Annotated in this window: 216 protein-coding genes and 1 riboswitch (2 of these 217 running past the window's edge); of the genes, 75 read left to right on the forward strand and 141 right to left on the reverse strand. The window is 36.9% G+C overall.

What is annotated here, in order from left to right; all coding sequences use genetic code 11:
• From SJY44_RS09070 to SJY44_RS09105, 8 genes are all read right to left on the reverse strand, one after another.
• A protein-coding gene (locus tag SJY44_RS09070; RefSeq protein WP_396589454.1) for a TRAP transporter large permease crosses the window boundary here: on the reverse strand, positions 1-240 show its 5' portion. Its footprint begins 1,056 nt before the window's first position; only the first 240 of its 1,296 coding nucleotides appear in the window; its start codon is at positions 238-240; its stop codon lies off the left edge, out of view.
• Between the two features lie 4 nt (positions 241-244).
• The gene (locus tag SJY44_RS09075) at positions 245-703 is read right to left on the reverse strand and encodes a TRAP transporter small permease (protein ID WP_396589455.1); all 459 of its coding nucleotides are present in this window, start codon (positions 701-703) and stop codon (positions 245-247) included.
• Positions 703-1,683, reverse strand: coding sequence for a TRAP transporter substrate-binding protein (locus tag SJY44_RS09080; protein ID WP_396592087.1), 981 nt, complete (start codon positions 1,681-1,683; stop codon positions 703-705). The genes SJY44_RS09075 and SJY44_RS09080 overlap by 1 nt, the downstream gene beginning before the upstream one ends.
• 5 nt (positions 1,684-1,688) lie before the next feature.
• Positions 1,689-2,357, reverse strand: coding sequence for a bifunctional 4-hydroxy-2-oxoglutarate aldolase/2-dehydro-3-deoxy-phosphogluconate aldolase (locus SJY44_RS09085; RefSeq protein ID WP_396589456.1), 669 nt, complete (start codon positions 2,355-2,357; stop codon positions 1,689-1,691).
• 78 nt (positions 2,358-2,435) lie between these two features.
• The gene (locus SJY44_RS09090; protein WP_396589457.1) at positions 2,436-3,476 is read right to left on the reverse strand and encodes a PfkB family carbohydrate kinase; all 1,041 of its coding nucleotides are present in this window, start codon (positions 3,474-3,476) and stop codon (positions 2,436-2,438) included.
• 16 nt (positions 3,477-3,492) lie between these two features.
• Positions 3,493-4,890 carry a glucuronate isomerase gene (gene uxaC / locus SJY44_RS09095; protein WP_396589458.1) on the reverse strand — a complete coding sequence of 466 codons (1,398 nt, stop codon included), beginning with the start codon at positions 4,888-4,890 and terminating at the stop codon, positions 3,493-3,495.
• Complete coding sequence (gene uxuA, locus SJY44_RS09100) at positions 4,890-6,074, reverse strand: mannonate dehydratase (protein ID WP_396589459.1); 1,185 nt, start codon at positions 6,072-6,074, stop codon at positions 4,890-4,892. The genes uxaC and uxuA overlap by 1 nt, the downstream gene beginning before the upstream one ends.
• Before the next feature lie 33 nt (positions 6,075-6,107).
• Entirely contained in the window at positions 6,108-6,959 is an 852-nt protein-coding gene (locus SJY44_RS09105; RefSeq protein WP_396589460.1) for an SDR family oxidoreductase, read from the reverse strand.
• An 89-nt stretch (positions 6,960-7,048) separates the two neighbouring features.
• On the opposite strand from SJY44_RS09105, the gene SJY44_RS09110 reads away from it, so the two are divergent.
• Positions 7,049-7,723, forward strand: a complete 675-nt coding sequence (locus tag SJY44_RS09110) for an NUDIX hydrolase (RefSeq protein WP_396589461.1) — start codon at positions 7,049-7,051, stop codon at positions 7,721-7,723.
• Positions 7,724-8,663: 940 nt separating this feature from the next.
• Here the strand turns inward: SJY44_RS09110 and SJY44_RS09115 are convergent.
• From SJY44_RS09115 to SJY44_RS09170, 12 genes are all read right to left on the reverse strand, one after another.
• Positions 8,664-10,781 (reverse strand): glycosyl hydrolase 115 family protein, encoded by a 2,118-nt coding sequence (locus tag SJY44_RS09115; RefSeq protein ID WP_396589462.1) that lies wholly within the window; start codon positions 10,779-10,781, stop codon positions 8,664-8,666.
• A gap of 39 nt (positions 10,782-10,820) precedes the next feature.
• Positions 10,821-11,834, reverse strand: coding sequence for a hypothetical protein (locus tag SJY44_RS09120; protein ID WP_396589463.1), 1,014 nt, complete (start codon positions 11,832-11,834; stop codon positions 10,821-10,823).
• Positions 11,835-11,997: 163 nt separating this feature from the next.
• Positions 11,998-12,750, reverse strand: coding sequence for an endonuclease/exonuclease/phosphatase family protein (locus SJY44_RS09125; RefSeq protein WP_396589464.1), 753 nt, complete (start codon positions 12,748-12,750; stop codon positions 11,998-12,000).
• A 177-nt stretch (positions 12,751-12,927) separates the two neighbouring features.
• Positions 12,928-13,701 (reverse strand): DUF1080 domain-containing protein, encoded by a 774-nt coding sequence (locus tag SJY44_RS09130; RefSeq protein ID WP_396589465.1) that lies wholly within the window; start codon positions 13,699-13,701, stop codon positions 12,928-12,930.
• Positions 13,702-13,708: 7 nt separating this feature from the next.
• A complete protein-coding gene (locus SJY44_RS09135) occupies positions 13,709-15,409 on the reverse strand; it encodes a sodium:solute symporter family protein (protein WP_396592088.1) in 1,701 nt (566 codons plus the stop codon).
• Positions 15,410-15,425: 16 nt separating this feature from the next.
• On the reverse strand, positions 15,426-15,686 hold the full coding sequence (locus tag SJY44_RS09140; RefSeq protein ID WP_396589466.1) for a DUF4212 domain-containing protein: 261 nt from the start codon (positions 15,684-15,686) through the stop codon (positions 15,426-15,428).
• A gap of 21 nt (positions 15,687-15,707) precedes the next feature.
• Complete coding sequence (locus SJY44_RS09145; RefSeq protein ID WP_396589467.1) at positions 15,708-17,162, reverse strand: sulfatase; 1,455 nt, start codon at positions 17,160-17,162, stop codon at positions 15,708-15,710.
• Positions 17,163-17,210: 48 nt separating this feature from the next.
• Positions 17,211-17,966, reverse strand: coding sequence for a sialate O-acetylesterase (locus SJY44_RS09150; protein WP_396589468.1), 756 nt, complete (start codon positions 17,964-17,966; stop codon positions 17,211-17,213).
• 238 nt (positions 17,967-18,204) lie between these two features.
• A complete protein-coding gene (locus SJY44_RS09155; protein ID WP_396589469.1) occupies positions 18,205-19,710 on the reverse strand; it encodes a RagB/SusD family nutrient uptake outer membrane protein in 1,506 nt (501 codons plus the stop codon).
• A gap of 18 nt (positions 19,711-19,728) precedes the next feature.
• Positions 19,729-23,028, reverse strand: a complete 3,300-nt coding sequence (locus SJY44_RS09160; RefSeq protein ID WP_396589470.1) for a TonB-dependent receptor — start codon at positions 23,026-23,028, stop codon at positions 19,729-19,731.
• A gap of 200 nt (positions 23,029-23,228) precedes the next feature.
• Positions 23,229-24,374, reverse strand: coding sequence for a FecR family protein (locus SJY44_RS09165; protein WP_396589471.1), 1,146 nt, complete (start codon positions 24,372-24,374; stop codon positions 23,229-23,231).
• Between the two features lie 126 nt (positions 24,375-24,500).
• Complete coding sequence (locus SJY44_RS09170; protein ID WP_396589472.1) at positions 24,501-25,082, reverse strand: RNA polymerase sigma-70 factor; 582 nt, start codon at positions 25,080-25,082, stop codon at positions 24,501-24,503.
• Between the two features lie 1,059 nt (positions 25,083-26,141).
• On the opposite strand from SJY44_RS09170, the gene SJY44_RS09175 reads away from it, so the two are divergent.
• Genes SJY44_RS09175 through SJY44_RS09185 form a run of 3 tightly spaced genes read left to right on the forward strand, consistent with a single transcriptional unit; the run spans position 26,142 to position 32,124 of the window.
• Entirely contained in the window at positions 26,142-27,386 is a 1,245-nt protein-coding gene (locus SJY44_RS09175; RefSeq protein ID WP_396589473.1) for a M14 family metallopeptidase, read from the forward strand.
• Between the two features lie 27 nt (positions 27,387-27,413).
• A complete protein-coding gene (locus SJY44_RS09180) occupies positions 27,414-30,647 on the forward strand; it encodes a SusC/RagA family TonB-linked outer membrane protein (RefSeq protein ID WP_396589474.1) in 3,234 nt (1,077 codons plus the stop codon).
• Between the two features lie 13 nt (positions 30,648-30,660).
• Positions 30,661-32,124: a SusD/RagB family nutrient-binding outer membrane lipoprotein gene (locus SJY44_RS09185; RefSeq protein WP_396589475.1), complete on the forward strand. Its 1,464-nt coding sequence runs from the start codon at positions 30,661-30,663 to the stop codon at positions 32,122-32,124.
• A gap of 112 nt (positions 32,125-32,236) precedes the next feature.
• Here SJY44_RS09185 and SJY44_RS09190 read toward each other — a convergent pair whose 3' ends face one another.
• From SJY44_RS09190 to SJY44_RS09205, 4 genes are read right to left on the reverse strand one after another with little or no spacing between them, the layout of a single operon-like run.
• Positions 32,237-33,820, reverse strand: a complete 1,584-nt coding sequence (locus SJY44_RS09190; protein ID WP_396589476.1) for an amidohydrolase family protein — start codon at positions 33,818-33,820, stop codon at positions 32,237-32,239.
• Positions 33,821-33,830: 10 nt separating this feature from the next.
• Complete coding sequence (locus tag SJY44_RS09195) at positions 33,831-35,126, reverse strand: M20/M25/M40 family metallo-hydrolase (protein WP_396589477.1); 1,296 nt, start codon at positions 35,124-35,126, stop codon at positions 33,831-33,833.
• 54 nt (positions 35,127-35,180) lie between these two features.
• Positions 35,181-36,053 carry an aminotransferase class IV gene (locus tag SJY44_RS09200; RefSeq protein ID WP_396589478.1) on the reverse strand — a complete coding sequence of 291 codons (873 nt, stop codon included), beginning with the start codon at positions 36,051-36,053 and terminating at the stop codon, positions 35,181-35,183.
• A gap of 31 nt (positions 36,054-36,084) precedes the next feature.
• Complete coding sequence (locus SJY44_RS09205) at positions 36,085-37,080, reverse strand: hypothetical protein (RefSeq protein ID WP_298924979.1); 996 nt, start codon at positions 37,078-37,080, stop codon at positions 36,085-36,087.
• 107 nt (positions 37,081-37,187) lie between these two features.
• Here SJY44_RS09205 and SJY44_RS09210 point away from each other — a divergent pair, with 107 nt between their 5' ends.
• Complete coding sequence (locus SJY44_RS09210) at positions 37,188-38,684, forward strand: PLP-dependent aminotransferase family protein (protein ID WP_396589479.1); 1,497 nt, start codon at positions 37,188-37,190, stop codon at positions 38,682-38,684.
• Positions 38,685-38,756: 72 nt separating this feature from the next.
• On the opposite strand, the gene SJY44_RS09215 is transcribed toward SJY44_RS09210, so the two are convergent.
• A complete protein-coding gene (locus SJY44_RS09215; protein ID WP_396589480.1) occupies positions 38,757-40,016 on the reverse strand; it encodes an OmpP1/FadL family transporter in 1,260 nt (419 codons plus the stop codon).
• Positions 40,000-41,316 carry a DUF4270 family protein gene (locus SJY44_RS09220; protein ID WP_396589481.1) on the reverse strand — a complete coding sequence of 439 codons (1,317 nt, stop codon included), beginning with the start codon at positions 41,314-41,316 and terminating at the stop codon, positions 40,000-40,002. The genes SJY44_RS09215 and SJY44_RS09220 overlap by 17 nt, the downstream gene beginning before the upstream one ends.
• 225 nt (positions 41,317-41,541) lie before the next feature.
• Between SJY44_RS09220 and SJY44_RS09225 the strand changes: the two genes are divergently transcribed.
• The 4 genes from SJY44_RS09225 to SJY44_RS09240 all read left to right on the forward strand — a co-directional run bounded on the left by SJY44_RS09225 (position 41,542) and on the right by SJY44_RS09240 (position 44,723).
• Positions 41,542-42,540, forward strand: a complete 999-nt coding sequence (locus tag SJY44_RS09225; protein ID WP_298924990.1) for a kelch repeat-containing protein — start codon at positions 41,542-41,544, stop codon at positions 42,538-42,540.
• Positions 42,541-42,626: 86 nt separating this feature from the next.
• Positions 42,627-42,956 carry a DUF4907 domain-containing protein gene (locus tag SJY44_RS09230; protein ID WP_396589482.1) on the forward strand — a complete coding sequence of 110 codons (330 nt, stop codon included), beginning with the start codon at positions 42,627-42,629 and terminating at the stop codon, positions 42,954-42,956.
• A gap of 19 nt (positions 42,957-42,975) precedes the next feature.
• The gene (locus SJY44_RS09235; RefSeq protein ID WP_396589483.1) at positions 42,976-43,998 is read left to right on the forward strand and encodes a sensor histidine kinase; all 1,023 of its coding nucleotides are present in this window, start codon (positions 42,976-42,978) and stop codon (positions 43,996-43,998) included.
• Positions 43,998-44,723, forward strand: a complete 726-nt coding sequence (locus SJY44_RS09240) for a LytR/AlgR family response regulator transcription factor (protein ID WP_396589484.1) — start codon at positions 43,998-44,000, stop codon at positions 44,721-44,723. The genes SJY44_RS09235 and SJY44_RS09240 overlap by 1 nt, the downstream gene beginning before the upstream one ends.
• A gap of 337 nt (positions 44,724-45,060) precedes the next feature.
• On the opposite strand, the gene SJY44_RS09245 is transcribed toward SJY44_RS09240, so the two are convergent.
• On the reverse strand, positions 45,061-45,273 hold the full coding sequence (locus SJY44_RS09245; RefSeq protein ID WP_396589485.1) for a hypothetical protein: 213 nt from the start codon (positions 45,271-45,273) through the stop codon (positions 45,061-45,063).
• A gap of 156 nt (positions 45,274-45,429) precedes the next feature.
• Between SJY44_RS09245 and trxB the strand changes: the two genes are divergently transcribed.
• Entirely contained in the window at positions 45,430-46,398 is a 969-nt protein-coding gene (gene trxB / locus SJY44_RS09250; protein WP_396589486.1) for a thioredoxin-disulfide reductase, read from the forward strand.
• 76 nt (positions 46,399-46,474) lie between these two features.
• Here the strand turns inward: trxB and SJY44_RS09255 are convergent, their stop codons facing one another.
• From SJY44_RS09255 to SJY44_RS09280, 6 genes are all read right to left on the reverse strand, one after another.
• Entirely contained in the window at positions 46,475-46,921 is a 447-nt protein-coding gene (locus SJY44_RS09255) for a hypothetical protein (RefSeq protein ID WP_298925005.1), read from the reverse strand.
• Between the two features lie 211 nt (positions 46,922-47,132).
• Positions 47,133-47,855: a head GIN domain-containing protein gene (locus tag SJY44_RS09260; protein WP_396589487.1), complete on the reverse strand. Its 723-nt coding sequence runs from the start codon at positions 47,853-47,855 to the stop codon at positions 47,133-47,135.
• Between the two features lie 111 nt (positions 47,856-47,966).
• On the reverse strand, positions 47,967-49,709 hold the full coding sequence (locus SJY44_RS09265; protein ID WP_396589488.1) for a PspC domain-containing protein: 1,743 nt from the start codon (positions 49,707-49,709) through the stop codon (positions 47,967-47,969).
• A 9-nt stretch (positions 49,710-49,718) separates the two neighbouring features.
• Positions 49,719-50,048 carry a PadR family transcriptional regulator gene (locus SJY44_RS09270; RefSeq protein ID WP_163422858.1) on the reverse strand — a complete coding sequence of 110 codons (330 nt, stop codon included), beginning with the start codon at positions 50,046-50,048 and terminating at the stop codon, positions 49,719-49,721.
• Positions 50,049-50,208: 160 nt separating this feature from the next.
• Positions 50,209-50,715: a nuclear transport factor 2 family protein gene (locus SJY44_RS09275; protein WP_396589489.1), complete on the reverse strand. Its 507-nt coding sequence runs from the start codon at positions 50,713-50,715 to the stop codon at positions 50,209-50,211.
• Positions 50,715-51,197 (reverse strand): DUF4870 domain-containing protein, encoded by a 483-nt coding sequence (locus tag SJY44_RS09280; protein WP_396589490.1) that lies wholly within the window; start codon positions 51,195-51,197, stop codon positions 50,715-50,717. Before SJY44_RS09280 ends, SJY44_RS09275 begins: the two co-directional genes overlap by 1 nt.
• Before the next feature lie 170 nt (positions 51,198-51,367).
• Here SJY44_RS09280 and SJY44_RS09285 point away from each other — a divergent pair, with 170 nt between their 5' ends.
• The 10 genes from SJY44_RS09285 (at position 51,368) to SJY44_RS09330 (ending at position 63,207) form a co-directional block, all read left to right on the forward strand.
• The gene (locus SJY44_RS09285; RefSeq protein ID WP_396589491.1) at positions 51,368-51,823 is read left to right on the forward strand and encodes a DUF4442 domain-containing protein; all 456 of its coding nucleotides are present in this window, start codon (positions 51,368-51,370) and stop codon (positions 51,821-51,823) included.
• A 253-nt stretch (positions 51,824-52,076) separates the two neighbouring features.
• Complete coding sequence (locus SJY44_RS09290; protein WP_396589492.1) at positions 52,077-52,823, forward strand: hypothetical protein; 747 nt, start codon at positions 52,077-52,079, stop codon at positions 52,821-52,823.
• A 100-nt stretch (positions 52,824-52,923) separates the two neighbouring features.
• Entirely contained in the window at positions 52,924-55,602 is a 2,679-nt protein-coding gene (locus tag SJY44_RS09295; RefSeq protein ID WP_396589493.1) for a carboxypeptidase-like regulatory domain-containing protein, read from the forward strand.
• Positions 55,603-55,676: 74 nt separating this feature from the next.
• On the forward strand, positions 55,677-56,792 hold the full coding sequence (locus SJY44_RS09300; RefSeq protein ID WP_396589494.1) for a DUF4249 domain-containing protein: 1,116 nt from the start codon (positions 55,677-55,679) through the stop codon (positions 56,790-56,792).
• 14 nt (positions 56,793-56,806) lie between these two features.
• The gene (locus tag SJY44_RS09305) at positions 56,807-58,588 is read left to right on the forward strand and encodes a hypothetical protein (RefSeq protein WP_396589495.1); all 1,782 of its coding nucleotides are present in this window, start codon (positions 56,807-56,809) and stop codon (positions 58,586-58,588) included.
• Positions 58,589-58,736: 148 nt separating this feature from the next.
• On the forward strand, positions 58,737-59,534 hold the full coding sequence (locus SJY44_RS09310) for a TIGR00266 family protein (protein ID WP_396589496.1): 798 nt from the start codon (positions 58,737-58,739) through the stop codon (positions 59,532-59,534).
• 87 nt (positions 59,535-59,621) lie between these two features.
• Positions 59,622-60,275, forward strand: a complete 654-nt coding sequence (locus SJY44_RS09315; protein WP_396589497.1) for a DUF2461 domain-containing protein — start codon at positions 59,622-59,624, stop codon at positions 60,273-60,275.
• An 8-nt stretch (positions 60,276-60,283) separates the two neighbouring features.
• Positions 60,284-60,868, forward strand: coding sequence for an NUDIX domain-containing protein (locus SJY44_RS09320; RefSeq protein ID WP_396589498.1), 585 nt, complete (start codon positions 60,284-60,286; stop codon positions 60,866-60,868).
• Between the two features lie 21 nt (positions 60,869-60,889).
• Complete coding sequence (locus tag SJY44_RS09325; protein WP_396589499.1) at positions 60,890-61,408, forward strand: peptide-methionine (S)-S-oxide reductase; 519 nt, start codon at positions 60,890-60,892, stop codon at positions 61,406-61,408.
• Positions 61,409-61,809: 401 nt separating this feature from the next.
• Positions 61,810-63,207 carry a hypothetical protein gene (locus tag SJY44_RS09330; protein WP_396589500.1) on the forward strand — a complete coding sequence of 466 codons (1,398 nt, stop codon included), beginning with the start codon at positions 61,810-61,812 and terminating at the stop codon, positions 63,205-63,207.
• Positions 63,208-63,276: 69 nt separating this feature from the next.
• Here SJY44_RS09330 and SJY44_RS09335 read toward each other — a convergent pair whose 3' ends face one another.
• Entirely contained in the window at positions 63,277-64,563 is a 1,287-nt protein-coding gene (locus tag SJY44_RS09335) for a D-alanyl-D-alanine carboxypeptidase (RefSeq protein WP_396589501.1), read from the reverse strand.
• A gap of 120 nt (positions 64,564-64,683) precedes the next feature.
• Here SJY44_RS09335 and SJY44_RS09340 point away from each other — a divergent pair, with 120 nt between their 5' ends.
• Positions 64,684-64,881 (forward strand): hypothetical protein, encoded by a 198-nt coding sequence (locus SJY44_RS09340; RefSeq protein WP_298927803.1) that lies wholly within the window; start codon positions 64,684-64,686, stop codon positions 64,879-64,881.
• 50 nt (positions 64,882-64,931) lie between these two features.
• On the opposite strand, the gene SJY44_RS09345 is transcribed toward SJY44_RS09340, so the two are convergent.
• Positions 64,932-65,873 (reverse strand): LysR substrate-binding domain-containing protein, encoded by a 942-nt coding sequence (locus SJY44_RS09345; RefSeq protein ID WP_396589502.1) that lies wholly within the window; start codon positions 65,871-65,873, stop codon positions 64,932-64,934.
• A 172-nt stretch (positions 65,874-66,045) separates the two neighbouring features.
• On the opposite strand from SJY44_RS09345, the gene SJY44_RS09350 reads away from it, so the two are divergent.
• The 5 genes from SJY44_RS09350 to SJY44_RS09370 all read left to right on the forward strand — a co-directional run bounded on the left by SJY44_RS09350 (position 66,046) and on the right by SJY44_RS09370 (position 74,866).
• Entirely contained in the window at positions 66,046-67,896 is a 1,851-nt protein-coding gene (locus SJY44_RS09350) for a sigma 54-interacting transcriptional regulator (RefSeq protein ID WP_396589503.1), read from the forward strand.
• 174 nt (positions 67,897-68,070) lie between these two features.
• Positions 68,071-68,622 carry an OsmC family protein gene (locus SJY44_RS09355; RefSeq protein WP_396589504.1) on the forward strand — a complete coding sequence of 184 codons (552 nt, stop codon included), beginning with the start codon at positions 68,071-68,073 and terminating at the stop codon, positions 68,620-68,622.
• Positions 68,623-68,712: 90 nt separating this feature from the next.
• A complete protein-coding gene (locus tag SJY44_RS09360; protein ID WP_396589505.1) occupies positions 68,713-72,177 on the forward strand; it encodes a 4Fe-4S binding protein in 3,465 nt (1,154 codons plus the stop codon).
• Between the two features lie 10 nt (positions 72,178-72,187).
• Positions 72,188-73,312 (forward strand): NAD(P)H-dependent flavin oxidoreductase, encoded by a 1,125-nt coding sequence (locus SJY44_RS09365; protein WP_396589506.1) that lies wholly within the window; start codon positions 72,188-72,190, stop codon positions 73,310-73,312.
• A 69-nt stretch (positions 73,313-73,381) separates the two neighbouring features.
• Positions 73,382-74,866: a pyridoxal phosphate-dependent decarboxylase family protein gene (locus tag SJY44_RS09370; RefSeq protein ID WP_396589507.1), complete on the forward strand. Its 1,485-nt coding sequence runs from the start codon at positions 73,382-73,384 to the stop codon at positions 74,864-74,866.
• A gap of 32 nt (positions 74,867-74,898) precedes the next feature.
• On the opposite strand, the gene SJY44_RS09375 is transcribed toward SJY44_RS09370, so the two are convergent.
• Together SJY44_RS09375 and SJY44_RS09380 are read right to left on the reverse strand one after the other, a co-directional pair.
• Entirely contained in the window at positions 74,899-78,252 is a 3,354-nt protein-coding gene (locus SJY44_RS09375) for a tetratricopeptide repeat protein (RefSeq protein WP_396589508.1), read from the reverse strand.
• 150 nt (positions 78,253-78,402) lie between these two features.
• Positions 78,403-78,822 carry a DUF2141 domain-containing protein gene (locus tag SJY44_RS09380; RefSeq protein ID WP_396589509.1) on the reverse strand — a complete coding sequence of 140 codons (420 nt, stop codon included), beginning with the start codon at positions 78,820-78,822 and terminating at the stop codon, positions 78,403-78,405.
• Between the two features lie 210 nt (positions 78,823-79,032).
• Here SJY44_RS09380 and SJY44_RS09385 point away from each other — a divergent pair, with 210 nt between their 5' ends.
• Positions 79,033-81,195, forward strand: a complete 2,163-nt coding sequence (locus SJY44_RS09385) for a carboxypeptidase-like regulatory domain-containing protein (protein WP_396589510.1) — start codon at positions 79,033-79,035, stop codon at positions 81,193-81,195.
• A 13-nt stretch (positions 81,196-81,208) separates the two neighbouring features.
• On the opposite strand, the gene SJY44_RS09390 is transcribed toward SJY44_RS09385, so the two are convergent.
• Entirely contained in the window at positions 81,209-81,631 is a 423-nt protein-coding gene (locus tag SJY44_RS09390; protein ID WP_396589511.1) for a DoxX family protein, read from the reverse strand.
• 156 nt (positions 81,632-81,787) lie between these two features.
• The gene (locus SJY44_RS09395) at positions 81,788-82,267 is read right to left on the reverse strand and encodes a GNAT family N-acetyltransferase (protein ID WP_396589512.1); all 480 of its coding nucleotides are present in this window, start codon (positions 82,265-82,267) and stop codon (positions 81,788-81,790) included.
• Positions 82,268-82,578: 311 nt separating this feature from the next.
• Between SJY44_RS09395 and SJY44_RS09400 the strand changes: the two genes are divergently transcribed.
• On the forward strand, positions 82,579-84,357 hold the full coding sequence (locus SJY44_RS09400; RefSeq protein WP_396589513.1) for a type IX secretion system membrane protein PorP/SprF: 1,779 nt from the start codon (positions 82,579-82,581) through the stop codon (positions 84,355-84,357).
• Positions 84,358-84,365: 8 nt separating this feature from the next.
• Here SJY44_RS09400 and SJY44_RS09405 read toward each other — a convergent pair whose 3' ends face one another.
• From SJY44_RS09405 to SJY44_RS09445, 9 genes are all read right to left on the reverse strand, one after another.
• Positions 84,366-84,977, reverse strand: coding sequence for an FMN-binding negative transcriptional regulator (locus SJY44_RS09405; protein ID WP_396589514.1), 612 nt, complete (start codon positions 84,975-84,977; stop codon positions 84,366-84,368).
• Between the two features lie 106 nt (positions 84,978-85,083).
• Positions 85,084-87,114 carry a S9 family peptidase gene (locus tag SJY44_RS09410; protein WP_396589515.1) on the reverse strand — a complete coding sequence of 677 codons (2,031 nt, stop codon included), beginning with the start codon at positions 87,112-87,114 and terminating at the stop codon, positions 85,084-85,086.
• Between the two features lie 121 nt (positions 87,115-87,235).
• Positions 87,236-88,558: an MBOAT family O-acyltransferase gene (locus tag SJY44_RS09415; protein WP_396589516.1), complete on the reverse strand. Its 1,323-nt coding sequence runs from the start codon at positions 88,556-88,558 to the stop codon at positions 87,236-87,238.
• A 96-nt stretch (positions 88,559-88,654) separates the two neighbouring features.
• Complete coding sequence (locus SJY44_RS09420) at positions 88,655-89,701, reverse strand: hypothetical protein (RefSeq protein ID WP_396589517.1); 1,047 nt, start codon at positions 89,699-89,701, stop codon at positions 88,655-88,657.
• A gap of 16 nt (positions 89,702-89,717) precedes the next feature.
• Positions 89,718-90,731 (reverse strand): hypothetical protein, encoded by a 1,014-nt coding sequence (locus tag SJY44_RS09425; RefSeq protein WP_396589518.1) that lies wholly within the window; start codon positions 90,729-90,731, stop codon positions 89,718-89,720.
• A 98-nt stretch (positions 90,732-90,829) separates the two neighbouring features.
• On the reverse strand, positions 90,830-91,348 hold the full coding sequence (locus SJY44_RS09430; protein ID WP_396589519.1) for a nuclear transport factor 2 family protein: 519 nt from the start codon (positions 91,346-91,348) through the stop codon (positions 90,830-90,832).
• Positions 91,349-91,662: 314 nt separating this feature from the next.
• Entirely contained in the window at positions 91,663-92,829 is a 1,167-nt protein-coding gene (locus tag SJY44_RS09435) for a serine hydrolase domain-containing protein (protein ID WP_396589520.1), read from the reverse strand.
• 156 nt (positions 92,830-92,985) lie between these two features.
• Positions 92,986-93,831 (reverse strand): DUF4249 domain-containing protein, encoded by an 846-nt coding sequence (locus tag SJY44_RS09440; protein WP_396589521.1) that lies wholly within the window; start codon positions 93,829-93,831, stop codon positions 92,986-92,988.
• Between the two features lie 4 nt (positions 93,832-93,835).
• The gene (locus SJY44_RS09445) at positions 93,836-96,235 is read right to left on the reverse strand and encodes a TonB-dependent receptor domain-containing protein (protein ID WP_396589522.1); all 2,400 of its coding nucleotides are present in this window, start codon (positions 96,233-96,235) and stop codon (positions 93,836-93,838) included.
• A gap of 278 nt (positions 96,236-96,513) precedes the next feature.
• On the opposite strand from SJY44_RS09445, the gene SJY44_RS09450 reads away from it, so the two are divergent.
• The 8 genes from SJY44_RS09450 to SJY44_RS09485 all read left to right on the forward strand — a co-directional run bounded on the left by SJY44_RS09450 (position 96,514) and on the right by SJY44_RS09485 (position 101,951).
• Positions 96,514-97,623: a hypothetical protein gene (locus SJY44_RS09450; RefSeq protein WP_298925119.1), complete on the forward strand. Its 1,110-nt coding sequence runs from the start codon at positions 96,514-96,516 to the stop codon at positions 97,621-97,623.
• Positions 97,624-97,797: 174 nt separating this feature from the next.
• Positions 97,798-98,421 carry a hypothetical protein gene (locus SJY44_RS09455; protein ID WP_396589523.1) on the forward strand — a complete coding sequence of 208 codons (624 nt, stop codon included), beginning with the start codon at positions 97,798-97,800 and terminating at the stop codon, positions 98,419-98,421.
• A gap of 3 nt (positions 98,422-98,424) precedes the next feature.
• The gene (locus tag SJY44_RS09460; protein WP_396589524.1) at positions 98,425-99,753 is read left to right on the forward strand and encodes a 2TM domain-containing protein; all 1,329 of its coding nucleotides are present in this window, start codon (positions 98,425-98,427) and stop codon (positions 99,751-99,753) included.
• A 158-nt stretch (positions 99,754-99,911) separates the two neighbouring features.
• Positions 99,912-100,190, forward strand: coding sequence for a 2TM domain-containing protein (locus SJY44_RS09465; RefSeq protein ID WP_298925127.1), 279 nt, complete (start codon positions 99,912-99,914; stop codon positions 100,188-100,190).
• Positions 100,191-100,232: 42 nt separating this feature from the next.
• Positions 100,233-100,535, forward strand: a complete 303-nt coding sequence (locus SJY44_RS09470; protein ID WP_396589525.1) for a 2TM domain-containing protein — start codon at positions 100,233-100,235, stop codon at positions 100,533-100,535.
• Between the two features lie 2 nt (positions 100,536-100,537).
• Positions 100,538-100,843 carry a 2TM domain-containing protein gene (locus tag SJY44_RS09475; protein ID WP_298925133.1) on the forward strand — a complete coding sequence of 102 codons (306 nt, stop codon included), beginning with the start codon at positions 100,538-100,540 and terminating at the stop codon, positions 100,841-100,843.
• 1 nt (position 100,844) lies between these two features.
• Entirely contained in the window at positions 100,845-101,177 is a 333-nt protein-coding gene (locus SJY44_RS09480; RefSeq protein WP_396589526.1) for a 2TM domain-containing protein, read from the forward strand.
• Between the two features lie 18 nt (positions 101,178-101,195).
• Positions 101,196-101,951 carry a LytTR family DNA-binding domain-containing protein gene (locus SJY44_RS09485; RefSeq protein ID WP_298925138.1) on the forward strand — a complete coding sequence of 252 codons (756 nt, stop codon included), beginning with the start codon at positions 101,196-101,198 and terminating at the stop codon, positions 101,949-101,951.
• A 90-nt stretch (positions 101,952-102,041) separates the two neighbouring features.
• Here SJY44_RS09485 and SJY44_RS09490 read toward each other — a convergent pair whose 3' ends face one another.
• Positions 102,042-103,232 carry an LETM1-related biofilm-associated protein gene (locus SJY44_RS09490; RefSeq protein ID WP_298925141.1) on the reverse strand — a complete coding sequence of 397 codons (1,191 nt, stop codon included), beginning with the start codon at positions 103,230-103,232 and terminating at the stop codon, positions 102,042-102,044.
• Between the two features lie 169 nt (positions 103,233-103,401).
• Here SJY44_RS09490 and SJY44_RS09495 point away from each other — a divergent pair, with 169 nt between their 5' ends.
• The 4 genes from SJY44_RS09495 to SJY44_RS09510 all read left to right on the forward strand — a co-directional run bounded on the left by SJY44_RS09495 (position 103,402) and on the right by SJY44_RS09510 (position 108,478).
• A complete protein-coding gene (locus SJY44_RS09495) occupies positions 103,402-104,094 on the forward strand; it encodes a DUF4331 family protein (RefSeq protein WP_396589527.1) in 693 nt (230 codons plus the stop codon).
• Between the two features lie 23 nt (positions 104,095-104,117).
• Entirely contained in the window at positions 104,118-104,864 is a 747-nt protein-coding gene (locus SJY44_RS09500) for a hypothetical protein (protein WP_396589528.1), read from the forward strand.
• Positions 104,865-104,941: 77 nt separating this feature from the next.
• Positions 104,942-106,216 (forward strand): tetratricopeptide repeat protein, encoded by a 1,275-nt coding sequence (locus SJY44_RS09505; RefSeq protein WP_396589529.1) that lies wholly within the window; start codon positions 104,942-104,944, stop codon positions 106,214-106,216.
• 12 nt (positions 106,217-106,228) lie between these two features.
• Complete coding sequence (locus SJY44_RS09510; protein WP_396589530.1) at positions 106,229-108,478, forward strand: TonB-dependent receptor; 2,250 nt, start codon at positions 106,229-106,231, stop codon at positions 108,476-108,478.
• A 105-nt stretch (positions 108,479-108,583) separates the two neighbouring features.
• Here the strand turns inward: SJY44_RS09510 and SJY44_RS09515 are convergent, their stop codons facing one another.
• On the reverse strand, positions 108,584-109,114 hold the full coding sequence (locus SJY44_RS09515; protein ID WP_396589531.1) for a mechanosensitive ion channel domain-containing protein: 531 nt from the start codon (positions 109,112-109,114) through the stop codon (positions 108,584-108,586).
• Positions 109,115-109,294: 180 nt separating this feature from the next.
• On the opposite strand from SJY44_RS09515, the gene SJY44_RS09520 reads away from it, so the two are divergent.
• The gene (locus tag SJY44_RS09520) at positions 109,295-109,945 is read left to right on the forward strand and encodes an OmpW family outer membrane protein (protein ID WP_298925160.1); all 651 of its coding nucleotides are present in this window, start codon (positions 109,295-109,297) and stop codon (positions 109,943-109,945) included.
• A 61-nt stretch (positions 109,946-110,006) separates the two neighbouring features.
• Here SJY44_RS09520 and SJY44_RS09525 read toward each other — a convergent pair whose 3' ends face one another.
• The 13 genes from SJY44_RS09525 to SJY44_RS09585 form a co-directional block, all read right to left on the reverse strand.
• Entirely contained in the window at positions 110,007-110,363 is a 357-nt protein-coding gene (locus tag SJY44_RS09525; protein ID WP_298925162.1) for a YciI family protein, read from the reverse strand.
• Positions 110,364-110,392: 29 nt separating this feature from the next.
• A complete protein-coding gene (locus SJY44_RS09530; protein ID WP_396589532.1) occupies positions 110,393-111,667 on the reverse strand; it encodes an RNA polymerase sigma factor in 1,275 nt (424 codons plus the stop codon).
• Between the two features lie 36 nt (positions 111,668-111,703).
• Complete coding sequence (locus tag SJY44_RS09535) at positions 111,704-112,708, reverse strand: bifunctional helix-turn-helix transcriptional regulator/GNAT family N-acetyltransferase (protein WP_298925168.1); 1,005 nt, start codon at positions 112,706-112,708, stop codon at positions 111,704-111,706.
• An 86-nt stretch (positions 112,709-112,794) separates the two neighbouring features.
• Positions 112,795-113,589, reverse strand: a complete 795-nt coding sequence (locus SJY44_RS09540; protein WP_396589533.1) for an anti-sigma factor domain-containing protein — start codon at positions 113,587-113,589, stop codon at positions 112,795-112,797.
• Positions 113,590-114,120 (reverse strand): sigma-70 family RNA polymerase sigma factor, encoded by a 531-nt coding sequence (locus SJY44_RS09545; RefSeq protein WP_298925172.1) that lies wholly within the window; start codon positions 114,118-114,120, stop codon positions 113,590-113,592. It abuts the gene before it with no gap.
• 50 nt (positions 114,121-114,170) lie between these two features.
• The gene (locus tag SJY44_RS09550; protein WP_298925174.1) at positions 114,171-114,542 is read right to left on the reverse strand and encodes a VOC family protein; all 372 of its coding nucleotides are present in this window, start codon (positions 114,540-114,542) and stop codon (positions 114,171-114,173) included.
• 38 nt (positions 114,543-114,580) lie between these two features.
• Complete coding sequence (locus SJY44_RS09555; RefSeq protein WP_396589534.1) at positions 114,581-115,057, reverse strand: nuclear transport factor 2 family protein; 477 nt, start codon at positions 115,055-115,057, stop codon at positions 114,581-114,583.
• Between the two features lie 216 nt (positions 115,058-115,273).
• Entirely contained in the window at positions 115,274-115,573 is a 300-nt protein-coding gene (locus tag SJY44_RS09560) for a GNAT family N-acetyltransferase (RefSeq protein ID WP_396589535.1), read from the reverse strand.
• Positions 115,574-115,577: 4 nt separating this feature from the next.
• The gene (locus tag SJY44_RS09565) at positions 115,578-115,796 is read right to left on the reverse strand and encodes a (4Fe-4S)-binding protein (RefSeq protein ID WP_396589536.1); all 219 of its coding nucleotides are present in this window, start codon (positions 115,794-115,796) and stop codon (positions 115,578-115,580) included.
• Positions 115,797-115,879: 83 nt separating this feature from the next.
• The gene (locus SJY44_RS09570; RefSeq protein ID WP_396589537.1) at positions 115,880-116,461 is read right to left on the reverse strand and encodes a superoxide dismutase family protein; all 582 of its coding nucleotides are present in this window, start codon (positions 116,459-116,461) and stop codon (positions 115,880-115,882) included.
• A 452-nt stretch (positions 116,462-116,913) separates the two neighbouring features.
• Positions 116,914-118,134 (reverse strand): alpha/beta fold hydrolase, encoded by a 1,221-nt coding sequence (locus tag SJY44_RS09575; RefSeq protein ID WP_396589538.1) that lies wholly within the window; start codon positions 118,132-118,134, stop codon positions 116,914-116,916.
• A gap of 10 nt (positions 118,135-118,144) precedes the next feature.
• Positions 118,145-118,843, reverse strand: coding sequence for a DUF2490 domain-containing protein (locus tag SJY44_RS09580; RefSeq protein WP_396589539.1), 699 nt, complete (start codon positions 118,841-118,843; stop codon positions 118,145-118,147).
• A gap of 95 nt (positions 118,844-118,938) precedes the next feature.
• The gene (locus SJY44_RS09585) at positions 118,939-122,145 is read right to left on the reverse strand and encodes a WD40/YVTN/BNR-like repeat-containing protein (RefSeq protein WP_396589540.1); all 3,207 of its coding nucleotides are present in this window, start codon (positions 122,143-122,145) and stop codon (positions 118,939-118,941) included.
• 176 nt (positions 122,146-122,321) lie between these two features.
• On the opposite strand from SJY44_RS09585, the gene SJY44_RS09590 reads away from it, so the two are divergent.
• On the forward strand, positions 122,322-123,023 hold the full coding sequence (locus SJY44_RS09590) for a DUF6090 family protein (RefSeq protein WP_396589541.1): 702 nt from the start codon (positions 122,322-122,324) through the stop codon (positions 123,021-123,023).
• 60 nt (positions 123,024-123,083) lie between these two features.
• Here SJY44_RS09590 and SJY44_RS09595 read toward each other — a convergent pair whose 3' ends face one another.
• The 13 genes from SJY44_RS09595 to SJY44_RS09655 form a co-directional block, all read right to left on the reverse strand.
• Positions 123,084-124,331 (reverse strand): amidohydrolase family protein, encoded by a 1,248-nt coding sequence (locus tag SJY44_RS09595; RefSeq protein ID WP_396589542.1) that lies wholly within the window; start codon positions 124,329-124,331, stop codon positions 123,084-123,086.
• Between the two features lie 5 nt (positions 124,332-124,336).
• On the reverse strand, positions 124,337-125,725 hold the full coding sequence (locus SJY44_RS09600; protein WP_396589543.1) for an amidohydrolase family protein: 1,389 nt from the start codon (positions 125,723-125,725) through the stop codon (positions 124,337-124,339).
• An 11-nt stretch (positions 125,726-125,736) separates the two neighbouring features.
• The gene (locus SJY44_RS09605; protein ID WP_396589544.1) at positions 125,737-127,164 is read right to left on the reverse strand and encodes an amidohydrolase family protein; all 1,428 of its coding nucleotides are present in this window, start codon (positions 127,162-127,164) and stop codon (positions 125,737-125,739) included.
• Complete coding sequence (locus SJY44_RS09610; protein WP_396589545.1) at positions 127,161-127,742, reverse strand: YdeI family protein; 582 nt, start codon at positions 127,740-127,742, stop codon at positions 127,161-127,163. The genes SJY44_RS09605 and SJY44_RS09610 overlap by 4 nt, the downstream gene beginning before the upstream one ends.
• A 3-nt stretch (positions 127,743-127,745) precedes the next feature.
• Positions 127,746-128,789: a zinc-dependent alcohol dehydrogenase family protein gene (locus tag SJY44_RS09615; RefSeq protein WP_396589546.1), complete on the reverse strand. Its 1,044-nt coding sequence runs from the start codon at positions 128,787-128,789 to the stop codon at positions 127,746-127,748.
• 2 nt (positions 128,790-128,791) lie between these two features.
• Positions 128,792-129,718: a carbon-nitrogen hydrolase family protein gene (locus SJY44_RS09620; RefSeq protein WP_396589547.1), complete on the reverse strand. Its 927-nt coding sequence runs from the start codon at positions 129,716-129,718 to the stop codon at positions 128,792-128,794.
• 47 nt (positions 129,719-129,765) lie between these two features.
• The gene (locus tag SJY44_RS09625) at positions 129,766-130,542 is read right to left on the reverse strand and encodes a hypothetical protein (protein ID WP_396589548.1); all 777 of its coding nucleotides are present in this window, start codon (positions 130,540-130,542) and stop codon (positions 129,766-129,768) included.
• Positions 130,539-131,345, reverse strand: coding sequence for an arginase family protein (locus SJY44_RS09630; RefSeq protein WP_396589549.1), 807 nt, complete (start codon positions 131,343-131,345; stop codon positions 130,539-130,541). Before SJY44_RS09630 ends, SJY44_RS09625 begins: the two co-directional genes overlap by 4 nt.
• Positions 131,346-131,358: 13 nt before the next feature.
• Complete coding sequence (locus tag SJY44_RS09635) at positions 131,359-132,981, reverse strand: M1 family metallopeptidase (protein ID WP_396589550.1); 1,623 nt, start codon at positions 132,979-132,981, stop codon at positions 131,359-131,361.
• Between the two features lie 17 nt (positions 132,982-132,998).
• On the reverse strand, positions 132,999-134,333 hold the full coding sequence (locus SJY44_RS09640) for a M28 family metallopeptidase (RefSeq protein ID WP_396589551.1): 1,335 nt from the start codon (positions 134,331-134,333) through the stop codon (positions 132,999-133,001).
• Positions 134,334-134,342: 9 nt separating this feature from the next.
• Positions 134,343-134,846 carry a VOC family protein gene (locus SJY44_RS09645; protein ID WP_396589552.1) on the reverse strand — a complete coding sequence of 168 codons (504 nt, stop codon included), beginning with the start codon at positions 134,844-134,846 and terminating at the stop codon, positions 134,343-134,345.
• A 110-nt stretch (positions 134,847-134,956) separates the two neighbouring features.
• Positions 134,957-136,141: a nuclear transport factor 2 family protein gene (locus SJY44_RS09650; RefSeq protein WP_396589553.1), complete on the reverse strand. Its 1,185-nt coding sequence runs from the start codon at positions 136,139-136,141 to the stop codon at positions 134,957-134,959.
• A 2-nt stretch (positions 136,142-136,143) separates the two neighbouring features.
• Positions 136,144-138,351 (reverse strand): bifunctional alpha,alpha-trehalose-phosphate synthase (UDP-forming)/trehalose-phosphatase, encoded by a 2,208-nt coding sequence (locus tag SJY44_RS09655; protein WP_396589554.1) that lies wholly within the window; start codon positions 138,349-138,351, stop codon positions 136,144-136,146.
• A gap of 99 nt (positions 138,352-138,450) precedes the next feature.
• Between SJY44_RS09655 and SJY44_RS09660 the strand changes: the two genes are divergently transcribed.
• Positions 138,451-140,250, forward strand: a complete 1,800-nt coding sequence (locus tag SJY44_RS09660; RefSeq protein ID WP_396589555.1) for a glycoside hydrolase family 15 protein — start codon at positions 138,451-138,453, stop codon at positions 140,248-140,250.
• Here the strand turns inward: SJY44_RS09660 and SJY44_RS09665 are convergent.
• Complete coding sequence (locus SJY44_RS09665; protein WP_396589556.1) at positions 140,243-141,679, reverse strand: pyridoxal phosphate-dependent decarboxylase family protein; 1,437 nt, start codon at positions 141,677-141,679, stop codon at positions 140,243-140,245. The genes SJY44_RS09660 and SJY44_RS09665 overlap by 8 nt on opposite strands.
• 80 nt (positions 141,680-141,759) lie before the next feature.
• Here SJY44_RS09665 and SJY44_RS09670 point away from each other — a divergent pair, with 80 nt between their 5' ends.
• Positions 141,760-143,010, forward strand: a complete 1,251-nt coding sequence (locus SJY44_RS09670) for a hypothetical protein (protein ID WP_396589557.1) — start codon at positions 141,760-141,762, stop codon at positions 143,008-143,010.
• Between the two features lie 64 nt (positions 143,011-143,074).
• On the opposite strand, the gene SJY44_RS09675 is transcribed toward SJY44_RS09670, so the two are convergent.
• The 13 genes from SJY44_RS09675 to SJY44_RS09735 form a co-directional block, all read right to left on the reverse strand.
• Entirely contained in the window at positions 143,075-144,886 is a 1,812-nt protein-coding gene (locus tag SJY44_RS09675) for an acyl-CoA dehydrogenase family protein (RefSeq protein WP_396589558.1), read from the reverse strand.
• Positions 144,887-144,907: 21 nt separating this feature from the next.
• Entirely contained in the window at positions 144,908-146,098 is a 1,191-nt protein-coding gene (locus SJY44_RS09680) for an acetyl-CoA C-acyltransferase (RefSeq protein ID WP_396589559.1), read from the reverse strand.
• A 1-nt stretch (position 146,099) separates the two neighbouring features.
• The gene (locus SJY44_RS09685; RefSeq protein ID WP_396589560.1) at positions 146,100-148,505 is read right to left on the reverse strand and encodes a 3-hydroxyacyl-CoA dehydrogenase/enoyl-CoA hydratase family protein; all 2,406 of its coding nucleotides are present in this window, start codon (positions 148,503-148,505) and stop codon (positions 146,100-146,102) included.
• Between the two features lie 13 nt (positions 148,506-148,518).
• Positions 148,519-148,968, reverse strand: coding sequence for a MarR family winged helix-turn-helix transcriptional regulator (locus SJY44_RS09690; RefSeq protein WP_396589561.1), 450 nt, complete (start codon positions 148,966-148,968; stop codon positions 148,519-148,521).
• Positions 148,969-149,106: 138 nt separating this feature from the next.
• The gene (locus SJY44_RS09695; protein ID WP_396589562.1) at positions 149,107-150,879 is read right to left on the reverse strand and encodes an AMP-dependent synthetase/ligase; all 1,773 of its coding nucleotides are present in this window, start codon (positions 150,877-150,879) and stop codon (positions 149,107-149,109) included.
• 100 nt (positions 150,880-150,979) lie between these two features.
• A complete protein-coding gene (locus SJY44_RS09700; protein WP_396589563.1) occupies positions 150,980-151,336 on the reverse strand; it encodes a DUF4406 domain-containing protein in 357 nt (118 codons plus the stop codon).
• A gap of 70 nt (positions 151,337-151,406) precedes the next feature.
• Positions 151,407-151,979, reverse strand: coding sequence for a Crp/Fnr family transcriptional regulator (locus SJY44_RS09705; protein ID WP_298925272.1), 573 nt, complete (start codon positions 151,977-151,979; stop codon positions 151,407-151,409).
• Positions 151,980-151,990: 11 nt separating this feature from the next.
• A complete protein-coding gene (locus SJY44_RS09710) occupies positions 151,991-152,446 on the reverse strand; it encodes a GNAT family N-acetyltransferase (protein WP_298925275.1) in 456 nt (151 codons plus the stop codon).
• Positions 152,447-152,448: 2 nt separating this feature from the next.
• Positions 152,449-153,105, reverse strand: coding sequence for a DUF664 domain-containing protein (locus SJY44_RS09715; RefSeq protein ID WP_298925278.1), 657 nt, complete (start codon positions 153,103-153,105; stop codon positions 152,449-152,451).
• A gap of 30 nt (positions 153,106-153,135) precedes the next feature.
• Positions 153,136-156,882, reverse strand: coding sequence for a phosphoribosylformylglycinamidine synthase (gene purL, locus SJY44_RS09720; protein WP_396589564.1), 3,747 nt, complete (start codon positions 156,880-156,882; stop codon positions 153,136-153,138).
• A 149-nt stretch (positions 156,883-157,031) separates the two neighbouring features.
• The gene (locus SJY44_RS09725; RefSeq protein ID WP_396589565.1) at positions 157,032-157,541 is read right to left on the reverse strand and encodes a DinB family protein; all 510 of its coding nucleotides are present in this window, start codon (positions 157,539-157,541) and stop codon (positions 157,032-157,034) included.
• 117 nt (positions 157,542-157,658) lie between these two features.
• On the reverse strand, positions 157,659-158,420 hold the full coding sequence (locus SJY44_RS09730) for an SDR family NAD(P)-dependent oxidoreductase (RefSeq protein WP_396589566.1): 762 nt from the start codon (positions 158,418-158,420) through the stop codon (positions 157,659-157,661).
• An 88-nt stretch (positions 158,421-158,508) separates the two neighbouring features.
• On the reverse strand, positions 158,509-159,417 hold the full coding sequence (locus SJY44_RS09735) for a helix-turn-helix domain-containing protein (RefSeq protein WP_396589567.1): 909 nt from the start codon (positions 159,415-159,417) through the stop codon (positions 158,509-158,511).
• A 165-nt stretch (positions 159,418-159,582) separates the two neighbouring features.
• Between SJY44_RS09735 and SJY44_RS09740 the strand changes: the two genes are divergently transcribed.
• A complete protein-coding gene (locus tag SJY44_RS09740) occupies positions 159,583-161,187 on the forward strand; it encodes an amidohydrolase (protein ID WP_396589568.1) in 1,605 nt (534 codons plus the stop codon).
• Between the two features lie 6 nt (positions 161,188-161,193).
• Here the strand turns inward: SJY44_RS09740 and SJY44_RS09745 are convergent, their stop codons facing one another.
• Complete coding sequence (locus tag SJY44_RS09745; RefSeq protein WP_396589569.1) at positions 161,194-162,405, reverse strand: RsmB/NOP family class I SAM-dependent RNA methyltransferase; 1,212 nt, start codon at positions 162,403-162,405, stop codon at positions 161,194-161,196.
• A 72-nt stretch (positions 162,406-162,477) separates the two neighbouring features.
• Here SJY44_RS09745 and SJY44_RS09750 point away from each other — a divergent pair, with 72 nt between their 5' ends.
• Positions 162,478-163,509 (forward strand): WD40/YVTN/BNR-like repeat-containing protein, encoded by a 1,032-nt coding sequence (locus SJY44_RS09750; RefSeq protein WP_396589570.1) that lies wholly within the window; start codon positions 162,478-162,480, stop codon positions 163,507-163,509.
• Positions 163,510-163,560: 51 nt separating this feature from the next.
• On the opposite strand, the gene SJY44_RS09755 is transcribed toward SJY44_RS09750, so the two are convergent.
• The 8 genes from SJY44_RS09755 to SJY44_RS09790 form a co-directional block, all read right to left on the reverse strand.
• A complete protein-coding gene (locus SJY44_RS09755) occupies positions 163,561-163,911 on the reverse strand; it encodes a DUF6515 family protein (protein ID WP_396589571.1) in 351 nt (116 codons plus the stop codon).
• Positions 163,912-164,021: 110 nt separating this feature from the next.
• A complete protein-coding gene (locus tag SJY44_RS09760) occupies positions 164,022-164,465 on the reverse strand; it encodes a hypothetical protein (RefSeq protein ID WP_298925297.1) in 444 nt (147 codons plus the stop codon).
• Positions 164,458-164,970 (reverse strand): hypothetical protein, encoded by a 513-nt coding sequence (locus SJY44_RS09765; RefSeq protein ID WP_396589572.1) that lies wholly within the window; start codon positions 164,968-164,970, stop codon positions 164,458-164,460. The genes SJY44_RS09760 and SJY44_RS09765 overlap by 8 nt, the downstream gene beginning before the upstream one ends.
• A gap of 33 nt (positions 164,971-165,003) precedes the next feature.
• A complete protein-coding gene (locus SJY44_RS09770; protein ID WP_298925302.1) occupies positions 165,004-165,546 on the reverse strand; it encodes an RNA polymerase sigma factor in 543 nt (180 codons plus the stop codon).
• A gap of 49 nt (positions 165,547-165,595) precedes the next feature.
• A complete protein-coding gene (locus SJY44_RS09775; RefSeq protein WP_298925305.1) occupies positions 165,596-167,422 on the reverse strand; it encodes an ABC transporter ATP-binding protein in 1,827 nt (608 codons plus the stop codon).
• 4 nt (positions 167,423-167,426) lie between these two features.
• Positions 167,427-169,133 (reverse strand): phospho-sugar mutase, encoded by a 1,707-nt coding sequence (locus SJY44_RS09780; protein ID WP_396589573.1) that lies wholly within the window; start codon positions 169,131-169,133, stop codon positions 167,427-167,429.
• Between the two features lie 57 nt (positions 169,134-169,190).
• Complete coding sequence (locus SJY44_RS09785; protein ID WP_396589574.1) at positions 169,191-170,138, reverse strand: glycosyltransferase family 2 protein; 948 nt, start codon at positions 170,136-170,138, stop codon at positions 169,191-169,193.
• Positions 170,139-170,180: 42 nt separating this feature from the next.
• Positions 170,181-170,699, reverse strand: a complete 519-nt coding sequence (locus SJY44_RS09790; RefSeq protein WP_298925313.1) for a DUF4199 domain-containing protein — start codon at positions 170,697-170,699, stop codon at positions 170,181-170,183.
• A gap of 163 nt (positions 170,700-170,862) precedes the next feature.
• On the opposite strand from SJY44_RS09790, the gene SJY44_RS09795 reads away from it, so the two are divergent.
• Both SJY44_RS09795 and SJY44_RS09800 read left to right on the forward strand, forming a co-directional pair.
• A complete protein-coding gene (locus SJY44_RS09795) occupies positions 170,863-171,132 on the forward strand; it encodes a type B 50S ribosomal protein L31 (RefSeq protein WP_298925316.1) in 270 nt (89 codons plus the stop codon).
• 80 nt (positions 171,133-171,212) lie between these two features.
• A complete protein-coding gene (locus SJY44_RS09800) occupies positions 171,213-172,388 on the forward strand; it encodes a GlmU family protein (protein WP_396589575.1) in 1,176 nt (391 codons plus the stop codon).
• Between the two features lie 24 nt (positions 172,389-172,412).
• Here SJY44_RS09800 and SJY44_RS09805 read toward each other — a convergent pair whose 3' ends face one another.
• Positions 172,413-172,838 (reverse strand): winged helix-turn-helix transcriptional regulator, encoded by a 426-nt coding sequence (locus SJY44_RS09805; protein ID WP_396589576.1) that lies wholly within the window; start codon positions 172,836-172,838, stop codon positions 172,413-172,415.
• A 101-nt stretch (positions 172,839-172,939) separates the two neighbouring features.
• Here SJY44_RS09805 and SJY44_RS09810 point away from each other — a divergent pair, with 101 nt between their 5' ends.
• Genes SJY44_RS09810 through SJY44_RS09820 form a run of 3 tightly spaced genes read left to right on the forward strand, consistent with a single transcriptional unit; the run spans position 172,940 to position 174,514 of the window.
• A complete protein-coding gene (locus SJY44_RS09810; RefSeq protein WP_396589577.1) occupies positions 172,940-173,236 on the forward strand; it encodes a DUF1330 domain-containing protein in 297 nt (98 codons plus the stop codon).
• A 17-nt stretch (positions 173,237-173,253) separates the two neighbouring features.
• Complete coding sequence (locus tag SJY44_RS09815; RefSeq protein ID WP_298925328.1) at positions 173,254-173,718, forward strand: SRPBCC domain-containing protein; 465 nt, start codon at positions 173,254-173,256, stop codon at positions 173,716-173,718.
• 10 nt (positions 173,719-173,728) lie between these two features.
• Positions 173,729-174,514, forward strand: a complete 786-nt coding sequence (locus SJY44_RS09820) for an SDR family NAD(P)-dependent oxidoreductase (RefSeq protein ID WP_396589578.1) — start codon at positions 173,729-173,731, stop codon at positions 174,512-174,514.
• A gap of 147 nt (positions 174,515-174,661) precedes the next feature.
• Here the strand turns inward: SJY44_RS09820 and SJY44_RS09825 are convergent, their stop codons facing one another.
• Positions 174,662-175,081, reverse strand: coding sequence for an SRPBCC domain-containing protein (locus SJY44_RS09825; protein WP_396589579.1), 420 nt, complete (start codon positions 175,079-175,081; stop codon positions 174,662-174,664).
• 179 nt (positions 175,082-175,260) lie between these two features.
• Here SJY44_RS09825 and mtaB point away from each other — a divergent pair, with 179 nt between their 5' ends.
• On the forward strand, positions 175,261-176,589 hold the full coding sequence (gene mtaB / locus SJY44_RS09830) for a tRNA (N(6)-L-threonylcarbamoyladenosine(37)-C(2))-methylthiotransferase MtaB (protein WP_396589580.1): 1,329 nt from the start codon (positions 175,261-175,263) through the stop codon (positions 176,587-176,589).
• A 46-nt stretch (positions 176,590-176,635) separates the two neighbouring features.
• Here the strand turns inward: mtaB and SJY44_RS09835 are convergent, their stop codons facing one another.
• Positions 176,636-176,929, reverse strand: coding sequence for a GNAT family N-acetyltransferase (locus tag SJY44_RS09835; protein ID WP_298925339.1), 294 nt, complete (start codon positions 176,927-176,929; stop codon positions 176,636-176,638).
• Between the two features lie 162 nt (positions 176,930-177,091).
• On the opposite strand from SJY44_RS09835, the gene SJY44_RS09840 reads away from it, so the two are divergent.
• On the forward strand, positions 177,092-177,769 hold the full coding sequence (locus SJY44_RS09840) for an alpha/beta fold hydrolase (protein ID WP_396589581.1): 678 nt from the start codon (positions 177,092-177,094) through the stop codon (positions 177,767-177,769).
• Positions 177,770-177,799: 30 nt separating this feature from the next.
• Entirely contained in the window at positions 177,800-178,759 is a 960-nt protein-coding gene (locus SJY44_RS09845) for a lytic transglycosylase domain-containing protein (protein ID WP_396589582.1), read from the forward strand.
• A gap of 292 nt (positions 178,760-179,051) precedes the next feature.
• Here SJY44_RS09845 and SJY44_RS09850 read toward each other — a convergent pair whose 3' ends face one another.
• The 3 genes from SJY44_RS09850 to SJY44_RS09860 all read right to left on the reverse strand — a co-directional run bounded on the left by SJY44_RS09850 (position 179,052) and on the right by SJY44_RS09860 (position 181,530).
• Positions 179,052-179,792 (reverse strand): methyltransferase family protein, encoded by a 741-nt coding sequence (locus SJY44_RS09850; protein ID WP_396589583.1) that lies wholly within the window; start codon positions 179,790-179,792, stop codon positions 179,052-179,054.
• A 100-nt stretch (positions 179,793-179,892) separates the two neighbouring features.
• Positions 179,893-180,762 (reverse strand): helix-turn-helix domain-containing protein, encoded by an 870-nt coding sequence (locus SJY44_RS09855; protein ID WP_396589584.1) that lies wholly within the window; start codon positions 180,760-180,762, stop codon positions 179,893-179,895.
• Positions 180,763-181,014: 252 nt separating this feature from the next.
• Complete coding sequence (locus SJY44_RS09860; RefSeq protein WP_298925349.1) at positions 181,015-181,530, reverse strand: DUF2892 domain-containing protein; 516 nt, start codon at positions 181,528-181,530, stop codon at positions 181,015-181,017.
• A gap of 171 nt (positions 181,531-181,701) precedes the next feature.
• On the opposite strand from SJY44_RS09860, the gene rpmH reads away from it, so the two are divergent.
• Entirely contained in the window at positions 181,702-181,860 is a 159-nt protein-coding gene (rpmH, locus tag SJY44_RS09865) for a 50S ribosomal protein L34 (RefSeq protein WP_082433296.1), read from the forward strand.
• Between the two features lie 100 nt (positions 181,861-181,960).
• Positions 181,961-184,813 (forward strand): carbamoyl-phosphate synthase large subunit, encoded by a 2,853-nt coding sequence (gene carB, locus SJY44_RS09870; RefSeq protein ID WP_396589585.1) that lies wholly within the window; start codon positions 181,961-181,963, stop codon positions 184,811-184,813.
• 6 nt (positions 184,814-184,819) lie between these two features.
• Here the strand turns inward: carB and SJY44_RS09875 are convergent, their stop codons facing one another.
• From SJY44_RS09875 to SJY44_RS09940, 14 genes are all read right to left on the reverse strand, one after another.
• On the reverse strand, positions 184,820-185,650 hold the full coding sequence (locus tag SJY44_RS09875; RefSeq protein WP_396589586.1) for a hypothetical protein: 831 nt from the start codon (positions 185,648-185,650) through the stop codon (positions 184,820-184,822).
• 217 nt (positions 185,651-185,867) lie between these two features.
• Positions 185,868-186,653, reverse strand: a complete 786-nt coding sequence (locus SJY44_RS09880; protein WP_396589587.1) for a hypothetical protein — start codon at positions 186,651-186,653, stop codon at positions 185,868-185,870.
• A 79-nt stretch (positions 186,654-186,732) separates the two neighbouring features.
• Positions 186,733-187,329, reverse strand: a complete 597-nt coding sequence (locus SJY44_RS09885; RefSeq protein ID WP_396589588.1) for a hypothetical protein — start codon at positions 187,327-187,329, stop codon at positions 186,733-186,735.
• A gap of 136 nt (positions 187,330-187,465) precedes the next feature.
• Positions 187,466-188,299: a DUF2306 domain-containing protein gene (locus tag SJY44_RS09890; RefSeq protein ID WP_396589589.1), complete on the reverse strand. Its 834-nt coding sequence runs from the start codon at positions 188,297-188,299 to the stop codon at positions 187,466-187,468.
• Positions 188,300-188,330: 31 nt separating this feature from the next.
• Positions 188,331-189,017, reverse strand: coding sequence for a DUF4386 domain-containing protein (locus SJY44_RS09895; protein ID WP_396589590.1), 687 nt, complete (start codon positions 189,015-189,017; stop codon positions 188,331-188,333).
• A gap of 35 nt (positions 189,018-189,052) precedes the next feature.
• A complete protein-coding gene (locus SJY44_RS09900; protein ID WP_396589591.1) occupies positions 189,053-189,319 on the reverse strand; it encodes a hypothetical protein in 267 nt (88 codons plus the stop codon).
• Positions 189,320-189,363: 44 nt separating this feature from the next.
• The gene (locus tag SJY44_RS09905) at positions 189,364-189,816 is read right to left on the reverse strand and encodes a hypothetical protein (RefSeq protein ID WP_396589592.1); all 453 of its coding nucleotides are present in this window, start codon (positions 189,814-189,816) and stop codon (positions 189,364-189,366) included.
• A 60-nt stretch (positions 189,817-189,876) separates the two neighbouring features.
• Entirely contained in the window at positions 189,877-190,437 is a 561-nt protein-coding gene (locus SJY44_RS09910) for a GIN domain-containing protein (RefSeq protein WP_396589593.1), read from the reverse strand.
• A complete protein-coding gene (locus tag SJY44_RS09915) occupies positions 190,424-190,792 on the reverse strand; it encodes a GntR family transcriptional regulator (RefSeq protein ID WP_298925372.1) in 369 nt (122 codons plus the stop codon). The genes SJY44_RS09910 and SJY44_RS09915 overlap by 14 nt, the downstream gene beginning before the upstream one ends.
• 2 nt (positions 190,793-190,794) lie before the next feature.
• Positions 190,795-191,547 carry a hypothetical protein gene (locus tag SJY44_RS09920; protein ID WP_298925377.1) on the reverse strand — a complete coding sequence of 251 codons (753 nt, stop codon included), beginning with the start codon at positions 191,545-191,547 and terminating at the stop codon, positions 190,795-190,797.
• Positions 191,531-192,334, reverse strand: coding sequence for an ATP-binding cassette domain-containing protein (locus SJY44_RS09925; protein ID WP_396589594.1), 804 nt, complete (start codon positions 192,332-192,334; stop codon positions 191,531-191,533). Before SJY44_RS09925 ends, SJY44_RS09920 begins: the two co-directional genes overlap by 17 nt.
• 143 nt (positions 192,335-192,477) lie before the next feature.
• Complete coding sequence (locus SJY44_RS09930) at positions 192,478-193,068, reverse strand: hypothetical protein (RefSeq protein ID WP_396589595.1); 591 nt, start codon at positions 193,066-193,068, stop codon at positions 192,478-192,480.
• 168 nt (positions 193,069-193,236) lie between these two features.
• On the reverse strand, positions 193,237-193,695 hold the full coding sequence (locus SJY44_RS09935) for an SRPBCC domain-containing protein (RefSeq protein WP_298925385.1): 459 nt from the start codon (positions 193,693-193,695) through the stop codon (positions 193,237-193,239).
• Positions 193,688-194,017 carry an ArsR/SmtB family transcription factor gene (locus SJY44_RS09940; RefSeq protein ID WP_396589596.1) on the reverse strand — a complete coding sequence of 110 codons (330 nt, stop codon included), beginning with the start codon at positions 194,015-194,017 and terminating at the stop codon, positions 193,688-193,690. The genes SJY44_RS09935 and SJY44_RS09940 overlap by 8 nt, the downstream gene beginning before the upstream one ends.
• Positions 194,018-194,190: 173 nt before the next feature.
• On the opposite strand from SJY44_RS09940, the gene SJY44_RS09945 reads away from it, so the two are divergent.
• Both SJY44_RS09945 and SJY44_RS09950 read left to right on the forward strand, forming a co-directional pair.
• Positions 194,191-195,309 (forward strand): helix-turn-helix domain-containing protein, encoded by a 1,119-nt coding sequence (locus tag SJY44_RS09945; RefSeq protein ID WP_396589597.1) that lies wholly within the window; start codon positions 194,191-194,193, stop codon positions 195,307-195,309.
• An 85-nt stretch (positions 195,310-195,394) separates the two neighbouring features.
• Positions 195,395-196,327 (forward strand): hypothetical protein, encoded by a 933-nt coding sequence (locus SJY44_RS09950; RefSeq protein ID WP_396589598.1) that lies wholly within the window; start codon positions 195,395-195,397, stop codon positions 196,325-196,327.
• Between the two features lie 146 nt (positions 196,328-196,473).
• Here SJY44_RS09950 and SJY44_RS09955 read toward each other — a convergent pair whose 3' ends face one another.
• The 8 genes from SJY44_RS09955 to gndA form a co-directional block, all read right to left on the reverse strand.
• Positions 196,474-197,061: a hypothetical protein gene (locus tag SJY44_RS09955; RefSeq protein ID WP_396589599.1), complete on the reverse strand. Its 588-nt coding sequence runs from the start codon at positions 197,059-197,061 to the stop codon at positions 196,474-196,476.
• On the reverse strand, positions 197,058-197,558 hold the full coding sequence (locus SJY44_RS09960; protein ID WP_396589600.1) for a YdeI/OmpD-associated family protein: 501 nt from the start codon (positions 197,556-197,558) through the stop codon (positions 197,058-197,060). The genes SJY44_RS09955 and SJY44_RS09960 overlap by 4 nt, the downstream gene beginning before the upstream one ends.
• A 69-nt stretch (positions 197,559-197,627) precedes the next feature.
• On the reverse strand, positions 197,628-197,954 hold the full coding sequence (locus SJY44_RS09965) for a hypothetical protein (protein ID WP_298925401.1): 327 nt from the start codon (positions 197,952-197,954) through the stop codon (positions 197,628-197,630).
• Between the two features lie 73 nt (positions 197,955-198,027).
• Complete coding sequence (locus tag SJY44_RS09970) at positions 198,028-198,723, reverse strand: helix-turn-helix transcriptional regulator (RefSeq protein WP_396589601.1); 696 nt, start codon at positions 198,721-198,723, stop codon at positions 198,028-198,030.
• A gap of 126 nt (positions 198,724-198,849) precedes the next feature.
• Positions 198,850-199,290, reverse strand: coding sequence for a carboxymuconolactone decarboxylase family protein (locus tag SJY44_RS09975; RefSeq protein ID WP_396589602.1), 441 nt, complete (start codon positions 199,288-199,290; stop codon positions 198,850-198,852).
• Positions 199,291-199,356: 66 nt separating this feature from the next.
• Entirely contained in the window at positions 199,357-199,932 is a 576-nt protein-coding gene (locus tag SJY44_RS09980; protein WP_396589603.1) for a Crp/Fnr family transcriptional regulator, read from the reverse strand.
• Between the two features lie 46 nt (positions 199,933-199,978).
• Positions 199,979-200,431: a GNAT family N-acetyltransferase gene (locus SJY44_RS09985; RefSeq protein WP_396589604.1), complete on the reverse strand. Its 453-nt coding sequence runs from the start codon at positions 200,429-200,431 to the stop codon at positions 199,979-199,981.
• A gap of 1 nt (position 200,432) precedes the next feature.
• The gene (gene gndA / locus SJY44_RS09990) at positions 200,433-201,842 is read right to left on the reverse strand and encodes an NADP-dependent phosphogluconate dehydrogenase (protein WP_396589605.1); all 1,410 of its coding nucleotides are present in this window, start codon (positions 201,840-201,842) and stop codon (positions 200,433-200,435) included.
• A 184-nt stretch (positions 201,843-202,026) separates the two neighbouring features.
• Between gndA and zwf the strand changes: the two genes are divergently transcribed.
• Positions 202,027-203,559 carry a glucose-6-phosphate dehydrogenase gene (gene zwf / locus SJY44_RS09995; RefSeq protein ID WP_396589606.1) on the forward strand — a complete coding sequence of 511 codons (1,533 nt, stop codon included), beginning with the start codon at positions 202,027-202,029 and terminating at the stop codon, positions 203,557-203,559.
• 88 nt (positions 203,560-203,647) lie between these two features.
• Entirely contained in the window at positions 203,648-204,361 is a 714-nt protein-coding gene (gene pgl / locus SJY44_RS10000; protein WP_396589607.1) for a 6-phosphogluconolactonase, read from the forward strand.
• On the opposite strand, the gene SJY44_RS10005 is transcribed toward pgl, so the two are convergent.
• The 6 genes from SJY44_RS10005 to SJY44_RS10030 form a co-directional block, all read right to left on the reverse strand.
• A complete protein-coding gene (locus tag SJY44_RS10005; RefSeq protein ID WP_396589608.1) occupies positions 204,358-204,903 on the reverse strand; it encodes an acyl-CoA thioesterase in 546 nt (181 codons plus the stop codon). The genes pgl and SJY44_RS10005 overlap by 4 nt on opposite strands.
• 1 nt (position 204,904) lies before the next feature.
• Positions 204,905-205,270 carry a 6-phosphogluconate dehydrogenase gene (locus SJY44_RS10010; RefSeq protein ID WP_298925417.1) on the reverse strand — a complete coding sequence of 122 codons (366 nt, stop codon included), beginning with the start codon at positions 205,268-205,270 and terminating at the stop codon, positions 204,905-204,907.
• A gap of 3 nt (positions 205,271-205,273) precedes the next feature.
• Complete coding sequence (gene rmuC / locus SJY44_RS10015) at positions 205,274-206,617, reverse strand: DNA recombination protein RmuC (RefSeq protein ID WP_396589609.1); 1,344 nt, start codon at positions 206,615-206,617, stop codon at positions 205,274-205,276.
• 83 nt (positions 206,618-206,700) lie between these two features.
• Entirely contained in the window at positions 206,701-207,480 is a 780-nt protein-coding gene (locus tag SJY44_RS10020; RefSeq protein WP_396589610.1) for an ABC transporter ATP-binding protein, read from the reverse strand.
• Positions 207,480-208,511 (reverse strand): FecCD family ABC transporter permease, encoded by a 1,032-nt coding sequence (locus SJY44_RS10025; RefSeq protein WP_396589611.1) that lies wholly within the window; start codon positions 208,509-208,511, stop codon positions 207,480-207,482. Before SJY44_RS10025 ends, SJY44_RS10020 begins: the two co-directional genes overlap by 1 nt.
• Positions 208,512-209,669, reverse strand: a complete 1,158-nt coding sequence (locus SJY44_RS10030; RefSeq protein WP_396589612.1) for an ABC transporter substrate-binding protein — start codon at positions 209,667-209,669, stop codon at positions 208,512-208,514.
• 55 nt (positions 209,670-209,724) lie between these two features.
• Positions 209,725-209,957, forward strand: a riboswitch (cobalamin riboswitch).
• 72 nt (positions 209,958-210,029) lie between these two features.
• Here SJY44_RS10030 and SJY44_RS10035 point away from each other — a divergent pair.
• Both SJY44_RS10035 and SJY44_RS10040 read left to right on the forward strand, forming a co-directional pair.
• Positions 210,030-211,892, forward strand: coding sequence for a TonB-dependent receptor plug domain-containing protein (locus SJY44_RS10035; RefSeq protein WP_396589613.1), 1,863 nt, complete (start codon positions 210,030-210,032; stop codon positions 211,890-211,892).
• A 17-nt stretch (positions 211,893-211,909) separates the two neighbouring features.
• The gene (locus tag SJY44_RS10040; protein ID WP_396589614.1) at positions 211,910-212,848 is read left to right on the forward strand and encodes an ABC transporter substrate-binding protein; all 939 of its coding nucleotides are present in this window, start codon (positions 211,910-211,912) and stop codon (positions 212,846-212,848) included.
• Positions 212,849-212,894: 46 nt separating this feature from the next.
• Here SJY44_RS10040 and SJY44_RS10045 read toward each other — a convergent pair whose 3' ends face one another.
• On the reverse strand, positions 212,895-214,337 hold the full coding sequence (locus tag SJY44_RS10045; protein ID WP_298925430.1) for a S41 family peptidase: 1,443 nt from the start codon (positions 214,335-214,337) through the stop codon (positions 212,895-212,897).
• A gap of 211 nt (positions 214,338-214,548) precedes the next feature.
• Between SJY44_RS10045 and SJY44_RS10050 the strand changes: the two genes are divergently transcribed.
• The 6 genes from SJY44_RS10050 to SJY44_RS10075 all read left to right on the forward strand — a co-directional run bounded on the left by SJY44_RS10050 (position 214,549) and on the right by SJY44_RS10075 (position 218,158).
• Positions 214,549-215,058, forward strand: coding sequence for an RNA polymerase sigma factor (locus tag SJY44_RS10050; RefSeq protein WP_396589615.1), 510 nt, complete (start codon positions 214,549-214,551; stop codon positions 215,056-215,058).
• Complete coding sequence (locus SJY44_RS10055) at positions 215,045-215,464, forward strand: hypothetical protein (RefSeq protein WP_396589616.1); 420 nt, start codon at positions 215,045-215,047, stop codon at positions 215,462-215,464. The genes SJY44_RS10050 and SJY44_RS10055 overlap by 14 nt, the downstream gene beginning before the upstream one ends.
• 10 nt (positions 215,465-215,474) lie before the next feature.
• On the forward strand, positions 215,475-216,014 hold the full coding sequence (locus tag SJY44_RS10060; RefSeq protein WP_298925436.1) for a DUF4252 domain-containing protein: 540 nt from the start codon (positions 215,475-215,477) through the stop codon (positions 216,012-216,014).
• A 79-nt stretch (positions 216,015-216,093) separates the two neighbouring features.
• Positions 216,094-216,636: a DUF4252 domain-containing protein gene (locus tag SJY44_RS10065; RefSeq protein ID WP_396589617.1), complete on the forward strand. Its 543-nt coding sequence runs from the start codon at positions 216,094-216,096 to the stop codon at positions 216,634-216,636.
• Positions 216,637-216,657: 21 nt separating this feature from the next.
• Complete coding sequence (locus SJY44_RS10070) at positions 216,658-217,197, forward strand: DUF4252 domain-containing protein (protein WP_396589618.1); 540 nt, start codon at positions 216,658-216,660, stop codon at positions 217,195-217,197.
• 145 nt (positions 217,198-217,342) lie between these two features.
• Entirely contained in the window at positions 217,343-218,158 is an 816-nt protein-coding gene (locus SJY44_RS10075) for a mechanosensitive ion channel domain-containing protein (protein ID WP_299167242.1), read from the forward strand.
• A 320-nt stretch (positions 218,159-218,478) separates the two neighbouring features.
• Here the strand turns inward: SJY44_RS10075 and purB are convergent, their stop codons facing one another.
• Together purB and SJY44_RS10085 are read right to left on the reverse strand one after the other, a co-directional pair.
• Entirely contained in the window at positions 218,479-219,822 is a 1,344-nt protein-coding gene (purB, locus tag SJY44_RS10080; protein WP_396589619.1) for an adenylosuccinate lyase, read from the reverse strand.
• Positions 219,823-219,869: 47 nt separating this feature from the next.
• Entirely contained in the window at positions 219,870-220,442 is a 573-nt protein-coding gene (locus SJY44_RS10085) for an adenylosuccinate lyase (RefSeq protein WP_396589620.1), read from the reverse strand.
• Positions 220,443-220,474: 32 nt separating this feature from the next.
• Between SJY44_RS10085 and SJY44_RS10090 the strand changes: the two genes are divergently transcribed.
• Positions 220,475-220,939 carry a heme-binding domain-containing protein gene (locus SJY44_RS10090; RefSeq protein ID WP_298925447.1) on the forward strand — a complete coding sequence of 155 codons (465 nt, stop codon included), beginning with the start codon at positions 220,475-220,477 and terminating at the stop codon, positions 220,937-220,939.
• Here the strand turns inward: SJY44_RS10090 and SJY44_RS10095 are convergent.
• Positions 220,911-221,636, reverse strand: a complete 726-nt coding sequence (locus SJY44_RS10095; RefSeq protein ID WP_396589621.1) for an SIR2 family NAD-dependent protein deacylase — start codon at positions 221,634-221,636, stop codon at positions 220,911-220,913. The two genes, SJY44_RS10090 and SJY44_RS10095, sit on opposite strands and share 29 nt — an antisense overlap.
• Before the next feature lie 20 nt (positions 221,637-221,656).
• On the opposite strand from SJY44_RS10095, the gene SJY44_RS10100 reads away from it, so the two are divergent.
• The 3 genes from SJY44_RS10100 to SJY44_RS10110 are packed head-to-tail and all read left to right on the forward strand — an operon-like array spanning position 221,657 to position 223,263.
• Positions 221,657-222,310, forward strand: coding sequence for a TrmH family RNA methyltransferase (locus SJY44_RS10100; protein WP_396589622.1), 654 nt, complete (start codon positions 221,657-221,659; stop codon positions 222,308-222,310).
• 40 nt (positions 222,311-222,350) lie between these two features.
• On the forward strand, positions 222,351-222,878 hold the full coding sequence (locus SJY44_RS10105) for an SRPBCC family protein (protein WP_298925457.1): 528 nt from the start codon (positions 222,351-222,353) through the stop codon (positions 222,876-222,878).
• 7 nt (positions 222,879-222,885) lie between these two features.
• Positions 222,886-223,263, forward strand: coding sequence for a VOC family protein (locus SJY44_RS10110; RefSeq protein ID WP_396589623.1), 378 nt, complete (start codon positions 222,886-222,888; stop codon positions 223,261-223,263).
• Here the strand turns inward: SJY44_RS10110 and SJY44_RS10115 are convergent, their stop codons facing one another.
• The 4 genes from SJY44_RS10115 to SJY44_RS10130 form a co-directional block, all read right to left on the reverse strand.
• Complete coding sequence (locus SJY44_RS10115; RefSeq protein WP_396589624.1) at positions 223,264-224,949, reverse strand: alpha-amylase family glycosyl hydrolase; 1,686 nt, start codon at positions 224,947-224,949, stop codon at positions 223,264-223,266. It lies immediately after the preceding gene.
• 101 nt (positions 224,950-225,050) lie between these two features.
• Entirely contained in the window at positions 225,051-225,827 is a 777-nt protein-coding gene (locus tag SJY44_RS10120) for a carboxypeptidase-like regulatory domain-containing protein (protein WP_298925466.1), read from the reverse strand.
• A gap of 75 nt (positions 225,828-225,902) precedes the next feature.
• Entirely contained in the window at positions 225,903-227,666 is a 1,764-nt protein-coding gene (locus tag SJY44_RS10125) for a DEAD/DEAH box helicase (RefSeq protein ID WP_298925468.1), read from the reverse strand.
• A 141-nt stretch (positions 227,667-227,807) separates the two neighbouring features.
• On the reverse strand, positions 227,808-228,389 hold the full coding sequence (locus SJY44_RS10130) for a non-canonical purine NTP diphosphatase (RefSeq protein WP_396589625.1): 582 nt from the start codon (positions 228,387-228,389) through the stop codon (positions 227,808-227,810).
• A 61-nt stretch (positions 228,390-228,450) separates the two neighbouring features.
• Here SJY44_RS10130 and SJY44_RS10135 point away from each other — a divergent pair, with 61 nt between their 5' ends.
• The 3 genes from SJY44_RS10135 to serA all read left to right on the forward strand — a co-directional run.
• Positions 228,451-228,903 carry a methyltransferase family protein gene (locus SJY44_RS10135; RefSeq protein ID WP_396589626.1) on the forward strand — a complete coding sequence of 151 codons (453 nt, stop codon included), beginning with the start codon at positions 228,451-228,453 and terminating at the stop codon, positions 228,901-228,903.
• Positions 228,894-229,694 (forward strand): alpha/beta fold hydrolase, encoded by an 801-nt coding sequence (locus SJY44_RS10140; RefSeq protein WP_396589627.1) that lies wholly within the window; start codon positions 228,894-228,896, stop codon positions 229,692-229,694. Before SJY44_RS10135 ends, SJY44_RS10140 begins: the two co-directional genes overlap by 10 nt.
• A gap of 130 nt (positions 229,695-229,824) precedes the next feature.
• Positions 229,825-230,686: the 5' end (the start) of a phosphoglycerate dehydrogenase gene (gene serA / locus SJY44_RS10145; protein WP_298925480.1), read on the forward strand. The gene runs 1,031 nt beyond the window's last position; only the first 862 of its 1,893 coding nucleotides appear in the window; its start codon is at positions 229,825-229,827; its stop codon lies off the right edge, out of view.

Raw genomic sequence — 230,686 nt, forward strand, 5'->3', positions numbered from 1 at the left:
CGCGATGCCTCCCTTGTTCATCAATTCTCCCGAGAGTATGAAAAATGGAATTGCCAAGAGCGCAAAACTGTCCATTCCGGTGGACATTCGCTGAGATATGGTCGTAAAAGCAGGTATAGATTCTATGCTCACCAAAATGGTTAACAATGAAGATATTGCTATACTCCATGCCACGGGTGTGCCTATCGCCAAAAGGGTGATAAAGCTCAAGATCAAAACAAGTATTGGCACATAATCCATAAATTTAGCTTTTTAACATATCAGATGTTTTATAAAAAATAATGAGCAAGCCACTAATTGGAATGACCAAATAGACCACTGCCAAAGGCAATCTCAAAGCTGGCGAATATTGCTCCAGCACATAAGTCATATACACCAACCGGATACCACCTATGACCAACGCAAAAATGCAGAACAGAACAATCAATAGACTTACCAACTGCTTCAATTTCTTTTGTGTTTTCTCATCAAATTTTGAAGGTAACACATTGATGGACACATGCATATTGCGACCTGATACATAGGCCGCGCCTAAAATACCCAACCATATCATTAAGTAGCGAGCAAGCTCATCGGTAAACGAACTTGGATTCCCCAAAACATATCGGCTAAAGACCTGATACAGCACATTAATTACCATAACAGCCATGATGGCCACCAACACTTTTGAGAGTATGTTATCTACTTTTTTTCGAATTTCCATTATTGTTCGATTCGTTTTATCTCCTGTATTAAAGTATACAATTCTTTGTTTTCCTTATAGTTATCATATAAACTCTCTGACAGTTTAGAAAAAGGTTCTTTATTAGGTCTGATAATCTCCACACCTGCTTTTTGCACTTTTCTCAGCGCTTCCGCTTCAGCATCTGCCCAAAGTACTCTTTGATAAGCAATCGAGTTTTCAACTGCTTCTTTTAACCACTCCTGCTCTTCTTTGGATAATTTGTCCCAGAAATTGGTGCCAGCTACCAGCACATCTGGAGAAAAAGTGTGTTCGTTCAATGAGTAATACTTACAAACCTCATAATGTCTTGATAAATAAAAACTTGGAGGATTGTTCTCTGCCCCATCCACAACACCTTGTTGCAATGAAGTATACAGTTCTCCCCACGAAATAGGTGTGGGGGAACCACCTAAACTACGAACCATATCCATCGCCGTCACACTCTCCATAACCCGTATTTTTTGGCCCTTTAAATCATTTGGATGTTCCACCGGCTTCTTTTTGGTATAAAAACTACGGCTTCCTGCATCATAGAACCCTAATCCTTTGAGCCAATATTTTTGTGCATCTTCCAAAAGCTGTTGACCAATATCACCATCCAAAACCTTGAATAAGTGTTCCCTATCCTTAAAGAGATAAGGAAGTCCAAGAATTCCAATCTTTGGCGCAAAATTTTCCAAAGTGGCTACGGATACCTTGGTCATGTCTAAACTGCCAATCTGTAATAATTCAAGAATTTGACGCTCAGTACCTAACTGTTGGTTGGGATAAATTTCCAATTGGAGCTTTCCATTGGAGTTTTCTTTCAAATCTTCACCCATCTTCACCATGGCTTTATGTACCGAATGACTTACATCCAAACCATGCGCCAATCGTATGGTTTTTACGTCCGAAACTCCTTTACACCCTATCATCAGAAGGATAAGAATCCATAAAGAAACTGTATGTATGTGTTTTATCGTTTTCACTTTCTAATGGTTTCAATTAATCGCAAAGTATCGGCTACTTTCTTTTGCAATCCTTCAAAATCTTTCTTTGCTAAAACATCCCTCGAGATGAGTTTTGAGCCCATTCCCACACAAGTCACTCCGGCATCAAACCAGCCTTTTAGGTTCGCTTTTTCAGTGCTTACACCACCAGTCGGCATAATATTCGTCCAGGGTTGCGGACCTTTAATCGCTTTTACAAAGCCGGGACCGTAAGTAGAACCGGGGAACAGTTTAATCAATTCACAACCTAGTTCTTCCGCTCTGTTGATTTCAGCCAGTGAACCACAACCGGGGGACCACAATACTTTTCTTCGATTGCATGCTATGGCAATATCTTCCCTCAATGATGGAGTCACTATAAAATTCGCTCCCATTTGCATGAACATACTTGCCGCTGCCGCATCTGTAATAGACCCCACGCCCATTATCATTCCAGGGAGTTCTTTGATTGCATATTTGTTAAGTTCTGAAAATACTTCAAAAGCAAAATCACCTCTAGCAGTAAACTCAAGCAATCTTGCTCCACCCCCATAACAAGCCTTTAGCACCTTTTTTCCCAATACTATATCAGGATGGTAAAACAAGGGTACCATTCCTGTTTTGCTCATTGCATTAAAAACTTCTATTCTCGAATACTGCGCCATACCTATTTCTTTTTTTAAGCACCGGACCTAAAAAGGGTCGTCCGGTGCAACTAAAAAAACTAAACTAACTCAAATCATTTATCGTGCGACTCGCCCTGAAGCATCGCCACCCATTAATTTTTCTACCTCTGCCACAGTGACTAAATTCGCATCACCTTTTATAGTATGTTTTAGACAGGATGCTGCTACAGCAAAGTCCAAAGCATTTTGGTCATCCTCTGGATATTTTAGCAAGCCGTAGATCAAGCCTCCCATAAAGGAATCGCCACCACCCACTCTATCTACAATATCTGTTATCTGATATTCTGGGGATTTATACATTATTTTTCCATTGTACAGAACTCCTGCCCATGTGTTGTGCGATGCTGATATGGAGCCTCTCAATGTTGTGATGACTTTTTTTGCTTTCGGGAATTTTTCCATCATCTGTGTACACACCGACAAAAAGGCTTCTGCCTTAACATGTTCTCCCTGTGTTGTAATATCCAGCCCTTCCGGTTTGATATCGAAATGTTTCTCTGCATCTTCTTCGTTGCCTAGAATGATATCGCAATATGAGGTCAATTCGGTCATGATTGATTCACGGTCACCTCCATAATTCCATAGCTTGGCTCTGTAATTTAAATCTGTAGAGATGGTAACACCCATATCACTTGCTATCTTCAATGCTTCAAGACAGGCATCTGCCGCTCCTTGCGATATTGCAGGTGTAATACCTGTCCAATGAAACCACCCAACATCTTTGAAAACGGATTTCCAATCTACCATTCCTTTTTCAATCTCAGCTATTGCAGAATATGCTCGGTCATATACTACTTTACTTCCCCTACTTACCGCTCCGGTTTCCAAAAAATAGATTCCTAAACGATTTCCACCGTAGATAATTTTGTCCATGCCAATACCTCTCTTGCGCATTTCCATTAGAGCACATTTACCTATGTCATTTTTAGGAAGTCTGGTTACAAAATCAACAGGCACGCCATAATTGGCCAAGGAAACCGCTACATTGGATTCGCCTCCGCCATAGACAACATCAAAACTATTGGCCTGAGAAAATCTTAAATATCCAGGAGGAGACAATCGTAACATTATCTCTCCAAAGGTTACTACTTTTTGCATTTTATATTATTATCTATTAAAAATCAAAATACGCTTTAGCATTTTTGTAACAAATATCCTGTACCAAACCACCTACGTAAGAGATGTCGTTTGGTATCAAGCCTTTTTTTATGTCATTCCCTAAAATGTTGCAAAGCAACCTTCTGAAATATTCATGTCTTGGAAAGGATAGTAAACTCCTTGAATCTGTAAGCATCCCGACAAAGCAACTGAGCAATCCCATATTTGATAAGGCATTCAATTGCCTTTCCATCCCATCTAATTGATCCATATACCACCATCCTGATCCAAATTGTATTTTACCCTTTACAGTCCCGTCATTGAAATTGCCAACCATGGTGGCAAAGACTTCATTGTAAGATGGATTTATGTTGTAGAGGATGGTCTTTGAAAGTTGGTCAGTAAAATCCAACAGGTTTAAAAATTTGGCAAGACCAACAGCTTGAGGGTAATCACCTATGGAATCGAACCCCGTATCTGGCCCTATTTGGGTCATTTTTCTAGTATTTGTATTGCGAAACGCACCCAAATGAAATTGTTGCACCCATCCCAGCGCATGGTATTCACGGCATAGGTGAAACAGGGTTTCAAACTTAAAATACCGTATTTCATCTGGTTCCAAAGGTTGGCCTTCCACTACTTTCTTGAAGATTACTTCAATATCGAAAGCATTCATCTCAAAATAGTACAACCGTTCTAAGCCATGATCAGAGAGTCGTCCCCCATTTTTATGAAAATAAGCCACCCTTTTCTTGATGGCAGCAATCAAATCTTGATAAGATGTTATCTGTATTCCTGACACCTCGCCCAAACGCTCCAAATATGTTCTATAGGTTTTGTTATCTTCAATAGCATAGACCTTATCTGGTCTAAACGAGGGTAACATTTTTGGTGTGACACTATTTTTTGCTGCTTTTTGATGGTGTGCCAAGGTATCGATAGGGTCGTCAGTAGTGCAGACAACTTTTACATTAAATTGTTGTAAAAGCCCAATAGCACTGTGGCTTTTGTCTTGTAACTGTTCCTTTGTTTTCTGAAAAACCTGTTTTGCATTAGTGCCTGTAAGTAGGTCGCTAATTCCAAAATAACGTTGCAATTCTAAGTGTGTCCAATGGTATAATGGGTTTCTGAGTGTGTAGGGAACTGTCTCTCCCCATTTCTGAAATTTCTCTTCATCAGAAGCATTTCCGGTAATATAATTTTCATCAACACCCATAGTGCGCATTGCCCTCCACTTATAGTGATCTCCTGATAACCAAGCCTCTGTTAGATTTTTAAATTGGTAGTTATTTGCAATTTGTTCTGGTGGCAAATGATTGTGATAATCAATAATAGGCATATCCTTTGCATAACCAAAGTATAGCTCTTCGGCTTGAAGGGTATCTAATAAAAAGTTATCTTTTATAAATGTCATTATAGCAAGGATTTTTCAATTCCGTACATCAACCCCCTTAGTTCCGCAAGGCCACGTAAACGACCAATTGCCGAATACCCTGGATTTGTTTTTTTATCTAAATCATCCAACATTTGATGTCCATGGTCAGGACGCATGGGCATACGTTGGTTCTTTGAATTATCTTCCACTCTTTTCTGCTGTTCCTGAAGTAATTCTTTCATTACTCGATACATGTCTACATCGCCGTCAAGGTGATCTGCTTCATGAAAATTTCCAAGCGCATCTCTTTTGGTACTTCTAAGATGGATGAAATTTATTCTGCCCGCCAACCGTTTTGCCATACCAACTAGATCATTATCGGCACGTACCCCAAAAGAGCCCGTACAAAAACATAGTCCATTGTTTGGGCTGTCATAGGCCATTAACAATTCCAGTGCATCACTTTCAGTACTGACTACTCTTGGTAATCCAAGAATAGGGAAGGGGGGGTCATCAGGATGTATGGCCATTAAAACCCCTGCTTTTTCAGCTACTGGCACAACTGCCTTTATAAATTCAAATAGATTTTGACGTAAATCGTGTTCTGTTATTTTGTTATATGTATCTAGTGCAGATTGAAACTCCTCAAGAGAATAGCCCTCTTCAGACCCTGGTAAACCAGCAATGATGTTTTGGGTAAGTCGAGTCCGATCTTTTACATCCATTCTATCATAAGTAAATTTAGCCATGGCCAAATCATTATTGCTATAGAAATTCTTGACATCTGGTCGTTTCAGGATAAAAAGTTCAAATGCGGCAAATTCAACAGCATTAAAATTCAACCCTAAGGCCCCGTCCTTCATTTTATAGGCCAAATCTGTACGTGTCCAGTCCAATACGGGCATGAAGTTGTAGCATATCGTATCAATTCCACATTCGCCAAGATTTTTGATGCTCTGTCTATAATTTGCCAGAAAATTTATGTATTCCCCTTCTCGTCTCTTTATATCCTCATGTACAGGAACACTTTCAACCACTGACCATGTCAATCCAGCTTCTTCAAGTTGTTCTTTTCGTTTCAAAATCTCATCTATGGGCCAAACTTCACCATTTGGTATGTGATGAAGCGCTGTTACCACTCCAGTTGCCCCTGCCTGCTTAATATCGGAGAGGGAAACTGAGTCATCAGGCCCGTACCATCTCCAAGTTTGTTCTAACCCCATATTAGATTATTACCGTTATAACTCATTTGTTTTCTATACTCCACTATATGCGCTGAATCCGCCATCGATGGGAACTGTAATTCCGGTTACAAATTTTGATTGATTACTTGTCAGCCAAAGGGTGGTCCCTACCAAATCCTCAGGTTCCCCAAACCGGTTCATTGGGGTGTGCTCCAAAATGGTCTGTGCCCTTGGTGTATGATCACCATTCTTATCTGTAAGCAGTGATCTGTTTTGTTCCGTTAGAAAAAACCCTGGCGCCAAAGCATTGATACGAATGCCGACAGGGGCAAAGTGCACCGCCAACCACTGTGTAAAATTGCTCACGGCCGCTTTGGCACCGCTATAAGCTGGTATCTTGGTCAAAGGTCTGAATGCATTCATGGATGAAATATTCAAAATGGAACACCCTTCCTTTCCTACCATATCCAAAGTAAAAACTTGTGTGGGCAGCAGGGTACCAATAAAGTTAAGATTGAACACAAATTGAATTCCTTCTGGATCCAACTTAAAAAAAGTCCTTAAATCCTCTGTTGCATTTAGGTCTTCCTCAATAAATTGGGTCTTAGTTGTGGTTCCCGTGGGATGGTTTCCGCCGGCTCCGTTGACCAAAATATCACAAGTCCCAAATTTCTCGTTTACCAAAAATCGAGCCTCTTGCAAACTATCTTTCTCCAAAACATTGGCTCCAACCCCAAGGGCGATACCTCCTTTTTCAACAATCTTTTGAGCAATCTGATTGGCTGCTTCTTTTTTGAGATCCAAAATGGCCACTTTGGCTCCTTGCCCGGCAAAGGATTCTGCCAAGGTACTGCAAAGCACCCCCCCCCCGCCTGTTATGACAACGGTTTTGCCTTTTAAATCTTGGTATTTTGGGTTTCTCATTGGTAACTATTTAGTTCTGTGTATTTTTTACACAGATAAATATATGGATTTTTTTTTAAGAACAAAAATTCTATTTTAGTACTTGATCTATGACAAAGCAAGAAAATCTGCAAAACATACAGGTTAGATCTGATTCTTTTGAGTGCTCCATTACGGCAGATATTGCTGTGTTTGGGTATGTGGATGATAAACTCAAAGTACTTCTTTTGAACAAGTCCATTGGCGATTTTAAAAATCACTGGATGATTCCTGGAGGAGTAATGGAGACCCGTGAAACCGTTGAAGATTGTGCAGCCAAGGTACTCTTTGCCCTAACCGGTTTTAGGGATATTCATTTTGAACAGGTTAAGACATACAGTTCTCTAGAACGACACCCATTAAAAAGGGTGATAACTGTGTGTTACTACGCACTGGTAAAACCTGAAAACCATCCCTTGACCTTACACGATAATGTACAAAGCATCCAATGGTTTGATATGGACCAGCTTCCGGAGAAACTTGGTTTTGATCATGGGCAATTGATAAGGGACGCCTATTTGTTTGTTCAGAACAACTTAAGGGACAGATTGGTTGTTGGGGAGCTCTTGCCCAAGAAATTTACCTTGCCAGAACTCCAAAATTTGTACGAACATATTCTAAATGTAAAGTTGGACAAACGAAATTTCCGCAAGAAAATGTTTCAGATGGATATCCTTAAAAGCACCGGTGAGAAAAAAGTTGGTATTAAAGGTGGACCTTTACTTTATGAGGTCAAGGAAAATTAACCTTGCTCGGCATTGAATGTGCCTTAATATAACCAGACTATTCTGAGCGCATCAAATTCCTTATCAAAAATGGATGTTTGAGGAAAGTCAGAAATCATTCATCCCAATATAAGAAGTGTGCTTCCTATGAAATACCTCAACAATATTATCAAACTGAAGTAACTGATTATAAAATCAGGGATAAGAATATTCTAAAGAACTTTTCGATTGACTATTCCATAAAGCTTAATAATCCGTAACTCACTATGAAATAGCATAAAACTCATAGAATTTAGTATGGAAAAAGATAATATGAGTTCTAACAATTAAGGACACAAACCAAGAAAAGATTTAAAGCAAGGGCACACTTTCTTTGATTAAATTTTGAAAGACTTTGTAAGTTAATTAAATCTTATTCTAAAGAGAATTAATCGCGAGAAGCAGATATAATTGGGTGAAGGTCATTTTATCTTATGGAAATAAATCAAAGTAGTGTCTTAGTAAAGCGCCTCCCAAACCTGAAAGGTAATAGTTGAATTCAATCTTTTCACCAGTATATTCGGTTTCATTTTCTTTACTCCTGTATTTTCTCTCAGGCTTTCCACCCTGCGGTTGAGTAAACTAAATCAAATCGCTTTCAATAAGTTTTGTCAATCTCAAGAAATCTTCAATAATTTCAATCCATCCCGAACGATATAAATTTTATTAAGTCCGATTTGCAACAATTTGTGAAAAAAGTTGTCGGGCAATTCACCCAGCGCTTCGCAATTTTTATAAGTATTAATTTATATCTATTCATTTAATTCTCGATATGAACTATTTACATCTCCATTACGGACTGTATGTTGAGTATGCGCCTGAATTTATTAATTCATCGGTAGCTGAAACAGCTTCGTTAAGAAAACCTTCATAATCAACTAATCGTGATATTTTCTAAAAGTTCCACTATTTTAGCACCTTGTCACTTTAAGGCATGTGTTTTCTTAATTGTTTTGTCTATCCTGTTAATCATATCATCTATATCAAAAATTCGCTCTTCGGAGTACCATGTTTCAAACTTGCCATGGGCCGTTTGGTAAATACTTTTTCTTGCATTCTTTGCTGCGTTTAATGACTTTTTTAAATAACCTTCCTTTTCTATTACAGGTTTTGTGGTATAAGCAAGGCAATAGTTATAGAGGGCTTCATTTAGATACATCATAAAGTACGATGGACTCCTGAAGTTATCATTAAAAAACACCTTATTCGCATTATTTAATACTTGATATGTCGAGTCTGCGGCCAAGGCAACCCTTCTAAAATTCCTGTAGGATTTGTTGGTTCCCTTTAATATAGCCTCAATTTGGTTTTTCGTATTCGAATCTTTGGGTATGATCCTGAACGTTCGATTAGGCAGTTGTTCCCATGAATAGTCCTCTAGGGGGTTCATATCTACTTCTTCAAAAAACTTATCTGATATTTGTAAAATGGTCTGCTTGTACCTCAAATCATGAAAATTGTATTGCCGCTCAAATTCAGGTAGGTCGTTCTTTTTTTGTCTCCAGTAGGAATAGAAAAAATCCGTGTATAGATTGGCTATGGGCTTGGCATATTTTTCACCATAATAATTGGAACAGAAGTTATTCAGGAATCGGTCGGAATCATACGTGTCAAAATTCCACATCATATCCGCATTGGCGGACAAGGTGAGTAAATGCTCTTTTATGTTTCCTGCATTTACTACTGAGAAATAAACGGGCTCCTCATTCTTGGAATCTACGAACCTGTAATTTTTTTCCATTTTCCAAGGACCTTCGGCTTGCACCAAATGAGAACCTGTAGAAGTAAACTGAAGATTCATATAGTACCCCAATTTTGTGGTTTTTGAAATTGGGATAGCACGTATATCCTCATTGGGAAAGTGGTCGCGTCTGGCGGCAACAAAATTCCAGATTAGGTTCTTTTCGTTTGGAGGAACCAACAAGCCCTTGGCCAGTAAATCAGATAATTCATCGTAAAATATCATCCTCACATCAGGATATTCATTGCCCGATTCTTCCTTTAAAATCTGTACTTGACGAGCCACCATTTCATTAATTATTTTAGCTCTTTCTTCCATGCTTTTAGGGGCATCTTTAAAAGAATACCAAAAAGGGATATCCCGAGCTCCACGAAAGGTTATTGTCCATAAGGGATTTATTCCATTATCCACAAGAGACTTCACGTTGTATCTCCAGTAGTCTTCAAGTTGGGATACATTTTTTATGAGGAGTTCTGGCGCTTTCATTTTCCTAATTTTTACCCAGTAATCGTCCCACTTATTGTAAGGGGAATTTAAAGCCGAAGTATGATGAAAGGTTATCTTCAGCCCATATCGATTTATTATTTTTGTATTATTAGTTACCGCGTATTTTTTACTGCTGGAAAAATTAGTGGAATTGTCCAGTTCTATGGTATTCAATTTGAGTCTGAGCATAGTTTCCATCCAAATCTCATTCTTAACCTTAGATCCCTTTTGCCAGGGTAAAATCATATCCCTATCATTGGGAAACCAAGCCCTGAATTTTACATAAGGCTCGCCCGAATCAAAAACAAAAGAGTCTGAAATTTTTATACTTTCTTTTCTGGCCGGTTCTAAAAAGCTCCAATACCATAGTGGTTTCACGCCTAGAAACTGTTCACTAAACGTATAAATGGCATAGAGTGTGCCACGCAAATCTGCCCCATGAAGAACAAGGTTCCCTCTATGGGGATATAATTTATGCCGCTCATAGCCCGTTAATTTAGGTAAGGCAAGGTCAGGGCTTTCGCCATGAACAATTACAAGTGCGTTTTTAAGCCCTTCCACGTCATCGATTTTGGTAACAATATGTGCTTTTTGGCCCAATACTTTTTCGATGTCTCTTTGCAGTATATCAATGGAATTTTTTATTGGGACAGACGTTGCGTCATTTACATAAATGGTAAAGCCTGATTGTAACTCAAGATTCCGGGAAAGGGTACATGAATGAAGACCAGATAACACAACCAAAAATGGCAACAGTACATAAACTTTTATAAGTAAAATTGATTTTCTAAAATAATAAGGATAGTTTATCATAATAAGGTTTTTTTTAGAATCTGTGTAGGATTATCATCGTTACACATCGCTATTTCTTCTTATTTTAATAGAAAAAGCTTCTTTTGGGTTTCTTACCATAATTTGATAAATATCTTCATTCGTAAATCCATTTTTTAGCATTTTTGGAATTAAATTTTTAAATATTTCTTCAAATTTCCTTATTTTCCTTCCTCTTGGAAATCCATTTCCATCATGTGACAATAAAATTTTGTTTAATAAGTACTTTTGCTTAAACAGCTTGATTCTTTCTATGTATTCATTTGTATTCGATTCTTTGACGCCATCTAATGAAATCCAAGCTCCTTCAGCTGCTAAATCAATTAATATTTGGTCATCATCGACTTTATGAGCATGAGTCCAAATCCATGCACTCATATGAACATTATATTCTTTAAGAAGTTCTTTCTGAAATTTTACAGCTTCAATATTTTTCCCAGTATGCACAGCTAAAGTTAAACCTGTATTTAGATGAGTGAGAATTCCAGCTTTGAAAAGTTTTTTATCAATATCTGAAAGTTGCTTATCATTATCAAAAGCTAATTTGATAAACCCAGGCTTTATTTTTGTGCCTTTAATACCATTTTTAAATTCATCAATCCAAATTTCTGAGATAGATTTAGTACTAGCATTATATACGAACTCTGGAATGTATCGGTCATTTGCCGCTCCGTAAATCCCAGTATTTGTAATGATTTGTACTTTTGTTGAATCCGATATCTTTTTTAACAAGTCAACTCTTCTACCAAAATATTCAGTGGTACAATCAAAAATTGAATTAACGCCAAATGATTTTAATTGCTTTAAATAGGGGATAACTTGATTGAACAATTTAATGCTATCATAATTTGAAGATTCACCTATTTCTTTACCAAAATTTGACATTATGTGTTCGTGAGTTAACGCTATTCCTAATTCTGACACATTGATTGGCCCTTGGATAGTATTTATTTGATTTAGCGACTTATCGTTTTGGCATGTCGACAGGGTAGCTAAATTGATTAGAAGAAAAAGTTTGACTGCAATAATTTTCATAATGTGAGATTATTTATAGTTCTTGATTTGAGTATTCGTTACTTCATTAATGATATATAACCGTCAGTTACGGGTGGTTTGACACAGACTTTAGCAATTCCGAGTGGATTCGGACGTAGTCGAATCCGTCTTAATTGTGGTTATACTTTGTTGGCAGTAGTATTCATAGTCTTATTAGTATTGGAAGATGGTCAGATGGGAATAGATTGTTCTTTCTTTTATCATCAATACTTCTATAACTTTTCACATCTATGTTTCGGGTGAAAATGTAGTCTATTCTTTTGGTCAGAACCTTTTCAATGTCAAATTTATTATATGTTCCTATTGGACCATAAAGGATATGGTGGCTGTCATCATAGCTGTCATCTAGGTATCGGCTTAGAATTTTGATTGGCTCTTCAGAAGGTAAACAATTAAGATCACCCAATACAATTACATTTTCATCTGATAACTTTCTTTTCTCTATAAAATTGACCAGCTGTTCGGCGGATTTTTCTCTGGCTATCTCTCCTCGGTGGTCAAAATGACAATTGATTATGTGTAAAGTCTCTCCATTTGCCTTATTTTCAAAAACGCCATAGACCATAATCCTATTCAATTTCGCATCCCATCCCCTTGAAGCTTTTTCAGGAGTCTCAGATAACCAGAAAACATTGCTTTCTAGCAGCTTGAACTTAGTCTTATTATAGAACAAAAGAATGCTTTCGGTATCTGTATTCAAACCGTCTCTACCATGTCCAATGTATCCATATGCCTCCAGCTTATTAGCTATGAATTTACTTTGATTGGGCATGGCTTCTTGGATCCCCAAGAAGTCGGGTTTATAGTACTTGAGTAATTCAACCACTTCATTTTTTCTAAATTCCCACCTATTTTCACCATCATTTGGATTGTCATACCTAATGTTGAATGACATAACCTCAGTCTGCCCAAAGCAGATGCAATTAGTAAATACCAAAATGAAAATTGTCAATCTTATTTTTATACTGTTCATTTAATCATATTTATTGCAGCTAACGGTCTTGTATAACCGTGAGTTACGGGTTAATAGGCATTAATTTTCTTTAGCACGGACGTTAGCAATTCATAATCTTTAATCTTTTTTAATTACTCTTAACTTGATGTTGCGGAAAGCTGTTCTTGGTCCTTCGTCCTGTAATAAAATATTCCCTTCATTAAACTCACCCCAATTTTTAATATTTGCATACTTACTTTTTGCCAAAAGCTGATAATACTTCTTACTGCCCTTTTCAATTTCAACCGTTTTTGTTCGATTTAGCCAGTGTTCGATGTGATTCCCATCAACTATAATACGGGCTTCATTCCACTCTCCAATTGGCCTTGTCTTGGTATTATCCGGTGCCCGGATTAAATCGTACAATGAGCCACAGGTCCGATTAAAATCGAGCTCTTCATAAGGCCAGTTATTATTGTCTAAGATTGCAAATTCCAATCCAAGGCCATGTCCGGGAGCTGCTTTGAGAGATTCGTTTACAAAATATTTAATTCCGCTATTGGCCTTTTCTTGGATTTTAAATTCGCACCTTAATTCAAAGCTTTCATATTTTTTATCTGTTATAATATCACCCCCCTTAAACGAGTCCGGCATTTCATTACCCAGACAGATAAGTTGTCCATCTTCAATAATCCATCCGTTAGATGGAAAATCTTTTTTATATATGCCTCTCCATCCCTCAAAAGTCTTTCCGTCCCATAGAAGTGTCCACCCTTCTTTTATCTCTTTTTTCGTCAAAGTATTGGCCTGATTGGTTGAATTATTTCCATTTATCGATAAGCAGGAAATTGAAAAATAAACCACGCCAATAATAACTCCGATCAATACTAATTTATTTCTGATTTTACTCATTTTCATTTTAATGATTATGAGCTTCTCTTGCTCCAATCGGTATTCTAATATTTTCAACGATTTCTTGAACGGCTTCGGGAGGTTCTGGTGTAAACCTCATAATAATAATAGACACTAAAAAGTTAAGTACCATTGCTACAGTACCAAAACCTTCTGGTGAAATACCAAACCACCATTCGCTTTTATCGGGAATAACATCATCAAACCACCCTAATCTGTATTTTACCATATATAATAACATAGCAGTTATACCTACTACCATACCTGCTATGGCACCTTCTTTATTCATTTTTTTGTAAAAAATACCTAAGATAATTGCAGGGAAAAATGAAGCTGCAGCCAAACCGAAAGCTAACGCAACAGTTGCAGCAACAAAGCCTGGTGGATTAATGCCAAAATACCCTGCAACACATACTGCGGCTACTGCAGATAGGCGAGCAGCAACTAGCTCCCCTTTTTCTGATATATTAGGGTTTATCATTTTTTTGATTAAATCATGAGATACAGATGCTGAAATAACTAATAACAAACCTGCCGCTGTTGATAATGCTGCTGCTAAAGCACCTGCAGCTACTAAGGCAATTACCCAATCGGGTAAATTAGCTATTTCTGGATTTGCCAGAACCATAATATCATTATCAACTATTAACTCATTTTTAGAGGTGTCGGCTACATATTGAATTAGTCCGTCGTTGTTTTTATCAGTGAATGTAATAAGTCCTGTTGTTTCCCATTTTTTAAACCACTCAGGTACATTTGTATACGGTTTGTTTGAAACAGTCTCAATCATATTTGTTCTTGCAAAGACTGCTACTGCTGGCGCTGCTGTATATAAAATAACAATTAATAACAAGGCTATTCCTGCCGATTTACGAGCGTCTTTTACTCGCTTTACTGTGAAGAAACGTACAATAACATGTGGTAAACCAGCTGTACCAACCATTAATGCTAATGTTATAGCAAATACGTCTATTTGTGATTTTGAACCTTCTGTATACTCCGTGAAACCTAAATCGGTACTTAATCCATCTAATTTATCGAGTAAATAAGTTCCTGAACCATCAGCTAATGTGCTTCCAAATCCTAATTGCGGAATTGGGTTTCCCGTCATTTGAATGGAAATAAAAATAGCAGGTACCATAAAGGCAAAAATCAGCACGCAATATTGTGCTACTTGGGTATATGTAATGCCTTTCATACCTCCTAAAACCGCATAAAATAAAACGATGATCATACCTATAATAACACCCGTATTAATATCAACTTCCAAAAAGCGAGAAAATACTAAGCCCACGCCTCTCATTTGTCCAGCCACATAAGTAAACGAGACTATAAGTGCACAAAAGACACCTACCGAGCGAGCTGTATTGGAATAATAGCGGTCTCCTATAAAATCAGGTACTGTAAACTTTCCGAACTTTCTTAAATATGGTGCTAATAATAATGCTAAAAGCACATAACCGCCAGTCCATCCCATTAAATAAACTGCGCCATCATATCCTGCAAATGAAATAATACCTGCCATAGATATAAAAGATGCAGCACTCATCCAATCGGCGGCTGTGGCCATTCCGTTAGCTAATGGTGAAACGCCTCCGCCAGCAACATAAAACTCTTCTGTTGATCCTGCTCTAGACCAAATGGCTATGCTTATATACAATGTAAAAGTTATACCGACTAAAATGTATGTCCAGTTCTGAACTCCTATACCTGAAACTAACAAACTATGCATCATAGCCGTATTTTTTATCAAGTTTATTCATCAAGCGAACATAGACAAATATGAGTATCACAAACACATACATAGCACCTTGTTGTGCAAACCAAAAGCCTAGTTTAAAGCCTCCAATTCTAATGGTATTTAACTCCTCTTTAAATAAAATTCCGGCTGCAAAGGATACTATAAACCAGATTGCTAATAGTATAAAAAGATATCTTATATTTTCTTTCCAATAGGCTATAGCATGCTTTTGTTTTTCACTCATGTTTTTAGTTTTTGAAATACCTTAATATAGTTTTAACTTTTTACCTTTTATTCTCTTTTTCAGTACATCAACCAAATCTGGATGTTTGCTTGAAATATTTTTGGTTTCCTTTTCTTCACTAGTCAAGTCGTACAACTCAACATCATCATCATCATGAAGTGTTAAACGATGCGTTTTTGTTCTAATGGTTCTAGCATTTTTGTAATAAGCAAAAGCGTCGTGACCTATAGAATCTTGATTCTCCAGTATTGGTCTTAACGATTTTCCTTGAACAAATTCAGGTATTTCTAAACCAGCTAAGTCACAAAGGGTTGGAAAAATATCAAGCGTTTCGACAATGGCTTTAGTCTTAAAATTTTGATTATTCATTTCAGGATAATGGATAATTAATGGAGACTTTAATGACTCATCAAATAGACTATGTTTTCCCCAAATAGCATGTTCTCCCAAATGCCATCCATGATCGCCCCAAAGAATAACTACGGTGTTTTTATCAGCACCTGTACGCTTTAATTCAGTCATGATTTTACCTACTTGAGCATCAGCATAACTTACGCAAGCTGCATAATGCTTACGAGTTTCATCTGCAAAAACGCTATCAGTGTTCGGATTCTTTCCCCATGTATTATACTTATTAAACTCACCTGAACTATGCCATGTTGTCTTCCCTTTGGGTTTATCGGGATGAGCAATTGGGGGGAAAACAACATCTTTATACCTATCTAAATATGACTTGGGTGCTCCAAAGGGTAAGTGAGGTTTAATGATTCCAATAGCCAAAAAGAACGGTTTTTCAGTATCGGTAGAAAGCAATCTCAATTGTTTCAATGCCTCATCCGCAGTTATTCCATCTGGGTAGATGTTATCAGCGCCCTCTTTAGCTTGAAAAACGTCCATATCTGATGGCTTTAAACGAATTTCTCCATTGGCTAGTCCATGCATTATTCCTCTCGGGTGCTCCCAATTTCCAATTGGCGAAATGTGTTTGTCCCAAGCACCTGGCATTTCAAGGATCTCATCATCGTCCCAGTTATCACCTCCTCGTCCACCAGGGTGATGCGAAATTTTACCTACTGATACAGTGGTATAACCATTCGCTCTAAACCACTCTGGCATACTGAGATGTATCTTTTCCTTTCCTTTTTTTATTTTATCAGCCCGTTGAAAAAGAGCGTTATTAGATGCAAATCCGTAAAGACCAGTTAATAGCGTATATCGTGATGGACCACAACTTGGTGCATTCACATAATGATTTAGGAAAGAGACTCCACTAATGGCTAACTTGTCAATATTGGGAGAGCTAATATGGTTTGCACCAAAGCAATTAAGTTCGGGACGAAGGTCATCTACGGCAATAAAAAGTACATTCGGCTGTTTTTTCACTTCTTTTACTAGTTGCTTCTCTTTGGTTTTGCAACTGAAAATCAAGGCAAAAATACATATAGCCAAAACGGTATGGTATGGTATTGATTTCATGTTTTATCAATAAAATTTCAAGTACAATCCTTATCGGGATGGCAAAAATTAGTCTTTATTTTTAGACGTTAATTCCAGATATTTCTTTGCGTAGCGTTTTCCCAATATAATTTGAGAAGCTCTGTCAAAATGTACTGAATCGCCTTTGTGCATCAAATCGGTTGCTTTTACAGCTCCCAGATTTTCAACATGTTTTTTTAGATTCAAGAGTACTTTATTGATGCTATCTGAAGTACCGCGCCAGTTGCCAATTTCGCCAACAATGACAGGAACATTTGGTGCGTTCAGGTCTTTTCTTAAATGGGTTATAAAATCAGTAAATTTTTGGGTGTATACTTCCCATTTACCTCTGTCTCCTTCGCCCTGATGCCATATAATTCCTTTAAGAACCCCTTTTTCCTGTGCCTTTAAAGTCCTTTTTACCGCTTCGTTATAAAATTCCCCCCCCTTTTTCCATTGGTCGATTCTAGTACCTCCCTTAACATTGACCACTAAGCCTACCTTTTTATCTGTATCTGCCAATGTTTGGGCAAACGACCAAGAGGGCCCCAATTTTTGCATGGACATTTTTTTTCTTATAGTAGAATATCTGTTTAATGGATTTTTGGCAGGTTCCCACTCATCTTTATCATTAAATAGGAAGATGTTTTTTTGAGGAATGGTATCTGTTGCCGCCATTTCTCCTCTGCCCGCCATATTGGATTGGCCAATACTCAAGAAAATTTCTGTGGTTTTACAGGAAATGAATGAAAAAATCGCTAAGACTAGTAACAATTTCCTTAGGGTAGTTTTTTTGTTTTTCATGCGTATAATTATTTTTAAATACAAGGGCTTTTTGAAACAAACCCTGTCTGCCGTGGTTGTCACGGCAGATAGAGTCAATAGGAAACTTGTGGCTGTAGCCAACTATAGGTGAAAGAGACAAAGTGTTGAGAAGCTCTTTTTGATGATGTGTCCATCTGTACGAACTCAAAAATGAGTCATTTTTTGTCAAATAAAGAGCTTACATCCCTAAAACAAGGATTTGTTAATGTTCTTTAAACTACTCCTCTTCATTTGTACGTTCTTGCTCATACCCTTCCTGACCTTCAAAATCCAAGAGTAAATCAAAATCATTTTGTGGTATAGGGTAATATTTGTGATGTTCTTGTACATTTTCTCCAGCTGCTGGGTCATTGTTTCGTATGGTTTCTGTAAGGATACCCCATCGAATCAAATCATGCCTTCTTTTCATCTCATAGGAAAGTTCTAATGTACGCTCGTTTCTTACCGCTTCTCTAAAATCAGATTGTCCAAGACCGTTCAATGGAGGCAGGCTAGCCCTTGTTCTAACACGATTAAGTGAGGTCTCTGCTAATCCTGGTCCATTGGTCTCATTTTCAGCCTCGGCATGCATCAACAGAATATCTCCCAATCGATAAACAATAAAATTGGTACGATCTCTTCTGGCATCACTAAAAAAGTCCATTGGGGCTTTTCCGCTTGAAGTCCATTTTGCCACAAACGGGAAATTATTTGGAGTCCAAATGTCATAAGTAACAATTCCGCCAGATGTCCCATCAGCTAGAATATTTTCAATCTCAGTTAAAAAAGTAGAAGCTTTTCTCAAATCGGTATCTTCCCAAAGATCCATAATTTCTTCACGAGCAATTGGTAAACCACCATCGCCTCTTTGATTTCCCATTCTACTACCTCCAGGACGCGATGCAGTTGCAAAACGATTTCGGTGGGATTGAATTGAAAAAATACATTCTTGATTATTCTTGTTGTTTACAAGGAACAATTCTGAATAATCTACCAATTGAAAAGGACCTTCATTAATGATTTCTTTGGCCTTGTCGGCTGCATCTTGCCATCTATTTTCATTGTATTCATTGCCTGAAAGGGTAAGATATACGGCTGTAAGTGTTGCTTTGGCACCCCATTTAGTTGGGTATCCGTCAAAGACATGGTCTTGGTTCCAATCATTTGTATAACTATCTTCGATAGCCTCCAATTCTTCCCTAACAAAATTAAGTACCTCTGAACGACTATTACGGGTCGCTCCCAATATTTCATCGGCCCCTTTTACGGGAGATTCAATAATCGGAACTCCGTCGAACAGTCTTACCAGATCAAAATAGACATAGGCCCTTGCAAACCTAGTGGCAGACTTAAAGTTATTTTTAAACTCGTCAGTCAAGCCCTCAGCATTTTCTATGCCTTCCAACAAGTTATTGGCATTAGCTACGATGGTCCAGCATTCTCTCCAAACTCTTTCAATACGACTATTATCGGTCTTCCAAGTGTATCTATCAAGATCTGTTCTTTCTTCATCACTTGTTCTTATAGTCAACATATCGGTTGTTCCCTCGGTAAGGTAGTAGTAGTGTAATGAATAATAATTACCGCTTGCAAACCTTCCCATAACACCGGAAAAGAAATTATTCACATCCGCCTCGCTACGAATTGCTTGTGGAGCCAAAAAACTATTTGGGTTTTCTTCAAGAAAATCCGAACACGAGAACAATACGGACAGAATTACGATTATATAAATTTTATTTTTCATTTTTTATAGCTTTAAATTTTAAAAAGAGGCTCTTAAACCAAGTGTTACAGATTTGGCAACTGGATATGAACCATTGTCGAAACCTAACACGGTGTTTGAATTTCCGTTCGAGTTCACTTCAGGATCAAATCCTGAATAATTAGTCCAAGTAATTAAGTTTTGCCCACTAATGTTAATATTAAGAGCAGTAAGACCTAATTTTTCGAGAAGATCAGTTTGAAAATCATACCCTAGTGAAATATTCCTTAACCTCACATAGGATCCATCTTCTAACCAAAATGAGCTGAAATTGTTAAAGGAAGGTGTTTCCCAGGGAGCTGGCCAAGAATTACTTGTGCCTTCTCCTCTCCAACGTCCATTGAATTCCTCTACGGTTTTCACACTACTTGCAGAATGGGTTAAGTTAGCTACATCATACCCTAGCTCTGATGTTATGTAGAAATTCAGATTAATTCCTTTATACGACAGTGTATTGTCGATACTGAAAATCAAATCGGGTTGTGGATTACCTATAATACCCTGATCCTGAATATCCACCACACCATCGTCGTTTATGTCCTTGAATTTAACATCTCCTGGTACAGCACCCGCAAAACCACTAGCATCTACTTCTTCTTGGGTTTGGTATATGCCATCAAATTCATAGCCCCAAAAAGCTCCGATAGGTTCTCCCTCAATTAAGCGTACCGAACCAGCTCTAGCGTAGTTATAGCCAGGGTTTAACAATATTTCATCCTTATCACCCAAGTCTACCACTTTGTTGTCATTGATTGACAAGGTAGAGTTTGAAGCCCATTTTACATTTCCGATATTCACATTGGTGCCTAGCGAAAATTCTAGTCCGCTATTCTCAACCTCACCAACGTTGCTCAGCAATGAACCAAAACCGGTTATTAAAGGAATCGTTCTTTCTACCAGAAGATCTAATGTGTTTTTCTTGTAATATCCAGCGGTAAAGTCAATTTTACCACCGAATAACTCTACATCCAACCCTATATCCAATTGGCGAGTACGCTCCCATGTTAACGATGGGTTGCCTAAATTGTCTAAAATAACCGTAGTTATGGGCGTCACGCCATCTGGAGCAAATCGAGTATCTCCAGTATTAACTTCGGCTGATGCAAAAGTTTGGAACGGAGAAACCGATTGGTTGCCGACTTCACCCCAGCTTCCTCTAAGTTTTAAAAAAGACACCAACCCTTCATTGTTGAAGAAGTTTTCATCACTAATCCTCCATCCCAAAGCGAAAGAGGGAAAAAAAGCGTATTTATTCCCTTCGGACAATACGGAGGAACCATCATAACGTCCACTAGCCTGAAACAAATATTTACCATACAATGCATAGTTTATACGTCCAAGATAAGACAGTAAATTTCTTTGGGTTGACCCAGAATTTATCATGAAGAACTCTGGATTGGAAAGTTCGATTTGATTGAAGGTATTGCTCTCAGTTGGAAAATCTTCAGCATCTATATCAGAGCTAAAAAAACTGTCCTCTTGCGCAGTAAATCCACCCAAAACGGTCAAATTATGATTATTGTTGAATTCTTTGTTAAAAACCAAGGTGGTCTCAGATATCCAAGTGTTAGCATCTCTATTGTCTATAGCAGCTACACCATTATTGCTACCTTCCAGCAAGGCGGACGTAACAAAAAACCTTCTTAGTCTATTATTTGATGTATAGGCAAACCGGGTGTTTAGATTTAAACCTTTAATAATTTCATAATCTGCAAATACTGAAGCCTGAAGAAAATCCCTTGTTGTAAGATCTGTTCTTTCTTTGGTGAGTGCCAATGGATTGTTTCCATCACCATAATCCCACATCCATTTATCGGTATAATTACCGTTGGTATCTAAAGGAGAAAGAATAGGTGAGAATCTAATGGCTGCTGCAGTTATACCTGAGCCATTAGATCCCCCAGAGGTATTTATAAATGATGAATTCTGACCAGATCGAGCATAATAAGCTCCAACACTAACCTTTAGCTTGTCACTAATTTTTTGGTCTAAATTTAAACGTATTGTACCTCTTTCAAAATCTGACCCTTTAATGATTCCTTCTTGATTCAGATAATCCAATGAAAGGGCTACTTGAGTATTTTCATTTCCTGACCTGATAGAGAGATTGTGATTGACCATTGGAGCAGAGCTAAATATTTGGTCTTGCCAATCAGTTCCTTTTCCTAAATTTGTTGGTTGTCGGTTTTCTTCCTCTACATTACCATTACCTGAATCGATAGCTTCATTAATGTATTGGGCATGTTGAGAAGCATCAATTAAATCTAATTTATTCCTTACTGTCTGCGTTGCATAAGAGGTGGAGTAGTTTACCGATGTTTTTCCTATTCTCCCCCTTTTGGTGGTGATAATGATTACGCCATTTGCTCCTCTAGACCCGTAAATTGCTGTAGAGGAAGCATCCTTTAAGACTTCTAAAGACTGAATATCATTAGGGTTGACCATTTCCAGTTCAGAGCCAATTATTCCATCTACAATTACCAAAGGGCTGCTACTTGCATTAATGGAAGAAGTTCCACGAATTCTTATACGAACATCGCCTCCCGGATTAGAATTGGCATTACTAACCTGAACTCCTGCAATTCTACCTTGTAGCAATTGGTCACTTCGAGTAGCCGGGAATGCATTTAGATCTTCTCCTTTAACCGAACCTACTGAGCCTGTTAAATCTCTCTTTCTAATACTCCCATACCCAATAACAACAACTTCGTTAAGTTGTGACAAATCGGGTTGTAATTGTATATTGTGTATTTGGATATCGTTTACGGGTACTTCTTGATCAATATAGCTTATATAAGAAATGATTAAAATTGCTCGACCTGAAGACACCTTAAATTCGTAGTTTCCATCAAAATCAGTAGCCACGCCATTAGTTGTACCTTTCTCTGTAATACTCGCCCCCGGTAAAGGATTCCCTTTTTCGTCGGTAACTGTGCCAGAAATATTAATAGGATCTTGTTGTACGGACGCTTGCTGTTTTGGAATATTCTTGGTTGTTTTCGCCTCGCGCAGCACTACCTGCAAATCCAAGACCTTGTATTCGGTATCCGTTTGCTTGAACAAAAGCTTCAAGATGGTTTCAATTCGCGCCTTGTCAACTTTTATCGAGACCCTTCGGTCTATATCCACATCTTTCATTTTGTAGACAAACCGAAATTTCGTTTTGGATTCTATATCATCGATGACTTCGGCCACCGGAACATTTTCATGATTTAGACTAATTTTAGTCTTTTGGGAATAGCTTGTATTGGCCTGAAGGGCAAAGATGGTAACCAATAAAAATAATGTTGTTAGCTTCATCTTTAAATCGAATTTTGGTATTGGCAGGCATCTTCTCTTACTTATAAAGAAGTTTTTCATATTTTTAAGTGCTTTATTGTGGTTATCTAATTTTTAGTAAATCACAATTTTATCATCGGGGCATGTTCATAGCATGCTCCGATTTTTTGTGATATTTTCATTTCATTTTTAGTTTCTCCTCATAAATGGTCATTTTTTGGTTAATCTATAATCACTTGGTTATTCTCTATATGATATTGTATTTCGTGCGTTTCATTGAAATAGCGTAAAATGTTCTCTATGGGCTGATCCAGAAAACTGGCATTGAACCGTTCTCGTCCAAGTTCCCTGTTCTGATTGGTAATGGTTACATTATAATGACGTTCCATTTTCAGAAGAATAGTATCGAATGGTATATTTCGAAAGACCAACTCTCCACTCATCCATGCCGTATATATCGATGTATTGACTTTCTTGGCGGAAAGGTTGTTGTTGGCGCGCCCAAAGGTTCCCTGAAAGCCTGGCTCTAAAAACATACTTGTCTTACCTTCCAATTCACTACCATCCTGATATAGCCCAACAGATCCTTCGACCAGTACCACGGCGGTGGTTTCATCCTCTTGGTAGGCCGATACATTGAACTCCGTGCCCACTACCTGTACATTCAATTCCTCGGCATTCACGATAAAGGGATGGTCAGGATCCTTGGCCACATCAAAATAGGCTTCCCCGGTTAAAAATACTTGTCTTCGGGCCCCCTCCAAAAATGTAACGGGATACCTCATTTTGGTTCCGGCATTCAGATATACAACAGTGCCGTCTGATAGTCGCAAATCGAATCTTTTGCCATAGGGAACGGTCAGAGTGTTGTACACCACTTCTTCAGTTGCTGCCTTACCTTCATATACCAATTGGGTTCCTTTTTGTGACCCTACCACAGTGCCGTCCTTATCCATGATTTGCGTATTTCCGTCTTCATCGATCACCTTGATTGTTCCATTTTCCAGTTCAAGGGTGATGACTTCGTCCACAGGAACCAAAAGTTGGGCATCCGTGCTTTCAAAAAAACCTTGCTGGAATAGGATTCCGAGCCCGATCAATACAATGGCAGCGGCCGCGTATTTCAAGTAGGGAACAAGACGTCTATATGTTGTTTTGGAATAGGCAATCTCCTCGAATCGTTCAAGGCCTTTTTCAGTATCCACCGTTTCATGTGCCTCGTTCAGTTTGGAGGCTATAATGACAGCCTTGATTTGGTAGAACCGCTTCGCGTTTTCCCTCGATTCAAGAATCCAGTCCTGCATGGCGTCCTTTTCCTTTGGGCCGACGGGCCCTTGGAGATAGTCTATAATGTCCTGATCGTTCATATCAAAAAATCGATTGGCTATTCTAGGAACAGCATGATTTGTTTCATCATTTTCCACCCAAAACTATCAGTGGAACATATATAAGTCGTTTCAGAAAGGATTTACACCTACTCGAAAGTGAAGTTTTTATAAAAAAAGGCTCAAGAAGTCCTTCAGGTGCAATCGCATATGGGCGAGGGCCTTGGCGATATGGTTGTCGACAGTCTTATGGGAAATACCCAATTCTTCGGCAATTTCCTTGTGTTTTAACCCTTCCATCCGGCTCTTGACAAATACTTCCCTGCATTTATTGGGCAGCAGTTCCACACCCTCCAGAATTTTTTGTCCCAACTCATTTTCCAGAAGTAGAGAGGCCGCTTCATCCTTCACAAAGCCATATTGGATGAGCTTGGTCTTATAAAGGGCATCGTCTATAAAATTGCGTTTGATCTTTTCATGCCGTAATTGGTCCAGACAGCCCCGTTTGACTAAAGTATAGAGATAGGCGTTGATATTGGTGATGTCGGATAGGTTGCCTCTTTTGTCCCATAAGTACAGAAAAACGTTCTGTACGATTCCCTCTGCATCCTCGGCACGGACCAGATAGTTCCTGGCGATGTAGGTAAGTTTGTCGTAATACAATCGGAAGAGGGTCTCAAAGGCCGCCTTGTCTCCCTTTTGGAGAAGGGATATAAAAGAAGGGTCGATATGGGCATTTTGCTGTTCCATTACAATACGTTGTTCCTGTGGCCACAACCTTGGGCATTCCTTTATGGAAACAAATGGTTATTCATAGGCAAGCATACTTAAATTAATGGAGCAGGTTCATGGGGGCGTTTGGTGTTTTAAAAAGTATTCTTTTTGTGAAATCCAACCTCTTAAAAATCTTCATTATTATCAAAATAATAATAAAAAATTTACACTAAACTAAATAAATAGGTCCAAATGACAACATTTTTGCAATAAGTTTAATGAAAATGTTGTTTTTGTAAGAATACTCTTTATAGTGCACTTCATCATACCTTACTAATCAGAACAACTCCATTACATCACAGGAAAATCAATTTTGGGATAAAAGCACTACATTGTTTAGCATACCAATCGTAGATGGGAATACCCTTGTTGGTCGCCTCGATTGGAAGCCTAAATCTTTTATCTAGAGAGTCCCAAACCTGATCTTTTTAGTGGTTTCGTTTATTGACCTTTTTTGGACACAACGATTTCACTTTTGCCCTTGAGTTAAGACCTATAGTGATAAGTTGAGCAAAGGAAATCTTATTTGTACTCCATTGTATCCATTTGACATACTTTTTTTATTTTTACTTTACGAAAGCTTCAGAAAGCTGTCGTTCGTGACGAAAAGGGTTACGAGAATTGGAAAGAATAAATGGAAACACTTGGTTTCCAAATGGATAGTGGAGGAGGTTCAAACTCTGTCATCCCGACATTTTTTTTAATTTACAGACCCTATTAATCTTTTGGTTGATAGGGTTTTATGTATTCTCTACTTAATGAATCTGTAATTGAATACTGCAAAGGTTTCGAGCTTTTAATGAACAGAAGTTGAATGATCACTGTGTGTTTTATGTATGATTAGATTTTAAACCTTAATGACTTAAATGGATTAACAAGGAATACCATAAAAATAGTAAGAGTATATCGGGGCTTATGTTAAGCGATGGAGTATAGTAAATTGGTATGCCTTCAAACCAAAAATTGGTTTGTTATCAGCACATTAATTTAACTTTATTTTATGATAATTAACTAACCTCAAAACCACAGAAATCCATGGTGAGCCTCATGCGATTTTCACATTCTATTTTGGTAATATGCCTTATTACCTTCACAGTTTCATGCACTGGCTCGCGAATCATAAAATTTCCAAATAAAGTTGATACAAAGGACAAACCAATAGTCCTGCAGCATAAGCAAGTTGAACTTGTAACTGATATTGGAGTTTATGTTAGTAATGACTTTCCAAGCGCTAGACTAAATAATGTAAGTGTTAAAAATGATAGCACTTTAGTATTGAGAATTCAACCTGAAAATGAACCCATAAACAACAGTGCCTATTTTGCTTTTAAGACTTGGGCAAGTAATGAAAGGGATGTTTATTTTCAATTTAGCTACCCTAAAGGATATAAACACAGATATATTCCAAAGTATAAAACGGCAGATAGGGGATGGGTACAAGTAGATTCTGCAGTATTTTCCATAAAGGATACTATTGCTACATTAAAATTTAGAGTTTTAAAAGATACCACTGTTATTGCTGCTCAGGAGGTTGCAACATCACAAGATGTTAAGGATTGGTATACTTCCATTTCAAAAAAAAATGGACTAGTAACCAATCTGAAAGTTATTGGAAAAACCCATTTAGGAAAGGATATTCCAATGCTAGATATCTATACAGAGGCTGCAACAAATAAGGATATTATAGTATTACTGACTCGTCAACACCCACCTGAAGTGACAGGATACTTCGCCTTTCAGAGTTTTTTAGAAACTATTCTACAAAGTGGTGAGCTTACGGATAGATTCCTTGAAAAATATAGAGTATTGGCCTTCCCTCTAATGAATCCTGATGGGGTGGATCTAGGACATTGGAGGCATAATGCAGGAGGTGTTGACCTTAATAGGGATTGGAGCAAATACAGACAGCCAGAAATATTGGCAGTGACCCATCAAATAGAACAAACTATAAAGGAAGAAGGTGTTAAGGTATTGTTGGGGTTGGATTTTCATTCCACTTGGCACGATGTCTTTTATACCAATGTAGAACGGGAAAATACGAATCTTCCAAGTTTCGTTGAAGATTGGTTTGCCCAATTGGAAGCAAACATTCCAAATTATAAGGTTAACGAGAAAAGTGCAACAAGTACCAGACCCGTATCCAAAGGTTGGTTTCTAAAACGATTCAATGCAGTCGGCATCACATACGAAATAGGGGATGAGACCCCAAGGGATTTTATAACACTAAAAGGAAAAGTATCAGCCTATGAAATGATGAAACTATTAACAAACAGCAACTAATAAATAACTATCTAATTACTAAATTTTATGAGAAAATCATTTTTAACATTCCTACTGGCATTTTTGACTGTAGGAATTGGGTATTCCCAAGTTTCGATTTCTGGTACAGTCTCAGATGAGACCGGTCCTTTACCAGGGGCATCGGTTTTTGTGAAAGGGACTACCAATGGAACTACAACAGATTTTGATGGAAATTATACTATTGAAGCGAACCAAGGGGAGACACTTGTCGTGTCTTTTATTGGTTATAGCACAGAAGAGCGGGTTATTAGCTCAGAGACTTCAATGAGTTTTGTGCTGCAACCAGACGCGGAAAGCTTATCAGAGGTAGTGGTAACCGCATTGGGTTTTGTAGAACAGCGGGATAAAATGGCATCTACCTATTCGAAAATTGATGCTGATAAACTGGTACAGCCCGTAGAAAACAAAATTATTGACGGGATTGCGGGTAAGGCAGCTGGTGTAACTATTAATGCAACCTCGGGTGATCCTGGTGCTGGTTCTAACATTCAAATTAGAGGAACAAGTTCATTGAGTGGTTCAAGCCAACCTTTAATTGTTGTAGATGGTATTCCATTGAACAATGACAATTTAGCGGGTTCTGGTGATGATGATCAATCCGCAGGGGTATCACAACAATCTAGGTTAAATGATATCAACCCAGAAGATATTGAATCATTTCAAGTGTTTAAAGGGGCATCCGCAGGTGCATTGTACGGGTCAAGAGCCTTAAACGGTGTTATTGTAATTACTACAAAAAAGGGTAAAGCAGGTAGATTTAATGTAAGCTATTCTACAGGTGTTTCTATTGATCAAATTGGATATGAGCATCCATTGCAGACCGCTTTTGGTCAAGGTAATGGCGGTAGTTTTAGTCCAACAGCACAACGATCATGGGGAGATAGAATTTCAGAAAGAGCTGGCGGCGCTGATGGCGTTGATACCTCAGGGCAGTTTTTTGAATCTTTGACCACAGGCAACATTATTTACCCTATTACTCAAAAGAATTCAAGAGAAATTTTCACTAACAGAAATTTTGACCAGGTTTTTCAAACAGGTATTACTTACGATAATAAAGTTTCCGTGAGCAGTGGTAACGAGAAAGGAACGTATTACATAAGTGCTGCACATGTAAACCAAGAAGGTATTATAAGAAGTAGTTTTTATAAGAAAACGAACTTTACTATCAATATGACACAAAACTTGACGGATAAGTTGAGGACCAATTTTAAGGCCAATTATGTGCATACAGGTTCCAATAGGACACAACAAGGTTCCAATACTGCAGGTTTGTATCTAGGATTGCTGCGTACTCCGGCTGATTTTGATCAAACAGATTATATTGGTAATTACAATAATGGTTCAGGTTCTATTACGCCTAACAGACATAGAGGGTATAGAAGGTATTTGGGCAATAGTGACAATGTCATATACAACAATCCGCTTTGGACTGTTAATGAACAAGAAAGTACAGCTAAAGTAAATAGACTAATTGGTACCGGTGAAGTTTCATATCAATGGAATAATAATATTAGTAGCATTGTTAGAGGGGGAGTTGATTTTTATGTTGATACAAGGGTTTACTTTTTCCCGTATTATACAGCGGGTGCTGCAAGGAGATTTGGTCTATTAAACGATGAAACTTTCAATAACGAAGAGTATAATGCTGATTTACTAACCAACTTCAACTATGAGTTGAGTAAAAACCTGAACAGCAATATAATTGTTGGTTTTGGTCTTAATGATAGAAGACGTAAAAGAACTTTTACAGAAGCGGATAACTTTGTTGCCAATTTTAGAAAACCTCTGGATGCCAATGAGCTTTCTGCAAAAGCAAATATTGGTTCAGAAACTACCAGAACCAGCAGAAGGAATATTCGCTTTTACGGGACTGCAAATTTTGATTATGCAGATCAGCTGATCTTACAATTAGGTGGCGCATTTGAAAAGCACTCTGTATTACCCAAATCAAATAATGGGTTCTTTTATCCTAGTGCGGAATTGGGGTGGACCTTTACTAAGGCATTAAAAGATTCAGGGCCTTTATCGTTTGGTAAGATACGATTAGCCTATGGTCAAGTGGCAAATGTTCCAATTGCACATCGAGAACAAACGGTTTTTGAAGTGGGAACGTTTTCAAGTTTCTCGGATCAAATAGCACTTGAAGATTTTGGAGGTGGATTTCAGTTTGATGAAAGGTTAGGAAACCCTGATTTAAAACCTGAAATCAAAACGGAGTATGAAGTAGGGTTGGATTTACGATTCTTACGAAACAGATTGGCCTTGTCAACGACCTATTATACCAATAAAACGGAAGATGTTTTATTGGATCTTGCCCTTGTTCCATCACTTGGTTTTGATGAGATTTACGCCAATGGTGCTACCATAGAAAATGATGGTCTAGAGATTGAATTACGATATGATTTCCTTAGAAAAGAGGACTGGAAAGGCTCCATTGCTTTAAATTATAGTACTAATGAAAATGTTGTAAGAGGTGTAGATGGTACCGGAGAGTTTATCCAAGAATTCTCTGAAGGTACTTCTATTGAATCTGTAGCGATTGATGGCGAGCCCCTAGGAGTATTGTACACTCAAGGTGCTTTAAGAAATGATGATGGAAGCTTGGTTTTGGATGCTAATGGTTTTCCACAAGTAGATACAGGCGGAAATCTTATTGTTGGAGATCCCAATCCAGATTGGAGAGGTGGTTTGCAATTTAATCTTGCATACAAGAATTTATCCTTAGCGGCATCATTTGATACAAGTCAAGGAAATGATTTGGCACAACGTACTCGATTTATTTTATCCTTTTTTGGAACACATGCAGATGTAGGTAAGACCATTACCTTATCAGAAGATTTAACAAATTTTGATGGAGATGTAATCCCCGCCGGTTCTGTGGTCAGAGGAAACGTTGGTAACTTTGGTGGCGGCAATGTACTGTTGGACGAAGAATATTATACTTCCTTATATGGCTTTGGAGATGGAAAGTTAAATGAATTTGCTGTTGAAGACGGTAGTTGGACACGACTGAGAGAACTATCATTGTCATACAGGCTTGATTCAGAAAACTTTAAAAAAGCGACTGGCTTAAGTTCGGTGGAGTTTACCGCTTCTGGTCGTAACTTGATTATCTGGACAGATGTCGTGGGTATTGATCCCGATATTAGTCAGTTTGGTGTTGGTAGAGCTCAAGGTTTAGATTATTTCTCTAACCCGGGAGCAAGGACATATGCTTTTGGAATCAATTTTAATTTTTAACAAGTAGGAAATTATGAAATCTATATATAAAATAATGTTATCATTGATTTTTCTAGCATCGGTAACAGCTTGTGATGAATACTTAGATGTAAATGAGAATCCCAATGATTTAGTGGAGGTTCCTTCTGGTGACTTATTGCTTAGAGGAACATTATTGGCAAATGCCCAAGTACAACAGGGACAGTTGGCAAGAACAAGCATGTATTATACAGGTGGCTTGATAGGCGTTCAGTTAGTACAGCAGACTTTATACAATTATGATTATACCCCCGGAGATTCTAATGCGGTTTGGGGGTTCATTTACAATGGAATCTTGGTTCAAAATAAGGAAATGAGGAGGCTCTCCCCAGAAATTGGATTTCTTCAGGGTATTGTTGATGTAAATGAAGCTTTGGCAGTAGGGACTGCTACTTCTTTATTTGGGGATATTCCATATTCTGCAGCTGTTCCCGATAATCCTGGGTTGGATTCTGAAGATCCAACTTTGGATGCTCAAGTAGATATTTATACAGCATTACAAACATTGTTAGATGGTGCAATTCCAAAATTACAAGATGGCTCTATTACTCCTTCATTGGCTACCGCTGACGCTGAAGTTAATGTTGATAATTATTTTGTTGGAGACCGTGATAAATGGATTGCTGCAGCATATACTCTAAAGGCTCGCTATTATTTGCAAACAAAACAGTATGCTCAGGCATTGGCAAATGTTGTGAATGGTATAAATGATGCTTCCGGAACAATGAATTATAACCCAGAAGGAGAAGTAAATGGAGATAGTAATATTTTATTCAATTTTGTAAACAGTAGTCGTGCAGAGGATATGACGGGAGATGGAGCCTTTTACAGGGATTTAATGGATCCAGATAATGTTGATAGCAGAAACAATGCTAAAACTGATGAAACTGCACGTAGGGCGTATTCTTATATCAGTGGTGACGGATCTCAGGAAAGTAGTATTGAAGAAGATCTTTTTAATGGAATAGATGGTCCTGCAACCCCTATGAAACTAGTAAGTTATGAGGAGAATTTACTGATATGGGCGGAGTGTTTGATAAGAGCAAACAACGATGTGCAAGGAGCTGTAGATAAGTTGAATGAATTAAGAGTTTACCTGAATTCTGGAGAAGCTTTTAATTTAATGAACACCGATGATACATTTTTGTATGATTCATATGTGCTAGCTGATTTTGAAGCTGGAGGGATGGAGAACACAGATAATATTGCTACAGACAGAGCGGTATTACGTGAAATTATTGAAGAGCGCTATGTGACAGGATTCAGTACTTATATGCCTTTTAATGACGTAAGAAGGTTACGTACTGAGACAGATTTAATAGTGCCTTTCCCCCTAAACAATGCAACTACTACGGTCAATCCTCAGCGTTTTCTGTATGCACAAGAAGAGATTAACAATAACAGTAATTTGCCGAACCCGATACCGGATTTGTTTACGCCAACACCTGTTAATCAATGAGAAAGATTAGTAGTTAGTTTTGAGTTAGCTTAGTTTTCTCATGTTAAAAGGGATGCAATTTGCATCCCTTTTTTCTTTTCATAAACAACAATAAAGGCTAGCTCTCAATCTTCTATTTAGCTGCTGTTTTTCTCAATACTTTTCCTGCTTTTATACCGTTGAATTTTGATTCATCAATGGAGATTTGCCCATTGACCAATACAAAATGTATCCCTTCAGGGTATTGATGAGGGTCTTCAAAAGTTGCTTTATCAATAATGGTATCTGGATCAAAAACAACAATGTCTGCTTTCATACCTTCATTAATCATTCCTCTATCAGTCAACCCCAGAGAAGAAGCAGGCAATTTTGTCATTTTATAGATTGCTTCAGGTATTGTTATGATTGACTTTTCTCTTACATAATACCCCAGTACCCGTGGGAACGTCCCATACCATCTAGGGTGGGGGTGTCCTTGCCCTGGTCTTACAAGTCTACCATCAGATGCGATCATGGTTTGCGGATGCTTCATGATGCGTTCCACATCTTCTTCATGCATAGCATGATAGATACAAGATGCTCCGCCATTTACCTGAGCCTCTATAACTAAATCGGCACCATTTTCAAGTGTTGGTTCAAGCCCTCTTAATTCGCACCAATACTGCAATGTTTTTCCTTCCAATTCTTTCATCCACTTCACTTTGGCAAATTGAATACGCGTTAAGTCATTTCCACCTCTATCATTAAGGATATTAAAAATTATTCCCGCTTTAATACTATCTCTAAGTTGTGGATTTTGGACTCTTTCTTTAAATGCTTCCGTTCCACCTGCTCTTGCCCAACTTGGAATAAGTACTGAAATTCCGGTGTGACTTGCACTGTATGGATATTGGTCGATTTTTATGTCGAGTCCAATAGTTCTGGCAGAATCTACCATAGCCAAGGTCACCGTACTTTTCCCCCACATAGGTTTTCCTATTGCTTTATGGTGTGTCAGTATTACTGGAATATCAGCCTTTTCTGATATACTAATTGCTTCTGCTACAGCATCAAACAGTCCCAAACCTTCTTCTCTTAAATGTGAAGTATAAATTCCACCTTTTCCAGAAGCAACTTTTGACAGCTCTATTACCTCATCTACATTTGAAAAGGCACCTGGCAAGTACTTTAACCCAGTTGAAATACCAAAGGCGCCTTCATCCATTGCTTGTCCCACTTGGGCCTTCATTTCTTGTAATTCTTCTGCTGTTGGAGCTCTATTGTCTAAAGCCATTACGTTTTTCCGTATTTGGTTATGGCCAACCAAATATGCTATGTTCATTCCAACACCTATTTGCCCTAAAGTATCTAAATGAGCTTTGATAGGCCATGGACTGCCTCCATCTGGCCCTCCTAGAGCTGTTGTAACCCCTTGTCTTATATGGCTTTCACAATCTGAAAGATTTAGTATAGGGTCTAAGTGGGCATGCATATCTATAAAGCCAGGAGCAACGGCCATCCCTTTTGCATCGATTATTCTTGTTGCCTTGTATTCTGATAAGTCTCCAACACTAACGATAGTTGAATCTTTAATAGCGATATCTGCATTAAAAGGAGCATTACCGGACCCATCATAAACTTCTCCGTTCAAAATAAGAATATCATATTGTTGCGTATCATTACAGCTCAAGAAAAAGATTGCTGCTAAAACCAGTTGAAAGACTATTTTACTTTTCATGTGTTTAGTTTTATTTGGAAATTCCTGCTTCAGCTAATGTTAATAATAAGGCTAATTTTATCGCTTCTGCACCATTGTCATTGATCCACCATTCACCTAAAGCATGAGCAGAACCCCCTTTTCCACCTCGTCCTATGGTTATTGCCGGAACGCCTTTGGATATTGGGATACTAGCGTTTGTAGAGCCAATGGTAAGTTTTGGTGAGGCATTAAAGTAATTGGAAACTGCAATGGCCCGTTGCACCAATGGATTATCAACTGCTGTTTCGCCAGAAGGTCTGTCACCAATTTTTACTAATTCCAATGTTATTGCATCCTTGATTCCGGATGCATTGTATTCATCTACAGCTTTTCTCATGGATTTTAAGAATATAGCATCTATTTCTTTGAGTCTGTCGGCACTTACAGATCTCATATCAACTTCCATCCAAGATTCAAAAGGAATAGAATTTACAGATGTACCACCTCCAATACGACCTACATTAAAACTTGTTTTGGGACCTTTTGATGTATATCCAGAAGCTTGTAAGCTAAACTCTTTAATAGCCACTCCTAAGGCATGATGTGGATTGGCCAAACCAAATGCGCCCCATGAATGTCCTCCTTTTCCTTTAAAAATTGCTTTATATCGTACTGAGCCAAGTGCAGCGTTGTTTACTCTGCCAATTTTTCCTCCATCAATTGATATCCATGAGTCAATTTTATCTTTGCCTTCTCGGAACAGGTGCTTTACACCTCTAAGGTCGCCTAGACCTTCTTCACCAACAGACCCTATAAATAGAATGTCTGCTTTAGTTTTGATTTCAGCTTTATTGATGGCTTTTAATGCGGCTATGACCATAGCTAATCCTCGAGTATCATCACCAATTCCTGGCGCATAAAGTGTGTCTCCTTTTTTTGTGACCGTAACATCTGTACCTTCAGGAAAAACGGTATCTAAGTGGGCATCTAAAACAACAACCTTACCTTCTTCTGAGCCTTTGCGAAGTCCAATCACATTTCCTACCTCATCAATCCAAACTTTTTCCGCACCAGCATCTTCTAACATGGACTTAAACTTTTCTGCCCTAACGGTTTCTTTAAAAGGCGGGGCAGGGATTTCTGTTAATAAGACGAGGTCACTATTGGTTTCGCTCTCAATATCAACAACAACCTGAAGCGCGTGTTGAATAGCTTTTTGGCTTCCAAGTTTTTTAATTTCCTTATTATAGGTTTTAGTTGCTTGTGGAATGTCCTGGGCATAAATTAAGTTAGCATTGATTATGATTAATAAAAATAGAACGCCTACTTGGGTTATTCTTGTCATTGTTTTAGGTTTTAGTTCACACGTTGTTATATCGATATTTCTTAAAAGACAGTATTAGTTGGTTATGGTGGTTCCTTTATGTCTCTCCTTTAATTCTAAAAATGCTTGTTGCAATTTCTTGGTTATGGGACCAACACTGCCATCTAGGCTATAAAAATGGTCGTCAATCTTACCAATTGAAGCAATTTGAGTTGTTGTACCACTCAAGAAAGCTTCATCCATAGTAGTCAGGTTCTCTTCCAGAATGGGTTCTTCCTTAAATTCTATTTTTAGGTCTTTACATAATTGTATTACTACTTGTCTGGTGATACCATCCAATATGTAGGTATCTGCAGGATGCGTATAAACGACGTCGTCTTTTACAAAAAATACATTGCAATGAGATGCCTCCGTTACTCTTCCATCTCTTATAAAAACTGACTCATACATTCCTTGTTCCGCGGCTTGGTTGTTTGCCATTACATTTCCAAGAAGTGAGGTTGCCTTTATATCACATCGGTGCCATCTATTGTCCACAGTGGTAACCGTTGCAATATTTTTTTGGTTGATATCGGGTAATGTAAATGGAGTGGCATACATAATAACAGTTGGTGTGATAGCTTTTAGAAATGCATGCTTTCTAATGGCTACGCCTCTAGTAATCTGCATATAAACCAGGCAGTTTTTGCCTGCCAAATTGGATGCAGCTAGTAAATTTTCAATTTCCGCAGGCAATGTGGTTACATCAAAATCTAAGTTTATTTTTTGCAAGCAACCTGTAAGTCTATCCAAATGTTCTTTACCATAAAAAAAGGCATTTCCAATTTGAACCATTACTTCATACACTCCATCACCAAACAAAAAGCCCCTATCAAAAACTGATATTTGGGCTTCTTGATGAGGGACTATTTTTCCATTTATATATACCTTATCTGGATAATTGGCCATTTTAGATTTAAAAATATTGTTATTTATTATTTTAATTTAAATACCCCGGGACGGCTATGGTAGCCATAGTGTGCAACCCAGGAGCTGCTTTTACAATGCTCTTTACAGCGTTTATAGTAATAGCACAGGTGGCGATATCACCATTTATCCCGGTATCTATTTCAGAGGTAAAAGATGGAATTCCCTTTACCGTGATTTTGTCATAAGATCTTGGCTCACCTACTGCAGCCTTAAAATGCATTTCTATTTTGCATTCTCCATTTTGATAACCATGAGAAATCTGTTGAACTCCGCGAGCATCTCCTTTCTGTATGTCCATTGCAGGTGTCTTTAAACTACTGTCCGCTATTACTGGATTTAGGTTTTCTGTTACATCATCCAATGTAAAACCTAAGCTTTCAGCTAGGAAATATACGGATTCTTTAAGTCCAACATGCCTAAGTGTGCCTTCCGCTTCTTTAGCTTTGAATGTTTCTAAATCCAATCCAGCTCCAATTTTCTTTTGAAAAGGAATTCGCCTTGGTGTGGCATCCTGAATTCGCTCTACTAAAACGCTATCAATGTTCTTGCAAACTGAACTAAGTACTGATGGGAGGTAATCCATTAAAAAACCAGGATTTACCCCAGTGCCCAGACAAGCTACTTCGTATTTTTTGCAAATTGCTTCAATGTTCTTGGTAGCTTCAGGGTTTTCCTCCCAAGGAAACGAAAGTTCTTCGCAAGTGGAAACTATGGGAATTCCATACTTAGCCACTTCTTCAATTTGAGATTCTAATTTTTTTATACTAGAAACTGTTGTGATTATGGCGGCATCTGGTTTTTCATTAAGTTTTTGCAGTGCATTTTCCACAGAATTCTCAATTAAAAGTTTTGATGTATTACCATTAATGAGTTGTCCAAAATCAGTTCCTTCCAACTGTTTGTTTATATCTATTGCCGCAATTGTGCAAATGCTTTTTTTTTCAGAAATGTACCTACCAATTTGTTGCCCCAAAGGCCCCAATCCTATTTGGATTACTTTAATCATATTTAGTTAAATATTTAATATTTAGTTGTTTATAAAGTGTTAATCAATATTATAAAATGTTTTTCTACCTTTCCCATACCAATTTTTTTTTTCAATACATTTCAATTTTGAAGACCAAACTCAATAGCTTACTTATATCTCACGGTTTCAGCCTAGACAATGGACAGCAAAGCCTATATATGAAGTTGTCCAATTCTTTTATAAGTGCCATCAACAAAAAAAAACTGGTAAAGGGATATCAACTGCCCCCTACCCGTTTGTTGGCTCAGGATATGGGCTTATCACGTAGTACGGTTATAAAAGCTTATGAAATACTTTGTTTAGAAAACTATGTCTACTCCTTGCAGGGTTCTGGATATTATGTGAATGACATAAAGGATAAGAAAATAAAATACAGTCTTAGAACCCACAAACAGGTTACAAAGTATCCAGAAATCTCTGAACGGGCAGAGCATTTTGGTTCTAGCATCACCTTGATGAATAGAGGGCATAATAAAGGCATTGCTTTTAGGCCTGGTTTACCTCCATTAGATGTTTTTCCTGTGCGACAATGGCAAAATTTAACCAATAATTATTGGAGGGATATTAAATATTCCGATATGTCTTATAGTCATACCCTTGGTTTGGATTGCCTACGCAGAAACATAGCGGACTATTTAAAAATGTATAGGAATATACTATGTGACTATTCCCAGATTATAATTGTTACGGGGTCACTCCATTCTTTGTCCATCATAGGAGATTTGCTTTTAAATAAAAAAGATGAAGTGGTTGTTGAAAACCCTACATATGCTAATGCTTTGGCCGTTTTTAATAGTTTAAAAGCCAAAATTATTCCTGCGGAAATTGACTCGGAGGGATTGTCTCTAGAAAGCCTGAGTAATGTTAAGCTAAAAAAAGGAAAACTGATTTTCACTACACCCTCTAACCAGTATCCGACAGGGGTTCAAATGAGTCTTAAAAGACGATTGGAACTTTTAGATTGGGCCGAGGAAAACAACATGATCATTGTTGAAGATGATTATGATAATGAGTTTAGCAATTGGGAAAGCCCTATTACATCAATATTTGGTTTGGATCAGGGTAATAGAGTTTTTTATCAAGGGACCTTTAATAAAATCTTACACCCATCTATAAGATTAGGATATTTAATTGCTCCACCTCATTATGTTGATAGTATCAACGCTATGTTTGAACAATCTTTAAGATTTATATCCCCAGTTACACAAAAGGTAATGTCTGATTTTATAGAAAAAGATTATCTCAATCAGCATTTAAGAAAAGTGGTGCAAGTGGTAAATGAGCGCAAACGGTTTTTTGTCGAACATTTTCAAAATGTTTTTGATGACAGTATTCAAATCCAACCCGCTAATCAGGGACTACATCTTATGGCGAAACTTCCGGATCATATGTGTGACATTGAGGTTTCTAAAATGCTCATAGATAAAGAGGTTATATCATTTCCCTATAGTAAATACTTTATCAAGAACAATAAGGAAAAAGGTTTGGTCATGGGTTTTTCATCCGTTAGCACTCCCATTATCAAACAAAAGCTGGAAAAAATGGCAAGAGCCTATAGCGCTTACAAATGTAAGTATGACTAAATCTAGAAAACACGATTTGTATTTTTCACTCCATTAAAAAAATGTAGGTCAAAACCTCTATGGCTGCCTGCTTTAATTTATTTTTCGTTTCCTGAACCAGAGATCCTCCAAACTCATATTTAGTGTCAACAAGTGGTAATCTTCTTTAATCAGTATATTTTGAATTTGACCTTTTAGGCCATAGCTATAAGATAAATTTAGTATGGAGTTATTCCCTTGGCCAATGGGTAGGCCTATACCTCCGGTAATGCTATAACCATCTATTTGGGCATCATTGATTGCTAAATAGCCATTGTCATAATTAAAGCCTGCTCTATATCGTATTCTGTCTTTGTATTTGTAGCTAGATGGGTCTTTGATGTATTCCAGACCAAAAGCATAAATATCCTGATCAACATAATCACCAATATTCTCTGTTTGCCCAGTATTGTCCCAATAATTTTTTTTATAATCGGTGCTTAGTGTCAAGGTTTTGAAAAGTTTCGCGCTTAAACCAAAACCAAGCTCCATTGGCATTTTAAAATCTGCAGTAGTGTCTGCTTCCTCATCTTCGACGATTACCTCTTCACCATCTAAAGTTTTAAACACTGAACGTTTTAAGCTACCGTTTAGATCTGTTGGAAACTGAATAGTACCGCCTATTGTAATCTTTTCGGTGAGGTCAAATTGCATACCAAGACCCAGCCTAAAACCTCTATAATTTGTGGTTTCGGTTAGTTGAAAGACACTGTTGCTGATTACAAAAGCTTCATCTTCCTCTATATTTCCAAAAAGCAAAGAAGCACCTGCGCCTAACCTTAGCTTGTTTGTTATGCTATAACCAAGATTTACTCGAAAATCATTTAGTCCCCCTAATCCAGTTATGTTACTTTCAAAAGTCTCGTCGGAACCTTCAATATTGGTTTGAACACCGACTAGGGAGTATCCAACATCACTATAAGGAACCAAGGTAATACCCGCGCCAAAACCTTCTGTTATCCGGAATGCGAATGCCAAATTGGAAAAGTTTAATGTGGTTCTTGTTTCATCAGATCCTTTATTACTATAGTTGTTGTACTCTCCCATGATGCCCACATCATAGAAAAAGGAGTTTTGGGGAATTAGGGCAAAATTGGAAGGGTTCAAATTGTTAATTTCCGTTTCTGTCTTTAATCCGATACCCGTATAGCCCATACTATTGGATCTTCCAATACTGGTCTGGTTAATTATGCCTAGACCATATAATGAATACGGAGAACTGGTCAACCCCTCAGATTGTGCTAATATCTGTTTTACTGATAGTAACGCGACTGTAAGAGTCAAATAAAGAAATGCCTTATTTGCTTTCATCATAAATAGCATAGGTGAGTTCTAGTGTTGTTTGATAGTCAGGGTTGTTATTTCCATTCAATACAAACCTATCAACGGTAGTATTATAATCATCGGGCAAAAGAATAAGTGCGTCTTCAGTATCTCTTTCGGCAAGCAGTAATTCCTCAATATAACTACCAAGGGATATTTCGTAATAGATATCATTAAATTCTTGATTATCGGTATTCAAGGTTGCCACAACCGGCGAAATGTCTGCAACCAAAAGCTGTTGGGTTAGATCATTATTTTGATTTACTATATAGATGGATATGTTATCTCTTAATATTAATTGGTCGTTGTAAGAGCTATCTGTGGGCTTTATTTTTAGAATTGCATCCAAAATAGTGCCTTGGCCTGGAATGTTATAAATCGATTTGATATGAGGAAATTGTATTCTTGTAACAATGCCAACACCAGATTGTATATAACTTTGGTTTTCAGATTCTGAACTACTTAGATTTATTTCCTGATTAGTAAGACTTTCAAGATATTCATTTGGCTCTTCTGCATTTATTTGGTTAAAGAACGGAATAGGGGAATCAGTTGTGTTAACAGAAAAATCAATATAATCCTGCACTCTTTCATCCTCTTCGGCCATGCTAAAAAAGAGCCTCATATAACTTGATTCCAATGAAAACCCTATTACCGAACTATTATCAGTTTCATCTGGTATAAATGCAATCCCCTTAACGTATTCCTTAAACTCATCTGAATTAGTAATGGTTTGGTCTTGCAAGTTTTCAAATAATTCTATTCCAAAACCATCATTCAATTTGATGTTTAAAGAATCTGTTTGCAAAGGTCTTGGAGTATAGTTTAAGTATCCTAGATCTTCTTCGGTGTAAGAGATTGTAGTGGTATTATAAAAATTGTCATCATCGGGCTTCAATTGTTCATCAAGCAATTTTAAATGAATAGTATTCTGTTGTAAGGTATCATTGTAATAGTATTCATCATATTTTAAGTAAAAAACAATACTATCATATTCAGCCTCTGCATCTAAGAAATAAGTTGAAGGCAATAACTCTGCATAACTTGAACTCCGCACTGTGCCAAAAACAGGATCCGTATATTTCCCTATTAGCATCCGGGTGACTTGAGAAGTTATGATACTGTCAAACTTCATGGTCGATGTTTCAACGGTTAGAGTATCTATCAATACCACACGAATATTGCTATCGGTAAAAAGATCACCAGCAACAAATTCAGAATTTAGGGATTCCTCGTTGCAAGCCATTATTGTTAATACTGTCCAACTTAATAACCATATTGTTTTTCGCATTTCACTAATTTATCGTGAAAGTAGACGGAGCGCCCAAGTATTAAAACCAGAATAGACAAAAACCAAGTCTTATAAGACCAAGACAGATATTTCCACTACAAAAAACGATTTCTTGTTGGTAGATGAAACAAGCTCGTTTATCTGTTAAAAAACCAACTTTATCTATTTCGGTTTTAATCTGTGAAGAAGCATTCTAGTTTTGATGGAAACAATAAACTTTACGGTATGAAAAGAATGAGACACCGCTTTAGATTAATGTCAGTTTTAAGCGTGACGATTCTGTTCTTCGTCTGTTGCTCAAATGATGGTGATGACGAAGAGGATTTGGGTAACTGGATCAATAGGTCAGTTTTTGATGGTAGTCCACGAAGTGGTACATCTGGCTTTACAATAGGTAGCATTGGATATGTGGCCGTAGGTTATGATGGAGATGATTATCTTAACTCTGTTTGGGCATATGATATGGATGGAAATTTCTGGTCGCAGAAGGCTGATTTTCCTGGTGCTGCCAGAAATGCGGCAGTTGGTTTTGAAATTGAAGGAACAGGATATGTAGGCTCCGGTTATGACGGATTGGATGAGCTAGGCGATTTTTATTCATATAATCCAAGTTCCAATACATGGACAGAAATTGCTGAGTTGCCATCTACCACAAGAAGAAGTGCTGTTGCTTTTGGAATAAATGGGTTTGGTTATTTTGGTACCGGGTATGATGGGGAGAACGACCGTAAAGATTTTTGGAAATATGATCCTGCTACTGATACCTGGGCAGAACTTGTAGGTTTTGGTGGAGATAAAAGAAGAGCTGCCACTACCTTTATAATTGGCGATCAAGTATACTTGGGTACTGGAGTTTCCAATGGAAGCTACTTGGATGATTTCTGGGTTTTTGATTCCACGAGCGAAAGTTGGACCAAAAAATTAGATTTGGATGAGGAAGACGATTATACAATTACAAGAAGCAATGCAGTAGGGTTTGCCCTGAATGGTTATGGTTATATTGCATGTGGTGATTCTAGTGGTGCCCTAACTTCTGTATGGGAATACGACCCATCAACAGATACTTGGGAGGTCAAAACTAGTTTTGAAGGTTCCTCAAGACAGGACCCTATAGTATTTTCCAATTCAAGCAAGGCTTTTGTGGGCTTAGGTAGAACTGGAAGTCTTTATTTGGATGATTTTGACGAATTCTTCCCTTTTGAAGAGTACGACGAAGACGATTAGATTTTTATTTGATTAATGATCTTTTTTGTTCAACAAATGGGGTCGTGTCAGGAGCACGCCCCCATTTCGCATAAAATTAAAGGAATATGAAATGGCTTTGGATTATTATTCTTACACTACTTTTTATAGGACTATTTTTTATTGTGGTTGAAGGACTTGGTCCAAAAGAGAAAGCCTCAAAGCAACTCTTCCGCTCTGAGGTCATTTCTGTAAATGGGGGGTTTGGCTATCAAATATTAAATGGAAAAAAAACACTCATTAGGCAAGAGTTCATTCCTGCAGTTCAAGGAGAAAAGCCCTTTTTAATTGCAAAAGATGCTAAATCAATAGCTGAATTAGTAGTACACAAACTAACAAATGGTGAAACCCCGGTAATTCATATTGAAGAAATTGAAAAGTTCAATATTGAACTATAGTAAAACTAATCATATTAAGATGGGAATTGAAAAAGGAAAGATTCAACAAATATTGCTCCATTTCGTCTTATGGCTTACTTTTTATAGCGTCTTGCTGTATCCTTATATTATGCAATCAAGACCTATGCGATTTGATTTACCTGTTCGTATGATTCTATTGGTAGTATTATTCTATTTCAATTATTTTTATCTAGTTCCAAAGCTCCTGCTCAAAAAGAAAACCGCAATCTATCTACTGGTTTCTCTAATGCTAGTGCTTGGAATTGTTATTCTCATAAAATTCTATTACCCAGGAATGCCTCAAAACAGGATAGCCTTTCCCAAAGGAAGTGGGGCTAGAGCACCATTAGGTCAATTTGTTATGGCCACTATTGGCTTATCTGTACCTTTTGTAATCAGTGCACTTTTAAGAATTTATACGGAATGGAGAAAAAATGACGATCTACGTCAAATAGTGGAAAAAGAAAAGATAAACTCAGAACTTCAGTTCTTAAAAACACAGCTAAACCCTCATTTCCTTTTTAATTCTTTAAATGCTATATACTCTCTTTCAGTAAAAAAATCACCAGATACTTCTGATGCCATTATCAATTTATCAGAGTTAATGCGGTATATGTTGTACGAAGCTGATAAAGGTTTTGTACCACTGAACAAAGAATTGGAATACATTCAGAATTTTGTAAAGTTGCAGCGTCTCCGTCTATCAGATAGTGAAAATGTAACTTTAAAAATTTCAGGAGATGATAAGGGAAAAATAATTCCACCATTACTTTTTATTTCCTTTATTGAAAATGCCTTTAAGTATGGTACTGACTTTGAAGGAAAAACCAATGTTAAAATAAACCTTTCTATAAAAAATGAGTCTTTACAGTTGTACGTAATGAACAAAATCGGGGTTTTTAAAAAAAAATCCGAAAGCTCAGGTGTTGGACTAACGAATATAAAAAATCGTTTAAAGCTATTATATCCAGAATCCCATGAGTTGTTGGTGAATAACGATGGAAAGATATATGAGGTAAATCTTACCCTAAAACTATTATAATGAGATGTATAATTATTGATGACGAACCTTTGGCGATTGATATTTTGACTGGCTATTGTGATAAAATTGATTTTATAGAAATGGTGGGTACTTTTACTAACCCTTTGGATGCAATCCCTATTCTAAAAGAACGTAAAGTTGATCTCATTTTTTGCGATATTGAACTACCGCAAATTAGCGGAGTGGATTTTATAGGCTCTTTAGAGAACCGTCCTTTATTTATTTTTACGACTGCCTATTCTCAGTATGCAGTTGAGGGTTTTGAATTGAATGCGGTGGACTATTTGGTTAAACCCATTCCGTATCATCGCTTCATAAAGTCAGTATCCAGGGCCAAAGAGCTTATGGCAAAAAAAGAAATACCCACTATGGGCAATGTTTTTTCTTCACATGGGGAAACGACCGAAAACCAGAAATTCATCTTCGTTAGAGCTGAGTATGAAAGCGTAAAAATAGACTTAGATGATATTCAATACATTCAAGGATTAAAAGACTATTTGAAAATTTATGTTGTCAAGACCAACAAAGCAATATTGACTCTTATGAGCTTTAAGGAAATGCAGGACAACCTTCCATCAAATCAATTTCATAGAGTACATAAATCGTATGTCGTAAATGTCAATTTCATTAAGACTATTCAAAGGAACAGAATCGTTATCAACGATATTCGTATACCCATTGGCGAAAGTTATAAATCAGATTTTTTATCCATTTTAGGACTGTAATAATGCTTTTATTCGCTCATTAAATTGATGATTGAGACGAATTTTTTCTGTTTCTGTTCAGATTATTTTTTTCCCCAATAGCGATTATAAATGTGAGTATAACCAAATCTAGAAAATACGATTTGTATTCTTCACTCCATTAAAAAGTTTGTGAAGGAGATTTCTGATTTTTTGCATCTAGACTCAAAGATCCACTAATACTTTCCTTAAAATTCAACTAGGTTGATCCAAAATGCATATCTGTTAATGGATATTGGCCATTGATTAATTATAGCATCACTTAAAAATAATTCAATATTAAGTTTACTTGAATTAGTAGTCAAAATTTTTAAAAATTTCAATATAGACTTCCAAGAAGAAGATATGAGGTAATAGTTGATATAGTGTTCTCTATCCAAGTGTCTTTTTTAGAAGAAGTCAGTCTCCGTTGCGCCAAGGGGTTTTGAGGTTGAGCTCCTTGGTTGTAACGGTTTTTGATATTATGTGCAATTACCTTGCTTTGAATTTGCGCACTTAAAAAAAGTAAGGTATTTCTTTTAAGTTTTTCCAAATCAATACTTTTTAATAAAAACCGCAGCATTGCTAGGTTGACATGGGTAACCCAAAACGTCCATAGACGTTCTTATCAAATTGGGATAACCATTATGTAAGTTTCTGTACAAAAAACCTACTTTTGTAAAAGTAATTATAGAGGAAGATTTTTGTTATGTCAGAACAAATAGAAAGAATAAAAACATTGATTATTGGATCCGGCCCCGCTGGATATACTGCTGCAATATATGCGGCTAGAGCAGATTTAAAACCTGTAATGTATACTGGTATGGAACCTGGTGGGCAATTAACCACTACAACGGAAGTGGATAACTTTCCAGGGTATCCTGAAGGTATAGATGGACCAACTATGATGGTTCAGTTACAACAACAGGCAGAAAGATTTGGAACTGAGGTTAGGATTGGTATGGTCACAGCAGTTGATTTTAGTGATGAACTAGGAGGAATTCATAAAGTAACGGTTGACGATAACAAGTTAATTGAAGCAGAGACTGTAATTATTTCTACGGGTGCCACAGCTAAATACCTAAACATTCCTAGTGAGCAACGTTTAAGGGGAGGTGGTGTTTCTGCATGCGCTGTTTGTGATGGTTTCTTTTACAAGGAACAAGAAGTGGCTATTGTGGGCGCTGGTGACACAGCTGCGGAGGAAGCATCCTATTTGGCTAATATTTGCAAAAAAGTTACTATGTTGGTACGTAAAGATCACATGAGGGCCTCTAAAGCCATGCAACATAGGGTGAATAGTTTGGACAATATTGAAGTTCGTTATAATGCTGAAGTCGATGAGGTTCTTGGTGAGCAAGTGGTTGAGGGCCTTAGAATGGTAAATAATCAAACAGGAGAGAAAGAAGATATTGAGATTACCGGACTTTTTATTGCAATTGGTCACAAACCAAATACCGATATATTTAAAGGACAATTGGATATGGATGAGACTGGGTATATTATTACCGAGGGAAAATCTACCAAGACCAACAAGCCAGGAGTTTTTGCAAGTGGCGATGTACAAGACAAAGAATATAGACAGGCTGTGACTGCTGCAGGTACAGGGTGTATGGCTGCTTTGGATGCAGAACGTTATCTAGCCTCAATTGAGAGTAAAGAAGAAGTGGTTTCTTAGTAATACATAGTATATATAAAAAATAAAAAAGGCGCCTATGTAAGGCGCCTTTTTTATTGGAGTGCTAATTCAATTGTTAATCTATTCGTTTATAATTTTCAGATGAGGTTCTATTGCCCTCATCATCTAAAGTTATTTGACTAAAAAAGTTGTCTTTTAAATCAAGTTCAAAAGTGAAATTCCTCATTGTATCTAAAGCTTTCATCATAGAATCGTCACCATATTCTATAACTTCAATCAGCGAGTTTTCCGTTATTTTATAGGAACCATAGCCAAATCTTCCATTTGGATCATCCGGAACATATCTTGTCCACATGATTTTTCCTTTGGAATACATTTTCACTTGTCTATATCCATCAGACTTTTCAAGGGTATCTGTGATGTCCTGCCCATCATAACTGTAAAAGCTTTGAAGTTCCCAAGCGCCTTCAATTGTATGCATTGTTTCCGGTTTTGGTGAGGCAAATTTTGTAGCAGAAATCAAAATTAGCATCAATAAAACCAATCCAAGTAGTTTTTTCATGGCAAAACGTTTTTAGAGTTAGTTTTTGTTTTCACTAATAAGATACAATTTTTTTTGATAAATTGTTAATAAACAAGGGTTTGAAATACAGATTTCTCAATTTTTTCGATGAAAAGAGGCCTAGTTGAAAACTAGGCCTTGGTTAGATTGAGTTGGTCTATTAATTTTGATTTAAACAGACTGTAAACTTTTTGATTGGGTACTAAAAATATTAGTATTTGTGAACGCTTCCAGAAACAGATTTTTTCTTTTGTACGCTGGCGTTGCCCGTATAGGAAATGTCTGCTCCGCTACTAGCGTCTGCAATTAAGGATTCAGATACATTTACAGAAATGTCCGATCCACTGCTTGCATCTGCATTACATGTTTTTGTTGCGAGTTCATGTGCCCTAATATCAGCTCCACTACTGGCATCGGCATAGAAAATATCTGCTTTGCCAGCAATTTTGATATCGGCGCCGCTACTGGCGTCTGCAGAAACTTCTGAAGCAACCAATTCTACATGCAAATCTGACCCGCTGCTTGCGTCCAATTCTATCTTTTCAGCTTCAATTACGTTTTGTACAATTAAATCAGCTCCACTTGAACTTTTTAAAGCGGTAATATCTGGAAGGGATACATAAATCTTTTTAGTGGCTCTTCCAATATTCTCAATTGCATGGATTCTAAGTTTACCATCTTTGATGTCCGTTCCAATTAAATCAATAATGTTTTCGTCCGCCTCAACAGATATTTTAAAATCTTGGTCTTGGGTTACAAATACATCTAAGCCTTCCGAAGCGGATACCACTGTAAAATCCTCAGTAACTTTTCTGGTTTCTTCTACTACTTCTCCATTTCCTCTTTTTCCGTCCCCAAAACTGAGGTCAAAGTTGCAGGAGGAGGCAAAGATTGCCATTAAAAATGCGATTGCGATTCTTGCTAGTGTTGTCATGATTGTTGTTTTAATGATTGATAAATTAGTGTCGTTTTAATTATTGATTAAATTTCGTATTTACTATGATAAGTATGTAGTAAAGAATTCCCAATTGTTGAAAATCAATGCTCAATTGTCATTTTTTTCACCTGCTTTTATTTTAATGCCATTTTCATCTATTTTCAATTTAAAAGCATCATCTCGATCTTGAATATCGATATCTATACCATTCTCATCTATGATTATTTTTCCTTCCTCATCATCTTCGTCTTCATCAATATCCAATTCTTCCGGGCAGTCCTGGCATTTAAGCTCTCCATTATCGCCCATCATCCAGGTATAGCCCACAATTCCACTTCTGTAATAATCTCGGTCATTCTTTACTCCACGACCTATATGACCTTTTGTTGATTCTTCAAATTGTAGAACCTTTCCTCTAGGAATATATATGGTTGTTGTAACCTCTTGGTTTCTTGCCTTATTGGAAGTGGCTGTAGTTAAGAGTTCATCCAATATGATTTCATTTTCAAATAGTTCATATTCATAGTTGATTTGCTTGGCCCTTTCCCTTGCGGCAAGAGTGGTATTCCCATGAGAATCTTTTCTAACATTGATTTTTATAGATGAATCATCAGACTTTCTTATTTTAATATCTACATCATCAGAAACTAAAATTCTATTGTCATTTTCATCATACGTAAAGGTCATCCGTCCAAAATGAACATCTTCCATACCGTAATCTAGTTCAGAGTCTTTCATTTTTATGATCAAGGTATCGTTTGGATTTTCCACAAGAACCTGATCTTTAATGTTGACACTGCCAACATTGGCAAATTCTGCAGCTTGACGAACTCCCAAAGTAAACAATGTACCTATAGAGATTAACCAAAGTCCAAGAAGGGAAAACTTAGCGATGTTTCCAATGGATTTTAAATTGTTCACCAGAATCTTCAACCCTAAATAAAGTAGGAAGAAGAAAGGAATACCAACAGCAAAAAACAACAATATGGATACTAGCCAAACTGGTGCGCCTGTAGTATTAACAATCTCATAGAAATCTACGCCGGGTAGGTGTATGGCATCAAAGATACCCATGGTGAATGCACCAACAAACAATCCTATAAGTGTTGAAGCACCTATAATGATCAATAGGATGCCTATGAACTTCCCAAATATCTTGAATAGGAACATGATTATATCCCCAATAGTGTCAAAAAAGGTCTTGGAGCTGCTTTTGACCTTGTTGCCTACTTTATCATAGTCAACGTTTTTAACTTTATCCGCAACATCATCAAACCCCTCTTTAACTTTGCGTTCTATATTGCTGATGTTGATGGGCTCCCCCGTCATATCCAATTTTTGGGAGGTAGTAGCAGCTTCTGGAACCAAAATCCATAATAGAATGTATGCTACAAGTCCAAAACCTGTGAATACTGCCAGGAGGATAAAAATAATTCGTATCCAAAGGGCATCAAACCCTAAGTAATATTCTAAACCGGAACAAACACCACCAATATATTTTTGGTCCATGTCCCTATATAATTTTTTGGTCTTACGTGTTGTTGTATGTGTTTGGGATTTTCGAGGTTCATCCTCAAAAATATCCTCGTCAACCATGTAATCTTCTGGTTGCCCCATAATATTGATAACCGCATCCACTTCTTTTTGGGTAATGACCTGTCTGTCATTTTCCATTTTTTCCAAAAAGAGTTCAGCTACCCTTGCTTCAATATCTGCAATGATCTCATCGCTTCCTGCTGTACCTGAAAACGATCTTTTTATGGATTCAAGGTATCGCCTAAGCCTACTATACGCTTCATCATCTATATGAAAGAGTGTATTTGCTAGATTTATATTTACTGTCTTGTTCATTTTTGATTCTTATTTTGTGGTGGTTACCAGATTAACTGCATTTCTTAGTTCATCCCAGGTGCCGTTTAGTTCCTTGAGAAACAATTGTCCCGTTTCTGTAAGTGCGTAATATTTTCTAGGTGGTCCAGAAGTGGATTCTTCCCAACGGTAGTTGAGCAACCCTGCATTTTTTAACCTTGTTAATAGAGGGTAAATAGTACCTTCCACCACCAGCATCTTAGCGTCTTTTAAAGCTCCCAGAATTTCAGATGCATATTTGTCCTTATCCCGTAAGATAGAAAGAATGCAATACTCTAGAACCCCTTTGCGCATTTGTGCTTTTGTGTTTTCTATGTTCATAATGTCATGGTTCTTATAAATTAACTGTTCGTTTTTTGTTCCCGTCCGTTCCCTCTTTGATGAGAAGAGGGGTCGGGAACGTTTTTTGATTGATGATAGATTGATTGATGATTTTTCGTTTTTTGATTGATGAATAAACTCCTTTTTTCGGTTTGTTTTATTATTGTAATTGATGGTCGTAACTCAGTTCTCTTTTAATTTTCCAATGCCCATCTTCTAAAATCCATACATGTATGAATTTGGCGACATCCCCTTTTTGGTATTCCTTCTGTTCGTTTAAAAATTCAAATGAATGAACTCCATGTTGAACGGCGCCGTACAATTTTCCCTGCTTATATAAGGGATAGACTTGTAAACTACCGGGAACTAAGATTCTTTTTGCGCGTTGAGGTTCGTTCCTGTCAATTTTGGCGCAATTTTCTCTGTTGGGTGCCAAAAAATTATTTCTTCCAACGGTAATCCCTCCTTTATCATGGTAAAACTCAAAATCTTCTGTAAACAACGATTCCATGGTCTCAACATCACATTGGTTAAAAGCTGCATCAAACAATGTACTGTCTTTTTCTTTTAAAGTCATGTATAACTCAGAACTTTCCGCCATCTGAGCATTTACGACAATGGTCATACCCATAAATAGAATTGCAGTTATTTTTTTTGACCAGTTCATTATTTGATGAATTTTATGGTAAATGGATATTTAAAAGTCTCTCCTTCATTGGTTCTAATGGTTGCCAAAATTGTATAAACGATATTAATGACCATTAACGCTACTTGTATTAATCCAGTGATGCCAGCTGGCCAAAAAAACCGTCCAAATCTAAAATCGTCACTACTAATGTGAATGTCTAGATTGTTAAGGTCACTTAAGCGATGCATTCCAAAAAAGCTCCCATCAAATAAATCGGGTAAAAACCCAATAAAGAATGGAATACTTATTAAACCTGCTACTACTGAATATAACAACATGCTTATTTGAAAATTGAGCGCTTGCTTACCATTATAATCCACAAACTTGTGTTCTTTTTTGTTTGCGGTCCATAAAATCAATGGTAAAATAAAATTACCAAAGGGTATAAAATACTTTGAAAAGGTAGAAGCGTGTATGATCGCTGACAAATTTCGTTCGTGTTTGGTTAATGATTCAGTCATGATTTTTTGATTGATGTTTATAAACAAATTTAGTTTACCTACTAGCTTACCATGCAAATATATATCTAAAAGATGGTACTATGCAAAACAAAGTACTATAATTTAACATATATTTAACAAATTGAGTTAGCAGTTATTTTCCTTATTTTTAGCGAACCTAAATATGTATTATGGCTTCAAGTGCTAGTAAATTCAATACTTTCACATTCTTTACCCTCCCTGCTGCATGGTGGTGCGGAGTACGTGTGAAACACATTGATAATAAAAAAGCGGTAACAACGGTTACTCACCGTTGGGTAAATCAAAATCCTTTTAAAAGTATGTTTTGGGCTGTTCAGGGCATGGCTGCAGAGCTGAGTACAGGTGCTATGGTCATCAACCAAATTAAGGACAGCGGAAAGAATATATCCATGCTGGTTTTGAATAACAACGGTAATTTTTCAAAAAAGGCGACTGGAAAAATCACGTTTACCTGCGAGGACGGACATTTAATCGAAGATGCCATCAAAAAAACAATTGAAACAGGAGAAGGGCAGACCATTTGGATGAAATCCGTTGGAGTCAACACAGAGGGAGTAGTAGTTTCAACATTCAATTTTGAGTGGACGATTAGAGCTAAGGAATAAGATGAACCTTTTGGTTTCCAAAATTTTTGTTTAAGAGTCTTGAATGTAATCATTACTGTATTGGAGATTGTCCTAAATCGTTGGATTGATGCAGAACTTATTGCATAAACCGTTGTTCGTCTAAACAATTTTCTTCACCTATTAAATAGATTACCTTTAATATAGAAGAAAAATAGACTATGCTTCCTTAGGGGTATTTGTACTTAGGGAATTCTTTCTGTGAAAATTACATTTATTTTTTTAAGAAACGATAATGAGGGAAAGCTACTTGATTATAATCTCTGCACAAATTTTATCCCTTGTTTTTTTGTCAACAATTCATAGTCAAATCAAAGAAAAAGAGATTGATTATTATAATTGGTTTGATGAAATAACAGGAGCTGAAAATTCTAACTTATACGAAGGAATCTTAAGCGTTGAAAAATATGCCACTTTGGATAAGAGTCATGAGTTTTTCATTTCATCTGAATATTTAAAAGGGAACATCGTTTATGATGAAGAGCCCTATTTTAACATTGATTTGAAATATGATATTTATGAAGATGAGGTATTGTTAGGTCTTAGAAGTAATTCCCAAATCTTGATGGTAAAGTTAGTAAAGGAAAGAATAGGTGAGTTTATTATTAATGAACACAGATTTATTAGAGTAAATGATGGTGAAGACAGAAACCCAAATACATTAGGATTTCAAGAGGTACTTATGGAGACATCTTTTTTTACACTTTTAAAAAAACATAAAAAAATCAAATATACTCGTTACAAAAAGAGTAGAGTGTTCCACAAATTTGTTAGCAGTGATGAATATTATTTAGCGTATGAACATCACTTTTACAATATCAAAAACAAAAAGGATATTATCAGAATTTTTCCAGAGTATAGGGCTGAAACAAACAAACGTTCGTTGGAATCACTACGGAAAACGGATAAAGATAAGTATATGATTGATTTATTACATATTGTAGATAGCCGTTTAATATCAGATAAAAAAACACTACAATAGAATGAGGCTGGTAGTTGTTTTTTGTATATCCCTGAACTTTTATTGGGGTTTTGCGCAAAAGGATAGTGATACAATAACTTTATCTTTTGAGGGTGCAAGCTTGAAAGAAATAATAACGGATATTCAAGAAATTTCGGCTTATAAATTTTTCTATGTAGATGAATGGTTAGACTCGAACACAATATCAAGGAGTTATAATGGGGTTTCCTTAGTGTATGTATTGAACGATATTTTTGAGGATACGTCTATAAATTACCATATCATGCAAGGCCAAAAGGTTATATTGACGCAAGGAAGTGTTATTTACGATGAACTTCCTGAAGGCTTTTTTAGACTACCTCAAGGAGAGTCGTTGGACTCTTTATTTATATCAGATACTAAAACTACAGAGGTTCTCCCTATTCTGCGGATTAAAGAAGAGGAATTTACCCAAAATAAAATTGAAGTTGTAAGGATAGGAAAGGAAAACAGCAATAGTACAAACCGGTTGGCCACACTTACCGGTTATGCAATCAATACAAATACTAAAAACCCCATATCAGATTTGGCATTGGTGATTGGAGCAACTGACAAGGGAACAACCACTAATTCACAAGGGTTCTATTCCATTGAGATACCAATGGGCGTCCATACTATTGAAGTCAGCGCATTGGGTATCCATGGCGTACAAAAAAAAGTTATTGTATATGGAGATGGACAACTAAATTTTGAACTAGATGAAAGTTTTGAAGTTCTTGATGAAGTTGTTGTAGAAGCAAATAGAGATAGAAACATTGAACAAACCATAGGAGGTATTCTTAAAATCGAAGTTAAGGAAATAAAGAATATTCCCATGGTTTTAGGAGAAAGAGATATACTCAAGGTAGCGACCACACTCCCAGGAATTACCACAGCTGGCGAAGGAGCATCAGGATTTAATGTAAGGGGTGGAAACACAGATCAAAACCTTATTCTATTGGATCATGCCGTTTTATACAATCCCTCTCATTTTTTTGGGCTTTTTTCGGCAATCAACCCTTTTACATCCAATAGTGCGGATATATATAAGGGTAACATTCCTGCCGAATACGGAGGTAGATTATCATCTGTTTTTGATATACGAACTAAGGACGGGAATGACCAAAATTTTTCCGGTGAAGCCTCTATAGGTCCTATAACTAGTAATCTTACTCTGGAAACGCCGATTATCAAAGGAAAATCATCTTTTTTAATTGGGGGAAGAGCTACGTATTCAAAATGGATTCTAAAATCTCTAAAAGAAGAATCATTGAAAAACAGCGAAGCTTCCTTTTTTGATATTATAGGTAAGTATAAGCATAAAATAAATGAGAATAACAGCTTGAAGTTAATGGGGTACTATAGCAAAGACGCTTTTAATATTACCACAGATTCTCTTTATAGTTATAGTAATAGAGCATTTTCAATGGAATGGGAACACAAATTCAACGAAAGGAGCAGAGGGGTATTGATACTGACCAATAGCCAATATAAATTTGATATTGAATTTAATGGTAATTCCGTGAATGATTTTAACCTTGGATATAGCATTGATGAAACAGAATTCAAATTAAAAATGAAATATCTACCGGAAAACACGCATAGTTTTGATTATGGTTTTTCTGGTAAACTATATCGAGTGGAGCCTGGACAGATTGAACCGCTGGCAGGTGAGTCTGTTGTAGAACCTATAGTGCTTCCCAAAGAAAAAGGTCTAGAGACTGCGTTATTTATTTCAGACGATTTTGAAATAACCAAGAAATTATCTGTGAACGCTGGGTTTAGATATTCCCTTTACGCAGCGCTTGGAAAATCATTACAAAGAATATATGAGAATGGGATGCCCAGAAATGAAAACACCTTGGTAGAGACCCAAGAATTCGAGGAGAACGAGGTGATAAAAACATACGGAGGCCCTGAGGCCCGAGTTTCTGCGAGATATTTTCTTACTCCTGATTTATCTGTCAAAGCAAGTTATAACAATACCTACCAATATGTTCATACATTATCCAATAATACAACTGTGTCCCCAACGGATACTTGGAAGCTTTCCGACTTAAATATAAAGCCACAGCGTGCCAATCAATTTGCATTGGGTCTTCACAAAAACATAAATGAAAATGAATATGAACTAAGTTTGGAAGGCTATTACAAAAGATCTAATAATATTTTAGATTACAAGACTGGGGCAGATTTATTGTTGAATGAGATTGTGGAGACCAACGTACTTCAGGGACAAGGAAAATCATACGGCGCGGAATTTCTTGTAAGAAAAAATCATGGAAAACTTAATGGCTGGTTAGGCTATACCTATGCTCGCTCGTTAATACAGTTTGATGGAACGGCAGAAGAAGAGCAAATAAATAATGGGAACTTTTTCCCATCCAATTTTGATAAACCTCATGACATAAGCCTAGTAACAAATTATAAGTTTAATAAACGCTTTAGTCTTTCTGCTAATTTCGTGTACCAAACAGGAAGGCCAGTTACTTATCCTCTTGGTAACTATGTCTATGAAGGCATTGAGTATACATTTTATAGTGATAGAAATGGATTCCGGATTCCAGATTATTATCGATTAGATTTTAGTTTTAATATTGAAGGAAATCATAAGATTAAAAAATTTGCGCATAGCTTTTGGAATATTTCTATTTACAATGTATTGGGAAGAAATAATCCATATTCGGTATTTTTTGTTACGGAAGCCGGACAGATAAAGGCTTATAAAAGCTCAATTTTTTCTATTCCCATACCAACAATTACCTATAATTTTAAATTTTGACATTTTATAGAATGGCTTTTCAGGCAAGTAAAAGGAGATGTAGGACAATAGTTTTGATTTTGGCAGCATGTGCTATGAACAGTTGTGTAGAGTCCTTTGAACCTAAGACCGAAATTTTTGAAGATGCTTTAATCATTGAAGCCACAATAACAAATGAGGTCAAACAGCAGGAAATTCTTTTAAACAGAGCGTTTCGCTTTGAGGAATTTGTTCCCGTTCCTGAAGAAAATGCTAGTGTTATTATCATTGATAATCTTCAAAATCAGTATTCCTTTCAAGAAATAACTCCCGGTAAATACCTTTCTGTATTAGATTTTGGGGCTGAAAAAGGTAGAAGTTATCAACTTTTGGTTATTACCAGTAGTGGTGTCGAATATGCTTCCGAGCCTACTTTTACACCTCAAACTTCAGAAATTCATGCATTAAAAGCCTCAAGAATAGACAATGAAGAGGAAGGAATGTCCATATTCGTTGAATATAATGCTTCACAGACCTCTACATACTATCGTTACAAATATGAAGAGACATACCAAATAATTCCTCCAGATTGGAATAGTCAAATGTTGGCATATGAAGGCCCCATAATCGTGGTCAAAGCCCGTGAACGGGACGAACAAATATGTTATAAAACAGATGTTTCTAAAAATATCATCTTAAATATCCCACAAGAGTCCAATGAGAATAATATACCTCGATTTCCTGTTAGGTTTGTTCAAAGAAGTAACTACATTATATCGCATAGGTATAGTATTTTGGTAAAGCAACTTGCAATTTCCGAAGAGTCCTATAATTACTTGGAAAAATTATCAGAGTCCAATCAGGATGAAAACGTATTTTCGCAGACACAGCCAGGTTTTTTTAGAGGAAACGTTTATTCAAAAAGTAACAGTGACGAGAGAGTTCTGGGTTTTTTTCACGTAGTATCTGAATCTTCGGAAAGGCTCTTTTTTAATTACCAAGATTTTTTTCCAGATGAACCGCTTCCTCCATATGTGGATTATTGTAATCCTTTTGTAGCCCGCTTGGAAACCCCTCAAGGAGTACCCAATATTCATGAATTGATTGCTGCAGATGCAATCAGGTATCATAGTACAGGCCCAAATTTCGGGGAATTTTTTGTAGTTCCCAGAATTTGTGGAGATTGTACGGTATTGGGAGCTATAACGGTACCCGATTTTTGGGAAGAATAGAAAAAATAGGCCTTATGACAAAAACAGTAGGTACATGGATTTTGTTTTTTACACTCTGCTTGTCAAATGGTTTTGGGCAGACTTCCTCTTTTACGAAAGGGAAGATAACCAATTCAAAAAACCTTTATAGAGAGAATATGTTCATCCATTACAATGCTCCTGTATTGTTGACTGGGGAATACCTTTACTACAGTATCTATTCCATAAATGCCAAAATGAAAGAGTTAAGCACGTTTAGTAAAATTGGCTATGTAGAATTGATTGGGGAAGATACTAATGTCATATTCAAGCATAAGATAAAATTAACAGATGGTCTTGGACAGGGAGAGTTTTTCATTCCAGTTACCGTATCTTCTGGCAGCTATAAACTTATTGGATATACCCAATGGATGAAAAACAGCGGAAAGAATTACTTTTTCCAAGCCGACATTGGTATTATAAATCCGTTTAAAAACAATCAGGAATCAATTTTAAAACATATTGAGGTTGCCCAAATAAACACTGGTCCTGATTCGAATATTCCAGATGTTATAGGAGTAAGGGAAAATACTCCTCCTCTTTCATTAAAACCAAACAAGAAAATTTTTCAAAAGCGAAATCTGGCTCATTTAAATATAAATGTCCATGAAAAAAATATGATTCAAGGAAATTACTCTATTTCCATTCGAAAAATGGATTCTATTGAAGGACCTTTGACGCTCAATGCTCAAGAATACATTATATCTCAGGACACGGAAAATATTGGTGATAAAAAAACTCTATCGGGCCAAATGTATTTGCCGGAACTGAGAGGAGAACTTATCTCAGGGAAGATTATACCTAAAGAAGCTAACTTTCCTTTGATTGAGGAAAAATTGGCCCTTTCGATACCTGGTGAACAATTTGTTCTCAAGCTTTCCAGAACTGATAAAAAAGGGGCATTTTATTTTAATCTAAACCAAGAATATAAAAATAGCCATGCTTCAATTCAAATTCTTGGAAAGAACAAGAATAATTATAGAATTCAACTTAATAAACAGTCTGCGGTTAATTACGACGATTTAATATTCAAAACTTTTACCATTACACCAAAAATGAAGAATTTGATTTTGGAAAGAAGCGTCTACAATCAAGTAGAAAATGCTTTTGCAGAAATGAAACCAGACACTATTCAGTATAAAGATGCAATTGTCCCAATTTACAGAAAGTTTTCCAATGTATACAATTTAGATGATTATACCCGATTTTCAACTATTAGAGAAACTGTTTCAGAGATCATAGAACATGTATGGGTACAAAGGAGTACGGATGCAGAGGATGTATTTCAGGTTAGGGGGGACGAAGACACTACTGACTCTAACTTTTTGCCTTTAGTAACGGTAGACGGTATGTTGATACAAAATCATGGTGATGTAATTGATTTTAATGCTCGAAAACTAAAAAAAATAAGCATATCCAGAAGTGAATATGTTATAAACTCGATAACGTATAAAGGAGTTATTGCTATAGAAACCATAGAAGGTGATTTTTTCGAAGGCTTTAAAAAAGACTATATTACTACAATAGAATTATTTCCACCTTTAACAGCAAAAAAGTACTTTCATCAGGAATATAATGCGGAGACAAAGTCTACTACCCAACAAATACCGGATTTTAGGCAGCAATTACTTTGGTTGCCGCAATTGATATTGGAGAGTGATAAAACAAAAATTGATTTTTTTACGTCTGATGTTGCTGGTAAATATGAAATTTGTTTAGAGGGATTCACAAGTAAAGGAAATCCTATTTCTGTAAAGGAAACATTTATGGTAGAGTAATTCTTTCATGTTAGGTGTATACCTATTAAACATCGTAAAACTTTACAAATACCATTGGAATAAATACAACTAAATTTTTACGCATATGTTGTAACAAAATAAGTATTCCACCAACAGATAAGTAAAACACTTAAAAACAAATCAAAAAATGAACGCACACGAAATCGACTATGAAATTTACGGAGAGGAAATGCAATATGTGGAGATTGAACTAGATCCACAAGAAGCGGTTGTTGCCGAGGCAGGTAGCTTTATGATGATGGATACCGATATAAAAATGGATACCATTTTTGGTGATGGCTCTGGCCAAGACTCCGGGGTATTGGGAAAACTGTTCTCCGCAGGAAAGCGATTACTGACTGGTGAAAGTCTTTTTATGACTGCTTTTTTAAATATTGGTCATGGTAAAAAGAAGGCAAGCTTTGCTTCTCCTTATCCTGGTAAAATACTTCCTATTGACTTATCAGAAAAAGGAGGAAAATTCATCTGTCAAAAAGATGCGTTTTTATGTGCTGCCAAAGGGGTTTCTGTGGGCATTGAATTCTCCAAACGTTTGGGTCGCGGACTTTTTGGTGGAGAAGGTTTTATTATGCAAAAATTGGAAGGAGATGGAATGGCCTTTGTACATGCTGGAGGTACCATGGCCAAAAAAGAACTGGCAGCAGATGAAGTATTAAAGGTGGATACAGGTTGTATTGTTGGTTTCTCACATACCGTAGATTATGATATTGAATTTGTTGGAGGCATAAAAAATACCGTTTTTGGAGGTGAAGGCCTGTTTTTTGCTACACTTAAAGGTCCAGGAACCGTTTATGTGCAATCACTACCGTTTAGCCGACTGGCCGGAAGGGTATTGGCCTCTATTCCAAGAGGAGGAAAAGATAAAGGCGAGGGCAGTTTGCTTGGCGGGCTTGGAGACATTGTCATGGGAGATAATAGATTCTAGTTTTCTGTTGTTAGTTTAAAGTAGTCTAGAATAGTAGATTTATAAGAAAGGAAATAGTTTTATTTTTAAGCCTTTCAATATATCTCAATGGATTTTCAAGACCTATTTAACTTTCTTGTCGAATTACAACAAAACAATACCAAAGAATGGATGGATGCCAACCGGAAGTGGTACAAATCTCTTCGTGGGGATTTTATCCTTTGGTTGGATGGTCTGGATATGACCATGGCGCAATTGGATGATGACTATTATCCCACGCCTGGAAAAAAGGGGATTAATAGAATCAACAATAATCTCATGTTCCATCCGCATAAACCCATTTACAAAGATCATTTTGGAGCTGGTTTGGACAAAGCCCCAAACTCAGCGGATTTTTATATTGAAGTAGGCGTAAAACAGTGCCTATTGGCTGGGGGATTTTGGCGCCCAGATCCAAAGACATTGAGAAGTATTCGTGAAGGAATAGATTACAATGGGGAAGAACTACTGGAAATCATAGAAAAACCGTCTTTTAAAAAATTGTTTGGGGGGCTTTATGAGGATGAAAAATTGACCAATGCGCCCAAAGGGTTTACCAATAACCATCCACATATTCAATTGCTTAGAAATAAAACCTTTGCAGTGGAACACCAAATAGATATGAGTGAGGTGTTAAGAGATGATTTTGAAGAAAAAATTAAAGTAGTTTATTTGGAGATGCTTCCTTTCCGACGATATTTGAACAAGGCAGCAACAGTTTAGTCCAGATTATGAAATACGGTAAGGTCAGGAATATTAAAAAGGAATTATTATCAGACAATTGGTATTCCTTACATAAGGTCACTTTTGAATATCAGAGAGAAGATGGCGAATGGGAAACCCAAATACGAGAAGCCTACGACCGCGGAAATGGTGCGGTGATTCTTCTATATAATAAGGAAAAAGGTTCGGTAATCTTAACCAGACAGTTTAGAATGCCAACCTATTTAAATGGCAATGAAGATGGGATGATGGTTGAAGCTTGTGCAGGAATTTTAGAAAAAGGGAATGCAGAGCAAACCATTATCATGGAAGTGGAAGAAGAAACGGGTTATAAAATCACCGAGGTTCAAAAAGTATTTGAGTCGTATATGTCACCAGGGTCGGTTACTGAGGTGCTGTATTTTTTTATTGGACAATATGAGGCAAACATGAAGGTCAGCGAAGGAGGCGGTGCTGAAGATGAGACCGAAAACATAGAAGTTTTGGAAATGACTTTTCAAAAAGCGCAGCAAATGATGTCTAATGGACAAATTAAAGATGCCAAAACTATTATGCTGCTTCAGTATGCTCAGATAAATGGGTTATTTGGTTGAGTTTTTAACGACCAAGGGTGTATGGAAATCAAAAGAGTTGCCTTAGGTGGTGGGTGTCATTGGTGCACCGAAGCCGTTTTTTTGTCTCTACGGGGGATTAATAAAGTGGAACAAGGATTTGTTTCTCAAAAAGGAGGAGAAAGTTCTTTTTCCGAAGCAATAATAGTGACATATGACCCCTTAGAAATTTCCTTAAAGGATTTAATTGAAATTCACCTACATACCCATCAAAGTACTTCTGAACATTCATTTAGACACAAGTATCGTTCTGCAGTTTATGTTTTTTCCGAAAAAGACTTCGATGAATCCAATAGGATTTTGAAAGTATTGCAGGCGGACTTCAGCAAAAATCTGATTACAAAAACATTTTACTTCAAAGCATTCAAACCTTCGGACGAACAGTTTCACAATTACTATTATTCAAATCCTGAAAAGCCGTTTTCCAAATCATATATAGACCCTAAACTAAAGGTGCTCATGACCAAATATTCAAGGTTCATGAAAAACATCACTGATGAAATATTCCTTAAGGGACAGTAGTTTCAAATCATGTATTTGTGCTTTAGGATGCGCTATGCATTCGTTAAGAATAAGCCAAATGATGTCATATTTTTATAACAGAAGTATCATAATAGAAATATAAATAGTTATAGATATTTGATTTTCAATTATTTATAACTAACACACCTCTTTTTCACGTTAGCTTACACAAATTGCAAGTTGTAAGTAAGAAAGTTTACCTCCGTACTTATCACCAGTTAAAAGCCACAAATAATTTTTGCTTTTAAGATTAAAGAAGGTTTGGCCAAATCTTTTCAAATGAATAAAAAAGGATGCAAAATGTTTGATCCATGTTTATCTCTAAATAGTCTTGGAATAAACTATTAAATCAATATGATGTAGCCAATAATTAAACACTTTAACCCTTTTAAAATTTAATAATGAAAACTTCTAAACTTCCTTTATTTATGATTTTGGCCATGTCTTTGATTTTGGCCTCCTGTAGCTCCGACGATTTTGTTGGTAACTCAGATGATGTGGACCCTGGTGATGACCAAGGTAATACAGATACTTTTGTTGGTGCGGTGTATGCCATGACAAACGGAGATGGACAGATTGTTGGTACAAATGTTCAAGGACCAAATACCATTATTGCTTATGGAAGAGATGAGAATGGGGCATTAACGCCCATTGGACCTTTTGCTACAAATGGAAATGGTGGTGATTATGATGGTGGTGAAGGATTAGATCCTCTAATTTCTGCTTACGCATTGACCAAAACAGACAATAACGAAAATCTTCTTGCTGTAAATGCAGGGAGCAATACCATTACTTCTTTTAATATTCAAGATGACTATTCACTTGAGATAGCAGGCACTCCACAGCCAACTGGGGCTTTGGGTCCAAATAGTATTGCTTTTTCTGAAAGGGATGCTGATGGGGCAAAAGGCATTGTTTATGTATCGAATATAACTCGCGCTGAATTTTTGTTAGGCGGTGAGCCCATGCATCAAGGAACAGTGACTGGTTTTTGGTTGTTAGATGATGGTTCTTTAAATCCAATTGCTGGTTCTACAAGAGATTTGGCAGTTAGACCATCTGCAATACAGTTTTCGCCTGACGGTAACTGGCTGGTAGTTACCTCAATCAATTCAGGTGCTGCGGCTCTTGGTTCTGGAAGCGAAGATGAAGTAACTGTTTATAATGTTGGTAATGGAGGGTTGTTGAGTGATACACCATGGGGTACGGCAACGTCAACATTTAGAGATAATGCCGAAGGAAGAAATTTGCCTTCTGCAATTGGGTTCCAAATTGTTGGCGATAATTATGTTGTGGTTACTGAGGCCAGAGAGTTTCAGCCAGATGGAACGCCACCAGCATTCCCTGCATTGCAAGATGGTTCGGTTTCAACATGGCAAATTCAATCAAACGGGAGTTTGACACCAATAAGTTTGGATGTGGCTTCCGGAGAAAATAATACAGGAAGAACGGCGTGTTGGTTGGACTTTACAGCTGATGGTAACACATTCTTTGTATCTAACGCTATTGAGGCTGGTTTGGCGGCTTATAGTTTTAATAATGGGGTGGTTGAATTAATAGACCAAACTGCTGCGCAAGGTCAAGGGACCGGAGGTGCGGATAACGGCCCTGATGCTTTTGCGGTTACCGAAGGTTGGATTGATATGTGGATTACAGACGACGGAGCATATTTGTATCAGTTGTTTGGTTTGGATGGAACTATTGGAATTTATCGTGTAAATGGTCAAAGTTTGGAATTTGTTGGAGAAGAATCTGGAAACCTTCCAGATACCAATACCCAAGGAATAGTGGCTATTTAACAATTCTGTTTTTAAGTTGTTTTGTTTGATGGAATCGAGAGAAGCTGCCTTCTCTCGGTTCTTTTTTGTTTAATATTTTTCGCGAAGTTGATTGAGAACTGATTCAATCTCTAGACGTATTTGAGATGTAGACACTGTAAAATGATTGTTCATAAAACTAAAAATCAAAATTTTTCCAGATTTTGTTTTTAGATAACCACTTAAATTATAATTGTTGCCCAGAGAACCCGATTTCGCAAAAATGTAAGGCGCAATATTCGAGTTTTTCCAAGTTGCAATTGTCCCAGAAGAATCCCACATAGGGAAAATTTGAAACAAGCGTTCTTCTGGTATCTCTTCATATATTTTTTGAAGTATTTGGGTCATTGACCTTGGAGTGAACAGATTGTACCTTGATAGTCCAGAACCATCGACCCACCTTGGCTTGTGTTCTAAATCAGTTAATTCATTTTCCAGCATATATGTTATACTGGTTTGCGTACTCAATGTATCAGATAGGGTAGAGGAACCAACCATCAATAACTGCTCTGCTAGAAAATTATCACTTTCATAGAGCATTTGCTTATAAATGGAATCGGTGGCTATTCCGTAAAGCACTTTTTTTTCTTCCGTAGGAAAACTGTCAAGGAGCATTACATTTTTTTTCAAAACCTGCTCCAGTAGTTTCTTTGTAAATGCATTACTAGTTATAAAAGGTACTTGCAAGGTATCTTGATTGTTGGGTTTTATATAGAATTGGTTTGTAAACTCTTCCCTTTGTTTAGGTTTATCTTGAATGAAAACCTTATCCAATAAAAAATGAGGAGATGCTTTTAATTCACCATTGTTTGAAATGGTAGCAACATTCCCATAAAGCGGAAGTGTATTTTTTTGGGGTGAAAAATAAGTGTCATAATCTTCCCATGCCCATCCAGGACCAAACCTATTTTCTTCAGAATTATTGAGGTGCAGGGCAAGATGGTCATATTTTTTAAGCAAGGTGATTCCTGTACTATCCATAAAATAAGGATGAAGCCACGTAGGATCTCCAGTGCCTTCTGCATAAAGGGTATCATTTTGAATACTATATTTTAAGGTGGGAATCTTTTTTGGCAGCAGTTTTAGGCCGGTATACAGGGTAACCACTTTTACATTACTTGCTGGGGTAAAGTATCTATCACCATTGGTATTATAAATGGTCTGAGTTGTCTTGGAATCGACTACAACTAAGCCATGAAAAGAATTTTTTAAGTCTCCGTTATTTAGCCTGGAATCAAATTTAGATAGACGAGACGAAGCACAGCCAAAAAGAAAGAAAAATCCTATAAACACTACAATAGGAAAATATTTAATACGCTGATTATATGGGTTGTACATATTTACTGTTTATCGAATTTAACACGAAATTATTTAATTTTTAACGGCAATTTGACGCATTTGTGCATGATTTTTCTTAATTTAGATGACAACCTTTTAATCCAATATAATCAAATTTCTATGCCCAGAGCAATGTTAGATTACACCAAAACTATTTTACAAAAAGTTAGTTTTGATGCTAAACTATTCGCAAAAGAATTACAGAAAGCTGTTTCAAGGTTATTACCAAGTGAAATTGAAGAACTCAAAATCTGGTTAGAATATTTTATTTTAGACAAGCCAGAATTACATCCCACGTTAATTTTAATAAAAGCATAAAAATAAGAGCCGCTCAAGCGGCTCTTTTCATTTTAACTATCCACTAAAGGTTAATTTTTACCGAGTGGACTAATTATTTTCACGTCTTGAAAAGCTATGGCACCTCTCACAATGCCAGAGATTACTTCTTTCAATGCCTCTGTAATTTGAATTTTAAGTTCACTCTTATGATAAATCAAACTTATCTCACGAGCTGGAGAAGGGTTTTTGAAGGGCCTTAAATATTGCTTTTTCTTCTGTTCTAAATCTAACGTATTTAGATATGGGAGCAGTGTCATTCCCATACCTTCATCTGCCAAACTGACTAGCGTTTCAAAACTGCCGCTTTCAATTTTAAATTGCTCATCGTGAAGATTCTTAGGGGATTTACAAAGATTTATTACACCATCCCTAAAACAATGTCCGTCTTGTAATAAAAGGATATCATTAACATCTAAATCTTCAGTGGTCAACTGATTCAGTGATGACAAACGATGGCTCTTAGGCACATAACCTACAAATGGTTCATAATAAAGAGGACGTTCTTTAATAAATTCAATTTCTAATGGGGTAGCCGCTATTGCAGCGTCCAAATGTCCATCCAAAATGTTCCGTATTAAGGTATCTGTTGGTTGTTCTTTAATAATGAGATTTACCTTGGGATACTTTTTTATAAAAGTGTTCAAAAACATTGGAAGTAATGTGGGCATAACCGTGGGTATAATACCTATGGTATAATCTCCCCCAATAAACCCTTTGTCTTGGTCAACTATGTCTTTAATCCGTTCAGCTTCAGCTACAATGTTTTTGGCTTGAGCTACTATTTTTTTTCCCACCTCAGTAATGGAAATGGGTTTTTTACTTCGATCAAATATTAAAATATCAAGCTCATCCTCAAGCTTTTGTACCTGCATGCTTAATGTAGGTTGAGTAACAAAACTCTTTTCCGCAGCAAGAGTGAAATTTTTGTATTCTGCAACAGCCAAAACATACTGTAATTGGGTTATAGTCATCAATTATAAATTAGTGATATAAAAATATGAAAAACTATCAGTTTAATCTATAATGGACTAAGGAAAGATATTTGGTCTTCAATGAAAGATGAAGTAGAAAAAAAATCAACGATGCCAATGGTTAAATTGCAAATCTTTATATTTATTTAATACCGAACCATTACAACCAAGAATGAACAAATCTGAATTAGATGAAATTGTAGATTTTCTTAAAAAGGTTTCATTTTTTTCTGATGTAACTAGGACTTCTCTTTTGGAACTATGTAAGAGTTCAAAAATCGAGTTTTTTGAAAGAAATGAATGCATAATAGAGAAAGGTGAGATAGGGAAGGCTATGTACGTTATCTTGGACGGAAAAGTAAACGTTCATGATAAACAACACTCTTACAGCACATTCTCAACTGCGGACTGTTTTGGAGAATATGCCCTAATAGATGATGAACCTCGCTCAGCTTCGGTTACTGCAATTGAAGATACATCAGTTCTGAAAATTGAAGCCAAGTATTTTGTAGAGTTGGTAAGTACAGATATGGGCTTTACAAAAGGAATTTTATCTGTGTTGATCAAAAGACATAGAGAGTTGGATGTCATTCAAGAACGTTTGGCCGCTTCTAAACAGGAAATTGAATTAGGTAATGCTAAAATGAGCGGACTTATCAATGGGGCCATGGATGCCATTATTATGTTCGATGAAAAATTCCGTATCATTTTAACAAATCCATCAGCTAATAAGCTACTTAAAAATGAGGATGGCCTGCAGCGAAATGTACTTTTCTTTTTTGACGATACTAGTGCTAACTTAATAGAGTCTTTAGTTAAATCTGGATTGGATGATAACACCAAGACCTTTAACAATTACCTTCCAGAAATTGTAAAGGTCATTGGCTCTAATGATACTGAAACCTTAAATGAAGGGACCATTAGTAGATATGGTAATGATCGTGAAACTTTTTATACCCTGATATTAAGAAATATTGAAGAACGCTTGATTGCCCAGGATAAAATAAATCAGCTAACAACGCGAACAAAATATTTAGAAGAAGAAATTATACAATTGACCAGCAACCATGGAATTTTGGCAGAAGACCAAAGCATGGTGAATGTATTGAATCTTATAGACCAAGTGGCCAATACGGATGCGACCGTTTTGATTAATGGAGAAACAGGTACGGGAAAAGAACTAGTTGCCAGGGCAATTCACACAGCAAGTGACCGAAGTGAAAAACCTTTGATTCGAATTAATTGTGGGGCAATACCGGCAAATCTTATAGAAAGTGAACTTTTTGGACATGAGAAAGGAGCCTTTACTGGTGCTACAGCTACTAGAAAGGGCCGATTCTTACTAGCGGATAAGGGAACTATTTTCTTGGATGAAATAGGAGAGTTGCCTTTGAATTTGCAACCAAAATTACTAAGGGTTATTCAAGAAGGAGAATTTGACCCATTAGGAAGCTCCAGTACAATAAAGGTGGATGTAAGAATTATAGCAGCAACGCATAGAGATTTGTTCGAGTTTTCAAAACAGGGAAAGTTTAGGGAAGATTTATTTTATAGATTAAACGTTTTTCCTATAACTGTGCCGGCTCTAAAAGATAGGGGAGATGATGTGTGTTTGATTGCCCAAAACATGGTGCAAGAGTTTAGCAAAAAATTTAATAAGCCTGTAACTGTTTTAACAAAAGAACAAAAAGCACTTTTCTTGGAGTATGAATGGCCAGGGAATGTTAGAGAGCTACAAAATTTAGTGGAACGGGCCCTAATTATTTCAAAAAACAGAAAAATTGACTGGGCTCAAATAATTCCAAATTCTCATAAAGAAAACCTTCCTCATAATCCAGAAGAATCCAATATAGTATTAACCTCTACTGAAATTGTACAAATAGAAAAGGAGAACATTTTAAAAGCCTTGCGACAAACCAACTGGAAAATTTCTGGAGATAAAGGTGCCGCGGCTCTACTAAAACTGCGTCCAACAACACTTACCTCAAAAATTAAGGCTTTAGGTATCGTACGTCCGGTATAAGTCACGATATTTCATAAATAAAATCACGATATTTCATAAATAAACGATATTTCGTAATACTTTTATTTAAGTAAAAATGTTGTAACAATCTGATTGTAAATTGATTACATTTTTTGGCATGCCAAATGCATCTCTACTGGCAAATAGAAAAATTAATCTTTAAAATTTAAAAAAATGATTACAACAGCAAACATTAAAAACGGAGTAAACGTAGATCAGTTAGTAGAAACTATCGGTGCGGTACAACAAAATCCAGAATTGGCCAAGTTCGAGTTCAGAACTAAAAACAATTGGATAGAAGGTGGACATTGTGTGTCCAGTGTTAAAAGCTTTTACGGGGTAGGAGCAGAAGATACTTCTCGTGAAGAAACGTTCACTATGGAATGTGACCATCCAAATGTATTATTAGGAAATGACAAAGCAGCTACACCTGCAGAGGTTGTACTACATGCTTTAGGTTCTTGTTTAACTGGTGCTATGGCGTACCATGCTGCAGCCAACGGAATTGAAATTGAAGGAGCAGAGTCTTCTTTGGATGGTGGCATGGATTTACACGGTTTTTTAGGTCTTGATCCTGAAGTAAGAAAAGGTTTTGACGGAATTAAAGTTAGACTTAAAGTTAAGTCTGATGCTACTGTAGAACAATTGGAAAACTTGGCAAAGTTCTCCCCAGTATTTGATATCATTACCAATCCTACGCCAGTTTCTATTGAAATTGTAAAGTAAGACTTTTAAAAAAGGCCGTAACCCAAAACAATTGGGACGGCCTTTTTTATTTCCATTTCCAGTTATTCTGCCAATCATCTCCATCAATTCATGAAAATTAACAAGCATATCATTGTAAACGGTAACCAGGGTGCGGCTCACATAGCTTATAAAGTTAATGAGGTATGCCCTATTTATCCGATAACACCTTCTTCAGAAATGTCGGAGTTGGTAGAGCAATGGAGTGCTGATCAACAGGAAAATATTTTTGGTCATGTACCAGATACTTTTGAAATGCAAAGCGAAGCTGGAGTAGCAGGAGCAATGCATGGTGCACTACAAACAGGGTCATTGGCCACTACCTTCACAGCTTCTCAGGGCTTATTACTCATGATGCCCAATATGTATAAAATAGCGGGTGAACTAACCCCTAATGTAATTCATGTAGCCACAAGATCAGTTGCTACTCATGCCCTTTCCATTTTTGGTGACCATAGCGATATTATGGCTGTGAGAAATACTGGATATGCCTTTTTAGGAGCAAGTTCTGTTCAAGAGACTATGGATTTTGCACTAATCTCCCAAGTTTCATCATTGGAATCAAGAATTCCGTTTGTTCATTTTTTTGATGGCTTTAGAACTTCACACCAAACTTCAAAAATTGAAAAAATTTCAGATCAGGTCATAAGAACCATGATCAATAAAGATTTTATAAGTGCTCATAAGAATAGAGCGCTTAACCCAAACAAACCTGTTATAAGAGGAACATCCCAAGGTCCAGATGTGTTTTTTCAGAGTAGGGAAGCTATTAATACCTATTACGATGCCTGTCCAGATATTGTACAAGACCAAATGGATGAATTTGCTAAACTGACGGGAAGACAATACAAAATATTCGATTATATAGGTAATCCCAAAGCGGAGCAAGTAATCATTGCAATGGCATCTGCAACGGAGACCATTGAAGAAACCATTCATTATTTGAATTCCAAAGGCAGTAAAATAGGTCTAATAAAAGTGCGACTGTTTAGGCCTTTTAGTAGTAAACACTTTATCAATGCCATACCAAAGACATGTAAGGCAATTGCTGTTTTAGATCGTACCAAGGAACCTGGATCTACAGGAGAACCTTTGTATTTGGATGTAGTTCAATCTTTAATGCAAACTATAAATACTAACAAATTCAAAACATTTCCAAATATAGTTGGTGGACGTTATGGATTGGCTTCCAAAGAATTTACACCCTCAATGGTCAAAGCTATTGTTGAAAACCTTAAGAGTGCAAATCCAAAAAATAATTTTACGGTTGGTATTACCGATGATGTAACTGGTTTAAGTCTTGATTGTAATGACGAGCTACAAATTCAAGGTAAAAATTATCAAGCACTTTTTTATGAAACTAGAAGGGATAATACCCAATCACATTTTAATACCACATTACAATTGTTGGGAACAAACACTAATAATTATGTGCAAGGATATACGGAATGTGATTACAAAAAATCAAATTCTAGGAGTGTTTCGCATTTACGTATCTCACAAAGTGTTATAAAAGCTCCATATTTAATTACCGCTCCGGACTTTGTAGTCTGTGACTCAATTGACTTCCTTAGAAGGGAGGCAATCCTACAAAATATAAAAATTTCAGGAGTGTTATTAATTCATTCAGAACTTGAGTCGGTTAGTTTTTGGGCAGCACTTTCTATTGAAGAACAAATACTTATTCAAGAAAAAGAAATCTCATTACATATCGTGAATCTCAGCATATTGAATAAAACATATGTTATCAAGGGTAAATCAGTATCCGCAATCCAAGCGTGTCATCTAACCTTAAAAGAAGAACTTATTGATACCACTGACATTCATGAGCTAAAGAAATATATTAAGAAAGTAGACACTTCTCAGCTTCTAAAAGCCAATGAAGAGGTATTGAGCAATAATGAAGGTTTTTCAAAGACACTTTTGGGGAAACTTTTGGCTGGAAAAGGAGAAGAACTTCCGGTAGGCTCATTACCAGTTGATGGAACTTTTGCAAGTGATACATCTCAATTCAGTGTTAGAGATATTACATTGGAAATCCCTCAATGGGATGCCGATTTATGTACCCAATGTGGAGCATGCAGCATGGCATGTCCGCAAGGAGCAATACGGATGAAGGTCTATGATGATGATATCTTGTTGAATGCTCCATCAAGTTATAAATCAGATCGGTTTTTGGAAGATATGGATGGCTTTGATTTGCTCAATTATACGGTTCAGGTAAACCCCGAACAATGTACTTCCTGTAATAATTGTGTAGATGCCTGTCCTGCGAAGGCACTTATGATGAATAATGACAGCTCTGGAATTGAAAGTGAAAAAGAGAATTGGAAATTCTTTGAAACTATTCCAGAATTTGACAGAACCAAAATTGATACTACCAAAGTAAGTCAGCAGCAATTGCAAGAACCGTTGTTCAAATATGCTATGGGTGTAGATGGCTGTGGAGAGGCTCCCTATTTAAAATTAATGTCGCAGTTATTTGGAGATCGTATGTTAGTGGCAAATGCAACAGGGGCAAGTTCCATTTTTGGTGGAGCATTGCCCACAACACCATGGTCCAAAAATGAGTTGGGTAGGGGGCCGGCATGGTCTAATTCCTTGTTTGAGGATAATGCGGAATTCGGTTTGGGATACCGCTTATCCTTAGATCAACAAGAAATTCAAGCTAAAAACCTACTTAAAAAACTAGCTGCCCAACTTGATTCAATTCTGATTCAGAATATTTTGGATGCAAGACAAACTACAGAAATTGAAATTATCCAACAAAGAAATCGTATAACGGATTTAAATAAACAACTGAGAGAAATTGCACAACCCGAAGCGACACAGCTGTTGGGGATTACTGATAGTTTGGTTAAAAAAAGTGTATGGATTGTTGGGGGCGATGGCTGGGCGTATGACATAGGGTATGGGGGATTAGATCATGTTCTGGCATCAGGAAAAAATGTAAATATTTTGGTTTTGGATAATGAAGTTTATTCCAATACTGGAGGACAAATGTCAAAGGCAACACCTTTTGGGGCTTCAGCAAAATATGCTTCTAAAGGCAAACAAAAACAAAAGAAGGATTTAGGGCTTTTGGCTACGGCGTATGAAGATGTTTATGTGGCCTCTGTTGCCATGGGAGCTAGTCAAGAGCAAACTTTGAAGGCATTTGTAGAAGCAGAACAGCATGATGGTCCATCTATTATTATTGCTTACTGCCATAGCCCAGCTCATGGGATTGATATGAAGAATCCATCACAATATCATAAGGCAGCTGTGGCATCAGGTCAATGGTTGCTGTATAGAAATGACCCGCGTAGAGTTGCCAAAGGTTATAATCAAATGCAATTGGATTCCGAAGCACCTGCTATTCCTATTCAGGATTATCTCCGATTGGAAAAACGATTTGCAAAGATTTTTGATGACAACCAAACAGGGTTTGAGTCAAGTATAGGACAAATACAAGCCAATATCGACTTGCGTTATTCAAAGTATTTGGCAATGACTAAACAAGAACTAAAACAACCAGAATTTCAATATAACTTTTAACGCAAAAACAATGAAAAACAAAAACCTTTCCCGTAGAAAATTTATAGGGAAAAGCGTAGCTACAAGTGCTGCAATGACAGCTTTTCCAATGATTGCATTCTCAGAAACTTCCAATGATGGAAAAGAAGAACCCATCTTCCCTAAATCATTCGAATTTTCTAAAAAGACGGAACACTTATTATCGCTATTGAATATTAAATACCCTATTATCCAAGCACCTACGGGTGGAGCAGTTACAACTGCATTAACAGCGGCAGTTGCTTCATCTGGGGGACTCGGAGCTCTACCATTGACGTGGACCAGTCCAAAGGGTAGCACAAAAAGGATCAATGCTGTAAAAAAGGAAACCAAGGGTTCATTCTTCGCAAATTTTGTTTTGCAATGGGAGCCAGAAGCCTTGGACGAAACAATTGATGCTGGAATTAAAATTATTCAGTTCTCATGGGGAATACCCGATCCAGCTATTGTAGCAAAAATTAAGAAAGCTGGAATTGTTTTGGGAATTCAAGTGACCAGTGAAGCAAGCACTCTGGCCGCACTTGAGGCAGGGGCAGATTATTTGGTATGCCAGGGTACCGAGGCCGGAGGTCATGTACATGCATCAAGACCTTTGGCTAATGCATTAGAGAGGGTTTTAAAAGTTGCAGGAGATATTCCGGTTGTTGCTTCAGGAGGAATAGCAACAGGTAGTGATATGAAAAAATATATGAAAATGGGTGCTGCAGGTGTAGTAATGGGGTCTAGGTTTGTGGCTACAAAGGAAAGTGGAGCGCATCCAGAATATAAAGAAGCACTTACTAAAGCAACCGCAGATGACACGGTGTTTACCGTGTGCTTAAATAAAGGTTGGGAAAATGCTACACATCGCATAATCAGAAATAAAACTTTTGAAATGTGGGAAGCTGCAGGATGTCCTCAAACTGGAAGTAGGCCCGGTGAAGATGATGTTTTGGTAACCTATAAAACTGGTGAAGGAAAGATAACCAGATACCAATTAGCAACACCTAACACCAGTATGGAAGGTAAAGTAACGGAGATTGGAATGTATGCTGGGGAAGGCGTGGGGCATATTAATGATATTCCATCAGTTGATATACTGATGAAGCGGATTTGGAAAGAATTTCAAGAATCCTAAAAAGATAAACAATATACAGACCATATAATCAGCTAGTAAATCATATTTTTAATTTGATAAATATCAACAATGACCAAAAATAGAATTAACCCTATAGAGATAAGTGAACAAGAGTTCAAGGAAAGTGGATATCGCTTAATTGATAGGATAACGGACTTCAATGCCGCTATTGGGAAAAGACCTGTAACAACTGCAGAAAATCCTGAACAAGTTCGCAGTTTAATAGGGGATAGGGAGTTGCCGGAGAATGGCACTTCTGTTTCAGAGCTAATATCTAAAACTACCACACAGTTATTTGACCATTCCCTATTCAATGGGCATCCCAAATTTATGGGATACATAACTTCATCACCAGCTCCAATAGGTGCATTGAGCGATTTGTTGGCTGCTACGGTGAATCCAAATGTTGGTGCGTATATTCTGAGTCCTGTGGCCACAGAAATTGAAAAGCAAACCATACAATGGTTATGCGAGTTCATTGGTGTTCCATCTACATATGGCGGAATTTTTGTCAGTGGAGGGAATATGGCAAATTTCACAGCTTTTCTAGCCGCAAGAACTGCAAAAGCCCCTAAAGAACTTAAAGAAGAAGGTCTTGCGCATGTTCAAAAAATGGTAGTGTATTGTTCTAAAACGACCCATACTTGGATTGAAAAAGCGGCAATTCTATTTGGTCACGGAACCAAATCTGTTAGGTGGATTGAAACAGATGAAAGCAACAAGATGGACGTTAATGCATTGGAATCTGCAATAAAAGAGGATTTAAATGCGGGACATAAACCTTTTATGGTAGCAGGTACTGCGGGAGATGTAAGTACAGGAACCGTGGATAATTTGGAAGCATTGGCTACAATCTCCAAATCTTATGACCTATGGTTTCACATAGATGGTGCATATGGAGTTCCAGCTGCTATTATTCCCGAGCTAAAAGAAGTATTCCAAGGTATTAAAGAAGCTGATTCTATCGCAATAGATCCTCATAAATGGCTGTATAGTCCTTTAGAGGCTGGTTGTACTTTGGTAAAGAATCCTAAGCATTTAGTTGATACCTATAGCTCTCATCCAGAATATTACAATTTTAGCAATGAACATGCAGAGCAGAATTTTTATGAATATGGACTTCAAAACTCAAGAGGATTTAGAGCTTTAAAGGTGTGGTTGATGTTGCAACAGGTAGGAAAGAAGGGATATGCAAAAATGATAAAAGAAGATATACAGCTGTCTGAACTGTTATTTGAAAAAGCAGCGGCGCATGACGAACTTGAAGCTACCTTACAGAGTTTAAGCATTACCACATTTAGGTATGTGCCTTTGAATATTTCAGATAAAATTGAAGATAAGGATGCCTATTTAAACCAATTAAACGAAACCCTGGTCAATGAATTACAGCGAGGAGGTAAAGTGTTTTTATCCAATGCCATTGTTGATGGAAAGTATTGCTTGAGGAGTTGTATTGTAAACTTTAGAACTTCTAGAAAAGATATTGAGGAAATCATTGAGATAGTGGTGGCAGAAGGTAGAAAAGTTCATGAGCGTATATCTAGAGAGATTTAAAAAGCCTCTTTTTCACTATTTACTAAAACCAATTACTTCTGATCCATTACCGTTACGGATTGCCAATCTTTAGGAGCTCCAGATTTAGCATATTTTTTGGCTTGTTGATGAAAGTATTGTGTAACCTGGTCATTGGGGTTTTTGGTCAATACTTTTTTAAATGCCTTGGCAGCTTCAATAAACTGATGGTCAAAGAACAAGCTTACACCATTGTTATAGTTTGAAAGAGTTTTCAATTTTAAGGAAATGCTATCAACACTATCACCATCAATACATTCATAAATGCCAATAGCCTTTTGTTTACCTTTTACCTTAACCTTTCCTAAATACCTAAAGTTAAAACCAGATGAATCTTTCATCGATTTTAAAGAATTCTCACTAATAATGATATTGGCTCCATAATACTTAGTCACCCCCTCGACCCTTGCGGCACTGTTTACCGTATCTGCAATAACAGCGGGGTCATTTCTATTGACGTCTCCAATAATCCCCATAATTAAAGGACCTGTATGAAGGCCCATACCAACAGATAATGGTTTATATCCTTTTTCTTCTACCCGTCTCTTGTTATATAAGGAAAGAGTTCTTTGCATTTCAATAGCGGCATCTAAGGCATGCTCCGCTTGGTATGGAAACAAGGCCATTATACCATCACCCAAGTATTGATTAACAAAACCTTCATTCTCTCGTATTAATGGCCCCATGCGACCTACATATGCGTTTACGAACTTAAAATTCTGTTCAGGGGTCATATCTTCGGCAAGAGAAGTATAGTCTCGGATGTCTGAAAACAGTACCGTTACCTTTTTTTCAATATGGTCACCAAGTCTAACATCTGTAATGGATTCCTTGCCCACAGATTTCACAAATTCAGAAGGAACAAATTTTGAAGTGGCCCTGTGAATAGTATTTAGATTGATATGTATTTTAATTCTACTTAATAATTCATTCTTGGAGAAGGGTTTGGTCAAATAATCATTAGCGCCAGAATTAAACCCAATTACAAGTTCATTAACCGTATTCTTGGCAGTAAGAAGAATTATGGGCAAATAACAGGCACTAAATTGTTCTCTTATTTTTTCGCATACTTCATATCCAGAAATACCTGGCATCATCACATCAAGAAGCACTAGGCTATAAGAAGTTTGCTCTTGTAATAATTTTAAAGCTTCCTTTCCAGAACTAGCCTCGGTAACATCATAGCCCGCTACTGTTAAATGATTCTCCAATACCCGTCTGTTGACGGGTTCATCATCAACAATAAGTATTTTAAGAGCTTCATCATTGGATTTCAATTTTTGTTTAGCGGGCATCAAATCTTCTTTAGAAGCACTGAGTGTATGCACAAAATCTGATGAGGTGTAATTCTTTTCTTTAATGTCATCTCGCTTTTCGTTGCTAATGGGCAGCGTGAAAGAAAAAATGGAACCTTTACCTTCTTCGGATGTAACATCTATAGTCCCACCATGAAGTTCCACAAGTTGTTTTGTTACAGAAAGGCCTAGTCCAGTTCCGCCAAATTCTCTTTGTGTGGAGCCATCCGCTTGCTCAAAAGAATTAAAAATGGTCTCTAACTTGTCTTTTGGAATACCAATACCGGTATCAGAAACTGATACGGAAAGCATATCCTTTTTTGTTTCGGTAAGAAGCGTTACATATCCTTTTTGGGTGAATTTAATGGCATTTCCAATTAAGTTGTGCATAATCTGTTGCAACCTGTTTTCATCTGCATTCACCAAAGGCACTTCTTTTGGAATTGAATTGATAAGTTTTATTTTTTTATCCTTTATCATTGGGTCGGACAATTGCAGTACAATTGTTGAAAGGGCATAGATGTCAACAGGGCGTTGAGAAAGGATGAGGTCTTTGTTTTTGAGTTTTGAAAAATCCAAAATATCATTTACCAAATGTGAAAGCCGTTTTCCGCTATTGGCAATCATATCCAGATTTTCTAATGCAACCTTTGGAAGCTTACCTGCAATACCATCTTTTAAGGATTCAGTTAAACCAATTATGCCTACCAGCGGTGTTCTTAGTTCATGAGAAGTGTTAGCGAGGAATTGATCTTTTAATTGGTCTACTTGCTTTAGTTTTTGAACTACGTCACGTTCCTTCTTTAATTCTTGTGTTTTTTGTCGGGAACGCCAATAGATAATGCCAAAAAGCAATATACCAAGTCCACCGAAAAGAAAAACATAGAATTTTGTACGCTGTTTATTTAAATCACGTTCAAAAGCAACTTGTTGTGCTGTTTGCTTTCTATGAAAAGCAATGCTATCTGCCAATTGTTCCTTTTCAAATTGATATTGTAACTCATTTCGAGTGATTTCCTCTGTTCTGTTCTTATTGAACAAAGAATCTTTGAGCGTAGTAAATCTTTTATAAAATTCTAGTGACTTATTTGTGTTTCCTAACCCTTCCCACGCCAAGCTAAGACATTCGCAGGCTTCTTCTTGAACCAAAAGGGCACCCATTTCTTCTCCTCTGGCTAGACTTTCCGCACAATCTCTTTTAGCCAGCTGGTATTTTTTCTGATTTAAATAGGTTTTAGCACGATATAGATATGTTGTAGCAAGACCTTCATTATCCTGAATTTCAAGTTTTATGCGTAAACTCCTATTTAAAAAGTCAAGTGCTTTTTTGTAATTTCCTTTTTCATTATACAATGAACCTATATTGGCATAAGCTCGGGTCAAGGATATTTTATCATCGACTTTTTCTGCGGTCTCAATACTTTTCATTAGGTATTGGAATGATTGGTCATACTTTTTTTGATTGCCATAGACAAGAGCAATATTGTTATAGGCGGCAGGTAGTGATCTAGGATTATCAAGTTCCTCTTTAAGTTTTAAACTATATAAATAATACTCGAGAGCTTTTTCATTGTTCTTTTGCTCAATAAATACGTTGCCAAGATTATTGGTTACACGTGCCAATGCTGGTTTGTCATCAAGTTCTTCAGAAATCTTAAGCCCTTCCAACAAGAATGATATGGATTGCGTATAATTTCCTATTTCATAATGAATTGTTCCTATATTACTCAAAGTAACAGCAATATCCTTTTGACTTTCCAACTTTTGGGAAAGAACCAAACTTCTATTGAACCATACTAATGCATCTTCAAGTTTTCCTTGAACGGCGTACGTATTTCCAACTAATCGAGTGGAAGTAGCTTCCCATTTTAAGTTTTTGTTTTCTTGAGAAAACTCAAGCATTTTTTTACCGAATGTCCGGGCAGAATCCAGATTTTGTCGAAAACGTAAAATAAAAGCATCATACCCAGCTTCTAATCTAATAGTGTCCTGTTTAGAAGTATCTTCCCAAACAGTCAGTAAGCTGTCAAGATGCTTGTTCTGTGCCTGGACAGTATTGAATGCCAAGCACATAATAAGAATTATGTGGTTGAGTTGTTTGATAGTATTGGTTTAAAATGGTTGGTAAACAAGTAACTAAATGTAACGTTTAATGGGCATAGGACAAAATGAAAAGGGCTTGCCAATGGCAAGCCCTTTATTTGATTGATGAATTATTGTGTGTTAGAATCTAATTTCAAATTCTAAATTTTCTCCATTAGTTTCAAATTTTGCTGTTGAAAAATTAGGTGGTCCAGAGGACATTGCATTACCAGATAGTCCGTAGCTTTCTTTTGGCATTCCGTTTTCCTCAAAATCCATTCTACGATTTTCATTTGCATCATGCAGCGCCATGATTGCATAGGTCCCTTGAGGTACATTTTCAAAAGTGAAGGATACAGCTCCGTTTTCAATAGTACCTTCTAAATTCTGGATACCAGGTCCTTTCATAAATGTATCGGCAGTATGCAGGCTGACCATTACCTTACCTTCATTACTGGTAATATTGTTAATAGCAACTTTGATGTTGGTACTGGTGGCTTCTTGTGCGTTACTTAAAAAGCTTACTAGGATAAGAGCTAACGTTAGTGTTACAGTTTTCATAATGATTGTTTTTGATGTTATTGATACCCCAAATCTCCTACAAAGCTGTTTGTTTCAAAATTTCAATCTACCGAAGTGTCATTTTTTTGGACTGAATTGTGATTTAAAAATGGATGAACAATTCATCATTAAAAATCCACAGTTGAGCATTGTTGATTGGTGCGGCAAAACACATAGAGGCATTTTTGTGGCATCAAATAACGAACAGTCATGAAAAACCAACTTTTTTTACTTATCACTTTATTTAATTTCAGTTTTTTAGTAGCACAAACAACAGTTTCAGGAGTTGTCACAGATTCAAAGAACAATCCAATTGCAGGAGCCAATGTATATTTAGAAGGTACGTATGATGGAGCCTCTACTGATGAGAATGGTAAGTTCAATTTTGAAAGCACAGAAACGGGAACTCAAACTTTAGTAGTTTCTATGTTATCTTATGACCCCCATTATGAAATTGGTGATATCACCTATTTTAAAGATATCAAAATCAGTTTAGTAGAATCGATAAATGCTTTGACCGGAGTAACTTTGACCGCTGGTACTTTTGAAGCTGGTGATAATTCCAAAGTTTCCGTATTAAAACCATTGGATATTGTTACAACTGCTGGTGCTGTTGGCGATTTTGTAGCGGCATTACAAACTTTACCGGGTACAACATCTGTAAATGAGGACGGAAGACTTTTTGTTCGTGGTGGTGAAGCAGGTGAGACCCAGGTGTTTATAGATGGCTTACGGGTTTTTCAACCGTTTAATGCAACAGCTAATAATATTCCAACAAGGGGACGGTTTTCCCCATTCCTTTTTAAGGGAATTACTTTTAGTACCGGAGGGTACTCGGCAGAATATGGACAAGCATTATCCAGTGTGTTGTTATTGAATACCACAGATGTTCCCGTTCAAGAAAAAACAGATATTTCCATTATGTCCGTTGGCGGGGGACTCGGGCATACAAAAATTTGGGGCGATCAGTCTTTAAGCATAAATACATCTTACATAAATCTTGCACCTTATGAATCCCTTATACCTTCTAACCAAGGGGTAAGGTGGAATAGCCCTTATGAGTCCTTAGCTGGGGAAGCTGTATTTAGAAGCAAGGGGGATAAAAGTATGTTTAAACTCTATTCAGGTTTTAACTATGCCAATTTGGATATAGAGCAGGAGGATATCAATTTTGAAGATTTTGTACAGTTTAAATTGAAGAACAACAACCTATATTTTAATTCATCATATAAGTACTTTTTTGATAATGATTGGAGCTTGACTTCAGGAGCCGCTGTTTCCTGGGATACCAATGACATTGGGTTACAACAAGATGATATTGATACTAAAGAAACGGCTTCTCATATAAAGATTAAGGCCAAAAAAATCTTTAGCAGCAGGTTTAATCTGAACTTTGGTTCGGAGTTTTTTATAACTAACTATGATGAGACATTTAGTGCTCCTGATGGTTTTGTTTTTGAGAGCAATTATGAAGACAAGCTATGGGCTGGGTTTGCTGAAACAGACATCTTTTTAAGCAACCAGTTTGCCATGAAGTTAGGAATAAGAGGAGAGCATAGTTCATTGCTTGAAGATTTTACAATTTCACCTCGAGTATCTCTAGCATATAAACCTGGTGACAAAGGCCAATTTTCATTGGCGTATGGTGACTTTTATCAAAATCCATTGACAGAGGTTGTCAAGTTTGGACAACCTGTAGATTCTGAAAAAACATCTCATTATATATTAAACTATCAATATGTTGGAGATGGTAAAACTTTTAGGGCAGAGGCTTATTATAAGGATTATGATAATATGATAAAATATGACACGGAGTTACCGCAATTCGATTCCACTTTTGAGAATTCGGGTAGCGGATATGCTTCTGGATTAGACATATTCTGGAGAGATAATAAAAGTATTAAATCCTTGGATTACTGGGTTTCCTATTCCTATTTGAATACTGAGAGGGATTATAGAAACTTTGAAGAAAGAGCAACCCCTAATTTTGCGCCAAAGCATAATTTATCCGTTGTTACCAAGTATTGGGTAGAAAAACTAAGGTCACAAGTAGGGCTTTCATATTCTTATGGCTCAGGAAGACCATATGATAATCCCAATACATCGGAATTTTTGGCCGAAAAGACCAAAGCTTTCAACAATGTGAGCTTTAACTGGGCCTATTTAATTGATCAACAAAAAATCCTATACTTTTCTGTGAGCAATGTTCTTGGATTTAATAACATCAATAATTATCAATACGCAAACACTCCAAATATGGACGGTGTTTTTGACAGGCAGACTATTAGACCGGCCGCTGACAGTTTCTTTTTTGTAGGTTTCTTTTGGACTATAAGCAATGATGGTAAAAGTAATCAGTTGGATAACCTATAGTCCAAGGCTAAAGTTACTTTTGCATTTTTAGATAATAATCTGCAGAGTGTTTTCCAGACCCATAGACCAAGAAAAAAATGCAAACCAATATGGCTATTGTTGCCAAGATTAAATTAGAGGTGTTCATTTCTCCCATGAAATTGGTTAAAATAGCACCAAATAAAATAGGTAACTGGGCAAATACTGCCCATCTGGTCAATAAACCAACAACGATTAAAAACCCTCCAACAAAATGAGCGGGTGCTATATAGTGCAGAAGAAGCATACCGCCCGGCATTTCTTGAAATGGCCTCACCACTTCGGCCATCTGTTCATGATTGGTCATAAATTCAACACCCTTTAAAAAAAGAAAAACTCCAAGAGCTACACGTATTAAATCTAGCGGGTAATACGTATGGGAGTTGGCCCATTTGTTTAAATCCTTTACAGTTCCCATGGCTAAAAAATTTATAAAGTGAATTCTATAATATACTCATTTTTAACGAGATATGAAAATTTAGCAATTGAAATCAATGTGGGCACTTATGTTGATATCAATACAGGAATTGATTGTAAATAGTTACTGCGAGTGTATCTCTATGAATATGTGGTGTTACTGATTCTTAAGGTTAAGTTCCATTTGAATATCACTGCGCTCATAAGGAGAAGTGGCCCCTACAATTTCTGTAAATCCTAATTTAAGATATAAACTAATAGCAGGTTTTAATACCCTGTTACTCTCCAGAAATATTCTTTTTGCCCCTAAGGATTTTGCTTTTTCTATGATATGGTTGCCCAAAAGTTTCCCTATGCCTTTACCTTGAGTTTTGGGAGAGACTCCCATTTTTGCCAGTTCATAATCAAACCCTTCATAAGTAGTTTTTATTAAAGCGCATACTCCTACAGGCTCTTCATTAAGTAAGGCAACAGCAATATAACCTCCCTTGTCCAAAATGTATTCCTTGGGATGGTTGAGTGAAACTTGGTCCATTTCCTCCATCTTAAAGTATTTGGTTATCCATTCTTCATTTAAAGTTTTAAATGCACTGCTATAAACTTCAGAAAAGGGAACTATTTTAGGTAACCCACTCATAATATGTGGCAAAAAAATGGTTATGAAGAACAAAAATAGGGAGAAATCAAGAAGAATTTGTAGGAAAGTAAATCTATCAAGAATACTTTTTTTAGGAGAAAACAGCCAATTTTTTTTGATTAATTACGTTTATAATCAGGCAAACCCTGTGTTTTAACGATAAAATTGGGTTTTTGCCGATAAAAAACGTATTATTACATTAAAGTTAATAGTAAAACTCTTACAAGCATCCCAAATCTTGCTAATGAGACTAGACATAAAAAACATACCTGGTTCCCTCAGGTTATTTAACCTACAAACACCATTTAGCTATGGACGTAAAACTACCCCTATTTTGCAAAGCCATCAGTCTGTTCCGTTTTGAACGGATTTTCTATCTTATTATACCATGTTTGTTTTTCGGCGAAGTAAACGCGCAGGAGAACAATCCGTATGTCAGCTATGATGTGCCTTTCCAGAACTTATTAAAATTCAATAGGTTTTTGATTAATCCTACTTTCTCTGCAGTAAGAGAGGATAAGTCATATGTAAACCTTTTTCATAGAAGTCAAGGCTCTGATTTTAACGACAACAACCAAAATTACTTTTTAAGCTATAGTGGTAAGATTAATGACCGCGTTGGTATGGGAGTTAGCCTCTATAATCAACAAGAAGGTGTTATTTCTAATCTGGGCGTTATGGCCAACTATTCTCATGGTATTCAATTAGGTCAAAAAAGCAACCTTAGCTTTGGAGTTAACATTCCTTACTATGTAAGTAGTTTTGATCCAGATAGGGCTATTGCTTTGGATGATGACCCTTTATTGAACGATGCAACACAGAATTCCATTATATCATTTCAACCAGGACTTAATCTTTCTTTAGGAAAGTTTGATTTTGGGGTATTTGCGCAAAATTTAGTTGATTACAACATTAAATCTGGAAAATCCTTGACCGATTTTAACGAAAAGACGTTTTCGGGACATATCCAATTTGCCCATGAGTTTGAAAACGGTGCTGGGATTTTTGAGGATGGAAGATTACTTCCTCTGGCAAGAGCTCGGTTTGAAGGGGATGAAGACCCAATTTTTGGAGGAGGTCTTATTTTGGATTTGCCCAAATTGGGATGGATTCAAGGTGGGTACGACCAGTTGTATGGAGCTTCCGCGGGAACAGGGTTTAATTTGAACAGAAGACTTTCATTCGGTTACAATTTTGAAAAGAACTTAAATAACAATCTTATTGATTTAGGGGTAACCCATGAGATTTCCATTGCATTCTCTTTTGTTCCGTCACTCACAAGAAACACATTAGCTTCTAATGAGGAAGGGTCTACACAGAAACCTATAGAAGGAACTTTTGTGGCTGATATCAAGGAGAGTAAAAAATCAAAAAAGAACAAACTGAATGCTGAAACTACGCTAAGGCCAACAAATAAGGAAGATTTAGCTTTTTGGGAAGAGCAGGTTAAAACCTTAAAAGCTCAACAAGATGATAACTACGCAGTAATCAGTGAATTGATTTTTAAAATGGATTCATTGGAACAAAATAGACAGCGCGATTTAGAAAAACGTTTTGAAATGGTGATGCGTATGGTAAAGCGCAAGACGGATAACGACTTACCTGATATTGAGGCCAACGCGCAAAAATTGTATTTGGCAAAAAATGAGGATTTAGATTCCATTGCCAAAACTTTTGAAACAACGAGTTTGGCCGAAAATTCAAACACCAAAAAAATACAACGGAAGACAGAGAAGAAGAAAGAGAACGGAGCTTTTACAGGAGGAGCCTTTAAACCAATTGAAAAATTCATCAATTTAGATGGAGTGGGAAAAGGGCATTACATTGTAGCCAATGTTTTTAAAAATGAACGTTACTTAAAAAGCTTTATGGAAAAACTTAAAGCTAAAGGCTTAAATGTAGAATCATTCAAAAACCCTGATAACAACCTTAACTACGTGTATCTGGCAAAATATCAAGAAAACGAAGATGCCTATGCTGCTTACCGTTCACAAATGAAAGGTAAGTATACGGATGAAATTTGGATTATGCATGTAGATAACCCACGCTATTCTAACTGGGCAGATACTAAGTATCAAGACAATGAGTAATTAATTTTTCAGTCTTTGGAATCACCCATCTTTTGTGCAATCGCTTGACTACCGGCATCCTGTATCTCTGCAAGTTCTGAAGCGATTTTGGGATGGTCTTCAACCCGTGTTTGCGAAAGTTTAAATGCAGCTTGAATGTCCGTGATTTCAATCTGAAAACCTATTATTCCTTTAACCTGTCTTAGGGTTTTAGGAGACATATCATGAAGGGAAATAGGATTTATAGAGCCCTTTTCATACTTATCCACCAATTTGTGAAGAGATGCCATGGTTTCGTCTTCGTCAAGAATTTTCAATTTTCCATATACATGCACAGCTATATAATTCCAAGTAGGCACTTCCTCTTCCTTATACCAAGAAGAAGATACATAAGCATGAGGACCGTTAAAAATACATAGGACTTCCGTACTAGCATCAAAAGCTTTTCCTTGAGGGTTAGCTTTTGCTATATGACCCACCAGAATATCTTTTCCCTTATTGTCTTTATCCAGTTCCAAAGGAATATGGGAAGCCCAAGGTTTTCCATCAACTTGGTTTACCAAAATACCAAAACTGTTATGAAGCAAGAAATCTTTGACTTCCGTTAAGTTTTCGTTTTTATAATAATGGGGAATGTACATTTTGGAAATTTAATTTTAGAAAACACTATGGTCTTCATGCATTGGCATGAAGTTATACAAGACTAGAAAAATAGTTTTCGAATTTATTTGAAAACCGTTTATTTGGTTATTCAGTTTTTTTATACTTCTCAAACCAAGCCAAAATACTGGCAATCTTTGCAATAAGATTACTTGGTTTATTTGCAATACCGTGAGAAGCACCTGGAATACGAACCATTGCGGTTTCCACACCTTCAAGTTTTAAGGCAGTATAAAACTGTTCTGACTCAGCAATTGGAGTTCTATAATCTTCTTCACCAGTGAGCAACATAGTCGGCGTTGTAACATTGGCCACATAGGATAGGGGAGAACGTCTAAAATAGTTCTCTGGATCCTCCCAAGGCTTTTTACCAAACCAATATTTAGAGAAAAAAGCAGCGCCATCCGCATAAAGAACAAAGCTTGTCCAGTTAATTACCGGTTTAGCCACTACAGCTGCTTTAAAGCGATCTGTTTTACCAACAATCCATGCTGTTAATACGCCACCACCGCTACCACCGGTAACAAAAAGGTTTTTGTCGTCTATGTAGCCTTTTTTAATTACTGCATCTACACCGGACATTAAATCTTCGTAATCGTGGTTAGGATAATCATGGTGTATCAAGTTGCCAAACTCTTCACCATAACTCGTACTCCCTCTTGGATTACTGTATAGCACTACATAACCTGCTGCTGCGTACGCTTGGATTTCTGCTGAGTATACGGAACCATAACTAGCAAAGGGACCTCCATGAATTTCTAAAATGAAAGGATACTTTTTAGAAGGGTCAAAATTAGGTGGTGTTACAACCCAACCTTGAATTTTCCTTTGGTCATAGGATGACTCCCACCAGATTTCTTCTACATTCCCCAGGTTTTTAAATGAGAATAAATCGTCATTGACAAAAGTGATTCTTTTGGAACCTTTTTTGTCGTAAATTCCTAAATCTGCTGGATGTTGGGTGCCGCCCAAAGTATATGCCAATCTATCTGTGCTGGAAACAGTATATGTGGCTGCGTTATATGGTCTACCTAAAGACAATCCTCCCAAGCCGTCAACTTTGTCGGTGACGGATCCAGAAAGGGTCATATAGCCAATTTTAGTATCCCCTTTATCATCATACTGAAAATACAGGCCTTTTCCGTCTTTTGCCCATTGAATATTAGCAATGTTTCTATCAAAACCATTGGATATTTGCTGGGAATTAGCTCCAGAGACATCCATAACATAAAGCTCATTCAATTGATACCCTTGCAATTTGTCATCAAGGCCCAAATAAGCAATTTTTGTTCCATTAGGTGATAAGGCAGGTGATTGGTCCGGGCCATATCTATTGGTAAGTGCCATTACTTTATTATCTGCCAAATTCAACTCATATATCTCACTATTGTTTGGTTCAAAAGCTTCATCAGGATTAAAATTAGCCGAAAAATATAGTTTGCTACCATCTTTTGACCAAATTGGTGTACCGTGGTCATACGCCGTATTTGTTAGTTGTTTTGGTGTACCTCCAGTTATTGGTAGTGTAAAGAGCTGCATGTTACCTCCTTTGATATAACCTTGACCATCTCCACGGTAATTTAGTTTGTTAATATAGGTAGGAGGCTTGTTCCATTTAGCGCCTTCAGGTTTTGCGGGCATTTTTACTATAGATTCTTCTTTTTTTGGCACAAACATATTGAATGCCAAGTAGCGGTTATCATACGACCAAGAAACTTGTCCAGGAGCTTTTGGTGTATTGGTCAATGGAGCGGTCTCCCTAGTATCCATCCACATAAGATATAGTTTCATTTTACTATCCTCACCATTAGACATAAAAACTATTTTCTTTCCATCATGGGACCATCTTGGGGAAAAATCATTTTGGTTTCCTGTGGTCAAAGGGCGATTGTTGGAACCATCAAAATTTACCATCCATAAATTAGAAAGATTCTTGTCGGTCATGACATCTTTAAAGTTTCGGACATAGATAATTTTGTTTCCATCCGGAGAGATTTGCGGATCCGAAACATATTCCATGTTAAAAATATCGATAAGTTCAAGATTGGATTTTGTTTGACCAAGTGCAATTTGGCCTAAAAACAACAGAACGATAATGCCTTTTAAAGATGTTTTCAAAGCGATTGATTTAAGAAGTTTTAAGGGGAGTTAAGATACGTATTAAATTAAAAGATGGGATTCTTTGCGAGCTGCTTTTTTAAGCTCACCTAAAACCCCATTTTTGAAGACTATTTTCACGTTAAAATTGAAAATAAATAAATTGTTCTCCACTGCCTTGTGCAATACAGATAAGAAAAAACATCGCTGCCCAACATACACCCAATAACCACGCTGGGGTTTTTTTACTTACCGTTTTCATGTTGGTATTGCGCATTAACCAATGGCATATAAAGAGTATTATTACCACGATAAATACTTTTAAAATATCAAAAAGACCTAATATCTTAGCACCTTCATCATTCATAAAAAGCATGGAGGCAATCATATTTTTAGCAGTTGAAAATTCTCTTGCCCTAAAAAACACCCAGGTAAAATTAACCAAGGTGTAGGTCAATAAGGCTAACAGAATCCCATTCCATGCGTTTAGTTTAACGGTAAATACATTTTTAAGAAGTCGTTCCACTATAAGATAAGTGCCGTGTAATGCACCCCAAACAACAAAGGTCCAAGCCGCGCCATGCCAAAGTCCGCCCAACAACATGGTGAGCATCAAGGCAACGTACATTCTTGTAATACCAAACCGATTACCACCCAGGGGAATATATAGGTAATCCCGAAGCCAACTGGAGAGTGAAATATGCCAACGTTTCCATAGGTCACGAAATCCAATAGAAGCATAGGGAAACATGAAATTATCGGGAAGAACAATACCAAGCATTAAGGCGATACCAATAGCACAGGTTGAATACCCGGCGAAATCGAAAAATATCTGTCCTGAAAAGGCAAGTGTTCCAGACCAAGCATCCCAAAAGTTTAGAATTTCCTTTGAACCAAAAATGGTATCCGATGTACTGGATAATAAAGTATCTGCCAGCACCACTTTTTGAAATAAACCAATGGTGAGTAAAAACAATCCCCAAATAAATTGCTTTGCGGTAGCTTTTTTGGCTTCATAAAATTGACTGATTAGATCCTTTGCCCTAACAATTGGTCCTGCCACCAATTGTGGAAAGAACGTTACATACAGAGCAAAGTCTAAAAAGGTTTTGGCAGGGCCAATTCTTTTCTTGTAAATGTCTATGGTGTAGGACATAGTTTGAAAAGTATAGAACGAAATACCCATTGGTAGGATGATATCCATAGGTTTGGCTTGAAAATCCCAACCAACACTATTGGAAAGCAATACAAAGTTTTCCAACAGAAAATCTCCGTATTTAAAGAAGGCTAAAAAACCAAGGTTGACCACCATACTCAATAGCAACCACAGTTTTCTAACTTTTGGCCGTTCTTCTTTGGCCAATTTGTTACCTGCTGTCCAATCTACCATGGTGGAAATCCATAAAAGTAAAATTAGAGGAGGGTTCCATAAGCCATAAAAGACATAGCTAGCCAGTAGGAGCATTAGTTTTTTTTGCGTCCAATTGAATAAAGGAGCATAATATAGAATCAATACTACCGTCAGGAAGACGATAAATCCTAGAGAATTGAATAACATATTTTAGTTGGTTTTTTGTAAAAGGTTATCTTCTATTAGTTTGTTTACCAAGGCTTTGGTGTATGTTTTTGAGTCTTCAGCATTCATATGTGACCAATCTGGCAAGGTAGGTTTGGACATAAAGTCATAATTTTCAAAATGGTAAGCAGGACAATTCATTTGTTGAACAAATTTGTCCCATACCATACTTTTTGGCAGTATTCTTTTTGTGTGCTTGTTCCATCCGTTCTCCGCCTTATGTCTGATCAGGATAAGTTTACCTCCTCTTTCTTGGAATTTTTTTGCTGCTACTTCATATTTTTTAAGAATGGCTGGAATCCCGTCTTTAATGATTTCATAATCTGGAATATGGGGCAAGAAGGAATTCCAAACCTTTTGCACTTTCTCTGCAAACTCAGGCTTTGTTACCATTAAAGGGAACATAATCAAATTTCTATCCTCATCATTAGCGCTAAACTTTAAAAGTTTAAAACGGTTGTCAGGTCGCTCATCTGTGGCGATATGAATTGTTTTTAGAAGTGATTTTAAATCGAGGTCATTGTAAAACTCCAGCTCTGATGATGTCAGCATCACCAAATGACGTTCTAAGGGTTTTGAAACCCAAAAACCTAGTTTTTGAGCATAGGTTTGGTTGTGATAATGATTTACCCATATTTTGGCCTCTAAATTTCTTTGTTCCACTCCTGGCGAGAAGCAAAGGAGTGGGGTGATTCCCAAGATTAAGGTTCCATTGAAATTAGTATTTTCAACAATGTCTTCGAAGAATACCAATGGCGGTTTGCCGTCAGTTGCGAGGTTAATAGGTTTAATACCTTGGGTCTCTTCCCAAACATGGGTGTTAAAATCAAACGCGGTTCTAGAAGAACCAATAATAACAATATCCCTCTCGGTAGCTGATTCTACCTTTGCTCGGTGCTCTGCCCATAAATATCTATCGTCTTCCAAATTGGCCTTATAATAATCTGGTTTGGAACGCCAATATGCTTCCCATGCAGCTAATCCTATTAGGCCAAGTATAATTGCTATTAAAAATGATTGCTTTAGGTTCATGTAGTCATTTCTTTTATTACAATATACTATCAGATTTCATGATTTTGATAAATTCTTTGGTAAAGATATCGGCATCTCGTGCAGATAGATGCGACCATTCTGGTAGATGAAACCCTTGCAATTGGGGGTAATCTTCAAAGTGATAGGCTTTCACATTAGCTTTTTCCACCAATTCTTCCCAAAATTTGCCTCTGGGTGTAACGTTGTTTTCAAAATCCCTTAAGTAGCCCATAGATGGACAACGCAACAGGATTACAGTACCGCCTTTTTCTTTAAATTTTTTTAAATCTTCAAGAAAAAAAGCCATAGTTGATTCTTTATCTGGAGGTGGTCCTTCACCCGACATAAAAAATTGCCATACATTTTTTACGGTGTTTGCAAAAGTTGTGTCAGTTTCCATGCGTTTTTTCATCCGAACATTTCTATCGAGCCGTATGTTTTCAAAAGAGTGAAACGGAGGCATTGGATCAAAAGTTCGGTTACCAATTTTCACCTTGCCCAATAGTTCTTTTAAATTGAGGCCATCAACACCTTCAACCTCACTTATAAATGCTAAAGAACTTTGAAGAGGGATTGATAGTTTGTGATTTATACGTTGTGCATAGGTGCGATCATGAAAATGATCTACTCTAGCTTGAGGCCAAGCCCAAGGTGGAGCCTCTGGGTAGGTAGTTGAAAAAAATAATCCAGGAGTCACACCTAGTACAATTGTACCATTAAAGGGAGAGGTGTTAACAACATCATGAAAAAATGGCAAAGGAGAACAGCCCCCAGATGACAATTGTACTGGCTTATTTCCAAGCATTTTTTTCCATACGTCCAATTGGATATCAAAGTGAACCCTGGAAGAGCCAATAAGAACAACGTCTTCTTTAGACAGATTATCAACTTTAGAACGTTCTTGTGCCCAAAGGGCATCATTGTCATCAATTGATGAAGTGAATCCTTGGGATCGCCAATATAATTCCCATGCAACTAGACCCATTGCTCCGAGTATTAGGGCAATGATCAGTGATTTTTTTAACTTCATTGTGCTTATTGGATAATTAAGTTGGACATAAAAAAGTAGAGGCATTTTTATGCCCCTACTAAAATAAACTTGTTTTAGTTGTAATTAATTTATAGTAGTTATTCTTCTGATGCATTTTCTTCGGCCATTTTGGCTTCGGCTTCAATTTGTTGCAGTGTCAATACAACTTCTGAAGGATCCCAATACCCTACTTCTCGCACAATTTTTCCTTCTACAAATTGATAGGTCAAATGAATAGGAATTGTAACCTCCTTGTTGTTGGCAGCCAAAGTTCCTTTCCAATCTAACCAGCAGTTTACCCAAGTTTCCCCATCATCGGTAACTACCATTTCATATTCTTGATCTTCTTTTTGAAAGCTTCTACTGGAATAATTGGCATCCGTCTGTTTGTGATAGTCCATAGTTTCGTTAGGAGACATGGGATTATCTTTTGTATTATAGTACGTTTTTGAGGTGTCCGCATACATACTAGTATCAAAAGCCTTACTGTCATAATTGGCAATCAATTTTTTAATCGTATCAATTTCGGGTGAGTTTTGAGTGTACCGTTCTGGCCCTTTAGGCAGACATGCAATGAAGAGACATGCGACAATGCTCAATAGAAATACTTTTTTCATAATGTTTGAGATTTATAGGTTGATATTAAGTTGAATCAGCTACTCGTAAAGCGTACTACATAACTTGCTTAATTTCAAACATCATGAGCCAACTTACGCAAATGCAAGTAAGAGTCTACTTAAAAGGGGAACAAACCGAGAAAGAGTGGGGGATGTTAATAATGAATATCTCAGTTATCTAATGTAGTAAAAATCTGGTAATGAATTGGTTAAACTGATGGTTAAATGAGATTTGTTAATAAAAACGGCATGTTTAGCATGTTTTTCTTACAAGTACAAACGTATTTTATTTCTTGATTTATTGTTAGCCATTTTTATGGCTGAGCTATTGCTGGGTATATAAAATCTGCCACCAATGCTTCGGAATCTTTTTTCAATGTCCAATTATTATAATTGCCAGCGGTGATTACAACTATCAAATCATTTTTTTCGTCAATGAATATTCGTTGGCCACCATTACCAACTGCAGTTGGAATCAAATGATTTTGATTTTCATTGATAGTTATGGCCTTAAATATCCAAAATTGGTACCCATATCCTACATTGTTGTTTCTACCAAACCAAATATGCGGCTGTTTGGATGTATGTACCCAATCTTTTGATAGTATCTGTTTTCCGTTCCATTGACCTCCATTGGCATATAGCATTCCAAACTTCATTAAATCTCTGGATGTCAGTCTGAGGCCCGATGCTGCTGCAGGTAGATTAATATCAGGAAAATGAGTCCACTCAGAATTCTCAATGCCCAGAGGTGAGAACAAATATTTCTTTGCAAATTCATGAACGTTCAGCCCACTTGTTCTTTCAATTATAGATGCAAGCAGTTGCGTGGTACCACCATTATACTCCCAGACTTCTCCAGGAATGTTTATTATTGGCCTACTAAGTACAAATTCTATGGGGTCATCACTAGAAGTCATAAGAATTTCACTATTTGTTGGGTCAGTGTAGGGAACATTTTCATTCCATTCCATCCCTGTGGTCATAGTTAGTAAGGTTTCAATGGTAATTTGGGAACGTAAACCGGTATCATATTTTTTGTGTTCTGGATAAAAGTCAAAAACGCTTTGCGTCAAGCTATCAATCCTTCCTTGTTTTAATGCAATGCCAATACAAGCTGCAACTATGCTTTTTGAAATACTTCTCACATCATGCAAACTATCTTTATGATGATCAATTATTCCTAAATCATCCCCCCATAGTTCATCCTTGCCCTTGAAGTAGTTTTCGTAAACCAACTTTTTATTTTTAAGGATTAAAACACTGTGGATGTTTGGATAAATTCCTGTTTTAATGGAATCCTCCATTTTTTTAATAAAGAGGGAATCAATATTGTTGTCGGCAAAACCGCCTATGGGAAACTCAGTTTCAATCTCTAGGGGAGCTTTAGCTACTTTTGTTTTTTTGGTGTCATTACAGCCTGTTAAAAAAATGATTACTGACAATAGAAGAATGCAGAATGCGGTTTTGGTTGGTTGCATTGGAGTAGTGTTTTGTTTATAAACTATCCAAAAGACAATAGGTGATGGCAAATGTTACAGTTAATGCTGTTTTTTTTAAATGAATAAACATTGTAGACAAAAAAAATCCCAAAGCCTAAAAAAAAGACTTTGGGATCAACCAACCTAAAACAAAAATTACTCAAACGTATAACTGCTTTTAACCATTTCCGTAACCCTAAAATAACCGTATGGAACATTATCGGGATTATCCTCATTTATACAATTTCCAACTAAAGCCACAGGTGTAGGGCTAAATGGATCTCCTGCCCCTTCAAACTGTTCTATTAAAAGTTGCAGGTAGTTGTAATAATCTTCTGAAGCGCTTAAAAAGACAATGTCAACAATATCTCCTGGTTTAAATTCTACAATATTGTCTTCTTCATCTTCTATTTTTTCGTAATAAAAATCAGCCTCATTCCCGTTAATGAACTCATCTTTTATGTAAAAAAGCTCAGGTAATAAATCAATGCGACCTTGAAAACGCAAAAAGTAATAGTTTTCTTCGTCTACAGGGTCTACGAATGAAACGTTTACTTCAAGGACTTCATCGTCTTCACCTTGGTCTTTGGATTGTGTAATGGATGAAATATCAGTAACCGGAAATAAAGTTTCAGTAGCTGTATATCTTTCGTTCTCGTATATAACTTCTAACGAGTAGGTATCGCCAATAACAGGAATGAACGAAGATGTGGTATATCTACCATTATTCTGGTCTTCAAAAACAAATTCTGTGTTATCGTTGGTATTTGTTACCCTCACTGTTGCTCCAGTGACTCCATTATTTTGCTGATTATCAAAAAATGGGGTAGAAGTACTAAGTAAGATAGTCTGCTCGTTACCTGTTGTCCCCTTTTCCCAATCAAGAGATGCTTCAATGGTAAGTCTAATAGGACCTTCTGGAATATCAACATCAACAACATCTGTGCATGATGCGCTTATCAATATTAGAGTAATGAATAGGATTTTATGATATAGTTTCATCGTTTTAAAATTTAAAATTATAAGTGACAGAAGGAACAATTCCGAAGATCGCAGTACGTGTTGCCTCATTGGCACCTGTTTCAAAGTTTTGACCAAATGAGATGGACGCAGCATTCTTTCTATTCAAAACATTATAGATCCCAAATACCCATTCGCCTTTCCACTTTTTGTCTGGCCTTCTATTTGGTTTGTAAGTTGCGGAAACATCTAAACGATAATAGGCCGGTAGTCTATCAGCGTTACGGTCAGAATAACTGGCAATGGATATGCCCTCATACTGATATTGCCCGTTAGGATAGGTTACAGGTCTACCAGTTTGGAAAATGGCATTTGTTCCAAAGCTCCATTTATCATTTAATTGATATGCTCCAGTTACCGAGATATCGTGAGTTCTGTCAAAAGGAGTGTTGTACCAATCTCCATTATTGATTCCTGGCCCTCCTGCATTTCCTCCAAATGTTCTTTGTTCAGATTTAGATAGCGTATAAGAAATCCAACCAGTAAAAGGGCCTTCATTTTTACGTAGTAATATTTCTAGCCCATATGCTCTGGACTCACCATTTAAGATTTCAGTTTCAATGGTATTGTTTCCAATTAAATCTGAACCGTCTATATAATCAATACGATTGTCAACGGTTTTATAGTATACTTCTGTTTCTAAGGAATACATTTTATCCTTGAAGTTTCTAAAATAGCCAAGCGCATATTGATCAGACAGCTGAGGCTTTATGTATTTTCCACTTGGTGTCCAAACATCGAGCGGAGTAACAGAAGATGTATTTGATAAAAGATGAATGTATTGTGCAGCTCTTGAGTATCCTAACTTAACAGAAGAATAATCATTGAGTTGATACGCCAAAGCCAATCTTGGTTCAAAATTGCTAAACTTTTTGATGCTCTCACTTTTCTTGAAAGTAGTTTCACCAATAGGATCTGTCCTCTGGTAAAACTGTAAAGCGTTGTTATAAACCAATGGTTGATCATTGGCATATTCAGATATAGGTTGACCGCCCATTCTGTTAAAATGACTGAACCTAATTCCGTATTGAGCAGTTAATTTATCAGTTAGTCTATGCTCTGCATTAATGTATGCAGCACTTTCAAGTGCTCTTTTTTTGTCTAACTGTAGTTCATTAATGGCAGAATCTGGCCCAGTGGGTTTTATTTGCCCTGGATCAAACTCATACTTTATGGTGCTGATTCCAAAATCTAACTTGAACGCATCACTGAAGTAATATTTTAAATCGTATTTGGCATTGTAGTTTTTGATGGATGAAATCCAATCAAAATCAAAGTCATCAATACCCAATTCATAATCATACTTGCTATAAATTAAAGAGAGGTTGGAAAACAATCTATCATTGAAAATATGATTCCACCTTAAGTTACCGGAAGCATTTCCGTAACTACTGCTAAAGGATCCATCAAAGTCGAAGACATCACGCCCAAAATACCCTGAAAGATATAATTTGTTGTTTTTGTTGAGGCTATAGTTGGTCTTTAGGTTAAGATCATAAAAACTAACACTGTTTTTCTCTCCTGCCAATTTTAAAAGCAAATGCGCGTAAGACCCTCTACCTGCAACAAGGAACGAACCTTTGTTATTGAACATTGGGCCTTCTGCTGCCAGCCTGCTGGATATTATACCAACCCCACCGGTTAATGCAAAGTTTTTACTGTTGCCATCTTTTTGTCTAACGTCCAATACAGAGGAAACACGACCTCCAAATTTTGCAGGAATACCGCCTTTATAAAGTTTTAGATCTTTTACGGCATCTGCATTGAAAACAGAAAAGAAACCCAACATGTGTGATGTATTATATATAATGGCTTCATCCAGTAAAACGAGGTTTTGATCTACCGCACCACCTCTTACATGAAAACCACTGGATCCTTCACCATTGTTGGTAACACCAGGCAAAATTTGTAAAGATTTTATAACATCTACCTCTCCCAAAACAACGGGCATCTGCTTAACCGTTTTTATGTTCAATTTAGAAACGCTCATTTCGGGCTTCCTTAAAATTGCACGTTCTGGCTCTTCTGCGGTAACTTCTACTTCATCAAGTTGCGTTGAAGATTCCTGTATTTCAATATTGATTTTTTGATTTTTGTCCAAAACAACTTCCATAGTTATTTCTTTGTAGCCCATATGCGAAAAAACCAAAGTATAAGAACCCTGTGGGGCACTTATAGAATAAAATCCATATTCATTGGTTATGGCTCCAATAGTTGTTCCCTCAAGGAAAATGGAAGTTCCAAAAAGGGTTTCCCCGTTCATTTTGTCCGTTACGTTTCCGCTGATGGTAAAATTGTTTTGTGCATGGGCCATAGTAGAACCCAATAAAAGGCACAAGCCAATCAATAACCGAATTGGTCTATACCTTTGCTTTTTTTTCTTCATTTGTTTTTGTTTTTTGATTTATGAATTTGAATCAAATCATACTTTGACTTGTTCCACCTAATGACATTTCAAAATGGAAAGGGTTGCATGTAATTGAAAAGAAAAATTTGTGATAGGATATTGGAACTAAATTTCAAACCCCGATTTCAAAAACCTAAGTGGCAATGGCTTTGGAGATTAGGCGTTCATATGGACTGAAATGTCGTTTAGCTAAGAATAAGATGTTAGCTAAAAAAGATTAATTAAATTCAAATCCGATAACACAAAAAATGGTCAGAATGAATAAGTTTCTAATACTAATGGCGGTCGTTTTCTCTTTGGCTGCATGTACCGAGAAAAATAAAATTCCTGTATACGCTTGGATTGGAGGACCTGGTGATGCTACAGATGAACAATTGGCATCCCAATTTTCTGACCTTAAAGAAAAGGGCATAGATGGATTAATGTACAATGGCGGGCATGATCCTGAAACATATAAAAGGGTTGGGAAATTGGTAAAAGCATCTGGGATGGAGTTTCATACATGGATTCCAACGATGGTGCAGGGCAAAACCCCCAAGATAAAGGAAGAATGGTATGCGGTTAACGGCCTTGGAGAATCTGCTTTGGAAAAACCAGCGTATGTTCCTCACTATACATTTCTTTGCCCAAGTAAAGAAGGAGTTTATGATTTTTTATCTGACTTATATGGAAGTATTGCTGACTTAGAAGAGGTGGATGGTGTACACTTGGACTATATCCGTTTTCCTGATGTTATACTGGCTCGTGGGTTATGGGATAAGTATGGACTGGTCATGGATAAAGAACATCCCCAATTTGATTATTGCTATTGTGATGAATGTACATCAGATTTTAAAGCAAAATCTGGAATCGATATCAAAGAAGCTGAAGACCCTTCCCAAGTTGCAGAATGGAAACAGTTTAGATATGATCTAATTACTACAATGGTCAACCGCTTAACTGATGTGGCGCATTCTAAGAATAAAAAAATAAACGCAGCGGTCTTTCCGGGTCCTACCATTTCAAAAAAACTGGTAAGACAAGATTGGGGCAAATGGAACTTAGATGCTGTATACCCTATGAACTATAATGACTTTTACCTTAAAGGTCCAGAATGGGTAGGCGAAATGACAAAAGAAGAAGTTGCTGCCGCAAAAAATGGAGTGCCAGTGTATAGTGGATTGTTTATTTGCCCAAACCCTGAAAAGAAAGGAAGTGAAAAAGACCCCGAAAACCATGGTCTCTTGCCTGAAGAAATTGGAGATGCAATTAGAGCATCAATGGAGAATGGCGCCAAAGGAATATGCTTGTTTACCCCGGATAGAATGACTGAAGCTCATTGGGTAGCATTTGAAGAAGCCATTTATAAAGATTATAGTATTCAGTAATTAATTTGTTTAGTAGCGTAGTGCAAGCCCGGCAACTCATTTAAGGTTGCTGGGTTTTTTGTTTATAGAGCAAAACAATTCATCCCCAAAAAACTACAGTTCGGTAATTCTTTCTGTTTAAACACTTTTGCTAAGTGCAATTTTGTTGAAACAATAATCAAAAAACGAACAGTTATGCAAACACTGGCAAAAATTTTAGTCTTATTATTTATTGGCGTTATTAGCGCACAGGATCAATATTCCAAAGGAATGGAAAAGGCCTTTGAACTCTGGCAAGATCAGAAACCTATAGAGGCCTCTAACCTGTTTGAGCGTATAGCAATGGCAGAACAAGACAATTGGTTGCCCCATTATTATGTGGCACAGATAAATACAATTAGCTCTTTTGGGGAAAAGGATTTTGAAAAATTGTCGAAACAACTGGAAAAGGCCAAAGAATTTTTAGATTTGGCTAAGGCCATATCACCAGAGAATCCAGAGATATTAGTGCAAGAAGCAATGATAAATACAGCTTGGATTGCATATGATGGTGCAACTTACGGAATGACCTTATCAGGGAAGAATGTGCAGCTCTACCAGCAAGCCTTTGCCATTGCCCCAGAAAACCCTCGTGTAGTATTTTCCAAAGCAGAATGGGATATGGGAAGTGCAAGATACTTTGGGCAAGACACTGCGCCCTACTGCAAAGATGTGGAAAGAGCTTTGGAACTTTTTGCTACCTTTAAGTCCGAAACACCATTCTATCCTGGATGGGGAAAAGACAGAGCTGAACAGGTCTTGGAGCAATGTAAATCATAGAATATGAAAAGCTTTTTGAAAGTTTTAGGACTTTCTTTAATAATCACAGTTTTTATTGCCATTCTTAGCATTTTTGTTTTTGGGAATGGTGATTTTTCTTTAGAATATATCACACAACAAGTAGTGATAAGTTTTGTTTTCTCATTTGGTTTGACAGCTGTGAATTCTTATTTCCATGATTTTTTAAACCGTCGTTATAAATGGGAGGATAGCCCCCGAAAACGTTTATGGATAGGCGCTATTGGAGCTCTTGTACTCACACTTGTCGTTTTTGGGTTTTTACGTTTTTGTATTTATTATTATTTCACAGGGAATACCATTTTGGTATTTATCGAGAATGAGAAAGAGCAATGGGATTCTTATATCGTTGCTTTAATAATTACATTAATTGCCTCATTGTTTACTCATGCCTTCTATTTTTATCGTGCATTACAAAAGAAAGAGGTCAAAAAACAAAAAATCATTGCTGGTACTGCTTCAGCTCGTTTTGATGCACTTAAGAATCAATTAGATCCACATTTTCTCTTTAATAGTTTGAATGTATTAACCAGTCTAATAGAAGAGGATCCAAACCAAGCACAGAAATTCACCACTTCATTATCCAAGGTCTATCGATATGTCTTGGAACAGAAAAACAAAGATCTAGTAACTGTTGATGAGGAACTCAATTTTGCCAGAACCTATGTGAGGTTACTTAAAATGCGTTTTGAGGACAGCATCGTTTTTGACATCCCTGACAAATCAAGTATGCCGGAAGCAAGAATAGTTCCCTTGTCCTTGCAATTGTTGCTTGAAAACGCTGTAAAGCATAACGTGGTCACTGCTTCCAAGCCTCTTCATATTAAAGTGAGTGAGGAAGAGGGAATGCTTGTGGTAAGTAATAATCTTCAAGAAAAGCAAGTAGTCAAAAAAAGCAGTGGTGTAGGGCTTCAAAATATAAAACAACGCTATGAGATTTTAACGGATAGGCAGGTGAACATTGCTAAAACAGCTTCTAGTTTTAGTGTAGCGATACCTATGCTAACCACGCAACTATCTGTAATGCAAACGCAACAAACACATATTGCTGAGAAACGATACTTGAAAGCCAAGGAACGTATGAAGGCAATAAAAGATTTCTACACCAATTTAATTACGTATTGCATTGTAATTCCCTTTCTGTGGTGGTTAAATTTAAGGACCACGGACTTTCTATGGGCTTTGTTCCCGACCATAGGTTGGGGATTTGGGGTTATAGCGCACGGTATGGAAGCGCATGGTTACAATCCACTCTGGGGCAAACGTTGGGAAGAACGAAAAATTCAAGAGTTGATGGACAAAGATGATTTTTAATTCTCTTTATAAAGCTCAGTTTCTTTCCATTTTTATTCCGATTCCACAACTCATCCATCAAAAATAACAGTTCACGAATCTACTTTTCTGAGAGTCTTCCTATATCACGAAGTTTGATGTGTAATTAAAAAATGAATAATCAATCAAAAACATACATTATGGAAAACTTAAATGAATACAAGTTTAAAAGAGCAAAAGAAAGAATTAAGAAATTGAAATCCTTTTATTCCAACTTATTGATTTACTGTATTGTAATTCCAATTTTAGCGTATCTCAATTATAGCACAACAAGTTTTCCATGGGTCATTTTTCCAGCTGTAGGTTGGGGAATAGGATTAATTAGCCATTGGATGTGTACCTACGGATATAATCCGATATTAGGTAAAAACTGGGAAGAACGTAAAATAAGAGAATTTATGAATCGGGAAGAATTCTAATGAATCAGTATATTTAAATGTAGATTTAGTAAAACAACCAACATGGAAAACTTAAATAAAGAAAATAGATATATAAAGGCGAAAGAGCGAGTAGACGTGCTTAAAAAATTCTACGCCAATCTTTGGACATATATTATGGTGATTTCGGCCTTGGCCCTAATCAACTACTTAACAAATGGATTTAGGTATATGTGGTTCTTATGGGCTGCTTTTGGATGGGGAATTGGAGTTCTTTTCCATGCCATCGGTACTTTTAACTTAAACCCATTTTTTGGCAAGGGTTGGGAAGAAAAGAAGATTAAGCAGTTTATGCAAGAGGAAGAGGGTACAAAAAAATGGAAATAGTCATGGAAAATTTTGAAAAAGACAAGCTAAAACGAGCCAAAAAACAAGTTGAGGAACTAAAAGGCTTTTATATTCACTTGGTTATTTACGTTGCGGTAAATGCATTTATTCTTGTAAATATATATTTACGCTCAGACAATTTTTGGGAATGGGGCCATTTTGTTACGCTATTTGCATGGGGAATTGGTATTTTCTTTCACGCTTCAAAGGTTTTCGATTTCAATCCACTTTTTGGAAAGAAATGGGAAGAGAAGCAGATTCAAAAATATATAGAGGAAGACAAAAAAGAAATGGATAAATATAAATAAGATGGAAAAAATGGAGACGAGTATGGAGAGTGCCAAAAAAAGAGTGGCCAAGCTTAAAAAGTTTTATTCCCATTTATCTATATACATAATAGTCAACCTTATTCTGTTGGGCATTAAAGCTTACTTTCTAGGGTACTTTGAAAGTAATGATATACAAAATACAGATTTAACACAATGGATAAACTGGAATATAATATCCACCCCCATAATCTGGGGAATATTCCTGGCCATACATGCTACAAAAGTGTTCAGCCATCCTTTAGTTAAAAAATGGGAAGAAAGACAGATTCAAAAATATATAGAAGGGGAAGAGAGCGATATCCCTAAATTCTAAACTCTTTAAACTTAAAAAATGAACGTAATCATTATTGAAGATGAAAAACCAGCAGCTAGAAGATTAAATCGTTTACTCGCAGAATTGAATGTAGATGTTTCCACGATGCTTCATTCTGTTGAAGAATCAATTGAGTGGTTTCAAAATAACCCACATCCAGATTTGATTTTTTTGGACATTCAATTATCTGATGGTCTTTCCTTTGAAATATTTGACTTTATTGAAGTGAAAAGTGCTATTATTTTCACCACGGCTTTTGATGAATATGCGCTTCAAGCATTCAAGTTAAATAGCATTGATTATTTACTAAAACCTATAGACGATGAAGACCTTGAAAGTGCGGTAAAAAAGTATCGAGATTTTAAGCCAGAAAGTCAAAGGATTTCTGTTGATTTTAATGATATAAAAAAGTTGTTGGTCAACCCTCTGGAACGTGAGTACAAAAAACGATTTACGGTCAAGGTAGGGCAGCATCTAAAAATTATAAATGCAGATGAGGTAGAATGTTTTTACAGTGAGAACAAAGGCACATATGCAGCAACATCTGACGGTAGAAATTATTTATTAGATACTACATTGGAGCAGTTGGAAGGGGAGTTGTCACCAACGGTTTTCTTTAGGGTGAGTAGAAAATTTTATGTGAACATAAATCATATAAAAGATATCATTTCTTATACAAATTCGAGACTGCAAATCAAGCTAAATCACTTTAATGAGCAAGAGATTATTGTGAGTAGGGAGCGAGTAAGGGACTTTAAGTTATGGTTGGAATAATGATTTTTAAAAAATTGATTATCAATATAATGAAGTATTAAATAAACAATCATCAATTTTTCTTATAGCAGCTTTTTTAGTTAAAAAGCATTAGTTTTCATCAATACGGTTGTCATCAAAAGCAGAAGGTAGTAATTTAGGAATTAACTTGATGAAAATAGGTAATAAAACGGCGCCTCCAGGTAACATGAAAATGGCCAATGAGGGAATGGTTTTGAAAATGTCCAGTAGCTGGTTTTGAACTTTTTTCTTTTCTTCTTTGTTTAATTCCTTTACTGCGGATTTGGATAATAGGGTTACTAGTTCTTTACTTTCAGTGAGCTCTTTTTTTAATCTTTTACTATTTCTTAAAATTAATTTGCTCACATTTTTGGACATTCCATCATAGAATTGAACAGCCAAATTTTTATCCTTTAAGTAGCTAATTTTATAGCTATTTTTTTTAAAGAATTCTTTAACAAAATCCAATGAAAATTTTACTTCTTTTTCAGACTTTTCCAAGTCAATTCCAAGACCCAAAATATAATCGGATTCTGTATAGTCCAAAGACTTATCTTCCCATATGGTTAAGCAGGCCATATCCAAAAAATAATCCTTTTCACACGCAGTGAAATTTTGCTTCAATAAATCTCTATAGGTGCCATCTATTTTTGCTTCATCCAAGTTTATGTATGTTAAGGAGGAAGCTAAAAGTTGGATAAGTTTAGCATCCGCTTTATTCTTTTCTTTGGAATTTAGCGCATGGTACGCAATGTTAATAGTCACATATTCCAATAACTGCGCATGCTCCATTATAGAGGTATACCCCTGAAGATAAACCCTGAAAATCAATATATCTACATATAGCAATGAGTTGGTAAGGCTATTGCCAAAAGCTCTGTTAAATGCATTCCCTTCTAAATAGATTCTAGTGTCTATGAGCTTTTCTAACTGGGATTCGGTTTGCTTTCCGGTCAATATCTTGTTCAGAAAAGATATTTTACTCACTTCCAAAGATTGATAGTACTGAAAAACAGTGTTTACAAAGAGTTCAAAGTCGGCTTTCCCTTTTTCAAATCTAAAGGTAAAATAAAGAGCAGTGAGCAAATTGATCTTAGCAATTTCATCTTCGGTCAATGTATGTTCTACATCAATAAATGAAGGAATATCTAAATGTATGCCATAGACAAATCCATTCCTTTTCAATTCTTGGTACAAACTTTCAAAATCAGGAAAACATGCTGCTTCTTTTTGGACCAGATGCCCAAACTTGTTAATCCAACCAGAAGAAGAGGGGTTCATTAGGTTATCGTTTGTGATTCAAAATAACGCAAATTAAAAGACTTATTACCAAGAACTGTCAACCTTTTACCTTAAAAAAGATTAAGATTTTTTTAACATATAAAAACCAAACCCTCTTTTCAAAGGTTCCGTAGGTAGGAACGTAATAAACATAAAAAGTAAATTAAAAATGAGAAAAACAACTAAGTATTTAACAGGCATGGGGGCGTTGGTCCTTACAACAATAGCGTTGGTGGCTGCGGATCATATAGATGCGCCTTCTTCTAGAGGTACCACCGCCGATATTGCTGATTTTTTTGCGTTTGAGCCAAGTGAAGGTTCGGATAACACCGTTTTTATTGTAGATCTTCAATCTGATGTCTTACCAGAACTCGCCTATGGTAGTTTTGATGAGGATGTTCTTACGGAAATCAACATTGACTTGGATGGGGATTTGGTGGAAGATAAAGTTATTCAGACTATCGCTAGAGATGGTAAAATGTATTTCTTTGGACCTGTTGCGCCTTCTGCAACTGGATTAAGTAGTCAGGTTTTAACTGATGCCGCTCTTGGCAATGTAGAGATATCTGGATCTACACCTATTGTGGAAACTACATCAGATGGTGTTTCTTTATTTGCGGGGCCTAGACAAGATCCTTTTTTCTTTGACTTCTTTCAGTTCAATGCGGTAATCTCTCCAGAAGTGGATTCCGCTCCAGGTGGGTTTTTTGCCCCTGAAGAAGCATCAGATGCATTTGATGGAGCCAACACACTTTCCATTGCCATTGAAATTCCAAACAGTATGCTAGGCATCCCCACTGCAACAAATGCACTGGGACTCAATGTATACAAGACTTGGGTGACAACGAACAAAAAGCAATAATTAAACATCTTAAATAAAAGAACATGAGACTTAAACAGATTAAAAATATATTGGCTTCACTATTTATATTGAGTTTGGTGGTGGCCTGTAATAATGATGATGATGTAATGACGCCAGATGATATGGCGATGGACGATGACATGATGATGGATGATGATATGATGGGCGGCGATGATATGATGGGTGTGGATTTTTCTGGAACCTTTGATCAAGTAGATTTTATGGGCAGACCAGGAATCAACACTACTTTGAGTTTTGATTTGGATGGTCAACCAAGTGTGAAAGATGCGCATAACGTATCTATCCCATCAGAGATGGTAAGCATCTTTCAAGCAGGTTTTGAAAACAGATTGGAACAGTATCATGATGTGTATGCCAATAAATTAGGCTTGGACCCGACTGCGGTAAACTATGAAAACAACATTCTTGGGTTGGATATCACCACACTCACTACAGTTTTAGCTGCGGATGTATTGGAGGTAGCTCCAGACTTACCAACTACGTACTTTAATCCAGGTACTGATTTTGACAATGACGGACGCATTTTGGTTCCAGATGGTGACGAGGTGGCTTTAACGGGAAGAACTCCTAATGACGATATTATTGACGTGTCGTTGATATTATTCTTTGGAGGAGCAGAAGGAAACCGTTTCAGTGGACAGGACTTGGATGATGACGGTATGTCAGACCTACCTAGATTAACTTCAGATGGAGTAGGCTTAACAGCTGATATTTCTACAACTTTCCCTTATTTAGGAAATCCTGAGTAATTGCTATGAAAGGGAAGGGGAGAGGACAAAGTCCTCTCCCCTTAATTAAAACAACAACTACAACAAAACATACAAAAATGAAATATGCACTATGGTTTTTAGTGGTAGTTCTTGTGGTTTCTTGCCAGCAAGAATCAAACTTTAAAACAAACAAAAAAGATTATAACCGTTACTTAGTGGTTGAACCAGTAAAAACGACTTCAAAATATTTTGAACTATGGAACTCCAAAATAAAACAGGACAGTTTGCAATTATTGAGTTTCGGTAATGTTGCGAGCGAGTATAATCGTTTTTTTCAAAGCACAGGGGATATACACTATTTAAAAAAAGCAGAACAAGCACTCACAAAAGCTGTAAACATAGCGGCGATTGGCAAAGCAGGATATAGAAGGGCACTAGCGCGTAACTATATATCACAACATAGATTCAAAGAAGCTTTGGAATTGGCCGAATCTGCTCTTGATTTGGGAAGTGGGCTTAAAGAATCCCAAAGTTTATTATTTGATATCCATTTGGAGTTGGGCAATTATAATGAAGCAGAAAAATACTTGGACAGTATTCAAAACATGTCAGACTTTGGGTACTTAATTCGATTGGCAAAATGGAACGACCATAAAGGAGATTTGAATACCACAATCCGTTTAATGGAAAAGGCTGCTAACAAAGCAGAATCCTCAAAGAACAGAAGTTTGTTAATATGGTCATATACCAATTTGGCGGATTATTATGGGCATGCAGGGCGTATTGAAGATTCATATCAAAACTATTTAAAAGCTTTGGAACTGGATAATCAAAATGCATATGCAAAAAAAGGAATTGCTTGGATAGTGTTCTCCCATGAAAGAAATGGAAAAGAGGCCCTTCGCATTCTGGATGCGGTTTTAGAAACCCATAAATCACCTGATTACTATTTGTTGAAAGCTGAAATAGCCGAGTTTATTGGTGATGAATTGCTTAAAATGAAAGCTTATGATGACTACTACATTTTAGTGCAAAATGAGGCATATGGTGATATGTACAATAGCTACAACATAGATTTTTATTTGAACGAATTACAAGCTAACGATAAAGCATTGGAATTGGCCAAAATAGAAGTTGAGAATAGACAAACACCAGAGTCATATGATTTATTGGCCTACAGTTTTTTCAAAAGGGGAGAAAAGGAAAAAGCCTTGGAACTTGTTGAAAACCATATTATTGGTAAAACTTTTGAACCAACAATTCTGCAACATGCAGCTGAAATCTACAAGGCCAACGGGACCAAAATTAAGGTTGCAGAATTGAAAGAAGAACTGCTAGGGGCTATTTATGAGTTAGGACCAAATAAAGAAAGCCAAATTCTTAATTTATAGACTGTTTGATTGATGAAAGGCAAGAGAATATTTAAAAAACAAGGGTTGTTGATGCAGGTTTTTCTATTATGTGTATGGCCTATGTTTTGCCAAACCAGTTTTTCAGGAAAAATCATGGATGATATGGGCAAACCAATTTCAGAGGCATATGTTGTCAATAAAACCAGAAAAATATTTTGCTACTCAAATGTAAGCGGGAAGTTTAAATTGGAAGACACCAAAATTGGTGACTCCCTTGAAGTTGGTGCCTTAGGATATAAAAAAGAATTAATTCTGGTAACCAATAAAACTTTAAACACTGATTTTTTAATTGTTATGAGTGAAGATACATATCAACTTAAGGAAGTTATTGTGCGCCCTACTCTCAACATATTAAATGAGGTTGTAGATGTTGATTTGGCAATGACCCCCGTTAAATCATCTCAGGAGATTCTAAGGAAAGTTCCGGGCTTATTTATTGGTCAGCATGCTGGCGGAGGAAAGGCGGAACAAATGTTCCTCAGGGGCTTTGATTTGGATCACGGCACGGATATCAGCATAAATGTAGATGGAATGCCGGTAAATATGGTCTCTCACGCTCATGGCCAAGGGTATGCGGATTTACATTTTTTAATACCCGAAAGCATTAAAAGTGTAGATTTTGGGAAAGGCCCATACTACGCTGAAAAGGGGAATTTTAATACTGCCGGTTACGTAGATTTTGAAACCAAAACTATTTTAAATAAAAACGTTGCAGAGATACAACTGGGTAGTTTTGGATTAAAAAGAGGCTTAGGGATGTTTAATGTTCTGAATACGAGTAATGACAAAGCATATATTGCTTCTGAGATTATCACTTCTGAAGGGTATTTTGAATCACCACAGGATTTTGAAAGAATTAATCTCTTTGGTAAATACAACCATTTGTTTTCGAGTAGTAGCAGATTGACAATAGCTGCAAACCATTTTCAAAGTACTTGGAACGCTTCTGGACAAATTCCTGAAAGAGCTGTGGCTAGTGGATTGATAGGTAGATTTGGCAGCATAGATGATACGGAAGGAGGTACAACTTCGCGTACATCTATCAACCTTGGTTTTAGTAAGGCTTTTGAAAATGATATTGCTTTAAAGTTGGCTGCATTTACCAGTAACTATCAATTTCAACTATTTTCTAATTTCACATTTTTCCTTAATGATCCGGTAAATGGTGATCAAATAAAACAAGAAGAAAATCGTTTTGTCTCAGGCCTTAATCTAAATCTTAGTAAGACTATTTATTTAGAGGATAAATCGCTTACAGTCACAACTGGAACTGGTCTTCGCAATGACCGTATCAAGGACAATGAGCTTTCACGTACCCTTAACAGAAATACAACTCTTCAAAACATTCAATTGGGTAATGTTTCAGAAAGAAATGCTTATGCGTTTTTATCTGGAAAATTTAAATGGAATCGTTGGTTGGTGAATCTCGGACTTAGACTAGATAGGTTTACGTTTGAATATTCAGATTTTCTTCAAAATTCACCTACTAATGAAAAAACTGGAGATGTTCTTTTCACTCCCAAATTCAATATGGCTTATACTCCAAATAACAGAATTCAATTTTATTTAAAATCTGGAGTAGGGTTCCATAGTAATGATACCAGGACCATTTTACAAAATACAGATCAAAAACTTCCAAAATCTTATGGAGCGGATATTGGAATTATTTGGAAGCCCATTGAAGGCTTATTGTTTAATGCAGCATTATGGACGCTTCATTCAGACCAGGAGTTTGTTTATGTAGGTGACGAGGGGATAGTGGAACCAAATGGGAAATCTGCTCGTTATGGAGTGGATTTGGGATTACGTTCGCAGATAAACGAACATGTTTTTTTATATGCTGATGTTACCTATAGCCACGCACGAAGCTTGGAAGCTGAAGAGGGTATGGATTACATTCCTTTAGCACCTGGTTTTACCCTGTCTGGAGGTTTACAGTTGTCAAAAATGAAGAACTTTTCAGGAGGACTGACCTATAGATATCTTGGGAATCGTCCTGCCAATGAGGATTTTTCAATTACTGCAAACGGGTATTTTGTAACCGATATGAGTTTAAATTATGCAGTTAACAATAATATCTCCTTAATCTTTGGTATAGAAAATATGTTCAATGCAAAATGGAAAGAAGCGCAATTTGTAACAAACTCAAGATTAGCGGGGGAGGAAAGATCTGTAGAGGAAATTCATTTTACTCCAGGAACGCCATTTTCAGTAAGGACAGGGCTTAGGTATGTTTTTTAGAGGTAGGGTAACTTGAGTTTACAATACACATATATATTATAAAGGTTGTTGTTTGGTTGTAGGTTGTTTTTAAATGCGCCATGGTTTTTGCCGTGGCGTGTTTATTCAACTTTCAATTGTATTCACTTCTTCATCGGACTGAAGAATTTCAATACCCTTTTGGATTACCAAATTGGTTGGAATGGAAATCTTTCTTCCATCATCTGTTCTCATAAAAAGGTAAAAACCGCTAATGTCCTCCACTTTTCCTGTCCAATCAAAATCTTTGTCCATAACTCTGATCCTGTCTCCCAATCGCAAAGGATGGCTAAAAAACAAAATAACACTTGCGGTTAAATTTGAGAGTATAGACCATTGTGCAACAAAGCCAATACCCACTATGGCTAGGATAGAGGAAATGAAAACTGAGAATTCTTGTAGATTGACACCCCAGATTAAAGTAATCACTACTATGGCCAATCCATAAAAAAACAAATTACTGAGATAGAAGATAATTTTTCTATTGTTCATGTTTATAGCACTCGTTCTACCAAATCTCCGTATTGCTCTTTTACTTAAAGAATTCAACACCAAAATGACAACCAACAAGATGGCCGTAATTAAGATTTGAGTTTTGTATAATGTCATATCCTGCATAGTGATTTCATAGTTTTAAATATTGCAAATTACCCATTTATATTTTCTTGTCTAAGAGCTTTTAAAATTAAGGTTTTATCAAAAAAAAACTCAGAAGTACAATTTTTTGAACAATGATAAAGATCATGTTCTCTGAAGGAGCAGTGGACTAGTTTTGACCAAATTTAAAAACACAGAACAATGAAAAAAATAGGAATTTCTTTAATGGTAGTACTATTGAGTTCTATGAACTTCGCAATAGCACAGGACCAAGTAGCAAATGACAACGGTAGTAAATGGCAATTTAGATTAAGAGGAATTGTTGTAACACCTGATGAAAGTGCAGATATCGATGCTATTGGTGGAGATGCATCAATATCCACTGCTTTTGTGCCAGAACTTGACATTTCTTACTTCTTTAATGAAAATTGGTCAGTAGAATTGATTTTAGCTACCGCAAAGCATGATGTTGAAGCTGTTGGAACCTCAGTAGGTGATATAGATTTAGGTCACGTATGGTTGCTTCCTCCTACTTTAACAGGACAATATCACTTTACTGGAGGAGATTTAGTGCCATATTTAGGAGCAGGATTAAACTTAACCCTCTTTTATGGGGTAGATGAAGGTCCAGTAGCTGATGACGTAGATTATGACACTTCCATTGGTTATGCATTGCAAGGTGGTTTTGACTATATGCTCAATGATAAATGGTTTTTAAATGTTGATGTTAAAAAACTGTTCTTGAGTACAGATGCAACTATAAACGCCACTACAGCACTTGGCGCAACAGTAGGTGCGGATGTTGACATCAACCCTTGGATTATTGGTTTTGGAGTAGGTGTAAAATTATAGATTTGGTTTAGTAACAAAAAAACGGCTTGGGTAACCAAGCCGTTTTCGTTTTTGACACTTTTTAGTTAATGCCCTCTACATGTTTTATTGGTCTTACTTCCATACGCCAAATGCCTTCTTCAAATCTAGGGTCTTGTTTGGCAATTGCTATGGCTTCATCCAAATTTTCAGCCAATAAATGGTAGTACCCAGAAATAATTTCTTTGGTTTCATTGTATGGGCCATCAACAATTTGACCATTCTTATACGATAGCATCGTGCCCTCCATTTCCAAAGGTTGCGCAGATTTCATTCGGCCTTCTTCAGTAAGTTTTTTTAAATACCCTCCAATTTTTTCAATATGCTGTTGCATTTGTTCTGGTGATAGACTGGCTTTAGGCTCTTCCTCACTTCTGATGAGTAATAGAAATTCTCTCATAATACGTTGTTTTAAATTAAGATTTGCCCCTAAGACAATTGAGATGGAGGAATAAGGACAAGCTTTTTGATTTTTTTTTGTAAAAGTTCCTTATCCCTGTCATTACTGGCCAAATTCAATGCTTGTTTATAACACTGTTGTGCTTTTTTCAACTGGGAACATTTTTTATATAACTCAGCCAAAGTGAAATGATAGAGATAATAATTGGCGATGTCTGATCTTGCTTCCAATTGGAGCAATTCTTCAATAGCTTTCTTATTTCCTTCAACCTCAGAAAAAGCAACAATACGGTTTAAATGTACAATGGGAGAATCTTCCAAAAGTAACAATTGGTCATAAAGAGATAATATTTCTGTCCAATTGGTTTTTTCATAAGACATTGAAATGCAGTGATTTGCCGATATAGTGGCTAAAATACTGTATTTGCTTATGGTATTACCTTGGGTAATTCTATCCAAGTATTGGGTTCCTGACTGGATAAGTTGAGAATCCCACTTTGATCTATCTTGCTCTTTTAAATCGATGATTTCACCTTCTAAAGAAACGCGGGAATTAAACCTGGATATATTAAAATACATTAATGCCAAAAGCGCGTAGCAATCTGTTTTGTTTTTAATATTGATGCTTTCTGTCAATAGTTTTACCAGACGGATGGACTCTAAACAGAGGTCAAAACGAATAACATTGTTTTTATGGGAAGGAAAGTAGCCTTCGGTAAAAATTAAGTAGATGGTCTTTAGCACCGAGTCTAAACGTTCTTCGATGACATTTTTTGACTTAAGGTCAATGACGACATTACGCATTTGTTTTCTTCCGCGCACCAGCCGTTTGTTTATTGTTTGCTCGTTAGAAAAGAAAGCATTGGCTATTTCAGCAATACTAAAACCTGATAAAATCTTTAAAATGAGTGCAATTTGGGAGTTTTCTGCTATTGAAGGATGACAACAGGAAAACATCATTTTTAGTTGACTATCTTCTATTATCTCTTCAGAAAAAGAAAATGTTTCGTCTAACCGTGGCCTTTGAATAGTATTGGTGTACTCACGTTGGTATTTTTTACGTTTAAGAATATTTAAAGTAATGTTCTTTGCGGTAGTGTATAGCCAAGCTTTGGGGTTTTCAGGAATGCCGCGCATTTCCCAATGTTCTGTTGCTTTTAGCAAGGCCTCTTGCACAATGTCTTCAGCTGTTTCAATATTTTCTGTCCCTAAATAACCAGTAATGACCGCAACAAGTTTTCCATACTCATTTCTAAAAAAATGGGTGGTCAACTCCTGGCTCTGGGTTAAATTAGAATTGCTCATTTTAAATTAGCATTAAAGACATATTCTTTGGCTAATTTACTTCAGATTTAGTCTAAACCCATAAACTTGCAGATTTCCTTGTTTAAAGTCCAAATCTTCAGATTTTTTAAACCCGAGTTTTTCATACATACCCCAAGCAACTTTCATAAATTCAGTAGTGTGGATTATAACTTGTTTGTGTCCTTTCTTTTTGGCATTTTCTATGCAAGTCATACTTAACGCCTTTCCTACTCCTAATCCTCTTGCAGAATTGCTTACCGCTAGAAGCCTAAAACCGGATGCGTTTTTTTCTAAAGTGGCAGTTCCTCCGGAACCATAATAATGCATATCACTAAAATAAAGAACGGCTCCCAAGATTTCTCCGCTAGATGATATTGCAATCAGGAGTTCGGAATCAGGTTTCTTTGTAAAATCCCCAATGTTGGCCAGAGTATTGTAATATTGGGGTTGCTCATTTGCTTTTGGGAATCCTTCTAGATCAGAGTAGACATTGACCATCAATTTTCCTATTTCTTTAAACTCTGATAGTTTCGCATTCCTTATTGTAAATGCTTCATGTGAATTTTTGGGAGAAAAACGAGCATTATAACGCTCCTTAAAACTTTGTTTTTGCAGTTCCTGCTCCAATTGAGTCAGTTTTTCAAGAAAATCATCGTTCACGACCTCTTGCAATACTTTTTGAATTCTATTCCATTCCGCTTCAAAAACAGGTAGTGCTTTTTGCCCGTTTTTGGAAAGTTGAATAAGGGTTTTTCTACCATCCGTGTCATCTTTAAAAGTGTCTAAATAACCTTGGTCTTTCATTTTACGGGTTATTTTTATCATTGCTGGATGCGAGAACCCCAAAGCATTCGCTATTTCGGTTACGGTAAGCTTCCCCCTTTGTTTTAAAAGCAAAAAGATAACATGCCAGTTGGGTTCAATTTTTAAATTTAAACTAGAATAGTGGTCTATGGTACTGGACACTATTTTTTCATTCAATCGTTTTATACGGGCAGTAAAGCCTAAATGTTGCAATTCTGGAAGAAAATCTTGATTCATGATAATTTACGTAACTAGTTACGTAAATATAATTAAAAACTACAATCGGTATTTATACTTTATCAATTCGTTAAGAAAAAAAGGTATTAGGGACCAACGGCGCCTAGTGTATACAATTGTTCTAAGTTAGGGGTATTACTACCTCCTTCAGGTTCTAGCGTAATTCCAAAAGCTTCGGTTTCGTTAGGATTAGGAAGTGTAAACAATTTATTGTTGTCAGCTACAAAATCTTTCAGAAGACCAATGCTGGTAGGAGTCAACGGATCTAACTTTAAAGACCATACTTGATATGCATAACCATCTGGGGGTTCGGGTAGACCTTGAGCATCAATAATGACGTTTTCTTCTTCCTTGTTCCAATAGGCCTTGGCATATGATCTTGGGGATATTGTTTGTCCACCTAAATCTATTACAGTAACATTTTTATCTCGTAATGCCTGTAGCAACGTTTCTTTATCTGCTACCTCATCGCGAACATCTGAAAGAATTTCTTCTAGACTTTGCTTTTCTTTATTGGTAATCTCTATTTCCGATTTCAGATTGTTGTTTTCCAGATACACCCATAAAAGACCTACCGCCAATAGCAGGGAGGCTGCCCATCCTAAGTAGCTGCTCCAAGGAGTTTTCTTTTCTGAAGCCGTTGGCAAAAATGGAAGTACGTCATCTAGTTCGGGTTTTAATCTCTTAAAACCATCCGCGGGTAATCCCGGAGAGACCGTTTTGGTAAGCTGTAACATTGCAGCTTCAATGGCCTCAATTTCTTTTTGAATTTCAGGATATTGTATGGCATAGTGCTGCACCTCTAAATTCTCTTCTGGGCTAAGTGCTCCAGCAATGTAGAGTTCTAAAATTCCGGACGCTATGTACTTTTCAATATCCATTTATAATCTTGTGTTCTTCCTTAATTCGGAAATACAACTGCGTAAACGTGTTTTAATCGTGCCAATAGGTGTTTTTAGTTCTTTAGATACTTCTTTTTGTGTATATCCTTTAAAGTAAAGCAAATCTATCAAGAGGATACACTTGTTCTTTAACCCTTTCAACAAGGATTGCAGTCCAATAGTATCAATTTTGTCATTTAAATCCTCACTATTTTCATAGATACCTACGAAAGAATGTACAGGGAGGTTTTTCTTTTGATTTTTATGGGTTTTTGAGCGCAGTTCATCGATTGCAGTATTCCGAGCTATATTTAAAATCCAGGTAAAGAAACGCCCTTTGGATGCGTCATAATTATCAGATTTATCCCATATCTTAATAAATACATCATGACAAAGTTCTTGGGATCGTTCTACATCTTTAATGATGGTATTGATGACCCCGCAAATATTTTCTGCATACATATTGTACAACTTCTCGAAGGCAGTTTTATCCTTTTTCTGAAATTGGAGTATGAGGTCGTCTAAATTCATAGCTAATCGGCCAAAGATATAAAAAGGGATCGTTCAATTCTGTCGAAATTCTAAACATGTTGGTCAATTAGAATAGTATTGCCATCTGGATCCATTACTATAAAACTTGCAGGTCCAGTTGTGGTTTCATCAGCTTCAGATGTTAACGCTACTCCATTTTTCTTCAGATTTTTTTGAATGGTACGAACATCATCAAAAGCTTCCAATGTTTGCGCATTTTCATCCCAACCGGGATTAAAGGTTAGAATATTGTTTTCGAACATGCCTTGAAAAAGACCTACAAGGGAGTTGCCATTCTTCATGATAAGATAGTTTCGTTCCATTTCACCGGCAAAAACGGTAAACCCCATTTTTTCATAAAATGTCTTGGAAACCTGAAGATCTTTTACCGCTAGACTAATAGAAAAAGCACCTAGTTTCATATTATTTTGTATTAAGTTATGTAAAGGGGCATCTCGCCCTATTGTATTTTTCCATCATGAAAACCAGCTCTTTTCCAAGCCCCATTTTCATAAACCCATATGTTGGTCACTCGGTATTCATTTTTACTAAGTTCCCCATTTTTGGTAATAGATGTTATTACTTTGGCTGTTGTGATAGCAGTATTATCATGAAATTCAATTTTAAGTTGATTCATTTCATAACTATTGATGGTCAAAATGCCAGCTTTAATTTCTTTACTTCTCTTCTTTAAATATTCAAACCACTTTTCTTTGTCAATAGCTTCATAAGTCCCATTTGTGTGACTATAATTATTGGTGACCATAGATTCCAAAACGGATATTTCGCTATTCGCAAAAGCCTTGTTAAACCTGTCTATTACTGTAATCAGTTCTTCTTTTTGCTCTTCTGAATGTTTTTGGGGTTTATTTCCGCATGCAGTGGAAAATAGTATAAAAACAAGGGTGTAGAGGAATGATAATTTGTTGGATTTCATTTTATGATTGCCTTATGCGAATCATAAACTTAAGAAATTAAATTGTTGTAACGATTTTCTATACTTTAGAAGATTTTATTGCGGATTATTGGCCTTCAGGCTTCCCAGAAGTAAAAATAATAAAAGGCCAGTCCTAAATACCCGACGAAACGTTTTAGGCTTTAAAAGGAATTGTTTGCCCTTAAGAATAAATCAAAAGAAAAAGAAAATACGGGATCAAGCTATATTGATTCCCTTTAAGACCAAGGTTTTCCACTCAGGGTGTCTTTTAATATACATAGCAACAAAGGGGCACAAAGGAACTAGTGTTAAATCACGAGCCTTGATATATTCCAATGCTTGTTTAATAAGTTCAGAGCCAACACCTTTGCCTTCATAATCTCTAGGTACCTCTGTATGGGTGAGGTAAATTTTTTCTTTGGCCTTTATATACTCAATCCTAGCATTGGATTCCCCTATTCTAAATTGAAATTCCTTTGCTTCAACATTGTCAATAAGTAGGTAATCAGAGTCCATTTTTTTAAGTATTAAGTTGACGGTAACTTAAAGCGCCAGAGGGGCATTTGGCAATTTGATTCTTCAGCTCATCTGTAGTCGCATTTTCGGCCTTTATCCATGGCTTTTCTTTAGGATTGTAAACACTGGGCAGCATTTTCATACAGATTCCTGCATGTTCACATAATTTTGGTTTCCAGACCACAGAAATTTCCCCATTAGAATATTCTTTTGTCATGTCCATTTTGAAACAGGGGTTAAGTTATTATCGTTTGCTTTAAATTATATTAAAAAGAGCTGCCTAAAAAGCAACTCTTTTACTATTTGTTATTGAATAATTCCTGTACAGGCAACACGAGCCCCAGCGGCACCGCTCGGCTGGGAAGTGAAATCATCCACTCCTTGGTGAACAATGACCGCTTTGCCAACTATGTTCTTGGTTTCGTCATCACAACCAATACACCATTCCTTGGTTGCAAAATCTACCGTTGCATTACCCTCGGCATCAGCTACAAAATTACCAATATCACCTTTATGATAACCATCTGCAGCTCCCCATTTAGCATGTGGTTGGAACGTTGGATTCCAGTGTCCGCCTGTAGATTTTCCATCAGCTGATGAGCAATCTGCTTTCTCATGAATATGGATTGCATGTTCACCTTCTGTAAGACCGGACAGTATCGCTTTCATTACTACAGTTCCATTTTCTTCTGTAAAGGTGACTTCTCCACTAACACCGCTATCACTCTTAGGTTCCATTGAAAATTTGATGGATTTAACTTCAACTATCTCTTCCATAATTTCTTCAACAACTTCCTCAGAAGTAGCCTCTGCTTCTTTTTTAGCTTGCTTACAGCTAAATGCAGTAATTAGTATTAGCGCCAAAGGAAGCGCAATAATTTTTTTCATCGTAAGTATTTTTAGGTTTTGTCTAAGGTACAGATTATTTAAGGAGGTGTCAATAGTATTGTTTGTTTGTGATAAGTAAATCAGGACTATAAATGAATTTGATTTAGAATTACATAAGGTTTTAAATCAATGTGTTATGTAATTTAGAATACTAATATTTTTTTTAAAACGTTATCATCATAATAACAGGAAACCTTAAAACGGCGTCTAAAAAATATATATATTGGTTCATCAACCTTCAAATTATATTGAATTCCTTAGGTACTGCAAAAAGAGAAGATCTTTTTGCAAAGGGTACCATCGCCTTAAAAGAGATAAGTTTAGAGGAGCAATAGACCAATATAATTACGTAAAGTCTTTACGTAAAATCCATACATCCGTTATAGAGTTGGAATTGGATTATTTTGACATTCTGCATATGCGTCTTTAGTTAGGTAAGACACATTTGCTTGCTAGGACACAAGATTTGTGATTATCTGAGTTTCGCTATGAAGCGTTTTGTGTACTGGACATTTATCAGCAATTTGCATAACGCGCGCCTTTTGTTTGTCATCTAAATTTCCGGTTAATTTAATTTCACGATGGAAAGTATCGATTTTGGCGTTGTCGCTTTCACAATTCTCACAATCTTCCGCATGTGATTTACTGTAAGAGGTGTGTACTTCAACATTATCCACTGGCCACCCTTTTCTTCTTGCATACATCTGAATTGTCATCACTGTACATGCAGAAAGGCCCGCAGAAACGAGTTCGTACGGGGAAGGTCCAAAATCATTGCCCCCATAAGAAGTGGGCTCATCTGCAATCATATAATGATTGCCCACTTTCATTTGTGTTGTAAAACCATCTTCACCGTCTAAACTTGCTGCAACCTGATGTTTTGTTCTTAATCTGGAATCTGCTTTTTCTGAAACATCCAAATAACGCTTGGCCCATCCAGAAATTACTTCTCCTACATAAATGGAATCTTCTTTCCTAGATAATAAATGATCCGCTCCATCTAGGGAGACAAAACTTTTGGGATGATGGGCAGAAACGTAAATTTCTTCTGCATTCTTAATTACTACAGTATCGTCTTGTGGCGAATGTAAAATCAAAAGTGGTTTGCGAAGTGCTTTTGCGGTTTCTGGTAATGATTTAGTCTCTAAATCATCCAAAAACTGTTTTTTTATGGTGAAATCCCTACCGCTTAAATTGATTACTGCCATACCAGTTGATTGAATCTCTTCAACTCCACTCTTTAATAAGTGTTTTACATGCACTGGATTTGAGGGAGCTCCAACAGTTGCAACGGCTTTTATCGACGAAATTTCACTAGCGGCAAAGATTGAAGCAGCTCCACCTAACGAATGTCCAATAATTAAGGTGGGGGCTTCGTAATTTTCTTCAAGATATTTTGCAGCTGCCACTAAATCCTCAACATTACCTGAAAAATTAGTGTCCGCAAAATCACCTTCGCTTTCTCCAAGACCAGTAAAATCAAAACGTAAAACGCCAAATCCATTAGAAGTTAATGCCTTACCTATGTTTTTGACAGCCAATAAATTTTTATTGCATGTAAAGCAATGAGCAAACACAGCAAAATTGTGTGGATGTCTGTCAACAGGAAGTTCTAAGCGCCCTACCAGCGTTTGTCCTTCGGTATTTTTGAATGTTACTTTTTGGAGGCCCATGTTACTTTTCTTAATTAGAGGAAGTCTTTTTCTTTTTAAATACACCTCTTAAGTCGGGATTATAGAAGAATCCTATCTGCAAGCGGTCAAAAACGGCATTACTGAACTGGTTTCGTAAATATCCAAATTGAACACTGCTGTTTTCTGTAATATGAATTCCTAAAGCTCCATAAAGACGATTTTGCCCAAAAAGGTCATTTTGCAAATTGATAAATAACTCATCATAAAAATTCAAGAAGAAGGTATCTGTAAGCGGCAATGTCACCTGAATACGATAACGGGCTCTATGCTGGGTTTCAGTCCTGGTACCAAAATCTAAAAAGCGTTGTTCTAATCGGTAACGGTGTTCAAAAAGCAACTCCCAAACCTTGTTTTTAAGAATGAATTGCTCAAAGATTCGATGCTCTTTGCTGTTCCGTTCTCCTGGGAATTCTAAAAAAGTACCATCGGTAGATATGTAGCCATACCCTCCAGTTGCTATAGCGCTTGGATTAATATGATAGTTCAAACCAGTACGCAGCAATAGTTGATTAAAATTACTCGTGGTTTCATAAAATCGAAACTGGGCTTCAGTATGAATACTGAAACGTTCTGCGATCTTATTGGTTCCAAAATACATATACCATGCACCCAATTCATCTTCGCCTGCCTGTTGGGCGTTACTCAAGAAAACAGAAAACAAAGTAAAAAGTAAAAATACTCTCTTCATATGATGAACAATTGTCAGGTCGAGCGCAGTCGAGACCCAATTTTAATATATAGTAAAGCACCTCTCGACTGCGCTCGAGGGGACAAAAGGTTTTTTTAATCTATGCTAAAAGTTTCTGTTTCTTTAAAAGGTGATAAATCCAATGCTTCCACCGAGTCACGATAAGGCTTCCACTTTTCGTTAAAGAAACTGTTGGTTTTGTCCAAAGCTGATTTTAATTCATCCTCAGCAAATTTAATGAGGTTTTTCTCCGTTTCGGTAACTCCAGATTTTCTGGTTTGTGTATAAAAACCAGCAGTATTCAAACGTTGCATCACATTAATTTCTGGATTGCGGGTAATTCCTTGTCTCTTATCTTCCTTACCTAAATACAAGGCCACTATAGAATCAATTTGCTTAACAATGTTTGTGGATTCCTTTATTTGGTCTTTGTATTTTTCCTTATCCAATTCTTTCATTTCTTTTTGAAATTTATTGGCCAAGTCTTTACTTTTTACCAATTGCTTTACGGCATCAGCAGCTGTTTGGGTGTAGTCCTGTAATTTTTTACCCATTTCATACACCTCATTTATTGAGGTTAATGATGTTTGAAGCCTTGGGTCTGCTTTTACAGTAACCGAAGTAGAGTCTACAAGGTCGCCATAATGTGCTTTTACTTTGTAAGTGCCAGGTTTTACATCAATTCCACCTTCTTCTGTTTTACTTTTACTGATTTTTCTTGCTGGTCTATCCGGACCTTTCTCATCAAGTTCCCAATAGATTCTGTGGAAACCAGCCTTTTTTGGAGTCTTGTATTTAAGAGTACGAATTAATCGTTCTCCATCATAAAACTTGAAGAAAATAGAATCCTTTGTTTTTTTCTTCTTTTTATCGTCTTCTTCAGGTTTATCCTCTTTATCATCCTTTTTTTCTTCATCCTTAGCTGTTTTGTTACCTTCTTTAAGATAATAGGTAATCATAGCTCCAGACTTTCTATTCTCACCGTTGTAAAGGGCATCACCACCAAAACGACTTCCTGTAGCTTGTTGGTAAGCGGCATGATACGCATCTGGGCTTTTGAATAGGCTTATTTCTTTCTTTAGTACTTCGGGATTACTAGCTAATGCCCTTAATGGACGAATATCATCCAGAACCCAGGCTGCCCGTCCAAACGTACCAATAACTAAATCATGTTCCCTTGGCTGAATGGCCAAATCTTTGGTAGATACTGTTGGGAAACCTTCAGTCCATTTTTGCCATGAACTTCCAGCATTAAAAGATATGTACAAACCGTCATCTGTTCCTAAAAACAGGAGGTTCGGATTTTCAGTATCCTCAACAATGGAAAGGGTGTAGCTTTCCACATCATTTCCATCAACGATTCGAGTCCATGTTTTTCCATAGTCCTTGGTTCGATAAGCATATGGAGTATAATTGAATCGCCTATAGTCGTTGGCGATCAATAGGGCTTCTCCTTTATTCTTTTTGGAGGCTTTTATTTGAGGAATCCAACTGCCTGAAGGAAGTCCTTTAATATTGGATGTCACTTCCGTCCAACTTGCTCCTCCGTTTTGTGTGTAGTGTACACGACCATCATCTGTGCCTATCCAAAGCATATCTTTCTCCACAACCGATGGCTCAATTACCAAAATAGTACAATGGTTTTCAGCTCCCGTGGCATCCATGGTAAGGCCACCACTTTCGCTTTGTTTCTGTTTTTCCTTGTCATTAGTGGTTAAATCTGGAGAAATCACTTCCCAAGTCAATCCTTTATTGGTTGATTTATGTACAAACTGACTTCCGAAGTAAACAGTGCTATTATCAAAAGGATCCTGTCCAATTCCAGCATTCCAATTAAACCGAAGTTTAGTTGTTGCATCTGGTGGAGTGGGTCTTACGATATAATTGTTCCCCGTTTTCCAATCGTAACGCGATACAAAACCTTGTTGACTCATGGCATAACCAAATTGGTTGTCATCTAAATCTGGAACAACATCAAAACCATCACCAAAGGCAATTTCTTGCCAGTAGCTGTTGCGTATACCTTGTGCACGCCATACATATGCTGGGCCTCTCCAAGAACCATTGTCTTGCATACCGCCATAAACATTGTAGGGGTATTCATTGTCAACGTTAATATGATAAAATTGTGCAACGGGCAAGTTGCCAATAAAACGCCATGTTTTTCCACCATCTTTGGTAATGTTCATCCCTCCATCATTACCGTCAATCATAAACTGACCATTTTCTGGATGAATCCACCATGCATGGTGATCAGGGTGTACACCATTATCTACTTGATAGGCGGGCATTAACTGCGTAAAGTTTTTACCTCCATCCTCAGAAACGTTCACATAAGTAAATACTGAATACACTCTATTCTCATTTTCTGGATCTACATGGATATCAGAATAATAAAAAGGTCTATTGCCAATATCGCTTTTATCATTGATTTTTTTCCATTTAGAGCCGCCATCTACTGACTTGTATAATGCATTTTTCTTTGCTTCCACTAGAGCATAGATGATATTGGGTTTGTTTGGAGCAATAGCGATTCCTATCCTACCCAATTCTCCTTTTGGAAAACCTTCTTCTTCGGTGATTTTTTTCCAATTATCACCACCATCATGAGTAATGTATAATCCACTTCCTTCGCCACCAGATTTAAAAAACCAAGGGTCGCGTTTGTGTTCCCACATGGCTACAATCAACTTATTTGGGTTAGAGGGATCCATAACCAAATCAGCTGCACCTGTTTTATTGTTTACAAACAAGATTTTTTCCCACGTTTTTCCACCATCAGTGGTTTTGTAAACCCCACGTTCAGGGTGAATTCCCCATGGCGAACCAATGGCTCCAGCATAAACAACATCTGGATTGGTTGGATCAATGATTACCCTATGAATATGCCTAGTTTTTTCAAGGCCCATGGATTTCCACGTTTTTCCACCATCTAGGGATTTATAAATACCATAACCGCCATTGAGGCTGTTTCTTGGGTTTCCTTCTCCGGTCCCCACCCAAATTACAGATGGATTGGATTGTTGAATGGCAACTGCTCCAATGGATGCAGTAACTTCTTTGTCAAAAATAGGCTCCCATTTAATCCCACCAGAAGTAGATTTCCATAAACCACCTGAAGCGGTGCCCACATATATAATATCTGGGTTGGTATGCACTACATCAATAGCAGTGACACGACCACTCATGCCTGCTGGCCCAATGTTACGAGGTTTCATATCCTGGACCAAATCCATGGAAAATTCTTGTGCAAAAAAGGGAATGGATGCCAAGAGCATCAATAGCGTGTAAAGGTGTTTCATTTTAGGAATTAATTAGTCGCCTAAAGATACCAAAAACACCTAGTGGATTTCTTAAGGAGTTGTTAATGAAATGTAGGTTGATTAAAAGTAGATAGCCAGTTTACAGAATTGATTTAAAATGGTTTATCTTCAGATTATAAAGAAAAGGATGGTTGCTTTAATTTAAATCATTAATGATGAAGCTCTTCAGAAAAGTTAGGCAACAGATGCTTAGTGAAAGCAAATTGAGAAAATACTTGGTATATGCCGTTGGAGAAATCATACTTGTAGTTATCGGAATTCTAATCGCTGTGTCCATTAATAATTGGAAGCAATCAAAAGATCTTGAACAAATAGAGCAAAATTTGTATAAAGATTTAATACAGGAGCTAAATGCCGATTTAGATGAAATTAAAGGTAATCGCGATTATAATAGTAAGTATTTATCACGATATAATCGTGCCAGTGAAATAATTATAAATGATTTACAAAAACAACAGATAGATACTTTAGCAATTATAGCAACTGAACTCACTAATTTTTCAGATTTCAAGAATGAGGAATCTTCTTATAACAAATTGGCCGCAAGTGGCAAATTAGAACTAATAGCAAATAAAGAGATTCTTTTGCAACTTCAAAATCTTAGCATTCTCTATAATTACATCAATAGATTGGAGAGGAATCAAGAACAATTTATGTATTCGATTGTTCCTAAGATATCTAAATATTTGAGAATAAAACCTTTTCAAATAATGTATCCAGATGAGTTATACGATTATAAATTTCAGAATGATATAGAGATACTAATAAAAATTGGATTAGAAAAAGATGGATTGTATAAGGAAATTGAAAAAGACATGCTCAATCTGATAGGATTGTTGGAAAATGAAATTGGATAAAACAAAGCTTAATAACCTACCTGATGCGTTTTAAGCAACACTCTTTTAAACATAAATATGCTAATTGCTGTAGATTAACCCATCTTTCATCACAAAAGTAACCTCGCGCATTTTTTTAATGTCTTTAACTGGATTGCCTTCCACAGCAATGATATCAGCAAGAAAACCCTCCTTTATTCGTCCCAGTTCATTTAAATGAAAAATATGGGCGTTGACAGAAGTGGCTGATTGCAATACTTTTATGGGTTGCATACCATATTCAACCATAAGTTCCAGTTCCCGATAATTTTCTCCATGGGAATATACCCCAACATCACCGCCAAAAACAATATCTACTCCAGATTCCAATGCCATTTTAAATGACTTTTTCTTCTTAACAATTCGGTCGGTATCTGGTTCTTTTCCCTTTTTCCAGCCTTTGTAACGCTCAATAGCATCGCCAGCTGCAAGGGTAGGGCATAGGCCAACTCCTTTTTCCTTCATCATTTTAAAGATTTCCATTGTGCCCCCATCACCATGTTCTATGGTTTCTACTCCTCCTAAAATGGCGCGGCGCATCCCTTCTGGTGTACCGGCATGGGCTACAACATAGCGTCCTGCACTTGTGGCGGTGGCTACCATTGCATCTATTTCTTCCTGTAAAAAGGTAGGTTGAGAGGGCTCATCTTTTCCCCAACGATAATCTGCATATATTTTTATGAAGTTTGCACCTTTACCCAACTGTGTCCGAACTTCTTTAATAGCTTCCGCTTTGCCACTTACTGGTTCTGCTCCCAATGGAACGGTTACCCCATCATGAAATCCTTTTGGGCCATAAGCTCCTGTGGCTACAATTGCAGGACCAGCGACTAACAAACGCGGCCCGGGAATTATACCATCTTCAATAGTCTTTTTTAAATAAACATCTGTATAACCAGCACCCTCAGCACCTAAATCTCGCATGGTAGTAATACCAGCCATCAAAGACTTTTTTGCATGGACCACCCCTCTTACGGCTCTTTCTACTGGTGATTCCTTCAAAACCTGATCGTTCCATTCGGTTTCGTTATAAGGATGTAATAATAAATGGGAATGTCCTTCAATGATTCCAGGCATTAAGGTCATTCCCTTAAGTTCCTTTTTTTTATATGAACCGGAATTTTTTAAATCGACTACTGGGCCAGCAAAGGTGATACGATTATCGGTTACCAGAACCACCCAATTTGAATGCAATGTCTCCCCATCAAAAACTTGGTCAGGAATTAGTAACAATTGTGCTTTGGCAGGTGCCAATACAAGGAAAAAAAGAATAAGAAAGGTAGTTCTCATATGGTTTAATTTTTAGCTGCATTCTCAGCAATTTCTTTTAATCTTTCTTCAATGTCGATGTTAGATAACCAGGTTCCGCGAACCATGACCCCAGAAACATCTGTGTAGTTTTTAAGATCATCCATTGGGTTTTTGGAGAGTAGTACCAAATCAGCATCAATACCCTCTTTTATTTCTCCAAAAGTGCTTTCCATGTCGAAAAAAGTAGCTGGATTGATGGTCGCTGACTGTAGAATTTCCAAAGGTTTCATTCCTGCGGCTGCCATTCCCTGCATTTCATGTTGTATGGAAAACCCAGGGACATTGAACAATTGTGGGGCATCTGACCCTAAAAGGACTCCATGACCGTTGTCTTGAAGTTTTTTAATAAGATTTTTTCGGATAGCGTCAAATTGCTCCCATTGTGCTGTGTTGAAATCAGAACTTTCCAAAGACTGTATTTTGACCCGTCTCCAATTTTCCAAAGTAGATTTGGGCATATATTTCATTTCTGGTTCTGCCAATAGTGAATCTACGTTTACTGGTGAAAACCATCGTTCAAACAAACTTTGCGTAGGAACTATCCACACCTTATTGTCTTTTGATAGTTGTACCAATTCGTCAATTTTTGAGGTATCTGCCAAGGGAGTAAAGTTGTAGCCAAAAAAGCCATTGGCGGTTGGATCCACATTTTCGGATTCTGGCACAAGCCCTTCCAAAAAACCATCAACATGATCAATAGTTGCATATTTGCTCTTCAACGCATGACGGATACCGACATCCACTGGAACATGCCCTGCAAATGGGATTCCTACTTCATTCGCTGTTTTTACGACTTGATCAAATACATTGCGTTGAATACCGGGATGTATCTTTAGAAAATCATAGCCTTCCTTTTTGTAAGCCGTTACTTTTTCAGTGGCTTCTTCTACCGTTTTTACCGAATTTCCATTGAGGGAAGGGCTCGATGTAAAGATTCGCGGCCCTAAAACCTCTCCACGCTGTACTTGCCCCCTAAGAACCAAATGGTCTGGGTGCCCAAGCATTCCTCGTATTGTAGTGACGCCGTTGGCCAAATACAAGAACAGTACATCTTCCAAGCGTTCTTTTGAAGTAGGCGGTTGGGGAATGTGTGCATGCATTTCCGTCATCCCCGGAATGATATACTTACCTTCTGCATTGATGACCGTTTTGTATTTTGATATGTCTTCTATTGCTGTTGCATTTATTTGCTTTATCCTTCCTGAGTCTATAAAAATATTTTGACCAGTTTTGATTTCTCCTGTTTGTACATCAACAATATTCGCCTTAGAAATAAGAATAAGGGTAGGGCTTATCTCTTCTGTTTTTTGTTTTTCCTGGCATGAACTAACTAGTGTACATACAACTAAGAAAAGAGTGATTTTTTTAAACATAGTTCTGATTTTTAATTGATTTCTGATGTATTCAAAAGTGCTGTAAGCTGATCTTTGGTGAAAAGCATATTTCCTTTAAGTACGGCATGTATTTTTTTTGTGTTTTCAATTGCTTCCAGTGGATTAGCATCTAAAAGAACAAGATCAGCCACTTTGCCTTCGGCGATGCTTCCAGAATTGGCACTCTTTCCTAAGAATTTTGATCCGTTTGGGGCAGATGTTCGCAGGGCTTCCAAGGGAGGAATTCCATTTTCAACCATAACTTTGAGTTCTTCGTGCAAAGAAACCCCAGGATAGGTGTATGAATTGTAGGCTCCACTATCTGACCCAGCCAAAAGGCTTACTCCTGCATCATTTAATGATTTAGACAGTTGCCCAAAAAAGGTGTCCAACTCTTTTCGGTCTGTTCTGGTTTTTTCTGTTGCATTTAATGCCCGGTCTATCCGTCCTTTATAGGTTTTGATGATTCCTTCCCCCATATATTTTAGGTAGACATCATTGCTATGATCAACTTCATCCAAATAGCTTAAAGTCTTGCCAATGTGCAGTGTAGGTACCACAAAGACATTTTGTTCTTTAAGTTTTTGAAACGTGTTTTGAGCTGTACTATCGGCATAATTGTCCATAAGAGCAGGCATTGCTTGCCAAAATCCAATTTCTTTATTTTTTAGTTTCTGGGTAATTTTTACTTCATTACTAGCACATCCTTTCATGATATAATATAGATGTTCTATGGCATCTATTCCTGCATCTACAGTTTCATCGAGTGTCACGGTAAAGGGCATATGTCCAGATGTAATCAATTTTCTAGCTTCAGCTTCTTTTATGGTTTGTAGATAGTCTTCTCCCGAAATTCTACTATCATACAACTTCACAAAATCCACATTTAGTTTTTCTAAGGAATCTAAAGCTGCAGTAATATCATGTTCATTTTCTACTTCTAAAGAGCCCGCCCATGTAGCACCAGGGCCATCTATTTTTGGTCCTGAAGTGAATATTGTAGGACCAACTAGGTTTCCATCAGCAATTTCTTGCTTCCACTCCATGACAGAAGAGGTAAGGTCGCCGCCAGCATCCCTAATGGTAGTAATGCCATTGGCAATAAAAAGGTTTAAAAAGTTCTTGTTATTTGCAATAAGAGAATCCCCGCCACGTAAATGGGTGTGATTGTCCCAAAAACCAGGCAACACATACTTTCCAGAGGCATCCACAGTGGTTTCTGCATTATAATTTGTTTCAGAACCAGCGGTTGCAAGTGCGCTTATTCGTCCGCCGTTAATGTAAATATCTTGAATTTCTATTTTGCCTGTTTCCAGATGTATTACACTTGCGTTTGCGATAACCATATCCACTAGCTGCTTTGCTTTTTTGTTTTGACATCCTGTCAATAACAGCAGAGCGAGTAGGGTGTAGGTGCTTATTTTTATACTATTTCTCATCTGCTTCCGGGGTTTCTGGTTTTAATGTTATTGTTACAAAGCGTTACAATTTCCGTTATTCTTTTTTGTCTCGTTTCTTCTCTTTTTGCTTGATTCAACCAGTATAGATAGCTTTTTCGCTGTCCACGCGTAAAGTTTTGGAAGTTTTCTAAAGCCCTAGGGTTTTTGTTAAATGAAGCCTTTAAATCCTCAGGAATTATTTCGTTTTCCACGTCATCCAAAGCGGTCCATGAACCATTTTTTTTAGCGATTTCAATAACTTTAAATCCACTTTCATGCATTAAATCAGAAGCTATTAATTCTTCTAAATGATTCTTATTTACCCTACTCCAGACACTTTTGGGTTTTCTTGGACAGAAATACTGTCTGCGCTTACCATCGCCTAAACTTTTCACCGTGCTGTCTATCCAGCCGTAACAGAGAGCAACTCTTACCGCTTCTTCCCAACGCATACTTGGCATTTCATGTTCAATCTTGTACATGATTACATGTACACCGTTTGATGCTTGATGGTTTTCATGTAACCAAACACGCCATTCTTTATCGTTTTTAAAGTATATCTCTATGGCTTCCTTCATGCTCTAGTTAAAGGAATTGATAATAGTCATTCCTTTGTTTGTAAACTGATTCATCTCGGTTAAAACCTTAGCTGCTTGTGCTAAAGGGATTGTTTGCTCTACTAATTTTTGAGGTTTTAATTTCCCTTCTTTGATCAGTGCCATCATTTCGGGGTATTTGTGTGCTTGCATCCCGTGGCTTCCAATAATTTCAAGTTCATTGGCAAGTACTTTGTCCATAGGTATTTTTGGATGTTGATGGTCACCGGTCATTAACCCCACCTGAATGTGTTTTCCTCGTTTTCTAAGACTACCTATTGAATTTTGACAAGTGATTCTGCTACCTAAGGCATCTAAAGATACGTTAACCCCACCATTTGTTAGTGAAAGTACTTCTTCAATAACGTCAGATGATATAGAAGCATTTATGGTTTTTGAAGCACCTAATTTTCTAGCTAGTTTTAAGGTGTCTTCATTGATATCTATAGCAATGATCTTTGCACCAAAGGCATTGGCTATCATAATGGCAGAAAGTCCTACACCACCACAGCCATGAATTGCGATGGATTGTCCTTCAAGTATTTTTCCTTGGGCCACTACAGCCCTAAATGCCGTAATAAAACGACATCCCAGTGAGGCAGCAGTTATGTCATCTATTTCTTCAGGAAGCCTAACTAAATTGGTGTTCGCTTGATCTATACGAACATACTCTGCAAAAGAACCCCAATGTGTAAAACCTGGTTGTGATTGGCGGTCACAGACTTGATGGTTACCTGAATTGCACTGTTCACATGAACCACAACCACAAACAAAGGGAACTGTTACTCTATCCCCAATGTTGAAGTTTTTTACATCTCTACCAAGAGCGGCAATGGTACCTGAAAGTTCATGGCCAGGAACATGCGGCAAAATAATATCAGGGTCGTGTCCCATCCAACCATGCCAATCGCTACGGCAAATACCCGTTGCGGCTGTTTTTAGTACAACACTATGGTCTAAAGGAGTAGGGTCTTCAACATTTTTAAGTTCCAAATTCCCTTGAAAAATTTCATAAACCAATGCTTTCATGACTATTCCTTTTCTGTTATCATGTCTGGTTGTCCAGTTACGTTTAGATTAAAAATGTCATTTCTTGCATAGTGCCCAATAACATCAAAATCTAATTTACTCACAGTTACATCTTTAAGATCTAACTCTGCCACCAGTGCACCTGCTTCACCAAAGAGAGGTCCAGCAATAATTTTTCCTAAGGGGGACACGATAATGCTTCCTCCAGGGCATATATCCTCTTTTTCGTTTTCTACTAAATGTTGGTATTCAGTAGGATACATAGATTTCGTGTAGAATTGATTACAGCCTAAAACAAAACACCTACCTTCTAAAGCAATGTGTTGCATGGTTGATATCCATTCCTCTCTTGAGTCAGCTGTCGGGGCAATATAGATTTCCACTCCTTTTTGGTACATGGCCATTCTTGCCATAGGCATATAGTTTTCCCAACAGATAAGGCCTCCCATTTTTCCAATCTTAGTATCAAAACTCACTAAAGATTCTCCTGAAGCTTCTGCCCAAACAATTCGTTCGGTGCCAGTGGGTTTAATTTTTCGATGTACACCCAATAATCCGGTAGAAGGTGAAATGTATGCCATGGAACAATATAGACTTCCGTTGACTTTTAGTCTTTCGGTTATTCCAACTACTAGATATACATTTTGTGACTTAGAAAGTTCTTCTAAAAATTCAAGATCATCCCCATCCAAACAAACACTGTTTTCATAATACTTGGCGTACAATTGTTTTCCCTCCATAGAACGACTTCCTACGGTTGCTCCAAAAGTGAAGCCTCTTGGATACCCTGGGACAAAAGATTCTGGAAAGACAATTAAATTACAGCCCTGCGCCGCATGTTTTTTAGTTAAATCAGCTAGTTTTTCAAAGGTTTTCTGTTTATCAAAGAAAACAGGACTTTCCTGTATGAGCGCTACTTTTACCTTCATAAGTATTTGTATTAAGGTATTAAAAGTTCTATTATCTTAATTTTTGATTATTCTTTTTCAATGGCCTTTAGAAAAGGTTCCATTTTAATAAGGTCGATATCATCTCTTTTTCTCAACTCCCGTATAAACCAACTTTTGTGTCCGGCACCATAGGTGATTAAAAAGCGTTTACCAGAATAGCGGTGTTTTTCCAATGCTTTTTCAATATTCCAGTAATGCGCAATATTGATGTTGTCCCAGCCGCCAAGACCCAATTCTATATTAAAAAGCTTATTGTAGACCTGCAGCGAAATATCTTGAATACTATCATAAGTATCCGTATGTATGAAATGGGGGTCGTTTACTTTTCCAGTCGCTTTGTAGACAGAATCTGAACGGTTATTGGCTTCAATATAGGCAGTCCAATCTGATTTTCTTGTGGAATCTTGACTAATGGCGCGCAGTTTTGCACTTCTTTCATCAGCCATGGGCTTTGTCCAACCAGCAGTTGGGATAATCTCAAAATCCATTTCCTTTGTCAATGGAAAAATGACATCCACATATTCTGGAAAACGCATTACTCTTGGTTCTGAAATACTATCATCCCTTTTAAAGCCTTCAACAGCAGCTTGAAACCTATCTGGCGGAATTTCTGCCAAGATAAAATCGGGATTAATTTCTTTAATTAACTTCCTTAAGTACGGAAGGTTATAAACACTATCAGTTAAATGTCCACTGTGAATGGTACCAAGTATTAATACCTCATTTTTTAACGGTTTCTGGGCTTGCTCTTCACAACTTAGCAAAAGAAGCAATGCGATGCTGAAAGTTATAAATGTCTTCATTTCATCAATACGTTTATGATTTTTTCAATGGGGCGTAATTCTTCAAGGTTTGCAGTGATAGATTCCAAAACACTTGTTCCAACCACATTAAAATTTCTTTTTAATTCTGAAATGCATTCTTCTGCATCTTTTATCATTAGACCATTAGGAACTTGATAATAGGTCTTGTCATAATCTGCGGGTTCCAAGCAATCAAAATCAAAATGTAAATAGAGATTCTCAATGCTTTTGGATTGCAATGTTGAAATTAGCTCTGGAATATTCAGCTTTTTTGGGTTATAGATACTTCCACTATCCAATCTTATTTTTTCCGCCTCATCAATGTCACGTAACCCCACATAATGAATTTGAGAGCTATTTATGGTACTAAACATTAAATTGTCCATGTTGGATTCTCCTTCTCCCAAAAGTGTTCTCAATGGCATGCCATGAAAATTGCAACTTGCCGAATCACATGGTTTATTGATATCTGCATGGGCATCAAACCATATAACACCCAGATCGGGATATTTAGCGTTAAGGTAGGATACGGGCACAATTTCAAGGCCACAATCTCCACCAATAGTAGCAGTGGTGTTGGGTTTTTCTGTCTCTAGAAACTGTTTGAATCGCTGCAACTGTTCATAGATGGCATCGTAATTATTTATTTGGAATTTTTGTACTCCATTTTCTCCTGCCGAAATGTGGGATAGGGGTATTTGAACAAAATCTAGATCTTTCAAATATTCCAACACAGCGAAAGCACCTGATTCTATGTTCTTACCTAATCCAGCGCCTTGCCATTGTGGAAAGTAGATTTTCATACTAGCATTGAAATTAAATTTTCTGATGCAGGATGTAAAAATTATTGTCAAAAACCAGTTCACTGCTTTGCAATGTCTCAGTTTTCCATTCTTTACTGGGAAACAGCCACTGTTCCTTACCATCCGTAAAAACCCTGATGGGCATGTCAAAATCTTCTACGGTGTCCACATAGCGGTGTGTAATGGACTTTTCTTCCAGTTTGTATTCCAATTTTGGAATCATGGTTGTTCTCAAATACTGATTGAAGAAGGCGGACAAGTCTTTTTTTGTTTTTTCGCTGATATAGTTTTCAATCTGCTCGGTGGTTACTGTTTGGTGATAGAATTCAGCATTTAACCCCCTTAGAATTTCCCTCCACAATGTATCGTCTTCAATGAGTTGCCGTAAAGTGTGCAACATATTAGCTCCTTTGTAATACATATCGCCAGAGCCTTTTTTGTTGACATTGTAAGTGCCTATGATAGGGATGTCATTTTGAATGTTGGCTCTTGTTCCTATAACGTATTCGGATGCCGCTTTGGTCCCGTAATGATAATCTAAATACAGATTTTCAGAATAGGCAGTAAACCCTTCATGAATCCACATATCCGCAACATCTTTGTATGTTATATTGTTGGCAAACCACTCATGACCTCCTTCATGGATAATGATAAAATCAAACTTTAACCCCCAACCGGTACTGGACAAATCCCTACCTAAATATCCATTTTGATATTGATTTCCATAGGTAACTGAACTTTGGTGTTCCATTCCTAAATATGGGACTTCTACCAATTTAAAACTGTCTTCATAAAAAGGGTAGGGGCCAAACCAATGCTCAAAAGCTTCCAACATCATGGGAGCTTGTTTAAACTGCTCTTTGGCCTTATCCAAATTATCACGTAAAACATAATAATCTACATCCAATGTGCCTTTTTCCCCTTCATACTTCTCACCAAAGTGAACGTAGTCCCCAATGTTCACATTTACGCCGTAATTATTTATTGGATTGGATACAAACCAATCGTACAGCTTGTACCCACCAAAGTCATAAAGGTATTCTTCCCTTAACCTTCCGTTTGCCACTGCTACTAAATCCTTCGGAACATCAATAGCAATACGCATGCTATCCACCTCATCATACATATGGTCTTTGTTGGGCCACCATGCACTTGCTCCCAGACCTTGACAAGATGTAGCCACAAAAGGATTTCCATTGTTGTCCTTTTTCCAAGAGAAGCCCCCGTCCCATGGTGCTCTTTTTGCCTTTCTTGGTTTTCCGGAATATTGCACATATAATTCGTTGAACTCTCCCGGGACTTGTTTTTTCTTTAAATGGATAAAATGTGCCGGACCATAAGAAGTATAATTTAGGTCTTCATTGTCTTGAGACACGGCTATTATTTTCAGGGGTTTTTGTAAATCGATTTGAATGACATCTGACTCTTCCAAAACTTTATACCTAATGATGTTGTAACCCGAGATGGATTCATTTTCTGGTTGAACTTTGATGTTCAGGTTGTAATAATTTAAGTCCCACCAAGCGCGTTCTGGGGTAATGCTACCCCTTAATGTATCTTGTTTAGTAAAGTTTTGGCCATTTATGCTGAAAGACATACCTAAAACAAGCAGAATAAGCAGAGTGTTTTGTTTCATGAATATAGAGATATGATTTATCTAAAAATCTTATTAGGAAATACTACCAAACTTTCATGATCATCTTTTCCAACAGCTGCAACACCAAAAAAGAAATTGTCAATAACAATACCTTCCAGGGTGTGTTCGGTAACATCACCAACATATTTATAACTATCCCAAGTGGGTGAGGTGGTATCTCTCCAATAAATTTTATACCCTACAGCTCCATCAACCTTATTCCATTTTAGTTTGGCTGAGGGTTCTACAATGCCACCAATTTCAACTGTAGTTGGAGCAGGGGGAGCCCAAGCAATTGAAGCTAAGTTAATGGCATTAACAGCAGTCAATTTTTTAGCATATCCAAAATTTACGTGCTCCAACACATCGCCATAAGCAATTCCATTTTCCACCCTAATATCTTGATGCTGCTGAGTATAGTTTTCATGGGCTTCCATAATTCTAACACCTGCAAAACCAGCATCGTTAAAAGGTCTATGATGACCTCCTCTTCCAAAGCGATCTAGACGGTAGATCATCATCGGATTCATTTCTGGCATATAGGTCTTGGTGGTTTTATGGATATACCTAGCCAATTGACGAGAGATTCCATCCACTTCTCCGCCGTAAAATCGGCGTGCCCTTCTTTGATCTTCAGTTTCTGTTGGTGGCACGGGTTCCGAAAAAATTCTAAAATCCCTATTGCTGACAACACCGTCAACTCCGCTTATGTTACCAATCATATCATTATTGATGATTCCAACAATATCCCAACCTTGTTCTTTGGCATAGGCGGCCAATCCTTTTCCTCCAAATAGGCCTTGTTCTTCTCCAGATAGCCCTACATAAATGATACTACTTTCAAATTGATATTTGGATAACACCCTGGCAGCTTCAATGGTTCCAGCCATGCCGCTGGCATTATCATTGGCCCCAGGAGATTTTGAAGTAAAATTATTTGGATCACTCACCCTAGAATCAATATCTCCGCTCATAATAATAAAGCGGTTTGGGTATTTTGTTCCCTTTTGAACGGCAACTACATTTACTACCCAGACATCTTTTACAATGCGCTGGCCGTCTCCTTTTTTTACCAAATCTTTTTGATAAAAAACATTCAAACAATTATTACAATCCGCAGAAGTCTTCTCAAATTCGGATTTTATCCAACGTCTGGCCGCTCCAATACCTGTTGTTTGGGAAATGGTATCGCTCAGGGTATGTCTAGTACCAAAATTAACCAATGTGGTTACATCTTTTTCAATGCGCTCAGCTGAAACGGCATTGACAATATCATACAAGCGAGTATCAGTTTGGGCAAGAAGAGCTGAAATGCTAAATAATGCTACTAGAAATGTGTAAAGTTTCCTCATTTTTAAAATTTAATTACCAATAAGTTCAATAAAAGTACCGTCGGGATCCTGCACTAAGATAAAGCTTCTGCCATCCGCAAGTATGATCGGTGTTTCTCCAAGCAACTTTATATTATTTGCTTTTAAGCGGTTAAGGACGTCATCCGTGGATTTGTAAAATAGCGTAATGTATCTCATTCCATTTCGCTCTTGGATATGTGTTTCAGATGCATTCTTTTCATTTCCAAAAGACATTAGCTTATATTCTGTAGCATTTGGATCGTCTTGAAGCTTTAGGATTTTTACATCAAAAGGAGTACCTCCGGTAAGGCCTGTCTTTCTTGCAAACTCTTCATTTACATTAAAACCGCCCGTCTCTTTCATACCAATGACATTAGTATAAAAATCCATGGACGCATCTAAATCCGAAACGATGACGCCTATGGAGACAAAGGATTTATCAAATTCGGTTTGGTTTTGACTTTGGCCAACCACCATCACTAAGAGCAAACTGATAAAGAGTATGTTTTTCATTTTTTTATGATTTGTACCTGTTTAAAATTCATCCTATGAAAGTAACAAAAACAACTTATAGGAATCTTGAAAAACTAAAAAAGAAATGATCGAAAAATTCACATGAAGAATTATTGTAAAAAGGTAGCTTTGATAATCCTGCCATTTTGTACTTCATATATGGCTACTGCTTTAAAATTTATACCGTTTGCAGTGATATATTCCTCATCAATAACTCGGTTTCCTATTATTATCCGTTTTTTTAATTCGCAATGAAGATCTGGAGTATTTTCAAAATAGGAATTATAACTTTCCTTCATCTTGTCCTGTCCTTCTAGGAATAGATTGTCAGGATAGTTGAAAAGCTTTATGTTTTTTGAGTACGTATCCATAAAGGCCTCAATGTCCCTTGCATTATAAGCGTCAAGTTGTTTTTGAACAATATTAGCTGGCGATTCCTCGGCCACAAAAGCCAAACGATTTCCTGACTTGTTTATGGCAATACGCGAAATATTATTTATTTCTTCTTGTTCAAAATACATAACCGGTTCCCATCCAACGCCTGATTTGGAATCAAATTTTATAATCGACTTTCCAGTCCCGGCAATAATTGTACTATCATTTAACCAACAGATGTCTTCAGATTTTTTAAAGGTATTGGTGATTTTTTTGGTTGCTCTAGAAATTGGATTTAGAGATTTTATTTCCCAAACCTTATTCTCTTTGCTGATATAACTTATTAAATCGGAGTTCGGAATTTTCCATAAACTACGTCCCACGTTTTTTTGAAAAGTTTGATTCGTATTATCCTTTAGATTAGCCACAACCAGATCCATACGGTTTTCCACTAATACAGTAGTAACCAGGATATGATCATTATACCAGATGTGGTAGCCAACTTTTAAATCCTTAAGAATAAGTTTTGATTTTCCTGTATTGATATCATATTCATATAGCCTTTGTAATCCATCTAAGTCTAAGCGAATGGCAGAAACAGCTTTTTTGCCAGGAATTTTTAATGGGGAATATTCACTTCCAGTAGGAGTATTGGATATCCAAGACGTGGTACTTCCCTCTAATATATTAAACCTTAAAATATCTGTTTGGTCTTCACGGTTTGCTGAAAACAAAACAGTATTATCATTTAAAAATGAAGGTTGATTGTCATACCCTTCATTGTTCGATATATTCTTTGGATTTGATAATACTGGATCTCCATTGGTAATTTTTAAATCGAAAAGATAAACATCTGTGTTTACTTGACCATTTATGGATCCACAAATTAGACCTAGGCATATTAGTAGTAACCTGTTCATCATTATTCTATAAATCTTTTTAGTAATTCCCTTACCCGTTTGGTATTTTCAACGTGATATTTGGCTTGAGTTTTCTTAAGCCCAACTTTAACGGTAACGGCTGTATCTGGAAGCTCTTGGAACATAAACTCGTCCGTCCAGTCATCACCAATGGCGAATACGAAATCATAATCATCCTCTCCTAAAATACGAACTGAAGCTCGACCTTTATTGACATTGCTGCTTTTTACTTCCATTACCTTGTTTCCATTAAGCACACTAATGTCATCATTGCCAATTAGACTTGTTAAAACCGTATTTAGCTCAGTTGCTCTTTTAGCGCCAAAATCTGGATCTGTATTTCGATAATGCCAAGCCATGGAATAATTCTTTTCTTCAATAAAAGAACCGGGCGTCCTGTCAACGAAGGATTCTAAGACAGGTTTTATTTTTTCCATCCAATCACCCTTAACTTTTTCCAGAAGTTTGAACTCTTCACTGTTTCTTGAAATCCAAACCCCGTGTTCCACAATCATGTTGTAGCCTTTGGGCAGAAACCATTGGGTGAAGGTTTGCTTGTCTCTTCCACTGATAAGGAATAGTGTTGTATTTTCTTGTTGGTGCAGTTTATCCAAAAGAGCGTATAGTTCTTCATCTGGTGAAGCTTTTTGGGGATCTTTGTGAAACCCTACCAATGTTCCATCATAATCTAAGAATAAGAGTCTTTTTTTCGCTTTTGAATATTTATCACCAATCTCTCCAAGAATATTTTCCGACATTTTTTCAGAGATAAATGTATCAATCACATCTCTTTTCTGGTTAAGGGAATTCATAAATTCATTTGCCCATACTTCAACGTTGTAGCGTTCTAATCTATTTTGAAGAAACATATTACGCGCTATTTGTTCTTCTTTCGGCATATTTATAGCACTCTTCAAAGTATCGGCCTGTTGCTCAAAATTGTTAGGGTTAATCAAAAGTGCTTCGTTCATTTCATAAGCAGAACCGGCCATCTCACTTAAAATTAACACACCCGTTTTATCTATGCGGGTAGCAACATATTCCTTGGCAACCAGATTCATGCCATCACGTAAAGGGGTCAGCCATGCAATATCACTAGAAGTGTAAAGGTCGATGAGGTTTTCAAAAGGTAAGGAACGATAGAAATACCAGATAGGAGTCCAGTTAACAGTGGAGAGTTCCCCATTTATTCTACCTACTAATTCATCAATCTCCTTTTTAAGTAATTTATATTGAGGAACGTTGGAACGTGAAGGAACCGCCAAGATGATCAATCTCACTTTTTCTTTATACTCCGGGTACTTGTTTAAAAAGTACTCAAAGGCATTAATTCTTTTAGCAATTCCCTTACTATAATCCAATCGATCAATGGACAGAATTAGTTTGGTATCTGGAGCTGAAGCCTTATGGCTATCAAGTTTTTGTTGAAAATCAGTACGCTTTTCCTTCGTATTTTTTCCATGGGAAATGGCAGCGTCCCTAAACTTTTTATAATCAATTCCCATAGGAAAAGAATCAACTTTTATAACGCGGTTGTCCAAATAGATATCATTGAAGCTAACTTCCAGTCCCAATAATCTTCTTACTGAGCTCAAAAAATGGCGCTCATAGTCATAAGTGTGAAAACCGATGAGGTCAGAACCTAGCAATCCTTCCAAAATTTCCTCTCGCCAAGGGAGTGTTCTAAAAATCTCATATGACGGAAATGGGATATGCAAAAAGAAACCTATAGAGGTATTGGGTCGCTTTTCTTTGACCATTTGTGGTACTAACATCAATTGGTAGTCATGAACCCAAATCGTATCTTCTTCACTAGATTTTTCTATGATAGCGTCCGCAAATTTTTGGTTAACCGCCTTATAAGAATCCCAAAACTCAAGTTCAAATTCAGAATATTCCAAAAAATAATGGAATAGTGGCCAGACGGTTCTGTTGCTAAACCCAAAATAAAACCCTTCAATATCTTTTTCAGTAAGATTTACTTTGGCACACCCGTGTTTTTTTAAAGCCTTGTCTATCTCATCTTCAAGAGCTGCCGGTGTTTCTTCATCTGTAAGTCCGGACCAGCCAACCCATAGGCTTTCACCTCCACTATGCACAGATTTCATTCCCGTTGCCAAGCCACCAACACTAGGTATGGCTGTTAGGCCGCCGTCACTTATTTGTAATTGTACTGGCAGCCTATTGGAAATAATTATAGTTTTACTCATGAAAGATGATTTTAGGACAAAAATGTAATAAAATTCCTATTTTTTCGATTTATTATAAGTAAAAACCTACAATAACCAACAGAAACACAAATCCTTACTATGGATAACCTAAATTACGGAATAATTGGAAACTGTAGAAGCGCTGCTCTAATTTCCAATACAGGTTCTTTGGACTGGTGCTGTTTGCCTCAGTTTGACTCTACCTCAGTCTTTGCAAAACTACTTGATGACAAGAATGGAGGAAGTTTTGAGATCAATGCAAAATATAACTACGAAATACATCAAGAGTACCATAGAAACACTGCAATACTGGTTACCAGATATTCTGATGGGGAAAATACCTTTGAGGTGCATGATTTTATGCCGAGGTATTATAAACTCACAGGAAAGTATAATGCTCCCCCAGAGATTGTACGCTATATAAAGCATATTTCTGGAGCCCCAAAATTTAATATACACTATGACCCTAAATTGGAGTATGCTCAGGGACAGACTACGAACCATGCAAAGACAAATTTCATAGTAAGTCTTACCAGTAAGAAAAAATTCGACACACTTTTTCTGTACACATCCTTTGATAAGAATAAAGTCTTGAGTGGTGAAGAAATAACCCTAAAAGAAGATGGGTATTTTTTGATTTGTTACAATGAAAAGATTTTAAAGCCAACAACGGAGAAAATGTCTTTAGAGCTGGAGCGTACCAAAATATACTGGCTTGACTGGGCAGATAGGACCCCTAATTATAAGCAGTTCAACAAAGAAATTATTAGGAGTGCCATTACGCTGAAGATGCTTACATATGATAAAACGGGAGCGGTACTGGCTGCAGCTACCACATCTTTACCAGAAACCATTGGCGAAGTACGCAATTGGGATTACAGATTCTGTTGGATCAGGGATGCTTCCATGGTAATCAAAGTAGTTTCTGAGCTTGGTCACAAAAATTCTGCTAGAAGGTATCTACAATTCATTATTGATTTAATGCCAGACAAGGATGAAAAACTCCAAATCATGTATGGCATTAATAAAGAAAAGAACCTAACTGAAAATACCTTGGATCACCTAGATGGATATAAAGGTTCCAAACCGGTTCGTATCGGAAACGCTGCTTATAAACAAAAACAAAATGATATCTATGGTATTTTAATGGATGTTATTTATGAACAGTTGGCGAAGTTTAGTAATGATATTGAAAACGGGGAAGAACTTTGGAGTATTACCAAAGGTATTGTTTGGATAGTTAGCAAACACTGGAGAGAACCGGATAAGGGAATCTGGGAATTTAGAGGGGAAGACAGACATTTTACTTTTTCAAAAGTATTATGTTGGGTAGCTATGGATAGGGCCATTAAGGTGGCAAAGATTTTTGGGAAAGACAGAAAAATTGAGAAATGGACCGCCTTAGAACAAGAAATGAAAGAAGATATCCATGAAAATGCATGGAACAGTGATGTAAATGCTTTTGTTCAGTCTTATGGCTCCAGTCATTTGGATGCTTCTGTTTTGTTGATGGAATCCTATGGTTTTATTCATGCGAAAGATCCAAAATTTGTAAGTACTGTAAAGGCAATTGAAGAAGATTTGAGTAATGATGGATTGCTCTATCGTTACAAAAATGAAGATGATTTTGGATTGCCATCATCGTCTTTTACTATCTGTACATTCTGGTTCATCAACAGTCTATTCAAAATAGGCGAAGAGGAAAAAGCACTGGCACATTTTGAACGCCTGCTCAGTTACAGTAACCATTTAGGACTCTTTAGCGAGGACATTGATTTTAAAACAAAACGATTGCTTGGTAATTTCCCGCAGGCATACTCACATTTAGCACTAATTGAGTGCGCTATCAATTTTTCTAGAAAGAAAAGTGAGGAAAAGATTTTAGAATCTATCAGCTAATATGTTGGGTCAATAACTTTTGCGCGCTGTTTTTGATTTTTTCTAAAAGCAGTTGCAAATGTTCTATTGAAGTAAAAGGGTTCATCAAAGTGGTACGCAAATAATGCTTTCCATTTAATTTGGTTTGTACTAGATAAAACTCACCATCTTCCAATAGTTCTCGTCTAATAGATTGATTGAGGGTATTCATTTCATTTAGGGATAGCTTGTCGTCAACATATCTAAAACAGAGGATATTGGACATAGGTGAGGTTGCTAGTTCAAAATATGGTTTGTCAGAAATCATTTTTGCAAAATCCTTTGCCAAATCGTACTGACGGGTTATAAAATCATCAAATACTTTTTCTCCATATACCTTTAATATGATGTACCAATGCATGGCCATCATGTTTTTAGTGCATTCAAAGGTTCTTTTACCACTGTTGAACCACTCATCCTCCTCTGGCGCATCCATAAGATAATCCGCTTTAAGACTAAAAGTATGTCTGGAATGATTCTTTTCTTTAAATAATAGGGCAGTGGTGATGGCAGGCATTAATAACATTTTGTGACCATCTATGACAACAGAGTCTGCTTCTTCAATACCCTTTAATAATCCTTTGTATTTTTCGGAAAATATCGCAGCGCCTCCATGAGCACCATCAACATGAAACCAAAGATTGTTTTTCTGTGCAAATTCTTGAATGTTTTCCAAATTATCATGAGCTCCAGTAGCTGTGGAAGGAGCGCTACCAACTATGGCAAAAACGTTGATTCCCTCTGACTGGGCTTTTTGGTAACACACTTCCATTTTGTCAGTATCCATTGCGAAATTTTCACCAGCGGGCACTTTTATGATTCCTTTTTCTCCCAATCCCATAATCTTAGCGGCTCTATCGATACAATAATGTGCTTCCTCACAAACCATTACGCCCAAAGGTTCAGTAGACCCATCTTGCCATACATCATGTGCGATTTTTGCTTTTCTGGCCGAAAGCAAAGCAGTAAGATTAGCCAAGGTGCCACCAGAAGTTAAAAAACCACCTGAATCTTGGTCATAGCCAATTTTCTCACAAAGTTTTTCGGTAACAATACGCTCAATTGCATTGGAGGACATGCCCATTTCATATACTGCCATGCCATTGTTTAGCAATGAACTTATCATTCCGGTCAAAGCAGTAATCGGAACTGTAGGAGCCACCTGGTGCCCTATGTATTTTGGATGATGAATGTGAGTGGTTCTATTCAGAATTTCTTCAAAAAAGTCTTGTTCTTTTCCATTTTCAAGAAAGTCTTCCCAAAAACTAAGTTCTTTATCAGGCTCGTTCCAACTGATGGTTTTTGGATTAGTTCCTGATGTAGTGTCTTGAATATGATTTGCCAATAAATCGATAAGCTCGTGACCTCTTTTCTTGAAATCATTTGATGAATAAAGCTGTTTCAATATCATATTATTGATTCTTTTTACTACAAAAATTGTTGAAATTAATTATAAAGCTTGATTTTTATACAAACTTTTAAAACCTAACAATGAAAAACCTATTTACACTATTATTTTCTCTGGTCATATCCATATCCGCATCTTCACAAGGAGATTTTGAGCCTGGCTATTTTATAGATGATAATGATAACAAATTGGAGTGTCTTATTCAAAATGAGAAGTGGTTTTTTTCACCAGAAGAGGTTTTTTATAAATTAAATGAAAACTCTGAAGTTAAATCATTTACAATTGAACAATGTACAGCGTTTGGAATTGGAAAAGAAATAAGCTTTAGGGCAATAAATACTGAAATTCCCATTACCCAATCCAAAATTAATAATAAGGATGATGTTCCGGAACCTAGACTTGTAAAGAAAAGACAATTTGCTCGGGTACTATTGCAAGGGAAGGTTCCTTTGTATCAGATTGTAAATGGTGAAGAAACGGTTTTTTTAACTAAAAATAGTGATGGACAAATAGAATCGCTGTTATACAAGGAATACTTGGATAACAGTTTAATTAAGAAAAATAACCTGTTTAAAAGACAATTACTTAAGAATTATAACTGTGAAAAGCCACTCGATATCCAAAGCTTAAAATATGAAAGGAAATCAGTATTGTCATATTTTGTAAAATTAAATGAATGTTTGGGCGATTTTGACTATAAAATTTACGATGCAGAACCTCGTCAAAAGTTTTTTTCACTTGTTAGGTTTAAAATCTTGGCAGGCTTACAACATACAGATTACGAGGCAAAAAGTTTTACTCAAACATTTGATTTTGATAATGAGATTTCTGTAAAAGTAGGAATTGAAGTTGAAGCTTTTATTGGAGATTTAAAAAAACAGAAGACGTCTATTTTTTTAAATCTCCAATATTCAAATATTCAAAATATGTTGAACCTTCCTCCAACAGAATTTAATGAAACTACCCTCAAACTTTCTTTGAATGCGTTGGAAACATCAGTTGGTCTAAGACACTATTTCAACATCACCGATAAGAATAGTATTTTTTTGGACGCTGGTTTTTTAGTAAACTTTTACTTAGATGCTACTTTGGATCAAGAGTCTATCTTTAATGGGATTATTGCCAGACCACCGGAAACAAATAAATTTGCTCCAATTTCTAGGAGCAATGATGTCGTTCCATCTCTTGGAATAGGATACTCATATAATAAAAGAGCTTATTTACGATTCAATTATTTAATCGGGCAAAATCTAGTTGACGGTGATGTTCAAGGAGCATCGGTTCAAAGAGATAATCTTTCTCAAATTTCACTTTCGTTAGGTTACACTCTTTGATAAATAAAAAAACCGCTCCAAGCGGAGCGGTTTCCAAATCAGCTTTGTTTCAGCATCATTTGAATTAGTCAAAGGTATACCCATTATCCGCAGCTACTTTGTCCGCTATTTGCGTGCGTAGTGCTACGACATTGGGTTGATTTGTATATTTCGTAAAACGTTTTAATCCCATAAGCATCATACGTTGTTCATCTCCCTCGGTAAAAGAAACAATAGCTTCTTTGCCTTTTTGGTTAATGATGTCCACAGCCTTGTATAAATTTAATTTGGACATTGCAATTTGAGTAGATTGAGACTCTTCTCCAAATCTTTTCGCATTTTTCTCCGTCCGTAAGATAGTGGATTCTGACAAATAAACTTGAATCAAAATGTCAGAAGCAGATAATAATACCATTTGGTGTTCTTCCAAGCTGGGACCAAATTTCTGCACGGCACTTCCAGCAATCATCAAGAAAACCTTTTTCAATCTAGTTATTAAATCCTTTTCTTCAGCAAACAGTTCAGAGAAATCCGGTGTGTCAAAGGATGGAATGCCCATTAACTCTTCACCAACAGCCGTTGCAGGTCCTAATAAATCAACATGGCCTTTCATTGCTTTCTTTACCAACATGCCCACTGCCAACATTCTGTTGATTTCGTTGGTTCCTTCATAGATTCTTGATATACGGGCATCTCTCCAAGCAGATTCCATTGGAGTATCTGCGCTAAAGCCCATTCCCCCAAAAATTTGAATCCCTTCGTCTGTAGTTTGCTGTACATGTTCTGAAACTGCCACTTTAAGAATGGAACATTCAATGGCGTATTCCTCAACTCCTTTAAGTTCTGCCTCTTGATGTGTATTCCCTTCGACTTCCCTTATTGAAATTCTATCCTCAATATTTTTAGCGGCACGGTAACAAGCTGATTCATCCGCATAGGCGTTGGTTGCCATATCTGCAATTTTGGCCTTAATCGCACCAAAATTTATTATAGGTGTTTTAAACTGAACACGCTCATTTGCATATTTGGTTGCTTCATTGATAACGCGTCTTTGTGCTTCTAAACAGGCAGCTGCTAATTTGATTCTACCTACATTAAGAGCATTCATGGCTATTTTGAAACCATTTCCTCTTTCAGACAGCATATTTTCAACAGGCACCTTTGTCTCGCTAAAAAACACTTGACGGGTAGAGGAGGAGTGAATTCCTAATTTCTTTTCCTCATCTCCAAGGGTTATCCCATTACTGGGGTCATTTTCAATTATGAAACCAGTAATATTTTTATCATCTTCTATTCTAGCAAAAACTATAAAAACATTACAAAACCCAGCATTGGAAATCCACATTTTTTGTCCTGAAATAGAATAATGCTTGCCATCTTCTGAAAGTACTGCTTTGGTTTTACCAGAATTTGCATCAGAACCTGCTCCAGGTTCTGTTAGGCAATAAGCCCCAAACCATTCACCTGATGCTAATTTTGGAACATATTTTTGTTTTTGTTCTTCAGTACCGTACAGGATTATTGGCATAGTTCCAATACCTGTATGAGCCCCAAATGCAGTACTGAAAGAACCTGTAGCGCCAGAAATGTAATCGCATACCAACATGGTAGACACGAAGCCCATTCCCATACCGCCATAAGATTCTGGTACAGCTACACTAAGTAAGCCCAATTCTCCTGCTTTACGCATGGTTTCTTCTGTATAGGCATAGTCCTTTTTCTCAAAACGCTCCCAGTGTGCCCAAAGTTCTCTATCCACAAACTCTTTGGTGCTATCACGCATCATTTTCTGTTCTTCGGTCAAGTCTTCAAGGGTGAAAACATCTTCACAATTGGTTTCTTTTACCAAAAATTGACCGCCTCTTAGAATATCTTTATTTAGGGTTTCAGTACTCATAGCATTACTATTTAATTCATTCTAATTCAAAAATTCATAAATACCCGCTGCGCCTTGTCCGGTACCAACGCACATGGTTACCATTCCATATTTTCCTTGCATATCTCGTTTCCGCATTTCATCAAACAGTTGAACAGAAAGCTTTGCCCCTGTACAACCAAGTGGATGTCCTAATGCAATAGCTCCGCCGTTCACGTTTACAATCTCTTGGTTTAAATCCAATTCGCGTATAACCGCTAAAGACTGAGATGCAAATGCTTCATTCAGTTCTATTAGCTCAATGTCATTTTGTTTCATTCCTGCTTGTTTCAAAGCTTTTGGAATAGCTTTTACTGGACCTATCCCCATAATTCTGGGTTCTACTCCTGCCGCAGCGTAGTTTACCAAGCGCGCAATGGGCTCAAGGTTCAATTCCTTAACCATTTCCTCACTCATCACCATGACAAAGGCTGCACCATCACTCATTTGAGAGGAATTCCCTGCGGTTACGCTTCCGCCTGCAGCAAAAACAGGTCTAAGTTTATTAAGGGTAGGGATGTTAGTACCTTTTCTTGGTCCTTCATCCTTTTTTACTGTATATGTTTTGGTTTCCTTTTTACCTGCTTCGCTCACAAAAGTGTGTTCTACCTCTATAGGAACAATTTGGTCTTGGAACCGATTTTCCTCCTGTGCTTTTAAGGCTTTCATATGAGAACTATAGGCGAATACATCTTGGTCCTCACGGGAAACCTTGAATTGTTGTGCTACTGCTTCCGCAGTTAAACCCATTCCCCAATAATAGTCTTCATGGCCTTCTTTGGCGGTGGCATAGTCCGGAGTTGGTTTATATCCCCCCATTGGAATATAGCTCATGCTTTCCGCTCCGCCTGCTATAATACAGTCTGCCATACCTGATTGAATCTTAGCTGTGGCAATACCAATAGTTTCTAGCCCCGATGCACAGTACCTGTTGACAGTAACTCCTGGAACATCGTCAATATTAAGACCCATCAAGGAAATTAAACGTGCCATATTCAACCCTTGTTCAGCTTCTGGCATTGCATTTCCTACAATGACGTCGTCAATTCTTCTTTTATCGAGTTGAGGTAGCTCCTTCATCATGTGCTCAATAGTCTCAGCTGCCAACTCATCTGGTCTTTTGAATCTGAACAATCCTTTAGGCGCTTTGCCCACTGCTGTTCTATATGCTTTTACGATATATGCTGTTTTCATTCTAATTTCTTAAAGGTTTACCTGTTTTCAACATATGTTGTATCCTTTCAAGTGTTTTTCTCTCTGTACAAAGGGAAAGAAATGCCTCACGCTCTATATCTAAAAGATATTGTTCAGAAACATAACTGGCTTCGGATAGATCTCCACCCGCCATTACATAGGCCAATTTATTGGCAATTTTTCTATCATGTTCTGAAATGTAATGTCCAGCTTCCATAGCATCCGTTCCAACCAAAAACATCCCCAAAGCCTGTTTTCCAAGAACCTTTACATCTTTTCTTTTGGGAGGTTGTGTATACCCAGCTTCTGCCATTAGCTTGGCATGGGCTTTGGCCGTGGCAATTTGTCGGTCTTTGTTTACAACCACTACATCTTTTCCTTTTTGAAGAATTCCTAAATCGAAAGCTTCATATGCTGATGTGGAAACTTTTGCCATACCAATGGTTAAGAAATATTCTTGAAGGACATTTAACTCAACATCATTTTTTCTAAAAGTATCAGATGCTCTAAGTGCCATTTCTTTGGAACCACCACCACCTGGGATAACCCCAACACCGAACTCTACTAACCCTATATAGGTCTCTGCTGCCGCAACTACTTTGTCAGCATGCATGGAAAGTTCACAACCACCGCCTAAACACATGCCATGTGGCGCGGAAATGGTAGGAATGGATGAATATCGCATTCGCATCATGGTGTCTTGGAACATCTTTATGGCCATATTCAGCTCATCATATTCTTGTTCCACTGCCATCATGAAAATCATACCTATATTGGCACCAACGGAAAAATTAGCCGCTTGATTACCAACAACCAAGCCCTGAAAATCTTTTTCGGCAATGTCAATAGCTTTATTTAATCCAGCCAAAACATCACCACCTATGGTATTCATTTTGGATTGAAATTCCAGATTTAGAATTCCATCACCTAAATCTTCTATAACTACGCCGCTATTTTTAAAGACTTCATTAGATTTTCTTATATTATCAAGTATGATAAACGAATCTTGTCCCGGAATTTTTTCAACAGCCTTTTTTGGGATATCATAAAAATGAGTGGCACCATCTTTAACTGAATAGAATGCATCAATTTCAGATTCTTTCATTTCAGTAACCCAAGACGCTGCCTCTAAACCTTCTGCCTTAATAAATTCCAGTCCTTTCTCTAATCCTACTGCGTCCCAAATTTGGAAAGGTCCATGTTCCCATCCGAATCCAGCTTTCATTGCATCATCTATCTTATACAGTTCATCAGATATTTCTGGAATCCTGTGTGATACATATGCAAACAGTGCTCCAAAACTTTTTCTATAAAACTCTCCGGCCTTATCTTTTCCTGAGGTTAATATTGGAAAACGGTCAACAACCTTATCTATAGTTTTGGTCAGTTCCAAAGTGGCAAATTTTGCGCTTTTTTTGGAACGATAATCCATAGTGTCCAAATCCAATGTGAGGATTTCACTTTTGCCATTATCACCTTTTATTTTTTTGTAAAAACCTTGGCCTGATTTGCTCCCCAACCATTTGTTTTTCATCATGGTATTGATGAAATCTGGCAATTGGAAAAGCGCTATCCGCTCATCATCTTTACAGTTCTCGTGAATTCCATTTGCCACATGAACTAAAGTATCCAAGCCCACAACATCCACAGTACGGAACGTAGCAGATTTAGGTCTGCCAATTACTGGGCCGGTAAGTTTATCAACTTCTTCCACAGTCATGCCCAAATCCTTAACAGTATGGAACAAGCTTTGAATACTGAAGATGCCTATTCTGTTTCCTATGAAGGCAGGTGTATCTTTGGCAACAACAGAAGTTTTCCCTAAATATTGTTCACCATAGCCGTTCAAAAAGGCTAATACTTCTAGAGACGTCTCAGGGCCAGGAATAATTTCAAAAAGTTTTAGATATCTGGCAGGATTGAAGAAATGTGTTCCACAGAAGTGTTCTTTAAAATCGTCACTTCTTCCTTCATTCATAAATTTTATGGGAATACCTGAAGTATTCGATGTAATCAACGTGCCAGGCTTCCGATATTTTTCCAAGTTCTCAAAAACTTGTTTTTTGATGTCCAATCGCTCTACAACTACTTCTATGATCCAATCAACTTCATTAACTTTTGAAATGTCATCTTCAAGATTCCCCGTGGTAATTCTATTGGCGAACTTTTGATGGTAGATAGGGGAGGGTTTTGATTTTAATGCTGTAATCAAAGAGTCATTGACCAATCGGTTGCGAACGGCCTTATCTTCCAAGGTTAATTTCTTTGCTTTTTCTTTCTCGTTAAGCTCTCTTGGAACGATATCGAGCAATAAGACTTCAACTCCAATATTAGCAAAATGGCAGGCTATTCCACTTCCCATGATACCAGAACCGATAACGGCAACTTTATTGATATGCCTTTTCATTTATAAACTTAGATTAATTAACAGTAGTTTTTATGTAGACTTTCTTATCCAGAATAAGTCTATTGATTATGTCCGCGGTTTTGAAAAATCCTAACAAATCGTCATCAGATACATGTTCGCGCACCACTTCGTTAAAACGCAATACCACATCTTTGGAATCTCTCCGTTTCTCTAACCCTAAAGCGGTTAAATGAATCAAAACACCTCTACCATCTTTTGGATTCGGCTTACGTTGAATATATCCTTTCTCTTCAATGCTTTTTAGAATTCTTGACAGACTAGTTGCCTCCATACCCATTTTTGGGCCCAGTGCTGTGCTCGGAGTACCTTTTTTTGGGTCAATACTTAGTAGCGTAAAACCAATGGCCATGGTAAGTCCATAATTTCTAGCTTCTTCGTTATACATTTTGATAACAGCTTGCCACGTGGCCCTTAAAGCATAGTCTACGGTTAAATCTTTCATAGAAGAGGTTTGGTAATGTCAAATATAGGAAAATTTATTATGCATGCATAATAAATTTAATAAATTAATTATTGCATTCAAAACAAAAGCCCACTATTGAAGTAGGCTTGTTTTTTTAAAAGTTGAACAGGCTTTTTATTAATACCCGTAGATACTATTATACAACTCCAGATACTTTTCTTTTACAATTTTTCTGCGCAACTTCATGGTAGGAGTAAGGTGTCCATCGTCTACACTCCAAACATCTGGAGTCAACCTAAACTGTTTTACTTTTTCCCACTTCGCAAATTCTTCATTTGCCAAATCTACTTCTTCTTGTATTCTGGAGATTACTCGCTCATTTAAAATAATGTCGGAGTTTTCACCAAAGGTGATTTTGTGGCGTTCGGCCCATTCGTATAAAAATTCAAAATTTGGTTGAATTAAGGCAGCTGGCATTTTTTCCCCTTCGCCCACTACCATGATCTGCTCAATAAAACGGGATTGTTTAAAACGATTTTCAAGCAATTGAGGTGCTACATATTTACCTCCTGAGGTTTTGAACATTTCTTTCTTACGGTCTGTGATTTTTAAAAACCCGTCTGCATCTACTTCGCCAATATCACCCGTATGAAAGTAACCGTCAATAATTACTTCTGCTGTTTTTTCAGGATCTTTATAATAACCCAGCATTACCTGCGGACCTTTTATACAGATTTCACCATCTTCAGCAATTTTAACCTCAGTTCTGTCTATTGGAATTCCTACGGTACCAATTCTAAAACCATTGCCCCGCATATCATTTACAGAAACAACAGGTGAGGTTTCCGTTAGACCATAACCCTCCATAACACCCATTTCCGCAGCATTAAAAATTCTGGCCAACCTTGGTTGTAACGCTGCACTTCCTGAAGCTATTAGTGCAAGGTTGCCGCCTAATCCTTCTTTCCATTTGCTAAAAATCAGTTTTCTGGCCAATGCCAGTTTCTTTTCGTACCACCAACCATTTTTTCCATAAGGCTCATATTTTAGACCCACTTCTACGGCCCAAAAGAAAAGATTCTTTTTTATACCGCCTAGTGCTGCACCTTTGGCAATAATTTTATCATATACTTTTTCCAACAATCGAGGGACAGCTGTCATTACATGTGGAGCTGTTTCCTTAAGATTGTCACTTATAGTTTCTAGGGATTCCGCATAATAGATTGTCACTCCTCTAAATTGGTACAGATATATAAGCATGCGCTCGTAAACGTGACAGAGCGGAAGAAAACTCAATGATTTAGTTTCACCATCCACAATTGGGAATCGTTTTGAGCTTTCTATGGCATTGCTCACAAGGTTATCATGGGACAACATGACTCCTTTTGGTCTTCCCGTTGTTCCAGAGGTGTAAATTAAAGTAGCCAAATCTCCTGGCTGCACATTAGCTTTTAGTCTTTCTACCTCGTCTTGATTGGAGTTATCCGTTCCCAATTCTAATACCTCTTTCCAGTTTTTACAATTGGATAGACCATCAAAAGAGTAGACATCCTTTAATTTTTTTAGCCTTGGGGTAACCTCCAATACTTTTTCCAAAACTTCATTACAAGAAACAAAACAATATTTGGCTTCTGAATGGTTTAATACGTATTCGTAATCTGATGCAGAAATAGTTGGATATATAGGTACGTTTTGAGCACCTATCTGCAGGATGCCAATATCCATAATATTCCATTCTGTTCTATTGTTCATAGAAATTACGGCAATCTTATCATTGGGTTTTACTCCCAATTTTAAAAGCGCCCTACTAATGGTATTGGCTTGATCAATATAGTCCTTTGTTGAAGTAGCAACCCATTTACCATCATATTTGGTAACAAGTGATTTTTCAAGGGGGAATTTTTCCAATTGATAATATGGAAAATCAAAAAGTCTGGTAACTGTTTGCATAGTAAGTTTCTGTAAAGTAATTGCAAAATAGCAAATCAGGCCCACACTAAGAAATGGAATTCTTAATTAGAGATTTAAAATGTTAAAGAATTAGTAAATTTTATAATGTAGGAGAAATTTCATCAAGTGAATAATAGACTTTCAATCCATTTGCTCTGGCTACTTTAACATCATTATCTGCCCCTTTTGATTCTCCTTCCAATCTCAAAACGGCATCACATTTCAATAACATTCTATGAGCGGCCGGATATTGAATTTCTTGCCAGACATCATCACCAGGCTCTTTTGCACCTGCCAACTTCAATAATGGCAATGCCAACCATTCTCCAATAATGGGCATATGACCCATTCTAAAAAGAGGTAGTGCAGCTGATTCTAGATGTTCAAGATTTTTTTTCATGAGTTTTGGGTCATTGTTGGTACCACTCCGGTACGGCCCAGCAATTAAGATCATCATGGTCATTAGTTTTTGTAAAGGAACCTATTAACTAAATCAGAAAAAATAAAATAGTTTAAGAAATTGAATATTATTTGCCATTGCGAACCATACTAAGGAATTCTGGGGTAATGCCTAAATACGAAGCAATTTGTTTTTGGTTGAGCTGTGATGCTATTGAAGGGTATTTTTCCATGAAGATGTCATACTTCTTTTTAGCCGTAAGGGATAGATTTTCCAGCCCCCTCTGTTGTTCACGGATGTAAGCATTTTGCATCAAAATCCTAAAAAACCTTTCAAATTTTGGGATTTCCAGTAGTAAACGCTCAAAATTGACTTTACTCAATAAAAACACCATAGATGGTTCCAGTGCCTCTATGCTAAGCATACTTTTCTTTTTCTTGGTAAATGCAAACATATCAGTAACCCACCAGTCTTTTATAGCAAACATAATGGTTGTTTCCTTACCTTCTTCACTTAGAAAATAAGCGCGAAGTATACCATTGTTCACAAAGGAAATACCATCGCAGAAAGCACCTTGCTCTAACAAAACCTGCCCCTTACCCAATCTTTTTTCAGTTAAATAAGAAGTGAACAATTCTATTTCTTTGGAGTTGAGCTGTATGTGCTTTGATACATTATGAAGTATGGGTTCAAAACTCATAACTCCTGTGTTTAGACTAGATGTAGTTTCATTCCCTCATGCGAAGCTACAAATCCGAGTGTTTTATAAAACTCCAAAGCGTCAGGTCTCTTTTTATCGGTAGTCAGTTGCACTACATGAGCGCCTTTCAACTTTGATCGCTCAATGGCCCATTGAAATAAAATTTTGCCAATTCCTTTTCCACGATAATTTTCATGCACACGAACAGCTTCAATTTGGGCTCTAATACCTCCTTGGTAGGTTAAATACTGAATAAAGCTTAGTTGTAATGTTCCAATGACCTTTCCAGACTCGTCTTCAATTACCACCAATTCCTGATTTGGATCATGGTCTATATTATCAAAAGCTTTAAGGTATTTTTCCGGTAGAGGCAATTTATAATCCTCACGTAATTTGCCCAATTTATCATTGGCAATCATTTGCACAATTACGGAAACATCTTCTTTTTTCGCTTTTCGAATCTGCAAGGTTACGAAGTAATTCTAGATTTAATAAACTTAAACTGTCCATTGTGATTGGACTCGTGCTCACAAACATGAAACCATTTACAGTAATTATTGGTAGGGCCCCAGGGAAATTCATTGTCGACGGCCATGAGCCAATCATCATCACGCTTGGCAAATTCTGATAAGGTGAATTCTCTAACCTTGGTCATTTCTTCCAAATAATAATCCAAAGGTTTTCCTTTGATTTCTTTTCTTGCTTTTTCACCTAAACCTGATGCCACGGACCATTTATCTGAATCTTCTTTTGACCAATCGCCCCAGGTTTTGCCTTCAAACGTATGAATTTGATAAAAGCGTTCGGTAGCAGCCAAATGCATTAACATGGCACCAATACTATTGGCATCATCATCTACCAAATAGTCCAAGTCGGATACGCTCATATCCTGCACTGGTCTTAAGATCACATATCGCATCCAATTCATCATAGAAACCAAAGTTCCTAGCTGAGGAGTATAGCCCTCCTTAGGTCCAAAGATGTTTAAATCGCTATCCTTGGTAAAACTTGGTAATGGTTTTAGATGCGGTGCTGCTATTAGGCCGGTTGTTCCGAGTGCCCCCATCGTTAACAAAGAAGACTTTTTAATGAAGCTTCTTCTGTTTACTCCTTGTTGATTTTCCATAATTATTGGTGGTCGATTAGAATCTGTAAATTACGAATTCTTTTCAACCCACTTTTTTGCATTCACAAAAGCCTCTAACCATGGTGAAACAACATCATTTCTATCTTTCGGATAATGTGCCCAGTTCCATGGGAAGGTGGAACGTTCAATATGTGGCATGGTCACCAAATGCCTTCCAGTATTATCACATAACATGGCAGTGTTATAATCACTTCCGTTTGGATTTGTGGGGTATCCTTTATATCCGTATTTGGCAACGATACTATAGTTTTCTTCTGAAAGGGGAAGATTAAATTTTCCTTCACCGTGAGAAATCCACACCCCTAGAGTGGTGCCTGCCAATGAAGAGAGCATAACAGAGTTGTTTTCTTGAATTTTTACAGAAGTGAAGTTGCTCTCATGCTTTCCGGAAGCATTATAGGTCATTTTTGAAAGCTTTTCATGTTCTGGATTGATCATATCCAATTCTAAAAACAATTGACATCCATTACAAATTCCTACGGATATCGTATCTGGTCTAGCAAAGAAATCTTTTAGTGCCTTATTGGCCTTTTCGTTGTACTTGAAGGCACCTGCCCAACCTTTTGCACTCCCAAGTACATCAGAATTGGAAAAACCGCCTACGGCACCAATAAATTGAATGTCTTCCAGTGTTTCCCTACCCGAAATTAAATCGGTCATGTGAACATCCTTTACATCAAACCCCGCCAAATACATGGCATTTGCCATTTCACGTTCAGAATTACTTCCTTTTTCACGTAAAATAGCTGCTTTTGGCCGCCCACCTTCTAATTGAACTCTAGATGGCAATTCACCAGTAAAGCTTTTGGGAAAATCATAAGCTAAAGGTTGATTTTTATAGTTGTTGTAACGGTCCTTGGCCAATCCATTTGCAGTTTGCTTGTCATCCAGAAGATAAGAGGTTTTAAACCAAGTATCCCGAAGTGATGTCACGTTAAGCCCTATCTCTATTCCATTATTTTTGATGCTCAACATGTCCGTAGAAGCTACGGAACCTATATTTTCAAAGTCAATGCCTGCATCTGAAAGTGTTTTTTCAATGGAGGCGTCTTTGGATTGAAACACGATTCCTGTATTCTCCGAAAACAATAGTTTGATAGTATCCGTTTCTCCTAAGTTTGATAGATCTAGGTTTGCACCCAATTGTGTGTCCGCAAAGCACATTTCCAAAAGGGTAGTAATTAATCCTCCAGAAGCCACATCATGTCCTGCAAGGATTTGACCTTTTTTGATTAGCTCTTGTACCGTATTGAAAACCAGTTTTAGGTAGCCTGAATCTAATACAGAAGGTGTTTCATCACCAATTTCATTAAGAATTTGGCTAAAGGAAGAACCACCTAATTTATATTCGTCTTTTGAAACATTGATATAGTAGATATTTCCGCCATCTTTCTGAAGAACGGGCTCAACAATTTTGGTAATATCGTTGCAGTTTCCGGCTGCAGAAATAATTACAGTTCCTGGGGAAATTACATCACCATCTTTGTATTTCTGTTTCATGGAAAGCGAATCCTTTCCTGTTGGGACATTGATACCCAATTCAATGGAAAATTCAGATACTGCTTTTACCGCTTCATACAATCTGGCATCTTCTCCTTCGTTTTTACAAGGCCACATCCAATTTGCGGACAGAGAAACAGAATGTAAACCATCTTTTAACGGCGCCCAGACCATATTGGTTAAAGCTTCTGCAATACTATTTTTACTTCCGGCAGAAGGGTTTATCAAACCTGAAATAGGGGAGTGCCCAATACTGGTTGCAACGCCTTCTTTTCCTTTAAAGTCCATTGCCATTACACCGCAATTGTTCAATGGCAACTGCAAGGGCCCAGCACATTGTTGTTTGGCTACACGGCCTCCAACACAACGATCGACCTTGTTTGTTAGCCAATCCTTACAGGCAACAGCTTCCAATTGCAATACGTTTTCCAGATAATCATGAAAATTTTCTAAACTATACGAAAGTGCATCATAATCTCTCTTAACGACTATGTCGTCCATTATGGTTTTTGGAGAGCTCCCAAACATATCAGCCAGCTCTAAATCCATTGGTTTTTCACTCGATTTTTGAGACTCAAAAATAAAACGGTGATCCCCGGTTACTTCACCAACATTATAAATAGGTGAACGTTCTCTGGCAGCAATTTTATCCAGTAATTCTAAATCTTTTTCTCCAATTACTAATCCCATTCGTTCTTGGGACTCATTTCCAATAAGTTCTTTTGCAGATAACGTTGGATCCCCAACAGGAAGTTTGTCCGTGTTGATTTTACCTCCGGTTTCCTCCACTAATTCAGATAAACAGTTGAGGTGGCCACCTGCACCATGATCATGTATAGAAACGATGGGATTATCATGACTTTCCACCATTCCTCGAATAGCGTTGGAAGCTCGCTTTTGCATTTCGGGATTGGAACGTTGTACCGCGTTCAACTCAATAGCTGAACTAAATTCTCCCGTATCTGCACTGGATACGGCAGCTCCACCCATACCTATGCGATAATTATCACCACCTAGAATGACTATTCTGTCTCCCTTTTTTGGAATGTCTTTTAAAGCCTGCTCTGCTTTTCCATATCCAATACCTCCGGCAAGCATGATGACTTTATCAAATCCTAATCTTCTGGATGTCACACTGAGCTTGTCGATGTGTGCTTTCCCTTCGCCATCTCCTTCGACAGGTTCAGGATGACCGCTTTGTAAAGCAGTTTCTTGGTGTTCAAAAGTTAATACAGAACCTGCGATTAAAGGCTGTCCAAACTTATTCCCAAAATCTGATGCGCCGTTGGATGCCTTTATCAAAATATCCATAGGAGTCTGATACAACCATTCTCGTTCTTGCATCCCGTTTTCCCAAGGTCTATTCTCTTCCAATCTGGAATAGGACGTCATATACACGGCAGTACCAGCAAGAGGTAAGGAGCCCTTACCTCCAGCTAAACGATCTCTGATTTCGCCACCAGAACCTGTGGCTGCTCCATTAAAAGGTTCTACTGTTGTTGGAAAGTTGTGGGTCTCAGCTTTTATAGACAAAACAGATTCGAATTCATCTTCCTCATAAAAATCTGGCTTATCGGCACTTTTTGGTGCAAACTGAACCACTTTAGGACCTTTTATGAAGGCTACGTTGTCCTTGTAAGCAGAAACGATATCGTTTGGATGCTTTTCTGATGTTTTTTTAATGAGTTTGAAAAGTGATGAGGGCATTTCCTGCCCATCAATAATAAAAGTACCATTGAAAATTTTATGGCGACAGTGTTCTGAATTCACTTGGCTAAAGCCAAAAACCTCAGAGTCTGTCAATTTTCGCCCCAACTTTTGGGAAAGGTTTTCCAAATAGCCTACTTCGTCTTCATTTAGTGCCAAACCTTCTTGCGCATTGTATCCAGCAATATCCTCAATCTCCAAAATTGGTTCTGGAGTTATGCTAATGGTATAGCTATTTTGATCAAGGCCATCATATTTTTGAAGGAGCATGGGATCATAATCGGTATGGGCTTCTTCAACAGCATGGAATTCTTCAATTCTGATGATTCCTTCAATCCCCATATTTTGGGTAATCTCCGTGGCATTGGTACTCCATGGGGTCACCATAGCTGCGCGGGGGCCAACAAAAAAGGCGTCGAGAGACGCCATATTTATCTTAGGTTGGTTGCCGAACAACCATGTTAGTTTTTCAATGTCTTTTGTTGCAATTTCTCGAGCGGTTTGGACTGCGAACACTTTTGTCGCCACATCTCCAAAGAAATGAATCATATCAGCCTAGTTGTTGAACGGATTAAGAAAATGCAAATTTACAAGTTTAGCTCGAATTTTGATCTATAGAATGGGTGAGTTGTTAACTAGGGGTGTTGATAGGTTTGCGCACCATAGTTTAGTGTGATTGTCATTTTAAACTTTGTGCTTTAGGTGTTTTTTATTTCCGTTATTCTTGCTAAATGATGATCGTCATGTTCAGCAACAAATAGAAACAAATCCATTACTCTCATTGGCTTTTCCAGTCGGGGATGTAGAGCTGTTTTATACACCTCTTGGTCAGATAATCCGGATAATTTTTCTAAAGTTGTTCTCCGTAATTCTTCAAACCTGGTTAGCAACTCATCGATATCTTTGGAATTATGTTGTGCGAAATCCGTTTGTTTATTGTCTAAGTCAGTTGGCCTCAAACATTTTTCTTGATTTAATATGTCTTCTGGTCGTCCTTGCCATAATGGCTCCAAATCAATTAGATGACCTATGTTTTCTTTTATGGACCATTTGCCCTTCGGTTTTGCTTCAAGCAGTTCTAATGGAATTTCTTGGATCTTGGAAGTTAAGCGAAGTGTGGTTCCCGTTAATCTTTCAATGATTGATGGAAAAATGTTTTGTTCGAATGAAAAATCAAATTTTCGTTCAAACCAGTTAATTTGTTTCATAATCCATATTCATTTATGAGTTTTTTTATTATCTCTTTAGAAAGTGCGTGAACAAAGGTAGCTAACTCTTGTATTTTGAAAAATAAAAGCCCCGAAAGGGGCTTTAAACAAAGTTTTTTAAACGAACATCCCGCCAGAGGCCTCAATGCGCTGGCCGTTTACCCATTTAGCATCTTCAGTACATAGAAAAGCAACAACACTACCAATATCATCACTTTCCCCAACACGACCTAATGCAGTTAAAGAGGCAATCATATCCACTATTTGTGGGGCTTGCTCAAAACGTTCTTTATTAAAATCGGTATTGATAGCACCAGGTGCCACTGTGTTGGCTTTTATCCTGCGTTCACCTAACTCCTTGGCCAGATAGCGCGTAAATACTTCAATACCTCCTTTCATAACAGCATAGGCGGCATAGCCTGGAAAAGAAAAGCGTGCTAGACCACTGGAGATATTAATGATTCCTCCGTCATCGTTCATAACATCAAATAAGGTTTGGGTTAAGAAATAAACTCCTTTCAAGTGTACATTCAACAGATCATCAAAGCCTTCTTCGGTTGTTTCCGCTATGGAGGCGTTGTATCCAAAACCAGCGTTGTTAATTAAGTAATCAATCTTATTGATGTTCCATTGTTCATCAAGCTCTTGAACCAACCGTTCTTTGAAAATTGGAAAATCATCCACCTTCCTAGTATCCAGTTTCAGTGCTATACCTTTACATCCCAATGCGGCTATTTCCTTTAGGGTGTCCTGTGCTGCCGCTTCATTTGAATTGTAAGTAATCACAACATTCAATCCTTTTTTAGCAATGTTTAAGGCCATGTCTTTACCCAATCCTCGGCTGCCACCTGTTATCAATGCAATTTTTGTAGTATTCATGTGTTTTCAGTTTTAATTTTTGAACACCACAAAGTTCTTTGTTATGGCAAGGATTTATTTGCGAACACCAATCCAATACTTGCAAAAATCAAACAATTTCTGCTTTTCTGAACTTAAGAGGGGAATAGGAGGTGTGTTTCTTGAAGAAATTTGAAAAATGTGCTGTTTCTTCGAACCCTAGGGAATGTCCAATTTCGGAAACGTTCCAATTCGTGTGTCGGATTAGAATCTTGGACTCTTTTACAACCCTTTCTGCAATAAGAATTGAAGTGCTTTTTTGCATGGTTTCTTTTAAAGCCCTGTTTAAATGGTTAATATGAACACCCAACTGTTTTGCAAAATCAGCAGGAGAACGCAATTGCATTCGTTGGGTTGGACTTTCAACTGGAAACTGTCTTTCCAACAATTCTGCAAACAATGAGGAAATTCGCTCTGAGGCATTGGAATGCATGTTGGAAGCAAGATTGGCAGGCTGAAGTTTCATTGCGGAATGAATCAGCTCAAAAACTAGGTTTCGAAGAATATCATATTTGTAGGCATAATCGGAATTGATTTCGGCGAACATTCGTTTAAAAACAGGAGTAAATGAATCAACTTGGTCATCAGTCAATTCAAAAACAGGATGCCCGCTGGGTTGAAAAACAGGGTAATTCAATAAATTTCCAAACTGATGAAAAAAGGCTTCTGTGAATACACAGAAATAACCAGTGAGCTGTTCATCAATTTGCTCCCAGTTGTATGGAATTTGTGGATTTGAAAAAACAAAGACATGCTTATCCACATTCACAATTTTATCAGCATAATGCACCCTGCTTTTACCGGTGACCAAACTTATCTTAAAATATTCCCTCCGGTTAAAGGGCATAGGCTTTGCCTTGGGACCGGCAAACTCATCCAATTTGAATACATTAAAATGACCTATTCCAGATTTTAAACTTTCAGGAACTTGATTGCCCGATTCTGAATAAAAGTTTTCTAAGGTCTTTTTCTTTACCATAAATCAAATTTATGAAAATCAAATAAAGAGTTGAAATGTAATTTTTAAAACGATACTAGTTAAACTGCCTTTTTGAGGAAACATGAATAAAATAGGAATGATGATTCTGCTCATCCTAATATTTAGTATTTTAGAAGGATAGTTTGCTAATTCAAATCCAACTCTATGAAATCTAATTACCACGCTTTACGAGGCCTATTTTTTGTGTTGACCCTTACAATGGGAGTATCATTGGTTTATGGTCAAAAAACCTATTCAAAATCTAAAATTACTAAACTGAAAGCTGAAGTCGCTGCTTTGGTGGAAGCTGATAAAAAGCAGGCTCAAGTGATGGTAGATAAAATTTTCAGCTTTGCCGAACTTGGTTTTCAAGAGGTAGAAAGTTCCAAATATCTTACAGGTATCTTAAAAGACAACGGTTTTACCGTGGAAAATTCTATTTCAGGTATTCCCACGGCTTGGTTTGCTAAATGGAGTAATGGTGATGGACCTGTAATTGCTATTGGTAGTGATGTTGATTGTATTCCCAAGGCATCGCAATACCCAGGGGTGGCTTACCACAAACCTATGGTTGATGGAGCACCTGGTCATGGCGAAGGGCATAATTCAGGTATCCCCCTAAATATTTCGGCTGTTTTGGCGGTAAAGAAAATCATGGAGCGTGAGCAAATTGGTGGTACGCTAATTGTTTGGCCTGGGATTGCGGAAGAATTGGTAGCGGCTAAAGCATGGTACGTACGGGATGGCCTATTTGATGATATTGATATGTGCATTTTTACACATGTAAGCAATAATTTGAGTGTGAGTTATGGTCCTGCACGGGGCACTGGGCTCATCTCAGTAGAATATTCTTTTGAAGGAGAAGCTGCACACTCAGCTGGCTCTCCATGGAGGGGACGTAGTGCCTTGGATGCAGCAGAGCTTATGAACATAGGTTGGAATTATAAACGAGAGCATTTGCATCCGCTACGTCGTTCGCACTCTATTTTCACAGATGCTGGTGACCAACCCAACGTGGTGCCTTCAAAAGCATCCATCTGGTTTTACTTTAGAGATATAAAATATGAAGGTATTATGGATATGTATGCTACTGCTAATGATATGGCAAAAGGGGCTGCACTAATGACAGGAACCACCATGAAATCTAAAGTTTTGGGTGCTGCATGGCCAAGACATTTTAATAAAGTGATTGCAGAGACCATGTATTCGAATATTAAAAAGGTAGGACTGCCTAATTGGTCTGAGGCTGACCAAACTTTGGCTAAAGCCGTACAAACGGAAGTGAGCTCTAAGAAAATTGAAGGATTGGCTGTAAAATTAGATACTATTGGATTGCCGGTGGTGGATCCCATTAGCGGTGGGTCTGATGATATTGGTGATATCTCTTGGAAAGTGCCTACGGTGACCATGCGTTTTCCTTCTAATATTCCTGGCTTACAAGGACATCATTGGAGCAATGCCATAGCCATGGCCACACCCATAGCGCATAAAGGGGTAGTAGCAGGTGCAAAAGTGGAGGCAATGACCCTTATCGACTTTCTGCTTAAGCCTGAGCTTTTAAAACAAGCCTGGGATTATTTTAATAACGAACAAACCAAAGAGACCAAGTTTGAGCCTATGATTTCTGAGGACGATATGCCACCCATATATTTAAACAAGGACAAACAAGACCAATTTAGAACTGCCCTTGAAAAGTTTTATTATGATGAAACTAAATATGACAGCTATCTAGAACAACTGGGAGTAAGTTACCCAACCTTGAAAGAATAATAGAGGCTAGCTTCTTTTTAAAAGGGCCATGTAAAATCCGTCATAACCTCTTTCGGAAGCATAGATGTTTTGATCTTTGACCAATTCAAACCCTTCTCCGGATTCAGAATTTAAGAAAGTTGAAACTTGTTCTGTGTTTTCTTGTGGAAGAATGGAACAAGTAGCATATACCATTTGACCATCTTTTTTGACCATTTTACTGTAATTCTGAAGGATTTCTTGTTGAATACCCATGATTCGGTCAATGAACTGGGGCTCCAGTTTCCATTTGGAATCTGGATTTCTTCTTATCACACCCAAACCAGAACAAGGAGCGTCCAGTAAAACTCTGTCTGCACTATTGCGTAGTTTTTTAATCACTTTTGTAGAGTCTATAGTTCTGGTCTCTACATTGTGGACACCATTACGTCTTGTGCGTATTTTTAGCTTTTTTAGTTTACTTTCATAAATATCCAAAGCAATGAGTTGCCCTTTATTTTCCATTTGGGATGCCAAGTGCAAGGTCTTGCCGCCTGCTCCAGCACAAGCATCAATAACACGTTGACCGGGTTGCGCTTCTAAAAATGGAGCGACCAATTGTGAAGAGGCATCTTGTACTTCAAAGAGGCCATTTGCAAAAGCTTCTGTGGTAAAAACATTTTTGCGCTCTTTTAGTTTCAATGCATCTGGGTATCCATCAATGGCAATGGTTTCAATTTCATTTTCGGCAAGCAAAGCCTGAAGTTGTGTTTTCTGGATTTTAAGGGTATTGGTTCTTAGGATGACTTCAGCTTGTTTATTTAGAGCTGCAATTTCCTTGGTCCATAGATTGTTTCCAAGGGCTTGCTCTCCAAGTTCATCTAGCCAATCTGGAACTGATTCCCTGAACTTTCTTATTTTGGATAGTTCATCAAACTTACCTTTTATACGTCTTTCCGGTGTTTCTTCAAGTTGTTTCCAATCTGGTAAGCTAATACCCTTTAGAACACACCAAACCGTAAATAATCGGAACAGATTAGGTCTTGAATAGGGCTCATTTACTTCTGCAATTTCAGTATACAAACGCTTCCAACGTACAATATCATAAGTGGTTTCAGCAATAAAACCTCTATCACGGGCTCCCCAGCGTTTATCGTATCGCAATACTTTTTCAATGACCTTGTCTGCATATTCCTTCTCATTGAAGATTAGGTTCAAGGCATCTATAACGGCAAAGACGAGGTTTCTATGTAAACGCATCCTGAAAATTTTAGGAATGCAAAGGTATGGTTTCTTATATGATTCCGATTACATTTGAAGAAACCTTATAAAATGGCAAAAAAGCTAATATTTATTGTTGCATTAATGATAATTGGGTGTTCCCAAAAAGAGAAGTCGCAAAACTTTTCAACAGTTGAAATAGAGACGATTTTCAGTGACTCTGTAAGTATCAGGGCAATTGAGTTTTTGGATAATAAAACATTGGCGTTTGCGGGGAGCAATGGAGTTTATGGTTCTGTTGATGTTAGAACAAGTAAGGTTCGAACCAATATTCAAAAATTTGATTCCGTACTTCCGGGATTTAGAGCTGTAGCGCACACAAAAGTTGACTTCTTTATGCTTTCAGTGGCTAATCCTGCTTTATTGTATAAAACAGGTGAAAATGGACAAATGGAATTGGTTTATAAAGAAGAAGGCGAAGGTGTTTTCTATGATGCCATGAAGTTTTGGAACGATAGAGAAGGTATTGCTGTTGGAGATAGTATGGATGGGTGTCTATCCATAATTATAACAAGAAATGGAGGGAATAGTTGGGCCAAACTTTCTTGCAATGTATTACCAAAAGCAAAAGAGGGGGAAGGGGCATTTGCAGCCAGTAATACCAATATTGAAATTGTCGGAGATAAAGTATGGGTAGCTTCTACTTCTGGCACTGTTTATTATTCTTCAGATAAGGGCCGTTCTTGGGAGGCACAACAAACACCAATATTGAGCGGAGAGCAAACGGAAGGAATTTATTCTATTGATTTTTATGATGAAAACTTAGGATTTGGAATAGGAGGAGATTATTTAAAATCCACTGCCAATGCTAAAAACAAAATAGTGACCAAAGATGGCGGGAAGACATGGAAGCTTGTTGCGGATGGACAAGAGCCTGGTTATAAAAGTTGTGTGCAATTTGTTCCAAATTCTAGTGGGAAAGGTATAGTGACAGTTGGATTCACAGGGATTTCATATTCAAATAATCAAGGTGAAACATGGAAGCCATTGAGTGAAGAAGGTTTTTACACTATTCGTTTTTTGAATGATTCGACGGCGTATGCCGCGGGGAAAAATAGGATTGCAAGGTTGGTATTTAAATAAAACAGCAGCGATATTATCGCCGCTGTTTCAACTAAAAAATAACCAAACCAACTAAACGTTTACTACTATGTAATTTCTACCTGTCTTCTTGTACCAAACACCTCTGTATTTGTATAATTTTCTTCCATTGACCACTACAACTTTTCTGGCTCTCGGGAGTCTTCTTATTTTGATTCCTACTGGCGCAGCACATACTACATATTTTTTGTTTTGTGCTTTGTACCATACTCCATCGGCGAAATGGAAATTGATTTTGTTGTGGACAACCACTTTGGGTTTAGTAACCTTTGTTACGACCGTACCATGTTTTGGGTATACACGAACAACCGTTCGTTGCGCATTTGCAGCGACCATAGTTCCTAAAAATGCGACTACAACCAATATTGTTTTTACTGCTTTCATACTATTTTTTTTAATGGTTTTCTAATAGTATGACTTTAGTATTGGAAGAAGGTTTAATTGCAAAAGGAGCCTTTCGGCTCCTTTTTAATGTATTTTACCGAGTTTTGGTTTTATCCACCACCCATTTTACGTTTTCGGTATTGTTGTAATAATCGTTTTTTAAAATCTTCTTCTGCTTTTAAGAGGAGCAACGTCTTTTTGGGTGGGATTACTTTCCTGATTTTTGCTATAAAATCTTGTTCAGCATTGTACTTCTTCTCGTGCATGACAATGTATTTGTCCAATAGTGCGGAAGTTTCTTCTTCGGACATATTTTCAAGTAGTGCAGCTTGGGATTTTAATTCTATCCGTTCATTTCGTCTAATACTCCCCAATATTTTTTCGTGTTCATTGTAAATGGGCCAAAACAGTTGCGCTTCTTCACTTGTTAGGTTTAATCTCTCCGTGATAAAGGCCACTTTTAGTGTTTTTATGCGTTCCCTTCCAGGACCTTGAGCATAAAACCAGGTGGCGCTCATCATAAGCATGGATAGTATGAGTAGTCTTTTATTCATAATAGTTGTAATCTAAATTTAAATCCTCAATGTCCTCCACATTTTCATCTAAATATTCAAGGATGTTTTCATCTTTAAGGGCATTGTCCAATACATCATTTACTTCCAGACTGTTTAAGGACACTACTTCTGCTATTTCGTAAGTGCTCATATCAAGTTCTGTAGTTTCAAAATACGCGTCTATTTCTGCACTGACCAAATCTTCAAATGTTATTGGCGCATCTGTTTTCCAGGTTAGTCCAAAAATCAAAATAAATATGGCAGCAATTGCAGCAGCACTGTAATAGAATTTTTTATAGGACTTTAATTGAACAACTTTGGCCTCTTTTGTTTCCACTTTAAAAGTATCAAAATACTCTTCTGGAACACTAAAACCATCAGATTTTGGAATTATGGATTTTCCCTGTTCATTTTCTTCCTCGTTAATTTTGTCCATGAGTCGCTCATGGAAACTATCAAAGTAACCTTCAGGGGTTTTGAATTTATTTTTGTGGTCCTCTTTCATACTACGACTTTGACTTTTAATCACTTAAAAGGTTTAATCTGCCTTAAGATACGTTTCAATTTTCTTTACTGCCAAATGATAAGAAGCTTTTAAAGCTCCCACTGATGTTTCTAAAACCTCTGAAATCTCTTCATATTTCATTTCTTGAAAATATTTCATGGTAAAAACCAATTTTTGCTTGTCTGGAAGGGTGGCCAATGCCTTTTGCAATTTCAGTTGAATTTCATCTCCTTCAAAATAAACATCGGATTGTAAATTCTCTATCAATGACATTTTTAGTTCCTCATCACTTATCCCCATTTTTTTTGACTTCTGCTTTAAAAAAGTCAGGGATTCATTGGTGGCTATTCGATACATCCAAGAATACAGCTTACTATCTCCTTTAAAACCTCCAATGTTCTTGTACACTTTTATGAACGTATTCTGGAGAACATCATCCGCATCGTCATGATTTAGGACAATCCTGCGTATATGCCAATACAAGCGTTCTTTGTAAGTGTTGACCAACACTTCAAAGGCCTTTGCTTGGCTCTCTTTTTCTTTTAGTTTGTTGACTAAGGCTTCCTCAGCAATCAATTGTTCTTACAATTTGGTGCTTTGACTCTGTTTGTATGAAAAGGTTTAATTATACAGTGAAAGACTGCATTTCAACCAGTTTTTTATAGCCTTTTTTAGATTTCATGAGTTCTTCATGGGTACCTTGCTCCACAATTTTTCCTTTGCTGAGCACAACTATGGAATCTGCATTTTGAATTGTTGAAAGTCTATGGGCAATGACAATGGAAGTCCTATTTTGCATCATTTTTTCCAAAGCATCTTGTACTAAACGCTCACTTTCGGTATCTAGAGCCGATGTAGCTTCATCTAGAATCATGATTGGTGGATTTTTAAGAACTGCTCTTGCAATGGAAAGTCTTTGTTTTTGACCACCACTTAATTTATTGCCGCTATCCCCGATATTAGTGTCATATCCATTAGGCAGTTCCGTGATAAAATCGTGGGCATTGGCTACTTTGGCCGCTGCTATGACTTCATCGTCAGTTGCCCCCTCTTTACCAAGACCTATATTATTTTTAACGGTATCATTAAACAAAATGGAATCTTGTGTCACCAATCCCATTAAACCTCGAAGCGATTTTTTAGTAATGTTCTTGATATTCGCGCTATCTATTAAAATCTCACCCTCGTTTACATCGTAAAAACGGGTCACCAGATTGGCAATGGTACTTTTCCCACTTCCGGATTGCCCCACAAGTGCTACCGTATGTCCTTTTTTGACTTTGAGGTCAAAACCTTTTAAAACATAGTCATCTTCATATTTAAATGAAATGTTTTTGATAGCAATATCATCCGTAAAATCTGTTTTCTCAATGGAATCTTTACTATCGGCAATTGGATTTTCGGATTCCAATATTTCTAAAACACGTTCCGCGGCAGCATTCCCTTTACGTACGCCATAGGAAGCTTTGCTTATCGCTTTGGCTGGAGTAAGTATGTTATAGGCTAATCCCATGTAGGCAATGAAAGAAGAAGCATCTAGAGTCTTGTCCACCAAAACCATTTTGCCTCCAAACCATAGTAATACACCGATCACTAAAATCCCTAAAAACTCGCCAGTGGGTGAAGCCAAGTTTTGTCTGTTCAACAAAGAATTAGAGAATCTAAAAAACCGATTTGTAGAAGCTTTAAAGATGTTGAAAAACTTAGATTCAGCGTTAAACGCTTTAATTACTCGCAGACCTCCAAGCGTTTCTTCTACTATGGAAAGGAATTCTCCTTGCTCTTTTTGAACTTTATCAGATTTCCTTTTCAGAGATTTTCCAATTCTGGAAATAATCATTCCAGCAATGGGAATAAAGACAAAAACAAAAATGGTTAGCTTGGCACTAATACCAAACATGATTAAAATAGTAAAAACAATGGTCAGAGGTTCCCGCACTATTAATTCAAGTATGGAAAGAAAAGAATGTTGAATTTCCAATACATCTGAAGTTATCCTTGCTATGACATCTCCTTTTCTTTTTTCAGAGAAAAAGGATATTGGCAGGTCTACTATTTTCTGATACATCTTGTTACGGACATCCTTTAAAACTCCATTTCTCAGGAAGGTAATAAAGTACATGGCCAAATAGTTGAAGACGTTTTTAAGAAGGAATAGGACCAAGACCAACCCAATGACCAAGACCAAACCTTTCATTTCGTCATCACCGGAGTACTCATTTACGTGATAGTTTATATAGTCCTGTAAATAGTCTTTTGACTTGGAAAAACCTTTATATACAGGTTCTACCAAAACTTTTTGTTCAGGTTTAAACAATACATCCAACATTGGGATCAATGCTGCAAAAGAAAGTGCACTAAAAAGCGCATAAAGAATATTAAAAAATATATTCAAAAAGCCGTATTTGCGATAGGGTCTCGCAAATTGGAGAATCTTTTTAAAGTAATTCATTCACCTATAAATTCAGTTCGGAAAGGATGCCATCAATTTTGGTATCCAACTGCGAATTTACGGATTTATAATCCTCCGCTTTTTCTAATTTGGTATTTGTGCTAATGTAAAATTTCACTTTAGGTTCTGTGCCGCTAGGTCTGGCAGCTATCCGAGTACCATCTTCAGTTTCGTAGATCAACACATTGGATTTTGGCAAATCAATTGGTTTTTCCTCACCGGTCAGCACGTTTTTGGCAATTGAAGTATTGTAATCTTCAACCCAAATTACCTTTGAACCTTGTACAGATTCCACAGGGTTTTCTTTAAAATCAATCAGCATTTGTTTTATTTCCTCAGCACCTCTTATTCCTTTTTTGGTCAAAGAAATCAGTTTCTCTTTATAAAAACCAAAGTCTACATAGGCGTCTATTAAATCCTTGTAAAAAGAACTTCCGTTTGCCTTGGCATTGGCAGCGATTTCACAGGCCAGTAGGGTAGCGGTAACGGCATCCTTGTCGCGCACAAAATCACCTACCATATATCCAAAACTCTCTTCTCCACCTCCAATAAAAGTTGAATCGGGAAAATCCTTGATCATCTTGCCGATCCATTTGAACCCTGTTAAGGAGGTTTTACATTCCACGTTATAAGCTTTTGCCATTTGTTCCATCATCGGTGTGGAAACTATGGTTGTTGCAATGAATTCATTGCCATTGAATCCATTTTCCTTGTATTTATCTAAAAGGAATTTGGTCATCAGCACCATTGTCTGGTTACCGTTGAGCAATTCTATTTTTCCTTCCAAATTTCTTACGGCAATCCCTAATCGATCACTATCTGGGTCAGTGCCCACCACCATATCTGCTCCAATTTCTTCAGCTTTTTTTATTGCCATTGATAAAGCTTCTGGCTCTTCTGGGTTTGGCGATTTCACAGTGGGGAAGTCTCCATCAGGCTTTGCCTGTTCTTCTATAATTGTTACATTCCTATAGCCAGCACGTTTTAAAACTTCTGGAATTGCAGTTATAGAAGTCCCATGAAGTGAAGTGAAGACAATTTTAAAATTGTCTTTGTCTTTTGCGCCAAAACTTCCTTTACTTACTGAAGCTTTAAAAAATGCTTCGTCAACATCTTTATCAATAAGTTTAATAAGACTTTCATTGGCTTCAAAATTAATATCCTCAAAAGAGAGGGAATTAATTTCTGCAATAATCTCACCGTCTTGAGGCGGTACTATTTGTCCACCATCAGTCCAATATACCTTGTATCCATTATATTCCGGCGGATTATGGGAAGCAGTCAAAACAATTCCAGCATGACAATTTAAATGCTTCACGGCAAATGAAAGCTCAGGAGTAGTTCGCAATTCAGAAAATAAGAAAACTTTGATTCCGTTTGCAGATAAAATTTCAGAAACTGTTCGTGCCAATGTATCCGAATTGTGCCTGCAATCATATGCAATCACAACCTTAACTTCTTCTGTAGGGTAAGTTCTTTTTAGGTAATTCCCTAGCCCTTGTGTGTTTTTTCCTAAAGTATATTTGTTTATTCTATTGGTTCCAACACCCATCATTCCGCGCATGCCACCCGTGCCAAATTCCAAATCCTTGTAGAAACGTTCTTTTAGTTCCTCTGTATCATTTTTGATAAGGTTTTGAATTTCTTTTTTGGTTTCTGAATCAAAAAAATCGGTTAACCAAGTCTGTGCGGTCGAGAGAATGGAATCCATGTGTTGTTGCTAAGTTTTATGCTTTTAAAAATACGAAGAATCTGTATTTGATTCTTGCTAAATATTAATTTTGTTGGAGATGGTATAGCGGGTATCGTTTTTTCTGGAACGCACTAAAATCTCGCCTATAAAACCAGCTAAGAAGAACTGTGTTCCAATCACCATTGCAATTAATGCAATATAGAATTGTGGTCGTTGTGTAATTAAACGCCCAGTTGGATTCAGAAACAATTTGTCCACACCCAAATAAATAGAGAACCCAAGGCCAACTATAAACATAAGTACGCCCAAGGCCCCGAAGAGATGCATGGGTTGCCGCCCAAATTTTGAAACAAACCAGATGGTAATCAAATCTAGAAAACCATTGATGAAGCGTTCAGCCCCAAACTTGGTAGTCCCATATTTTCTTGCTTGATGTTGCACTACTTTTTCCGTGATTTTTGAAAAACCAGCATTTTTGGCCAACACGGGAATGTAACGATGCATGTCTCCCGAAACCTCAATGTTCTTCACCACCTCATTTTTAAATGCCTTAAGTCCACAGTTAAAATCATTCAATTTTACACCAGATGTTCTTCTAGCCGCCCAGTTGAAGAGTTTTGAGGGCATATTTTTGGTGATAATGGAATCATACCGTTTCTTCTTCCATCCAGAAACAACATGGTTACCGTCTTCTTTAATTAATTTATATAGTTCTGGTATTTCCTCTGGGTTGTCTTGCAAATCTGCATCCATAGTAATGACCACATCACCTTGAGCAGCTTTAAAGCCAGCATGCAACGCCTGGGATTTCCCAAAATTTTTCAAAAATTGAATCCCTTTTACATTGTCGTTTTTTACGGAAAGTTCCTCAATGGTTTTCCAAGAACCATCAGTGCTGCCATCATCAATAAAAATGACCTCATATAAAAAATGATTGGACTGCATAACTTTTGCAATCCAATCATGGAGTTCTATAAGTGATTCTTGCTCGTTAAGTAAAGGGATTACAATGGAAATTTGCATTGTTCATTTCTGGAATTCCCTTCAAAAATAGTATTTTTTGTCTTAGTATGCGGGTTTGGCTTTTTTCAGAATTAAACCGCTAACCAATCCTAAAACGAGCCCTATTAAGATATTTAATATCAAAAGAAAAGGATATCCCATCCACCAGAACTTTATGCTCTGTTCTTTTTGTACATCAAATTGTTCTTGGGTGATTTCTCCACTTTCCAGTGCTGGGCCTAGACGTGCATCCATAATTTTAGAAGGTGTATCTGGGTCTATGACGTTTACTAGAACAAGGTTGTATATTATTGCAATAATTGCAGATATTAAAGCAATACCAGCTCCAATTTTTAAAGCTTGGCTAAGGGTCAAAAAACCTTCATTTGCTTTTCTAAAGTTAGAAATACCAATAAAAGTAATAACTGCAGCTAGCACAACACCGATGATCATAAGTGCAGGGCTTTGTGAAGTGTGCATGTCTTGGGTATAAAGCATGATTCCAAATATCACACTGATACCTCCCAGGATTAATCCGTAATTAAGGGAGAATTTTCCTGTTTTTGGTTGATTTTCTTCCATTTTATATAAAAATTTATTGTTGATTGTAGCTTGTTAGTGAGTAACATAAAAGTTTTGTTACACTCAAAGGTATATTTTTTCTTTTTCACGATATTTAGGTTGGAATTATCAAAGAAATTATTAAATTTGCACCTCGAAATTCTGAGATTTAAGTTTTAAGACGATGAGAAAAGGTATACACCCAGAAAATTATAGATTGGTAGCTTTTAAAGATATGTCCAATGATGATGTATTTCTTACAAAATCTACAGCGGAAGCAAAAGAGAATATCACTGTTGATGGTGTTGAGTATCCTTTGGTAAAATTGGAGATATCTAGAACTTCTCACCCTTACTATACAGGTAAGACCAAATTGGTTGATACTGCTGGTAGAATTGATAAGTTCAAGAACAAATACAAGAAATTCAGTAAAGAGGAAAAAAGCGAAGAATAAGCAATTTCCCTTAATAATATTTAACGCCTCTGATAATTGTCAGAGGCGTTTTTTATTTTTACACCATTCAAACTACAACCATGAACTATATACTTTCTGATGGACCCCAAAGAGAATCATTGCTTCCGTTCACTTTTACAAGGCCTGTCGCGGAAATTAGAATAGGAATTTTAACCATTCGCGAAAAATGGGAAAAGTATCTGAATACAGCGGTAAGCTTTAAGACAGAGGAGTACTTATCGGAAAAATATCCAATGAAGGAAGCTGCGGATAATGTTGTAATTACTTCATCTTATTTACCTAGCCAACAACTTTTAGAAGCTATATCCTTTTTAAAAGAAGGAGAAGCTGTTTTTTATGAGGACAAAGTGGTAGCATATCGCACCAAAAACCCCAAAGAGAATATTGACTTTTCAGAATACACAATTATAAACTATGCAGGAGGAATACTTACTGTAGACCAGACATGGGATATCTTTTCTAAGAACGGGGAAGCTTTACGGGCTGACTTTGATTTAATTACCAAAGGTCGAAAAAGCGCTCCAATTTCAGGTACCAATAAATTAATCTGTCCTGAAAATATGTTCGTGGAGGAAGGAGCAATTATAGAACATAGTATTTTAAATGCGACTAAAGGCCCTATATATATAGGTAAAAATGCAGAGATTTGGGAAGGATGTCTTATCCGAGGAGCTTTTGCATTATGTGACAATGCCATTGTAAAAATGGGAGCAAAGATTTATGGCCCTACCACTGTTGGACCTTCTGGAAAGGTTTGTGGAGAAATTAATAATTCTGTGATTTTTGGATATTCTAGCAAGGGACATGATGGTTACCTAGGAAATGCAGTATTGGGGGAATGGTGCAATATTGGTGCGGGATCTAATAACTCCAATTTAAAGAACAATTATGCCAAAGTACGCATATGGAACTATGCCACAGAAAAATTTGACCATACAGGGCTACAGTTTTGTGGACTTATGATGGGTGATCATAGCAAAACGGCAATTAATACCATGCTCAATACAGGAACCGTAATTGGCGTAAACGCTAATATTTATGTTCCTGGATTTCCAAGAAACTTTGTCCCCAGCTTTAGTTGGGGTGGTGCTTCCGGTTTTAGCACTTACATGCCAAAAAAAGCCTTTGAGGCAGCAGCAGTAATGATGGAGCGCAGAGGGGTGAAGTTTGACGATAAGGAAGCCCGTATTCTAGAGCATGTATTTGAGTTGACCAAAAAATGGAGGAATTATTGAAGAATTTTCAAGTAAATAAATAATCTAATTTTCGGAAACAGCTTCAAACTCCTTTAAAAGGGCTTTGCTCATTTTGTCCTGTAAATCTTCACCTCCTTTTATAAGTTCTGATACATGTGCTCTATCTTTTTCAGAAACTTTTCTATGATTTAAACTCCACTCAGACATTGCTATCATAATAGGCATTAAATCAATACCTACTTTGGTTAATGTATATATGTTTTTTTGTTTGTGCTTAGCATCTTTTGTTTTAATAACAATTCCTAACTCCTCTAGTTTATTAAGCCTGTCTGTTAAAATATTGCTGGCAATTTTTTCATCAGATTCTCTTATCTCATTAAAGTATCGTTTCCCGTCAAACATAATATCCCTTATTATTAACAAGGTCCATTTATCCCCAAACACTTCAAGATATTGATTTATAGGGCATGATGATTTCAATTCCTTCATATTAAGTTTTATATTAAAACTAGTTGCAAAATAAAATTAGTTTAATATATTTGAGCAGTTGTTTTTTGCAACTAGTCAAATATACATTAAAATTCACATTGATGAACAGAGGTTATCTAATTGAAAATTATACTGTAATAGATAAGGAGAATTATGTTCCACCTGTAAAAACGATAAATGGAATACTGGAAAAGTTTAATGGGAAATTCTTAGTGGCAACACCAAAATCTAAAACCTTACATGGCAATCCGTTAGAGGTGGTCGTAGTTATAGAGTTTGAATCTGTTGAGAAGGCTCAAGAGTTCTATAATTCCAAGGATTATGAAGAGCACAAAAGACTTTATAAAAATACTACTCAAGGCTGGATAAGTTTAGCACCAGAATATTTTGGACAATAAAATTAATACTAATACATATGGATTTAAAAAAAACAATTAGAGTCAAAGCATCAAAAGAAAAAGCATTTAAAGCAATAACGACTGAAGTGAACAAATGGTGGGGAAACGTAGATAATAAAACAGCTAATGAAATTGGGCATGAGTTTTCTGTCTTTTTTGAAGAAGATACAGAATGGCGTTTTGTAGTTTCAGAGTTGGAAGAATTTAGCCATGTCGCTTGGAGGTGTATTCATGCAAACCATTCATTTTCAGGTCTTAAAAATATAAAAGAAGAGTGGTTGAATAGCAAAATATCTTTTGTTTTTAAAGTTTTAAGTGATGATATGATTGAAGTTTCATTTACCCACAAAGGACTAACCCCAAGTTTAAATTGTTATGAAATTTGTGATGCAGGCTGGACACATTTTATAGTTAATAGCCTTAAGCAATATTTAGAAACAGGAACTGGAACTCCAAATTTGGTAGCTAATACTAAAAATTAAAACTCAAAATATGAATAATCAATTATTAAAGAACAAGAATGCACTCGTTTTTGGAGCTAAGGGAGCTACAGGGCTACAAGTATCAAAAGCATTAAAAATGCAGGGAGCTACTGTTTATATGTCTGACATTAACGTAGATGGTATTGTAGAAGAATCGGAATTGGGCCAAGTGCGAAAGCTAGATACTTTGGACGAGGAAGCTGTTTTACAGTATTTTGATTGGTTTAAAAAGGAGGATATAAATGTTGATATTGTCATTAATTTAAGTGCTTCAAACCCTGCTGAATATAATCATGGAAAGCCCGCAATGGAAGTGTCGTTAGAGCAGTTTATGATGCCTTTGAAATCTACAACAGCTTGCCAGTTTCTTACCGCAAAAGCCGCTTACCCAATTATGTCCAAACAAGGACAAGGAGTTATTATTTTCATCACTTCTACTTTAGCTAAAGTAGGCTCTCCGTGGAGCCCTGCCTTAACGGCATCTCATGCCGCTACGGAAGGGTTGTTGAAAAGTCTGGCAAACGAATGGGGACCAGAGGGAGTAAGGGTAATTGGCGTAAGAACGGAGGCAATGCCGGATTCCCCTACAATTGATTATACCTTCACTACCATGGGTTTAAATATGGGAATAAGCAGAGATGAAATGCAGCAATTTATAGTGGAAAACAAAACGGCCATGAAAAAACTTCCTTCCACAGAAAATACGGCAAACGTTGTAGTTTTAGCAGCATCTGAACTAGCAAGCCATATGACCGGAACTATCATGAACCAATCTGTGGGGCACATTTTAGAGTAGTTACCTGATTAGATATTTATTCACTCTGTTAACATCAGCAGAGTGAATCAAGTTTTAAGCTGTATTTATAACGTTTAAGATATGGCTTCGATTTAATACTAAAACAAGTTCAGCATAAATTGTAACATTAATCTTGGTATTTGAGGTTTATTCCGCAAATGGTTGTCCTTCTCCAGTTTCACATAATGCCTTAAGGCTATCCAAAAATCTACCCCAATGATGATTGCAAAACCCAAAGAATTCACTTTCTTCTGCCCAATTTAAATGAGAAAACTTGAGAAAAGTAATGCCCTCTTTTTCTTCCAATTCAAAAGATAAATTAGTCCCAATCCACTCCTTATCTCCATCTACACATTCCCAATAGACTTCACTTGGTGAATTCAGTTTTGAAATTTTCATTTTGTTGAAATATTCGTCTCCAAATTTAAAATGATTTATGCTTCCTTCTTCTGGTTTTGCTGTTGTTTGACTCGTCCACCAGCCCTTTAGTCCATCCTCCATTGTAATTGCATCATACACTTGTTTCACAGATGCGTTAATTGTTAGGTTGTGTCTAATATTTGCCATTTGTTCTCAAGATGATTTATTTATTTTAACTATATGACGAACTCAATCCAAATAATTGGACAAGAATTGATTTTTATTGTCACTAACATTTAGGGGATGGCTTATTTGCAAGACCGGCCAATAACCAAAAATCAAATCAATTTAGTAACTTTGCAGCCCTTAAAATCAAGGGTTTACTCATGAACAAAAAAGTTGCCTTTTATACACTTGGGTGCAAACTTAATTTCTCTGAGACCTCTACCATTGCTAGAAGTTTTGAAGGTGAGGGTTTTGACCGTGTTGACTTTTCTGAAAAGGCGGATATCTACGTCATCAATACGTGCTCGGTCACTGAAAATGCCGATAAACGTTTTAAAACTATTGTAAAACAAGCTCAAAAAAGCAATTCAGATGCTTTTGTAGCCGCCGTTGGCTGCTACGCACAACTAAAACCAGAGCAATTAGCTGCTGTAGATGGTGTGGATTTAGTGCTGGGAGCAACGGAAAAATTTAAGATTACCGACTACCTTAATGATTTAACTAAAAATGATAGGGGAGAGGTACATTCATGTGAAATTGAAGATGCAGATTTTTATGTGGGAAGCTATGCCATTGGAGACAGGACCAGAGCTTTTTTAAAGGTTCAGGATGGGTGCGACTATAAATGTACGTATTGTACCATCCCATTGGCCAGAGGTATTTCTCGTAGTGATACTTTACAGAATGTACTGAATAATGCTGCTGAAATTGCTTCCAAAGACATTAAAGAAATTGTACTAACCGGGGTCAATATTGGAGATTACGGTAAGGGAGAGTTTGGAAATAAAAAACACGAGCATACCTTTTTGGATTTGGTCAAGGCTTTGGATGAAATAGACGGAATACATCGTTTAAGAATATCATCTATTGAGCCTAATCTTTTAAAAAACGAGACAATTGATTTTGTTTCCAAGAGCAATTCATTTGTGCCTCATTTTCATATTCCCTTGCAGAGTGGTAGTGACGATATTTTAAAATTGATGCGGCGCAGGTACTTATCCAATCTATACATTGATAGGGTAAATCGAATTAAGCAAGCCATGCCACAAGCTTGCATTGGAGTGGATGTTATTGTTGGTTTCCCTGGTGAAACAGATGAGCACTTCTTGGAAACCTATCATTTCCTAAACGAACTGGATATTTCCTATTTACACGTATTCACCTATTCTGAAAGGGATAATACCTTAGCAGCAGAAATGGAAAACGTGGTTCAAAAAAATATCAGAAGTAAACGAAGTAAAATGTTGCGTGGACTTTCGGTAAAAAAACGAAGAGCATTTTATGAGAGTCAGATAGGGAGTGTGCGCACGGTTTTATTTGAAGGAGAAAACAAGTCAGGTTACATTCACGGTTTTACTGAAAACTATGTAAAAGTAAAGGCTCCTTGGAATCCAGAATTGATTAACACACTGCATGAAGTGGAACTAACCAAGATAGATGAAGATGGATTGGTCCGTTTCGAGTTTGTTTCAGATAAAGTTTTGGCATAAAAAAAACCTCTCGAATGAGAGGTTTTTAGTTCTTTTTACTTTTTAATTAGATGCGTATTCCCACGGGGAGCATCTCCTTGTACTGTCTGTTCTTTCTTAAAAAACCTGCAATGTGTGGGCTAGTAGGAACAACCCTCAAGTTTTTCTCTTGTATCTGATGTAAAACGGCTTTGATAAAAGTTTCTTTAAAGCCTTCTTGTGTAATCTCTTCAGGAATTACAAGTTTGGTTAAAAATACTTTACGCTCTTGTGAAGAATACTCAATTTTAGCTAAATGCCCATCCAACTTAGTTTCAAATTGGCGCAAGAAACTATTGTCATTAACTTCCATTTCTGTCATATAGAATTATTTTAAAATTGACACTGTCTAATTACCGAAGTGGTAATTCTGTTGATCCCATTTAAATTGCATATGTGATATTAAGTGGGGCTAATTGCAAAAGGGTTACAAAATTAGTCAAAAATTAGTTAATTTCCTAGCCTAATAGATATTTGGTGAGAAATGCCCGACAACAAAATACATGTATACCTTATACCAGGAATGGCTGCCAACTCATCGATATTTGATGGAATTAAATTGCCTTCTGAAACTTTTGTAACGCATAAATTAGAATGGTTTATTCCTAAAAAAGGAATGACCTTTGAAGCATATGCCAAAGAAATGGCTCTGAACATTGTTCATGAGAACCCGGTATTGCTCGGAGTATCGTTTGGAGGCCTCTTGGCCCAAGAAATAGCAAAGCATATTAAAGTATCCAAAATTATAGCGGTCTCCTGTGTTAAAAAAAGCAGCGAACTACCTAAAAGGATGATTTTTGCCAAGTACACCAAAGTCCACAAATTATTGCCCACTGGTTTAGTAAACAATGTGGAGCTTTTAGCCAAATATGCCTTTGGCGAAACGGTTACCAAGCGACTAGAACTCTATGAAAAGTACCTTTCCGTTAGAGATAAATATTATATAGATTGGGCCATTGACAATATTGTAGGCTGGGAACAAACCATCCCGCCAAAGAACCTTGTCCATATTCAAGGTGAAAAAGATGCTGTATTTCCAATAGCGAACATTAGAGATTGTATTCCAGTTAAAAATGGAACCCATGCCATGATAATTCATCGCGCTAAGTGGTTTAATGAGAACCTGTCTGCAATTATTTTAGAAGAAGGAAGTTCTATATAGTATCTTTACGTAACACATAGAAGTGATAGCATGAAACACATTAAAAATATATTAGCGGTTATTGGATTAGTGGTAGTTGTCGGCAGTCTTATTTTCGCCGTACAATCTGCTCCAGAAGATAAAATGGAAAAAACAGAAGTTGTTGATGCTAAAAAAACTGCTTCTGACGGATATAAAATAAGTGCAATTGAGATTCCGCAGGATTTAAATTTTGCAGGAGAGCCAGTACCTTTTGAAGACCCGGAAATCATGGAAAGGGTAGACCGGGAATTTTTGGTGAACACCTATTGGCAATCCAATGCGTTGCTGTTAATGAAACGTGCCAATAAATATTTTCCTATTATAGAGCCAATTCTGGCAAAAAATGGAGTCCCAGACGATTTTAAATATTTGGCCGTTGCTGAAAGCGCATTGATAGACGTTGCTTCACCCAAAGGTGCAGCAGGGATGTGGCACTTTATGAGAGCGACTGCCAAAGAATATGGTTTAGAGGTAAATGCCAATGTTGACGAGCGGTATCATATTAGAAAGTCTACGCAAGCGGCCTGCGATTACATTAACAAATGGAAAAAACGTTTTGGCACATGGACGCTTACTGCTGCAACATATAATGCTGGTCCGGGCGGGGTTAGAAAATATATGAACATTCAAAAAGTAGATAACTACTATGACCTTTTGTTAGGTCAGGAAACAGGGCGCTATGTTTTTAGGATTTTGGCACTTAAGGAAATCCTCTCTAACCCTGATAAATATGGTTTTGATGTAGAGAAAGATGATTTCTATAAAGCAGTCCCCACATTTACAGTTGAAATTGATGAACCAGTTGCCAGTTGGGCAGACTTTGCTAAGGAGTATGAAATCAATTATAAAATTTTAAAGAGGCATAACCCTTGGTTGCGTGAACCTCACTTGAACAATAGCTCTGGTAAAAAGTATGTTGTTGAAATCCCTAACAAAGGGTATTACCGCAGCACCAACGCAGGTCAATAGTTTTACCTGACCATTTGGTTTTGAAAAAGCAAAGATTTTTTTGAGATTTCACTTATCGGTTCGGCTATGGCAAGTAGGGCAGGTACGCCGTCTGCGATAGCAGCGGGCGAGTTGATGTGCTGGCATCGTTTCCGTCTGCGCTGGTAGTCGGAGCTTTTTGTTTTGTATTTTTCTTTTTTATATCAAATGACAAATCCAAAAGATTTGGCGGACTTGGCAAACACGCCCAAGCATTTAAATTTAACACTTTATGCCCTATTTGCTACAGGCATTGTTGGCAATAGTTTTTTAATCAATCAGTTTTTCTTTTTGTAAAAGGTATCATCATAGGTGTTTTCTTCATATATGCTAAATATTTAGATTTAAAATTTTCCTTTAAATCTTTTTCTTCATATAGAGCTCCAATGAAGAAATACAAAGTCAAAAGAACGGCGAATACTAAATGTGTTGCTGACATCACTGGTGTAAACCATAGTCCCATAATGCCACCTAAGTACAACGGATGCCTTGTATATTTATAAAATGAAACCACTTTAAATTCTAATTCAGTATATGGTTTATTTAATAGTTCTAAATAGGTTTGTCGTAGACCAAATAAATCAAAATGATTGATTAGAAAAGTACTTACAAATAAAATTACCCAACCTAAAAAAAATAAAACGTACATAGTATAAAATAGAATGCTTCCTTCTTCAATTGTCCATATGTTACCACCAATTGGTTCCCAGTTCCATATAAGAACAAAGAGCAAAATACCTGCTTGTAGTACATAGGTACTTCTTTCTACGGGTCTTGGAAGAACTTTAGTAATCCAATTTTTAAATGATTTTCTAGCCATTACGCTATGCGGTACTGCAAAAAGTAATACAAGTGCAAGATTTTTTAAAAGCGCATAATAAAATGGGACTTCAGGATTTCTGTCGATTGATATTTCCGGAATCAAATGACTTATCGATAAAATCCAAAATAATAGAGAAGCAAAGCCAATACAATAACAGATAATTGAGTAGGCGAACATGAATAGTTGTTTCATAATATTTAGTTGAATTAATAATGACTCAAAATTCAATTAAATAAGCGACTACAAATTTGCTGAGCTGTCCTAAAAATATTCTCTAAAGCTCAAAAGTAACCTATGAACTAGCATTTAGTTTCCTAAACTGATTTGGGGGCAACTTGTATTTTTCTTTAAAGGCTCGAATAAAATGAGATGTATTCTTAAATCCACTATCATAACAAATTTCATTGATGTTCAATTGGGTGTTAATGAGTAGCATTTTACTGTAGGTAAGTCTTCTATTAATGAGCCACTTTGATGGTGAGGTTTCAAAACACTTTTTGAAATCTCTCTTAAAACTTGAAAGACTTCGCCCTGATAGTTTTGCAAAAGCTTCGATTGGAAGATCATATTGAAAGTTAGCATTCATAATATTTTCAATACTAGCCTTCTTTTGATTTGAGATCTCGAGCAATAAATTTTTAAATGCGCTATTGTTTTTATTAAGGGTGATATTGTAAATCAATTCTTTGAATTTTAGCTCCACAAGTTCAGCCGGAATAGCTTCATTCATTGTCAGATATTGTAAAATACTCTGTATTAAAATCTGGAACGAACTGTTGGTCTTAATTTTTAATATACCATCTTCTGTAACTTTGTCTTGAGAAGCTTTTGATGATAAATGATTTTGCAAAGTAAATTTTCTGATGAACTCATCATTCATAAAAAAGAGCATAACGCAATAGTCTTCTTCAAGATATTGCTTTGTAGCATACACCCCTTTTTTAACAAATAGTGTATCACCTGCAGTAAGACCATAGGTTTGTTTAGGAGTTATCCAATCTTTACGACCGTTAATAACGTATGTGATTAAGTGAGATTTAGTCCATAGTTGAAATTTTTCAACATTTAATGGACATTTATATTCCACCAAAAGAAAGTCATTTCCAATATGCTTATTGAATTTGGGATGCTTTTTGAAAAAATCATACACATCTATTGTCATAATCTTTCGAAAATATTCTAGTTCAATATATGTATATAAACTATTGAATTCAATATCATATTTTTTCTATTTCAATTATATTTATAGTAGTGTTAGACTAAATTGAAATTATTGCCAACGATAAGCTAAGTGAAGTTAAAGGATTTTATTTTGAAATGCTAGGTTGACTTGATGGGTATATCCATCAATTTGACATATAGGGAACTTAACATTTAAAGAAGAGATAACAATCGAAAAGAAGCAAGTGAAAGCTTAGATTTTCTTCATCTGCTGTTGCATCATTTTAATCTGTTCGGTAAGCATATTGTTTTTATCCAACTTCTTTGCTTCCTGCAAAAGCTGGGTAGCTTCACGCTTTCTTCGTTTTTGCATGGAAATGCCGGCAAGGCTTAATTTAGCCATGGCAACATCATAATCCATGGTCAAACCTAACTTCAGGGCTTTTTTAAAGTACTTTTCTGCTTGAGTAAGATTCTTTTGGGAGTAAATGATGCCGTGCAAATAATTGTAGTAGCCTTGTTGCTTTTTTATTAGGGCAGATTCAGGATTTTTTATTTTACTCAACCATTTTTGGGTTCCTTCCATATCTTGTTTACGCATTCTTAAGAATGACATAAGAATCAGTTCATTTCTAAAATAAAGGAAAATGAATACAAGAGAAAGAAAAATCAATGCCACACCATTACCTATATACCCTTCAATGAACTGATAGATGGCATATGCAATGATTAGTACGGCTATAACAAGTTTTATATTTTTGTTGAACATATTTAGTTGGAATTTTGCCTTAATTTAAGAGGAAGCAAAAGTACTAAAAACTAATTTAAATATTTTCTTTTAGTGCTTGCCAAAGTAAAAACTCTTCGTATATTTGCGCCCAGAATTTTAGAAGAAGATTTTGATTTTCTTTCTAGAAAAATCCAATAAAAGAGTTCAGAAATGAAAAGAACATATCAGCCGTCAAAAAGGAAGAGAAGAAATAAACATGGTTTTAGAGAACGCATGGCGACTGCCAATGGAAGAAAAGTTCTTGCGAGAAGGAGAGCAAAAGGAAGAAAAAAACTGACTGTTTCCTCTGAGCCAAGACATAAAAAATAATGACTGTCAATAACTTTTAATTAAAGGTGCTACTTTTCAAGTTTAGCACCTTTTTTTTGACCTATTTTTAAATTTTTAACAACGAGTAACCCTATTAAGAATGCCAAAAAGAGACGATCTTAAATCCATTTTGATTATTGGTTCTGGTCCTATTATCATAGGCCAGGCATGTGAGTTTGATTATGCTGGTTCCCAAGCGCTTCGTTCACTTCGCGAAGATGGAATTGAAACTATCCTGATCAATAGTAACCCAGCTACCATTATGACAGACCCAACGATGGCTGATCATGTGTATCTAAAACCGTTGACTACAAAATCAATTATAGATATTTTAAAAAAGCACCCTAACATTGACGCAGTCTTGCCAACTATGGGAGGGCAAACAGCTTTGAATTTATGTATTGAAACTGATGAGAAGGGGATTTGGGAGGATTTTGGTGTTGAAATTATTGGTGTGGATATTGATGCCATTAATATTACGGAGGATAGGGAAAAGTTCCGCGAATTAATGCTTAAAATAGGTGTTGGCATGGCACCGCAAGCTACAGCAACCTCATTTTTAAAAGGAAAAGAAATTGCACAAGAATTTGGATTTCCGCTAGTTATTAGAGCTTCATTTACGCTTGGTGGGGCAGGAGCTTCTATTGTATATGAGCCTGAAGATTTTGATGACCTGTTAAGTCATGGGCTGGAAGTTTCACCTATTCACGAAGTGATGATAGACAAGGCTTTGATGGGGTGGAAAGAATATGAATTGGAATTGCTTAGGGATAAAAATGACAACGTAGTTATTATCTGTGCCATAGAAAATATGGACCCAATGGGAATCCATACTGGAGATTCCATAACTGTTGCCCCAGCAATGACTCTTTCAGACCGTACTTATCAACGTATGCGAGATATGGCAATCCATATGATGCGCAGTATTGGTGATTTTGCTGGAGGTTGTAATGTACAATTTGCCGTAAGCCCAGATGAAAAAGAAGATATTATTGCTATTGAAATTAATCCAAGGGTTTCTCGATCATCTGCCTTAGCTTCAAAAGCTACTGGATATCCGATTGCAAAAATTGCAGCGAAATTGGCCATCGGGTATAATTTGAATGAACTGAAAAACCAAATTACAAAATCCACATCAGCTTTATTTGAGCCTACTTTGGATTATGTTATTGTAAAGATTCCGAGATGGAACTTTGACAAATTTGAAGGTTCGGATAGAACATTGGGACTTCAGATGAAATCAGTAGGAGAGGTGATGGGTATTGGTCGTTCCTTTCAAGAAGCTTTGCATAAGGCAACCCAATCATTAGAAATTAGACGTAACGGTCTGGGCGCTGATGGAAAAGGTTATACGGATTATGATAAAATAATGCACAAATTAAAAGTTCCAAGTTGGGACAGGGTGTTTGTTATTTATGATGCTATTCAATTGGGTATTTCTCTCAAAAGAATCCATGAGATTACTAAAATTGATATGTGGTTCTTAAAGCAATATGAGGAATTGCATTTTCTTGAACAGGAAATTTCAAAATACACCATAGAAAGCTTACCAAAAACACTTTTGTTGGAAGCCAAACAAAAAGGCTTTGCAGACAGGCAAATAGCACATATGCTGGACTGTTATGAAAGTGAAGTTCATAGCAAGCGTACAAATCTGGGAATCAATAGAGTATATAAGTTGGTGGACACTTGTGCCGCGGAATTTAAGGCTATGACACCCTATTATTACTCGACTTTTGAAGAAGAAATAGAAACAGCGGACGGCACTAGGTATGTTGCTAATGACAGTGAAGTTACCGATAAGAAAAAAATTGTCGTACTTGGTTCTGGACCCAATAGAATAGGGCAGGGTATAGAATTTGATTATTGTTGCGTTCATGGGGTTTTAGCTGCTGCAGAATGCGGATATGAGACGATAATGATCAACTGTAATCCAGAAACCGTTTCAACCGATTTTGATACGGCGGATAAACTTTATTTTGAACCTGTGTTCTGGGAGCATATTTATGATATTATTCGTCATGAAAAACCTGAGGGGGTAATTGTTCAATTGGGAGGCCAAACTGCTCTAAAGCTAGCTGAAAAGTTGGATAAATACGGTATTAATATCATCGGTACGACTTTTAAATCCTTGGATTTAGCTGAGGATAGAGGAAGTTTCTCAACCCTATTAAAGGAAAACAATATTCCTTATCCAAGATTTGGTGTTGCAGAAACTGCGGATGAAGCTTTGGAACTTGCAGATGAGTTAAATTTCCCATTATTGGTAAGACCTTCATATGTTTTGGGGGGACAGGGAATGAAAATTGTTATCAATAAAGAAGAGCTAGAAGCCCATGTTATTGATTTGCTAGGTAAAATCCCAAACAATAAGTTGCTTCTAGATCATTATTTAGATGGTGCTATAGAGGCAGAGGCAGATGCAATATGTGATGGAGAAGATGTGTATATCATTGGTATAATGGAGCATATTGAGCCGTGCGGGATACATTCAGGAGACTCAAATGCCACGTTGCCGCCATTTAATCTAGGAGAGTTTGTAATGCAACAAATTAAAGACCATACACGTAAAATTGCTTTGGAATTGAATACTGTTGGGTTAATCAACATTCAATTTGCCATTAAAGACGATATGGTTTACATCATTGAAGCAAACCCAAGGGCTTCTCGTACAGTGCCGTTTATTGCAAAGGCATATGGAGAGCCTTATGTGAATTTTGCAACAAAGGTGATGTTGGGAGAGAAAAAAATCAAGGATTTTGACTTTAAGCCACATTTGGATGGATATGCTATAAAACAACCCGTTTTTTCTTTCAATAAATTTCCAAATGTGAATAAAAACCTTGGACCAGAAATGAAGAGTACCGGAGAAAGCATTCTATTCATAGATAGTTTGAAGGATGATGAATTCTACAACTTGTATTCTCGAAGAAAGATGTATTTGAGCAAGTAATGGTGTTTATTGTTGTGTCATTTGCACTGCATCACAAGTGCCAACGAAAGGGATTCCATTTGAGCCAAATGCGTAGGTTATAAGTCCTACATATACATTGCTTCCAAAAGTGGGTGCGGTGCCAGGTAATGCTCCTGTTTCATTGTAGAGCTGCCAGTTATCTGCTGTTGTTTCGTAGTCTAGGTTTGGAGTTTGCCAATACACTGTTATAGTTTGTTGTTGATTACCAACTATTCTAATATCTGCTCTACCATCTGGAACAGTGTTGGCACCAATATCATTGACAGAAGAGTTGCCATCAACTGTATTTTTGCCTTCAATGGTGAAATAGGTATTACCCCTATGACCAACAACTACATGTGCCGAGTTAAATGAATCTAAACTTTCCACATGAATTTGAACTCCAGAAAATACGTAAAGAGAATTCATGGGGCTCGGTGCAATTTGAGAGTCGTCCAAAGTGCCAATACCAATATTTCTAGCAATGAACTCAAATGGAAAAGTCATCAGTTTTGCATCCAGTCTTCCCTGATCATTGTTAAAATGGAGTGTTACGTCATTAGTATTGTCTGTTAACTCAGCCCTATATCTTCCATCTACTCTACCCACTTGTGGTAATGCTGATGCATTATTTACAACATAATCAACCAAATCCCCCGTTCCATCAAAACTATCCGTTATAAAGGAGTTGTTAGCGTCATCTGGATTTGTATTGGTCCCTTCTTCTACTTCTTCAGGTGATTCCTCATCCGATGCAAAAGGCTCTACGCTATCTGTTGAACACCCAAATATTATGAATAATAAAAACAACGCTATTAAAAAGAGTTTCTTTTTCATAAACCAGTAGATTTCTGATTTATAACGAAATAGAAGGTTGTGAAGTATACCGTTTATCGAAAACACAACCCCTTCAGTTGGATTTTGAACAGCTTTATTATTTTGAAGAACAGAGTATTGGGAATGTTAGGGCTGAAAATGTTTCAAACCCTATCTGTATAACGAAAATTGTGGGTATATTATCTTTCCTGAAAGGACAACAAGAGGATTTAACGACCTATTTTTTTAAGGATTTCTCTACCCTTTCTATTCGTTCCGTAAGAGTTTTAACCAATTCGTTTTGCTCAATTAGCGCTTGACTAGCATTTTTTAGGCTATCAATTTCCTTTTGTTGCTGAATGGTGTAAAGAGTTAACTCTTCTATTTTTTGAAGTAGTTTAGCATCCATTTCTCCTAAATGAATTCCGTTCTTACCAATTTCCGATGCACTAGGTATATTTGGAAGATGACCATTTCTTTGGATATAGTTTTCAACCTTCTGAAGGCTTGGTAACAGATAGTCTTTTTCAAATACAAAATCTGGCCATCCATCGCTTTGTAGTTTCACTGTGACTCCCTCAGTAATTATACTTCCAACTACAGCTAAGGAATACCCCGTAGGAACGGTTGCTATGCCTATGCCCACGTTTCCAGAACTATAGGAAACATCATTTCCTGTGGTAGTCCATTGGGAATTTTGGACTGATGCCCCGTTCAAAAAGATACTGGTAGCATTTAGGGATCCATCCACATCCAAAGTAAAACCGGGGGTGTTGGTTCCTATTCCAACATTTCCAGCATTATAGAAGGAATCGTTCCCATTTAAGCTCCATACAGGCCCCTCAATTGGAGTTCCGTTAACAAGAAGTTCGGTTGCATTGATTGAACCAATTACTTCTAAATCATATTCAGGAGTTAGGGTGCCAACACCTACATTCCCTGATGCAGGAAAGGAGTTTTGCCCAAAAGCGAAAATGCTAAAAAGAAAGAATATGGATGTGTTAAATAAAATTGTTTTTTTCATTACCTACTTGCCAAAAAGTTATCTACTCGGTATAAGAATTAAAGAATATGAATTATAAAGCATCAAACAGAAAGTATTTTTATTCGTATTCTCTTAGCTCAAATGATAAATTGGTAAAATCATCCGCAAAGGCATTAATACCATTTTGTAATTCTATTCGTACTTGATTGTTCCCTACAATTTCACCTCTTACTCCTGTATGGGTAGTAGGCGTTGTATAAAAGATTACTGTTTTTCCAATATCAATTGTGCTATCCAATGCACCAACATATTTTCCTTGAGATTCTCTTGTCCAAACAATATTTAACCCAAGGGTATTTTCCAGTACGGAACTTTGTGGGTCATTTGTACCGGTCTGATTTATCAATGAAACATATGATAAATAGGAAAGCCCCGCGGTATCTGCATTACAAAGAAACTCAGATGTGCCCACTTCAGAAGCCTCTAACACTCCATTATCATTTAAATCTAAACCCGCCTCTATTTTAAACCCTCCATTGGTACAATTACTTCCAGGTTGTTCAATAAGCGTAGTGATTAAGCTGTTTAGACCATCCGTGCCGTTGGTTCCATTGGTTCCATTTGTACCGTCAGTTCCATCTTCTGGACTACATGCCATAGAAGAAATCAAAATGACTACTAATACACTAATTTTTTTGGTCAAACTCTTTTTCATGGGTTATTATGCTCTTAAACTCGCTATTGGCAAAAGTAGGAAACCATTTTTATAAGATATTAGTTTAGCGTGGTAAAGTGCAAAATATTAGATAAAATGCATTGAATTTGCTTTGTTGTAAAATTAGACAATGGTTTCACCCTATTCTAGGTAGCCACATGCTCATGGTAGCAGCAAAAATGCCAACTGCAGTAATGGCTGTAAGCATTAACAATCCTGCAGACATTAAAATTTGTGTTGTTTTAGTTTTCTTTTTTTGAACTAGAAAATAAAGCTCAAGTATGGCAAGAGGGATTAAGTATTGACCAAACCCTAAGAAAACTAGGAACGGGCCTCTAAATGTTTCCGGGTCAAAACCTACAGGCCCTTTATTTACAAATAGCCAAAACATGAGGCCAATTCTAAAGAACCAAACTCCCGCCATTGCAAGAAATAACCTAAGGGCCCACCGTCTGTGGACATCTATTTTTCTTTTAATGGCATTTCGTATTGCCAGATATGTAAAAATCATAATTAAGATTCCGTTGATGCTCACACTAATATCACCAATAAGACCACTTATTGTTCCTTTGGAGATTACCATATACACTCCGCTTAAACTTATTATAAAAGCAGCAGATATATAAAAACGACCGTTCCAGCGGTGCAATGAAGGTGCATGTTTTCTTAGCTGCGGAATAAACTGAATTGGCCCTCCCACCATAACAATGACTGCAAATAATAAGTGGATGGCAACAGCCAGATTACCCATACTTTCCCCTTCAATGTATCCGTGGGGCAGCACACGGTTCCATTTCATAAAGTCATTATCAATGGCAGCTCCCCCATAAAAGGAAGCAACATAAAAGGCAAAAATCCACATACCTAATACTGCAATTATAAACCATAGTTGTGCGGAAGCATTCAATACTTTGGATTGCCATGTGCTATCTGGTTTGACGACCTTGATTTCATTTGTTTTTGTAATCATGATTATTCGTTTTTGATTGATGAAAAAGTGATTATTGCGTTTTGGGAATATTTTGAGTTGTATTGAAACCCTTGGCGATAAGCCATCCCATAAAGGCAATCATATGGATCCCGTTTTGAGAAAAGAAGTAGAAACTGGGATTTATATCAAAAATATTTAACCAAGATGCAATGAAGACCAAAGAGATTGCTACCATACCCCATGCTGACAAAAACCGAGGGACAAGCTTTGTTTGGAATAAAAAATAGTAAAGGGAAAAGGCCGCTGATGCGTAGAGCATTAGACTCATAAAGTGAGCCCAGAAATACTCTTCAATTTTCAGTAGTCCAAGAGTGGAAAAAAGCTCAGTGTCGGTTGCTCCTGTACTCACAAATTCATTGGTTAAAGATAATAAGCTCAGATGAGTAATATTGCTGAATACAATAACTGCGAATTGTACTAGCCAGATACCAAAAAACCATAAGGCAAAGCTGTTTTTATACTTTTTTATGGCAGGGAAAAGTATTATGGCTATCACTAACCAAAGTGCACTTGTAAGTATATCTAAAAGAACAGCAATTCGCATTTGAAAAGAATTTTGAAAAATTTCATTTAAAAAGTCAGAAGATGCTACCATTGAAGTGGACAATCCTCTCAACACTACCGAAGGGATTCCCAATGCCATTATTAGAAGTAATAGAAAACCAATAGTTCTGCCTGTTTTTTGATTTGATTCCATGATTGTTCGTTTTTTGATTGATGATTTTTCTTTTGTTAGTAGTTGTAAATTTTCTTTTTTGCACATTCAAATTCTTCTAAATATGCCATTTTTTCGACTCCTCTATTAAAATTTAATGTCAAAAAAGCCAAAGCTTTTCTTGTCTCTTTATATGCAAATTCTGTGTCCTTTTTTCTCTTGTTGGAAATACTCAAGGCTATTCCTGTGATCAAGATTAAGAGACCGATTAGTACTGAAGGCAACAGTTTTGATTTATGTGCTAATATTCCAGCATCTGAGTGGACGCTTGTTCTTTGTTTCATGACTATTTGATTTTTGATTATGATTGATGAATAAACTCAGTTCCCTAAACTGTAGCTGTTCTTAATTTAAAAAAGGGGATAATGTAATGGTCAAAGACATACCTCCATGGAATAACAATAATGTCTAGAATAACGGCTACAATGCATATCCAAAAGAAGGATTCCGCTTCAGGTGTTACCAATGATGCCTTTTTCATGGGCAAATAAATGCCTAAAGCCCAAGTTGCTTTATATGCCAGTTGCAAGAAAAGCAGTGGTAACATTTTTAACGGATATCGAATGCCAATACCCATTAAAGTAGCATAAGAAGCCCAAAAACTAAAAGCAACACCAGTAATGTAGTCTAAAGGCTCGTTAGGAAAAAGTATGTATTCCCATGCCTGAAAAGCAAGCCCAATAAAAGTGAGTAAATAAAGACCTCGCATGAGTATCAGTCTGAACTTAGACGGATTTTTAGGAATGGGATTGCTCGAATTTTGATTTGTGGTTGATTTCATGGTTGTTCGTTTTTTGATTGATGATGATTGATGATGATGATTGTTCGCTTATTGATTATATTATTCTTCTTTCTTTTTGTTGCTGAACTCAACTTGATTGATTTTTCCTTTAATGTTTACTATTCCGGTTGATGTGTTTTTATGCTTCAAAAGGTTATAGGATAATTCTAAGTCTCCCGAACTTTCATCAGAAAACATTAGATTTAATTTTTCTCCAGATACCTTCCCTAAGGTTTTAAAATGTGCTTTGCCACCCAGACTTAATGATGTGAGTTCTGGATTGTCAATACGAATGGTTATGCTGTCTTTCTTTTTTAGGGATTTGGTTATTTCTATTATTAGTTCTTCGTTCAGTACAGATGTATGTATAGAATCAATAAGATGATTTGGCGCCTCAATAGTTAGGCTGGGTGTTTCCTTTTGTTGATAAAGGACTTTAATACGACTATCAATCGAAATACTATTAAAACTGGATACCAATCTATTTTCGGAAACCATTCTTGCCGGAACTTTGTTGGCATCTCCTTCTCTAACATAACTATGAACTGACAGTTGGAATGCTAAAGAAAAAAAGAGCAAAGCACCCAATGCACTCAATAAAATCAGATTACTTTTTTTCATTTTCTTGTTGGTTGTATGTGTTTTTCAAGTCATCAAATGAGATATTTAAAAGGATCATTTTTTTAAAAACATCCGGTAACATGTGCTGCATAAACTCCTTTCTTTTAATGTCCAATACCTTTGCATAACCATTTTCAGACACAAAGTATCCAATCCCTCTTTTGTTATAAATCACTTCTAAATCTTGTAAATGATTAAAGGCGCGTATTGCCGTGTTCGGGTTTACTTCTACCATCATTGCAACTTCCCGCACAGAGGGAATTCGCTCATCTTCTTTCCAACGTTTTATCAGAATGTTTTCGTAGAAAAAATCCACAATCTGTAGGTAAATAGGTTTGCCATTATCAAAATCCATATTTATACCTCCTTTTCAGTCATTTTAAAATAGGCTACTGCAAGCATTATAGGGCCAAACAGTAAGCTATAGAACCATTTGCCCATTACAGAAAGATCTTCACCGGCTTTATCAATTGCTTCAGAACCTATGGTCTCACCTGAAAAGACTCCATAACTATGGTTAAATATTGCAAAAAGGATAAAATTGAATAATAAGAAACCCAGAACCAGTAGGCCTAAAAGCAATATGGTCTTCCCAATTCTGTTTTTTGCAAATGTGATGGCCCCAACCAAAAATATGGGTTGAATCACAAAATATACTTTTATCACATTCCAATAATGCTCGGTAAAGATTGATAGCACATTAAAGTTTGCGTTGAAGATGACTGTTCCTACTGCAATGGCCAACATTCCCACGAATATTGCCAACAAAGAAAAAGCGACAGTGTAAATAATAGTTACCGTGAACCATTTTGCAGCAAGCCTTTCTGGAATTGATATAGGAAGGGATAGGTATAAATGGTTTGATTTAGTATCGTTAAACTCTTTAAAAAGAGAAAAAGTGAACAGAATTCCCATTGGAATATAGAAAAGTCCAAAAATCCCAAAAAATTCTTCTAACCCTAGCTGTTTATCCCATACCATGTTAAGTATACAAAATAGAAAGAGCAATACCGCAGTGACTAGAAAACCGGTTATAAAAGTGCTCTTATGAATGGTTAAATCACGACGTATAAACTGGCCAATTCTTGAAAGACTAAACTCCTGTGCCATGATGGATATTTTTTAGAACTGTATTTATTTTATTAGGCTCACTCAACACACCATTGAACAAGAGTTCAAGATCTACTTCGGTTTCTTCTCTGTCATTTCTAGTTAAAATGGTTTTGCCACCAAAAGATGATTCAGAATAAAGAATGGAGGGCTCTTCGGGATTGGGGGCTTTTCCAAACCAAAGACCTTCCGAAACTGTTTCCAAAGATTGATTAAAAACTACATGGGCATTGTCCAAAATAACCACATGATTGATAAGGCTATGTAAATCTCTAACTTGATGTGTAGAAATAACAATACACGTTCCTTCATCCACGGCTGAAGCCATTACTTTTCTAAACTGACTTTTTGAAGGGATATCCAATCCATTGGTTGGCTCATCCATTAAAAGTACTTTGGTGTTTGTGGATATGCCAAATGCGATAAGTACTTTTTTCTTCTGTCCAAAGGACAATTTAGATATTACATTGGCAGGGGAGAGTTTAAACTCTTCTATAAGTTCATAGAACTGTTCTTTTGAAAACTTTGGATAAAAAGGGGACTGTACTTTTTCAAAAGTTGCAATGGACAAACTGGGTAATTCAAAATCCTCTGGGACAAAAAACACATGTTGTAAGGCCTCTACATTTCTTTTTTTTGTGCTTTCACCTAGAAGAGCGCAAGTACCAGATTTAGGAAAGAGCAGCCCAGTCATAATCTTCATTAGGGTACTCTTGCCCTCTCCGTTTTTACCAAACAGGCCATAGATATTGCCTTTGTGTAAATCCAGATTAATGGATTTGAGCACTGGGCGGCTATTTGGGTAGTTGAAATTTAATTGTCTGACCGTTAACATTTATAGTGTATTAGATAACTAGAACACTGCAAATGTATTTAAAAAATCCATACGACCAAATATTTTTTAAAAAAGTAACTGATTTTTAGAGGGTTCTAGTTAATTAAAGCAAAGGACTTAGTAATGTTTTCAAAGTCTGCTCTATAGGTGTCCTTCCTGTTTAGCATGGTCCACGCCATAATCATATAGACTTTTTCATCACCTTCAATAAATGTTAAGAAATAAGTGATTTTATCCTCTATTCCTTGCACCTTCCCATCAATTTCTAGCATTTCCGCATCTAGACCATTAATCTCCATACTTACGGGAGTGGTCTCATTTTCTATATTCATACTTTCGGCAAACAACTGTAATTGTACATCTCTGTAGTTTTCCACTAAGGAATATTTATCGCTGTATTGATCCAATTCCTTAAAAACATCAACAAATTCTTCTTTTGGTTCATCAATGACTATAACATATGCTTCTTTGAAAACATTCTGATATTGCAAGGAAGCGTCATCATTAAGTTCTGATGTTTTCCTCATATATTTTGGGAGACTTACCTGATATTCGTTGTTAATCTCTATTTGATTGAAATTTTCAATATCAGAAGTGCCTTCTTTTTCCTTTGTCTTAAAATTTATACATGAAGTCAAAGAAAAACCTAGAATGATGAGCAGTAGGATTGTGGAGATTTTTTTCATGGTGGAAAGTTGGTTATTGGTTATAAAAACGATTATTGCATTATAATGTTGTAATTAGGTTTATTGGAATTTTGTTCAGCTTTTTCACTGAAGCTTTACAAAATATAAAATGTGCCATAAAAAAAGCCCCACTAGTTGGGGCTTGAATTAAACTGAAAGATTTAGTTTTTAGCTATTTTGTAAAAATTCATGAAGTCTTTCAAAAACTGAACCCCAACCGTTGTAGAAGCCCATCTGTTCTTGTTGTTTGCAATACTCCTCCGTCTCATGAACACAATTAAAGGTAAAATGGGTCTTTTCACCGTCTGCTTCAAAGATGGCCTGTATTTCCACTCCTTCCGTCATTGGTTTAAAGTTTGCAGTGGATACTATTCTTTTGTGCATGACAATTTCAGAATACACACCATCTGCGATAAATTCATTTCCGTCGGGCATTCGCATAGCGTACTTCCAATTTCCACCAACTGTAAAATCATGCTCAAGAACTTTGGTTTCCATTCCTTTTGGCCCCCACCATTGAGCAACGTGCTCAGGTTGGGTCCATGCTTCCCATACCAATGCAATAGGGGCATCAAAAGTTCTCTCTAGGGTTAATGTTCGGTTTTTGGGATTGTTTACTTCACTCATCTTTTTTGTTTTTATTCTGTAATTGGGTTAGGTAATTCTCAAAAGAATCCAGCTTTCCTTCCCATAGGTCTCTGTATTGATCTATCCATAAAAAAGCGGGAATAAGTTTTTTGGGTTGAATCATGCAATAGCGTTCCCTTCCTTTTTGATTAAAGGTCACAATACCGCATTCCTCCAATATTTTTAAATGTTTTGATATAGCCGGCCTGCTCACATCAAATTTTTCGGCCACTGTATTTACGGTCAATGCTTTTTTGGATAAAAGCTGAATGATATCTCTACGGACAGGATCTGCAATGGCTTGAAAAACATCTCTTCTCATCTTATAAGTAACCGATTGGTTACAAATATAAATGTAATCATTCGGTTACACAAGTATTTTTAAAAGGGTCACGAACAAATTCATGGTAATACTTAATTTTAATACATGTCATTGTACCCAACAACACCTTTTTAAGAGTATTAAAGGTTACTTTTAATCTAGCAAAACAGTTTATGCAATCATTCAATTTTATAGATATCATATTGTTTCTTGGGGTCAGTCAAGGACTTTTTTTGTCTATTTCCCTTCGGCTGGTGCATAATCGAAATAAGTCGGCAAATAAGATGCTTTCATTTCTATTGCTGATTGCGGTTTTAATGCTTTTTGGAAGAATTTCGGCATTTCGTATCCCAGAAAGTTGGGTTTGGCGATTTGGAGTTTTAATAGATACCACTGTTTTTCTTTTTGGACCATTTATTTATACTTATGTTAGAAGGTTAGTTTTTAATGAAGTACCTACATTTAGTTTAAAATGGTGGCATTATATTCCAGCAGTTTTGCACTTGGGGTATTACTTTTGGACATTAAGTATTCCGTTGAAGGCATTTAATACGCTCTACTTTTCAGGTAACTTGAACTTGATGTTTTTTATCGTTGAGGCAACGGGCTTGGTTTTATTTATTTTTTATTGGTTTAAGACCTTTTTCTTGATAAACCAGTATTCCAAAGAAGAGGAGAAACATTTATCATATCATCAGAGCATCCATCATTTTTTGGTTTTCTTACTGTCTACGTTGGGCATTTTCATGATGCTCTGGCTGATTAGCTTTTTAAGCGTTAATTTTCTTCGCAAGCCTTTTGTTTACATTAATTATGTGACCATGTGGATATCCACGCCAATATTTATCTATGTGGTAGGATATTTCAGCTTGCGCCAACCTGAAATCTTCAGAATTCCTTTTCAACACAAATCAAGGTCTGAAAAAAATCGCCTAAGCCCAGAAGAAATCCAGAAACTTCAAAAACGACTTCATTATTTTATTGTTGAAGAGAAAGTATTTCTTCTACCTGACCTTACATTGAAAGGTCTCGCAGATAAATTGAATACCTCTTCCAATAATCTATCTTGGCTTTTGAACCAAGCCTATCAAACTAGTTTTTATGACTACATAAACAAGTATAGAATTCAAGAATTCATTAATAAGGTAAATAACGGGGATCATTTAAAAAACACACTATTGGCGATGGCGATGGATGTTGGTTTCAATTCCAAGTCTACGTTTAATCGCGTTTTTAAAACAACCATGAGTACTACACCAAGGAGTTATGTGAAAAACAGGAACGTGGCCTGAAAAAAGGTGTCATTGTGTCCATTGCGTCGATATGCATGCTTACCATCTTTAGTTTTGAGAAATAACAATTTAAAACTGCAACAAGATGAAAACAAGTATTGTATTTTTTAGACCTCTATTGGTTTGCTTAACTTTTTTTATGCTAAGCTCCTGTATTGATGATTTTGAAGGAGGAGGGTCAAAGTCAAAGAAGGTAAAAACTCTTTTTGGAGCAGATTTCCCTGCAAATGATGGATTATTTGTTTCAGCAGATGGTACCATATTCGCTTCCAATTTTGGGATGTTTGACTCAGACCTCGGCAAGTATAGTGGAACGCAGGTATTTCAAATTGATCGTAATAGATCCATATCGGAAAAGGCCAGCGGTTTTGAAGCTCCAATGGGCGGTGTGATGGACAGCCACGGAAATTTTTATTTTAATAATGAGAATAATAATGATGCCGTTTCAGGAATTTTGATAAAAATAACATCTGATGGTTCTTCGTCAGAAGTAGGGGAAATAGCTGGTTGGCCATCTGGATTGGCCATAGATAACTATGATGTTATTTATGTTGCCAATTTTTTTGCACCTACAATACATAAAGTTAGTACTGACGGAACAATTTCTGTTCTAGCTACGGATGATAGACTTTTTGGGTGTGTGGGAATAGATGTTGACAAAGATGGAAACATTATTGCATCAAACTTTTTTACAGCTGATATTTTGAAGGTCACCCAAGACGGAGAAGTTTCTTTAATTGCCAACATTCCCAATACTACTCCAAATTTTGCTATTGGGTACATGACCATTTTTGAAGATAATATTTATGCTACGGGTATTGATCAAGACGTAATTTATAAAGTTTCCTTTGATGGAAGCACAGAAATTTTTGCTGGTACAGGTGAAAGATCTACTACAGATGGCAAATTGAGCGAGGCGACTTTTTCCCGACCTAATGGAATAGCAGCGGATGAAAAACGTAGAATCCTGTATATATCACAATTTGGTGAACCAGGACTTCGGATGATCAAATTTTAGTGCTCATTAATAAACCCGTTATGTTTTCACTTCACATAGTGTTGAAATATGACGGGTTATCTAGAAATATAACAAAACAAAGATGTCTTCAATTTCATAGAATAACTAAACCCGGGGCAAATCTTGAGAATTTATTTTTAGATACTTTATTCCAAACTATCTAGAGTAGAAGTTTTGTTGTTAAATAACTCAATAGCCTTCATATAATTTTCACCTCCCTTTTTGGTCTGATCATAAAGAAACCCATTCAAGTCAGGATGATTTTCCTCAATCCAACTTACAAGTTCAGCTCTGTTTGCACTCCATTTATCGTCATGAAAAACAACATATTTTACCATTTCAATGCTTTCCACTTTGCCTGAATTGAATTTGAGATATTCTTCAAAAATTACAGGCTCCTCATTTAAAAATTGTATTCTTTTGTCGGTTTTCGAGACCCTGACTTGAATACCATTTGTGCTTTCTGAAATGTTCAGGATTTTATATTCTGGCTTAAAAACGGAATCCCATTGTAGCCAATTTTTAAATCGATCTTTAGACAATACACTGCTATCCCCGTTTTCGTATCTTCTTACACTATCTAAGAAAACATTTGTTGCTGTTTTAAAATCATTATCATTTAACGATGTATAAAAAGATTTGGCCGTTTCTATTTTATCAACCTTCTGCATGTTTTTTTTACATGAACTAGCTATGATCAAAATCAAAAAAAACTGTACAATTCTAGCACTCATTCTTTTACCTCTTTGTCATACAAACTTAAACGTTTTGTCAATCTATCCATCATTTTTATAATCCTGACTGCTTTGGTTCCATCTGATTTTGCGTCATAAATCCAATCTAAATATGCTTTTTGTTTACCCTCTGTAAAAGAACGAAAGGTTGTAAAAAGCTGTTTGGGCTCATTTTTAAAACATTCCAAAATTTCACATGGAATCTCAAGTGATGAGTTATCTGGATAGAGTACCACTTTTACATAATCACCATCTCTTTTGTTGATTTTCTTTCTGATTTCTGCCTTAACCGGAAGAAAGAGCTGTCCATTGCCCATAGGCATGAGTTTGTAATGTTTTAAAGGATAATCGTCTATGGAACCTCTTACTTTTACCCATCCAAATGGAGCCTTTTTATTTTGCAGAACCTCAGGAATAGCCGCGTATGTCCAGCCGCCTTTACCTGGAAACTTTTGAAGCAGGTATTCTTCGTCTACAAGAGGCTTTTCCTTCTTCATTTTTAAGGGGAATTGTGGTAATTAGAAAGAGACACCTTTATAGAGGCGCTTCTTAATTGGTCATTAACTTTAGTAGCTACGAAGTATTTCAAAATGGGAAACACCTTGTTCTGATTGTGAATGATCAACTTCTTCCATAAGTTCAAAATACGCATGGCAAGCTGGATTCTTTTCAGCATTGCCCAATGCATTTTTTGCATCCTCAATAGTTTCCCAATACACCAAATCAATATAGTTTCTATCGAATTTTTCGAGCAAATCCCTTTTTAAAAAACCTTTTTGATTTTGAAGAAAATCCTTTTGTAGCACCTCGGAAGCTTGCATTAATTCAGCTTCTGTAACTCCTTCCTTGATGGTAAAAGGAGCCCATTCTAACAGTTGTTTGTTCTTGTTCATTTTTTGATGGTTGTATTCTTTTCTTTAGAAACAAAAATAAGAGAGGTGAGTGTCAACCGTATGTCAGTAGTATCTAAGAATAATTTTCCAATTGCGTATTAAAATATTCTTCCATACTGAAAGACTTGGCTTTTTCGGAAGTAGATGGCAATGTTTCTAGTTCTAGGATTCTATCCAATCTAAAATTTCGGATTTCATTCCTATGATGGCAAAAGGCAATTAAGATCCAATTATCGTCATTAAAATAAAGTCCTAAAGGTTCTACGCTTCGTTTGGTCACTTGATCACTATGTATGGTGTGATAGGTAATGTCCAGTAAGCCAAATGAGGTGATGGTTTTCTGAATTTCTGAAAGAAATTTGCTGGTGGAGGAAGTTGCATTTTTGTTGTAATGGATTATCCTACTTTCCAATAGTTCAACCTTTTCTTTCTGCCCATTTTTTAAGACTGATTTTATTTTGGTCAAAACAGAAGCATAGTTTTTTATGATGGAACTTTCTGCGTTTTGATGAACAAATCTTTCCGCAGTGACCAATGCATTTGCTTCCTCTTCTGTAAATGAGATAGGAGGTAAGTTATACCCATCTACAATAAAATAACCTGTTCCAGCTTCTGAACCAATTGGCACCCCTGATTCTTGCAATGTTTTTATATCGCGGTAAACAGTGCGTAAACTAATATCAAAACTAGAAGCAATTTCTTTTGCGGTAATTACTCGTTTGGATTGTAGTTTTACTAAGATGGCTGTAATTCTTGTTAGTCTGTTCATTTATTCAGAATAAACTTAAGGGTTTTGATACGTTGCTAAGCAATGCATTCCATCTATAAATTTACTGAGATAAAGTTAAAAACGGCTCGGATTTCCCCAAACCGTTTTGTTCTTAAAACTGCTTTTTTAATCCCAAAGTGGTTTGTGAGTGCTTATTGCAACTCGGTTCCAAACATTTATGACCGAAATAGCCATGATAATCTGTGAAAAATAATGTGCATCAAATTTTTCAATAGCTTTTTTATAAGTTTCATCTGTCAATCCACCCTTATGAATCAGAGTTACTTCTTCGGTAATTTGAAGAATAATTTTTTCTTCTTCAGAAAATACATCCGCTGTTTCCCATGCATCCAATAGAAAAAGACGTTGTTGACTTTCACCATTTTTTAAGGCTTCTTTTGTATGCATGTCTATACAAAAAGCACATCCATTTAATTGGGAAGCTCTAATTTTTATTAGCTCGTAATGCGCCTTTCCCAATCCACTTTGTTTCATATAATCCTCTAAACCAAAAATCGCTTTATAGGCCAAAGGTTCTGCTTCATCAATTTGAATTCTTCTATCCATTTTTAGTATGTTTTTGAATGTTGATGCGAAGTTATATGCACCAATTCTCAAAATACTTAAACCCGTTTAAGAACGTTTTTTTGCTCTTATTTCACTTACATATTCTGGTGTTAGGCCCAAAAATGAAGCAATTAGATATTGGGGAACGCGTTGGGCAAATAGTGGAAACTGTTCGGTAAAATGAAAGTAGATCTCCTCTTTAGTAAGACCGAACAAATACCTCATTTTCACCAAAGCAGCGCCATAGGAAATTTGATAAATGGTCCGGAAATACTTTTCAAGTTGTGGAAATTCTTTTAATAATTGCTCTTGTTTGCCGTGGGTAATGGTAAGCAGCCGTGTGTTCTCAACCGCTTGAATGGAAAAATCTGTTGTAGTTTGATTTAGATAAGCCAAATCATCTGTCATCCACCAGTTTTCAATGGCAAATTGAACAGTACGTTCTATACCTTTATCGTTTACAAAAAACATATGGAGGCAGCCATCCAAAACAAAATGATTGTCCTTGCAGATAGAGCCGGCTTCAACTAGAACCTCTTTTTTCTTCACAGTACGCAGCTCAAAATACCGAAACATTTTTTGAAAATCATCTTCTGTTAATTCTACATATTTATTAAAATGGCGGAATAGTTGTTTTGGCATTTTTTCTAGATTGAATTCAAATATGTATTTAACACGATGTTGCTGTTTATTCTAATTCAAGTTCGTAAATTCTAGACTCTTCACCCCAAGGGTGGTATCCTTGGCCTATATATGTAAAACCATATTTCTCATAGTATCCAACATGTTCGGTACACAAATATAAATGGGCAAACCCTCCCTCTTTGGCATCAGTTTTTGCCTTTTCCAAAAGTAATGCTCCATAAGCATTGCCCCTGTACTTATCTTCAATAAATACTGCACAAACCCAAGGGTATAAATCCCCTCTACTTATAAAATCATTGGTTATAAGCCCAGCGCAACCAATTATTTCGTCACCTTTTTTTAATAAATACCACTGCGGTAAAGGATTCCTTGACTCGGTACTATGACTTATGCAATCTTCATATATTATGGGCAACACACTTTTCCATTTGGCTTGGAAATATGCAATGGCTTTAGCTTTATAGCTAGGGTCTTCCCTTACGGAGATTATTTTCATATCAATCCTCCCACTCGGTATGAAAAGTACCTTCTTTATCCAATCGCTCATAGGTATGGGAACCAAAATAATCGCGTTGCGCCTGTATTAAGTTTAAAGGCAGTCTGCTGCTTGTATAGGCATCAAAATAAGTGAGAGCATTGGAAAGCCCTGGCAATGGAATGCCGTTTGTGGCGCCGTAAGCCACCAATTCCCGAGCGGCACCCACAGTTTCTTGTACTTTACCTACAAAAGAAGGGGAGAGCAGTAAGTTTCGCAATCCAGTATCTGCTTTAAACGCTTCGGTTATGTCGGCCAATAGTGCTGCACGAATAATACAACCCGCTCGCCATATCTTAGCAATTTCGCCCAATTCCAATTCGTATCCATATTCTTTGGAAGCATCAGCCAATTGGTGCATGCCTTGAGCATAGGTGATGATAAACGCAAAGTACAGTGCACTCTCGGCTTTGTCGACCAAAGTTTTCTTGACTACTGACTCCGGTATGGGACGGCCATACAGCTCATCCGCTTTTATACGTTCTTCTTTTAGGGCAGAGATTTCACGCATGCTTACGGCAACATCTATGGTCGGAACTGGAATTCCCAAATCCATGGCATTTTGTGAAGTCCATTTTCCCGTTCCCTTTTGTTTGGCCTTATCCAATATTTTATCTACCAAATGCCCATCACCCAAATCGTCTTTTTGCTCAAAGATTTCCGAGGTAATTTCAACTAAAAATGATTGTAATCGTCCTGCATTCCATGATGCGTAAGTCTGATGAAGTTCTTCATTGGTTAAATGCCCGGCTTTTTTCAAAAGATCATAAATTTCCGAGGTCAATTGCATCAATCCATATTCAATACCATTGTGAACCATTTTCACATAATTTCCAGCTGATTTTGGACCTAAATATGCAACACAGGGCTCCCCTTCATATTTTGCGGAAACAGCTTCAAAAATGGGTTTTACATGTTGATAAGCATCCCTGGAACCTCCTGGCATAATACTAGGCCCTTTACGGGCACCTTTGGCACCTCCGGAAACTCCAGCGCCGAAGAAATTAATGCCTTTTTCGTGCAAGTAAGCTTCTCTTCGGTCAGTATCAGTAAAAAAGGAATTTCCGCCGTCAATGATAATATCTCCTTTGTCCAAATGTGGGAGTAAATTTTCAATAACAATATCAACAACTTTTCCAGCTGGCACTAGCAACATAATTTTTCTTGGTGTACTCAATCCATTCACAAAAGTGACAACATCCGAAGTGGCGTTTACCTTGGCAGTATCGCCTCCTTCTTCAATCAGTGCGCTTACCTTTTCCTCATCTAAATCATTCCCAAAAGCGGTAAAACCATTATCCGCAACGTTTAAAATAAAATTACGCCCCATTACCCCAAGTCCTACCAGACCAAAATCATATGTATTTGCCATGTTCTTTGTTTTTGCTTTCCTGTGTTAAGACAACACTAAGTAAGCTATTTGTTGAATTCCGAACCTAAAATAAACGTTATATTCGTTATGCTCAAAATTAAATGGACAGGTTAATTTGTTTTTTAAGAAAAAGCGGTTTAAATGTTGGTTTTTGAGTCATCCAAACAAGTACACTTAGATATTTATGAAAAAGACCAATAACCAAATGCTCGTTATTTTTGGTGCTTCGGGAGATTTAACTGCAAGAAAACTCATCCCTGCATTATTCAATTTGTATGTTGCCAAGCAATTACCCAAGAATTTTGTGGTTTTGGGAGCAAGTAGAAGCAACCTAACGGATGAGGAATTTCGTGACAAAGTGGTTTACAAAAGCCCGTACCTAAAAGCAAAGATTGAAGACCTTAAAGAAAATTACATAAAAGGATTTGCCAATAGCCTTTTTTATGAAGATTTAGGCAGTGATTATACCACGGAATACACAAATTTTGCTGAACGAATAGCTACATTGAATGAAGCACATGGTACGAAAAACAATTATATGTTTTATCTATCTACACCACCAAGCCTATACGAGCCAATTGCCAAGAATTTGGCAGATGTAGGTCTAAGTAGTCAAGAAAAAGGATGGAAAAGGCTGATTGTGGAAAAACCTTTTGGATACAGTTTGGAAACTGCGAAAAAACTGAATACTGGCCTTCAACAATATTTTAAAGAACCGCAGATTTACAGAATTGACCATTATTTGGGAAAGGAAACAGTACAAAACCTTCTGGTAACACGATTTTCCAATAGTATTTTTGAGCCACTTTGGAATAGAAACTATATCCACCACGTAGAGATTACCAATGCAGAGAGTGTAGGGGTTGAAAAAAGAGGAGGCTATTATGATAAATCTGGTGCGCTACGCGATATGTTCCAAAACCATTTGATGCAAATAGTTTCTTTAGTGGTAATGGAGCCACCTATTGGTGACCAACCAGAGGAAATTAGGAACGAAAAGGTAAAGGCATTGAAGTCCCTTAGAATCATGAAGGATGAAAAGACCTTTTTTGATAATACCATTCGCGCGCAATACGTAGCTTCAGAGATTAATGGAGAAAAGGTGAAGGGCTATCGAGAAGAGGATGGGGTTGACCCAAATTCTACTACGGAAACCTATGCTGCTATCAAATTTTTTGTGGATAATTGGAGATGGGAAGGCGTCCCTTTTTATGTGCGAACCGCAAAACGTATGCCTACCAAGGTAACTGAGGTGATTATTCATTTTAAATCACCACATCATCAAATTTTCAAGGATTCAGGGGTTAACAATAAAGATAACAAACTCATTATTCGTATTCAACCCGATGAAGGAGTGTTGATTAAATTTGGAGTGAAAGTACCTGGGCAAGGCTTTAAAGTAGAGAGAGCCAACTTGGATTTCTACTATTCCAGTTTGGCGCAAACCTATGTGATGGAAGCCTATGAACGACTTTTATTGGATGCCATGCAAGGTGACGCCACATTGTATGCCAGAGCAGACGAGGTAGAAGCTGCTTGGGAGTTTGTAGATCCTATTTTAAACTACTGGAAAAATGGAAAAGATGTTAGAATGTATGGTTATGCCGCTGGAGTTTGGGGCCCTGAAAATGCTGATGAATTGATAGACGATTTAGGTTTTTGGCGAAACCCTGGTTCAAATTTAGCGGATGACCCAGGGTATTGTGTGATTTGTTAGTCAGTAGTCAGTAGTCAGTTAGTTCGAGCTGTCATCCTGAGCCTGTCGAAGGAGCGTGAAGAACTACAGAAGCTTAAGAAATTAATTTATGGAATTAAAAATATACAACGATAAGAACGAGGTAGCTCAACAGTTTTCAGCATATTTTGCTGAATTGGTAGATGGAAAGTCAGTTTTTCATGTTGCACTTTCTGGCGGAAGCACACCAAAAGTTGTTTTTGATGTTCTGGCTGATGAATTTTCATCTAAAATTGATTGGAGTAAGATTCATTTTTATTGGGGAGATGAGCGGTGCGTGCCACCAACAGATGATGAAAGCAATTATAAAATGACGTTGGAACATCTTTTTTCGAAGATTGAAATTCCTGAAACAAACATCCATAGAATTTTAGGGGAAAATAATCCTCAAGAAGAAGCAAAACGATATGGAGCGTTATTGGAAGACCGGTTGCCTTCTCAAAATGAAACGCCTCAATTTGATTTGGTCATTTTAGGAATGGGGGATGATGGACATACGGCTTCAATTTTTCCCCATGAAATTGAGTTGTGGAACTCCGACAAAAACTGTGAAGTGGCCATTCATCCAGATTCAGGGCAGCGAAGGGTTAGTATTACAGGTAAAATCATCAATAGTGCTCGAGAAGTAGCCTTTTTGGTTACTGGAACTGGAAAAGCAGAAAAAGTTGAAGTTATTATTGAAAAAATAGATGGGTATGAAGTTTATCCTGCTTCTTTGGTGAATCCAGATTCTGGAAACCTGATTTGGTTTATGGATAAGGATGCCGCTTCTGGACTTAATTAATCCAAATCTAGTTTAACATTTTGCCCCTTTAGAAGCTCCAAGTACTCGTTTACATTAAAGTTGGCGGATTCATATTTGCTATCTCTTGAACTAGCTGAAGCTTTACGTTCTAAACTTCGTGCAAAACGACGTATACCTTGTTTATCCTCTAATATTAAACCTGGAATAACAATATTTTTTCCAACATTATCCTTGGCAACCATAGTAAAATAGGAAGAATTACAATGTTTGGTTTTACCTGTGGTAATATTTTCGGACACTACCCGCACACCCACAACCATAGAAGTTTTCCCCGTGTAATTAATGGAAGCTTTTAAAGTGACCAATTCCCCAACTTCAATTGGATTTAAAAAATCCACCCGGTTCACAGAAGCCGTTACGCAATAGGCTTGCGAATGCTTTGAGGCACAAGCAAAAGCAATTTGGTCCATTAAGTTTAAAATATGCCCTCCATGAACTTTGCCACCAAAGTTGGAATGGGAGGGAAGCATAAGTTCAGTTATTGAAAGTTTTGATTCTTTTGCGGTTTTGAACTTTTTCATTTTAATTTTTAAAATGTGGAGATGCTTCAGGTTGTATTTCGGTGATAAAATATTTGGTATCGCCTAACCAGAAAAAGGTGGAATACCTTTCCTTGTAAGTCACTTTTACATATCGTCCTTGGTATTCCTTCATTTTTTCAATGACTTCTTCTTTGCTGTCCTCAACTGAAAAGGAAAAAATATTGGTTCCTGATACCCCTTGACTTATTTGTCCTTCCCAAGTTTTTACCAACACCCCTTTTCTACTGAATTTTATTAATTCGCCAGAGCGATATCCTTCACTAAAAGGAACATAATAAATGAAGGCAAAATAGGCAGCAATCCCGAATAGAATGACAGAAATGCTAATAAATAAAATCTTCCTCATGTGTTATAGCTCAAGTTTAGGTTCTTCATAGTCATCTTCTTCGGCGCGTTTTAAAATAGGTTCTGGAATTGACTTTTTGGCTTTGGCCCCCATTTTTTTAAGTTTTTCAATACTGGTAACAATATTTCCGCGTCCATCGACCAATTTGTTCATTGCACCACGGTATTCAGTTTTTGCCTCATCCATTTTTTTGCCTACTCGAGTTAAATCGGTTACAAAGCCCTCAAATTTATCATAAAGTGCGCCGGCCTGGCGAGCAATTTCAATAGCATTTTTCTGCTGTTTCTCGTTGTTCCACATGGTGTCAATGGTGCGTAGCGTAGCTAATAGGGTGGATGGGGTGACGATAACAATATTTTGCTCAAATGCCTTGTTGTACAGTGAGTTGTCATGGTTTATTGCAACCGCAAATGCAGGTTCTATGGGAACAAAAAGCAAGACAAAATCTGGACTTTCCATCTCATACAAATCCTCGTACTTTTTAGAAGATAGTTGCTCTACGTGTTTTCTAAGGGAATTAATATGATCCTTTAGATGCCTTTCTTTCAATTCATCATCGGCATTGATGTATCGCTCATAATCGGTCAATGAAACCTTGGAATCCACCACCATCTTTTTACCATCAGGGAGATGGATGATAACATCGGGTAAAACACGACTTCCATCTTCAAGGGTAAAGCTTTGTTGCACGCTGTACTCACGATCTTTTTCTAATCCTGATTTTTCCAGAACACGCTCTAAGACCAATTCTCCCCAGTTTCCTTGCATTTTGCTATCACCTTTTAATGCCTTGGTCAAGTTTTCAGCCTCTTGGGTGATTTTAAGATTCTGATTTTGAAGGTTGAGCAACTGTTCTTTTAAAGCAGAATGAATACTTATGTTTTCTTTTTGGGAGGCCTCCACTTTTTTCTCAAACAATTGTATTTTTTCTTGAAGTGGAGTTAAAATATTTTCAATACTTTCTTTATTACTCTTTGTGAATTTCGCACTCTTTTCTTCTAAAATCTTAGAAGCAAGAATTTCAAAATCTTTAGCAAATTTTTCTTGTAGCTTTTCTACTTCTTCTTTTTGTTCCGTATTGATGCGGTGTAAGTTTTCTAAATCAGCCTGATAGCGAACAATTTGGTTTCCTTGTTGTTCTTTTTCAGATTGAAGTTGTTTTTTCTCAGCATCACCAGACAATAGCTTATCATTTAAAGTATTGATAGCGCTGTTGAATTGTTGCTCACGCTCGTTCCAAACACTTTCATTGGATTTTGTTTTTAGCTTTTGAATGTACATGCCCAGAAACAAGCCAATGGCTATGGCCAATACTCCAACAATTAGATAAATCAAGGCACTACTCATAAAATTTATTTCTTCGGATAAAGATAAAGGATTCCTATGTTTCCTTCGACAGGCTCTGGATGACATTTTTGAATGCTAAAAGCCTATTTGTTTACCTTAAAAGAGCCTGTTTTTGCATCAAATTGAACCATTTCTGAAGGAAATAGGCGTTCAAAATGTTTTTGCTCAATTAACTCGCATGGTTGCCCAAATGGATTCTCGGCTCCATCCAATATTAAAATCTTATCGCATAATTGAATGGCCAAATCAATTTCATGGGTGGTAAAAAGTATGGTCTTTTGCTTATTGTGTGCTAATTGTTGTAGCAATTTTAGAATTTGCACTTTGTGATATAAATCTAGATGGGTAGTGGGCTCGTCCAATAAAATTAGAGGTGTGTCCTGAGCCATAGCACGTGCAATCAATACACGCTGTAGTTGACCATCGCTAAGCTCGTGACATTTGTTGTGCCTCAGATCATTCAATAAAAAAGCATCAAGACTATCTTTAATATACGTTTTATCGGATTGAGATAGTGTCCCAATCCAATTGGTATAAGGTTGTCTTCCAAGTGCAATCAACTCTTCAACTGTAAGATTTTTGGATGAAGGTTGCTCCGTTAATACTACGCTGAGTTCTTGAGCCAATTTTGGCGATGAGTAATTCGCTAGATTTTCACCTTTAATTGTAATAGATCCTGATAATTCTGGCTGAAGGTTTCCAAGGGTACGTAGCAGTGTTGATTTCCCTACTCCGTTTACACCAATAATGGCACATAATTCACCTGAATCACAAGAAAAATTGATGTTTTTGGCAACGGTTTTGGATGTGTAGCCAATTGCTAAATTATTAATCGATATGGTATGGGTTTTTGGGTTGGACATTAAAATAGCATTTTACGTTTTCGTACCAACAACCAGATGACCACGGGTGCTCCAACAAGCGAAGTTATTGCATTTATCGGCAGTACATTGGCGGAATTGGGCAATTGGGCAATGGTATCACACAATAACATTAAAATAGCCCCATAAAGAAATACTGATGGAATTAAAACTCGGTGTTCCATGGTATCAAATATTTGTCTGGTCAGGTGAGGTACTGCTAAGCCTACAAAGGCAATGGGTCCAGCAAATGCAGTAATACCTCCTGCCAACAATCCAGTGGCAATGATAATGACCAATCTTGATTTTTTTAAAGAAACACCAAGGCTTTGCGCATAGTTTTCACCTAATAAAAAAGCGTTTAGCCTTTTAATCGAAAGAATGCTCAATAGCAGTCCTACACCAACAATTCCGCTAAGAAGGATGACTTGTTGTGACGACAGATTGCCCACACTACCATAAGACCAAAAAATATAGCGCTGTAAGTTTTCTGCGGTTGAAAAGTATGCCAATACACTAACAATGGCAGCTGTAATGCTACCAAACATTAAACCAATGATCAGTAGTGCCATGGTATCTTTTATGCGATTTGCCACTAGCATTACTACAAAAAGTACAAGGAAACTTCCTATGCTTGCCGCAATTGCCAATGAAACATCACTCAAAAACACAAAAGAAGTAAGACCAGTAATGAACGATGCCCCCATTAAAAGTAGTGCAGCTCCTAGACTTGCTCCAGAACTAATGCCCAGAACAAAAGGACCTGCCAAAGGGTTGCGAAAGAGCGTCTGCATCAATAAGCCACTTATAGAGAGACCTCCACCCACCAAAATAGCTGTAAATGCCTTGGGAATACGATAATTCCAGATGATATAATTCCATGAATCAATTTTAACTTCCCCTCCAAATAATGAGGATAGTATGGCTTTAAAAGGAATTGTTACAGAACCTGAACTGACATTTAGTATCCATGCAAAAAACAATGCTAAAAGAATCAGCACAAAAGAAATACGATATGATTTGGCCTGCTGCATTTAGTTCAAAGGCATATAAAAAAGAGGTTTATGATCAGGAAGAAGTTCTGGGTGCAGAATCGATATTAAATCTTTGAGCACCAAATCTGGACGTTGAGGGGCCAGCTCATAAAAAAGAAGTCCACCCGTAGCTCCTTTATTTATAGCATTTGAGAAAACTCTTTTATTTGAAAATGCTTCAAATTGTTTGTAATGTGCATTGACCTCTTCCAATTCTGTATATGACGTATGCAAAGACGGGTTAAACCAAAATTCAGCCTGTTGACCTTTTTCTAAAACAGCTTCTAAACTTAATCCAACACTTCCTTTTACTTCAGTATCAGCCCAAAGGAATTTGGCGTTGGCATCTTTTAAAAATTGCCCCATCCAACTTTCCCCACCTGATACGTACCACACATCTTTGTACAGCCCACCGGTTAAAACGGTTGGTTTTTGTGTCGCTTTTTTAGCTAAAAGTTTGGTTTTGTTATACGATTTTTCAATCCCTTTAAAAATGCTATCTGCAACTGCTTTTTTTTGAAAGAAGGGAGCAAAGAACTTAATCCATTCCGCTTTTCCTAAAGGAGTCGACTCGGTCCAATCACCATTATAAACAACAGGGATGTTGGATTGTTTTAGTGTTTTATATGCTCTATTCACCCCATTTATTCCAAAGCCTACAACAACTTCTGGGTTCAATTCCAAGGCAATTTCAGTATTGATGTTTTCATTCGTTCCTAATTCTTTGATCAATCCAGAATCAATTCGTTTTCTAGCCACGGGCGATGAAATTAGGTCCATATTGGGAAACCCTACAACAGAGCCTAATACTCCCAAGGCCTCTAAAGAAGGAATATGGGTTGTTGAGGTCACTACCATTCTTTCTACGGGGATAGCAACTATAGCATCATATGCATCGCGAGGAAGTGTTATTGAAGCCAATTTTTCTTTGGGAATCAATGCATATTTAAAAGTGGTTTCGGAACCGGGCCAAGCAGATTTTACTTCAATCACCGTAAAGCTACCGTTATCCTCTACGGTAAAACCAGTAGCATGCTCAATTTTGACTTTTGTTTGGATTTGTTCAACAGGAAGAGGCTTCCTTTTTTCTGCACAATTAGAAAGAAAAAAGATGGTTGAAGTAATAAAAAGAAGTGCTGAAAGCAGTTTTTTTGACATAGCCCCAAATGTAAGATTATTTAACTTTTACAAAAAAAGATTAAACAGAATGATTACATTCGTGCCGAATTTTGGTTCATACAAGGAGCTTTTCTTTGTATGATTAAAAGGGAATCCGGTGAGAATCCGGAACTGTTCCCGCAACTGTAAGCTATGCCGAAACGATATTGATTTTTAACATCAATCGTAGTAGGTGCTTGCCACAACTTCAAGACCACTGCATTTAAGAGCGGGAAGGTAGTAGGCAAGACGCAAGTCAGGAGACCTGCCCAATTCAAACAAAAACATGTTAAACTTTCGGGTAAAAGGTTTACGTATGGGTACAGACATACTATTCTCCCGTTTATTGAAGTAAACGAAATGAAAAAAAGTCATTTATGGTTATGTGCTGCTATTTTAGCAGGCAAAGGTCTTTCTGCACAAGATGTACAGCAAGATGCTATTCAAATTCAACAATTACAGGAAGTTGTTGTAAGTGATTCTCGTTTTGAATTAAAGCGAGAAAATTCCGGTAAGACGGTTATTAAGATTTCTGCGGAAGAACTAGAGCGAAATCAAGGTAAAACCGTTGCGGAACTTATCAATACCAAAAGCGGAATTGAAATTGCTGGAAGTAGGGGTAGGGACGGTTCGGTCTTTGGCGTTTTTGCTAGAGGTGGTAGAGGTAGACAAGCTTTGGTTATTGTAGATGGTGTACGTGTTTCCGACCCATCTTCATTCTCTCAGGAATATGATTTACGGCTACTTTCCACTGCGAACATTGAATCTATTGAGATTATAAAAGGTGCCTCGAGTACTTTGTATGGAACTAATGCAGCCACTGCAGTTATCAACATTACCACAAAGAAAAACGCTAAAGAGAAGATTACCGGGAATTTCCAATCAACTGTTGGAACAAATCAAACTTCCGAAGACCAAAATTACAACCTAGGGAGTTTTTCCAATGCTGCTTCGGTAAATGGAACATTAAACAAGTTTTCTTATGGGGTTGGTTTTTCAAATCGTTATTCCAGTGGTCTTTCTGCCGCGGTAACTCCAGAAAATGAAGAAGACACTTTTTCACATTTTAGTACTGATGTAAAATTGGGATATCAATTCTCCAAGAATTTTGAGCTGTCTATTTATGGAAATCAAACCAAAATCAATAATGAGTTTGATGCAGCTTTAGCAGAGGCACCCAATCGTTCCAAAGTAAGTCAAGATAGAGTGGGCCTTTCAACAGCATTTAAATATACAAAGGGGTCGATTCACGTAAATACAGCATATACGGATTATGAAACCGATTCTAAAAGCACTTTTGGCGAGAGCATTTCTGATGGCGAGAATTTTGTTTTCGATATCTATAACAAATACATTTTTGATGAAAAATGGCATACCATATTGGGTGTAAACTATATTAAGGATAAAGCTGTTTTTACCAGTGAAGCAGATTTTACCATTCTAGATCCTTATGCCAATTTGGTATATGTATCAGATTTTGGATTTAACCTAAATACCGGGGTAAGGCTCAATACTCACTCGGAATATGGAAACCACTTTGTATACAATCTTAATCCGTCTTACGCTTTTTCCACAGACAATGGGTATGTAAAAGTTTTAGGCTCTTATGCCACATCGTATATCACACCAAATTTGATTCAGTTATTTGGAGACTTTGGTGCTAATCCAGAACTGGAGCCAGAGGAAAACAGAACTATTGAAGGAGGGGTTGAGTATTTTGTAAATGACAAGCTTAGGGTAAGTGCCGTTTACTTTGACCGAAATGAAAAAAATACCATCGGTTTTGATCAGAACTTTACCAGTATCAACATAGCTGATGAAATTGACGCCAATGGCGTTGAGGTTGAAACGTCATGGTCTCCAATTGAAGAATTTACTGTTGATGCTAATTATACATTTACGGAACGCAAGGGAGATAACGCTATTCGTATTCCAAAACATAAGGTGAATCTTACTTTAGGATATCAAGTTTGCAGTTCCACAAATATCTCACTCAATTACGCTTACACAGGAGATAGGGTTGATACTGATTTTAGCAGTTTTACTGATGTTGCATTGGAAGCTTTTTCATTGGTGAATTTGTATGTAGAGCATGAGTTGATGCCTAACAAACTGAAGATATTTCTAAACGGGAATAACTTATTAAATGAAGAATTTACAGAAGTGATAGGATTTACGACTAGAGGAAGAAATATAAGCGCAGGATTTAACCTCCAACTATAATTGGCTAACTTGTTATTATGTTGAAGGTTTGTTCTTTTATGCCCGCGGTTACCCAAATGATTTATGATATGGGTTTGGATGGGCATTTGTATGGTGTCACCTTTGAATGCCCAGAACAGGCGTTAAAGGAGAAAAAACCAGTTGTACGCTGTATTTTGGAAGGGAAAAACTTATCAAGCCAAGAAATAGATGCACTTTTTTCTGCAAGCAAGCATCAAGGAAAAGATTTATACTATGTGGATGAACCACTTTTGGAACAAATCTCTCCGGATATCATTTTTACACAAGACATGTGCGATATCTGCCAAATTGATACTGAATGTACTGCTGCAGCGGTAGCTAATCTGGAAAAACAACCAGAGTTGATTTCCATTAGCCCTGAATCATTGGAAGATGTTTTCCAATCTGCCATTACAATTGCTAAAGCAATGGGCAAGGAAGAGGTAGCGTACACTTATTTGAATGGACTGCATAAGCGTATAGATGCTGTAATAGATAAATTACGAGAAGCTAAGGCATTGCCAAAAAGAATTATGCTGATGGAATGGTTAGACCCGATATTCAACTGTGGTCATTGGATACCCCATCAAATAGCATATGCTGGGGGTATAGATATGCTTTCTAACCCTTCTGGAGATAGTATCGTAACACTTTGGGATAAAATAGTGAAGTATGACCCAGAGGTATTGGTTATTGCTCCGTGTGGTTTTACTGTGGACCGTACTTTGGAAGAGATACATATTTTAACCGAGAAAGAGGGTTGGAGCAATTTAAAAGCCGTTCAAGACAATGCTGTTTTTATTGCTGATTTTGATATGTTTACCCAATCCTCGGCCAATACTTTGGTTGATGGCATAGAATTGTTAGCAGGCCTTTTTCATCCAAATGTACTTGAAGTGCCAAAAAGGCTATCTGAAAAATATAAGCCTTTTACTATGAAAGTCATTCAACAATAAAATTGATGAATAGGTATAAAAAAAGCGGCTCATTGAGCCGCTTTTTTTATTTGGAATTTAATTTAATAGGTTTATCCAAAAACATATTGTCTTTACCCGGTTTAAACATTTCAGTGCCCATAAGCACTTTTCCTGTCATTAGCGGTTCAAAACTTGCCTTGCTGATTAAGCCAGTAATTTCTTGTAGAGCTCTTGCCAAAAGTGGTTCAGCAGGGTTGCCTAAAATTCCTAAGTTGCCAAAATCTTCTTCTAATACAATATTTGGAACCAAACCATCTGTATAATCAAAGAATCCGTCTGCATTCTCGTTTCGGCCTACCAAAGGTTGTATGGCCCAGCTGTTCTCAGGATTTATAGAATTTTCTCTTGAAGCGCTATAGATGTAATCGTTATCCGGATCGTCCACCATGGTGATGGAAAACTCATTTTTACCACGTGTGGTTTCTCCAATATGGATAACTTGAACGTAGGGTGCAAGGCCATTCATGACCAATTCACTTGCAGATGCCGAACTATTGGTCGCAATTACATAAACCCTGTTTAAGTTTAGCGTATTTATAGGGCTTCCATCATTGGTGGTCGCAGCAAAGTAATCTTCAAGTTGGGCAGCGCTAAATTGAGATTGTATTTTAGCGTTCCATCGTTGTCTAATATAGAGGTCATTGGTATTTGTTCCATAGATCATGCTTGCCAATAGGCGAGAGGAATTTACTGATCCACCAGGATTATAGCGCATATCCAAAACTAAATCTGTAACATTATCAGCAGCAAACTGACCAAAGGCATCATTTAACTGCTCATCAAAACCACGGGTAAAACCATTGTACATGAGGTACCCTATTTTCGCTCCACCAATATCCAGTGTATTGGCAACGAGTATTGGGTTTTCTGTCAACCCTTCAAGTTTGGTTAAAGACACTTCTTCATCATTATCCGTAATTGTAGTGCCATTAATAGTGGCTAATCCTAAAGAATAGGTATCGTTATCTCCAAATAACAAATCCCGAAAATTACCTGCAGTTAATTGTTGACCATCGACCCGAGTAAAAATATCACCGCGTTGTATGTCTTTGGTTGCTGCATCAGAATTGGGAATTATATAACGAACATAACCAAACACATTATCTCCACTAGCAAAGCTGACCAATCCAAACTCCAGACCATTACTTTTAGATATTCCATTAAGGCCGTTGACCAAGGTAGTATAGTCTTCATTTGAAAAGCTAAACCTATCTTCGGTAAACTGAATACCATTGTAAAAATCCAAAGGATCGGGAGTTCCTTGCAAGAACTCGGTATATTCAGAATCAGAGGAAAATCTATTGTCGGCTAAATTAGGAACTTCACCTTGCCAAAAGTACCATAGGTTCATGGCACGCCACATAAAGTTTTGCACAACAATATCTGTTGGTACATTTGCATCATCATCACTATTACATGAGTTTAGGAGAATCCCAAGTCCAACTAAAAGGAACAAATATTTTTTCATAGCTAATTTTTCGTAAGAATCATCAATTATCATTCCATATAATTAGGAAAGAATAGTAGGTTGGTGGTATAAATTTTTAAATTCTTACAAATTTAGACTACAAAATAGATACATATAAGGAGACTGCAAATTTTTTGTAACAAAATTCGATATACGTCGTCGTGATTATGTAGGCAAATATAAATAGCTTACAAACAACTAAGAAAACCAAATGAAACAGGCCGAATTTTTAAATGTAGTGATGCCCTTTAAGGACAAGCTATACAGGTTGGCTAAACGGTTGTTGGTTTCTCGGGAAGAAGCGGAAGATGCCACTCAAGAAATTTTGCTAAAACTATGGTCAAAGAATGAAACCATGGAAGAGTACAAGAATGTAGAGGCCTTTGCCATGACCATGACCAAAAACTTTTGTTTGGACAGATTAAAATCCAAGCAAGCCAATAATTTAAAGTTGGTGCATAGCAATTATAGCGATGAAAGCACTTCTTTACAGCGTCAATTAGAGGCGGAAGACAGTGTTAAATGGATGGAAAGAATTATGGATGAGCTGCCAGAGCAACAAAAAATGGTATTGCAGCTTAGAGATGTTGAGCAATACGAGTTTGAAGAAATCTGTGAGTTGCTCGATATGAAACCAACAGCAGTGCGCGTGGCGCTGTCACGAGCAAGAAAAGTAGTAAGACAAGAATTAATAAAAAAACATAGCTATGGAATTGGATAACATAGAAAAATTATTGGAAAAGTATTTTGAGGCAACCACAACGGTAGCTGAAGAAAAAGAATTACAAACTTATTTTTCTCAAGAAAGTGTAGCAACACATCTAGAGCAATATAAACCCATATTCAATTACTTTTCCAACGCCAAGGAAGAACGGTATACAAAGCAGGTTCCATTAAAACCTAGAAAAAACTATTATAAATGGATTTCCATAGCAGCCGTAGCAGTTTTTACCTTTGGCATTTATTTTGGTAATGAATACCAAGAGAAAAAGCAGGCAGAGTATGCCTATCAAGAAACCAAAAAAGCTTTTGAGCTCTTAGCAACAAATTTTGGTAAAGGCACAGAAAAAGTAGCCTATTTGCAGGAGTTTGAAACCGCAAAACAAAAAATTTATAACAATAATTAAATCGTAAATAATGAAAAGGAATATTTTAATAGTATTAATAGCCGCACTACCGCTTACGGGGTTTTCGCAATCACTCTTTGATAAATTTGAGGATTTGGATGATGTAACCTCCGTTGTGGTAAACAAAAGCATGTTCAATCTATTGGCAAAGATAGATGTTGAGGTAGATGATGCAGAAGCCCAAGATTTTATGGATGTGGCCAGCAGCCTTAAAAGTTTAAAGGTTTTTACAACGGATAACAAGCAGATTGGAGATGATATGAAATCTTCAGTGAACAGCTATCTAAAATCTTCAAAGATGGAAGAGCTAATGCGTGTGAAAGATAAGGATGCCAATGTGAAGTTTTACATTAAGCAAGGTAAAGATGAAGACCATGTTAGTGAATTGTTAATGTTTGTTACAGGTTTGAAGGAAGTAGAGGCCGATGGAAGAAAATTTGAAACCGTACTACTTTCTTTAACAGGTGATATTAATCTGAACAAAATAAATTCATTGACAAACAAAATGAATTTACCAAAGGAGTTGAACAAAGCAGGTAAGAAACAATAAATAATGAACAGTTTTCAATTGACGGGATGCAAATTTTAGTCAATTGAAAACTGTACAAAATCAATCAAAAAACATCAAAATGAAAAAAGTAATTATAATACTATTGATGGGAATACTTCCCTATATGGGAATCTCGCAGTCAATATTTGATAAGTTCGAGGATTCGGATAGAATAGGAACAGTGACCATTAACAATGGCATGCTAAAGATGGTAACGGTTATGATGGCTGATGACAAGGATGAGGACACCAAGGATTTTGTAGAGTTGGCCAAAAGCATTAATAATATCAAGATTTTTCTTTCCGAAGATGAAGGAGCTGCAGCGGACATGGCTACGACTATGAAGCAATATGTAAGGTCTTCGAAGTTGGAAGAGTTAATGAAAGTAAAGGACGGAGATACCAATCTTAGGTTTTATATCAAGAATGGGAAAAATGAGGATAGGGTAGAAGAGTTATTAATGTTCGTAACCGGAATCGATGATAAAGGACATGGGGGCAAACATCACAAGTTTGAAACCGTTCTGCTGACCATGACAGGGGATATTGACTTGACCAAAGTAGGTTCGTTGACCAAAAAGATGAAGCTTCATAAAGGTTTAGAGCACTTGGATAAAGAATAACATCAATCAAAAAACAGAACAATGAAAAATACAATCAAATTAGGTATAATGGTCATGATAGTACTGTTGGCTTCCTGTTCATCGCAGCAAAGTTTACAAGAGTATTATGTGGACAATTCGGAAAATCCAAATTTCATAACCATAGATGTTCCAGCGAGTATCTTAAAAATGGATGGGGTTGATTTAACCGAGACGCAGTCTGAAGCTATAGAATCTCTTCGGAAATTTAATCTGTTGGCGTTTAAAAAGAATGCCGACAACGCAGCGGAATATAAAATAGAAAAGGCAAAAGTAAAGGAGATTCTAAAAGATGACGAGTTTGTCGAACTAATGAAAATTAACTCTTCCTACGGAAAGGGTGTCATTAAGTACCTAGGTGATGAAACGGCTATAGATGAAGTGATTATTTTTGGAGATAGTAAGGATAAGGGCTTTGCATTAGTTAGGGTTTTAGGAAAGGACATGAACCCCGCACATATTGTGCAACTCATGCAAGCAATCCAAAAATCAGATTATAATGGAGAGGGATTAGGTGAAATCGGAGCATTTTTGAAAGGATAATAATCAAACCATCCAAGTAAACAAATCCCGGACAGCTTATGTTGTTCGGGATTTTTTATGCTTTAAAAACTATGATACAAGGGATTCTGTGACCTAATTTTTATCTTAGTGTCTCATAAGAACACTAACAAATCATTAAAAAACTATGGAAAAAGCACAAGAGTGGATGAACTACGGATTGGAATTAGCGAAAGAGTTTGGCCCCAAATTAGTTACCGCAATTCTCATTTATATTATAGGCTCATGGATAATCAAAAAAATTACTCGTACCACGGGTAAAGTAATGTCCAAAAGCAAGTATGATGAATCCTTGCAACGATTTTTGTTGAATTTGGTTTCTTGGGCCCTTAAAATATTCCTGATCATTATCGTTATTTCAAGGCTTGGGGTTGATGTGACCACTTTTGCTGCAGTAATTGCCGCTGCGGGTTTGGCAATTGGTCTAGCGTTACAAGGATCGCTATCCAATTTTGCAGGTGGGGTTTTGCTTATGATTTTTAAACCATACCGTATTGGCGACTTAATTGAAGCCCAGGGAGTTTTAGGAGTGGTAAAAGAGATTGAAATCTTTACTACAAAACTGACCACTCCACAAAATAAACTTGCCATTGTGCCCAACGGTGCCATGGCCAATGGAAATATTATTAACTATACTGCAGAAGGTAAGATCCGAGTAGATACCGTAATTGGTGTTGGCTATGGTGAGGACATCAAAAAAACAAAAGAGGTATTAATGAATGTTTTAACCTCAAACCCTCAAGTGCTGCAAGATCCTGCGCCATCTGTTAACGTTATGGAATTGGCAGATAGCTCGGTAAATTTTGCGGTACGTCCATTTTGTAAACCAGAAGATTATTGGGATGTGTATTTTGCTACGTATGAAAACTCAAAAATAGCATTGGATACAGCCGGAATTGAAATTCCTTACCCACACTCTGTTGAGATACATAAGGATGCCTAAATAAAATTAATGTCCTATCGAGCGCAGTCGAGATGTCTTTTTTACAATTAGTTCTCGACTGCTCTTTCGACTACACTCAAGATGACAGCTCGAACTGACGTCTCTAAAAAAAGCATCTTCAAGGTGCTTTTTTTATGATGCCAAAAATTAAATAACGTATTCGTTTTTCCAAAAGGGTCATCCATCCACTTCATCTAGATTTTTACGATAAAATTCCCGAACTTCACTTATCAGTTGCTAAAGAATCATTAAAACGATTTTTAGCTTATCGATAAGTGACATTCCCAAATCCACACCTCCTTTAATGTAAAAAATGCGTACTAAACCCCAGTATAATTTGCTGGGGTTATTCTTTTGAGCTCATCTTTAATAGCGTCCGAAACTTCCAGAGTATCAATAAAATTAGCAATGGAAACCTGTGTGATTTTTTCATTGGTACGCGTAAGGCCTTTTAGAGCCTCATAAGGGTTGGGGTAGCCTTCCCTTCTTAAAATAGTTTGTATGGCCTCAGCCACTACAGCCCAGTTGTTTTCTAAATCCTGTTCAAACTTCTCTACGTTCAACACTAATTTATTCAAACCTTTAAGTGTTGATAGGAAAGCGACCTGAGTGTGTCCAAAGGGAACACCTACATTTCTGAGCACAGTACTGTCAGTTAAATCACGTTGTAATCTAGAAATAGGAAGTTTGGCAGATAAATGCTCAAACAATGCGTTGGCAAGCCCTAGATTTCCTTCAGAATTTTCAAAATCGATAGGATTCACCTTATGGGGCATAGCAGAAGAGCCTACTTCCCCTTTTTTAATTTTTTGCTTAAAGTAATCCATGGAAATGTAGGTCCACATGTCTCTATTCAAATCAATAAGAATGGTATTGATTCGCTTTAAACAATCAAACAGCGCGGCCATGTGATCATAGTGCTCAATCTGGGTAGTAGGAAAGGAATGGTACAAGCCTAACTTTTCTTGAACAAATTGTTGGCCAAAAGCCTTCCAATCTATAGTTGGATAAGCCACTTTGTGCGCATTATAATTTCCGGTAGCACCTCCAAATTTAGAAGCACTTGGGATATCATTCAATAGGTTAAACTGCTCCTTTAATCTTTCTACAAAGACATCAATTTCTTTTCCCAGTCGAGTAGGGGATGCAGGTTGCCCGTGGGTTCTGGCAAGCATTGGAATATTTGCCCATTCCGCAGCCAATGCTTTTAACTTTTCAAATACTTCAAAATATAGCGGGACATAAACATCATTCATGGCGGCTTTAATAGAAAGTGGAACAGCAGTATTGTTGATGTCTTGGGATGTTAACCCAAAATGGATAAACTCCTTATGTTTTTCTAGACCTAAAGCATCAAATTTTTGTTTAATGAAATACTCAACGGCTTTTACATCGTGGTTGGTAGTCTTTTCAATTTTTTTGATTGCTAGAGCATCCTCCGTTGAAAAATCAAGATATATTTTCTGTAATTCAGGAAACTTGGCGCTATTAAAATCTGCTAGTTGAGGCAATGGAATTTCGCAGAGCGCAATAAAATATTCAATTTCTACCTGTACACGGTATTTTATAAGTGCTTCTTCAGAAAAATAATTCCCTAAAGCTTCAGTTTTATTGCGATATCTACCATCAATTGGAGAAATGGCATTGAGTTGGTTTAAAGACATTGACCAGGTTTTTGGAAAGCAGCAAAGATACTTATTAGTTAAGGAGTTTAAAAACCAAGTTTCTTAAGATCTGCTAAGGTTTTTCCAGCTCTAAATTTATATCCGGCAGTGCCCTCATGAGCAGTTTGTTCCAATATTAGTTTTAGTTCAGGATGAACCCAGTCAAATTTCATCCCCAAGTAATACAAGCTGGTCATGGCAAATACCTTGGCCGCTACTTTGTGCTCACCAATAAGCCAATCAAAACAAACGGTCATAATTCTTTCCAATTGCTCGGAAGTAACATGTTCATGGAAAGACTTGTCCTTGGTTTTAAAATAAGCTTCCATGCTTAATTCGCAAGTGTGAGCCATTGGACGAATAATGGATTCTGAGGTAAGATGTTGTATCCCTAATGTGAATTTTTCAAAGTGAGGTAAAAGATAAATTAATTTTTTTCGCATGACATGGTCAAACACCCAGCTGGCATTGAATGAATCTGATTTATCTTGTTCAAACACTTCTGACAACAGCGGCTCTATCAGCTCAGGTTGGGTTACCAATTGGGCTGCAAGTATGTTTATTTTTTCTTTTGAAAGTCGACCAGAATTTAATGCCGTATGTAATTGTTGTTTGGTCACAAAATCATATTTTTACTGAAATACCTTAGCCGATGAAAATAGCAAAAAAAATAGCAACTGCTCTGTTAATTATTCTTATTGCAATGCAGTTTTACAGACCTGAAAAAAATATTGCAGAAGGAGACTATGTTGCTGCTTTTGAAGCAGAGACCAAGCCAAGCCCCGCAGTGCAACAAATTTTGGAAACCACTTGTTACGACTGCCATAGCGCCAATACAGTATATCCTTGGTACAATAATATTGCCCCGATTTCTTATTGGCTGGACGATCATATTGAAGAAGGCAAAGAACATTTAAATTTTTCTGATTGGAAAAATTATTCTGCTAAGAAAAAAGACCACAAATTAGAGGAGTTGGTAGAAGAGGTAGAAGAAGGGGAGATGCCTTTGAATGAATACACCTGGACCCACAAAGAAGCCAAATTGACCGCTGATCAGAAAAAACTGTTAATGGATTGGGCCAAAACTACTAGGTCGCTTTATCCAGTAGCTGAGTAACAAGAGTGGGAACACCTTGCGTTGCTGTTTTGGAAATTACGGTTAGATTTTCAAAACTTGATTGATCAACACTTGGCTTTGGATCAACAAAGTAAATGGGTGTTTCTCTAGCCACAAAATTAATTAGACTTGCAGCGGGGTATACTTGCATAGAAGTTCCTACAATAATTAGGATACTTGCCTGTTGGGTAATATGGATTGCAGTTTCTAGCATGGGAACCATTTCTCCAAACCAAACAATGTGTGGTCGTAATTGAAATCCGTTTTCATCCAAATCACCCAAAACCAAATCCTTTTTCCAATCAAGAACATGATTTTCGTTTGCAGTGCTTCTCACTTTAAACAATTCCCCGTGCAAGTGAACCACGTGGGAGCTTCCAGCTTGTTCATGTAGATTGTCCACATTTTGGGTGACTATACTAACATCATAATTTTTTTCCAGCGTCACCAAGGATTCATGTCCTGTGTTTGGCAATACTTCCAAAAGTTGCCGACGTCTTTGATTGTAAAAATCAAGCACCAGCTCAGGATTTCTTTCAAAACCTTGTGGAGAGGCTACTTCCATAACATCATGTCCTTCCCACAGCCCATTGGAATCTCGAAACGTCTTTAACCCGCTCTCTGCACTCATGCCAGCACCCGTAAGAACAACTACTTTTTGTTTTTGACTCATATATCCTAAAAATAAGAAATTCATTTTTCGTTATATTGTCATAGATGTTTAATGATGATTTATTGACATATCTTGAAGGTTTTCTTACGGAAGAAAGAAAACAGCGGTTTCTAAATGTATTACAAAAGAGGACCAAGTACCTTACCGTTGCCATTGAAGATGTATATCAATTACACAATACAAGTGCGGTAATCAGAAGTTGTGATGCCTTTGGAGTACAAGAAGTACATGTGGTGGAAGACCGATTTGAAAAACGTTTGGACAAGAACATTGCCATGGGAGCCGAACAGTGGGTAGATATAAATCGATATCAAACTTCATCAGAATGCATTGCCACGTTAAAAGATACGGGATATCAAATTGTGGCAACCACCCCGCATAACGATTCAAGATTGCTTTCCCAATTTAAACTGAAAACAAAAACAGCTCTTTTTTTTGGCACTGAAAAAGAAGGATTAAGTGAGGAAGTTATGCAAAAAGCGGATGGATTTCTTAAAATCCCAATGGTCGGTTTTTCTGAAAGCCTCAATATTTCAGTTTCCGCCGCTATCATCCTCCAAAAACTGACCGAGGAGCTAAGAGCATCAAATATTGAGTGGCAGCTATCTGATATTGAGATACTTGAAAAACAATTGGATTGGACTAAAAAATCCATCAAGGATGCGGAAAGTATTATAAACAGATACCTTTTAAAATGAAGTTTTTGTACTTTAGGACGTAACCAATAAAAAAAAACAAATGATTATTCTACTTTACATTTTAGCAGCGATTGTTTTTATCGTTCTAATTTTGGGGGCAATTGCTCCAAAGACCTACAATGTTTCACGCTCAATAGAGATAGCTAAACCCAAGGCCCAAGTTTTTGAAAACCTTAGGTTTTTAAAGAATCAAGATGCTTGGTCACCTTGGAACAAGAAAGATCCCAATATGGAGAAAAAATTTACAGGAACAGATGGCGAGGTAGGAGCTGTCAGCTATTGGAACGGTAATAAAGATGTTGGTGAAGGCGAACAAGAGCTTACTAAAATAATTGACGGGGAACGTATAGAATCGCAACTTCGTTTTTTAAAGCCTTGGAAATCTACATCAGATGCCTATATAACCACAGAGCAAATAGATGATAATGCCACTAAAGTTACTTGGGGCTTCTCTGGAAAGAACAAGTTTCCTACCAGTATTTTTATGCTGTTTATGAATATGGACAAAGCTGTAGGTGGAGATTTTGAAGAAGGATTGTCTAGTTTAAAGGAATTAATGGAGAAATAGCATAATTATGGAGCAGAATATGGTGGGCTGGTTCGAGATTCCCGTCTTGGATATGGATAGGGCCAAATCTTTTTACGAATCAGTTTTTAAAATTGAGGTTCAAGTTCAGGATTTTGGCGGAACCCTAATGGGATGGTTTCCGTGGGCAGAAGGAAAAATGGGAGCAACCGGTTCTCTAATTCTTCAATCTGAATACAAACCGAGCAATACGGAGGGAGTGCTTATTTACTTTGCTAGTGTAGATGTTGAAAATGAATTAAATAGAATTGAGAAAGCAGGAGGAAAAATTTTGAAGCCCAAAACCCAAATTAGCCCAGAAGTGGGCTATATGGGATTGTTTTTAGATACAGAGGGCAACCGAATTGCTTTACATTCAAGGGAATAATTATTCCACTAATTCCAATAGGGCTATATCAAAATCATTTTCAAGAAGTACTTTTCCTTTAGTGACCATTACCTCGGTTTCAGAATAAGTATCATATAGTTTTGTGCCATCGCCAAAGAATCCCTTTACCCAAAGGGATTTTTTACCTTTTGGTAAATCCAGACCAACCACGACTTTGTCTTTGTAATCTCCATTCATATAGGTTCTGGAGAACACATAGGGAGATTTAGCCAACCTCTTGTGTTTACCGGCTCCAATAGCTGGATGGTTTCTTCGGAATTGTCCTAGTTTTTGCCAATGTTTATGAATTTTCTGCGTTTGAGGCAAACTGTCCAAATCCTCCCAGTTCATAAAAGAACGCAAAGTGGCGTCACCTTCTGTACCTTCAATGGTAAGGCTCCTAGCTGTTTCGTCACCGTAGTATACTTGTGATGCTCCCGGTGTTAACAATAGAACGTTAGCGGTATAGAAAGGTTTTTTTCGTTCCTTGTCAAAAGGATTGCCATCATCATGAGATGTTAAATAGTTCAATACACTCTTCCCTTTTAATTTTGTATTTAACAGGCGATTGTATTTTTTAAAAATGGTTTCGTAATCTTTATGGGCATCTACTTTTAAATCAAAATTTATAAGACTTTTAAAGCCATAATCGAAAAAATCCACTTTTTTATCCCCAAAATCAAATTCCCGACCACCAGAGATTCCGTAATTATAAACTTCACCAACCATGTAAAAAGGATTGTCATCCAAAATATGATTTGGATTTTTTTTCTTCCAAGTATCAAATGCATAGCTAGCCTCTTTATACAAATCTGACCAAGCATCTTCATTCACATGCTTTACCGTATCTACCCTAAAACCATCAACACCAAAATCGTTGATGTAATCGGTGAGCCATTTAATAATATAAAACCTAGGAGCCCTAGGGTATCCAGTTCGTTCAAAAAATAACTGAAGTTCATCCAATTCTTGACTTAAACGTCCTTCTTCTTTCCATTTTGCCAATAATGCATCTGGTAATTCAACGGGATCATTAGATTCCGTAAGTATATCTGGAAGATTTTTAACCAAAGTACAGGCGGTTGTGTTCTCGTAGTTGGTAAATTCACATGGTGGTCCAGTACGCACCCATTCTTCTGGCCAAACAGGGTCTTTTTCGGTAACGGGTCCAGTATGGTTTAATACTACATCCAATAGCACGCGAATACCCTTTGCATGGGCAGTTTTCACCAATTTCTCCAAATCCTTTCTTGTTCCAAAACTAGGATCGATCGCGGTCCAATCTTTGGCCCAGTAACCGTGATATCCGTATGTATTTCCTGTACCTTCATTTGTAGCGCCATGTATTTGCTCTACAACCGGAGTAAACCAAATGGAGTTAATGCCTAAATCTGTAAAATAACCTTCTTCAATTTTCTTGGTAATTCCTTGGATGTCGCCTCCTTCAAAACCTCTTAAAACACCAGTTTCTTCTGTTCTGTCAAAACTTATATCATTTTCTGGGTTTCCGTTATTGAAACGATCCGTTAAAAGGAAGTAGATATTAGCACCTTCCCAAGTGAAAGGCACTTCTTTTTTAATTACCATTTCCTCAACTACTTCAGTATCTTTTTTATCTATTTTTTTTACTTCTTTACAGCCAAAAAGAAAGGATAGTATGGACATAACAGTAAGTAGTTTTTTCATCTTTTGGGATTTTAGCTAAAACTATAAAATGCATGCGGAAATATAAAATTTATTTATACTCAATAATATAAAGCAGTTTTAAAGATGCAAACGAAAAATCTTTATCTTCTATTCAGTACTTTGTACTCTTCATAACAACTAGAGATAGCATCTAAAATCTGAAGGTCGTTGGCTGTATTGATGAAGGATTTGGAATAGCTACAATTATTAAGAATATCCTCAATATCAACTTTTTCCAGTTGCAGTAATTCTGTAAGTGTTTCCCTATCAAACTTTGAAGCTAGAAGGTTCCTAATATCTTCATCTTCTTTAATCTGCCTCAGCTTCCGCATTTGCTTCGGCTTTTTACCAAAAAGATTTCGTAGAAGGTCGGCCGGATTCAAGATGGCGCCCAGAACTTTGGTTACGGCACTAGGGCTTTTACTACCCCCTTCATAACTTTTTTGAAGCCCTGATATGCTATATTGATACGCAGTATTAATAGGAAGATTTTTTACATCAATCTCTAAGTAACCTGTTAATTGATAGGGTCTTACGATAACTTCCTCCAAGGCATAGGCAAGTTCGGTCAGGGATATTTCCGTTCCATCAAACTTGAACATGTCATTGGTTACCCTAACCTTTTGTGATTTAAAACCCAAAAAGGATAGGTACAAGGTATCATTTACAGCGGCCGGAATTGAAAAATTTCCTTTTTGGTCGGTAATTGTACCGACTACCTTATTTAGGTTAACAACGTGCACACTAACCATTGGAAAGCTTGTTTGCGCATTGATAACCGTAGCGTTTAATTCCCCTTCAACTATTGTATCATCCTCATTTTGAGCAAAACAAAAAAGTGAAATGAAGGAAAAAAATGTAAGTAGAACTCTTCTCATGCAATCTTTGTAGTCATAAAAGTACTAAACAAAGAAAAATAAATAGGTGCCCACCATCATTTAATATAGAATTAACTAATAAAAGCCAGGTCGTTTTTTGCCTCCACGTTTGCCAGAGCTACTTTTTCTACCTCCTCTGAAAGATTTGTTGTCCCCACCTTTTCTATGACCTCTGCTTCTGTCTCGTTTTTTGCCTCCGCTTCTTCCTGAACCTCCTGGACTTTTAGAAACTTCAACATTTACAAAACGACCTTCTACTTTGAACTCCGTAAAAGTCTGAAGTACATGTTCCGTTACTTGGGCATCCGTATTGAAAAAGGAGAAACTATCCTTGGTATCCACGTTGAAAACGTCTTCCTTTTCAAGATTTAATGTATCACGTAAAAAATCTTTCAATGACATCCAGTCGTAACCATCGCGCTCTCCTACATTGATAAAGTAGCGCACAGAACCGTTTGATGGTATGTTATCACCCTGAGAACGATCCTTTCTCTCTCCTCGATCTCTTCCATCTTCTGATGAATTTAAATCTCTGGTTTTACTGTAATAGTTATAGAAACGGGTAAATTCTACTGAAATAATTTTTTTGAGCAATTCATCCCTGTCAACACCTTCCAAAACATCGTTTATGGCCGGCAGGTAATTGTCTATCTCAGGATTTATCTCAGTTTCTTTGATTTTGCTAGCTAAATGGTACAGCTGAATTTCACAAATCTCGATACCCGTTGGAATTTTCTTAGATAGAAAAGACTGTTGTATTTTGCTTTCGATGGATTTTATTTTTCGTAACTCAGAACGAGTTACTATTACCATAGAAATCCCTGATTTCCCTGCACGACCTGTACGTCCACTACGGTGCGTATACGTTTCTATTTCATCGGGCAATTGGTAGTTAATAACATGTGTTATGTCATCAACATCTATTCCCCTAGCAGCAACATCAGTTGCAACAAGCATTTGTACTTGTTTTTTACGGAAGGAATTCATGACCAAATCCCTTTGATTTTGACTTAGGTCGCCATGCAAAGCTCCAGCGTTATAGCCATCTTCAATAAGCTTTTCCGCAACTTTCTGAGTATCTCTTTTTGTTCTGCAGAATATTACAGAAAAAATACCAGGATTAGCATCTGCAAGACGCTTAAGTGCAGAATAACGATCACGCCCACCAACTACATAGTACTCATGTTGCACTGTTGAAGTTCCTGCATTTTTAGTCCCAATAGTAATTTCTTGGGGCTTATTCATGAATTTTTTGGCGATTACCGATACTTCTTTTGGCATGGTTGCAGAAAACAACCATGTAAGTTTTTCTTTTGGTGTGTTGGATAAAATGTCCTTTATGTCTTCAAAGAAGCCCATGTTCAACATTTCATCTGCTTCATCAAGCACGCAATAATCGATTTTTGAAATATCAACCATTTTACGGCCGATCATATCCTTCATCCTTCCAGGAGTAGCAACAATAATCTGTGCTCCGCGTTTTATTTGCCTTGCCTGGTCAGATATGCTTGCTCCACCGTAAATGGCTACCGTACTAAGGCCTTTAACATATTTGGAGTATAATTTTAGCTCATTTGTAATTTGCAAGCAGAGCTCACGTGTTGGAGATAAAATAAGTCCTTGAGTTGTTCTGCTTTCTGATTGGATTTTTTGAATCATTGGAAAGCCAAAAGCAGCAGTTTTACCTGTTCCTGTTTGTGCTAGAGCGACCAAATCGGTCTCTTGTTCCAATAAAATTGGGATTGCTTTTTCTTGTACTTCTGATGGAGTCTCAAATCCTAGGTCGGAAATAGCATCCAATAGGGGTTTGTCCAACCCCAGGGTTTCAAATTTTGTCATTGTGGTATATACCTTAAATCGCAAATATGTTGTGTTGTATAGAGCGATTTTGTACTACCTATCCGAGCCCCTCACAACACCATGCCCATACTGGCGGCGTTAATAAAGGCGCAAAGGTACATCAATTTGTTAAAGTGGGAACTATAAAGCCCTGTTTTTGAAGAAAGCAACTAATTTTTGGATTGCAAGACCTCTATGACTTATTGCATTTTTGGTTTCTGCAGATAGTTCTCCAAAAGTCTTATTATACCCTTCGGGTTTAAAAATTGGATCATAGCCAAACCCTCCAGGTCCAAATTCTTTTTCAGTAATGTGTCCTTCTACAATTCCTTCAAAAGAGTAGCTTTTGTTTTTAAGATTTAAATGAATCACAGTTTTAAAATGTGCTGCCCTATTAGTGTTGCCTTTTAATTCTGACAATAGCTTGGTCATATTATCCTTTTCATTCTTTTGCTCTCCTGCATAACGAGCGGAATAAACTCCTGGGGCACCATTTAATGCATTGACAAGCAAACCTGTATCATCAGAAAAACAGTCAAAACCATATACTGAGATTATATGATCTGCTTTTATTTTGGCATTTTCTTCCAAAGTTTTTCCAGTTTCGGGAATTTCATCAAAACAGCCAATATCATCTAATGAAAGCAATTGGATTTCAGAAGGTAAAAGCGTTTTAACTTCTTTTAGTTTATGTTGGTTATGGGTAGCAAAAACAATTTTCAAGGCACGAGATGATTTAATACAGAGCTAAAAATAGTAATTTCGATTATCTAGTAGCAATAAAATGAAATTGAGAATAACACCACCTTTAGTCATGCTGATCTTTGCATGCTTAATGTATATTTTGAATCGATTTTTACCTTTTGGAACCTTTGACTTTTTTGGGCGTACAGAACTTGCAGTTTTCCTAATTTCCTTAGCTTTTATAGTCATGGCCTTAGCAATTTTTCAATTTTTGAGAGCAAAAACAACAACAAACCCTATTAATTTGACAAAAACAAGTAGTTTGGTTACTACTGGCATTTTTAAATACACCAGAAACCCTATGTATTTGGGCATGCTCCTAATATTGCTTGCTTTTGGTTTGAAGCTGGGCAATGCGTTCAATACGCTTTTGGCGGCAGGGTTTGTGTACTTTATGAACTATTTTCAAATTGAGAATGAGGAAAAAGCATTGACCGAGCTTTTTAATAAAGAATATATCATGTATTGTAAGGCAACTAGGAGATGGTTTTAGATTTAAATAGGTTCAAAAAGAAATTTTCTTTGGGCATTTTGTTCTTGGGGTTTGGGCTGAGTGCACAAACGCAATTCTTTTCTTCTTTTGATCAAACACAAATTGCCTATTCTGATGAGGGAGAAGGAGAGGCAGTGCTGCTTGTCCATGGATTTATCTCTAATAGTGCAATGTGGGGAAAATCGATTTTGAAGAAAGAGCTTTTGGAATCTGGATATCGAGTTATTGTGCCGGACCTAAGAGGAAATGGAAAATCTGACCAACCTGAAAACCCGGAAGCATATCAAAATGATGCGGAAGTAAAAGATTTGAAATCTATAATCGACCATTTAAGGTTGGAAGAATTGCATGTTGTGGGCTACTCAAGAGGAAGTATTGTATTGGCAAAACTTTTGATAAAAGAAAAGCGTATAAAAAAGGCAGTTTTAGGAGGCATGGGGGTTGATTTTACTAACCCAGAATGGGATAGAAGAATTCTTTTCATGAATGCTTTTGATGGTAAAACTAAAAAAGAGACGCAAGGAGCGGTAGATTATGCTACTTCTATTGGTGCAAACCACAAAGTTCTTCACTTGCTTCAAAAATACCAACCTGTGACTAGCTTGGCAGAGTTAAAAGAGATTAAAGCAGCTGTTTTGGTTATAGCCGGAGACGAGGATTTGGATAACGGGAACCCTTCCGATCTAAAGAATGAGATTCCAAGCAGTCAGCTACATATTGTATCCGGCGATCACAATAACACATATAAAACACAATCTTTTTCAACCAAAATAATTCAGTTTTTAGATTAAAAATCAGCATTTTGAAACATTTTGCAGATGATTTTTGATATATCCATATTTATAAACTGTTTTTTGTTGTATCCAATTTCAGGGATAGAATTAATGCTTATTTTTAAATCTTAATTTTTCGGCAAAATTCATGGTAGAAGTGGGACGTAAGTATGTTTTTGATTTTGATAGCACCCTAACTAGGGTGGAGGCGTTGGATGTTTTGGCAGAAATGACCTTACAGGGAAAATCTAACAAGGAGGAAGTTATTCAAGAAATTCAAGATATTACCAATTTGGGCATTGATGGCGATATCTCCTTTACAGAATCTTTGGAGCGCAGAATACAGCTTTTAAAGGCCCATAAAAATGATTTAGAAGGGTTGGTGAGTGAGCTTCGTCAGAAAATTTCTAAGTCCATTGCATCAAACAAAGAGTTTTTTGAGAAATTTTCAGATGATATCTATGTGATTTCCTGTGGCTTCAAAGAGTTTATTGACCCAATTGTTCAAGAATACAATATCCCATCAGAAAGGGTGTATGCCAATACCTTTAAGTTTGATGAGGAAGGAAATATAATCGGTTTTGATGAAGATAACGTACTTGCATCTCACAATGGCAAGATAGAATGTCTTAAAAACCTTGATTTAGAAGGAGAGGTACAAGTAATAGGAGATGGGTATAGTGATTATGTAATGCGGGAAGCTGGTATTGCCGATAAATTTTTTGCATACACCGAGAATGTGCATAGAGAAAAAGCGGCAAACAATGCAGATCACGTAACTCCAAATTTGGATGAATTTCTTTATGTAAATGATTTGCCCAGAAATATCTCTTATCCCAAAAACAGGATAAAGATTTTATTGCTGGAAAATGTCCACCCAGATGCATTTGAGAACTTGTCTGAAGATGGTTTTTCCGTAGAATTGGTAAAACATAGTTTGCCTGAGGATGAACTTATTGAAAAAATTAAAGGAGTTCATGTATTGGGAATTCGTTCTAAGACCCAAGTAA

Origin of the sequence: Allomuricauda sp. R78024 (assembly GCF_044596045.1) — a bacterium.
Lineage (GTDB): Bacteria > Bacteroidota > Bacteroidia > Flavobacteriales > Flavobacteriaceae > Flagellimonas.

What these genes read in the sequence shown, in the direction of transcription:
- SJY44_RS09075 (WP_396589455.1), bottom strand. Translation starts at nt 703, where the DNA reads ATGGAAATTCGAAAAAAAGTAGATAACATACTCTCAAAAGTGTTGGTG.
- SJY44_RS09085 (WP_396589456.1), bottom strand. Translation starts at nt 2,357, where the DNA reads ATGGCGCAGTATTCGAGAATAGAAGTTTTTAATGCAATGAGCAAAACA.
- SJY44_RS09090 (WP_396589457.1), bottom strand. Translation starts at nt 3,476, where the DNA reads ATGCAAAAAGTAGTAACCTTTGGAGAGATAATGTTACGATTGTCTCCT.
- uxaC (WP_396589458.1), bottom strand. Translation starts at nt 4,890, where the DNA reads ATGACATTTATAAAAGATAACTTTTTATTAGATACCCTTCAAGCCGAA.
- uxuA (WP_396589459.1), bottom strand. Translation starts at nt 6,074, where the DNA reads ATGGGGTTAGAACAAACTTGGAGATGGTACGGGCCTGATGACTCAGTT.
- SJY44_RS09105 (WP_396589460.1), bottom strand. Translation starts at nt 6,959, where the DNA reads ATGAGAAACCCAAAATACCAAGATTTAAAAGGCAAAACCGTTGTCATA.
- SJY44_RS09110 (WP_396589461.1), top strand. Translation starts at nt 7,049, where the DNA reads ATGACAAAGCAAGAAAATCTGCAAAACATACAGGTTAGATCTGATTCT.
- SJY44_RS09115 (WP_396589462.1), bottom strand. Translation starts at nt 10,781, where the DNA reads ATGATAAACTATCCTTATTATTTTAGAAAATCAATTTTACTTATAAAA.
- SJY44_RS09120 (WP_396589463.1), bottom strand. Translation starts at nt 11,834, where the DNA reads ATGAAAATTATTGCAGTCAAACTTTTTCTTCTAATCAATTTAGCTACC.
- SJY44_RS09125 (WP_396589464.1), bottom strand. Translation starts at nt 12,750, where the DNA reads ATGTCATTCAACATTAGGTATGACAATCCAAATGATGGTGAAAATAGG.
- SJY44_RS09130 (WP_396589465.1), bottom strand. Translation starts at nt 13,701, where the DNA reads ATGAGTAAAATCAGAAATAAATTAGTATTGATCGGAGTTATTATTGGC.
- SJY44_RS09140 (WP_396589466.1), bottom strand. Translation starts at nt 15,686, where the DNA reads ATGAGTGAAAAACAAAAGCATGCTATAGCCTATTGGAAAGAAAATATA.
- SJY44_RS09145 (WP_396589467.1), bottom strand. Translation starts at nt 17,162, where the DNA reads ATGAAATCAATACCATACCATACCGTTTTGGCTATATGTATTTTTGCC.
- SJY44_RS09150 (WP_396589468.1), bottom strand. Translation starts at nt 17,966, where the DNA reads ATGAAAAACAAAAAAACTACCCTAAGGAAATTGTTACTAGTCTTAGCG.
- SJY44_RS09155 (WP_396589469.1), bottom strand. Translation starts at nt 19,710, where the DNA reads ATGAAAAATAAAATTTATATAATCGTAATTCTGTCCGTATTGTTCTCG.
- SJY44_RS09160 (WP_396589470.1), bottom strand. Translation starts at nt 23,028, where the DNA reads ATGAAGCTAACAACATTATTTTTATTGGTTACCATCTTTGCCCTTCAG.
- SJY44_RS09165 (WP_396589471.1), bottom strand. Translation starts at nt 24,374, where the DNA reads ATGAACGATCAGGACATTATAGACTATCTCCAAGGGCCCGTCGGCCCA.
- SJY44_RS09170 (WP_396589472.1), bottom strand. Translation starts at nt 25,082, where the DNA reads ATGGAACAGCAAAATGCCCATATCGACCCTTCTTTTATATCCCTTCTC.
- SJY44_RS09175 (WP_396589473.1), top strand. Translation starts at nt 26,142, where the DNA reads ATGGTGAGCCTCATGCGATTTTCACATTCTATTTTGGTAATATGCCTT.
- SJY44_RS09180 (WP_396589474.1), top strand. Translation starts at nt 27,414, where the DNA reads ATGAGAAAATCATTTTTAACATTCCTACTGGCATTTTTGACTGTAGGA.
- SJY44_RS09185 (WP_396589475.1), top strand. Translation starts at nt 30,661, where the DNA reads ATGAAATCTATATATAAAATAATGTTATCATTGATTTTTCTAGCATCG.
- SJY44_RS09190 (WP_396589476.1), bottom strand. Translation starts at nt 33,820, where the DNA reads ATGAAAAGTAAAATAGTCTTTCAACTGGTTTTAGCAGCAATCTTTTTC.
- SJY44_RS09195 (WP_396589477.1), bottom strand. Translation starts at nt 35,126, where the DNA reads ATGACAAGAATAACCCAAGTAGGCGTTCTATTTTTATTAATCATAATC.
- SJY44_RS09200 (WP_396589478.1), bottom strand. Translation starts at nt 36,053, where the DNA reads ATGGCCAATTATCCAGATAAGGTATATATAAATGGAAAAATAGTCCCT.
- SJY44_RS09205 (WP_298924979.1), bottom strand. Translation starts at nt 37,080, where the DNA reads ATGATTAAAGTAATCCAAATAGGATTGGGGCCTTTGGGGCAACAAATT.
- SJY44_RS09215 (WP_396589480.1), bottom strand. Translation starts at nt 40,016, where the DNA reads ATGATGAAAGCAAATAAGGCATTTCTTTATTTGACTCTTACAGTCGCG.
- SJY44_RS09220 (WP_396589481.1), bottom strand. Translation starts at nt 41,316, where the DNA reads ATGCGAAAAACAATATGGTTATTAAGTTGGACAGTATTAACAATAATG.
- SJY44_RS09225 (WP_298924990.1), top strand. Translation starts at nt 41,542, where the DNA reads ATGAAAAGAATGAGACACCGCTTTAGATTAATGTCAGTTTTAAGCGTG.
- SJY44_RS09230 (WP_396589482.1), top strand. Translation starts at nt 42,627, where the DNA reads ATGAAATGGCTTTGGATTATTATTCTTACACTACTTTTTATAGGACTA.
- SJY44_RS09235 (WP_396589483.1), top strand. Translation starts at nt 42,976, where the DNA reads ATGGGAATTGAAAAAGGAAAGATTCAACAAATATTGCTCCATTTCGTC.
- SJY44_RS09240 (WP_396589484.1), top strand. Translation starts at nt 43,998, where the DNA reads ATGAGATGTATAATTATTGATGACGAACCTTTGGCGATTGATATTTTG.
- trxB (WP_396589486.1), top strand. Translation starts at nt 45,430, where the DNA reads ATGTCAGAACAAATAGAAAGAATAAAAACATTGATTATTGGATCCGGC.
- SJY44_RS09255 (WP_298925005.1), bottom strand. Translation starts at nt 46,921, where the DNA reads ATGAAAAAACTACTTGGATTGGTTTTATTGATGCTAATTTTGATTTCT.
- SJY44_RS09260 (WP_396589487.1), bottom strand. Translation starts at nt 47,855, where the DNA reads ATGACAACACTAGCAAGAATCGCAATCGCATTTTTAATGGCAATCTTT.
- SJY44_RS09265 (WP_396589488.1), bottom strand. Translation starts at nt 49,709, where the DNA reads ATGAACAAGACAGTAAATATAAATCTAGCAAATACACTCTTTCATATA.
- SJY44_RS09270 (WP_163422858.1), bottom strand. Translation starts at nt 50,048, where the DNA reads ATGAACATAGAAAACACAAAAGCACAAATGCGCAAAGGGGTTCTAGAG.
- SJY44_RS09275 (WP_396589489.1), bottom strand. Translation starts at nt 50,715, where the DNA reads ATGAACTGGTCAAAAAAAATAACTGCAATTCTATTTATGGGTATGACC.
- SJY44_RS09280 (WP_396589490.1), bottom strand. Translation starts at nt 51,197, where the DNA reads ATGACTGAATCATTAACCAAACACGAACGAAATTTGTCAGCGATCATA.
- SJY44_RS09285 (WP_396589491.1), top strand. Translation starts at nt 51,368, where the DNA reads ATGGCTTCAAGTGCTAGTAAATTCAATACTTTCACATTCTTTACCCTC.
- SJY44_RS09290 (WP_396589492.1), top strand. Translation starts at nt 52,077, where the DNA reads ATGAGGGAAAGCTACTTGATTATAATCTCTGCACAAATTTTATCCCTT.
- SJY44_RS09300 (WP_396589494.1), top strand. Translation starts at nt 55,677, where the DNA reads ATGAACAGTTGTGTAGAGTCCTTTGAACCTAAGACCGAAATTTTTGAA.
- SJY44_RS09305 (WP_396589495.1), top strand. Translation starts at nt 56,807, where the DNA reads ATGACAAAAACAGTAGGTACATGGATTTTGTTTTTTACACTCTGCTTG.
- SJY44_RS09310 (WP_396589496.1), top strand. Translation starts at nt 58,737, where the DNA reads ATGAACGCACACGAAATCGACTATGAAATTTACGGAGAGGAAATGCAA.
- SJY44_RS09315 (WP_396589497.1), top strand. Translation starts at nt 59,622, where the DNA reads ATGGATTTTCAAGACCTATTTAACTTTCTTGTCGAATTACAACAAAAC.
- SJY44_RS09320 (WP_396589498.1), top strand. Translation starts at nt 60,284, where the DNA reads ATGAAATACGGTAAGGTCAGGAATATTAAAAAGGAATTATTATCAGAC.
- SJY44_RS09325 (WP_396589499.1), top strand. Translation starts at nt 60,890, where the DNA reads ATGGAAATCAAAAGAGTTGCCTTAGGTGGTGGGTGTCATTGGTGCACC.
- SJY44_RS09330 (WP_396589500.1), top strand. Translation starts at nt 61,810, where the DNA reads ATGAAAACTTCTAAACTTCCTTTATTTATGATTTTGGCCATGTCTTTG.
- SJY44_RS09335 (WP_396589501.1), bottom strand. Translation starts at nt 64,563, where the DNA reads ATGTACAACCCATATAATCAGCGTATTAAATATTTTCCTATTGTAGTG.
- SJY44_RS09340 (WP_298927803.1), top strand. Translation starts at nt 64,684, where the DNA reads ATGCCCAGAGCAATGTTAGATTACACCAAAACTATTTTACAAAAAGTT.
- SJY44_RS09345 (WP_396589502.1), bottom strand. Translation starts at nt 65,873, where the DNA reads ATGACTATAACCCAATTACAGTATGTTTTGGCTGTTGCAGAATACAAA.
- SJY44_RS09350 (WP_396589503.1), top strand. Translation starts at nt 66,046, where the DNA reads ATGAACAAATCTGAATTAGATGAAATTGTAGATTTTCTTAAAAAGGTT.
- SJY44_RS09355 (WP_396589504.1), top strand. Translation starts at nt 68,071, where the DNA reads ATGATTACAACAGCAAACATTAAAAACGGAGTAAACGTAGATCAGTTA.
- SJY44_RS09360 (WP_396589505.1), top strand. Translation starts at nt 68,713, where the DNA reads ATGAAAATTAACAAGCATATCATTGTAAACGGTAACCAGGGTGCGGCT.
- SJY44_RS09365 (WP_396589506.1), top strand. Translation starts at nt 72,188, where the DNA reads ATGAAAAACAAAAACCTTTCCCGTAGAAAATTTATAGGGAAAAGCGTA.
- SJY44_RS09370 (WP_396589507.1), top strand. Translation starts at nt 73,382, where the DNA reads ATGACCAAAAATAGAATTAACCCTATAGAGATAAGTGAACAAGAGTTC.
- SJY44_RS09375 (WP_396589508.1), bottom strand. Translation starts at nt 78,252, where the DNA reads ATGTGCTTGGCATTCAATACTGTCCAGGCACAGAACAAGCATCTTGAC.
- SJY44_RS09380 (WP_396589509.1), bottom strand. Translation starts at nt 78,822, where the DNA reads ATGAAAACTGTAACACTAACGTTAGCTCTTATCCTAGTAAGCTTTTTA.
- SJY44_RS09385 (WP_396589510.1), top strand. Translation starts at nt 79,033, where the DNA reads ATGAAAAACCAACTTTTTTTACTTATCACTTTATTTAATTTCAGTTTT.
- SJY44_RS09390 (WP_396589511.1), bottom strand. Translation starts at nt 81,631, where the DNA reads ATGGGAACTGTAAAGGATTTAAACAAATGGGCCAACTCCCATACGTAT.
- SJY44_RS09395 (WP_396589512.1), bottom strand. Translation starts at nt 82,267, where the DNA reads ATGAGTGGGTTACCTAAAATAGTTCCCTTTTCTGAAGTTTATAGCAGT.
- SJY44_RS09400 (WP_396589513.1), top strand. Translation starts at nt 82,579, where the DNA reads ATGGACGTAAAACTACCCCTATTTTGCAAAGCCATCAGTCTGTTCCGT.
- SJY44_RS09405 (WP_396589514.1), bottom strand. Translation starts at nt 84,977, where the DNA reads ATGTACATTCCCCATTATTATAAAAACGAAAACTTAACGGAAGTCAAA.
- SJY44_RS09415 (WP_396589516.1), bottom strand. Translation starts at nt 88,558, where the DNA reads ATGCTCCTACTGGCTAGCTATGTCTTTTATGGCTTATGGAACCCTCCT.
- SJY44_RS09420 (WP_396589517.1), bottom strand. Translation starts at nt 89,701, where the DNA reads ATGAACCTAAAGCAATCATTTTTAATAGCAATTATACTTGGCCTAATA.
- SJY44_RS09425 (WP_396589518.1), bottom strand. Translation starts at nt 90,731, where the DNA reads ATGAAGTTAAAAAAATCACTGATCATTGCCCTAATACTCGGAGCAATG.
- SJY44_RS09430 (WP_396589519.1), bottom strand. Translation starts at nt 91,348, where the DNA reads ATGAAAAAAGTATTTCTATTGAGCATTGTCGCATGTCTCTTCATTGCA.
- SJY44_RS09435 (WP_396589520.1), bottom strand. Translation starts at nt 92,829, where the DNA reads ATGCAACCAACCAAAACCGCATTCTGCATTCTTCTATTGTCAGTAATC.
- SJY44_RS09440 (WP_396589521.1), bottom strand. Translation starts at nt 93,831, where the DNA reads ATGAAACTATATCATAAAATCCTATTCATTACTCTAATATTGATAAGC.
- SJY44_RS09445 (WP_396589522.1), bottom strand. Translation starts at nt 96,235, where the DNA reads ATGAAGAAAAAAAAGCAAAGGTATAGACCAATTCGGTTATTGATTGGC.
- SJY44_RS09450 (WP_298925119.1), top strand. Translation starts at nt 96,514, where the DNA reads ATGAATAAGTTTCTAATACTAATGGCGGTCGTTTTCTCTTTGGCTGCA.
- SJY44_RS09455 (WP_396589523.1), top strand. Translation starts at nt 97,798, where the DNA reads ATGCAAACACTGGCAAAAATTTTAGTCTTATTATTTATTGGCGTTATT.
- SJY44_RS09460 (WP_396589524.1), top strand. Translation starts at nt 98,425, where the DNA reads ATGAAAAGCTTTTTGAAAGTTTTAGGACTTTCTTTAATAATCACAGTT.
- SJY44_RS09465 (WP_298925127.1), top strand. Translation starts at nt 99,912, where the DNA reads ATGGAAAACTTAAATGAATACAAGTTTAAAAGAGCAAAAGAAAGAATT.
- SJY44_RS09470 (WP_396589525.1), top strand. Translation starts at nt 100,233, where the DNA reads ATGGAAAACTTAAATAAAGAAAATAGATATATAAAGGCGAAAGAGCGA.
- SJY44_RS09475 (WP_298925133.1), top strand. Translation starts at nt 100,538, where the DNA reads ATGGAAAATTTTGAAAAAGACAAGCTAAAACGAGCCAAAAAACAAGTT.
- SJY44_RS09480 (WP_396589526.1), top strand. Translation starts at nt 100,845, where the DNA reads ATGGAAAAAATGGAGACGAGTATGGAGAGTGCCAAAAAAAGAGTGGCC.
- SJY44_RS09485 (WP_298925138.1), top strand. Translation starts at nt 101,196, where the DNA reads ATGAACGTAATCATTATTGAAGATGAAAAACCAGCAGCTAGAAGATTA.
- SJY44_RS09490 (WP_298925141.1), bottom strand. Translation starts at nt 103,232, where the DNA reads ATGAACCCCTCTTCTTCTGGTTGGATTAACAAGTTTGGGCATCTGGTC.
- SJY44_RS09495 (WP_396589527.1), top strand. Translation starts at nt 103,402, where the DNA reads ATGAGAAAAACAACTAAGTATTTAACAGGCATGGGGGCGTTGGTCCTT.
- SJY44_RS09500 (WP_396589528.1), top strand. Translation starts at nt 104,118, where the DNA reads ATGAGACTTAAACAGATTAAAAATATATTGGCTTCACTATTTATATTG.
- SJY44_RS09505 (WP_396589529.1), top strand. Translation starts at nt 104,942, where the DNA reads ATGAAATATGCACTATGGTTTTTAGTGGTAGTTCTTGTGGTTTCTTGC.
- SJY44_RS09510 (WP_396589530.1), top strand. Translation starts at nt 106,229, where the DNA reads ATGAAAGGCAAGAGAATATTTAAAAAACAAGGGTTGTTGATGCAGGTT.
- SJY44_RS09515 (WP_396589531.1), bottom strand. Translation starts at nt 109,114, where the DNA reads ATGCAGGATATGACATTATACAAAACTCAAATCTTAATTACGGCCATC.
- SJY44_RS09520 (WP_298925160.1), top strand. Translation starts at nt 109,295, where the DNA reads ATGAAAAAAATAGGAATTTCTTTAATGGTAGTACTATTGAGTTCTATG.
- SJY44_RS09525 (WP_298925162.1), bottom strand. Translation starts at nt 110,363, where the DNA reads ATGAGAGAATTTCTATTACTCATCAGAAGTGAGGAAGAGCCTAAAGCC.
- SJY44_RS09530 (WP_396589532.1), bottom strand. Translation starts at nt 111,667, where the DNA reads ATGAGCAATTCTAATTTAACCCAGAGCCAGGAGTTGACCACCCATTTT.
- SJY44_RS09535 (WP_298925168.1), bottom strand. Translation starts at nt 112,708, where the DNA reads ATGAATCAAGATTTTCTTCCAGAATTGCAACATTTAGGCTTTACTGCC.
- SJY44_RS09540 (WP_396589533.1), bottom strand. Translation starts at nt 113,589, where the DNA reads ATGGATATTGAAAAGTACATAGCGTCCGGAATTTTAGAACTCTACATT.
- SJY44_RS09545 (WP_298925172.1), bottom strand. Translation starts at nt 114,120, where the DNA reads ATGAATTTAGACGACCTCATACTCCAATTTCAGAAAAAGGATAAAACT.
- SJY44_RS09550 (WP_298925174.1), bottom strand. Translation starts at nt 114,542, where the DNA reads ATGAAACTAGGTGCTTTTTCTATTAGTCTAGCGGTAAAAGATCTTCAG.
- SJY44_RS09555 (WP_396589534.1), bottom strand. Translation starts at nt 115,057, where the DNA reads ATGAAATCCAACAAATTATCATTCCTCTACACCCTTGTTTTTATACTA.
- SJY44_RS09560 (WP_396589535.1), bottom strand. Translation starts at nt 115,573, where the DNA reads ATGGACTCTGATTACCTACTTATTGACAATGTTGAAGCAAAGGAATTT.
- SJY44_RS09565 (WP_396589536.1), bottom strand. Translation starts at nt 115,796, where the DNA reads ATGGACATGACAAAAGAATATTCTAATGGGGAAATTTCTGTGGTCTGG.
- SJY44_RS09570 (WP_396589537.1), bottom strand. Translation starts at nt 116,461, where the DNA reads ATGAAAAAAATTATTGCGCTTCCTTTGGCGCTAATACTAATTACTGCA.
- SJY44_RS09575 (WP_396589538.1), bottom strand. Translation starts at nt 118,134, where the DNA reads ATGGGCCTCCAAAAAGTAACATTCAAAAATACCGAAGGACAAACGCTG.
- SJY44_RS09580 (WP_396589539.1), bottom strand. Translation starts at nt 118,843, where the DNA reads ATGAAGAGAGTATTTTTACTTTTTACTTTGTTTTCTGTTTTCTTGAGT.
- SJY44_RS09585 (WP_396589540.1), bottom strand. Translation starts at nt 122,145, where the DNA reads ATGAAACACCTTTACACGCTATTGATGCTCTTGGCATCCATTCCCTTT.
- SJY44_RS09590 (WP_396589541.1), top strand. Translation starts at nt 122,322, where the DNA reads ATGAAGCTCTTCAGAAAAGTTAGGCAACAGATGCTTAGTGAAAGCAAA.
- SJY44_RS09595 (WP_396589542.1), bottom strand. Translation starts at nt 124,331, where the DNA reads ATGAGAACTACCTTTCTTATTCTTTTTTTCCTTGTATTGGCACCTGCC.
- SJY44_RS09600 (WP_396589543.1), bottom strand. Translation starts at nt 125,725, where the DNA reads ATGTTTAAAAAAATCACTCTTTTCTTAGTTGTATGTACACTAGTTAGT.
- SJY44_RS09605 (WP_396589544.1), bottom strand. Translation starts at nt 127,164, where the DNA reads ATGAGAAATAGTATAAAAATAAGCACCTACACCCTACTCGCTCTGCTG.
- SJY44_RS09610 (WP_396589545.1), bottom strand. Translation starts at nt 127,742, where the DNA reads ATGAAGGAAGCCATAGAGATATACTTTAAAAACGATAAAGAATGGCGT.
- SJY44_RS09615 (WP_396589546.1), bottom strand. Translation starts at nt 128,789, where the DNA reads ATGAAAGCATTGGTTTATGAAATTTTTCAAGGGAATTTGGAACTTAAA.
- SJY44_RS09620 (WP_396589547.1), bottom strand. Translation starts at nt 129,718, where the DNA reads ATGAAGGTAAAAGTAGCGCTCATACAGGAAAGTCCTGTTTTCTTTGAT.
- SJY44_RS09625 (WP_396589548.1), bottom strand. Translation starts at nt 130,542, where the DNA reads ATGAAGACATTTATAACTTTCAGCATCGCATTGCTTCTTTTGCTAAGT.
- SJY44_RS09630 (WP_396589549.1), bottom strand. Translation starts at nt 131,345, where the DNA reads ATGAAAATCTACTTTCCACAATGGCAAGGCGCTGGATTAGGTAAGAAC.
- SJY44_RS09635 (WP_396589550.1), bottom strand. Translation starts at nt 132,981, where the DNA reads ATGAAACAAAACACTCTGCTTATTCTGCTTGTTTTAGGTATGTCTTTC.
- SJY44_RS09640 (WP_396589551.1), bottom strand. Translation starts at nt 134,333, where the DNA reads ATGAGGAAACTTTACACATTTCTAGTAGCATTATTTAGCATTTCAGCT.
- SJY44_RS09645 (WP_396589552.1), bottom strand. Translation starts at nt 134,846, where the DNA reads ATGAAAAACATACTCTTTATCAGTTTGCTCTTAGTGATGGTGGTTGGC.
- SJY44_RS09650 (WP_396589553.1), bottom strand. Translation starts at nt 136,141, where the DNA reads ATGAACAGGTTACTACTAATATGCCTAGGTCTAATTTGTGGATCCATA.
- SJY44_RS09655 (WP_396589554.1), bottom strand. Translation starts at nt 138,351, where the DNA reads ATGAGTAAAACTATAATTATTTCCAATAGGCTGCCAGTACAATTACAA.
- SJY44_RS09660 (WP_396589555.1), top strand. Translation starts at nt 138,451, where the DNA reads ATGGATAACCTAAATTACGGAATAATTGGAAACTGTAGAAGCGCTGCT.
- SJY44_RS09665 (WP_396589556.1), bottom strand. Translation starts at nt 141,679, where the DNA reads ATGATATTGAAACAGCTTTATTCATCAAATGATTTCAAGAAAAGAGGT.
- SJY44_RS09670 (WP_396589557.1), top strand. Translation starts at nt 141,760, where the DNA reads ATGAAAAACCTATTTACACTATTATTTTCTCTGGTCATATCCATATCC.
- SJY44_RS09675 (WP_396589558.1), bottom strand. Translation starts at nt 144,886, where the DNA reads ATGAGTACTGAAACCCTAAATAAAGATATTCTAAGAGGCGGTCAATTT.
- SJY44_RS09680 (WP_396589559.1), bottom strand. Translation starts at nt 146,098, where the DNA reads ATGAAAACAGCATATATCGTAAAAGCATATAGAACAGCAGTGGGCAAA.
- SJY44_RS09685 (WP_396589560.1), bottom strand. Translation starts at nt 148,505, where the DNA reads ATGAAAAGGCATATCAATAAAGTTGCCGTTATCGGTTCTGGTATCATG.
- SJY44_RS09690 (WP_396589561.1), bottom strand. Translation starts at nt 148,968, where the DNA reads ATGAAAGATTTAACCGTAGACTATGCTTTAAGGGCCACGTGGCAAGCT.
- SJY44_RS09695 (WP_396589562.1), bottom strand. Translation starts at nt 150,879, where the DNA reads ATGCAAACAGTTACCAGACTTTTTGATTTTCCATATTATCAATTGGAA.
- SJY44_RS09700 (WP_396589563.1), bottom strand. Translation starts at nt 151,336, where the DNA reads ATGATGATCTTAATTGCTGGGCCGTACCGGAGTGGTACCAACAATGAC.
- SJY44_RS09705 (WP_298925272.1), bottom strand. Translation starts at nt 151,979, where the DNA reads ATGAGTTTTGAACCCATACTTCATAATGTATCAAAGCACATACAGCTC.
- SJY44_RS09715 (WP_298925278.1), bottom strand. Translation starts at nt 153,105, where the DNA reads ATGGAAAATCAACAAGGAGTAAACAGAAGAAGCTTCATTAAAAAGTCT.
- purL (WP_396589564.1), bottom strand. Translation starts at nt 156,882, where the DNA reads ATGATTCATTTCTTTGGAGATGTGGCGACAAAAGTGTTCGCAGTCCAA.
- SJY44_RS09725 (WP_396589565.1), bottom strand. Translation starts at nt 157,541, where the DNA reads ATGAAACAAATTAACTGGTTTGAACGAAAATTTGATTTTTCATTCGAA.
- SJY44_RS09730 (WP_396589566.1), bottom strand. Translation starts at nt 158,420, where the DNA reads ATGAATACTACAAAAATTGCATTGATAACAGGTGGCAGCCGAGGATTG.
- SJY44_RS09735 (WP_396589567.1), bottom strand. Translation starts at nt 159,417, where the DNA reads ATGGTAAAGAAAAAGACCTTAGAAAACTTTTATTCAGAATCGGGCAAT.
- SJY44_RS09740 (WP_396589568.1), top strand. Translation starts at nt 159,583, where the DNA reads ATGAAATCTAATTACCACGCTTTACGAGGCCTATTTTTTGTGTTGACC.
- SJY44_RS09745 (WP_396589569.1), bottom strand. Translation starts at nt 162,405, where the DNA reads ATGCGTTTACATAGAAACCTCGTCTTTGCCGTTATAGATGCCTTGAAC.
- SJY44_RS09750 (WP_396589570.1), top strand. Translation starts at nt 162,478, where the DNA reads ATGGCAAAAAAGCTAATATTTATTGTTGCATTAATGATAATTGGGTGT.
- SJY44_RS09755 (WP_396589571.1), bottom strand. Translation starts at nt 163,911, where the DNA reads ATGAAAGCAGTAAAAACAATATTGGTTGTAGTCGCATTTTTAGGAACT.
- SJY44_RS09760 (WP_298925297.1), bottom strand. Translation starts at nt 164,465, where the DNA reads ATGAATAAAAGACTACTCATACTATCCATGCTTATGATGAGCGCCACC.
- SJY44_RS09765 (WP_396589572.1), bottom strand. Translation starts at nt 164,970, where the DNA reads ATGAAAGAGGACCACAAAAATAAATTCAAAACCCCTGAAGGTTACTTT.
- SJY44_RS09775 (WP_298925305.1), bottom strand. Translation starts at nt 167,422, where the DNA reads ATGAATTACTTTAAAAAGATTCTCCAATTTGCGAGACCCTATCGCAAA.
- SJY44_RS09780 (WP_396589573.1), bottom strand. Translation starts at nt 169,133, where the DNA reads ATGGATTCCATTCTCTCGACCGCACAGACTTGGTTAACCGATTTTTTT.
- SJY44_RS09785 (WP_396589574.1), bottom strand. Translation starts at nt 170,138, where the DNA reads ATGCAAATTTCCATTGTAATCCCTTTACTTAACGAGCAAGAATCACTT.
- SJY44_RS09790 (WP_298925313.1), bottom strand. Translation starts at nt 170,699, where the DNA reads ATGGAAGAAAATCAACCAAAAACAGGAAAATTCTCCCTTAATTACGGA.
- SJY44_RS09795 (WP_298925316.1), top strand. Translation starts at nt 170,863, where the DNA reads ATGAGAAAAGGTATACACCCAGAAAATTATAGATTGGTAGCTTTTAAA.
- SJY44_RS09800 (WP_396589575.1), top strand. Translation starts at nt 171,213, where the DNA reads ATGAACTATATACTTTCTGATGGACCCCAAAGAGAATCATTGCTTCCG.
- SJY44_RS09805 (WP_396589576.1), bottom strand. Translation starts at nt 172,838, where the DNA reads ATGAAGGAATTGAAATCATCATGCCCTATAAATCAATATCTTGAAGTG.
- SJY44_RS09810 (WP_396589577.1), top strand. Translation starts at nt 172,940, where the DNA reads ATGAACAGAGGTTATCTAATTGAAAATTATACTGTAATAGATAAGGAG.
- SJY44_RS09815 (WP_298925328.1), top strand. Translation starts at nt 173,254, where the DNA reads ATGGATTTAAAAAAAACAATTAGAGTCAAAGCATCAAAAGAAAAAGCA.
- SJY44_RS09820 (WP_396589578.1), top strand. Translation starts at nt 173,729, where the DNA reads ATGAATAATCAATTATTAAAGAACAAGAATGCACTCGTTTTTGGAGCT.
- SJY44_RS09825 (WP_396589579.1), bottom strand. Translation starts at nt 175,081, where the DNA reads ATGGCAAATATTAGACACAACCTAACAATTAACGCATCTGTGAAACAA.
- mtaB (WP_396589580.1), top strand. Translation starts at nt 175,261, where the DNA reads ATGAACAAAAAAGTTGCCTTTTATACACTTGGGTGCAAACTTAATTTC.
- SJY44_RS09835 (WP_298925339.1), bottom strand. Translation starts at nt 176,929, where the DNA reads ATGACAGAAATGGAAGTTAATGACAATAGTTTCTTGCGCCAATTTGAA.
- SJY44_RS09840 (WP_396589581.1), top strand. Translation starts at nt 177,092, where the DNA reads ATGCCCGACAACAAAATACATGTATACCTTATACCAGGAATGGCTGCC.
- SJY44_RS09845 (WP_396589582.1), top strand. Translation starts at nt 177,800, where the DNA reads ATGAAACACATTAAAAATATATTAGCGGTTATTGGATTAGTGGTAGTT.
- SJY44_RS09850 (WP_396589583.1), bottom strand. Translation starts at nt 179,792, where the DNA reads ATGAAACAACTATTCATGTTCGCCTACTCAATTATCTGTTATTGTATT.
- SJY44_RS09855 (WP_396589584.1), bottom strand. Translation starts at nt 180,762, where the DNA reads ATGACAATAGATGTGTATGATTTTTTCAAAAAGCATCCCAAATTCAAT.
- SJY44_RS09860 (WP_298925349.1), bottom strand. Translation starts at nt 181,530, where the DNA reads ATGTTCAACAAAAATATAAAACTTGTTATAGCCGTACTAATCATTGCA.
- rpmH (WP_082433296.1), top strand. Translation starts at nt 181,702, where the DNA reads ATGAAAAGAACATATCAGCCGTCAAAAAGGAAGAGAAGAAATAAACAT.
- carB (WP_396589585.1), top strand. Translation starts at nt 181,961, where the DNA reads ATGCCAAAAAGAGACGATCTTAAATCCATTTTGATTATTGGTTCTGGT.
- SJY44_RS09875 (WP_396589586.1), bottom strand. Translation starts at nt 185,650, where the DNA reads ATGAAAAAGAAACTCTTTTTAATAGCGTTGTTTTTATTATTCATAATA.
- SJY44_RS09880 (WP_396589587.1), bottom strand. Translation starts at nt 186,653, where the DNA reads ATGAAAAAAACAATTTTATTTAACACATCCATATTCTTTCTTTTTAGC.
- SJY44_RS09885 (WP_396589588.1), bottom strand. Translation starts at nt 187,329, where the DNA reads ATGAAAAAGAGTTTGACCAAAAAAATTAGTGTATTAGTAGTCATTTTG.
- SJY44_RS09890 (WP_396589589.1), bottom strand. Translation starts at nt 188,299, where the DNA reads ATGATTACAAAAACAAATGAAATCAAGGTCGTCAAACCAGATAGCACA.
- SJY44_RS09895 (WP_396589590.1), bottom strand. Translation starts at nt 189,017, where the DNA reads ATGGAATCAAATCAAAAAACAGGCAGAACTATTGGTTTTCTATTACTT.
- SJY44_RS09900 (WP_396589591.1), bottom strand. Translation starts at nt 189,319, where the DNA reads ATGAAACAAAGAACAAGCGTCCACTCAGATGCTGGAATATTAGCACAT.
- SJY44_RS09905 (WP_396589592.1), bottom strand. Translation starts at nt 189,816, where the DNA reads ATGAAATCAACCACAAATCAAAATTCGAGCAATCCCATTCCTAAAAAT.
- SJY44_RS09910 (WP_396589593.1), bottom strand. Translation starts at nt 190,437, where the DNA reads ATGAAAAAAAGTAATCTGATTTTATTGAGTGCATTGGGTGCTTTGCTC.
- SJY44_RS09915 (WP_298925372.1), bottom strand. Translation starts at nt 190,792, where the DNA reads ATGGATTTTGATAATGGCAAACCTATTTACCTACAGATTGTGGATTTT.
- SJY44_RS09920 (WP_298925377.1), bottom strand. Translation starts at nt 191,547, where the DNA reads ATGGCACAGGAGTTTAGTCTTTCAAGAATTGGCCAGTTTATACGTCGT.
- SJY44_RS09930 (WP_396589595.1), bottom strand. Translation starts at nt 193,068, where the DNA reads ATGAAAAAAATCTCCACAATCCTACTGCTCATCATTCTAGGTTTTTCT.
- SJY44_RS09935 (WP_298925385.1), bottom strand. Translation starts at nt 193,695, where the DNA reads ATGAGTGAAGTAAACAATCCCAAAAACCGAACATTAACCCTAGAGAGA.
- SJY44_RS09940 (WP_396589596.1), bottom strand. Translation starts at nt 194,017, where the DNA reads ATGAGAAGAGATGTTTTTCAAGCCATTGCAGATCCTGTCCGTAGAGAT.
- SJY44_RS09945 (WP_396589597.1), top strand. Translation starts at nt 194,191, where the DNA reads ATGCAATCATTCAATTTTATAGATATCATATTGTTTCTTGGGGTCAGT.
- SJY44_RS09950 (WP_396589598.1), top strand. Translation starts at nt 195,395, where the DNA reads ATGAAAACAAGTATTGTATTTTTTAGACCTCTATTGGTTTGCTTAACT.
- SJY44_RS09955 (WP_396589599.1), bottom strand. Translation starts at nt 197,061, where the DNA reads ATGAGTGCTAGAATTGTACAGTTTTTTTTGATTTTGATCATAGCTAGT.
- SJY44_RS09960 (WP_396589600.1), bottom strand. Translation starts at nt 197,558, where the DNA reads ATGAAGAAGGAAAAGCCTCTTGTAGACGAAGAATACCTGCTTCAAAAG.
- SJY44_RS09965 (WP_298925401.1), bottom strand. Translation starts at nt 197,954, where the DNA reads ATGAACAAGAACAAACAACTGTTAGAATGGGCTCCTTTTACCATCAAG.
- SJY44_RS09970 (WP_396589601.1), bottom strand. Translation starts at nt 198,723, where the DNA reads ATGAACAGACTAACAAGAATTACAGCCATCTTAGTAAAACTACAATCC.
- SJY44_RS09975 (WP_396589602.1), bottom strand. Translation starts at nt 199,290, where the DNA reads ATGGATAGAAGAATTCAAATTGATGAAGCAGAACCTTTGGCCTATAAA.
- SJY44_RS09980 (WP_396589603.1), bottom strand. Translation starts at nt 199,932, where the DNA reads ATGCCAAAACAACTATTCCGCCATTTTAATAAATATGTAGAATTAACA.
- SJY44_RS09985 (WP_396589604.1), bottom strand. Translation starts at nt 200,431, where the DNA reads ATGAAAATAATCTCCGTAAGGGAAGACCCTAGCTATAAAGCTAAAGCC.
- gndA (WP_396589605.1), bottom strand. Translation starts at nt 201,842, where the DNA reads ATGGCAAATACATATGATTTTGGTCTGGTAGGACTTGGGGTAATGGGG.
- zwf (WP_396589606.1), top strand. Translation starts at nt 202,027, where the DNA reads ATGAAAAAGACCAATAACCAAATGCTCGTTATTTTTGGTGCTTCGGGA.
- pgl (WP_396589607.1), top strand. Translation starts at nt 203,648, where the DNA reads ATGGAATTAAAAATATACAACGATAAGAACGAGGTAGCTCAACAGTTT.
- SJY44_RS10005 (WP_396589608.1), bottom strand. Translation starts at nt 204,903, where the DNA reads ATGAAAAAGTTCAAAACCGCAAAAGAATCAAAACTTTCAATAACTGAA.
- SJY44_RS10010 (WP_298925417.1), bottom strand. Translation starts at nt 205,270, where the DNA reads ATGAGGAAGATTTTATTTATTAGCATTTCTGTCATTCTATTCGGGATT.
- rmuC (WP_396589609.1), bottom strand. Translation starts at nt 206,617, where the DNA reads ATGAGTAGTGCCTTGATTTATCTAATTGTTGGAGTATTGGCCATAGCC.
- SJY44_RS10020 (WP_396589610.1), bottom strand. Translation starts at nt 207,480, where the DNA reads ATGTCCAACCCAAAAACCCATACCATATCGATTAATAATTTAGCAATT.
- SJY44_RS10025 (WP_396589611.1), bottom strand. Translation starts at nt 208,511, where the DNA reads ATGCAGCAGGCCAAATCATATCGTATTTCTTTTGTGCTGATTCTTTTA.
- SJY44_RS10030 (WP_396589612.1), bottom strand. Translation starts at nt 209,669, where the DNA reads ATGTCAAAAAAACTGCTTTCAGCACTTCTTTTTATTACTTCAACCATC.
- SJY44_RS10035 (WP_396589613.1), top strand. Translation starts at nt 210,030, where the DNA reads ATGAAAAAAAGTCATTTATGGTTATGTGCTGCTATTTTAGCAGGCAAA.
- SJY44_RS10040 (WP_396589614.1), top strand. Translation starts at nt 211,910, where the DNA reads ATGTTGAAGGTTTGTTCTTTTATGCCCGCGGTTACCCAAATGATTTAT.
- SJY44_RS10045 (WP_298925430.1), bottom strand. Translation starts at nt 214,337, where the DNA reads ATGAAAAAATATTTGTTCCTTTTAGTTGGACTTGGGATTCTCCTAAAC.
- SJY44_RS10050 (WP_396589615.1), top strand. Translation starts at nt 214,549, where the DNA reads ATGAAACAGGCCGAATTTTTAAATGTAGTGATGCCCTTTAAGGACAAG.
- SJY44_RS10055 (WP_396589616.1), top strand. Translation starts at nt 215,045, where the DNA reads ATGGAATTGGATAACATAGAAAAATTATTGGAAAAGTATTTTGAGGCA.
- SJY44_RS10060 (WP_298925436.1), top strand. Translation starts at nt 215,475, where the DNA reads ATGAAAAGGAATATTTTAATAGTATTAATAGCCGCACTACCGCTTACG.
- SJY44_RS10065 (WP_396589617.1), top strand. Translation starts at nt 216,094, where the DNA reads ATGAAAAAAGTAATTATAATACTATTGATGGGAATACTTCCCTATATG.
- SJY44_RS10070 (WP_396589618.1), top strand. Translation starts at nt 216,658, where the DNA reads ATGAAAAATACAATCAAATTAGGTATAATGGTCATGATAGTACTGTTG.
- SJY44_RS10075 (WP_299167242.1), top strand. Translation starts at nt 217,343, where the DNA reads ATGGAAAAAGCACAAGAGTGGATGAACTACGGATTGGAATTAGCGAAA.
- purB (WP_396589619.1), bottom strand. Translation starts at nt 219,822, where the DNA reads ATGTCTTTAAACCAACTCAATGCCATTTCTCCAATTGATGGTAGATAT.
- SJY44_RS10090 (WP_298925447.1), top strand. Translation starts at nt 220,475, where the DNA reads ATGAAAATAGCAAAAAAAATAGCAACTGCTCTGTTAATTATTCTTATT.
- SJY44_RS10095 (WP_396589621.1), bottom strand. Translation starts at nt 221,636, where the DNA reads ATGAATTTCTTATTTTTAGGATATATGAGTCAAAAACAAAAAGTAGTT.
- SJY44_RS10100 (WP_396589622.1), top strand. Translation starts at nt 221,657, where the DNA reads ATGTTTAATGATGATTTATTGACATATCTTGAAGGTTTTCTTACGGAA.
- SJY44_RS10105 (WP_298925457.1), top strand. Translation starts at nt 222,351, where the DNA reads ATGATTATTCTACTTTACATTTTAGCAGCGATTGTTTTTATCGTTCTA.
- SJY44_RS10110 (WP_396589623.1), top strand. Translation starts at nt 222,886, where the DNA reads ATGGAGCAGAATATGGTGGGCTGGTTCGAGATTCCCGTCTTGGATATG.
- SJY44_RS10115 (WP_396589624.1), bottom strand. Translation starts at nt 224,949, where the DNA reads ATGAAAAAACTACTTACTGTTATGTCCATACTATCCTTTCTTTTTGGC.
- SJY44_RS10120 (WP_298925466.1), bottom strand. Translation starts at nt 225,827, where the DNA reads ATGAGAAGAGTTCTACTTACATTTTTTTCCTTCATTTCACTTTTTTGT.
- SJY44_RS10125 (WP_298925468.1), bottom strand. Translation starts at nt 227,666, where the DNA reads ATGACAAAATTTGAAACCCTGGGGTTGGACAAACCCCTATTGGATGCT.
- SJY44_RS10135 (WP_396589626.1), top strand. Translation starts at nt 228,451, where the DNA reads ATGAAATTGAGAATAACACCACCTTTAGTCATGCTGATCTTTGCATGC.
- SJY44_RS10140 (WP_396589627.1), top strand. Translation starts at nt 228,894, where the DNA reads ATGGTTTTAGATTTAAATAGGTTCAAAAAGAAATTTTCTTTGGGCATT.